Below are 230,686 nucleotides of genomic sequence, written 5' to 3' on the forward strand. Positions count from 1 at the left end.
AGGACTCGAACCTAGAAAGACGGCACCAAAAACCGTAGTGTTACCATTACACCATAGACCAGCAATGCTGTTAAGCGGGTGCAAAATTAAAACTTTATTTAATTTATGCAAATTTTTAAGTCAACTTTTTTCATAAAAAAAAGCCTCTCATTTCTGAGAGGCTTTTTATGTTGGTCTACTAGGACTCGAACCTAGAAAGACGGCACCAAAAACCGTAGTGTTACCATTACACCATAGACCAGCAATGCTGTTAAGCGAGTGCAAATTTAGGGCTTTATTTAGTTTGCGCAAACTTTTTAACCAAAAAAAATTATTTTTTTAGTTTTTTTTCACTTTGAAAATCTTGAAAACAACAGAAGCTCCTCATAAACAACAAATTACTTTTCAAAGATAGTTTTATAGAATTTTTTGTTAATGCTCGTTTCTTTACACAAAAAAACATTTTCTTTGTAGGATAGAAAACATACAAAATTTTAACACCTAAATATGGCACAATTCAATTTCAATAAATGGAATACAATTATTGGTTGGTTTGCATTTGCAATCGCTTTAATTACCTATACTTTAACTGTCGAACCATCAATGAGCTTTTGGGATTGTGGTGAATATATTGCCACAGCAGCTAAACTAGAAGTTGGCCACCCACCAGGAGCACCTTTATTCCAAATGATGGGCGCATTTTTTGCAATGTTTGCTATAGATGCAAAACATGTGGCTGTGATGGTAAATATGATGTCTGTTTTTTCTAGTGCATTTACTATCTTATTTATGTTCTGGTCTTCGTCTATGATATTGAAAAAGATTGTTGCCCGATTTGCAGAAATTGACAAAAACAATTCGATTGTAATTTTAGGAAGTTCTTTTGTTGGAGCATTGGCCTATACTTTCTCGGACAGCTTTTGGTTCAATGCTGTAGAAGCAGAAGTTTATGCAATGGCATCCCTTTTAATTGCATTGCTTTTTTGGCTTGGTCTTCGTTGGGAACAAGACATGGATAAACCAAAAGGAAATAAATGGCTTTTAATTATTTCATTAGTTGTAGGTCTTTCATTTGGTGTTCACTTTATGGCCTTATTGACTATTCCATCTATTGGTTTTCTATATTACTTTAAGCATTATGAAAAAGTTACCATCAAAAATTTCCTTATTGCAAATGTTGTTGTAATCGGGATATTGTTGTTCATTTTTAAATTATTATTGCCTTTGACCATGGCATTTTTCGGAAAAACCGAAATATATATGGTTAACAGTTTAGGACTTCCTTTTAATTCTGGAACTATATTTGTTGCATTGCTTTTTGTAGCGTTCTTCTACTTTGGATTAAAATACACAAAACAAAAAGGTCTTATTTTTTATAACACCATTATTCTTTGTATTTTATTTATCCTGATCGGTTTCTCAACTTGGATGATGCTTCCTGTTCGTGCCAACGCAAATACAGTAATCAACGAAAACAAACCATCTGATGCTATTGAGGTTCTTGCCTATTACAATCGTGAGCAATATGGTGTAAACCCATTATTTTATGGACCACAATACACGGAATATTTTGCTGGGCTTGATGAGAAAACGCCTTATTTAGACAAGAAACCAAACTACGAAAGAGATTATAAAACTGGTAAATATATTATTACCAACAATTATAAAAACGCAGAACAAAACTCTGACGATAATCAAAAAACGATTCTACCAAGAATGTGGAGTACTGAAATGGCGCACATTCAGAATTATATCAACTTCACAAACCCGCCTAAGTTTAAAATCAATCCGAATTACGATTACGAAGAAGATTTAGCGAAATATGGCATTGACGCAAGCCAATTAAGCGAAGATGAATACAATAAAGCGACTGCTCAATTGAGAAATGAAGTCGAAAAAACAGTTTCAGAGTTCAGAAAAGCATTCGCACAAAAACAAATTGACAACGAAGGCTATGTTAAATTCTTAAAAAGCTATGGACAATATTTGATTATTGAAAAACCGACGACTACTGATAACTTCGCTTTTATGTTCGAATATCAATTTGGATATATGTATTGGAGATATTTGATGTGGAACTTTGTCGGACGTCAAAACGATGTTCAAGGAAAATATGACAACTTAGATGGAAACTGGATCAGCGGCATTAAAGCACTTGATTCGCTTCATTTAGGTTCTCAAGACAAACTGCCTTCAGATGTTTTAAACAACAAAGGTCGTAATGTTTATTATTTCCTTCCTTTTATTTTAGGGCTTATTGGAATAATGTATCACGCGAATAAAGACCTTAAGAGTTTTTATGTACTTTTAGCATTATTCTTATTTACTGGTATTGCCTTAAAAATTTATTTGAACGAAAGACCATTTGAACCTCGTGAAAGAGATTATGCTCTTGTTGGATCGTTTTATGTGTTTGCAATCTGGATAGGTTTTGGAGTATATTCTTTATATGAAAGCATTCAAAAATATCTTGCTCCAAAGATAGCTGGACCAGTAATTATTGCTGCTTCTCTATTAGCCGCTCCTGTTTTAATGGCTTCTCAAAACTGGGACGATCATGATAGATCAAACAGATATACAGCTGTTGCCATGGCAAAAGCCTATTTAAGTTCTTGCGATAAAGACGCGATTTTATTTACCATTGGAGATAACGACACTTTCCCACTATGGTATGCACAGGAAATAGAGCATTTTAGAACCGACGTTAAAATCGTAAATACTAGTTTATTTATGACGGACTGGTATATTGACCAGATGAAAGCAAAAGCTTATGAATCTGATCCATTGCCTATATCTTTTACACATGATGATTATGTTGGGGATAAATTGGACTACGTAGCGCATATTGAAAAAATTGACACACGCTGGAACATAACTGATTTTATCAATTTTATCAAAAATCCAAAATCAACTGTTGGTCTTCAAAATGGACAAACAATTCATTTCTATCCAACAAACAAAATCAGAGTACCTGTTGACAAAAATGTGATCCTTAAAAATAAAGTCGTAAATCCAAAATACAGCGATTCTATCGTGCCATATTTAGATATTGACATTAAAGGAAGCGCACTTTACAAAAACCGCTTAATGATGCTAGATATTTTGGCAAATAACAATTGGAAACGCCCTATTTATTTCAGTGGAGGTGCTTTTGATGATGAAGATTATTTATGGCTGAAAGACTATTTGCAATTAGACGGAATGGTTTACAAATTAGTTCCTGTTCGAAATGTACCGTCAAAAGATGGCGGACCAATGGATATGGGACAAATTGATGCAGATAAAATGTACAATATCGTAATGAAATGGGATTGGGGCAACAGTGAAAGCGAAAAAATCTACCATGATCCCGAAACCAGAAGAAACAGTATTACTTACCGTACAAACCTTTCTCGTTTAATGGATCAGCTTATTGCTGAAGGCAAAATTGACAAAGCTAAAAATGTAATTAATTTAGCAATGACAAAAATGCCATTGGATAAATTTGGTTATTATTCACTAGTTGAACCTTTTGCAAATGGATATTACAAAGTAGGAGAAACTGCAAAAGCTCAGGATCTGCTTAATAAACTGGTTACAAAATACAATGAAAACCTGAACTATTATGCAACATTGCCTCCTGGTGACCAGACTGATCTTGCAATGGATATTATAACTGACATCGAGCGCTACAGAAGTCTTTTACAAGTAATGCACCGTAATAACGACACGGCCTTTTTTGAAAAACACAAAAAGACTTTTAATACGTATGTAAATGTATTCGAACGTTTTGGACGCGAAAAAGAATAATAATATACGAAAAATATACTGATTAAAAAAATGCAGTGCTTTTAGATAAATAGCACTGCATTTTTTAATTTTACAGTATCTGTAAATCCATTTCAAAATGAGCTTTTATTGGGTCAAAACAAATTCATTTATAAAAAGGGTATTTTCTAAATATTGTTGGGATATTCCAAACAAAGAAAAGAAAATATACCTCACATTTGATGATGGCCCTACTCCAGAAGTTACAGAATGGGTTTTATCTGAATTGAAAAAATTTGACGCAAAAGCAACTTTCTTCTGCATAGGCAAAAACATTAATGCAAATGCGACTTTATTTGAAAGACTAATCGCTGAAGGACACGCCATTGGCAACCATACAATGAATCATATTAATGGATGGAAAAGCCAAACCAGCGAATATATTGAAAATGTAAAAAACTGCGCTTCCATTTTAGCCAACGAACAAAAATTAAACAGTTTATTGTTTCGTCCTCCTTATGGAAAAATCAAAAAAGCGCAATCTAAAATTTTGCGAAATCTTGGTTATAAAATAATAATGTGGGATGTTTTAAGCGCTGATTTCGACCAATCTATTACGCCAGAAAAATGCCTTGAAAACGTGACAAAAAATGTAACGTCAGGAAGTGTAATTGTTTTTCATGACAGTATTAAAGCATCGCAAAATTTAAAATTTGCTTTACCTAAAACTTTGCATTTTTTAAAAGAAAATGGATATGCTTTTGATGTTATTCATTAGAAAACATCGAAAGTCTTTTTATTGATTAAATTGTTCTTGAACAATTCCGATAATTGTATTGGCATCAAGTTCACCTGACTGCCTCCAGATCATTTGTCCTTCTTTATAAATCATAAGTGTCGGAAGACCCTTAATACGAAGAGCCTCAGCCAGTTCTTGATTCTTATCTACATCAATTTTGATTACTTTGGCTTTGTCGCCAAGTGCAGCCGCAACATCCTTAATTACTGGATGCATAGAAACTGAAGATTCGTTCCAATCTGTGTAAAAGTCAATCAACACAGGGACTTGAGCATTTATTAGTTCTCCAAATTTTGACATAAAACCAAAAATTTAAATTTTTTAATTTACTACAAAGAGGCAAATATTCTACAAATGTAGCATTTTTAACGAATTAAGCCACATTGTTGCCTTTTTTTAGTTCTATCACTGTTATTTCGGGCATGATACCAACTCTTCCTGGATAGGCATGAAACCCAAATCCACGGTTAACATAAATGTATCTTCCAGCTGTTTCGTACAATCCCGCCCATTGTTTGTAAATGTATTGTGCAAGACTCCATTTAAAATAACCCGGAATTTCGATTCCGAACTGCATACCATGTGTATGGCCCGCAAGCGTTAAATGAAAATTTTTAGGATGCTTATTAATTTCAGCGTCCCAATGGCTTGGATCGTGGCTCATTAAAATTTTAAAATCTTCCTGTGCAACATTCTCAGAAGCTTTATGCAAATCACCTGCTTTTTTAAAATTAACGCCCCAATTCTCTACTCCAATTAAAGCAATTTTATCACTACCTTTTTGAATATAAGTATGCTCGTTCAACATTAAGTCAAAACCAATTTGACCATATAAACTCTTGATTTGCTTAAAATTTTCTTCTTTTTGCTTTTCAGATGGCCATGTAACATATTCACCATAATCATGATTTCCTAAAACCGCAAACTTGCCGTATTTATAATTTTTGATTCTCTTGAAAGTTTCCAGCCACGGAAGCATTTCTTTCGCATGCGTATTTACAATATCGCCTGTAAACAAAATCATATCTGCCTCTTGCTGATTGATCAAGTCGATTGCATAATTTATCTTTTCTGGATTATCAAAACTTCCACTGTGAACATCTGAAATCTGTGTGATTCTAAAACCATCAAAAGCATCTGGAAGATCAGGAAAAAAGATGGTTTGTTTGATTACCTTGAAATTATATTTTCCTTCAAAAATTCCGTAAATCAAAGACAAAAATGGTACAGCAGCCAATCCTAATGCAAGTTGGCTAATAAACTTTCTTCTGTCTGGCATGATTTCTTTTCGTGGTGCATTGTAAACGAAATAATTTACAATACTTGCCCCAATTCTAAAAATATCTTCACTGAACATAATCAATGTCAGTACAATTTTTGGAACATAAATCAAAAGCATTAATCCCGTCGTAAACATAAATTGTTTTGTTTGTCCGACAGAACGATCAACTTGCGAGAAAGAATATATGATAAAAGCTAAAAGCAACGCACTTATGATCTGGTAGCTTATTAAAACCCATCTTACTTTAATGAGAGTTCGAAAAGCTTGATAGGAATAAAATTCAATAAACAGAAAAAGGGCGCAAAGAATTATAAAACGAAAAATCATTAGTTATAGTTTTAAGCAAAGTAACAAAGAATGAAAATTTTATTGCTTTTTATTATCAAAAATTTAACTCAATATAAAGAACAAAAAGCTGGCAGATTTCTCTGCCAGCTTTTTCTCTACCAAATTTTTTAAAACCTTTTATAAACCAAAACCATGTTTGCAGAGCAAACCTGTGTCTTTTATTTTTGAGCTTTTGCTGCTTCTGGCTTAGCTGCCTCTGCTTTTTTAGCTTTTTTATCAGCTTTTTTGTCTTTTTTAGGAGCTTTAGCTTCTTTTGCTGGAGCGGTTTGAGCTGGAGTTGTTTGAGCGTTTACCATTGCCACTGTTCCTAGAACAGCTACTGCTAGCATTACAATTTTTTTCATAATTTAATTTTTTTTTTTGCTGATTATTGTTTCATTATTATACCTCAAAGATAGAATCACAAAATGAAGTTTAAATGAAGTTTGAATGCATGTGAAAAAATTAACTTTTAATTATGTTTTGCAGCTTCTGGAAGCAATAATGTGAAGGTTGTTCCTTCATTTATTTTAGAAATAACTTTGATTTCGATATGATGAAAAGAAGCAATACTTTCTGCAATGGCCAGCCCTAACCCTTGCCCATCCTGATCTGAACTTATTCTCGTAAATCTATTGAATATTTTTTCGAGATGCGCTTCACTCATCCCAAGACCAGAGTCGGCAATTGAAATAAAGTAGCGGCCTTTTTCAAAACCATCTTCTATATTGATATTTCCATTAGGTCGATTGTATTTTATTGCATTGGTTACCAAATTATAAACCAAAATATGAATCAGCGTTTTATTTCCGGTAAAAGCATAATCGTACTTCATATGATTTTCAAAATGAATTTCTCGATCATCCATGCGATCTTGAAAATCAGACTGCAGATCATTTATGATTTCATGAAAATTGATGTTTTCATTTGCTTCATATTGGTTGTTTTCGATTCGGGAAATCAAAAGCAGATTATTTATAATTTTTTTCAACATATCGAGCGTCTTCAAAGAACCTGCAATTTTATCAACAGCATTATCATCCAAAGATTCATTTTGCAATAAATTTTCAAATTTGTTTTTTAGCAAAGCAATTGGGGTAAGCAATTCGTGAGAAACATTGGATATAAATTGTTTTTCTTTTTTGAAAAGCTCTGCAATTCTATCCATCATTTGATTTAAAACCAAATCCAGTTCTCTAAAATCTCTTGATTTTGCTTTTATTGGTGTGTGATCAAAAGCTTCAGGCTCATTGACTCGCCTTATTTTGGTATCGATGATTTTATAAAAAGGCTTAAGCAGATATTCAATATAAACGGTATCTGCTAAAAAAGTAGCGAGCAGAATCACCACTAAAACTATAATAATAAAGAATCTAATAATAAAGGTAAGATCATTTACTTCACTCAAACTACTGCCGATTTCCAACTGATAATCCTGATTTTCGTATGTAAAATGATATTGCAGAATTCGGTATTCATTTTCTTCACCTTCAATAATTCGGAATTCATTACTAAAGAATGTTTTTTTGTCATTCCCTTTTACAGGAACTTTTGAGAGCACAAGAAATTCGCTGTGCAATGTAGAAAACTGAGAATATGTTTCGGTCGAATCATCGGCGTTTTCAATAAAGTCATTGATTTCCTTTTGATTCAAATTATCTATAAATTTTTTCTTCTTTTCAATCAGTCCGTTATTAATGTGTCTGTAAACTACATTTTCGACTAAAATTGGCAGCATCAGCCATAAAATCAAAATCACCAACAAACGTGTCAGTGCATTAAAAATAGCTAATTGATGTTTTATCTTCACACGTTTACTTTTTTATTCGCTTATGCGATAACCCACATTTCGAACTGTTTCAAACCAATCTATAGATCTATGTTTATCTAGCTTCTTGCGGAGATTACGAACGTGAACATCGATAAAATTAGAATCAGAATTAACTTCAAGAATGTCGCCCCAAATATGTTCCGTCAATTGAAGTCTTGTAATAACCCTGTTTTTATTTAAAACCAAATATTGAAAAATATCAAATTCTTTTTTGGTCAAACTTAACGGCACTTCATTATAACTGACTTTATAATCTTGAAGTTGCAGTAAAAAGCCATGAATACTTAAACTATTTACAGTAAAACCATGCATCCTGCGAATCACAGCAAACAATCTGGCGCTTAGTTCAGTCAGAGCAAATGGTTTAGTCAAATAATCATCGGCGCCTAAATGAAGTCCATTGATTCTGTCGTCTAATTCGCCGCGAGCCGTGAGTACAATTACTGCCATTTTTGACTTTGTTTTTCGAACCGCCTGCAAAACCTCAAAACCATCGCCGTCTGGCAATCCCAAATCAAGCAGCATTGCGTCATAATCATTGCTGGCAACTTCTTCAAGAGCATCCTCACAAGTATGAGTTATTTTACAAACATAACCTGCATTACACAAAAAGTCGTAAACCTCTGCAGCAAGTTCCTTATTATCTTCAACAATCAAAATATTCATAGATACAGCTATTAAGCGCAATTAAATTTAAGCAATTTTAAAAAATCCCGTAGCGCATTATTAAAAAATTAACGAATAAAAAAAGCTGACAAATTTCTTCATCAGCTTTTTCAACCGCATTCTCCATAAACCATTATTCTTGTTTTGCTTTCTTTACGACGCAATGAAAACAAATCAAAAACAATTTTTATTTTTTCATAGTTGCATCAGTTTTTGGAGCTTCAGTTTTTGCTGATTTTTCTTTTTTATCAGACTTGTGATTATGGTGTTTTGTTGCTTTTACCTCTTTTGCCGGTGCAGCCTGAGTTGGTGCAGTTTGAGCATTCACCATTACACTTGTTCCTAAAACTAATACTGCTGCCATCAATAAATTTTTCATGATTTCTAATTTTTTAAGTTAATGTTTATTTATTCTTTTAAGTTGTTTTTCTTATTTTTTTACTTTTGCCGGTACTGGAGGCGGTGCCGGTGTCGCTTTTGTAGCTTCAGCTTTTACTGATTTTGTTTTTTTATCAGCTTTGTTTTTTGGTTCTTTTGTAGCTTTTGCTTCTTTTGCAGGAGTTGTTTTAACATCTTGTGCAGGAAATGCATGAACCATTGCACTAGTTCCTAAAACAGCTACTAATAGCATCAATAAATTTCTCATGATTTCTAAATTTTAAAATTAATTACCTTTTATTTTACAGATCAAAATTACCTTCGTAAAATGAAGAAAAAATGAAGAATTCTTACAATCTGAATATTTTAACGAGACATTAACGCTTTGCGGGATTTTACCATATAAGTTATATAAGTTGATTTAAATATTCTCGTTCAATAAATATTAGACACACTGCTGTGCGTCTCTACAGCGTGTGCGCTGGAAAAATGAACTTATATAACTTATATGGTGGAAAAAAATTCTTGCTAGTCTAATTTTTGCGACCTCAATTGTTTATTTTTACAGACTAATATTTTTAATATGTCAACTCAAAAACGTCTTTTTCTTCTTGATGCTTATGCATTAATTTTCCGCGGTTACTATGCCTTTATCAAAAACCCGAGAATCAACTCAAAAGGAATGGATACATCTGCAATTATGGGTTTTATGAACTCCCTTTTGGATGTTATTAAAAGAGAAAAACCAGATCATCTTGCTGTTGCTTTTGACAAAGGCGGAAGTCAGTTACGAAATGACTTGTTTCCAGAGTACAAAGCAAATCGCGACGTTACGCCCGAAGCAATCAAAATTGCCGTACCTTATATATGCGAATTATTAAAAGCAATGCATATTCCGATTATTGAAGTCGAAGGTTTTGAAGCCGATGACTTAATTGGAACAATTGCAAAACAAGCCGAAAAAGAAAACTATAAAGTTTTTATGGTTACGCCTGATAAGGATTTTGCTCAATTGGTTTCTGAAAACATCTTTATGTACAAACCGGCTCGTATGGGCAACGGAATTGAAATTTGGGGCGTTCCTGAAGTATTAGAAAAATTTGAAATCGATCGTCCAGAACAAGTAATTGATTTTCTTGGAATGATGGGCGACGCCGCCGATAACATTCCGGGACTTCCTGGTGTTGGTGAAGTTACAGCCAAAAAACTTTTGAAAGAATTTGGCACAATGGAAAACCTTTTGGCTAATACAGACAAGCTGAAAGGAAAAATGAAAGAAAACATTGAGGCTAATAAAGAAAAAGGATTATTGTCTAAAAAACTGGCTACAATTTTATTAGATTGTCCGGTAACTTTTGATGAAAATGATTATGAGCTTACACGTCCCGACATTGAAAAAACCGATGCTATTTTTCAGGAATTAGAATTTAGAAGAATGGCGGAACAATTTGATAATTTGTTTAAAACTGATGGAACTCAAACAACCACTCCTGCAGAACCAGATGCCAAATTATACAAAAAACCACAGCCTAAAAATGAAGATCAATTTGATTTGTTTGGAAGCGCTTCCGCAGATGAAGATGCAGAAACGCCAAGAACTTCATTTTACAGTACTTTAGAAAACACTGAACATTCTTATCAGATTGTCCAAGGTGATTTAGGAATTAAATTGCTTTTACAGAATTTACAAAAACAAACTTCGGTTTGTTTTGATACAGAAACTACAGGAATTGATGCACTGCATGCCGAACTTGTTGGAATGTCCTTTTCATACGAAAAAGGAAAAGCATTTTATGTTCCGTTTCCAGAAAGTCAGGAAGAAGCAAAAGCTTTAGTTGACAAATTTGTTCCGTTTTTTGAAAATGAAAACATCGAGAAAATTGGACAGAATTTAAAATACGATTTGAAAATCCTTGCTAATTACGGCGTTACTGTAAAAGGAAAACTTTTTGATACGATGATTGCGCATTATTTGATCAATCCAGATATGCGCCATAATATGGATATATTGGCTGAAACGTATTTGAAATATTCTCCAAAATCAATTGAAACTTTAATTGGCAAAAAAGGAAAAAATCAAATTTCGATGCGTGATGTCCCTTTAGAAGATATTAAAGAATACGCTGCCGAAGATGCTGATGTTACGTTGCAATTAAAAGAAATTTTTACAACTGAATTAGACAAAACCGAAACTAAAAAACTGTTTGATGAAATCGAAATTCCGTTAGTAAGCGTTTTAGCGGCAATGGAAACAGAAGGTATTCGTTTGGATGTAGATTTCTTAAAAGCAATGTCATCAGAAATGGATGTCGAAATCAAATCTTTAGAACAACAGATTTACGAAACCGCTGGCGAAAAATTCAATCTTGCTTCTCCAAAACAGCTGGGAGATATTTTATTTGACAAACTAAAAATTGGCGGTGCAAAACAAAAGAAAACCAAAACAGGTCAATATGCAACCGGAGAGGAAGTTTTGACTTATTTGGCAAATGATAATCCAATTGTAAAGCAAATTTTAGATTGGCGTCAAATGGTGAAATTGCAAAGCACTTATATTTTGGCTTTGCCAGAACAAGTTGATAAAAAGACTTTACGCGTCCATACTGATTATATGCAGACTGTTGCCGCAACGGGACGTCTGAGTTCTAATAATCCGAACTTGCAGAATATCCCGATTCGTACAGAAAGAGGACGTCAAATCCGTAAAGCTTTCGTGGCACGCGATGAAAATCATACTTTAATCTCTGCAGATTACTCGCAAATTGAGTTACGAATTATCGCTGCTTTGAGTGGCGAAGAAAACATGATTAAAGCATTCCAAGACGGAGAAGATATCCATAAAGCAACGGCTTCAAAAGTATTTAATGTTGCTTTAGAAGAAGTTTCGCGCGAACAAAGAAGCAACGCAAAAACAGTAAACTTCGGAATTATATATGGTGTTTCTGCTTTCGGTTTGAGCAATCAAACGTCATTATCAAGAAGCGAAAGTGCGGCTTTGATCGAAGCGTATTATAAAACGTATCCACGATTAAGATCGTACATTAACGAGCAAATAGAATTTGCACGCGAAAAAGGCTACGTTCAAACGATTTTAGGTCGTCGTCGTTATTTAAAAGATATTAATTCGGCAAACGCAGTGGTGCGAAGTGCTGCGGAACGAAATGCGGTTAACGCACCAATTCAAGGAAGCGCTGCAGATGTAATTAAAATCGCGATGATCAACATTCACAAAAAATTACAGGACGAAAACTGGAAATCTAAGATGTTGCTTCAGGTTCATGATGAGCTTGTGTTCGATGTTCATAATGACGAACTCGAAAAAATCCAGCCAATGATCAAACACGAAATGGAAAATGCTTTTAAAATGGCGGTTCCTTTGGAAGTTGAATTAGGTTTAGGTAAAGATTGGTTAGAAGCGCATTAAATTATTTTAGATTTTTGACTTTAGATTTTAGATTTCTGAACCTTCGCAATCTTGTCTTTGCGAGGAACGAAGCAATCTCATTTACTAGATCAAACTTTGTGTCTCATTTTAGTGAGATTGCTTCATTCCTCGCAATGACACACAAATTGTATAATAAAAAAGGACCGTTCTTACGAACAGTCCTTTTTTTTTATCAAATCTATTTTTTACTTAACTTTTCTAGTCGATTCTCTTTCTTTTAAAACCGTCTTAATAACGATGGTTTCATAATCAGAAGTTTCTTCTTCGCTTTCTTCCAATCTTTTGATCAATCGTTTTGCAGCAACTTCACCAATTTCAATTCCGTGCTGGCTTACTGTTGTCAAACTTGGAGACAAACGTCTTGAAGCTAAAATTCCGTCAGCAAAACCAATGATCGAAATGTCTTCTGGAACTCTAAAACCTTTTTTCAAACTTACTCTCAAAGCGGCAACCGAATCATTTTCATCCAAAGCAAAAATAGCATCGATTTTGTGATCAAAAAGACCATCAATTTTGGCTTTCATATCATCTTCCGAATCGGTTCTTAAAATGATTTTTTCGTTAACCGGAATATTATTGTCTTTTAAAGCTTTCAAATATCCGTCGGCTCTTAATTTTCCAACACTTAAATTATCTACAGAAGAAATAAGCGCGATATTTTTACATCCTAAATTAATTAAATGCTGCGTTGAGTTTAAAGCCGAATCAAAATCGTCAACTACTACTTTATCACATTCTACTTCATCTGCAATTCGGTCAAACATTACAATTGGAGTACCATCATTTATAATAGCCGAAAAATGATTGTAATCCTGTAATTTTTGAGCTTCCTCAGAAACTGAAAGAATGAATCCGTCAATTGTTCCGTTGCTCAACATTTCAAGTGTATGAACTTCTTTCTCTAAAGATTCATTCGAAATACAAGTAATTACATTATATCCTTTTTTGTCTGCCACTTTTTCGATACCGCTAAACACTTTCGCGAAAAAAGAGTTCAATATATTAGGTATAATTACACCAATTGTTTTGGTTTTACGATTTTTTAAATTCAGACCAATAACATTCGGCTTGTAATTTTTGAGTTTGGCATACTCCTTAATCTTCACCTTCGTCTGCTCACTGATTTCTGGACTGTCATTTAATGCCTTAGACACCGTAGACACAGAAACACCTAGTTCTTTCGCAATTTGTTTAAGAGTTGCTTTAGCTTTCATCTAATAAAATTTTATCTAATTAATACAAATATAGTAGAATTACCTAAAATAAAACAAAAAAGCCCTACCACTATTTAAAATTATAAAGCCTTTTTTAAAATAAAATTAAAAAATAGCGCTTATCCAAAACCGTATGCTGCTTAATCTCGTTAATAACTTAATACATGTTATTAACCTTAATAAAAACCTTTGATTATGAAAAACGAAGTTAAAATTCATGAAGTTGACCCTTCACTGGATAGCAGAAGGAGCTTTCTTAAGCTCAGTGGACTAACATTAGTTACCGCAGGTTTGGTTTTAGCTGGTTGCAGCAACAATGATGATGATAACAATATGCAGGACAATACCCTGCCAGGCATAAAGGACGGAGTGTTTGATTTAGGCTCAGGAGATTTTGGCGTATTAACGTACGCGTATGCTCTTGAACAATTAGAAGCCGATTTTTATACGAAAGTTGTAAACGCCTCAAATTTCAATTCTACTTTTAGTGATATCGAACGCCAAGTTCTGACCGATTTATATCATCATGAAGTAATTCACAGAGATTTTTTCAAAGCCGCTTTGACTGGAGCACTTCCAGATCCTGGCACACAACTGCTTCCCTCCTTGGCATTCAACTATGGTTCCATGAATTTTAATAGCCGCAACGAAGTTCTTGCTACCGCAAAAGCACTTGAAGATACTGGTGTTGCCGCATACAATGGCGCAGGAAAACTAATTAAAAGTGCCGACTATTTATTATTAGCTGGAAAAATTGTTTCTGTAGAAGCAAGACATGCATCTGCAATAAGAAGCTTAATCAACCCAAATTCTAAAGATTTTGCTGGTGACGATATTATAAGCACATCAACTGGTTTAGATGCAGCGAAAGATCCTTCCAAAATTCTACCTATTGCCGGAGGATTTATCACTACAAAATTCACTGCCAAATATTTACCTTAATCTTAACTAGCTAAAACTTAGAAATTATGAATATTTTAAAATTTATAGAAACTTTTACTGATGATAGCTTAATAGCAAGAACTGGCTCAAGAAGAGACAGTTTTAATCAGTTTGGAAATATTGGAAGAAATCTCGCGCTAGCTTCAATCCCTTTTGGATTATCTGCAATGGCTAATAAAGCGCTTGCTAAAGATATAACGCCAACACCAGCCACGCCAATTGGAGCTTTGCAATTTGCACTGACTTTAGAATATCTAGAAAACGAATTTTATGCTATGGCTTTAGATTCTGGTGTAATTCCTGCATCAGAAAACGGAGGACGCGACTTAAAAGTTTTTCAGCAAATTGCGGCACATGAATCAAATCATGTCAAATTTTTAATTGCAGGACTGGGCGGTACAATGAGTGCAAATTTTGTTGCAAAACCCACTTTTGATTTTACTGTAGGAGGAGCATTTGATCCTTTTCATGATTATCCAACTTTTTTGGCATTGGCACAAGCCTTTGAAGATACAGGCGTAAGAGCTTATAAAGGTCAGGCAGCTAATTTAATAACAACACCCGATTTATTGACTGCTGCATTGCAAATACATTCGGTTGAAGCGCGACATGCATCTGAAGTTCGTCGCTTGCGCGGATTGAAAGGATGGATTTCAAATGCAGAACGAGGCGCCGGTATGCCACCAGCAACTCAAGCCGTTTACGATGGCGAAGGTGTTACCATGCAGGCAGGGTTCAATACATCAACAGCTTTTGGAGCTTCCGCAGGATCAGAAGCTTACGACGAACCGCTGAACACACAGCAAGTTGTTGACATTGCAAATTTGTTTATTGTTTAACAAAATAATTCTAAATATTGAACCACCTTCGCGTTATCGTGAAGGTGGTTTTTTTTTAATGTTTTAAATATAAAACTGACACCCTGATTTTCAGGATATAAAATATTCTTTTCAGGTATTTGGTTTTAAAATAATTAATTGTACTTTTGCATCCCCTTTATTGGGGATGGAATGTTTAATTAAAATAATATTATGGACGCATTAAGCTACAAAACAGTTTCAGCTAGCAAAGCCACTGTAACTAAAGAGTGGATTGTTGTTGACGCTGAAGGTCATAACTTAGGACGTCTTGCTTCAAAGGTTGCAATGATCTTAAGAGGTAAGTACAAGCCAAGTTACACACCGCACGTTGACTGTGGAGATAACGTAATTGTTATCAACTCAGAAAAAATTAACCTTACAGGTACAAAAATGAATGACAAAATTTACATGCGTCATACAGGTTACCCAGGAGGACAAAGAACTTTAACTGCTAAAGTATTGCAATCTAAAAACCCTGCATTATTAGTAGAAAAAGCTGTAAAAGGTATGTTGCCTAAAAACAAATTAGGTGCTGAACTTTTTAGAAATCTAAATGTTGTTGTAGGAGCTGAGCACAAACACGGAGCTCAAAAACCTAGAACTGTTAACCTAAATGATCTTAAGTAATGGGAGTTATTCACAAAATCGGTAGAAGAAAAACCGCTGTTGCTCGTGTATATGTTTCTGAAGGAACAGGAACTATCACTGTAAACAAAAAAGAATTCGCAACTTACTTTCCAACTGCAACTTTACAATACAAAGTTTTACAACCATTGTCTATGACAGAAAATGTAAACAACTTTGACGTTAAAGTAAACGTTTACGGAGGTGGTACAACTGGTCAGGCAGAAGCTGTAAGAATGGCATTAGCACGCGTAATGTGTGAAGTTAACGCTGAAAACAGAGGAATCCTTAAACCAGAAGGTTTATTAACAAGAGACCCAAGAATGGTTGAACGTAAGAAATTCGGTCAGAAGAAAGCTCGTAAGAGATTCCAATTCTCTAAACGTTAATATTACCTGTCTTGTTCAGATGGGACAAGACATTATCAATTATTTATTGAAATTAAAAAACACAGTTATTGTTGCTCTCCTATCGAGGTAGGAAATAGTTTAGCATCTAAATGAAACTGGGATTGAAAGATTAAAAGATTGAATAATTAAAAGATTACAACTGAAATTTTTTAAATCTTTAAATTTTTAAATCATTAAATCCATAACGGGACATTGCTAATCAACAGAACGTAAACTAGTACAAAAATGGCAAACAAAATAGAAGTAAAAGAATTACTAGAAGCAGGTGTTCACTTCGGACACATGACTAGAAAATGGGATCCAAATATGGCTCCTTACATTTATATGGAGCGTAATGGTATTCACATTATCAATCTATATAAAACTGCAGCTAAAATTGAAGAGGCTAATGAAGCTTTGAAAAAAATCGCTGCATCAGGTAGAAAAATCTTATTCGTAGCTACCAAAAAACAAGCAAAAGACATCGTTGCTGATAAAGCAAAAGCTGCAAACATGCCTTACATCACTGAAAGATGGCCAGGTGGAATGCTAACTAACTTCGTAACTATCAGAAAGGCAGTTAAAAAAATGTCTTCTATCGATAAAATGAAGAAAGATGGTACTTTCAACACTCTATCTAAAAAAGAGCGTTTGCAAGTTGATCGTCTACGTGCTAAATTAGAGAAAAACTTAGGTTCAATCGCTGACATGTCTAGACTACCAGCTGCATTGTTCGTAGTAGATATCAAAGCTGAACACATCGCAATAAAAGAAGCTCAAAAATTAAACATTCCAGTTTTCGCAATGGTTGATACGAATTCTGACCCAAGAGAGGTTGATTACGTGATTCCTGCAAATGATGACGCTTCTAAATCAATTGACAAAATTTTATCTTTAGTGACTACTGCAGTAATCGAAGGTCTTTCTGACAGAGGTGCTGAAAAAGAAGTTGAAGTAGCTGAAGAAGCTCCAGCTGCTGAGGCTGAAGCTGCTCCTGCAACTGAAGAATAAATCAAATTTTAAATTCCAAATTTTAAATTCCAAACTCCAAATACAAAATTAAAAACGTTATGTTGATAATTTAATAAAATTGGAGTTTGGGATTTAGAAGATGGAATTTTTACTTTTAACATTAAAATTCAAAATATTATGGCAACAATTACTGCTGCAGACGTAAATAAATTAAGACAATCTACAGGTGCCGGAATGATGGACTGTAAAAAAGCTTTAGTTGAGGCTGAAGGAGATTTCGATAAAGCTATACAAATTCTTAGAGAAAAAGGACAAAAAGTTGCTGCTAACCGTTCTGACCGTGAGTCTGCTGAAGGAGCTGCTGTTTCTTTCATCAATGCTGACAACACTAAAGGAGCTATCATCACTTTAAACTGCGAAACTGACTTCGTAGGTAAAAATGAAGCTTTCGTTGCTTTAGCTAAAGAATTAGTAGAAAGAGCTATCAACTTCTCTTCTAAAGAAGAATTATTAGCTTCTGATTTCAACGGAATTACAGTTGCTGAGAAATTAATCGAGCAAACTGGAGTTATCGGTGAGAAAATCGAAATCGGTGGTTTCGAAATTTTAGAAGGTGCTTACGTTGGATCTTATGTTCACGTTAATAAAATTGCTGCTTTAACTGCAATTTCTGCTCCAGTTGCAAACGCTGAAGCTTTAACAAAAGACATCTCTATGCAAGTTGCTTCTATGGGAGCTGATACTTTATCTTACAAAGATTTTGATCCTGCTTTCGTTGAGTCTGAACTTGCTGCTCGTATTGCTGTAATCGAAAAAGATAATGAAGAAGCAAAACGTTTAGGAAAAACTTTGAAAAACGTTCCTAAATACATCTCTTTCTCTCAATTAACTCCTGAAGTTATCAAACAAGCAGAAGAAGATGCTAAAGCTGAATTAAAAGCTGAAGGTAAACCAGAGCAAATCTGGGATAAAATTCTTCCAGGAAAAGTACAACGTTTCATTTCTGACAACACTTCTTTAGATCAAGAAAAAGCTTTACTTGATCAAAACTTCATCAAAGATGACAGTAAAAAAGTTGGTGATTACGTTAAAGGATTCAACGTTGAAATTACTGGTTTCAAAAGAGTTACTTTAGGTTAATATAATTATTTCAATATAAAAAAGCCCTGAATCTTACAATTCAGGGCTTTTTTTGTTCTGCATAAACTGGACTGATCCCGAAGCCTCGGGACAGCTCTACAATATAATTTGTTCCTTTTGGAACTGCTAAAAAAAGCCTTTGGCTTTCTTTTTATTTTGTAAATAGGATTTAAGTCGAATAGAATTCAATAAAAAATCCCCGAACAAATAATTATTCGGGGACTTTTATAGATTTTCATCTTATTATTTTTTACCCTTAATCGGGAAGTTTCTTGCACGCATCAAAGCATCTGATTTTGGAGCTCTGCCTCTGAAATTTTCATAAGCTTTCTCCTGATCGATTGTATTTCCAACACTGAAAACAGTATCGTAAAGTCTTTTAGCAACTGCCTTATCATAAGGTCCTTTTCCTTCTGTAAAAGCTTCCCAAGCATCAGCATTGATAACATCTGCCCATAAATAACTATAGTATCCAGCAGCGTACCCATCACTTGAAAAAATATGTCCGAATTGTGGAATACGGTGACGCATTACAATTTCTGACGGCATATGAAGCGCATCTAAAGTTTCTTTTTCAAATTTATGAGGATCAATTGGCTCTGTAGCCAAGTGAAGTTTCATATCCACCAATGAACTCGAAATTGTTTCTACAGTTGAAAATCCTTCTCCGAAATTAGCCGCTTTTTCAATTCTCTCAACTAAAGCCTGTGGTATTGGCTGATTTGTTTTATAATGTAAAGCAAATTTATTCAACACTTCTGGAGTTGCCAGCCAGTGCTCTAATAATTGCGATGGGAATTCAACATAGTCTCTTGCAACAGAAGTTCCAGCTAAACTTGGATACGTAACATTTGAACATAATCCATGAAGCGCGTGTCCAAATTCGTGGAATAACGTACTTGCATCTTCCCAAGAAATTAAAATTGGCTCATTTGGCGCACCTTTAACGAAGTTACAGTTGTTAGACACAATTGTAAGTACATTTCCATCTAATTTTTCTTGATTACGATAAGCATTCATCCAAGCTCCTGAACGTTTTCCTGCACGTGCATAAGGATCAAAATACCATAAACCAACCACTTTGCCCGTTACTTTGTTGCTTACTTCCCAAACACGCACATCTGGATGGTAAACCGGAACATTTGTAATTTGTTTGAAACTTAAATTAAACAATTCACCAGCAACCCAAAACATACCTTCACGCAAGTTTTCTAATTGAAGATAAGGCTTAACCTCATTTTGATCTAAGTCATATTTTGCTTTTCTAACTTTTTCAGCATAAAAACGGTAATCCCAAGGCTGAATTTTAAAGTTTCCTCCTTCAGAATCAACGATTTTTTGCATCTCGGCAACGTCTTTATGAACTTGCTCCACAGCTGGCTCCCAAACTGACTCCATCAAAGCCAACGTCTTTTTTGGGTCTTTTGCCATTTTGTTTGACAAACTCCAATCAGCAAAAGTTGGGTAACCCAATAATTTTGCTTTTTGAGTACGCAATTGCAAAATTGAAACAAGCGTTGCATTGTTGTCATACTCGTTACCATTATCTCCACGTTTCACGAAAATATCAAACGCTTTTTCTCTTAAATCTCTGCGTGTTGAAAATGTCAAAAATGGCTCAATTGAAGAACGTGTGTTTGCAATACAGCCCAACACATTCAATTTTCTTTCTTTTGCTTCAGCAATCGCAGCATTTTTTACTTCTTCTGGCAAACCAGCAAAATCGCTTTCTGTTTTTAACTCAACATATTGGTTATGCTCTTCTGCTAATAAATTTTGGCTGAAACGTGTAAAAAGCGTAGCCAATTCTTTGTTTATTCCAGCAACTTTTGCTTTGTCAGCATCATTTAATTGCGCACCTTGACGAACAAAATTAGTGTAATACAACCAAATTAAACGTTGCTGTTCTCCCGTAAGTTTACTTTTTTCTTTTGAATTATAAACCGCTTCAATTCTGGTAAATAATTTTTTATTCTGGTTGATTTTATCTGAAAACTCAGAAAACTTTGGTGACAATTCTCTGTCAATTGCGCTAAATTCTGGGCTGCTTAAGTTTGATCTGTAGATTCCGTACACCGTCATAATTCTTTCGATCGTTTGACCAGAACGCTCTAAAGCAACTATGGTATTTTCGAAAGTAGCTGGTTTTGGGTTATTGGCAATAACATCTACTTCGTTTAATTTTTCCTGAATCGCAAATTGAATTGCTGGTTTAAAGTCTGAAACTTTATACTCATTGAAGGCAGGAACTCCTCCGTAAGGTCCTGACCACGGTTTTAGCAACGGATTATCAGAATTGCTTTGTGCGGATGTCGCAAAAAAAGTAGTACTCATGATAAAAATTGACATTAATTTTTTCATTCTCATTAATTTGATTTTAAATAATAGAAACTTGTTCTTCTCCAAAAATACCTAAAAATAACCAATCAGCAGCATATCACAATATGTTAAAAAAATGATGCAAATAAAACAATCTGGTTTTCAACAAAAGTTTTAGTATACCTGTCAATCCCAAAAACACATAACTAACTAATAAAAAATACATTACAATAAGAAAAAACCAAAAAAAACAATATTGATCTTCTTATTATATTTTCTTTTGCACTATTTTTAGAAAAGAAAAAAATCAAAATGAAGTTTGTTTGACACGGAATATTTAATCTATTTTCATCTTAAAATAATTAACTTTGAAAAAATAGATTTTTATAATTAACTTATATGTTTAAAACCAAAAAAGAAATTGTCTTTGTAATTCTGGCAGGTATATTTATAACAAATGCAGTTGTGGCTGAACTAATTGGAGGGAAACTTATCCAGGTTGGCCCATTTGTAATGAGCATCGGGATTTTGCCTTGGCCTGTGGTTTTTTTAACAACCGACTTAATTAATGAGTATTTTGGCGAAAAAGGAGTAAAAAAACTTTCCTTCATTACGGCTTGTTTGATAGCATACGCTTTTTTGATTTTATTTATGGCAATTGTAATTCCGGCAGCGAAAGGAATAAGTCCTGTAAATGACGAACAATTTCAAGCGGTTTTTGGCCAAAGTATGTGGATTATTGTCGGAAGTTTGATTGCATTTATGGCGTCGCAATTAATTGATGTTTGGATTTTCTGGTTCTTTAAAAGACGTACAGGCGAGAGAAAAATTTGGCTCAGAACAACAGGATCAACGGTAATCTCACAATTATTTGATTCTTTTATTGTTCTTGGAATTGCATTTTGGCTACCTGGAAAAATTAATTTTGATACCTTTATATCTTCAGCATTAATTGGTTATACATTCAAATTATCTATTGCAATTTTGTTGACTCCATTAATATACGCGGGACATCATTTGATTAAAAAGTATTTGGACGAAGATCCACACAAAGAATAAAAAACATCTGAGTTATGAAAAGTGTCAGCTTACTTATTTTATTCGCATTAACATGTTTCTTTTTTAGCTGTGGCGGTGATGAAAAAAAGCCACCTAAAAAAATAATCATGCCCGTAAATATGCTGACTCCTGCGCCCGTTAAAAAAGGTGTAAAAATTTCATCAAAAAACATCAAGGCGCCAAAGGAAATTGCAACAAAAAAAACAGCTGCGAACCAAACTCCTTTTGCAGTAAAAAATTCCATCAGTATAACTCCGGTTCCTAATTTAGAGAGCAAAACACAAAACACCAATATCGATGTCAAAAAAGAAGCAAATGATAAATTGCTCAACTTTGTAAACGTTCGAAAAATATTGGATAAGTGCAAAATGGGTCAGACTTTGACTCAAAAAGAACTGACTCAAAACTTTGAAATTCCGGAAGAAGCCGTCAAACTAGTTAAAAGTGTTACTAAAACTGCAGAAAATGAGCTTTCAGTAAAATGGAAGTCAACTTGGCTTGTCGAAAAAGTATCTGATGCCGAGCTTGAAGACGGCAAAATGAAAGTAAAATTCAAAGCAAATAAAATGTATATGTCCGGCAATGCCATCGGTATTAAATACAACCGAAAAGTATATAATAATTTGATAATTGTGGGCCATTCTGCTTATATCCCGAGCGTAAAAGGATATAGCTGGCAAATAGGAAGGTAATGGAAAAAGAAAATTTGATTCGATGTGGCTGGTGTACTTCCAGCGATTTATATAAAAAATACCATGACGAAGAATGGGGAGTTCCCGTTTATGACGACCCTACTCTATTTGAGTTTTTAATTCTAGAAACTTTTCAAGCGGGTCTAAGCTGGATTACGATTTTAAATAAAAGAGAAAACTTCAGAGCTGCTTTTGATTATTTTGACTATAAAAAAGTAGCCAATTATTCTGAAGAAAAAATCGAAGAATTAATGCAGGATACCGGCATTATCCGCAACAAATTAAAAATCAAAGCCGCGGTTTCAAACGCTCAGGCTTTTATGAAAGTCCAGGAAGAATTTGGCAGTTTTTCAGATTATATTTGGAAATATACGGATGGAAAACCTATTGTTAACAATCCAAAAACATCAAAAGAAGTTCCTGCAACCACACCACTTTCAGATGAAATAAGCAAAGATTTGAAAAAAAGAGGTTTTAAATTTGTTGGTTCCACCGTTGTTTATGCGCACATGCAAGCTACCGGAATGGTCAATGATCACGCCGAAGATTGCTTTATCCGCAAGGGAAAATAGTCCAAGTTTTTCAGTCTCAGTTTTCAGTTTTTCAAAAACTTGAAACATGAAACCGGAAACTTTCAAACAAATTTTATTACATTTGCTTCACACTTTAGGGGTGTCTGCATCGCGCAGGCTGAGATTTTACCCTCTGAACCTGATCTAGTTCATACTAGCGTAGGGAAAAGTAAGATGACTTCTTGAACGCATTTCTGTGCGTTATTGCAGCCATTCCTATTGTGTATCTATACACTAAACTGAAAAGGAATGGAACTAAAAATCAATCAACAAACCAAAAATTTCAATGCTGAATCGCTAAGCGTTCAATCATTGCTCGATCTCGAAATTCCGCACAAACAAAACGGAATCGCCGTTGCTGTCAACAACACTGTTGTTCCAAAAACCAATTGGAACGAATTCCTCGTACAAGAAACCGACGAAATTTTGATTATTTCTGCTACACAAGGTGGATAGGATTTATATTCCAATTATATACTGGATGTAGACGCACTGCTGTGCGTCTCTACGGAAAAACGTTGCAAATAAACGCAATCCGAACAACTTGAAACTTTAAACTTCAAACCTGAAACAAAAAACATATGACTACAGAAGAACAAATATCCAGAACCCCGTTTCCGAATTCTAAAAAGGTCTATATAGACGGAGAAATTCATCCCATAAAAGTGGCAATGCGTGAAATTCATTTGAGCGACACGAAACTTTCAAATGGCGGAATTGAAAAAAATCCACCGGTTACCGTTTATGACACTTCTGGTGCTTATACAGATCCGAATATTGAAATTGATATTCGAAAAGGTTTGCCACGCTTGCGCGAAAGTTGGATTCTTGACCGAAATGATGTTGAAATTTTAAGCGAGATAACTTCAGATTACGGTCAAAGCCGATTGAAAGATAAAAGTTTGAATCATCTTCGTTTTGAATATTTGCATCAGCCAAAACGTGCTAAAAAAGGTGCAAACGTAACTCAACTATATTACGCCAAACAAGGAATCATCACTCCAGAAATGGAATATATCGCGATTCGTGAAAATCAACGAATTGAACTTTTGAACGAACAAACTAAAGCCATGCAATGCCAACACGGCGGTCATAATTTTGGTGCCAATACACCAAAAAGCAAAATTACACCAGAATTTGTCCGTTCTGAAGTTGCCTGCGGAAGAGCTATAATTCCGAACAATATCAATCATCCTGAAAGCGAACCGATGATCGTAGGTCGTAATTTCTTGGTAAAAATCAATGCCAATATTGGCAACAGTGCCGTGACTTCGAGCATTGAAGAAGAAGTTGAAAAAGCCGTTTGGGCTTGTCGCTGGGGAGCCGACACGATTATGGATTTATCAACGGGAAAAAATATCCATGAAACTAGAGAATGGATTATTCGAAATTCCCCTGTTCCAATCGGTACAGTTCCAATTTATCAGGCTCTGGAAAAAGTAAAAGGAATTGCCGAAGATTTGACTTGGGAAATTTTCCGCGACACCTTAATTGAACAAGCAGAACAAGGTGTGTCATACTTCACAATTCACGCTGGAGTTTTGCTTCGATATATTCATTTAACTGCAAATCGAGTTACCGGAATTGTTTCGCGCGGCGGATCGATTATGGCAAAATGGTGTTTATTTCATCATAAAGAAAACTTTTTATACACACATTTCGAAGAAATCTGCGAAATCATGAAACAGTACGATGTCGCTTTTTCTCTTGGAGATGGCTTACGTCCTGGTTCGATTGCCGATGCTAACGATGCAGCTCAATTTGCCGAATTAGAAACTTTAGGTGAATTGACAAAAATCGCTTGGAAACATGATGTTCAGGTTTTTATTGAAGGTCCAGGACATGTTCCAATGCATATGATTAAAGAGAACATGGACAAACAATTGGAGCATTGTCATGAAGCACCTTTTTACACGCTTGGTCCATTAACAACTGATATTGCACCGGGCTACGATCATATCACTTCGGCAATTGGCGCGGCTATGATTGGTTGGTACGGCTGTGCAATGCTGTGTTATGTAACCCCAAAAGAGCATCTTGGTTTACCGAATAAAAAAGATGTAAAAGACGGCGTAATCACCTATAAAATTTCTGCTCATGCCGCCGATTTAGCAAAAGGTCATCCGGGAGCGCAATACCGCGATAATGCTTTAAGTAAAGCCCGTTTTGAATTCCGTTGGGAAGATCAGTTTAATTTGGCTTTAGATCCAGATACCGCGAGAGAATTTCATGATGAAACACTTCCGGCTGATGGTGCAAAAGTGGCGCATTTTTGTTCAATGTGTGGACCAAAATTCTGTTCTATGAAAATATCTCAGGAAATTAGAGATGTTGCAGCCGCGGAAAAAGGAATGCAGGAGAAATCAGAGGAATTTATTGAAAACGGGAAAGAGATTTACATATAGTGAGATGAAATTTGTAAAATGTGAAATGCATTGATTTTCACATTTTACATCTCACAAAAAGCATTTTACAAATTATGATTGTGATTACAAATCCTTTTTTTATTGAAAATGAAATTCAAATTATTCATTCTTTATTTGAAGAAGGATTGTCTTTGCTTCATATTCGGAAACCTGATTTTTCGAAATCGGAAATGACGGACTTTATTCAGCAAATCAAAACCGAATTTAGAGATCAAATCGTCTTGCACCATTATCATTTCTTAGCAGAAAATTTTGGAATTAACCGATTTCATTTTTCTGAAAACGAAAGAAAAAATAATTCGGCCTTTCCTGCAAGGTTTTCAAAATCTTGTAGGTATAATTATTCAACATCAACACATTCCGTAGAAGATTTTAATTCGCTAAAAAATGATTTTGATTACGCCTTTCTGAGCCCTGTTTTTAAAAGTATTTCAAAAGAAAATTATATGCCAAAAACCGATCTTTTTGAAGAAATAAAATCAAGAACAAATTACAAAACAAAAATGATAGCTCTTGGCGGAATTGATGTTCAAAACATTCAGAAAACACTAGAAAACGGCTTTGACAATGTTGCGCTTTTAGGCAGTATTTGGAACAATGAAAACCCCGTAAAACAATTTAAATTATGTCTACAGATCGCCCAATCGTACTTTCTATAGCCGGTCATGATCCTTCGGGTGGCGCTGGTATTTTAGCCGACATCAAAACCTTTGAACAGCATCAAGTGATCGGATTTGCAATTACAACTGCAAACACGATTCAGACTGAAAACAAGTTTTATGAAATTGAATGGATAAATCTGAGTTTTGTAATTCGATCTATCGAAACGCTTTTTTTAAGCTATCAAATCAGCGTGGTAAAAATTGGAATCGTGCCTTCCTTACATTATTTAAACCGAATTCTTTCGACTATAAAACTTTTATCGCCAGCAACAAAAATTGTCTGGGATCCGGTTTTAAAATCCACAACCCGATTTGAATTCATGAAAATTGAAGCGCTTTCTGATCTCAATAAAATCTTGTCAAAAATTGATCTTGTGACACCAAACTATAATGAAATTGAAATTTTGTTTCCGGAATTTTTTGCAAATAAATTATGGATGGAACACAATATTCCAACTGCCATTTTATTAAAAGGCGGACATAATTCTGCAGCACTCGGAACAGATCGGCTGTTTCTAAAAGATGAAATTATTGATTTATTTCCATCAGAAAAAAAATGCTTTGAAAAACATGGCTCTGGTTGTGTTTTATCAGCAGCAATCGCCGCAAACCTAGCCCTAAATCAAACTTTGCACAAAGCGTGTAAAAATGCCAAAACCTACATAGAAAAATATCTAAGTTCAACTTCAACATTAATAGGATATCATTATGTACAATAAATTGCAATACATCTCGCAGGGAAAAACAATCGAAGAACAATTGTATAATATTCATCAAGCGCTTGATGCTGGATGCGATTGGATACAAATGCGATTTAAAAATCAGACAGCAAAAGACACTTTTGCTTTGGCCGAAGCCGTAAAAGTTTTATGCGAAGAATATTTGGTCAACTTTATTGTAAACGATGACTTGCATCTCGCCGAATTGATTTCTGCAGATGGTGTTCATCTTGGTCTAACCGACATGAAAATTGAGGAAGCTCGAGCTATTTTAGGCACTAGTAAAATAATTGGAGGCACGGCGAATACTTTTGAGGATATTCAAAACCATGCAAAAAATGGCACTGACTATATTGGCTTAGGCCCTTTTAGATTTACAAATACAAAGGAAAAACTTAGTCCGATTTTAGGCTTATCAGGCTATTTTGATATTCTTCAAAAAATGAAAAAAAACAACATCACAATTCCGGTTTTTGCAATTGGCGGTATTACTTTGAAAGATATGAATCCGTTAATGGAAACCGGAATTTATGGTATAGCCGTTTCTGGACTTATTACAGAAAGTGATGAAAAAGAAAAATTAATTCAACAGCTCAACGAAAAATTATATGCAAAAGTCATTGTTTAATATTGGAGATAAAACCTTTGCTTCTCGCCTATTTTTAGGAACAGGAAAATTTGGTTCCAATCAGGAAATGGAAGAAGCGATTTTAGCTTCGGAAAGTGAATTAGTAACGGTTGCCTTAAAACGCATCGATTTGGAAACAGACACGGATGCTATTTTATCGCATTTAAAACATCCAAACATTAATTTATTGCCCAATACTTCTGGCGCTAGAAATGCTAAAGAAGCCGTTTTTGCCGCGCAATTGGCAAGAGAAGCATTAGAAACAAATTGGGTAAAATTGGAAATTCACCCGGATCCAAAATACTTGATGCCGGATCCAATTGAAACTTTAAAGGCTACAGAAGAATTAGCTAAACTTGGCTTTATAGTGCTTCCGTACATTCACGCTGATCCGGTTTTATGCAAACATTTAGAAAGTGCAGGAACTTCGGCGGTTATGCCTTTAGGATCACCAATTGGAAGCAATAAAGGTTTGAAAACTATAGATTTTTTAGAAATTATAATTGAACAAAGCTGTGTTCCTGTAATTGTAGATGCTGGAATTGGCGCTCCGTCTGATGCTGCAAAAGCATTGGAAATTGGTGCCGATGCTGTTTTGGTAAATACTGCAATTGCCGTAGCCGGAAATCCGAAATTAATGGCTGAAGCTTTTAAAGAAGCTGTAATTGCTGGAAGAAAAGCGTTTGAAGCTAAGGTTGCTCATCAGCAGAATTATGCTACAGCCTCCAGCCCTTTGACTTCATTTTTATATGACTAAAATTTTGTTCCTCTCGCAGATTTGGCAGATTGAACAGATTTATTTGAATTAAAATACGCAAAAATAATCTGTATGATCTGTAAAATCTGTGAGAGAATATTCTTTAAAAGTAAGAAATTTCATTGGTTTTGATTTGAAAATAAAATCAAAATTATGTCAGAAAATGAAATTTCATATCAAGTTAGGGGAGCAATTTTTAAAGTTTATAATACTCTTGGTCCTGGATTATTAGAATCTATATACGAAAGTGCTCTTTATTATCAATTAAAAAAAGATGGATTAACAGTCAGCAAGCAAATTGATTTACCAGTCAAATATGATGATGTTTATCTAGATATAACTTTTAGACTAGATATTTTAGTGGAAGATAAAGTAATCATAGAATTAAAATCAGTAGAAGAGATAAAATCGATTCACTTTAAACAATTAAATACTTATTTAAAATTGACAAATAAGAAACTAGGATTATTAGTCAATTTCAACTGTTCTAATATTCTTGAAAATATTCATCGCGTAGTTAATAAAATCTAATCTGCGTGATCTGCAAAATCTGCGGGAGACAAAATAAAAACTATGAAAACATTCAAATCAATTTTTGAGCAATATAATTGGGATGACATTCAAACCAAAATATACCAAACAACATCAAATGATGTCGAGCGAACTTTGGCAAAAACCAAATACAATCTCGATGATTTTCTGATTTTAATTTCACCTGTTGCGCAAAATTACCTGGAAAAAATGGCCCAAAAATGCCATGAAATCACCAAGAAACGTTTCGGAAAAACAATCCAAATGTATGCACCATTATATTTAAGCAACGAATGTCAAAACATTTGTACCTATTGCGGATTCAGTTTAGACAATAAAATCAAACGAAAAACATTGACTAATGTCGAAATAAAACTCGAAGTTGAAGCTTTAAAAAACAACGGCTTTGATCACGTTTTATTGGTTACAGGCGAAGCGAATTATACCGTAAACATCAATTATTTTTTAAATGCAATTAACTTAATAAGAAAAGATTTTTCGATTATTTCGGTTGAAGTACAGCCTCTTTCTACAGAAGATTATCAGCGATTGCACGACGCTGGAGTTTATTCCGTTTTGGTTTATCAGGAAACGTATCATCAGGAAGTTTACAAAAAATATCACACGAAAGGCAAGAAATCAAATTTTGATTATAGATTAGAAACTCCAGACCGAATAGGAACTGCAGGAATGCATAAAATTGGTTTAGGCGTTTTATTAGGTCTTGAAGATTGGCGAACGGACAGCTTTTTCAATGCCTTGCACTTAGATTACCTGCAAAAGAAATATTGGCAGACAAAATATTCCGTTTCATTTCCTCGTCTACGTCCCGCTGAAGGAATTATAGAACCTAATTTTATTATGGATGATAAAGATTTAACGCAATTGATTTGTGCGTATCGTTTGTGGAATGAAGATCTCGAAATTTCGATTTCAACTAGAGAAAACGAGAAATTTAGAAACAATATTATTCCGATTGGCGTTACAAGTATGAGCGCAGGTTCAAAGACAAATCCGGGTGGTTATGTAGTCGATCCACAATCTTTGGAACAATTTGAAATCAGTGATGAACGCTCGGCTGAAGAAATTTCAAAAATTATAAAAAATGCCGGCTACGAACCCGTTTGGAAAGATTGGGACAAAGTTTATAGTTGAAATGTTTCAGGTTTCAGGTTTCAGGTTTCAGGTTTGAAAACTTAACATTTTACAATTCACAATTCACAATTAATAAATGAGCATTATCAAAGAATTCCTTCGTTACAACAGACAAACTATTCTTCCTGAAATTGGCGATGAAGGTCAGGAAAAACTAAAAAAAGCCCGAGTTTTAGTAATTGGAGCCGGAGGTTTAGGTTGTCCGATTTTACAATATATTGCCACTGCCGGCGTTGGTTTTATCGGAATTATGGATTTTGATACTATCGAAATTCATAACCTTCATAGACAGATTTTATATACCGAAAACGAAATTGGTCAGCAAAAATCTATTGTGGCAAAAGAGGTTGTTACAAAATTAAATCCGCTTATTGAAGCTGAAGCGATTACTGAAAAATTGACTTCAGAAAATGCTTTGCAAATTATTACGCAATATGATATTATTGTTGATGGTTCAGATAATTTTTCAACCCGTTATCTGATTAACGATACTTGTGTTCTGTTAAATAAACCTTTGGTTTACGGCAGTATTTTGAGATTTGAAGGACAAATTGCGATTTTTAATCATAACGGAAGCAAAAATCTTAGAGATTTATTTCCAGAAATGCCAGATCCAAAAGATGTTCCAAATTGCAATTTAAATGGCGTCCTGGGAACGTTACCGGGAATTATAGGAAATATGATGGCGCACGAAACGCTGAAACTAATTCTGGAATTACCAACATCAAAAAATGAACTTATAATTTTTAATACATTAAATTGGAATTTTACAAAACTGAATTTTTAAGTAAGAAAATTATTTTGAAAAATTGAGGAAACTTACGACTAATTACTTTTTTACTTGATTTAATTTATTAATATTGTGATTAATTTTTCGAAAAAGAGCCCTCAAATTATATTCTTAAATGATTAAAAAATTACAAATTCTCTTTCCATTCTTTTTTCTAGTTTTCTACATAGGTAAAGCGCAAAGCACAAAATTAAACTCGTATATAGCTGAAAAAAGAGATTCTTACGAAATAACTGTAAAGAACAATCTTCCTTCAATTATTCTTTCTTCAGCAGAAAAAAAATGGATTGGCGATAAGGATGATAAATCAATTTTAGGAAATAGAATAAACTATGTCGATTCTTTTGAGAGAGTTTTTGATATCGAAGCCTATAGTATTTCTCCAAATAATAAAAAACAAAAAGTTGCATATATTGGAACGGGAGATCGCGAAATTGGCGAAGTCTTTGTTCACGATATGAAATTCAGATATTATAATTTCTCAGATCTTGAGGAAGGTTCTCAAACCTATTCATTTTATAAGAAAGAATTTAAAAAACCGCAGTTTTTAGAAAGTTATTATTTCAAAGATTACCTTGAATGCAAATCATCCAAAGTTGTTTTGAAAGTTTCAAAAGATGTCGAAATTGGATACATTATTCAAGGAAACACCAACAATGAAAACATCGAATTTCTAAAAGAAACCGAAGGTGACTTTACCGTTTATTCTTGGCAAATGTTAAACATAAAAAAGGAAGAAAAAGAAATCAATTCACCAGGTTTCTCCTATTTCAGTCCACATTTAATTTTTTTCATTAAAAACTACAAAAACGCTTCGGGCATTCAAAATGTGGTGGGAAGCGTAGATAATCTTTATCGTTTTTACGCTGAAACAATTAAAGATATTAATAAGCAAGACCAAACGCAAGTAAAAGAAAAAACTGAAGAATTAATTACAGGACTAACAACCGATTATGACAAAGCAAAAGCTGTTTTTGATTATGTTCAAAGCAAAATAAACTATGTTGCTTTTGAAGACGGAATGGGCGGTTATGTTCCGAGAGAAGCGGCATCTGTATTGCAAAAAAAATATGGCGATTGCAAAGACATGGCTAATTTATTAAACGAAATGTTGCATTACGCTGGTATCGAATCTAACATTGCATGGATTGGAACCCGTCAAAATAATTATACATATGAAAATATCCCAAGTCCAATTGTTGACAACCATATGATTACGGTTGCCAAAATTAATAACAAAGATATATTTTTGGATGCAACGGGTCGTTATTCTTTGTTTCCAAATGCAACTCCTTTTATTCAAGGAAAGGAAGCTTTGGTAAGAGTAGACGATGAAAAATACAGAATCATCACGGTTCCAATTATTGCTTCTGATGACAATAAAACAGAGGGCAAATTCAAAATAAAATTCGATTCGGATGTACTAGTTGGGCAGACAAATTTAAATTTAAATGGATTTTTTAAAACGCAGTTCCTGAGCAGTTATAAAGAAACCACCGATAAGGACGAAATGCTTAGAAATTATTTTGCATTCTTTATCCAAAATATCAAAACAACGAATTTTGAAATTAAAAATGATAATTTATCTCAAAGTCCGCTTGAAATTCAGTATCAATTTGCATTGGATAAATGGATAAAGAAAACAGAGAATCAGTTACTTTTTAAACCAATTTTATTTTTCCCTTATTCTGACGCAAGAATTAATGTTGAAAAAAGAAAAACCCCAGTCGAAAACAGTTTTAATAAATCATATGCTTTTGAATATGACTTTTCAATTCCAGAAGGATATTCAATAGATTATTTGCCAGAAAATTTTAATTTCACAAATGACTTTTTCACAGCAAGTATAACTTATAAAAAAGTCAACAGTACCATTGTTATAAATCAAAAAATGGCTATGAATACATTGCTTGTAGAGAAAAATAATTTCGAAACATGGAACACGGCAATCAAAAACATTACGAAACAGTACAACCAAAATATTATTCTTGTAAAAAAATGAAAAAACTATTTTTTTTAATCGCCATATTGCTTACCCAAATTTCATTCTCGCAGGAAGAAGAAGTGAAAAATTACAAATGGGATGATATTCCTAATTTTAAAGAAGTTCCAACTGAATTTGCAACTTATCCTGCTATTGTTTTAAAAGATTATAGACTTTATGAAAATAAGGTTGGCGGCTACACATATAAAGCCTTCATTGTAAAACATCAAGCCATAAAAATTTTATCAGAAACCGGAATTAATGAATACAATAAAGTAGCGATAAATAATCGTTATGTTAGAGATTACAGAGATTTAAAAGTTCGTGTTATTAAACCTGATGGAAAAATTGAAGAACTACCAAAAGAAAAAATTATAGAAAAACAAGGAAACAGCGAAAAGCAGTTTGTTTTTGAAGGCGTCGAAAAAGGCGATATAATTGAATATTATTATGTGATTAAAGATTTTCCAGACTTTAACGGTTGCGAGTATTTCCAAAGAGATATTCCGGTTCTGGATGCTAAATTTCAAATCAACAAAATTGCACAGGCTCAAACTTATACAGCTGGCTATAATGGAATGAAAAATGAGAGCAAAGGCAAAATCACAATTTATACCGCATCAAATTTACCTGCTTATAAATTTGAAAGAAACGCTACAAATAAGGCAAATCTTGCCAAGGTTTACTATTTCCTAGATACCTCTAAAACATACGACTATATAAACTATTACAATTCCCTATATAATTTTGCCGATGGCGTAAGTGCAAAATCAATGATTAAAGGTTTTGTAGAAGAGTATAAGCTAAATGATCCTGCAATTTCAACGGATGAGAAAATAAAAATCATTGATATATTTTTAAAAGAAAATATCGAAATTGACAAACAGTACGTCTATAAAAAAGCAATTGAAACCAAAAAAATGACACCAAACATGGTTTTATACTTCTATAAAGACGTTTTGGATTATCTTAAAATTAAATATCAGTTTACGGCTTCTACCGATAAATTTGATGATAAATTTGACAAGGAAAATGCTATTCCTGCTGCTTTGTCAGAGATTTTGATTTACATTCCGGAAACAAAAAAATACCTTGCTCCTTTCCAATTTTGGATGCCGTATGGTCAGCCAAACGCTCTTTCTGTAAACAATGATGCTGTTTATTTTAATCAAGAACCTAAACAGCAGGTTACTTATGAATTCAAGAAAATTGAAAATGTTTCCATAAATGATAATATAACTGAAGAAACAAGCAATATTACGATCGATGATGATATGGAAACGATTTTAGTAAATAAAAAGAGTGCCTTTATGGGATATCTTGCCTCTTATTACAGATATATGGTAAAGTATATTCCTCAGGAAAAAATCAACGATTTTGTTAAGAATAACACTTTCAATGAAGTTGATGTCGAGGTTCAAAAATATGCTTTTGAAAATAAAGAATATAAAAACAATTATGATCCTGAAAAACCTTTTACAATCAATACAGATATAAAAGTAAAAGAATCATGGATAGAAAATGCAGGAAAGAACAACTTAATTGCGGTTGGAAAAGTTCTAGGAAAACAAACCAGCTTACATCAAGAAACTAATAGAATAAATCCAATCGTATTGTCTTATCCTAAGAAAAACATAAACTATATCAACTTAAATATTCCAACTGGCTACAGCATAAAAAATGTTGATAATTTAGTTTTTAATAAAGAAGTGAAAAACTATAAAAATGAAGTTATAGGTTCTTTTAAATCAAGCGCAAAAATTGAAGGAAATATTGTTAAAATAACAACTGAAGAAATTTATAACTTCACCTATTTAGAAAAAGAAAAATATGGTGAATATAGAGATTTAGTCAATGCTGTCTATGATTTCAATAATGCTTCGCTGCTTTTAGTCAGAGTTAATTAATAAATACAATCTCGTCACCAATAGTTATTAATCCAGAATTCAAACTCACAATATTAGTTCCAAACAAAACCGAGTTATCGACATTTCTATACTTGCTTAAAGTTTTCAAAGGCTCTTTTTTAAGGCGCCCGTTTTCTGGATCATTGTTGACCATAACACATCGTCCGCAAGGTTTTATGTTTTTAAACTGAACTTCTCCTATTGCAAAAGTCTTAAAATCATCTTCCTCGTGAGGATTTTCAGTGCTTATTACAATATTTGGGCGAAATCTTTTTATGGTAATTTTTTCGTCCAATTTATCATTCAAAAAATCTAGACTTTTCGATCCAATCAATAAATAAGGATAACCGTCTGCCAAACTCACATTGAAAGTTTCTTTTAATCTGGAACTTTCATGTTTGCGAGCTCCATTTTTTAATATTTTGACTAATTTACACTCGAAACCTAAATGTTGGCTGAACCATTTTGACGTTTCATGATTTACCTCAACAACCTCACTTTTGTCATCCCAAACATTTACAGCAATCGAATTTCCTAATTGCTCATCTATAAAAAATTCATGCTTTTGATCCTGAAACGTAATACTTATTTTTCCATCTAAAATTTGTGGATAAAACTGGCTCATTATGCGATGTTCTCTTTGCGTCAGCATTTGATTTTCGGCATCAATCAACATCCATCTTCGGTCGTTTTCAAAACCCATTTCTTCGGCTAGAGCAGATTCACAACTGATTCCTGCTAAGCTTTTTATCGGATAAATATAAATTTCTTTTACAACATGAATTGTACTCATTTTTATTTGCTTTTTAAAATGGACATAAATTCTTCGCGATCAATTTCGCGACAGCCGAGACTTTCTAAATGCGGATTATAAACCTGACAGTCTAGCAATTTGTAATTTTCCTTTTGCAAATATAAAGCTAAAGCAATAAAAGCGACCTTTGAAGCATTTGAAACTTTAGAAAACATACTTTCACCGCAAAAAACAGTTCCTTTTCCCAGATCAATTCCGTAGAGGCCACCAACCAACTTTTCGTCCTGCCAAACCTCAACCGATTTTGCAATTCCTTCTTCATTTAGTTTGCAATAGGCATCGATCATTTCGTTGGAAATCCAAGTTCCGCTTTGTCCATCGCGTTTTATCTGCTGACAATTCGAAATAACTTCTTTGAAATTTTTATTGTAAGTCACCTTAAACATTTTCCGATTCAGAATATTTCGCATGCTTTTAGATATTACCAATTCATCAAAAAACAAAACCATTCGAGGATCTGGCGCCCACCAAAGAATTGGTTCTCCTTCATTAAACCATGGAAAGATGCCACTATTATAAGCTAATTTCAATCGGTTTGGATTTAAGTCACCGCCAACGGCTAGAATTCCTTCTTCATCGGCTTCTGAAACGGGCGGGAAAAATAAATCTTTTAATAAGTAATACATTTTTTAAAAATCAAATTTTAAATTCCAAATTCCACAATCTTGTCATTTCGACGAAGGAGAAATCACACTAGAAACTCCGCACAGAACATCGTCAATCTTTGTCGAATCCCTTGTGTGATTTCTCCTTTCAGTCGAAATGACAAACAATGTGTAAAACCTCATCTATACAAGTGACGAAACAAACTCAAAAACAAAATTCCAAACTCCAAATTCAAGTTAATGAATTGGAATTTGGAATTTTTATATCAGAATTTCTAATTTCTTAGAACGGTAAATCGTCTGGTTCGTCTTCGTTAATGCTAGCTGCAGGTGCAAATGTTTCAGCTGCTGGCATTGGAGCTCCTTGTGCTGGCGCTTCTGGAGCTAATCTTTCGATTCTCCAACCTTGAATACTGTTAAAATATCTAGTTTCACCTTGTGGGTTAACCCATTCTCTTCCTCTTAAATTGATAGAAACTTTTACTGCTTCACCTAGTTTATAGCTGCTTAATAAATCGCATTTATCTTGTGTAAATTCGATTAAAATGTGCTGTGGATACTGCTCATCTGTAGTTACTACTAATTCTCTTTTTTTGAATGAAGCACTAACTTGCTGCTCAGGATTTACCACTTTTACTTTTCCTATAACTTCCATCTTCGTCTATAATTAATTATTGTTTCTATTCTTATTTTTTAGCTAAAAGCACTTTCCAAGCCGATTCAATATCATCATTATTCAGATATTTTTTGGCTTCTAAATGTATTTTTTCTTGGTCATCTGAGCTTAAAACTCCTTTCACAGAAAAATTTTCTTTCACAAATATACTAACTTCTTCCATTGTAGGCAAGGCTTCTATATTTCCTAATTTTCCTAAATCATTTCCAGTAAAAACGGGACTTTCCTTGATAAAATTCGGAATTGCATCTACGCCTACGCCAAGGGTTGTAAGCGGTTTTGGTACTTCAAAAAGTCCTTGATTAGATCTTGAATACCAATCTTTTCCTAACCTTGAAACCAAATCAATTTTATGCTGATCGATTGCTCCATTTTCATCTAAAATTGATTCATGGATATGCATTTTTACTACTTCACATAAAACCAAATTACCTGCTCCGCCTTCTGTTCCTAACGGAATAATCTGCGTTATCTTGCATTCAAACTGCACCGGAGATTCTTTTACACGATACGGCTTTACCAGATCTGACGGAATCTGCGTTAATCCTGCTTTTATAAATTCGTTTACATCCTCGGCATATTCTGTACTTGCTAAAGATGTTTGCTGCACCATATCATAATTAACCACATTAATTACAACTTCACGCGTTGCTTCGGCATTAATCAAAGTGTGTTTTACGGTATTGTCGCGGACTCTTCTAGCGGGTGAAAAAATCAAAATTGGCGGATTGGCACTAAACACATTAAAGAAACTGAAAGGCGACAAATTCGGAATTCCTTTTTCGCTGATTGTACTCGCAAATGCAATTGGACGCGGTCCTACTGAACTTTGCAGATAACCGTGCAATTTTGCCGTTGGTATCTCTTTTGGATCGATGCTAATCATAATTTTTCTTTTTAACCAAACCTCATTTTGGTAACTGCAAAAGTATAGAAATGGTTTAATCCAAAGAAATTCTTTCAGACATAAAAACAAAAAATCTTTGAAGAAATGCAAAATATAAAATGCGTTTATTTCGTTATATTTATACCTCAAAAATTAATTTATGCACTTTTCTGAACGCAGAAATACAACTCGCTGGGTTATTATTCTTATTTCCTTTCTAATCATCACATTGATTCTCTGGAATACCTATACTTTTTTCCAAATTTTCAAAAATGAAGAGCGTCTGAAAATGAAGCTTTTTGCCGATGCACAGATTACAATTGTAAACGCAAACGAAAATACCGATGTCGAACTGCCTCTTCAAATTTTCAGCAATAACACTTCAATTCCGGTTGTATTAATGCTTTATGATAATGTGGTAAGTTCAAAAAATGTTCCTGACGAAATCTTGAACGACAGAAAAAAACTAAAAGCATTTTTAAACAATTTAAGAAACGAAAACGAACCCATAACTTTTGAATATGCTCCCGGAAAATATCAAATACTTTATTATGGAAATTCGGCTTTGCTTAACAAATTGAAATATTATCCAATTGCGCTTTTGCTTATCGTCTTTTTGTGTGTCGCTTTAATTTATAATTTCTATAAAAGCACCAAAATGGCCACGCAAAATAAATTGTGGGCGGGTATGGCAAAAGAAACCGCACATCAAATTGGCACGCCTTTGTCGTCGTTGATTGGTTGGATTGAGATTTTAAAAACCGAAGATATCGATCGATCGATTACTTCTGAAATTGAAAAAGATATTACTCGTTTACAAACTATTACAGATCGTTTTTCAAAAATTGGCTCTGTTCCCGTTTTAGAAAATCATGATATTATTTCAGAAACTTTAAATGCTTTTACCTATTTGCAATCTCGTTTTTCAAAACAGGTCGCTTTTACTTATGATACTCCAAAAGACCCTATTATAGTAGAATTAAACCCAATTCTTTACAGTTGGACAATTGAAAATCTGGTAAAAAACGCGATTGATGCCATGAAAGGAAAAGGAAGTCTGGAACTTCAAATTGAGCAAGATGCACACCATGTAAAAATTAAAGTGAAAGATTCTGGAACCGGAATTCCAAAGAAACAATTCAAAACCATTTTTGAAACCGGTTACACGACCAAAAAACGAGGATGGGGTTTGGGACTTTCTTTAACGAAAAGAATTGTTGAAGAATACCACAGCGGAAAAATCAAAGTTTTAAATTCTGAAATTGGAAAAGGAACTACTTTTCAGATTCAGTTGAATAAAAAAATGCAGTAACGTTAATTACTGCATTTTTTTATTCTTATTTAAAACCAAACTTTGTGGGGCTTCGACTTCGCTCAGCCTGACAATATTTTACTTTAATTTTCTAACACTTTACAAATTCGACTTAATATCTTTTGTTAAGGCTTCAAACTCTTCTTTTGAAAGCGAAACTTTATCTATGAAACGCATTTCATCCATATGATTCAACGGAATCAAATGTACGTGTGCGTGAGGAACTTCTAAACCTACAACGGCAACACCTACTCTTTTGCACGGAACTGTTTTTTCTAAAGCAATTGCAATTTTCTTAGAAAACTTCATCAACCCTAAATACAGTTCGTCATCCATATCAAAAATCTTGTCGATTTCTTGTTTTGGAATACAAAGCGTATGTCCTTTTGCATTTGGATTTACATCTAAGAAAGCCAAAAAGTTTTCGTCTTCAGCAATTTTATATGCAGGAATTTCTCCGTTTACTATTTTAGTGAATATAGATGCCATTTTTGTTTATTCGTTTATTTGGTTAATCGTTTAACCGATTGAGCTTTTAATAGTGAGATTGCTTCGTTCCTCGCAATGATTTAGTCGCGTGAAATTTCTAGAATTTCAAATTTCAAAACACCGTTTGGAACCGTAATTTCGGCTACTTCACCAACTGATTTTCCAAGCAAACCTTTCCCAATAGGAGACGTTACTGAAATTTTTCCAGTTTTCAAATCGGCTTCACTTTCGGCAACAAGTGTATATTTCATTTCCATTCCGTTGCTTTGGTTTTTGATTTTCACATTCGATAAAACCAAAACTTTCGAAACATCTAATTGTGATTCATCAATTAATCTGGCATTAGAATACACTTCTTCCAGTTTAGCAATTCTCATTTCTAATAAACCTTGTGCTTCTTTTGCTGCATCATATTCGGCGTTCTCAGACAAATCACCTTTATCTCTTGCTTCTGCTATATCTTGAGATGCCTTTGGACGCATTACACTCTTTAAATGCTCCAACTCATCTTTCAACTTTTTTAATCCTTCTGCTGTATAATAAGATACTTTACTCATAACTTCATCGTTTATATAAATACAAAAAATCCCATCGGGACGGGATTTTGTATTACAAATATACTATTATTTTTAATAGTACATAATTATATGTTAATCATATAAAATTCAAAACTAAATATTTTACTTTTGTACACTTAATCCTTATTAAAATAATGAAGAAAATCTGGCTCTTAATCGTCTTAGTTTGTGCACTTTCTGCTTGTAGCGACAACGAACGCAGCAACAAAAATCCTTACATTCCTAACTACTCTGTTAATTTGTCTGTAGATATGAATCTGCCTGCTTATTCTAATTTGAAATTTCCAAGTAATGGCGTTATTGTTCCAAACTATGGAGCAAAAGGAATTATCGTTTTTAACACTGGAAGCGGTTATAATGCTTTCGACGCTGCTTGTCCTAATCAAGAAATCAATTCATGCATTGCAATGACGATTGACGGTATAAACGCTGTATGCTCTTGCGATAAAATACAATATAGCCTCTTTACAGGATTAGGTAGTAAACAATACCCTCTAAAACAATATCGTGTTGAAGTTAGTGGTACTGTGATTCACGTTTACAATTAAAATAAAAAAAAGCCTGAAAGTTTAAATTTTCAGGCTTTTTTATTTTTAGAACTTAAGTGTCAGTCCGGCTAAGAAATTAATTCCTGCCTGAGGATAATAATACGGATAAACATCCCACATGTATCCGTTTGAAACATATTTTTTATCTAAAATATTGTTCACCAACCCTGTAATCATAATCGATTTAAAAACCGATTTTGGTTTTATTTCATAAGACACATTCAAATCATTTACAAAATAATCTGCCAGTTTTGCTGATGGCAATTCGATATTATTCATGTATTGCTCGCCAACATATTTCTGCAATAATGAAATATGCAAACTCTGAAGCGGGCTATAAACGATTATGTTTCCAGCGATAACTTCTGGTGAATAAGCGATTTTAGTTGTTCCGTAATTTTGTCCATCAACAGCCAAATCAACATTTTTATTACTACTTAAAGTAAAGTTTGGACGAATAATAAATTGTTCCGAAAGTTTAATTGTGGCATCCAATTCAAAACCTAAACGGTAACTTTTATCTGTATTGGCGCGAATTGGCGAACCAACATCGTCTAATGTTCCCGTTAAAATCAGCTGATCTTTGTATGCCATGTAATAGAAATTAGAATTCAGCTGAAATTTTTCTGAATTGAATCTCCATCCTAATTCAAAATCATTCAGTTTTTCTGGCTTCACATTTCCGCCTTCATAATCGGTTCTGTTTGGCTCACGATTTGCGCGAGCATACGAGAAATACAAAGTGTTTTTTTCGTTGAAAGCATAATTCAAACCTGCTTTTGGGTTGAAGAAATTAAAATTATTATCAACTAAACCTGTTTCGGCGCTATTGGCTTTATATTTTACATTTCTATATTGAAGATCTCCGTAAAAACTTAATTTTTCTGTAAACTGATAATTGGCTTTCGCGAAAATATTTCCATCAGTTTTAGTCGAAAAATCGTCGTAATAATGATCTCCCAATTCCGATTGAGAAGCATATCTTGCCCAAATTACTTTTCCATAATGATCCCCTTCATATTTATTCCAACCTCCACCAAAAATAACATCTAGCTTTTCATCTTTGTATTTTACCGAAAAAGTTGTCCCGTAAAAATCATTATCCAACCATTTCTGACGAACCAAATCAGTTGTTGTTACAGCTCCAACTGGCAACAAACCATATTCGGCCATATCGGCATCTTCTTTATAATTTTCGTAGTACCCTTTTCCTTTTGTATAATGGAAAGCTAAGTTTGTACTCCATTTGTCAGAAACCGATTCACTCCAATGCAATTGATAATGATCTTGCTGATAATTATCGGTTTCATTATCATAGAAACGAACATTTCCATTTTCGTCTGTGTACATTCCTGCAGAATTGAAAGTGCGGTTTGTATTTAAAGTTTCCTCGTCAATTCCGTTCCAAGATTGATATGTTTTTTCGGTTCCTCCAAAAACCAATGCTTTGATTAAAGTCGTTTTTCCAACATAAGTTCCTTGAAGAAAATACGATTTTAAGTCGGAACTCGCGCGGTCCACATAACCATCTGATTTAATTCTAGACAAGCGTCCAGCCAATTCAAAATGATCATTTAATAAACCTGTACTGAATTTTACTGTTTGTTTTTGAGAATTAAAACTTCCGAATGAACCAGAAACTTCTCCATTTGCTTTAGAAGCATAACTATCTGTCAACATGTTCAAACTTGCTCCAAAAGCTCCGGAGCCATTTGTCGAAGTTCCTACACCGCGCTGTAATTGAAGACTTTCTACCGAAGAAGCAAAATCGGGCATGTTTACCCAAAAAGTTCCTTGGCTTTCGGCGTCGTTGTACGGAATTCCATTTATGGTTACGTTTACTCTTGTAGCATCGCTTCCGCGGACTCTGATTCCGGTGTAACCAATTCCACCTCCAGCATCCGATGTTGTTACTACAGATGGCAGGTAATTCATTAAAACGGGAATATCCTGACCAAGATTTCTGAATTTGATTTCCTTTTTATCCATATTACTAAACGTAACCGGAGTTTTTGAAGTCACACGAACTGCCGAAACCAATACATCATCTAATTTATTGACCTTGGTTGAATCCTGCTCTTGCGCAAAAGAAAATAGTGTGAACAGGCCAGAAGAAAGAAGAAAGAAAATAGATTTGGTTCTGCTCATTTTTTGAACCTTAGAACCTTTGCAACTTAGTACCTTTGTACCTTGAAAAATTGTTTTCATTCGTAAAAAATTACGAATAAAAGGGGGAATTATTCTTTTGTTAAATTAATAAATGTGTTTCACGACAAAATAAAGTGTGCACGCTCGATAGTGTCGTTTTTTCCCTTAGCAACATTACTCGCTCAGGTTCTTTGGGTATGATCTCAGCTCGTTATTTAGAGCACCCCTTTGAGACAGTGCAAATTTAGTGTTAAAATATTTAAAACTCAAAAAATCAAATGTCTTAATTTAACGCAGTCTTAATTTTTAGAAATTGATACACTTTTGGCATTTTTTACAAGACAATAAATACCAATAAAAAGCCCAACTACACCTCCAATATATCCAAAATTATGTATTGAACCTACATTTATAAAATCCTGAACATGTCTCGTATTAGCTGGTATATACCAATCGATCTTATCATCTAAAAAGAAAAAGCTCCACAAAAAGCCTAGGAAGCCAAAAACTAAAGCTGTTAGCAAATTAAAAAAAATTGATTTTATTGTGATCTTTAAAATCTCTTTCGATTTAAAAAACAAAGAGACAAATGCATAGATAATACCTAAATAATATCCGACCCACCAAGTAGCTAAAAACCCAACAATTCCAGCTTTAATTCTTTCATTTGAAACTCCCCACTGGTTTATTCCAAATTGTTCAAATTTAAAAAGTGTATAGTATTCTGGTGAAATTGTATAGGTAATTTGGTCATGTAAAATCCCATAAATTCCAGCAATCAAAATAGAAGAGATAATTATCAGAAAGAAATTAAGTATTTTAATCATTGACTCAAATTTTATGGTTCTAATCTAGATTCGGTTTCTTTCTTGATTGCTTTAAATCAGAGACATTCTTTTTATCCTTAATTCTTTTTTTGATTACTGCTTTCGGAACTTTTGTCGCTTTTCTAGCCTTCGGAACAAATAATCCTTTTTTAATGATTTCAAGAAAACGTTTTGTAACAATATCTTTGTTTTTAAGTTGACTTCTGTCTTCGTCACAATTTAAAATCAGAATATTTTCAGAAGTTAAACGTGCTGCAATATTAGTTTGCAAAAGCAATTTTTCATCATCAGACAAAGCTTGCGAAGCATTTAAATCAAAAGACAAAACAACTTTTGATGAAACTTTGTTCACGTTTTGTCCGCCGGCGCCACTGCTTCTTACGGCCTTGAAACTTAATTCTGATATGATTTTATCAACGTCCATTATTGTGGCTGATGTGGCGCTTTCAGTAAATCATTTACCGTCTTCACCGGATTAAAAGTAATTAACGGAACAGCAACAAAAATAGTCAGCCAATGCGCCATAGAACCGTTCCATAATCCTGGCAATTCATAATTTTTAACCGTTTTTCCATCAACGCTTTTTTCAACAATAAAACCCGTTTTTTGATCAACAAAATTTTGCAAATCAAACTTTTCACCTTTGTAGTTTTTAATCCCGCAAACTAAATCTACTGGGTTAAAATGCGTCGCTTCAGCTAAAATTTTGGATTGTTTTTTATCTGATAAATCAACTTGAGAAGTCTCAACAATCTGAAGTGATTTTATTCCCTTTTCATTCATAACCCAGAACGGTCCTCCGCCAGGTTCTCCTTCATTTTTTACCATTCCGCAAACTCTGATCGGGCGATCTAAAAGTTCTTTGATCTTGCTGATTTTATTCTCAAAAGTAAACATTTCAAAATCGCTTGAAATTTCGACATTCAACTCTTTTGATAAAGAAAAAATCACTTCTTTTAATTGATCTTCTCCAATTTTTTGTTGATCAATCGCATGAAGGTAGCCAAAGACTTTTTGCTGCACTTCAATCAAAATTCCAGCAAGTGCCTTTTTATATAATGTAATTTTATCAATATGATTTTGAATTACATTGTCAATATTTTTAATGAAAATAACATCTGCATCAAGCACATTTAAATTCTGGATCAAGGCACCATGTCCTCCTGGTCTGAAAATCAATGCGTCATTTTTATCTCTTACTAATCTTTCTTTTGAATCAACTGCAATAGAATCTGTACCTGCATTTTGATAGGAATAACCAATATTAATCTGAATATTGGAACCCTTCTCAATTTTTTTCTTGAGCACGTCCATCTCTTTTTCAAATAATCCTTGATGTGCTTCAGTTACTGTAAAATGAAGGTTCGAAACTTTATTTGAAGATGCATAATGCACACATTCATTCAAATGTTCCTCAATAGGATTTGCGATATGATCTATGTATTTATGAAAAGGTAAAACTGCTTTTGGCTTATCTGCAAAAGCAAAATAATCCTGAGAAAGCAATGTTTTTATGAAATAGTAATTTTTATAATCACGATCTAAATTTTCAAAATCAGGATAAATCGATCTTAATTTTTCATCAATTTCTTTAAAAAACGGAAACTTATCCATTGCTACAATAAAGATCGAAAGCTCTTTGTCTTTATGTCTGTTAATGTAGGCGTTTATCGTTTCTTTTTCAATATCAAAATCATTTAAGAAAGCTCTTAAAAATTTAAACATTCTTGTTGCAGCTCCAGAAGCCGGAACGAATTTTTTAATTTTCAGATTTTCTTTTTGAAGATCAAAAAAAGCGGCTTTTTCTTCAAATTCGGATTCAGAAAACTCTAAAATACCGTTTTCAATTGTTGCCGGACTTATTAAATTGATTTTTGTAATTCCTTTTTTAAAAATTTTTAATTGCCTCAGAACACTGTCAACAGAAATCCCACGTTGGTATAACTGAACAAAATCTTCTGAAGACAAACCATGCGATTTAGCTAATGCAAGTTCATCAATGATGGCAGTTGCCTTTGCCAAACGGCTTTCTTTATCGCCAGACAAAGTTATAAAGGGCTTTTTTGTATCCAATAAAGTTTGTTTAAAGACAGAAAAAACAGTTTCTCTCCCATTTGGAGAATCTCTGATGTCGTCTTTTTCCCAAGGAACATCAATATCAGTCAGGAAAAACAAATCATATTCATGCTCCAGCGCTGCTTCATTTAAAAGCGGATCGCAAAAACCATAATACATTTCAGAGAAAACTTTGGTAACCATTAAATTAGTATCACAAAACAGGTACTTTTTTGCTTTCAAAAGTTTTTCATTTTCAAGCGCAGTTTGTCCGAAGGCAATAGGCATCATATCATCGGCCACACAAATATGCTGGTTTTCCTCCCATTTTTCTTGTAAGTAATCGCGTGCAAATTCAGGAACCCACTCGGTTTCGTAGTAATCTGCAAGCTGTTTTGCTAAAGTTGTTTTTCCCGTACTTTCAGGTCCAAACAAAGCAATTTTTATGATAGTTGTTTGTTGCTGTCTAAGATTTTTCTCCATTCTAAATAAGCTGAAATCGCTAAAATTGTAAAAATTAAATATTGTAGTGACAGCATCCCTAAGCCGCGATAAGCATAAAGAGGCACAACAATTATATCGCCAATAATCCAAAGTGTCCAGTTTTCGATTTTTTTCCTGGCCATGTACCACATTCCTGCAAAAAATATTCCCGACGAAATCATATCAACATAATTGTCAGGTTTGATTTTATAATCGAAATATTTATAAATCCCGAAAACTACAAAAACAGTAACAATAAACAGTACGATTCCGATTATTTTTTCATTAAAATTTGTACGAGTAATTGGTAAATTATCTTCAACCGAGCCTCCGCGCGCCCAAACATACCAGCCATAAATACTCATAATTGAGAAATATCCGTTGATAATCATATCGCCAATATAGCCCGCAATATATAGCAAATACACTGAAATTACGGTAGCAATCAAACCAGTTGGATAGACCCAAATGTTCTCTTTTTTAGCAAACCAAACACTTAATATTCCGCATACAAAAACTAAAAACTCCAAAGCAATATGCCACAACGGCGCATTTTTATAATTTTCGAAAAAAAAATCAATCATTTAGTTTAGATTTTGGGTTGGCTATTTATTGTTCAAAAAAATGGCTGTCGTTTTCAAAAGCAGTTCCAATAACTACTAAATCAGCGCCAGCTTTATATGCATTTTGAATTCCGTGCAAATCTACAATTCCTCCTCCAACAATTATAGGAATTTCGATATTTTGCGCAATTAACTGTATCATTTTCAATGGAACGGCATTTTTAGCACCGCTGCCGGCTTCTAAATACATTAATTTATTCCCTAGCATTTCTCCCGCTTGTGCTGTAGCCAAAACCAAATCAAAATTTTCACGATTAAGCGGTTTGGTTTTACTTACACGTGCGACTGCAGTTTCATTACCACTTTCAATCAAAATATAACCAGTTGAAATAACTTCGAGATTTGTTTTTTTAAGAATTGGCGCCGCCTGAACCTGATATTCAATTAAATAATCTGGATTTCTTCCTGATAATAAAGACAAAAACAAAATCGCATCGGCTTGAGGTGAAATCTGTGACGGATCACCTGGAAAAATAACGACTGGCAAATTTGTTTTTTCTTTTAACTGCGCAATTAATTCTTCTAAAATTGATGTTTCAACAATACTTCCGCCTACAAAAATATGCGTTGCAGGAGATTGATTTATTTTGAGTACTAAATGATCTAGGTTTTCCAGTACAATTTTATCTGGATCTAATAAAATGGCCAGCAATTTTTGCCCATTTTTCTTAGCATCTAAAATCTGCTGGTGTATATTGAGTAATTTTTGCTCCATAATGGGCGTAAAAGTAAAAAGTTTTTGACGTAGAAGAACTATCTCGAATGAATTATATTTGTACAACCGTCACTGCTAACTGATGAAAATAGTATGATTGCAGCTTCATTATTAAAAAAATATGGTGCCTCGAAAAAATCCTTCGGAAAAAATGAAATTATTTTTGAAGAAGGAAATCTGCCAGCGCACTATTACCAAATTATTTCGGGCGAAATCAAAATGAGCAATTACAATGATGACGGACGTGAATTTATTCAAGGTATATTCTATAAAGAGCAGTCTTTTGGAGAACCACCATTATTTTTAAATCAAAAATATCCGGCCAATGCAATTGCTGTCGAAGATTCTGAACTTTTTGTTCTGTCAAAATCTAACTTCATGAAATTGCTTGAAGAAAATCCGATTATAAGTATCAAAATAATAGAAAACCTTGCACAGCGATTGTATTATAAATCGGTCATGGCTGCCGAAATTTCGACTCACGAACCAGAACATCGTGTTTTAAAATTAATCGATCACGGAATTGCTTATTTTAATTTTCAGAAAGATAAAAATGGTTATCTCATTAATTTCACCCGACAACAAATAGGCGATTTAACTGGTTTGCGCGTAGAAACCGTTATCAGAGCAATAAAAAACTTGGAAAAAAAAGGCGAATTGCAGATCATAAACCGAAAAGTATATCGATAAAAAAGTTCTTATTTTATGATTTTAGTCATAAAACCGAGCAGTATTGTGCTTGTACCTTTGTATTTATAAAAACACAATATCATGACACTATATCAATCAACATTCGACATTTTCAATAGAAATTATATGGGTTCTGCTGCGATGGCAGTAATTGGACAAAGCTGTTTAGGAGGCGCTGCGGCAATGTATGTTTTATCTAACGGAACTTCGATTCCTCAAATGATTCAACTTGCAATTATTGTTCTGGCTTGTGTCTTTGCAAACACTTCTATTTTAGCACAAATGAAACATAAAGTGATTTTTAATTTTATTATTCTGAGTGCTCTCTTAAGTATATTTTTTATCGTTTTAAATAGTTTTATTCTGTGAAAAAGCAAATAGAAAACAGAGATGACATCTCATTTTTAGTACATCAGTTCTATGCTAAAATAAGAGCCGATAAAGAAATCGGCTTTTATTTTAACGAAATGATTCAGGATTGGAATGCGCATCTCGAAAAACTCACTGATTTTTGGGAAATGAATTTATTTGGTGTAAAAAAATATAACGGAAATCCAATTGCGGTTCACAATAAAGTTGATGAACATTTTGGAGATAAAATCACAGCAAATGAATTCGGAATTTGGCTGAATTATTGGGCGCAGACTTTAGACGAACATTTTGAAGGCGAGAATGTTGAAACACTAAAAAGACGTGCTAGAAAGATGAGTACGTTTTTGTATATGAGCATGTTTGAACATCGAAAAAAAGAAAACGAGATTTAATGTCATTGCGAGGAACAAAGCAACCTCGCTATGATTGATCTAGCAAATGAGATTGCTTCGTTCCTCGCAATGACTTATTGCTACGGTTATCTAATAAATTCACTTTTCAAAAGCATAAACCAAAGTAAACTTACCTTCAAAATTATCTGATTTAACTTCTTGGTAATGCACATCAAAATCTTTCACCAAAGCATCAAAATGAAGACTTGCCTGTGTTTGAGATTTATCTAAAGAAAAATCTTCAACTTGAATATGATCTTTAAAACTGATTCCTTTTTCATTTCTGATTTTAAAGATGGCTTCTTTCGCTCCCCAGATTACGGTAAGTTTTTTTATGTATTCTTCTGTAAATTCTGGTTTTAAATAATTGCATTCGTAGTCGGTAAATTTATCGGCAATTCTCTGAATTTTTTCGCGCTGTAACTCCATGTCAATTCCAATCTTTTCATGGCTGATAATAATAGCCGCAAAATGATAGGAATGTGTAATCGATATATGATGATGGCAATCAAAATAAGGTTTACCGAATTCGTCGTAATGCAAATCTTTATCTGTAAAACCCATTTCCTGAATCAGCATTCGAACACTTAAAAAAGCACGCTGATGCATTTGCGATTTCATTCCGTCCAGCCTTTTTTGTGTTTTTTCTTTTAAAGTTACACGGCTATACAATTCCTCAAAAGATTCGGTTATTTCCCAAATTAAAATTTTAGTAGTTTCATTGAATTGTATGGTCTGAAATAAAGGCATTTTTAAAATTGTGAATGGTGAATGGTTAATTATAAATTATTAGGGTGGCATATTTAAACCATATAAGTTATTTAAGGAAATATAACTTTGGGGCAAAAAAAATGTACTAGTAAATATAAGCAATTCGCAACAAAGGTAATAGTTTCAGAATCTTTTTTAAATGAACTTATATCACTTATAAGGTTAAAATCATTTCACAAACTAATGTTCTAAAGATTAAGAAATTAAAGATTTCACAAATCTGAGAGAAATTAGTAAAATTCAAAAGCTATTCCTTAAATTTGCAAAAATTTTACAATACAAATATACTATAAATGAGTACAACGACTACGCCATATGTGGCTTTCAAAGTAAAAGACATTTCTCTAGCGGCTTGGGGAAGAAAAGAAATTGAACTAGCTGAAGCTGAAATGCCAGGTTTAATGGCGCTTCGTGCTGAATATAAAGACGAACAACCTCTTAAAGGTGCTCGTATCGCTGGATGTTTACACATGACTATTCAAACTGCAGTTTTAATCGAGACTTTAATTGCTCTTGGTGCTGAAGTTACTTGGTCTTCTTGCAATATTTTCTCTACTCAAGATCAGGCTGCTGCTGCTATTGCTGCTGCTGGAATTCAGGTTTATGCTTGGAAAGGTCTTGACGAACAATCATTTGACTGGTGTATTGAGCAAACTTTATTCTTTGGTGAAGACAGAAAACCATTGAACATGATTCTTGATGATGGTGGAGATTTAACTAACATGGTTATTGATCGTTACCCAGAATTAGTTCCTGGAATTAAAGGTCTTTCTGAAGAGACTACAACTGGTGTTCACAGACTTTACGAAAGAGTAAAAGCTGGAACTTTGCCAATGCCTGCAATCAATATTAATGACTCTGTTACTAAATCTAAATTTGATAACAAATACGGATGTAAAGAATCTGCTGTAGATGCTGTACGTCGTGCAACTGACTTAATGTTGGCTGGAAAAAGAGTTGTAGTTTGTGGATACGGTGACGTTGGAAAAGGAACTGCTGCTTCTTTCAGAGGTGCTGGTTCTATTGTAACTGTTACTGAAATCGATCCAATTTGTGCTTTACAAGCTGCAATGGACGGTTATGAAGTTAAAAAATTAAACACTGTAATTGCTAATGCTGATATCATCATTACAACTACAGGAAACAAAGATATCGTTCTTGGAGAGCACTTCGAGCAAATGAAAGATAAAACTGTTGTTTGTAACATTGGTCACTTCGATAACGAAATTGATATGGCTTGGTTAAACAAAAACCACGGTGCTTCTAAAATCGAAATCAAACCTCAGGTTGACAAATACAACATCAACGGTAAAGATATCATTATCTTGGCTGAAGGTCGTTTAGTAAACCTTGGTTGTGCTACAGGTCACCCAAGTTTTGTAATGAGTAACTCATTTACAAACCAAACTTTGGCACAAATTGAATTATGGAACAACAGTGCAGCTTACAAAAATGAAGTTTATATGTTGCCAAAACATTTAGATGAAAAAGTTGCTGCTTTGCACTTAGCTAAATTAGGAGTTGAATTGGAAACTTTACGTGACGATCAGGCTGCTTATATTGGTGTTCCAGTTGAAGGTCCATTCAAACCAGAGTACTACAGATACTAATTATTTAAGATTGTAGATCTTAGATTTAATTACATATTCAAACCCGACAGGTTTTAAAAACCTGTCGGGTTTTCTGTTTTTATGCTTTGGACAAAACATTTTTAGCAAAAAATTGCAGGTTTATAAATATCTGCTTACTTTTAATAACCAGAATAAGAATCTATTTCTCAAATACTTAAACAGTACACACTTGAAAAAAACATCTTATTTACTCGTCTTCCTATTTTTATTAAGTCTTCCGCACCTTATTTTTTCTCAGGAAAAAAAACCTAAAGTCGTTTTGGTACTAAGTGGAGGTGGCGCAAAAGGAATTGCACATATTCCGCTTTTACAGAAACTTGATTCCCTGCATATTGTTCCAGATCTTATTGTTGGAAACAGTATGGGAAGCATCATTGGCGGTTTATACGCCATGGGATATTCTGGCGACAGTATCGAAAAAATTACTAAAAATATTTATTGGGACAAACTCCTCGGCGGAGGCCAATCATTGCGATCGGTAAGTGCTGAGGAAAAACGAGAATTTCAAAGATATTTGGTCGGAATTGGTGTCAAAGACGGAAAACTCAACAGCATCGGTTCTCTTTTAAATGATCAAAATTTAAGAGAATACCTTTCAGAATTAACTTATCCTGTTTATAATGTCAGAGATTTTGACAGTCTTCCCATTCCTTTTAGAGCTATGGCTACCGACTTGGTCGAAGGAAGAGAAGTTATTTTAAGCAAAGGAAGCTTAGCTTATGCCATGCGGGCCAGTATGTCATTGCCTGCTATTTTCAAGCCAATGCCTTACGAAAAATCAGTATTAGTAGATGGCGGAGTATTAAACAATTTCCCTACTGATGTTGCCCAACAAATGGGAGCTGACATTATTATTGGAAGTGACGTTGGTGGCGGATTGGAACCAATAGACAAACTGAACAATGTTATGACAATATTGATGCAGACCAGTATGTTTCCGAGCAACATTAAGAATCCTGCCAATCGTGATCGTTGTACAATATTAGTTGACCACTTGCCCAACCTGCGTTTCTCAACCGCCGATTTTGCAGATAGCGACGAAATCTACAAAGACGGTAAAATAGCAACCAATCAAAATCTTCCGGCTTTGATTGCATTAGCTGAAAAACTAAAAGGTTTTCCACAACGAACGCATGCATTGCCCGATATGCCTAAAGAATTTGTGCTCGATACTATCGTTTATAAAAAAATAAGCCCTGAAAATATGCCTTTGGTAGTTGGAAGAGCAAACCTAAAAACGCACGTAAAATACACGACCAAAGACTTAATTGCCGGAATCAACAGAGCAATGGGAACCAATCTTTTTGATGAGATTACCTACAGTTATTTTACCAATAGCGAAGGTAAACTCGGAATCACTTTATTCGGATTTGAGCGTGCCAAAAATCAGCTCAACACATCTGTACATTATGACACTTATAGAGGTGTTGGAATTATTTTTAATTATACCGGCCGAAATGTTCTCGCAGATGCCTCTCGTCTTCTTTTAACGGTAGATATTGCCGAACAGCCAAAAGCAAGAATCAATTATCAGAAAAATTTTGGACAGCACAGAGAATGGTGGTGGGGATCTGAGGCATATGGCGCCTTGCTTCGCCAAGAAATTTATATCGATGGAAAAGCATCAGACAATATACTTTATAATGCATTTGAATTGAACAATGAAGTAAATAGAAATATAAATTCGCTGAAAAGTTATGTAGGTTTTGGCTTAAACTATGCATACACTAACCTAAAACCCAAATATGATCGTGAATATAATCCAAACTCTGTCAGTATAAACAACTATAGTTTTAACAATATCGAATTCAACATGCATTATTCGTTTAATGACATGGATAGAGTTTTTTTTGCTACAAACGGAACTATTATGAAAGCAAGCATCGCGCGGTCGTTTCTGACAGATGTTGACGCTTCTTTTACTGACCCTGATTTAACACGTATTTCAGGCTCAACAAACGGTTATACGAAATTTGGTTTTGGTTATGAAAGGAGAGCACTCTTAAAAAAGAAAATCACCGGAATTGTAGGTTTTGATTCGTATTTTATATTTCAGGATAAACTGAAAGGAGATCAAATTGATTTTTCAGGATTTGGTTATGCCTCAAAATATTTTCTTGGGGGAATTATTCCGAGTTCTGGCAGTAATCGCTTCTCATTTGCTGGCCTGCATGAAGACGAACTCAATGTAACGCAATATATGGGTCTCCGACTCGGTTCTCAAATAAATATAACCGGAAAAATTTACCTTACTCCTCATTTTAATATTGCAACTGTAGGATTTGATACTTTTGACGATTATATCAAACATGCTTTTAACCCAAAAGGAAATTGGGACGAAAATATTGACCCAAGCCTCGTAATATCTGGAGGAGCCGCGATTTCTTATCAATCCATTCTTGGACCAATCCATTTTGACACTTCATGGATAAATAATATCGACAAAGTGAGGTTGTTTTTTAGCGTAGGTTTGTCGCTCAATCCTTAGAAGATTTTAAAATCTATGATCTAACATAAGAAACCCGACAGGTTTTTAAAACCTGTCGGGTTTGTCATGCTAAATCGACTATCAACTTACTTCTAGCTTTTCACATCTTGCTTCAAAACATTGGCTAACTTTGTAAAAAACACAAACTATGAAGAATTTTATATTTTTATTCGTTGCAATAATTTTCGAAATCATAGCAACTTCGGCATTAAAAAAATCTTCAGAATTCACCAAGCTAATTCCGAGTATCATTACCATTATTGGCTATTGTGGTGCATTTTATTGTTTGAGTTTTGCTATTCGAACAATTCCTGTTGGATTTGCTTATGCCATTTGGTCTGGCGTCGGCATTGTTTTAATTACTGCAATTGGCGCCATATTCTTCAAAGAAATACCAGATTTACCTGCAATAATTGGACTAAGTTTAATTGTAATAGGTGTTATTATAATTAATGTTTTTTCTAAAACTGTGGCACATTAAATCAAAAAGAATTATTTTTGATAGTATCAAATGATACTATCATGAAGCCTCCTTACGATATTACTCCTGTCACATTAAAACTTATAAGTTCCATCTCTGAAAAAATTGGAGCTTTGAATGCTGCATATCTTGACAAGCATTCTCCAAAACTAAGAAAGCAGAACAGAATCAAAACAATACATTCTTCATTACAAATTGAAGGAAACACTTTAACAGAAGAACAAATAACTGCCTTAATTGAGAACAAGAGAGTAATTGGTCCTCAAAAAGATGTATTAGAAGTTTTAAATGCAATAAAGGTTTACGAAGATTTAGAAAAATACAAATCAACTTCCTCTGAAAGCTTTTTAAATGCGCATAAACTATTAATGAAGGATTTAATTCTTGATGCTGGAAAATACAGGAAACAAGGGGTTGGAATCGTAAAAGGAACAAAAGTTGCGCATATAGCTCCACCATATGAGAACGTCCCTTTTTTAATGAATGATTTATTCGAATATTTAAAAAACAAAGACGAACTAACCCTAATAAAAAGCTGCGTCTTTCACTATGAAATGGAATTTATTCATCCTTTTTTGGATGGAAACGGTAGGATGGGAAGATTTTGGCAGACTGTTATTTTAATGGAAGAATATCCTGTTTTTGAATTTTTACCTTTTGAAACACTAATAAGCAAAACTCAAGACAGTTATTACAAATCCCTCGCAATAAGTGATAGCACAGGTAAATCAACTCACTTTATTGAGTATATGTTAGATGTCATAAATAAATCATTAGAAAACTTGCTTAATTATAATAACAGAACAATAAAAGACATTGACAGGTTAGAGTATTTTTATTCTCTTGGAATTAAGGAATTTACAAGAAAGGATTATATGCATGTTTTTAAGGATATTTCAGCGCCTACTGCTAGTCGAGATTTGAAAAAAGGAGTTGTACTGAAGCTTTTTGAAATTACTGGAAATCAGAGCACTGCCAAATATACCTTAATTAAATCTTAGTTTTGTTTTAGTTAAAAAACATAAAGCATGAATTTCAAAAAAGCCACAATCTCCGATCTTCCAGAAATGAAAGAATTGTTCATACAAACTATTCAATCAGTTTGTAAAAACGATTACAATCCTGAACAAATCAATGTATGGGTTTCTGGTGCAAAAATTACACAGCGATGGATTGATGTTGTTGAAAAACAGTTTGTTTTACTCGCCATAATTGAAAACAAAATCGCTGGATTCGGGACATTAAAAGATGGAAATTATATTGATTTCTTTTTCATTCACAAAGATTTTCAAAGACAAGGAATTGCGAATAAAATCTTCGCCGAATTAGAACTTGAAGCTAAAAAACATCATTCAAAAATTATTACTTCTGACGTAAGCATAACCGCAAAACCCTTTTTTGAAAAGAAAGGATTTGTTGTAAAAGCAGAACAAAAAAATATAGTACAAGACGTTGAAATTATTAATTATAAAATGGAAAAAGAATTATAACGAATAATATAATCTCGCAAAGACGCAGAGTCGCAAAGTTTGCTTTAAGTTTTCAATCTTTATAGAATTACTTTACGGTCCTTCGACTTCGCTCAGGATGACAATATTTTGAAAAAAACTTTGCGACTCTGCGTCTTTGCGAGATTAAAAACATGCGATCTTTGCGCAAATCCTAGCGCACTTTGCGGTTAAAAAAAACACAGCAAGTTTCGGATTTTATGCCATCAAAAACCAATCGATCTTTGCCTTATAAAATGGAAGAAAAATGAACACACAAGAAACCATTAATTATAATCGTATTGCTGAAGCTATCGATTATATCAAAGCAAATTTTAAAGATCAACCCAATCTTGACGAGGTTGCGGAGAAAGTGCATTTGAGTCCGTTTCATTTTCAGAGGCTTTTTAGCGATTGGGCAGGCACAAGTCCGAAGAAATTTTTGCAATATACAAGTATTGAACACGCGAAGAAACTCCTCAAAGAAAATCAGGCAACGATTTCAGAAACGGCTTTCGAAACGGGACTTTCGGGCACCAGCCGACTTCACGATTTATTTGTTAATATCGAAGGAATGACACCGGCAGAATATAAAAACGGCGGAAAAAATCTTGAAATTAATTACAGTTTTGCCGAAAGTCCGTTTGGTAATATAATTGTCGCATCAACTCAAAAAGGCGTTTGTTTTATGGCTTTCGCCGAGGAAGAAGAAATTGGATTTCAGGATTTGAAACATAAATTCCCAAACGCTCAATTTTCTAAAAAATTAGATTTGGCGCAACAAAATGCACTTTTTATTTTCCAAAATGACTGGAGCAAATTATCGGAAATTAAACTCCACTTAAAAGGCACCGATTTTCAATTAAAAGTCTGGGAAACTCTTTTAAAAATTCCAATGGGGCAACTTTCTACTTATGGCGACATTGCACAAAAAATCGAAAAGCCAAATGCCTCACGAGCTGTTGGTACAGCTATTGGTAGTAATCCAGTTGCGTTTTTAATTCCGTGTCATCGCGTTATTCAGTCAACCGGAATCTTTGGTGGCTACATGTGGGGAAATACGAGAAAAACCGCAATAATTGGCTGGGAAGGCGCGCAGGTAAATCTATAAGTTTTTCTGCCACGACTCGAGCGATAGCGAGCAGGCGAAGCAATTCACGAATTATTTTTTAAATACTTCATCTAATATTATTCGAATTAATTCGAATAAATAATCGCATAGATTTTAAAAAATAATTCGTGAATTCGTGGCGAAAAAAAAACTCAATCTAAAATTATTATGCAAAATATACAACAAAAAATTGCTTCTCAAAATTGGGAAAGCATTACCGAATCTATGCACGAAAATGGCTTTGCAATAATTCCAAATTTACTAAATAACGAACATTGCGAAGATTTAAAATTCGATTATGACAATCCGCATTTATACAGAAAAACAGTTGTCATGGAACGTTATCGTTTTGGCTTGGGCGAATACAAATATTTCAATTATCCACTTCCTGATTTGATTCAAGAAATCCGAACTTCGATTTATCCAAAATTGGCTCCAATTGCAAATTCATGGATGAAGGTTTTAAATATCAATACTATTTTCCCTGAAAAACATCAAGATTTATTAAAACAATGCCACGAAAATAACCAACTCAAAGCAACGGTTTTAATTTTGAAATATGGCAAAAGCGGTTTCAATACTTTGCACCAAGATTTATACGGCGATGTCTATTTTCCAATTCAAATTGTGCTTTTCTTGAGCGAACCAGAAGAAGATTTTACTGGAGGCGAATTTGTATTGACGCAACAAACACCAAGAGCACAATCAAAAGCAATTGTATTGAAACCTAAAAAGGGAGATGTTCTAATTTTTACAACTAATTTCAGGCCTTTAAAAGGTACGAAAGGATATTATCGCGTGAATATGAAACATGGGGTAAGCGAGATTCATTCGGGTGAGCGATGTACATTGGGAATTATATTTCATGATGCACTGACCTAGTTTAATCTCGCAAAGTCGCGAAGGCGCAAAGTCTTTTTCTCATTTTATGTCATTTCGCCGAAGGAGAAATCTCCACAAGTAACTCCGCAACGAGAATCTAATCTTTGTCGAGCTCCTCGCGAAGATTTCTCCTTCGTCGAAATGACAAACTGCATGGGAACTTTGTCAAAAAAACTTTGCGCCTTCGCGACTTTGCGAGAGATTCACCCATATGATAGACGCAATGAATTGCGTCTCTACAATAAAAAACATCTAATAAATAAATGACAAAACATCATGAAATATCCGATTCAGATCTTCGTATTAAAATTAAAAATGCAGAAATTTGCTTTGGTGGAAACCAAAAATTAAAAATCTACGGAACACCAAAATGTTCATCAGGAAAAAGAATGAAACGTGAAAATCGGGTTTTCTTTTTATCTGAAAATGATGCAAAACAAAACGGTTTTAGACCTTGCGGAAATTGCATGAAAACCGAATACTTAAAATGGAAAAATGGACTTATTTAATCCTGAAACAGACGAAAATACCAATTTGCTTCCGAAAGATGGAACTGTAAATTATTACGGAAAATTATTTTCTAGAACTGAAGCCGATTTTTATCGTGATACTTTATTAAATACGATCGATTGGAAAAATGACGAAGCAATAATTTTTGGAAAATTAATTGTAACCAAACGAAAAGTGGCTTGGTATGGCGATCAGGAATTTGAATATACCTACTCCAACACCACAAAAAAAGCGTTGCCGTGGACACCGGAATTATTAAAATTAAAAACTATAATTGAAGAAAAAACAGGAGAAACCTTCAATTCCTGTCTGCTTAATTTGTATCATTCTGGCGAAGAAGGAATGGCGTGGCACAGCGATGCCGAAAAAGATTTGAAAAAAAATGGCGCAATTGGTTCACTCAGTTTTGGTGCAGAACGCAAATTTGCTTTTAAACACAAAGAAACAAAAGAAACCGTTTCTTTAATTTTAGAACATGGAAGTTTATTGGTTATGAAAGATGAAACGCAAACGCATTGGCTTCATCGATTGCCTCCAACAAAAACAACTCAAAAACCCAGAGTAAACTTGACTTTTAGAACTATTGTTCGATAAATTATTTCTTCTTTTTTGGAGCCACATTTTGGTAGGAAAGATTTAAAGCATCTTCAAACATCTCGGGTCTAACTCTTGAAAGTTCGACAATTGTCCAACCTTGTTTTCCCCATTTATTCGGAATTGGATAAAAAATCATTTCGCTTGATGCACAAAAAACAGATTGATCGATTTCGTTTAATTTTAAAACAGCGTGATTATTTTTTTCGTCAAAAGTGGCAAATATTTTTTTGTTGACACGAAAAGATGTTTTCTCGAAGTGTGGATCTTCGGTTGCATTTTCAAACGATAAGGCTAATTTTCTAAAAGCTTCTATTGTAACCATAGCCCCTCTTTTTAAAGTTAAATTATAAGTTTTACCAACCTTGATTTAATCCATTTTTCAAGACTTCATCGTATTTTTCTTTATCGAAAGAATATAAATTTGGTGCTTTGTGTGCAACGTTGCTTTTCTTTTCGTCGAGTTTTTTCAATATGCCGATATTGGTTATTTTTCTGAGAAAATTTCGTCGATCGAGTTTTTTGTCCAAGATCGTTTCATATAATTTTTGAAGTTCTGGCATTGTGAATTTCTCAGGAAGTAAATTATAGCCAATTGGCATTAAATTCAATTCGGTTCTTAAAGTGTCGAGTGCTTTCTCCAGGATTTCTTTGTGATCTAAAATAAGTTCTGGCACTTCTTTATGATCAATCCATTCAACGATTTCATTTTCGTTTGAAGGTTTTGGAATGATTTTCAAAAAATCAACCAAAGCATAATAGCCAATTGTAACAAAACGGCGCAAGAGCCATTTACCTTTTGCTTCTTCAACTTGTAAATATTCTAAAACCTTTTCATCAAAATGCTGATCGTTTCGATTTACTTTTCCAAAAGTCGCAAATTGTCTTAAAAAAATGCCATCAACTCCAGTTCGATCGTTTAAAACAGTAACTGCCGCCGTATCGATATCTTCATCAATTGGAATAAATCCTCCGGGCAAAGACCATTTGGAATTTCGCTGTACTTTTATCAGCAAAACCTTGAGCTGATTATCATGAAAGCCAAAAATGACACAATCAATCGACAGTCCGGGCTGATAATTTTGATTATTCTCTATAATATCTTTTAGCATTTTTGACATTTGATCGCGCCTTTTTCTTTATTAAATAACCCTGCAATTTACTTTATTTTTATAAAAACAAAGTAATTTAGAGATTATAATGACAAAATCGGCTATTGTTAAATAAGTGTGGCTATCACAATTTTAACTTAAAATTAAAATCAAATATAAAAAAAATAAGTACATTGCGTCATAATAACACATTTAAATAAATTTGTTATTATTTTAAATAAAAAGTAAGAAATTTACGATGCAAACTATATATTTGCATCTTCCTATTTAGTCAGAAAATCAATGTGAGCGATATGAGTACTAATCCATTAAAAGAAATAAATAAAAAAATAAGAACCAAAATCTGGACTTCTTTCGGGTTTGTTTCGAAAACTTATTTATTAGAAGAATCAATAAAATACAGCCAACAGCAAGAAAAAATTTTCAACGAAATGATTGTTGAAACTGAGGCGAAAGACAAAAAAGCAAAACGCGAAGCTTTTGACAAAGCATTATATGCGTCGTATAAAGGAATTGGCGCTATGGATTTTATAAATACTGTTTTGAAATAATTTCAAAACCCTTTATAAAATCCATAACGCCAATTTTTAAATAGACTTTTACTATTCTACTAATTCAAAGTCTGCTCTAAGTTTTATATCTGCTGACGAAGCTCCAATCATTACTTCAAAATCACCAGGTTCTGCGCCCCATTCTAATTTATTATTATAGAATGAAAGTTTCTCTTTATCAATTGTAAACTCAATTGTTTTATATTCGCCTGCATTTAATTTCACCTTTTGAAAATCTCTTAATTCTAAAACTGGACGAACTACAGAACCAAATTTATCTTTCAAATACAACTGAACAACTTCTTCTCCAGCAACTTTTCCAACATTTGATAATTGGAAAGAAACCTTAATTGTTTCGTTGCTTTTGATTTTTGTTGAAGACAATTTCAAACCTGAATAATCAAATTTTGTATAGCTCAAACCATATCCGAATGGGAATTTAGGTGAGTTTTTCAAATCAATATATGCCGAAACATAATTTTTTGAGTCTTCATCTTTAGCTGGTCTTCCCGTACTGAAATGATTGTAGTAAATTGGAATTTGACCAACTTCTCTTGGGAAAGTCATAGGCAATTTTCCAGACGGATTATAATCTCCAAATAAAACATTAGCGATTGCATTTCCAGCCTCAGTTCCTAACCACCAAGTGTAAACAATTGCTGGAACGTTATCTGCAGTCCAGTTAAAAATAAGTGGACGCCCAGCATTTACTAAAACCACAACCGGTTTTCCAGTTGCCTGAATCGCTTTTACTAAATCTTCTTGAACACCTGGCAAACCAAGATTACTACGGCTTTTTGCTTCACCGCTCATATCGCGTCTTTCACCAATACTCAAAATAACAACATCCGCTTGTTTTGCAGTTGCTACCGCTTCGGCAAAACCATCTTTATTGTCTCCGTCAACATCACAACCTTTTGCGTAAAGCAATTTGGTATTTTTACCTACTTTATTCTGCAAACCATCCCATTGTGAAACTACCCATTTATCATAATCCACATCTGGCAATTCAACCGACCAAAATCCCATATTGGCTTTGTATTCTTTCACCATTGGACCAATGAAAGCAATCGTTTTTAAGTTTTTAGAAAGTGGCAACGTTTGGTTTTCATTCTTTAATAAAACAATACTTTTTTGTGCCACTTCAAGAGCAGCTTTTCTGTTTTCAGGATTAGCCAAAACTTTCTCAGCTCTCTTTTCATCTGAATATCTGTATGGGTCGTCAAATAATCCTAATTCAAATTTTTTGCGTAAAATACGTTTTACAGCATCATCGATCAAATCAACAGAAACTCTACCTTCTTTTACTAATTCTGCTAAATTTTTACGGTAAGCGTTACTTTCCATATCCATATCACTTCCAGCAGTAATCGCCGAATAAGCAGCTTCTTTAAGATTTTTTGAGTAACCGTGCGCTACCATTTCGCCAATTGAACCCCAGTCTGAAACTACGAAACCTTGAAAATTCCATTTTCCTTTTAAAATATCACGCTGTAAATGTGCATTTCCTGTTGCTGGAATTCCGTTTAAGTCATTAAATGAATTCATAAATGTTGCCGCACCAGCATCTAAAGCCGATTTGAACGGAGGCAAATACGTTTCAAGCAACATTCTTTCGCTCATATCAACTGAGTTATAATCTCTTCCGCCAACACCTGCGCCATAAGCAGCAAAGTGTTTTACGCAAGCCATAACAGAGTTTAAATCTCCAAGTTTATTTCCTTGAAAACCTTTTACACGTGCGTAAGCGATTTTAGAACCTAAGTAAGTATCTTCTCCAGCACCTTCCATTACTCTTCCCCATCTTGGATCGCGACCAATATCAACCATTGGCGCAAATGTCCAGTGAATTCCGCTTGCTGCCGCTTCTGTCGCTGCAACTCTTGCCGCCAACTCAATTGCTGCTAAATCCCAGCTCGCTGCTTCGGCTAACGGAATTGGGAATGTTGTTTTATAACCGTGAATAACATCCTGACCAAACAGCAACGGAATTTTTAAACGAGACTGCATTGCCAATTCCTGATATTGTCTGGTATATTTTGTTCCAATAATATTCAGCATCGAACCAATCAAACCTTGTTTGATTTCTGCTTGTTTGTTTGGGTTGATGGTGATAGGCCCTGTTGCCTGATTATCACCAGTATATTGGTTAAGCTGACCTATTTTTTCTTCAATAGTCATTTTCTTCAACAGATCATTCACTTTCTGATCTATTGTTTCTTGTTGAGCAGCCGCAAAAAACGAAACCATCAACAAGGCAAATGTGGTTAATTTCTTCATGAATTTAATTTTGATTACCAAACGTAAGTTGCTACTGCACCAGCGTTTAAAGTAGTTGAAATTTGTTTTTGATTGTATTTGATATTGAATGTTTCTGCAGCAGTTCCATCATTTTCAACAATTACAACAATTTGTCCTGATGGCGTTTTGAAAGCTACATTATGTAAATTTCCAGCAATATTACTGCCGATTCTTACTGAACCTTCTGGAACAAATTTTGAAGCGTGGCCAATAATATAATACCCAACTTCTCTTTTAATATTCTGATTTTGGTCAATCATTAAAGCACCTTTACAAGTAGAACATCCGCCTGGCGTAAATGGTTTGTAATTTTCATCATTTGCCAATCCCCATGAAAGTGCGTTTTTGCTCCAATTTCTCATTGAACCAATTACCACATTTTTTACACTCCATTTCAAATCATTTTCAAAACTGCTTTTTGAACCTGTATATTGTTCTGTAAAGTATAAATCTTTGTTTGGAAATGCATCGTGAACTTTAGTCAAAGCACTGATATCCCCTTCATATAAGTGAAATGCAGAACCCGTCACAAACGGATTTGCTTTTGCGTCTTTTAAAATAGTCAAAGGATATTCTGGCTTATTGCAGTTATGATCGTAAACAATAATTTTAGTTTTGATTCCTGCTGCTTTGAATGCTGGTCCTAAATTATTTCCAACAAAATCTGCCTCCTGTTCTGCCAGCATCAGCAAACTTGGATTGTTCCCTGGATGCAAAGGCTCGTTTTGAGGCGTGATAGCATCAATAACAATTCCTTGTGCTTTCATTGCTAGAATATATTTTACAAAATATTCAGCATACACCTGGTAATATTTTGGTTGCAAACTTCCACCTTTTGTATTTCCATTATCTTTCATCCAAACTGGAGGCGACCATGGAGAACCCATAATTTTTATTTTCGGATTTATTGCTAAAATCTCTTTTAAAACTGGAACTACGTCTTTCAAGTCTGGTCCAAGATTGAAGTGTTCTAATTTCAAATCTGTTTGGCCTTCTGGCATATCATCATACGAAAAAACTGTTTCATTCAAATCAGAAGCACCAATACTGATTCTTAAATAACTTAGACCAACAGCATCATTTTTTCTAGAAAAAAGCTCTTGAAGCAATGCTTCTCTCTTTGCCTTATCTAATTTCAAGATACTCTGAGCACTTCCTCCTGTCAATGCAAACCCAAAACCTTCAATGGTCTGGAATTTTTGAGAAGCGTCAACCAAAATGGTCTGATTCGAATTCGCATCTGAATTGAAAACCAAATCTGGTTGTTTTTTCAATTTCGATGTTTCGTCTGTGGTCGTAATCCAAGATTCAGCTTTTCCAGAATTGGAAGCTGTGCTTTTTGAAGAACCGCATTTTATTTGAACTGCAATTAATGGCAGCAAAAGTAAAATTTGAAGTTTTTTGTTGATGTTTTTCATTTTTAATCTACTTCTATTAAAACAGGTAAATGATCTGACGGATATTTTAAATCTTTAGAATCACTTAAAACTGCATGTTTATAAATCTTTAGTCCGCTATTTTTTGAAACAAAAATGTAATCAAGCAATAAGGTTACAGGTTTGTCGTGTTTAAAATCATTGAACGTTCCAGATGGCCCAAAAGGTTTTTCGATCGAAATATCTTTTGTATCATCCATTACTTTTTTTACTGCCGCAATTTGTTTCGTGTCTGGCTCTGCATTGAAATCTCCCATTAAAAAAACAGGATATTTTTTTGTATTTACTGCTTTAATTTTCGACAAAACAAGTTCAACACCCTTCGTTCTAGCAACTTCGCCTGTATCATCCAAATGCAGATTAAAGATATAAAACACTTTTTTTGTTTTTAGATCTTTAAAAAGACCGTATGTACAAATTCTATAATAAGCAGCGTCCCAGCCTTTTGAAATTACATCAGGAGTTTGTGAAAGCCAAAATGTATTGGAGTCTAATAATTGAAAACGGCTTTTTTTGTAATAAATCGTACACGCTTCTCCTTTTCCAACGCCTTCTCTCGCAATTCCGAAATTTTGATATTCTGGCAAAGCCGAAACTATATCGTTAACCTGATTTGGAGTCGCTTCCTGAACTCCAAAAATATCAGGACTGTAAAACTGTATTTGAGATGCAAAATAATCCTTTCGGTTTGGCCACGCATTTTCTCCATCTGAAGAAATATCCAAACGAACGTTATAGGTCATAATCTTTACATTCTGACCAAAAAATGAACCCGTTGCAAAAAGTAGAAATACTACTAAAATAATTTTGTTTATCTTTTTCATGCTTTAAAAAATTTTAATCTGTAAAGCTAGCGTTTACGGGACTTTAAAGAAAAAAACTTATTTAAAAGTTATGTTAATTGTGCTTTTATTTTTTTGCCTTAGTAAAATCCAAATAATTTAAATTGAAGCCTCCTTTTTCAAAAACAGCTTTAATTTTATTTGTTCCAGCTTGCAATTCTACATTAGATAAAACAATCGTTTTCCATTTGTCATTTCCACCAGTTGCAGGAAGGACAATCGATTCTGATTTTTTTCCATCAGCAGTTTCAAAATGAAGTTTTCCTTCTGCTTTTTCACTCGAATAACGAATTGCAACTTTGTATTTTCCTTGTTTTTCAACTTCAGATGTAAACTGCAGCCATTCTCCATCTTCGATAAAAGAAACCTGATAACCATTTGATCCTGAATCTTTACATGGCAAAATGTCAACACCGTCATTTCTCATGGTATTTCCTTTATTCCATTGGTCAAAATTTCCAGTTTCAACTCGGTAGTTTATAAAATCTTTATCAGAATAAGCATATCCGTTTGTCCCTAAATCATATTGCGTTGCTGCAATTTTCCCAGGAATAACATGCTTTTTATACGGTTTTGTGTCGTTTGTTTGAACTTGTCTAAACATTGCATCAACTACATCTGGCTTAACGGTTACGTTTTCCATTTTGTAATTATCAGCCATTTTCATCAGCGTTTTCTTTGCAAATTCTGGAGTTGGTTTTTGTCCGCCGTCTTTCCAGTATTTCAATAAAACATCATATTCTGGAATTTTTGTCACCGAAGTCACGCCTGCAATATTTTCGATTTTTTTCATTGGCCAAAAAGCCCAGCCAATGTTGTTGCCTTCAACCAAAGTCAAAACATCTTTAAACCAAACATTTGAGTTTTCTCCGCTTTCTCCTAACCAGATCGGCACATTGTATTGCTTTCTATAATCCAGCATTTTTTGAATCGAACCTACGGTATTATAGTTCCAATATTTATGAAAACTCAATGCCATATTTTCATCCCATAAAGGAAAAATTCCGTTGTAGTTATTACCCCAGCAATTTCCTTCGATAATAACCAAGTGATTAGGATCGACTTCGCGAATCGCTTTTGTAACTGCAACCATCAGATCTCTCAAAGGCCCGTTTGAATTTTCGTCACAGCCGTTTTTATTAGTTCCGGTAAAATTCCAGTTTGGTTCATTTATAATGTCGTAACCGCCAATCCACTGATTATCTCTGTAGCGAGAAGCCAGTTTTTTCCATAAAGCAATCATTTTTTTCTGATTGGCTTCACTGTTCCAAAGTGATGGTTTTGTAGTATCATAATCCGATATCGCAGCATCATTTCCTTGACCGCCCGGAGCAGCATGCAAGTCTAAAATCAGGTACATTTTATTTTCGGCACACCATTTCGCCAAATTATCTGTCATTGTGAAACCTTCTTCTAAAAAAGTAATTTCACCATTTTTCTCTTCTTGAATTGATGGCGTGTATAAATTGTAATGCATTGGAAGACGAACCGAATTGAAACCCCATTTTGCCAATGAATCGATATCACGTTTCGTAATTCCGTTTGCTTTATAAGCGGCATAAAACTCTTTCGTTCCTTGCTCACCAACAACGTCTTGAATTTTTTGCTTGATTTGATATTGCGGACTAGCGAATGGCTGTGTTTGCAACATATATCCTTCTTGAACCATCCAACCGCCAAGACCTAATCCTCTTAAAATGATATTTTTGCCGTTTCCATCAACAATGTTTTGACCATCTCTATGTAAAAAACCTTGTCCATATGAAGCAACAGCAATTAAAAAATGTGCTGCAATAATTATTTTTTTCATGTTGAAACCGTATTAATTCTGAATTTTAAATTGTCTTATTATTTCCAAGTAAATGTTCCTACTGATCCACCATCAAGCGTAACAGCAACCCATTTATCCTTGTATTTAATATTGAACATTTCCATATCAGATCCGTCGTTTTCAACAATTAAAACCTTAGATCCTGTTGGCGTAACAAAAGCCACGTTTTGAAGATTACCGCTAATGTTGCTTCCAATTCTAATAGAACCAGCCGGAACAAATTTTGATGCATGCGCAATGATATAATAAGCAACATTTCTCTGAAAAGTTTCACTCGATGTTACTGTCAAAGCACCTTTACACATATTACAGCCTCCTGAAGTATGTGGTTCAAAAGAACCGTTGTTGGCTAAATTCCATTCTAGAGCATTCTTGCTGTAATTTCTCATTGAACCGATAATTACATTTTTAAGATGCCATTTTAAATCACCTCCAAATTCACCTGTTGATGATGTCCATTGTTCCGTGAAATAAACATTTTTTGTTGGAAAAGCATTATAAACATCTGAAAGCGCCGTAATGTTTCCTGCATACAAATGAAATGCAGAACCGTCTACGAAAGGTGATGCATCAGCATCAGCCAAAACAGTTTTTGGATAACTTGGAACATCGCAATTGTGGTCATAAGCAATAATTTTTGCTTTAATTCCTGCCACTTTAAAAGCAGGTCCCAAACTTGTTTTTATAAAATTTGTCTGCTCCACATCAGACATATACATACTTGGGTTATTTTTATCATTCAGAGGCTCATTTTGAGGCGTTACGGCATCAATTGTAATTCCTTCCGCTTTCATTTGCTGAATGTATTTTACAAAATATTTAGCATATACATCATAATATTGTGGTTGTAATTTTCCGCCAGTAAAACTGTCTTTATCTTTCATCCAAATTGGTGCCGACCATGGAGTAGCCAGAATTAAAATCTTCGGATTGATCGCTAGAATTTCTTTCAAAAGAGAAATTACTCCGGCTTTGTCTTTATCCAAACTGAATTTTGTTAAATCCATATCTGTTTCTCCTGTTGCAAGATCATCGTACGTAAAAGGCGACGCATGTAAATCTGACGCACCAATACTGATTCTGATATAACTTATTCCGATTGAGTTTTCGCCTGAACCAAAAAGTTCCTGTAAAAGAGCACTCTTTTTTGCTGGAGTCATTTGATTGATCACATCAGCACTTCCTCCTGTTAGCGTATATCCAAAACCATCAACCGTTTGATATTTTATTGCTTCGTCTACTACAATATTTTGAAATGTATTGTAAGTAGTTCCAAATCCTAATATTCCTGTTTGTTTAGCCAAAAGAACACTTTGATTGCCTTTTGTCAGCCAAAAATCAACATCATTTGTTACTGTCACTGGCGGCGTTACAACTGGTGGCGTTACAGGCGCAGGATCAGTCACATCGTTTGAAGACGAGCATTTTACTTGAGCAAATATTGCTGTAGCAAAAAACAATGCTTTTATTGTGGTTTTAAAATTGAGGTTCATTTTATAGTTTTTTAGTTAGTAACAGCTAGTAAACAATTGTCTGAATAGCGTGTGCAGGAATAGTAATAGTGGTTTTTAAAGTGTTGCTGGTTAAATTGTATACAACATCTTTGTCGGTTTGGTTCATTACAATAGTGGCAATTTTTCCGTCGGTATTTTTAAATGACGTACTCAAAAGGGTTTTATCACTAATGGTCTGTGTTATGCGTTTTGCATTCGAATGAATGAATTTTGAGAAATGTCCAATATAATAATACATTGGCGTATATATCAATTCATCTTTTGTAACATCGGCGTGAATTGGCGCAAAGCAAAAATTGCCAACGTGGTTTGGACCGCCATTTTGGTCAAGAAGAATATTCCAATCTGTCCAGCCTACGGTTCCGTTATTGAAATCATTAATCATATTAAGACCGTAACGTTCAGCATTTCCCCAAAACTGAAATCTTGAAGCATCAAATTTTTCAATGCAACCTTCAGTAAATAAAAGTCCTTTATTTGGGAAAGCTTTATGCACTTCGCCTACACTTTCAAATCTAGGCGGTCCGCCGCTCCACGTTTCGTACCAATGAAATCCAATTCCCCAAGCAAATTTTGAAACTTCAGGATCAGAGAAAACCAGATTGGCACGTTTTTCAAGCATTTCGCCTCGGTTGTGATCCCAAATAATTACATTTTTTGATCCAAGTCCTTCTTTTTGTAAAGTTGGTCCAAGAAAATTTTTCAAAAAGTCTCTTTCGGCTTCCGGAGTATAGATGCAAGATTCCCATCTTTGTTTTGCCGCTGGTTCATTTTGAATGGTTAGTCCCCAAATTGGGATACCTTCTTTTTCGTATGTTTTTATGAATTTCACATAGTAATTTGCCCATGACTGAGCAAATTCCGGCAATAAAACGCCGCCGTGCAAAATATCGTTATTGTCTTTCATGAAAGCTGGGGGACTCCATGGACTAACAAATAACGTTAATTTCCCGCCGGCTGTTTCGATTGCTTTTTTTAGAAGTGGAATTCTGTATTTTCGATCGTGGTCAATATTGAAGGTCTTCAATTCTTTGTCGCCTTCAGCAACATAAGTGTAACTGTCGCTGCTAAAATCACAGCTATGAATGTTGGTTCTAGCTAATGTATAGCCAATTCCTTTATTTTTATCGTAGTAAGCAGTTAAAAATTCCTGTTGTTTTTTTGGCGATAATTTGGCAAAAACTTCTGCACTTGCGTCTGTAATTGCCCCTCCAATTCCGAGGAAAGTTTGATCTGTATGTTCAGGATCTACATTAATAGAAACTGATGAAGTTGTTTGTTGTGATGTGTTGTTTGCAATTAAATTATTCGATAATGATAATTTAAAATTGGTGTTTTCGGCCGTAGTATAGACCTGTATTTTTTTATTTGATTTAGAATCAGAAACCGCAGAAGCGCCTGCAATTTTTGATGAATTACAACTTATTTGCAGTAATAGTATTGGGACGATTAAAATGCTGCTTATGGCTTTCATTGTACTTTTAAAAAAACGATTTAATTTAGAAAAAGTAAATTGAGGGTCAATTTGGATGATTCAAATCAACCCTCGGGATTTACAAATGATATTAATATACAAGTGTTTGTATAGCATGCGCAGGAATCTTAACTACAGTCTTTTCAGCACCTATAATTAAGTTATAAGTAATCTCTTTGTCTGACTGGTTCATGACAACTGTTGCCATTGTACCATCAGTATTTAAAAATGAAGTACTCAATAAAGCACTTCTGCTTACTGCAGTGCTAACGCGAACTGCATTTAAGTGAATGAATTTTGAAAAATGTCCGATATAATAATAAGACGGCGTGTAGATCAATTCACCTGTTGTTGTGTCTGCGTGAATTGGAGCGAAACAAAAATTACCGACATGATTAGGACCTCCATTTTGATCCAATAGAATATTCCAATCTGTCCATCCTACTGTTCCATTATTAAAATCATTAATCATTGAAATACCGTATCTCTCGCCATTGCCCCAAAACTGATATTTTTTGGCATCAAATTTTTCAACACAACCTTCAGTAAATAAAAGTTTTTTGTCTGGATACGCTTCGTTTACTTTTCCAACATTGTCAAACATCGATGATCCGCCAGACCAGTTTTCATACCAGTGAAAACCCATTCCCCAAACATATTTTGAAGCTTCTGGATCAGAATAAATAACATTTGCTCTGTAATTCATCAAATCACGATTGTGATCCCAAACAATTATTTTTACATCGCCTAATTTTTCTTTTTTCAAAGTTGGCCCCAGGAAGTTTTTGATAAAATCTCTTTCGGCTTCGGCAGTATAGATGCAAGATTCCCAAGTCTGAACCGCCATTGGCTCATTTTGAGTTGAAGTTCCCCAAATCGGAATTCCTTCTTTCTCGTACTCTTTTATGAACTTGGCATAAAAATTAGCCCAAGTCTGATAATATTCAGGCAATAATGTACCGCCTTTTAGAACATTTTTAGTATCTTTCATGAAAGCATTTGGTGACCAAGGAGCAACATAAGTTGTTAATTTTCCACCTGCAGTCTGAATGGCTTGTTTGATCAACGGAATACGAAATTGTCTGTCATGCTCAATAGAAAATGTTTTTAAATCCTTATCTCCTTCTTTGATATAAGAATAGCTTCCACTGCTAAAATCAGAACTCTGAATCGTTGTTCTTAGCAAAGAATAGCCAATACCTTTTTGTTTATCGTAGTAAGCATTTAAGAATTCTGTTTGTTTTTCTTTTGAAAGCTTGGCAAAAATTTCAGCACTCGCGTCTGTGATCGCACCACCAATTCCCATAAAAGTCTGAAACTTTTTTGATGGCTCAACAAAAACAGAAGATTCAATTTCAAGAGGCTGTTTTGATGCTGAAAAAGTTAAATTATCTGTAGAAGTTAGTCTTAAATTAGAATTCTCAGCAGTCGTATATACGGTTACTTTTTTCCCGTTGGTTGTAAATTCTTTTTTTGCTTTGGGCTGGGCAAAGGCAGCCACTGAAAACAAAAAACATAGAATTTTTAAACTATTATTTTTCATTCTTTCCTTTTTATTAAATTCTAAATACAAGTTCTCAGAAAACTCGCTTTCTGACAGCTTAAGGAAGGATTTAAAAAATAGCCCATACTCATAACGATTATGGGCTATTTACAACCAAACTTAAACTTAACTTAATCTTTATTATTTTCTGCGTAATTCCACGCCTTTCATTGTGATAGCACTAGGAGCAATTTCTCCATCGCATCTAATCACTAAATAAATTTTTCCTGTTTTAAATTTATAACATCACTGCACCAGCAACTAATAAATGAAGCATTTGCTTTGAAGCAATCATAGTATTAAGATTGCATTTTTACTGCAGTTTTATAGGGCATACCTAATGCTAAAGCTAGCATTAGGCATACACTCTTTTAAATTTATATTAGGTTTTATTCCTTTTTATTGTTTAATCCTAATTATTGATAGTTAGGATTTTGTTTCAATTTAGTACCATTAAGTTCAGTGTATGGTATTGGGAAAATCTCATCTGTACCAGCGTTGAAACCTCTGTCAGATAATGCAGCAGCTGCATCTCCCCATCTTACTAAATCGAAGAATCTGTGTCCTTCACCAGCCAACTCCATTCTTCTTTCGTTTTTGATAGCGTCTAAAGTTACAGGAACTGATGCCAAACCAACTCTAGCTCTAACAGCGTCAAGCAATGCTTGCGCTCTTGGTCCAGAACCTAATGCTTCAGCTTCCATTAAGTACGTATCAGCAAGTCTGATGATGTAAGAATCTTGTTTGTAGTTTAACTCAGCAGCACCTCCACCTGTACGAACATCACCTGTTCTTGGAAGGAATTTGTTCAAGAAATAACCCGTATCTTGGTAACCACCGATATAATCTGCTTGACCAGCAGCTTTTAGTGCTTTTACGTCAAGAATTGTAGCAGCAAAACGTGGATCGTTTTTCATGAAATCATACAATTTTTGAGTAGGAACACTAAAACTCCATCCTGATGGAAGATCTGGCGCACCGTTTCCTTTTTTAGAATAACCTCTAGGTCCAACCATAACGTTTAATGAGTTTCCTTCATCTCTTCCAGAACCCCAGAAATCCCAGTTTGAGTTACCAGCACTAGAGTGCGAAACTTCAATTAATGACTCTGCGTTGAATTTGTTAGCAACTACCCATAAATCATTGAAATTAGCAAGCAATTTATTTCCGTATTGATTTGTTTGTCCTGGAGTACCATTTACTTGAGCTAAAACTGCAGCAGCTTCAGGTTTCTTATTTTCAAATAAATATACTTTTCCTAGTAATGCTTGTGCAGCACCTTTATTAAATCTTCCACCCTCAGTAGCTACATCAACAGTATTTGGCAAAGCAGGGATTGCTTCAAGCAAATCTTTTTCGATTTGTGCGTAAACTGCCTCAGGAGTAGATTGCTCTGGATCATAAATTGTTGCAGTGTTTAAAGGCTTCAAGATTAGAGGAATGTTTTTAAACAATCTCACTAAATTGAAATAGTATAGTGCACGAAGTGTTTTTGCTTCTGCAATAAATCTGCTTTTCTTATTATCATCCATAGTTGCAGCTGGGATCTTTTCAATCAAAATGTTTGCTCTAGAAACACCTTGATAGTGATCACTCCAGAAACTTCCTGGAATTATGATTGATGTAAGTGAATGCGTAGAGAAGTTTTGAATTCCAGTTCCATCTGTTGGACCTCCACCACCAGCATAGAAATCATCAGATCCAGCGTTCATCATTGCTACCATGTTCTCAAAACCACCCGTATTTTTTCTAATCGGATCGTACGTTCCAATCAAAGCAGCGTAACACTCTGATTCGTTAGAAAAGTAAGTACTTGTGTCAAATTTTCCTTGCGGGTCAATGGTTACGAAATCTTCAGAACAAGATCCTAAAGCTGCCATTGCCAAAGCAATATATATATATTTAAAATTTTTAGTTTTCATAATTCTTTAATTTTTTAAAATTGAATGTTTGCACCAAACAGTATAGATCTAGCTTGTGGATAAACTCCTTTATCTACACCATAAACCTGACCTCCAATTTCTGGGTCATATCCAGTATATTTAGTGAACGTGATTAAGTTCTCTCCTGTTAAGTAAAAACGAACTTTATCAGCACCAATTTTAGATGATATAGCGCTTGGCATAGTGTAACCAAACTGAACGATTTTTAAGCGTAAGTAATTTCCATTTTCTAAATAAAAATCAGACATGTTAGTGAAGTTTTTATTTGGATCATTATTACTCAATCTCGGATAATCATTTGAAGTTCCTTCTCCAGTCCAACGGTCTAAAGCTTTTGTTTGGTAATTTGCATTCAAGATATCAAGTCTTCTTAAACCTTGGAAAATTTTGCTTCCTGCAGATCCTTGAGTAAATGCCATGAAATCAAAGTTTTTGTAATCTAAATTTACAGTAAGACCGAAAGTGTATTTAGGCAAGTTAGTTCCTAAGAATTGTTTGTCATCATCAGAGATAGCTCCGTCACCATTTGTATCTACCCAACGGAAATCCCCAGGTTTAGCATTTGGTTGAATCATTCCTCCTGACGCATTTTTGTAAGCAGCAACTTCAGCAGCATTTTGGAAAATTCCTGCTGTTTTGTAACCATAAAACTCGTTGAATGAATGTCCTACTTGTGTTCTTGTTACAGGTCCCATAGATTGGAAAGTAGCGTCTCCAACAATATAATTTGTAGATGAACCTACATAAGTGATTTCATTTTTCAAATAAGCAACGTTACCGTTAACTCCTAAGTTAAACTCACCAAGTCTTTTCTTGTAGCCAAGTTCAATCTCGAAACCACTGTTGTTCATATCTGCAATGTTAGCAGAAGGTGCGTCAACAACTCCTACGTAACCAGGAATAACAACATTTCTTAAGATTCCTTTAGTTGTTTTTTTGTAGTAATCAGCTGCAAGCGTGAAATCATTGAAAAGTTTTGCATCAAGACCAACAGTTGTTTGTGCAGTTTCTTCCCAACCTAAATCTGGGTTTGGCAAAGTAGAGTTTCCATAACCAGTTGTAATGTTTCCAGTATTTCCTACTGCATAGTTATAACCTCCAACAACTAACGCTCTATATTTGAAATCATCGATGTTATCGTTACCAACAACTCCGTATCCTCCACGTAGTTTTAATGTATTAACTACATTGTTTTCTTTCCAGAATCCTTCTTTTGAAATAACCCATCCTAAAGAGAATGAAGGGAAAACTCCGAATTTTTTGTTTTCACCAAAACGAGTTGATCCATCACGACGAACGATTCCAGTGAAAAGGTATTTCTCCATATAATCGTAGTTTCCACGTAAGAATAATGAAGCTAATTTGTGCTCAGTCTTATCACTTGTTGTAGTTGATCTGTCTGTTTGAGGAATATCAAAGTTCCAAGAAGCATCTTTATAGCTTGAAATTGGTAATCCAAACATTGTAGTATTAACAACAGTACCAATATTTTCAACATAAGCACCTTGTCCAGCTAATACATTTACACTATGATTTCCAAATTTATTAGAGTAAGTTAAAATGTTTTCAAGAGTCCAAGCAAATGATTTCTCATTGTTTTGATTGAAATTGTTTCTATCAGCTTTAACGTTAGGATTCAAGAAGAAAACTGGCGTGAAAGCTTGGCTACCCCAGTAAGCTAATTTACCACCAAGTGTAGTTCTGAATTTTAAGTGTTTAGTGATGTTAGCCTCTAAATAAGCATTCCCTACAAAATCATCAGACCAGTTATAACCACCTAATCTAGTTTGAGTATATGCTAATGGGTTGCTCATCTCTTGTTGCACTAAAGAAGAAATACCGTAAGGGTTTCCGTTTGCATCTCTAATTACATTTGGATTTGTATAGAAACCTGTGCTAGTTTTAGCAGGATCTGTTTCAACTAATGGAGTAAGAGGGTCTAAGTTGATTGCAGAACTTAAAGGTCCACCAAACTCACTGTTTGTGTTTCCAAGTGAAGAAGATTTTTGGTGTGTATAACCAAAAGTTTGACCGAAAGTAAAGTACTCAGAAATTTTGTGAGTAGAGTTTAAACGGAAATTTTTCTTTGTATAGTTAGAAATATCAGTTGTAACAATACCATCTTGATCTTGGATTCCAAAAGAAGCATAGAAAGTAGATTTTTCACCACCACCGCTGAAGCTTAATTCGTGTGTGTATCTGAAAGCTGATTTATTAAAGATTGCATCTTGCCAATCAGTACCTTTTCCTAAAGATGATGGGTTAGGATATTTAACTGCACCACCGTCTGCTACAGATTTTTCATTCATAATAGTTGCATACTGCGTAGCATCAAGCATATTTAATACTTTAGCTGGAGCAGATACTCCTGCAAATCCGTTATAGTTTACAGAAATTTTACCAGATTTACCTTTTTTAGTAGTAACCAAGATAACCCCAGTTGCAGCACGAGTACCATAAATTGCAGCAGAAGCAGCATCTTTAAGTACCTCGATAGATTCGATATCACTTTGATTGATGAAACCAATTGCACCAGCATCTACTGCAATACCATCAATTACCCATAGAGGATCATTTCCACCTTCTCTGAAAGTAGTTATACCTCTAATACGTACCTTCGAAGCTGAACCTGGCTGTCCAGAAGTAGATGCAACAGAAACACCCGCTACCCTACCTTGTAAAGACTGCTCAACACGTCCGTTTGGTACTTTTTCTAAATCTGCAGCTTTTACACTAGAAATTGCTCCAGTAACTACTGATTTCTTTTGAGTACCGTATCCAACAACCACAACCTCATTTAATGTTTGTGATTCTGGTTTTAATTGAAATGTGATTTTTGTTCTTCCGTTTACAGCTTCGCTAACTGGGCTGTAACCAATAAAAGTAACTGTCAAAACACCGTTTGACGGAACTTGAATCTGGAATTTCCCATCAAAGTCTGATGCAGTAGACTTTTTTGTACCTTTTAATACAATTGTTGCACCAGGAACTGGCATTCCACTCTCATCATTTATCATCCCGTTTACTGTGACATCCTGAGCCACAGCTATAACCGAGAATAACAGAGATGAAATACAAAAAATAAGTAATTTTGTTAATTTCATTTTTCTAAAAATTTTGGTTAATTAATTAGTAATTTGATGCAATAATAATGTTATTTTTTTACTATCAACAAGTAAAATTCACTACAAAAACACATCAAAACAAAATTTTCAACATTACAAAAACACATCATTTTTTTTTTAATACACTGTAAATATGTATTTTAAAAATAAAATTTAAGATGTTATCGAAATGTTAATTATAAAAATAAACACTACAGTTGTATAAGATTGCTTATTTTTATGAAGAAAACAGCTTTCTACAACGAGATAGTAGTAGAAAACATATTATAAAACACTACAAACAAGGCATTTAAGCATCAAAATTTAAAAATTCGAAAAATTTTTATGAAATTGACAAAATCATATTTTATTATTACTTTTTTTACATTATTCACAATCAATTTTTTTGGTCAAGTTAAAAACATAGGGCTTCCAGATGTAAGAAATTACAAACGAAATGAATATAAAGGAGGAACTCAAAACTGGAATATTGGACAGGACAAGAACGGAAACCTCTATTTTGCAAATAATAATGGACTTTTACAGTTTGATGGATCTTCTTGGAGAAAATATCCACTTCCAAATTTAACTTCTGTACGATGTCTAAAAATCGCCGACGATGGGAAAATTTTTGTGGGTGGTTATAATGAGTTTGGTTATTTTAAACCAAACGAAAAAGGCAGACTTCAATACATATCATTATCTAAACAAGTTGACAAAAACAAAATCAAAATAATTGACTTCATCTGGAAAATTCACACATTCGGAAATCAGGTGATTTTTCAATCTTTTGCTAGAGCCTATATATTTAAGGATAACAAACTGACGATTTTAAAAGCTCCTAAAAGATTTCAGTTTTCATTCATGGTAAATAACAAACTCTATTTTCAAGACATTGAAAAAGGGATATTAGAATATAAAAATGGAAAGCTATATTCACTGCCAAATACAACAAGTTTTAATAATACCGAGATTTGGGCGATGTACAGCCTATCAAAAAACAAAATATTAGTTATTACATTAGAAAAAGGTCTATTTATTTATGAAAACAACACAGTTACACCCTGGAATACAGAAGCTAACAATTTTGTCAAAAAGAACAACTCTTTAGGTGGTGTAACGATAAACAATAATTTTATCGTTTTGAATTCGGTTTTGGACGGAATTGCAATCTGCGATTATAACGGAAAAATTATTCAGCATTTAAATCGAAAAAAAGGCCTACAGAACAATACAGTTTTAACTTCATTTATAGACAACAAAAACAACCTTTGGCTTGGGCTTGACAACGGTATTGCGTTTGTAAACGAGGGTTCTCCTTTTACATACTTTGGATTTAGTTATGATATTAGTACAGTTTATGCATCTGTCGTACATCAAGGAAATCTTTATGTAGCAACAAACCAAGGTGTTTTTTATCATGTGTGGAACACTAGTTTCAAAGAAGATACTTTTAAACTTGTTGAAGGGACAACGGCACAATCTTGGAATGTACAAATTATTGACAACGAGCTTATTTGCTCTAATAACCGTGGCGCATTGGTCATTTCAGGAGGAAGAGTAACCAATGTTATAGATACAAAAGGATATTTCGGATTTAAAAGTATTCCAAATCATCCCGGTTATTTCATTGGCTCTAATTATGATGGTTTTGCTATTTTCCAAAAAACAGCAAACGGATTAGTACATAAAAATCAGGTTATTGGCTTTGATAAATCTTCAAACAGTTTTGAGCTTGATGATTCGTATTTATGGCTTAAAAAAGACGAATCTATTTATCAAATGAGATTGAGTGATGATTTGACACGTTTTTCTTCAATCAAAAAAATAAATCATCTCACACCACAGTATAAAAACATAGGAAGTATTCAAAAAATTGATAATCAGTTGTATTTCCAAACAAACAATCACTTTTTCAAATATTCTAAAGAGCAAGATTTGTTTTATGAAGACAAAAACATGTCGAAATTATTCAAAAATATTCCTGTAATTAACAGTTTAAGCGAGGATTCGCAATCTAACTTATGGTATGCTTTTGATGAGTCACTCGGTGTTTTAATGAAAAAGAACAATTACTACACTAATATTGTTGCGCCATTCTCAAATTTAACTGGTAATTTAGTCAGTAATTATCTTTCTGTCAATACTATTGATGCAAATAATATTTTTATCGGATTAACTGACGGTCTTGCACATTATGACCCAGAATTGCTCAATAATTTTGTTACCAAACCAAAAGCTTTCATTAGAAGTTTTTCGTTTCCTGGCGACACTATAATTTTAGGAAACAATCAGAATAAAATTGAAAATATCCGAATTCCTTATTCATCAAATCATGTGCGATTTACATTTTCTTCTCCAACCTATGAAAACCTAGAAAATGTTGAATTCTCGTATCAATTAGAGCCTTTTGATGACAAGTGGAGCAATTGGTCAACAATTTCCATAAAAGAATACACCAATCTTCGCGAGGGAGAGTACACAATGAAAGTAAAAGTGAGAAACAGCTACGGTATTCAATCGGAGCCGTCGACGATATCTTTTACAGTTTCCCCGCCGTGGTACAGACACTTTTTAGCTTTAATGATTTATTTTATTTTAATCATAATTGCTATTTACGTGATTTCTGACCGAATTAAAATGAAAATCAGAAAAAACAAATACTACGAAACAATTGAACAAAGAAGATTATATCTTGAAAAAGAATCAAAAATTAGACAAGATCAATATGATCTTGAAAAAGAAATCGAAAAACTGAAAAATGACAAACTTCAAATCAAGATTCTAGCAAAAGATAAAGAACTTGTCAACAACTCTTTACAGGTTGTAAAGAAAAATAAAATTTTAAACGGAATTATCCACAAATTAAAAGAAATTGACGTTGAAGCGCTCGATGAATCAACTAAATTTCAAGTCAGCAAACTCAATAAGAGCATTGTGAAAGAAGTAAATACAGATAAAAGCTGGAAAGACTTAGAGAAACACATTAAAAACGTTCATTTTGAATTCTTGAAAAGGCTCAAAGAAAAATATCCAACTATTTCACCGCGCGAGCTCGATTTATCAACTTATTTGCTGATGAATATGTCAACCAAAGAAATTGCCGAAATCATGAACATTTCGACAGGAGGAGTTGAATTAGCCCGATATCGTCTTAGAAAAAAACTCGGACTGAATAAAAAAGAAAATCTTATTGGATTCTTAATGAGTATATAAAAAAGAGAGCCATTCGTTAACGTGAATGGCTCTCTTTTTTATGAAATATAGTCTAACGTTCGCTCCAAAGCCATTCCTCTGGAACCTTTTATTAAAATAGTATTATCGTCAAAATGAAGTGTCTTCAAATGATTTGCAAAATCATCAAATGTTTCAAAAAAATGAAGTTTATCATTTGAGATTTTATTCTCAAAAAACATTTTTCCGATCAAATAGCAAACAGATTCGTTTTGATTTGACAACGATTCTACAATAATCTTATGCTCTTGCGGACTTTCAGCTCCTAATTCAAACATATCACCCAAAATCATTACTTTATTCTGATTGTCCAACTGCAAGAAGTTCGCAATTGCAACCGCCATGCTGCTTGGATTTGCATTATAGGCATCTAAGATAATTTTATTTGAGCCTTTTTTCAGTAATTGAGATCTATTATTGGCAGGAATGTAATTCTCAATTGCCTCTTTAATTGCTTCATCTTCCACTTTAAAATAACTTCCGATAGAAACCGCAGCATTGATGTTATTTGAGTTGTATAAGCCAATTAAATGCGATTCGACGCTAAAATTTTCAAAGTCGATTACAACAAAAGGATTAGCTTCGATTTTTTTAATATTTAGATCAGCGTTTTTGTTATTCAACCCAAAAGTGAATGATTTTATTCCTGCTGATTTTTCAATCTGAATTGGATCATCAAGATTTACAAACGCAGTTTTGCTATTTTTTGCCAAATATTGATACATTTCGCTTTTACCTTGAATAACGCCTTCAACACCACCGAAACCTTCTAAATGCGCTTTTCCAAAATTGGTAATATATCCATAATCCGGTTGTGCGATTTCACATAAAAATTCAATTTCTTTTTTATGGTTCGCTCCCATTTCAACGATTCCAACTTCGGTTTCCTTTGTAAAAGACAGCAAAGTCAGAGGCACACCAATATGATTGTTTAGATTTCCAATTGTAGCCTTCGTTTTGTATTTTTTAGAAAGAACAACATTAATCAACTCTTTTGTTGTTGTTTTTCCGTTACTTCCTGTTAAAGCCACAATAGGCAATTTCAAATAATTACGATGAAATTTTGCCAATTCCTGCAGCGCCTCTAAACTATTTTGAACCAAAATAGTTCTCTCATCAATAAAGTACGATTCGCTGTCTATAACAACAAATAATGCTCCTAAGTTCAACGCTTCTTCAGCAAAAGTATTAGCGTCAAAATTTTCTCCTTTAATAGCAAAAAACATAGAATCTTTTTCAATTTTTCGTGTATCAATTGAAAGCGATTTACATTTCAAAAACAGATTATGAATGTCTTGAATATTCATTTAAATATTTTTTATTAGATGATAAAAGTAGAAAAAAAACAATAAAAAAATTCCAAATTCCAGACTGAATATACAGCATTTGGAATTTGGAATTTTTTATATTGGAATTTCTAAATCTTAATTCCTTGGCGATTTTCTTTTTTCAGATTTAGATCCTACTCTTGACATTGCACATCTGAAACCAATGTAGTCAGTTGCCATATCTTGAGGGAAGTATCTTCTTTGAGCTGGATCTAACCAGTAAGCTCTATCTCTCCAAGAACCTCCTTTGTAAACTCTTACTTTATCATCGATTAAAGTAGTACGTTTACTAGAGCTATCATATTTTCTGATCATTTTTCCTAAACTATCAGTAGTGATATTGTGTTTAGGAGAATTGTACATTGCTTGATCAGCTTTTGGACCAGACTCTGAATCTCCGAAGTCAAAATATCTAGAAGATTGTTTATCACCATCTCTATAATTGATATTATTACTTGTGCTGAAGTTCGTTCTCAAATATGTTTCTTGATCGTCAACTGGAACTTGAGCAATTTCTCCCGGAAGGTTTCTCGCTACAATTTTACCGTTACTTAAAGTATCATATTTAATGTTAGAAGTTGACACGATTTCGATTTTACCATCTTTGCCAATTTTGTTTTTAGCATAAAGGTTACCTCTAAAGTAGTTGAAATCATTTGCTTCATTATCGATAATAGGTCTGTAAACGTCAGCTACCCATTCAGCAACGTTACCCGCCATATCATACAATCCAAAATCGTTAGCTGCGTAGCTTTTCACTTTATTAGTGATATCAGCTCCGTCATCAGACCAACCTGCAATTCCACCGTAATCACCGTTTCCTTGTTTAAAGTTAGCCAATTGATCACCTCTGTTTTTACGTTTTGAAGAACGAGTATAATCTCCAGACCAAGGGTATTTCTTTTGTCCTTTATAAATATTGTACTCTCTTTGTCCTACGTCAGCAGCTGCTGCATACTCCCATTCTGCTTCAGTTGGAAGTCTGTATTCTGGCAAAATAACTCCTGAAGAACGTTGTGCATATACATTTTTCTCTTCTGGAACTACTCCATCTTTTCCTGCTTTTGGTCTTCTTCCAGTAGGGTTTTTCTTCAACACAATTTCTTCATTACCTCCATATTGAGTAGATGGAGAAGCTAAATAAGCCTCAGTATTGAACAAACTTTCTGCAGTAACATCATTAGTTTTTGCACCTCTTTTAATGTATCCGTCTTTTTCTAAAACAGCTTCGTTTACACGGTCTGTTCTCCATTTACTGAATTCAACAGCCTGAATCCAGTTAACACCAACTACAGGATACTCAGCATATGAAGGATGTCTTAAATAGTTGTTAGTCATCGTTTCGTTGTATCCTAAACGATTTCTCCACACTAATGTATCAGGAGACGCTCCTGTGTAAATGTTTTTGTAATTTTCTTCTGTTGGAGGGAAAACTTTCTTCAACCACTCTAGGTATTCTAAGTACATACCATTCGTAACTTCGGTTTCATCCATATAGAATGACTGAACGTGTTGTTGAGTAGGTGTGTTATTCCAATCGTGCATAACATCATCTTGTACTTTACCCATAGTAAATGTACCTCCTTCAACAAAAACTAAACCAGGACCAGCCTGTTGTTTTTTTCCTGCATTTCTAGCAGCCGTTCCATTCTGACTATCTACATCCCATCCAGTCGCTCGAGAAGCGTGAGTGGAACTCGATTTTTTGCTACAACTAGCCGTGCCCAACATCAATACCATTGACATCATTAATTGCAAGACTACAATTTTGTTTACTTTCATACTCATTCTTAGGTGATAAATTTAGGTGTTGCAATATAATAATTAACATTTAATTAGCAACATCTGTTCTAATAATTTTATTTAGCTGTTTTTTACCAGAAAATAACCTATAGTTACGAACGCAAAAATATACTTTTTATTATTACTATAACATGAAATACTATATTTTTACTTACTAAAATATTTTGCAAACAATTTTGTTTTCCCAACCTATGAAACAAGTTTTGATTTTATACTTTTTTTTACTTCCGATTCTTGGTTTTTCTCAGGAAAATGGAAGCTTTACAATAGATTGGCAAGGCAAAAAAGAAATGACTTTTGGTGATTTCAAAACCGTAGTCCCCTATTTTTCAGGAAGCAGTTTCCGGTACGATACTACTAAAAAAAGCATAACATTGCTTCTTAATTTGAGCGAATCGAACTTGGCAGCAAACTCCTCTGTACAATTATCTAACATTATTTATGAAGCAATTTCAGTTAATGAACTCGGTGATTTAACACCTGAAAACATTCCTGAAAAACCAAATGAAACGTTAAAAACGACTTCGTCAAGAGGTCAAAGGCAAATTTTTCTTTCGCTTTCACCAATTGTCCGAGATGGAAATAGCTTTAAGCGAATCAAATCTTTTTCATATGCTTCATCTAGCTTAACATCGAAAAACAACAATACTTTTTCGAGCCAAAAGGCAAATGTGATATCAAATTCCGTTCTAGCTTCAGGCGACTGGTATCGCTTTTATATTGAAAAATCAGGCGTATATAAAATCTCAAAATCGTTCTTGCAAAGTTTGGGTTTTGACCCAAGCAAAACAGATCCACGAAGAATTAAAATTTACGGAAACGGAGGCAGAATGCTTCCTCTGGCAAATAGTACTTATTATCCGGATGATTTAACCGAAAATACAATTCAGATTATTGGAGAGGCTGATGGAATTTTTAACAACGAAGATTATATTCTGTTTTATGCAGAAGGTGTTGATAATTGGAACCCTGAGAGCCAAACCAACCTAAATTTATTCGACACCAAGTCCTATTACTATATTACGACAATTGGCGGCGACGGAAAAAGAATTCCAGCCCTAAATCAGCCATCAGGCACTACAACTTTGGAGCTAAGCACGTTTGATGACTATCAATACCACGAAATTGACCAGACTAATATTGCACATTTGGGCCGTCAATGGTTTGGAGAATCATTTGACATTAATCAAGAACAGGAATTTGCTTTTTCGTTTCCAAATATTGATACATCGGTTCCAGCCAAAATAGAAGTTGTTGGTGCATCGGCAGCCTTTACGCCAACTTCATTTACAGTAAGTGCAAACGGACAAAGCATAGGAAACATCAATTTCAATACCTTAGTTTCGAGTTCAGACATCAAATTTTATACTGGTAAATTGCCTGCAAACACCACTTTTACAGGATCTGACAACATTAAAATAAAATTAACTTACAATAACAATGGTGTTCCAGGGTCAAAAGGTTACCTTGACTACATTAATATAGTTGCAAAAAGAAAGTTGTTAGGAACGGGAAAACAATTCAAATTTCAGTACGATTTGGCAGGATCAACGCCCGGAATTGTAAATTATACAATTGGAAACGCTACAGGAATATCACAAGTCTGGGATATTACAGATCCTTATAATGTTTCAAAAATTGAAAATTCAAATCAAGCCGTTTTTAGCTTTAAAGCATCATTGGGAGAAATCAGAAAATATATTACCATTGATGCTTCGGATTATTTCTCTCCTTTAAAAGAAAACCAATCAAAAGTTGCTAATCAAAATCTAAAAGGAACGCTTTTCAGAAATGCCCAAAACAGTTTTCAAGATATTGATTACGTCATTATTTCGCCTAAATCTCTAGCTTCTCAGGCTGAAAAATTAGCATCTTTTCATCGTAGTTATTCCAACTTAAATGTAAAGGTGATTGCTTTGGAAAATATCTATCAAGAATTTTCATCGGGCAAACAAGATATTGCTGCCATTAGAAACTGCATCAAATATATTTATGAAAATGCATCCTCACCTGACAAAAGAATCAAATATGTAAATTTATTTGGTGATGCTTCTTACGATTACAAAGACCGAATTTCCAACAATACTAATATTGTACCTATATATCACTCCTTAATAAGCAACAGCACAGGCGAAGCTGCATTTGCATCTGACGATTTTTACGGCTTAATGGATGCCGATGAAGGAAATGTGACCAATTTTTTTGGCGGAATTGACATTGCAACAGGAAGAATGTTAGTTTCTGACAACGCGCAGGCCAATGATATGGTAAACAAAGTTTTAGAATATAACGATACCAAATCATATGGAAACTGGCGATATAATTTTGTATTAATAAGTGATGACGCTGACCAAAGTTCAGATGCTTCGCTTCAATCTCGCCAAAATGCATTGGCAGATGTTATTGCTACTCAAAAACCTTTTTTCAACATTGACAAAATCATTCTGGACTCCTATACTCAGGAAGCCTCCGCTGGCGGATCGCGATACCCAAAGGCAAGAACCGATTTATTTAATGCTTTTGAAAAGGGCGCTTTGGTTTTCAACTATTTAGGGCATGGTGGTGAAGATGGCTTGGCAAGCGAAAGAATTTGGGAGAAATCAGATGGGCAAAATCTTAACAACCAATACAAGTATCCTTTATTCATTACAATTACTTGTGAATTCTCCAGATTTGACGATCCAACAAGGCCAACTGCTGGCGAATATACCTATTGGAACCCAAAAGGTGGCGCCATTTCAATGCTGACAACAATTCGCTCTATAGGCCAATTTAATGCCGAAAATTTCAACGACAGCTTGAGCAAAAATCTATTTTCATACGGATCGAATCAATACACAACTATCGCCGAAGCGCTCAGAATTTCGAAAAACGAAAACCCAAGTTCGTCAAGCAACGTTATTTTTTATATTGGTGACCCTGCTTTGATGCTTGCAATTCCAAAACCTCGAATTAATTTAACAAAAGTGAATGATATTGTGATTTCTCAAGCAATTCCCGATTTAAAATCGCTTTCAAAGATCAAAATTTCAGGAGAAATCACAGATGAGAACAATACACTTTTAAGTAATTATAATGGCGAAATTGCCACAGCAATATTCGATAAATTAATCACACAAACCACGCTAAACAACGACGGATTCAGCCCTGCAATGTCATTTAAAACATTAGGAGAAACTATTTTTAGAGGCAATGCCACCGTTACAAACGGTCAGTTTGAATTTAGTTTTGTTGTTCCAAGAGACATCCGAATTCCGGTCGATTATGGCCGAATCAGCTTTTATTCCAAGAAAAATCAAGCATTAGAGAATCAATCCGGTTATAGCACTATAATTAAAATTGGCGGCATAAATGAAAATGCACCACAGGACAATATTAGCCCAAAAGTGAAGTTATATATGAATGATGAAACTTTCGTTTCTGGAGGTATTACAAATGATTCTCCATTTCTTCTGGCGTTTCTTGAAGATGAAAACGGAATCAATACAGCCAGCGGAATTGGGCATGATATTGTTGCAATATTAGATGGCGATGTCAGCAATCCGTATATTTTGAATGATTATTATCAAACAAAACTGGACGATTATACAAATGGAAATTTACGCTTTCCGCTTCGAAATTTAAAAGCCGGACTGCACACAATAAGCTTTACAGCATGGGATGTTTACAACAATCCTGTAACGAGTGAAATACAATTTATTGTTGTTGGAGATGAATCATTATCTTTAACCCACGTTCTTAATTACCCGAATCCCTTTTCAACCTACACACAATTTTGGTTTTCGCACAACAGGCCTTATGAACCTCTTGAAGTGCAAGTACAAGTTATGACTATTACAGGAAAAGTAGTCTGGACGACAAACCAGATCATCACAACAGAAGGTTTTCTGTCAAGAGAAATAACTTGGGACGGAAAAGACGATTATGGAGATCGGATAGGTAAAGGAGTTTATATTTACAAACTGACAGTCAAATCAAATTTGACAAATAAAAAAGCAGAAAAATATGAAAAGCTTGTCATCCTATAATAATATATATATTTGTACCATAAAATACCATTATTTCCCTAAATGAAAAAAATATCCTATTTATTAATTTGTTTTTTAATAATATCACACGCAAAAGCCCAAGAAACTCGACCTATCACAACTGGAGTTCCTTTTTTATTAGTCGCAGCTGATGCAAGAGCGGCGGGTTTAGCTGATCAAGGTGTTGCCACTTCATCTGACGTTTTTTCGCAGCAATGGAACCCTGCCAAATATGCATTTTCGACAGATGCACAAGGACTTTCTATCAGTTACACTCCTTATTTAACTGATTTAGCAAATGATATTTCACTTGGCCAATTAACTTATTACAACAAATTCAGTGATCGAAGCGCTTTCGCAGGAAGTTTTCGTTATTTTGGCTTTGGAGAAATTGAGTTAAGACAAACAGGTGATCCAAATGAAATTCCTAGACGAGTAAACCCAAATGAACTTGCCTTAGACGGATCGTATTCACAAAAATTAAGCGAAACCTTTTCGATGGCCGTTGGAGCAAGATACATTCGCTCTAATTTAAAAGTTGCTTCAGAAGATGTCGATGCTACTGCCGGAAGCTCTTTTGCAGTTGATGTGGCAGGTTTTTATCAATCTGAAGAAATAGCGTATAGTGATTTCAACGGAAGATGGAGAGCGGGATTTAATTTTCAAAATATTGGACCAAAAATCAGTTATGACAATAACGATTTAAGCAGTAACTTTTTACCTGCTAATATGCGTCTTGGAGGCGGTTTTGACTTCATTTTAGACGATTACAACAAAGTTGGCGTAAGTCTTGAGTTTACTAAATTATTGGTACCTACACCTCCAGGGCAACAAGCCGCGGTAGATTTAAACGGAGACGGCGATTATACTGACCCTGGAGAAAGCGCGCAGGAACAGAGCACAATTGCCTACAATAATTACAATAACATTGGCTGGTTTGAAGGAATTTTCAAATCTTTTGGAGATGCGCCAGGTGGATTTAGCGAAGAATTAAAAGAAGTAACCTACAGTCTCGCTGGAGAATATATGTACCAAGATTCATTTGCATTTCGTGCAGGATATTTTCATGAAAGCCCAGAAAAAGGAGCAAGACAATTTTTCTCTTTAGGTGCAGGCTTCAAATATAATATTGTAAAAATTGATGTTTCATACTTGTTCTCAACATCAAAAGTTATAAATCCGTTAGAAAACACGCTTCGTTTTTCTTTAACGTTTAACTTTGGAGACAAATACGACCAATATTAAACGATCGAAATAAAAAACAACAACAATCCAAATTTCTATTTTTAGGAATTTGGATTTTTTTTCCGATAAATACAATGAAAGAAATAAATATTACATCCTCATTTTCAGTTTACAACAACACGAAAGAACTTCCAGAAGATATTCAGGAATTAATGAATCAAGCAGTTGAAATTAGAAAAAAAGCATACGCACCTTATTCACAATTTAAAGTTGGAGCGGCATTGCTGCTTGACAATGGAAAGATTGTTTTAGGATCAAATCAAGAAAACGCAGCATATCCTTCAGGATTGTGCGCAGAGCGTGTTGCCATTTTTCACGCTGGAAGTGTTTATCCCGAAGCAAAAATTCTAAAAATTGCCATTACAGCGGCTTCAGACACTAATCAGACAACCGCTCCAATTCCGCCATGCGGTTCTTGCCGTCAGTCAATAGCCGAATATGAAATCAAGCAAGACACCCCTATAGAAATCTATTTTACGGGCGAAATAGGCGAAGTTTACAAATCGGCATCCCTAAAAAATTTACTCCCTTTTATGTTTGACAAAAAGTTCTTGTAAAAAAAAGCCAAAAAGTAGCGTTTAAATTTTAGTTCTTAAATGTAATGTCTTATTTTTGCATCCCGACCTTTCGGGCGCAAATTTGTGGGAGGAAACTATTTTGCGTTATAGGCAACAATTGATAACACAAACAAACTTTAGCAAAAGAAAGAATTCAGATGAAAGAAGTTACAAAAGAAGTATATTTAAAGTGGTACGAAGACATGCTGCTTTGGAGAAAGTTTGAAGACAAACTTGCAGCATTATACATTCAACAAAAAGTTAGAGGTTTTTTACACCTATATAATGGTCAGGAAGCTGTATTAGCTGGTGCATTGCACGCTATGGACCTGACTAAAGATAAAATGATTACTGCTTACAGAAATCACGTTCAGCCAATTGGTATGGGAGTTGACCCAAGAAATGTAATGGCAGAACTTTTAGGAAAAGCAACTGGAACTTCTAAAGGTATGGGAGGTTCTATGCACATTTTCTCTAAAGAACACCGTTTTTACGGAGGTCACGGAATCGTTGGTGGACAAATTCCTGTAGGAGCTGGTTTAGCTTTTGCTGATAAATATTTCAATACTGGCGGTGTTACTATGACTTATTTTGGTGATGGAGCTGCAAGACAAGGTTCTCTTCACGAAGCTTTCAACATGGCAATGTTATGGAAATTACCAGTTGTATTTATCGTTGAAAACAACGGTTATGCAATGGGAACTTCTGTAGAAAGAACTGCAAACCACACTGACATCTGGAAATTAGGTTTAGGTTATGAAATGCCTTGTGGACCTGTTGATGGAATGAACCCTGTAAAAGTTGCTGAAGCTATGCACGAAGCTATTGAAAGAGCGCGTCGCGGAGATGGACCAACTTTCCTTGAAATGAAAACGTACCGTTACAGAGGACACTCAATGTCTGATGCACAATTATACCGTTCTAAAGAAGAGGTTGAAGAATACAAAAAAATCGACCCGATTACTCAAGTTCTTGACGTAATCTTAGATCAAAAATATGCTACTGAAGAAGAAATTGAAGTAATTGACCAAAGAGTTAAAGACTTGGTTGAAGAATGTGCGAAATTCGCTGAAGAATCTCCATATCCAGACTTACAACAATTATACGACGTAGTATACGCACAAGAAGACTATCCATTTACACCTCATAAATTATAATATCATGGCGATTAAAGTAACAATGCCTCGTTTGAGCGATACTATGACTGAAGGAACGGTAGCAACTTGGCTTAAAAAAGTAGGCGATAAAGTAAGCGAAGGAGATATCTTAGCTGAAATTGAAACAGACAAAGCAACTATGGAGTTCGAATCTTTTAACGAAGGAACTCTTTTACATATTGGAATTCAAGCTGGGGAAACTGCTCCTGTTGATTCATTATTAGCAATCATTGGTAACGAAGGAGAAGATATTTCTGCTCTTTTAGCTGGTGGAGATGCTCCTGCTGCCGAAGCACCAAAAGCGGATGCTCCTGCAACTGAAGCAAAAACTGAAACTGCTGCTCCTGCAAAAGCAGCAACTGAATTACCAAAAGGTGTTGTAGTAGTAACTATGCCACGTTTGAGTGATACAATGACTGAGGGTACAGTAGCAACTTGGTTGAAAAAAGTTGGTGATGCTGTAGCCGAAGGTGATATTTTAGCAGAAATTGAAACAGACAAAGCGACTATGGAGTTTGAGTCTTTCAATGCTGGAACATTATTATACATCGGAATTCAAGAAGGAAATACTGCACCGGTTGACAGTTTATTAGCTATCATCGGACCTGCTGGAACTGATATTTCTGGAATTGCTGAAAATTATACTGCTGGAGGCGCTGCAACAGCAAGTGCTCCTGCTGCTGAAGAAACAAAAGCTGCTCCTGCTGCCGAAAAAGCACCAGAAGCTGTTGCTGAAACTTCAAACGGAGGAAGAATTTTAGCTTCACCTTTAGCTAAAAAAATCGCTTCTGACAAAGGAATTCAATTGAACCAAGTTAAAGGTTCTGGAGAAAATGGAAGAATAGTAAAAAGCGATATCGAGAACTTTACTCCATCTGCTCAAGCTCAAAGTGCTGCTTCTGCACCTGCTGCTAAACAAGAAGCATCTGCACCTGCTGCGCCAAAAGTTTTTGTTCCTGCTGGAGAAGTTTACACAGAAGAGATCAAAAACTCTCAAATGCGTAAAATTATTGCTAAACGTCTTGCAGAATCTTTATTTACTGCACCTCACTACAACTTAGTGATCGAAGTAAGCATGGACGAAGCAATGCAAGCAAGAGCCGCTATCAATAGCGTTCCAGATACAAAAGTATCATTCAACGATATGGTAATCAAAGCTTGTGCTTTAGCATTGAAAAAACACCCAAAAATCAACTCTACTTGGAAAGAAGATGCTATCATCATCAACCACCACGTAAACATTGGTGTTGCTGTAGCTGTTGAAGACGGATTAGTAGTTCCTGTATTGAAATTTACTGATGCTATGAGTTTATCTCAAATTGGTGGATCAGTAAGAGATCTTGCTGGAAGAGCTAAAAACAAAAAATTGGGACCACAAGAAATGGAAGGAAGTACTTTTACAGTATCTAACCTTGGTATGTTTGGTATTACTGAATTTAATTCAATCATCAACCAGCCAAACTCTGCCATCCTTTCTGTAGGTGCAATTGTTGAGAAACCAGTAGTTAAAAACGGTCAAATCGTAGTTGGAAACACAATGATGTTATCATTAGCTTGCGACCACAGAACAATTGACGGTGCAACTGGCGCTCAGTTCTTACAAACATTAAAACAATACATCGAAAGCCCAGTTACAATGTTGGCGTAATCGTTGTTAATTTTATAATTAAATCCCGTCCCGAAGTTTTTCGGGACGGGATTTTTTGTTTAATTTTCATCCTCAAAATTCAATACTTCATAATATGAAAAAAATAACCTTTCTAATCTTGTTTCTTACAGCAATTGCCTGCCAGAAAAAAGAGCAAACGGAAAAAACAGTAGCCGTTACCGACGAACACAGCTACTCAAAGCCAGAACTTGCGGTAGCAAAACACCTTGACCTTGATATTAAAGTTGATTTTGACACGCAGACTATTTCAGGAAAAGCCTCTTGGACAATTGACAATATCAGTAAAGGAAACGAAATCATCTTCGACGAAAACACTTTAAATATTACCAAAGTGACTTTAGGCGACGATGAAAAAGAAACCAAATTTGAACTTGGTAAAGACACGGAATTTCACGGAAAACCGCTTCATATCACTATTGAACCAAGCACAACTAAGGTAAATATTTATTACAGCACCACTAAAGATGGTGTCGCACTACAATGGCTTAAACCAGAACAGACGGCAGATAAAAAGAAACCTTTTGTTTTCTCTCAAGGCGAAAGCATTTGGTCACGTACTTGGATTCCTTGTCAAGATTCGCCGGGAATTCGATTTACTTATAACGCAAAAGTTACTGTTCCTAAAGACTTATTAGCCGTAATGAGCGCTGTAAATCCACAGAAGAAAAACGATACTGGAGTTTATACTTTTAAACAAGACAAAGCAATTCCATCTTATTTAATGGCAATTGCCGTTGGAGATATCGAATTTCAAGCAATCGACAAAAGAACTGGAGTTTATGCCGAGCCTTCAATGCTGAAAAAATCGGCTTGGGAATTTGCCGAACTTGGAAATATGGTAAATGCTGCTGAAAAACTTTACGGGCCTTATCGCTGGGGACGTTATGATGTATTGGTTTTACCGCCAAGTTTCCCTTATGGCGGAATGGAAAATCCAAACTTGACTTTCTTAACTCCGGGAGTAATTGCCGGAGACCGTTCTTTAACAAGCTTATTAGCACACGAACTAGGACACAGCTGGAGCGGTAATTTAGTGACAAATGCAACTTGGGATGATATTTGGCTAAACGAAGGTTTTACAACTTATGTTGAACACCGAATTGGCGAAGCAATTTTTGGCAAAAAAGAATTTGAAATGCAAAACGTTATCACCAACAAAGAATTAACGGATAATGTAGCCGAATTTGGAGATACAAATCCAGACACAAGATTGAAAGTTAGTTTGACGGGAAGAAATCCGGACGACGGGATAAGCCAAATTCCTTACGTGAAAGGATATGCCTTTTTAAGAGTAATTGAAAACGCTGTTGGACGTGATAAATTCGATCCGTTTATTAAGAATTACTTTGATTCTCACGCTTTCCAATCAATCACAACAGAAGATTTCGTTAAATATTTAAATGAAAATTTAATCAAAGACGACAAAGCTTTAGCAGACAAAATCAAAGTAGAAGACTGGATTTATAAACCAGGAATTCCATCAAATATTCTTCCGGTCAGTTCAGCTGATTTTGATGCGATTGATAATATCCAAAAAAGTTGGAGACAAACTGGCGTTGCTGGATTAAGCAAAAAAATTACAACCACTGCCGAAAAACAGCATTTTATAGACCATCTTCCAACTGATATTACAGTAAAAGAAATGGAAGCAATTGATAACGAATTCAACTTTACAAAAGGCGGAAATTTCATTATCAAACGCCAATGGTTTGTACAAGCATTACGTCATCAATACAAACCAGCTTATCCTGCAATTGAACAATTTTTAATTGGAATAAGCAGAACAGGGTCTGTAATGATACTTTATAAAGAAATGGTTAAAACTCCGGAAGGAAAAGTTTGGGCAAAACAGGTTTTTGATAAAGCAAAATCTGGCTATCATGCTACAACTATTCAGGCTGTTCAAGGCATTTTGAAATAAAAAGGACAAATCCCATTTACAATTTAATATCCCGAAGGGATTACATATCGGTAGAAAAGAACATGCATTACGATCATTTGTCCCATTAGGGACTAAATCGGTCAAAATACATATAGTCCCAGACGGGACAATAAAAACGACCACATTTTTTTTCTACTAACATATAATCCCTTCGGGATAAATTATAATTATAAAGACCCGGATCTCATTTTAAGAAATTTAAATAAACTGTAAATTTAGACTTCGAAAGAAAGCTAAATTTTATTCTTAGCTTCAATCCATTTTGACATGTACATAGTACTTTTAAAAGCGTGATGTTGCAAAAGATTCCCCATAAAATTATGTAGACGATGACTTTTAGAATCTATTAAAAGTGAATTTACAAGTAAAAGCAATTCATTTGAATAATTACTTTTTTGATAACATTTATTGATTATCGCAATTCCATTTTTTTGCGCTTCTTTCCACAAATTTTCATCTTGATAAAGTGCAATTGCTTTTTTTGAAAACTGCTCAGGATCATCTTCAATAAAACCGTTCCAAGGCAAATCATCATACATCGCTTCTGAACCAACCGAAGTCGTTCCACTTGGCGTTCCGCATTGCATTGCTTCCAATAATTTCCCTTTTAAACCTGCTCCAAAGCGAATTGGCGCCAAAACAACTCTTGCGTTTTTCACTACTTCATTTGCATCTTCAGCTCTTCCCATAATGTAAAAACCGTTTTTTGGCTGATGCAATTGCTGCACTTTTTGAGAAGGATATGCACCATGAACTTCCAAAACTGCTTCTGGAAAATCTTTTTTTACAAAAGGCCAAATTGCTTCTTTTAAATACTGAACAGTATTCCAATTTGGTTCATGAAGAAAATTCCCAATAAAAACAAAATTCTTGCGATTTTCAAAAGAAGGCAATTTCAGCAAATCTCCTTCATTCATTTTATCAACTAAAAACGGAAGATAAAAAAGTAAATTCTCATTGATTTTGAAAGTCTCTTTCAGAATATTCATTTCAAATTCAGAAATAATTAAAGACAAATCACACCTCAAAATACAGGCAATTTCTCGTTTTGCTACTTCTTCAGATAATAAATCTAAAATTTCAAAAGATCGTTTTTCTTTAAAAGCCTTTTGTCGTGCAGTTCTTAGGCAATGTAAATCTTCTGTATCCAAAATTCTGATGGCGTTTGGGCACTTTTCGATAACTCTCCATCCAAATTGTTCTTCAATCATAAATCGGTCAAACAAAACCACATCAGGATTTAATTCGGAAATAAAATCATCAAAGCTTGAAGAATTAAGTTCGATGCTTTTTTTATCTACTCCAAACTCAGATAAATCAGCCATAAAATCACTGTCCTGAGCCGCACTTGCAAAGGTAATTTCGAATCCATTTTCTTTGAAGATAGAAATCAATTGCATCATTCTTCCTCCCGCAGCAGAAGAATTTGGTTCAGGCCAGACAAACCCAATAATCAAAAGTTTTTTAATCTGATTCATAATATTTGTTTCATATTACAAAATAATGCTTTTTTGGCGGATTTGCACCCAATTTCACGAGATTCAGTCGTGAAAAAACACTAATTTTGTAGGAAATATTTTTTTTGAAGGAATTATGCTAGGATTAAAATTAGCCACAGACCCTCGTTGGGTAAATATAGTGGAATCAAATATTGAAGAAATTTTGACAGATCATGCTTGGTGCGAACAAAAAGCAGCTTCAAACGCAATAAGCATCGTTACTTATAACTCTGAACTTGAAGAATTAGTAACCGAAATGCTTGAAATTGCCAGAGAAGAACTGGAACATTTTCAAATGGTTCATAATATTATAAAACAACGCGGCCTCACTTTAGGGCGCGAGCGCAAAGATCATTACGTGAATGAACTTTTTAAATTCATGAAAAAAGACGGAAGCCGACGAGATGCGCTTTGCGACCGATTATTATTTTCGGCCATGATCGAAGCTAGAAGTTGTGAACGTTTCAAAGTACTTTCAGAAAACATAAAAGATGAGGCGTTAGCTAAATTCTACAGAGACTTAATGATTTCTGAAGCAGGACATTATACAACATTTTTAGGATTCGCCAGAAAATATCAAGATAATATCGACATTGACAAACGTTGGAAAGAATGGATTGAATATGAAGGTTCAATTATTACCAATTACGGCAAAAACGAAACCGTACACGGGTAATTTTTTCCGAATATTTTTCTAAAAACAAAATACAATTTTAATATGACTGCAAGTAAAAAGAAATCCATTGTATTGAAAATCCTTAAATATCTTGGAATAACATTTGTTGTTATTATAGGATTATTGTTTTTAACGCCGATCATTTTCGCAGACAAAATTAAAGAGCAGATTAAAAAAACTGCAAATGAAAAACTTAGTGCTGAATTAAATTATTCGGATGTTTCCGTTTCGTTTTTTCACCACTTCCCTTCTCTGACGTTAACTTTAAGCGACTTAAACCTTAATGGATCTGCTCCATATGCTAAGGAAAAATTCATTACTGCAAAAGAAGTTTCTTTTGGGATAAATGTTGCTAGTCTCGTTTTTAGTAAAACCGTAAAAATTGATCAGATTTACTTATCTGATTCTTTTATCAATGTAAAAGTGAATGCCAAAGGCGAAGCCAATTACAACATTTACAAATCCTCAAAACATTCCAACCCAAAAGACAGCACCGAAACCGCCTTAAAACTGGAACGAATCGAAATCATAAACAGTAAAGTAATTTATGACGATCAATCGACTCAAGTTCATTTTGACGCCTTTGGCTTCAACTATTTAGGAAAAGGAGATTTGAATAAATCTGTTTTTGATTTGTATTCGAAAGCTAAAATCGAAAAACTGAATGTAGTCTATGAAGGCGAACCGTATTTGATGAATAAAAAGGTCGATGCTGACTTGATTACTAAAGTAAACGTGAATTCGCTTTCTTTTTTCTTTCAACAAAATAACTTAAAAATCAATCAACTGGTGGTCGATTTTAAAGGAAAATTTGACTTCTTGAAAGATGGTTACAACATGGATTTTGTCATAAATTCAAACAACAGCAAACTCTATGATGTTTTTACTGCTTTGCCTCCAAAATATATTACATGGCTTTCTAAAACCGAATTAAAAGGAAATACTAATCTTCTTTTGACACTAAAAGGCGATTATATTGCTTCACAAAATATTGCTCCTGAATTTGATCTTGACGTAAAAATCGATAGCGGATTTGTAAATTACAACAAAAGTGCTTTCCCGGTTTCTAACCTGAATTTAGATATCAAAACCAAAGTTCCAAATCTAAATCCTGACTTGGCTGATATTGACGCCAAAAATCTATCATTAAATATCAATAAAGATTATTTAAAATCTAAATTTCACGTAGTAGGTGTAAATACGCCAAATATTGATGCTGATTTAAAAGCTAAAATAGATCTTGGAAAATTAATGTCTGCTCTTGGAATTCCGAATATCGTATTAAAAGGAAATCTTGACGGAGACGCCGTTGTAAATGGGAAATTCGATCAAAAAAACAGACTTTTTCCGAAAACTCAAGGAACAATTAATCTGGAAAACGGTTACTTAAAAACCCCTTATTATCCAAACCCGATTACAAATATTACCGTTAAATCCAGAATTGACAATCAGAAAGGAACTTATGACGATTTAAAAGTGAAACTAAAACCAGCGCAATTCACTTTTGAAGGAAAACCAGTTTTTGTTGATGCCGACTTGAGCAATTTTGATGATTTGACTTATGATATCAAAGCAAAAGGCGAACTTGATATACACAAAATCTACAAAGTTTTCTCTCAAAAAGGACTTGATGTAGATGGATTCGTGAAAGCCGATGTTGTTTTAAAAGGAAGACAAAGCGATGCTGAAAAAGGCAATTACAGCAAATTGGATAATAAAGGAACGCTTGAACTACGAAACATTGGAATTACATCTGAATATCTTCCTAAAAAATTCATCATCAAAGAAGGAATTTTTAAGATCAATCAGGATAAAATGTACTTCAATAATTTCTTAGCGTCTTACGGTCAATCTGATTTCAGAATGAACGGTTACCTACAAAACGTCTTTAATTACGCAACGACAAACACAGGCGTTTTAAGAGGTTCTTTTAAATCTTCATCACGCTATATCAATGTTGATGAATTTATGTCAGAAACAACAGCTGGAACTTCTGTAACAGCAAATACAACTCCAAAACCAGAAACAAAAAGCGGAAATACACAAAGCGGCGTTATTATTATTCCAACAAATCTGAATTTGCAATTTACTGCAAATGCTCAAAAGGTAAATTTCGACAAATTGAATCTTCAAAACGCGACAGGAAATCTTAGCATGAACAAAGGCAAATTGACAATGCAGAATACAGGTTTTGATTTAATTGGTTGCAAGGTAACCATGAATGCCAATTACCAAGCTGTAACACCTCAAAAAGCAAATTTTGATTATGCTATAAAAGCAACTGATTTTGATATTAAAAGAGCGTACAACGAAATTGAAGTTTTTAGAAAAATGGCGAGCGCTGCCGAAAAAGCAGAAGGGATCGTTTCTTTGGATTATCAGCTAAAAGGCCGTTTGAATGCAAATATGGATCCCGTTTATCCTTCATTAACTGGAGGCGGAACACTTTCAGTTAAAGATGTAAAAGTGCGTGGGTTGAAAATGTTTACCGCTGTAAGCAAAGAAACCAATTCTGAATCGATGAAAAATCCTGATCTTTCTAAAGTCGATATCAAAACCACAATCAAAAACAATATTATGACTGTAGAGCGCTTTAAATTCAAGTTTGCCGGTTTCCGACCAAGAATTGAAGGCAAAACAACTTTAGATGGAAAACTTAATTTAAAAATGCGCCTGGGATTGCCTCCATTTGGCATTTTTGGTATTCCACTAACAGTAACAGGAACACAGGATAACCCAAAAATAAAAGTTGGTAAAAAATCTGAAGATTTAGAAGAGACTAAGGATACTGAGCAATAAAAATTAAATTCCAAATTTCCTTTTTTATTATAGCCATTGTCAAAGTTTTAGACTTTTACAATGGTTTTTTTTCGCAATCTGCGTCATTGCGAGGAACGAAGTAACCACACTAACACAAGAAAACAATTGATCTATTGAGATTGCTTCGTTCCTCGCAAAGACCGGTCTTTGCGGAGTTTCGCGTGTGATCCTTCCTTCGTCAGGATGACAAATATGTGCACAAGAATAATTGATTATGCGAGCAATATTGTTTAGTTCCTCGCAACAAAAAACCCGTTCATTTCTGAACGGGTTTTCTATAAAAGTAATCTATGATTATTATGCCTCAAAAGGAATAATAGATACATAAGATTTGTTGTCTCTTTTCTTTTGGAACTTAACAACTCCAGCTACACTTGCGTGTAAAGTGTGATCTTTACTAATGTAAACATTTTCACCTGGATTGTGTTTTGAACCTCTTTGTCTAACGATGATGTTACCAGCAATAGCAGCTTGACCACCATAAATCTTAACGCCTAGACGTTTTGATTCTGATTCTCTACCATTCTTCGAACTACCGACACCTTTCTTGTGAGCCATGACGTATGAGTTTAAATATTGTTATTATTCTTTAGTAGTCTCTTTTTTTGCTTTTGGAGCCGCTTTTTTTGCTTTTGGAGCTTCTACTTCTTCAGTAGCTGCTTCGTCTGCTACAACTGCTTTTTTAGCCGCTGCTTTTTTAGTTCCTCCTGCTGCAGTAATACCTTCGATTACAATTTGTGTAAGATATTGTCTGTGACCATTTCTTTTTTTGTATCCTTTTCTTCTTTTCTTTTTGAAAACGATAACTTTATCACCTTTTAAGTGTTGTAACACTTTAGCTTCTACTGAAGCACCTTCTATAGCTGGGGCGCCTAAAGTTACATTTCCATTGTCATCTAATAAAAGAACTTTGTCAAAAGAAACTTTTGAACCTTCTTCATTAGCTAAACGGTGAACATAAACCTTTAAGTCTTTGCTTACTTTAAATTGTTGCCCTGCTATCTCTACGATTGCATACATATCAAATTGATTTATTGAATTTTAAGGTTGCAAATATACAACTAAAAATTTACTGCGCAATCCCTAACAGCAAAAATATTTTTTTTGACATTAATCGCTGTCATACAGGCATTTTTAATTATTCTTAAAATAAAAACAGGTGTAAAATACTGTTAAATTTCATTCTTGAATTCATAATTCTCAAAACAATAAGCAAAAAAGACTATTTTTGAAGTAACTAAAATCAACTTTTTGCTACCTACTTATTCTTAGGTATTATAAATTTATTAATCGCATATGAAAAATTCAATAATGATGTTAAGTGCAGCACTAATGCTCGGAGGAGTATCTCATGCTCAAAAGGTAGCTTTTGAAGAGTACAATTTAGATAACGGAATGCACGTAATCTTGCATAACGACCCATCGGCTCCCGTAGTTATAACCTCTGTAATGTATCACGTAGGCTCAAAAGACGAGCGCCCTGATCGAACTGGTTTTGCGCATTTCTTTGAACATTTATTATTTGAAGGCACTCAAAATATAAAACGCGGCGAATGGATGAAAATCGTTACCGCAAATGGAGGCGTTAATAATGCCAATACTTCAGACGACAGAACGTATTATTATGAAGTTTTCCCATCAAATAATTTAGAACTTGGTTTATGGATGGAATCAGAACGTTTAATGCATCCTATTATTAATAAAATTGGAGTTGATACACAAAACGAAGTCGTAAAAGAAGAAAAAAGAATGCGTTACGACAATCAGCCTTACGGAAATATTCTTCCTGAAGTTAAAAAGAATATGTTCAAGAATCACCCATATCGCTGGACCACTATTGGCTCAATGAAAGATTTAGACGCTGCAACTCTTGAAGAATTTCAGGCATTCAACAAAAAATTCTATACGCCAAATAATGCTGTTTTAGTAGTCGCCGGAGATTTTGACAAAGTTCAGGCAAAAGAATGGGTTCAGAAATATTTTGGGCCAATTCCAAAAGGCGAAGAAATTAAAAAACAAACATATACCGAAGAACCAATAACTCAAACGATAAAAGCAACTTACGAAGATCCAAACATTCAGATTCCTATGGTTGTTGCTTCGTACAGAACGCCTTCGATGAAAACCAGAGACGCAAGAGTTCTTGATTTGATTTCATCTTATTTAAGTGACGGAAAAAGCTCAAAACTGTACAAAAAAATCGTTGACGACAAAAAAATGGCGCTTCAAATTGGCGCAGTAGGTTTTAGTCAAGAAGATTACGGAACCTATATTTTATATGGATTGCCGATGGCGCCTTATACAACTGCCGATATTTTAAAAGAAATAGATGAAGAAATCGTAAAAATCCAAACCGATTTGATTTCTGAAAAAGATTACGAGAAATTACAAAACAAATTCGATAATAATTTTGTGAACGCAAATGCAAGCGTAGAAGGAATTGCAGAGAATCTTGCTTCTTATTATCTGCTTTATGGAGATGTGAATTTAATCAATACCGAAATTGACATGTACCATTCTATAACGAGAGAAGAAATCAGAGAAGTTGCCAAGAAATATTTAAATCCGAACCAGCGCTTGATTTTAGATTATATACCAACCGTAAAATCTCAAAACTAAGAATATCGAATCATGAAAAAAATATATACTTTTTTAATCCTTTTATTCCTAACTGGAATTATGCAAGCACAAGATCGTCCACAACCAAAACCAGGAAATGCCCCTGTAGTCAATATTAAAAAGCCACAAACTTTTGTGTTGTCAAATGGCATGAAAGTCTTAGTTGTTGAAAACCATAAATTACCAAGAGTCAGTTTTAATTTGACACTTGACAATGCACCTTTTCTTGAAGGAAACAAAAAAGGAGTTGATGAATTGACAACGAGCTTGATTGGCAACGGAACCAAAAAAACAACTAAAGAAGCTTTTAATGAAGAAATAGATTTTTACGGTGCAAGCATCAATTTTACATCGCAAGGTGCCTACGCGAGTTCTCTATCAAAATATTCAGGACGTGTTTTAGAACTTCTTGCTGAAGGCGCTTTACAGCCAAATTTTACTCAAACCGAATTTGATAAAGAAAAAGCAAAACTTTTAGAAGGCCTTAAAGCCGATGAAAAAAGTGTTCCAGCCATTGCTAATCGCGTGGTTGATGTTTTAGCTTTCGGGAAAAACCATCCGTCTGGAGAATATTTATCTGAAGAAACAGTAAAAAATGTAATACTAGCAGATGTTCAAACAAATTACAACACCTATTTTGTTCCAGAAAATGCTTATTTAGTCGTTATTGGAGATGTTAAGTTTAAAGAAACCAAAGCAGCTGTAGAAAAACTTTTTGGCCGATGGAAAAAACAAGCTGCGCCGAAAAATAGTTATCCAAATCCAGAAAATGCATCTAAACTTCAAATTGATTTTGTAGATGTTCCCAATGCGGTTCAATCAGAAATTTCTCTTGTAAATACTGTGAATTTAAAAATGAGCGATCCAGATTTTTTCCCTGCAGTAATTGCAAATCAAATTCTGGGTGGTGATTTCAACAGTTATTTGAACATGAATTTACGCGAGCAACATGCCTGGACTTATGGTGCAAATTCAAGCATTGGAGCTGGTAAATACGTAACTAAGTTCAAAGCTTCGTCTGCCGTAAGAAATACGGTTACTGACAGCGCGGTGGTTCAATTTATAAAAGAAATTAAAAGAATCCGTACTGAAAAAGTTGATCCAGAAGTGCTACGTAATGTAAAAGCGGGATATATTGGCCGTTTTGTTATGCAAGTTGAAAAACCTCAAGCTGTAGCCCGTTATGCTTTAAATATTGAAACTGAAAAACTACCGGCTGATTTTTACGAAAAATATATCCAAACAATAAACAACGTAACTGCAGATGATATTTACCGTGTTGCAAACAAGTATTTCTTGCTTGACAATATGCGAATTGTAATTGCAGGAAAAGGTTCTGACGTAATTCCGGGATTAGAAAAACTTCAAATTCCGATTTATTACTTTGATAAATACGGAAATCCTGTTGAGAAACCAGCTACTAAAAAAGACGCTCCAACTAATGTTACTGCACAAACCGTTTTTCAAAATTATATTAAAGCAATTGGAGGCGAAAAAGCTGTTACAGCAGTAAAAACACTTTACATGAACGGAAGCACAACAATTCCGCAAGCTCCAACTCCACTGACTTTTACTTCAAAATTAGATTCGAAAGGAAAAATGATGGTTTCGCTTGCTATGGGAACTATGAATTTAATGAAACAAGTTGTGAATGATAAAGGCGCTTATATTGAACAACAAGGTCAGCGCAAAAACCTTGAAGGAGATGACCTTAAAGAAATGAAGGCAAATGCCGCTCCTTTTGAAGAATTACAATTACAAAAAAGAACAGATTTAAAAGTTGACGGCATTGAATCTATCAACGGAAGCGATGCTTATGCTATAAAAGATGGCAAAACAACTTATTTTTATGATGTAAAATCAGGATTGAAAGTTGCAGAATCTAAAGTTCGCGAACAAGGCGGAAAATCAGCAACTCAAATAACAAACTTCAACGATTATAAAGAAGTAAAAGGCGTAAAAGTTCCTTTTAATTTGATTCAGAATGTAGGTTTTGAATTAGACATCAAAATGTCGGACATTAAAATCAATGAAGGGGTTTCTGATGCAGATTTTCTTTAAAAGAGGTACAAAGATGCAAAGGTCCAGAGGAACAAAGGTTAGGTTCTAAGGTTCTAAGGCTCTAAGATTTTGAAAGCTTTGTCAAAGTTTGAAACTTTGACAAAGCTTTTTTTTATCGATTCGTTTGTCAGGCTGAGCGGAGTCGAAGCCCAGTTCCAATTGGCCCGCCCTTCGACTTCGCTCAGGGTCACATCCGTTAAGAAGAACCTCTTATTTCTTAGCCGACAAATAAACCCCAATCAAAATAATAAACGCACCAAAAAACTGAATTGGCGTCAGCATTTCATTATCTAATAATCCCCAGAAGAAGGCAACAATCGGAATTAGGTAAGTAACTGAAGTTGCAAACACCGGAGATGAAATCTGAATTAATTTAAAGAACAAAACATTTGCTATTCCGGTTCCTAATACTCCCAAAATCATCACAAAAAATATCGAATGTTGCGTCGCTTCGATATTTATTCTTTGAGAAATATCGGTAGTGCTTAAAATGATCAAGGCAGGCAAAAGCAAAACCGTAAAGTTTCCGGTTGTGATGCTTAGCGAGTTCAAATCAGATAAATATTTTTTTATCAAATTGACATTTATCGCATAACTAAGTGTTGCAATAACTACTAGCAAAACATATAAATAATTTTGTGTTCCGCTTGCAGAATCGCCACTTAAAACCAAAAGCAGACAACCGACTAGCCCCACAAAAACGCCTAAAACTTGTCTTTTTTGAAATTGAATTCCAAAAGCCACAATTCCTAAAACTAAAGTATTTAATGGCGTAAGCGAATTCAAAATGGCAACAATCGAACTATTTACCTGAGTTTCTGCAATAGCAAAAAGATAGGCCGGCATGAAAGTACCAAAAAGCGACGTTATAGCGACAAATTTCCACTGACGGCGTGAAATCTTTTTCAAACTTTTGAAACCCACAATCAACAAAAACAAAGCCGCAAAAATAATTCGGAATGAACCTACTTGAATTGCAGTTAAACCTATCAATCCCTTTTTTATCAAAATAAAAGAGCTTCCCCAGATTAGAGAGAGAATCGATAAGTAAAGCCACTTTAACTGTTTTGTTTCCATAAATTGTATTTTACTGCAAATTTGTAATTATTTTGCGAACCGACCTCTTGGTTTTTATTAATTTTGCAACAAACATATTGACAATTTAAAAATCATAAATATGAAATTCACTAAAATATTCGCATCATTAGCTGTTGCTGGTTTAGTTTTCGTTGGTTGCAAAAAAGAAGAAGATAAAAATTTAGCCAACATAAAACCTTTAGAAACAACCAAAGAACAAAAAGCAATCGCTGCAGAAAATGTACAAACTGCAAGTTTCGAAATCGAAGGAATGACTTGCGCAATGGGATGTGCAAAAACTATTGAAAAAGAATTATCAAATCTTGATGGTGTCGAAAAAGCTACAGTTGATTTTGACAAAAAAACAGCAACGGTTACTTTTGACAAAATGATCCAAAATAAAGAATCGTTAACCAAAACTGTTCAGGCAACTGGAGACGGAAAAACATATAAAGTTTTGAATTTTAAGTCTTAACTTAAATTTTTAAGGCAATAAAAAAGGCGTTCAAATTGTACGCCTTTTTTATTGCTTATTTTCAAAATAGGAAAAACCTAAATAATTGGATAAAAAATTTTTTCTATCGTTATTTTGACACCATTCATATTTTCTTTCAATACTTCATCTATTTTAGCAGAAATCAAAGACGTAATAACAAAATAGTTCCCGTCTAAAAGTTCGATTTTTGCATAATAATAAGAACTGTGTACCAAACGAGAAGTGCCTGTATTTCTTGTAAATGAAGTATAAATAATAATCTCTTTTATATCATTGTTGCTAACTTCTAAAGCTTCTTGACCGTTAGTTTTTATAATTTCATTTTTTCTTATTTCAAAAACGATGCCCTTATTTTTTCCAAAGTAATTTAGATGAAGAATGATTGGCGGAAAAATAAACAGTAAAGAATATGGAATCAAAAAATAAGGAATAATACTAGGATCACATGCATTCGATAATACAAAAATCATAATTGAAAATATAATCGACATAATAATGAAATCTGTCAACATTTTAAGTTGACTAAAAAAATTCATTCTCAATTTCATAAAATTTAATTTTAAATTAAATGATGCAGCCCTTCGCTAGCAAGAGACACTTGATTATATACATATAAAATCCAAATAAAAAAAGGAATCCAAATGGATTCCTTTTTTTATTTCCATTTCAATGTTTCCATCAAACGCTGCATATCATTTTTAACATAACTCGCAGCCGGCATAATCGAATCGAAATTAGGTTTTGCATAAAAATACATTGAACCTATTAAAAAGTGTTTTGTGCTGTCGGTCACATAAAATTGTGAATTTGTGGCTGCATTTCCGTCAACTTGATAAAACATACCAAAAACCTTTTTTTCAGGGTTTAAATAAGGCTGTTCTAAAATATCATCTGCTTTAATAACATGCTCGTAAGTAAGTTTTTGAGCGTCTCTTAAAAGCTTATTAATATCGCCGTGAACCGGTTTATAAGTCAGATAAATTGTCGCTTTCATTTTTGGATAAGTGATTGCAAATCCGCAGTCTTTTTCGCCCTTAATAATCGCTGATTCATTCATATCAAAAGTAAACGGACAGTTATTTTCAAAATGAACATATTTTGCTTCCGGATAATCTAAACGCAAATAGCTGGCCGGCTTTGGCAAAACATCATCTTTACAGCTTATTACAGTCAGTGTCAGTAAAATTACTGCCGTTGAAATTATCTTTTTTAACATCTTAATCTATCGTTACTTTTATTTGTTTTACACGCTTTTTATCGACTGTTTCAATTGTGAATACACAGTTTTCAAAAGCTATTTTTTGGTCTTTTTTCGGGAAATTCCCCAAGATTTCTAGAATAAATCCCGCCAGAGTTTCTGCTTCGCCTTTATGCGCATCAAAAACATCCTCATCAACATCGATAATTCTGTAGAAATCTTTCAGATTGATTTTTCCTTCAAATAGAAAATTCTTTTCATCGATCTGCGAAAAGTTCAAATTTTCATCATCAAATTCATCGCTGATATCGCCTACTATTTCTTCAATAACATCTTCTAAAGAAACCAAACCTGAAGTTCCGCCATATTCATCTACCACAATTGCCAAATGACTTTTAAGACTTTGAAAATCCTTCAATAAATTATCCAGTTTTTTATTCTCAGGAACAAAAAAAGCAGGTCGCATCAATGAAGTCCAATCAAACTCTTCTTTGTCAATATGCGGCAATAAATCTTTTACGAACAAAACGCCTTCAATTTGATCGATATTGTCTTTATAAACCGGAATTCTTGAAAATCCTTTTTCTATGATTTTTGGATAAATAACCGCAAAAGATTCTGAAATTTCCAATGCAAAAATATCAATTCGTGGACTCATCACCTGTTTGGTATCGGTATTACCGAAAGAAACAATTCCTTCTAATATTTTCTGCTCTTCTGTTGATGTTCCTTCAGAATCGGTCAATTCTAAAGCCTGCGAAATCTGATTTATTGAAAAATTATTCTTCTGTTTCCCTAATTTATTTTGCAAATATAAAGTAACACTGCGCATTGGCAAGCTTATTGGCGAAAGTAATTTGTCTAAAAAAGCAATTGGATATGCGACTCTTTTTGCAAATTTTAAATTATTTCGGCTAGCATAAACTTTAGGCAAAACCTCGGCAAATAATAAAATAAGAAAAGTGACTAGAATTACTTCTAAAAAAAATTTAAAAGCTGGCGAAGTTATATTCGAAAAAATATTTCGTCCAATAAACGAGAACAAAATAACCACTCCAATGTTTAGGAAATTATTTGCAACTAACAGCGTTGCAAGTAATTTTTTAGGTTTATCCAAAAGATTGGAAATGATTTTCCCTTTTGGAAGATTTTCCTGCAAGGCTGCATCTATGTCTTTTTGCGATAATGAAAAAAGAGCTACTTCGGCACCGGAAACAACGGCGGACAGAAACAGCAAAATAAATATTCCGACAAAACCAATGATTAAATTGGTGTCTAAAGTTGTAGTAAAAAGTAAACTGGGCTCTGGGTCCAAATTGAAAAAAATTAGTTAAACATTCAAAAAGGCAAGTCGTTTACAGGTAAGCCTTCATTTGTCGCATCAAAGTTAGTATTTTTTGCGGATTCTGACTCGTGATTTGGTTTATGATTTCCAGTTTCTTTTTTGGTAGTCAAGAAAGTAAACTCCGTAACCTGAATCTCAGTGGTGTATTTGGTTGTTCCGTCTTCTGCTTGCCACTGACGCGATTTTATGCGGCCTTCGACGTAAATTTTATCTCCTTTAGACAAATATTTTTCGCAGATTTCAGCAGCTTTGTTGCGCACAACGAGATTATGCCATTCCGTTGAAGTTATTTTTTCATTCGTCGTTTTATTGATGTAAACTTCGTTTGTAGCCAGCTGAAAACGTCCTATGCAATTTCCTCCATCAAAATAATGCATTTTTACATCATCTCCTAAATGGCCAATTAACATCACCTTATTTAATGTTCCGTTCATAGTTTTTGGTAGTATTTCTCCCAAAGATACATTTTTTTAGCAATTTATTTCTTGCTTTTCGATAAAATTATAAATCACAATTGGAAAAGGAAAACTTTTTAACTCATTGGCGCTCACACCATTCCGAATTTTTTCTCTGATTTTAACTTTCCAGAACTGTATGTGCAGATGCTGATGCGAAAGTTTGTGCAAAACAGCCGTTTCTGCGCACTCTTCTATACCTATAATAGTATAGGACGGAAAAATGTCGTTTTGAACAGTTTTTGAAACCAAATCAAAACCAACAATTTCATCGGTTTCAAGAAGCGGAAATTCATACAAGTTATGCCAGATTCCTTTTGAAGTTCTTTTTTGAATTAAAGTATTCCCGAGAGCATCTTCTAAAACCAGATAATTAAAGAAACGATTGGTCACTTTTGTCTTTTTCAATTTCACCGGCAAAACCGCAACTTTCTTTTTCTGCAATGCCGCACAACTATCATTAAAAACACAAACCATGCAATTCGGATTTTTAGGAACGCATTGGAGCGCACCAAATTCCATTATTGCCTGATTAAAGATTGCCGGATTATCTTTCGGCATTAATTCAGATGCCAATGCTACAAATTCTTTTTTTGTTGCCGGCAAAGCAATATCAGATTCGATATCAAAATAGCGGGATAGAACCCTAAAAACATTTCCGTCAACAACAGGAACCGCTTCATTATAAGAAAAGGAAGCAATTGCGGCGGCCGTATATTCACCGACACCTTTTAATTTCAATAAACTTTTATAGTTTTCAGGAAAAACACCATTTAGTTCATTTGCCACAAATTGAGCTGTTTTATGCAAATTTCTGGCACGAGAATAATACCCTAATCCTTGCCAAAGTTTTAAAACTTGCTCTTCTGAGGCATTTGCCAAATCATTTACAGTAGGAAATTCCTTCGTAAATGCAAAAAAATAAGGCATTCCTTGAGCAACTCGAGTTTGCTGCAGCATAATTTCTGAGAGCCAAATCAGGTAAGGATCGGCCGTTTTGCGCCAAGGTAAATCGCGCTTGTTTTGTAAATACCAATTTATCAATACATTATGAAAATCCATACTAAAATACTTAGAAAACAAAAGTAAATGTTTATGTAATTAAAATTTAACGATTTAGCTTGATTAATTATTTTTTTAATTCCTATATTTGCAAACTCAAAAAAATAGTACATCATTTATAAAATAAAATAGGAAAGAAAATGACGAAAGCAGATATCGTAGCGAAAATTTCAGAGAAACTAGGTCTTGAAAAAGGAGATGTTCAAGCAACAGTAGAAACTTTTATGGAAGAAGTTAAGACTTCATTGGAAACTGGAGACAATGTTTACCTAAGAGGTTTTGGAAGCTTTATCGTTAAAACTAGAGCTGAAAAGACTGGTAGAAACATTTCAAAAAACACTACAATCAAAATTCCAGCACACAACATCCCTGCGTTTAAACCTGCAAAAGTTTTTGTGGAAGGAGTAAAAACGAACAACGAAGCAAAATAATACTATTAATTAACATAAAATCTGACACGATATGCCAAGTGGTAAAAAAAGAAAGAGACATAAGGTAGCTACTCACAAACGTAAAAAAAGAGCGAGAGCTAACCGTCACAAAAAGAAAAAGTAGTTTTAAACTACTTTTTTCTTTTTAAACGTTCATTGAAATTGAAAATTAGTATTCAGTCATCAGTTTATAGTATTCAGTCTACTGATTGCTTAGAACTGCAAACTGCCAGCTAGTTTTCCCCGGGTTAATACCTGTTAAAAATATTGTTTAATCCATCCTTGTAGAAGTTGATGGTTTCAGGTTTTTGGTTTTTGGTTTCATTACCAACAACTATCAACAAACAACCGACAACCAATTCACGGATAAAAATTTACAGTGTGAATAAAGAATTAATCATTAGATCTAGTTCTGAAGCAGTAGATTTTGCCTTATTAAAAGATGGAAAACTAATTGAATTACACAAAGAAGAAGAGAAAAGCAACTTTCAGGTTGGTGATATTTTTATTGCCAAAATCAGAAAACCAGTTGCTGGACTTAATGCTGCTTTTGTAAATGTAGGCTTCGAAAAAGATGCCTTTTTACATTATCACGATTTAGGTCCAAACTTAGCTTCTCAGCTGAAATTCATAAAACTTGTAAGCGCAGGTAAAATAAAAGATTTCTCCCTAAAAACCTTTCAGTTTGAAAAAGAGATTGACAAAGATGGCATCATTACTGATATTTTAAGTGCCAATCAATCTGTCTTAGTTCAAGTAGTTAAAGAACCTATATCGACCAAGGGCCCAAGAATAAGTGCTGAGCTTTCTCTTGCCGGAAGATTTATCGTTCTAGTTCCTTTTTCTGATCGTGTTTCTATTTCTCAAAAAATAGAAGACAAAAAAGAAAAGGATCGTCTAAAAAAACTTGTTCTATCGATCAAACCTAAAGGATTTGGTGTTATTGTTCGTACAGTAGCAGAAGGCAAAAACGTAGCCGAATTAGAAAAAGATTTGCAGAACCTGCTTGGCAGATGGACTGCAATGTGTAAAAAATTACCAACTGCTCATCATCCATCAAAAGTATTAGGAGAGCTTAACAGAGCTTCTTCAATATTAAGAGATGTATTTAACGATACCTTCAGCGGTATCCAGATAGATGATGAAGAGTTGTACCATCAAACGAAGGAATATCTGCAAGAAATTGCGCCTTCTAAACAATCGATTGTTAAGTTTTATCAATCAAATGATACTCCAATTTTCGAGAAATACAATATAGAGAGACAAATCAAAACTTCTTTTGGCAGAACCGTTTCTATGAGTAAAGGTGCTTATCTTATCATTGAACATACTGAAGCTCTTCACGTTATAGACGTAAATAGCGGAAACCGTTCAAACAAAGCTACCAACCAAGAAGACACGGCAATGGAAGTAAATATGATTGCTGCCGCAGAAATCGCTAGACAATTGCGTCTGCGTGATATGGGTGGCATTATCGTAGTTGATTTTATCGATATGTCTAATCCAGAAAATAGGAAAGTTTTGTTCGACTTCTTGCGAGAAGAAATGAGCGACGATAAAGCAAAACATAAAATATTACCGCCAAGTAAATTTGGACTTGTCCAGATTACAAGACAGCGAGTAAGACCAGAAGTGAATATCAAAACCAGAGAGGAAGATCCTAACAAACACAATGGTGAAATTGAAGCTCCAATTTTAATCATTGATAAGATCACCGCTGATTTAGAAAGACTTTTAAAAACCCACAATAAAGTTGTGCTAAACACACACCCTTTTGTGGCTGCATACCTCAGCAAAGGTTTTCCATCATTACGTTCAAAATGGTTTTTTGAACATAAGAAATGGGTGAAAATCATACCTCGTGACGCTTACACGTACTTAGAATACCATTTCTATGATAAAAAAGGAAATGTTATTTCAGAATAAAAAACAAAACCGCCCCGATGCATCGGGGCGGTTTTTTTGTGTCTTTTTTTCGCCACGAATTACACGAATTTGCACGAATTAATTTGTGGCAATTGGTGTAATTCGTGGCAAAAACTATTCTCGAACTATTTCAATCTTTCGTCTAATTTCATTCCCAGAAGCATCCACAACTGTAATGTAATGCGTTCCGGTTGTTGGTGTAATTGGTAATTCGTGAAAGGTTTTTGTAGTAGCTTTATAAACATCATCAACATACCAAAACAATTCTTTATCTCGTTCAGAATAAGCTACTTTTAAAATTACAGGTTGAACGTTACTGTTGAAATCTTTCGTTAAATAGATTTTACTATTTGCTTTTGGATAAATAAAATCCATTGTTGTCGTTTGTGTTCCCTCACAACCTTCTTTAAACGGAGGCAAGGGCAAATACTCAATATGCTGGCTTTTATAATACCATGCCATAACAGGAGGCAGCACAAACCAATTTTTGGTCACAATATTCTCAACACTTTCACAACTGCTGTTTACTTGAAATTGTTCGGTTTTATCCAAATGAATGGTTTTATGATATGGACAAACTTTAGTCAATTTTCCTTTTTTAGAAACCCATTGCTTGATTTTCGGACAATTTTCTTTTGCTAAATAACCACTCAAACGACAAACCTCAACTTCTTCTAAATCTTTATAAGGCGTTTCAAACCATCTTTGTCTTGGCAATAAATTAAAAACGTCGAATAAAATTGGTGCGGCGCTAGTAACTCCAGTCAATGTTGGCCTACCTTCTCCCGTTGCATTTCCAACCCAGACTCCAACGACATATCTTGAATTGGTTCCAATGGCCCAAGCATCTCGATTCCCGAAACTTGTTCCCGTTTTCCATGCAATTTTCAAGGAACTGTCATAAAACTTCCAAGCCTCATCTCCTTCTGGCCTGTTCACTTCTTCCATTGCATTATACGTCAACCAAATTGATCCTGCTCCCAAGATATTCTTCTGATCCGTTTCTGATCCAAAATCGGGTTTAAAATCATTTTTATAATTTAGCTCCGCAAACTCATTTGTTCGATACTTTGCGTGATTTTTTGAATAATAATTTAATGTTGACGAAAGATTTGCATAGGTTCGACATAAATCCCACAAATTACTTTCGGCACCGCCAAGAATCAGTGACAAACCATAATGATCTGGCGTTTTATTAATATCTCTTAATTTAAATTTCTGCAGTTCTTCATAAAACTTGTTCACAGTAAATTCCTGAAGCATTAAAACCGCTGGAATATTCAACGAACGTGACAATGCGCGATGCGCCGGAACAGCTCCGTCAAAAGTAAGATTGAAATTCTGCGGTGTATAACCTGAAATCTGAGTTGGAATATCTGCCACTAAAGTGTTTGGCAATAATTCGCCATCGTCAAGCATTGCGCCATATAAAAGCGGTTTTAAAATACTTCCCGTACTTCGTGGCGCATCAATAATATCCACATCTTTTTGATGATCTGAATCTGCTGGAGAATTCCCCACATAACTCATCACATTTCTGTTTTGAACATCAATGACCAAAATAGCCAAATTGTGAACTTCATTTTGCTTGTACTGATTGTAATAATATCTCGCAATCTGATTTACACGATTCTGCAACGCATAATCTATTGTTGTTTTTACTCGTGTTCCTTCTTCATTTTTAGCTACTCGCTGTAATAAGTGAGGCGCAATTTGAGGCAGACTATATGGTTTTTGAGGCAAAGGTTCTTCTGTTGAAAGTTCATACGTCTGCTTGTCAATTATTCCTTCTTGATGAAGTTTCAACAATAATCTATTTCGTTTGTTCAGTAATTTTATCTGATTTTTTCCTGGATAAATTAAACTTGGTGCATTTGGCAAAACAGCCAAAACCGCATTTTCTGCCCAAGACAATTGATTTGCCTGAACGCCAAAATAACGCCAAGAAGCCATTTCCAACCCAACAACATTTCCTCCAAATGGTGCATGAGCAGCGTACATTTCGAGAATTTCATCTTTAGAATAACCTAATTCTAATCTCGTTGCGAGAATAATTTCGATAATTTTCTCAAAATAGGTTCTGTTTTTTCCTTTTCGGGATAATCGGATAACTTGTTGTGTTAAGGTGCTTCCGCCTCTGACTACTTTTCCGGCTTTTCTATTTTGCTTAAACGCATTCACCATCGCACCCGGATTAAATCCCGGATGTTTATAGAAATACTCGTCTTCAAAATAAACGATGCATTTTTTAAATTTATCCGGAACACTGTCTTGCGCAGGAAAACGCCATTGCCCGTCGCGCGCAATTTTTGCTCCGAGCAACTCTCCTTCTTTGCTTTCAATCACCGTTGAGTAAGGCTCTTCGAACAAAATTCGAGGTATAGAAAAATAGTAAATCAGCAAAAGCAGAAATGCAATTGCCGATTTTATTTTATTTCTTTTTATCCAATTTATGATGCGTTGAAGAAACGCTATAAGTTTATTTTTCAAGACTGTTTTAATTTAACCGCAAAGAGCGCAAAGTTATCCGCAAAGTTTTTTGCCCACAGATTTTACTGATGAAACAGGTTTTCGCGGATTGTATTAAAAAATATCTGTGTAAATCAGTTTAATCCGTAAAATCCGTGAGCTATTTTTTTTATTTCACAACCTCAACCCAGAATCCTTTTGTTCTTGCTAAGAACGTATTATCATACATCGCTTCACATTGCAATCCAGGCAAATAATAATTACCTAAATAAGATGCGTTTAACAAGATTCTGAAAACTTTAGTTTCTCTCGATTTCATTCCGAAATAGAAATTAGTTCTGTCGTCACGAATATCAATATAATCCGCAGTATTATTTACAGCGTCTCCATAATCGGTAAAACGAGTATTTACGATTTCGAATCCGGAAGGTAGAATCTGAGATACCGCAACATTCTGAACACTTTCATTTCTTTGATTTTTAATTGTAACCTCAGCAATAAATTCGGTTCCCTGATTAATTTTGGAAACATTGATCACACTTCCTTTTCTATTTTTGAAAACAATAGAAGCCGAAACATCATTTTGAACTGTATTTTCCTGTCCAATTGGCAATATTCCGGTATTCAACACACGAACATAAACCGTATTATTTTTAATGTTTTTCAGCGTAATACTATTTGTTCCGCTTGCAGTAGGCAAACTTCTATCAGCAATAGTTTTTTGTGTATTAATCGTTTCTCCTTTGCCATTTTTACTGAACTGAATATTAATACCTTTTGACCCATTACTTACCGAAAATTTCGACATCGAATACAAACAATAAGCCGTTGTTTGCGTGCTCATCCACTGATTAGCAGACATTTCTTTAGCCAATTTTGTTGCCGTTACAAATGCTTTTTGTTTTTGCCCCAAAAGAAGAAATGTTTCTAAAGCCATCGCACGGTTTCTTTCGCTTGAGCCATAATAGTAATAACTATATCCATCGGAATCGCCGTCGATACTAGTTTTCAGGAACAAACTTTGTCCAGCCGATTTTTGTCCCGCCAAAACATAAGCTGCTGCCAAACGAAGTTTACTTTCGTTCGAAATGCCTTTTGTTTCTCTCAACCTATTCATAGATGATAAATCGGCATTTCCTGCCAAAGCCAAAGTATATAATCTATAAGCCTGAGCCAGATCATTTCCATATTTCGGTTCAAAACGCCATTGTTTTGCTTCTTTTTGCTGATATGAGAGCCATTTTGATTTGAAATTAATTGGCAATACATATCCCTTTTTCTCTGCTTCAATCAAGAAGTGCCCGGCGTAAGAAGTTCCCCAATCATCAGCAACTGCATTTCCTTGCCAATACGGCATTCCTCCATTAGATAATTGGAAATTACCCAATCTTGCAATTCCCGCCGTAACATTCTTTTGAATTAATCCTTTGCGGATAGCATCAATATCAGCAACATCTCCTAGATACAATTGCGGGAAAACAGACGAAGTTGTCTGCTCGACACAACCATGCGGATACTGAATTAAAAACTGCATTCTACCATTCAAATTCATTGATGGCATTGATGAAACTTCTAATCTGGCTTTATTGCTTCCGGCTACTCCAAATGTTTTCCACGAAAGTGTTTTTGTGCTATTTGGAAGCAAAATAACATCTGTAAAAGTACTCGTAACCGGATTCGGATTTGTCATATCAATTTCGACATCGTAACTTGATTTTTCATTTCCTGAAGTTGCAATAACCTGAACTTTTGCAATTCCGGTAGCAGCACCAACAACCAAATTAAAATATGCCATTTTTTCGTCAGGTGAACTAAAAGTTAATGATTGCGTTGCGCTTCCCATAACTTTTAAGCCATTGCTGGTTTTAATTTGAATAGAAACATTTTTAATTCTGTTTTCTGTTGCAAAAACAGTAACCGGAATCGTCACTTTTTCTGAAGGTGAAATTTTTCTCGGCAACGATGCCAAAACCATCAGCGGACTTTTTACCGGAGTCGCTTTTTCAACGCTTCCATAAGCGCTTGTATTGGCATCACCTGCAACAACCATAGTTCGAACAGAACCGATGTATTTTGGCAATTTTAACTGATGTGATTTTGTTTGTCCTTTTTCTAATTTAAATGGTCCGTAGTAAAATACAACAGGTTTAAAACGGTTTGCTTTTTTAGCTTTTCCGCCTCCTAAATCCTGATCTCCCCCAATACTGAAAATCTGATTTATTTTTCCGCCATAAGCACCAATAACATCATCATAAATGTCCCACGTTTTTACACCCAATGCTTCACGAACATAAAAACTGTCCCAAGCATTTGGCGTTTTAAAACGAGTTAAATCTAAAAGTCCTTCATCAACAACGGCAATAGTATACGTCATTTCTTTACCCGATTTTTCCCCTACTTTCACTGTAAAAGGCTGTTCTGGTTTCAAAACATCAGGCATATTTATCGTCGGTGCCAAAATCGTGTTTTTGTCTACCACTTCAATCGGAACAATTCCATACATACGAATTGGCGAGTCATTTTTAGTGGATGCGTGAGGCTGTAACAAAGTAATATTGAAATACACATTTGGCGCCATTGCTCCCGTAATTGGAACTTCAACTTTTGTTTCTCCCTGTTTTGTTTTTGCCCAAAGTGTCTGAACCACTTTTGATCCGTTTTCGATTGAAATCAAAGCGCGTCCGCCTTCACTTGAAGGGAAAGAAATTTGTGCTTTTTCACCAACTGCGTAATTTTTCTTGTCTGTAGAAAATACCAGCATATTTGCAGTAGAAGCATCTCTGTTGCGTGTTTTTCCAGACCAAATTGGCCAATCAATATTTACGGTCAAAGCAGTTGCATGTCCGTCTGCGTTATCTGAAACACGAATTAAATAACGTCCCCACTCTTCATCGGTTAAAGAAAACTGAATGCTTCCTTTTCCGTTTGCATCTGTATTTACTACAAAAGTTTTATAGGAAGTCGTTGCATTCGACGAATTATAATTCGACAAATTATCGCTTGAAGCATCCCACCACCAGCGCCAATCCACTTTGAAAACTTTAACTTCTAGGTTTCTTACTGATTTTGGTCTTCCGTTTTCATCAACCGTAACAATATCAAAACGATTATTCGTTCTGGTTTCAAGCATATTGTATTTGTTCAATTCTGGAGATTTGATTCCAACATAAGTTTTATACGGAGAATAAGTAGTCGAAATGACATCAGTACTAAAATCGCCTCCCTCTTCATACACTTTTGTGATGAACGAAGCACGCAACATTCCCGGCGCTTGACCTTGTAATTTTGGCTGAATATTTACAGATGCTTTTCCGTTTTCATTTAATTTTCCGGAGAAAACATTGATTTCTTCTGTACTGAATTGACGTACCAAATCATCAAAACTATATTTCTCATAACCTTTGAATGTTGTTGCTTGTTGCGAAAATTTAGCCTGCATTTCTACATTTAAATTTTTCGCAATTGCACCATGAAGCCAAGTCACTTCAAGATTATCTGTATTTGGATAAGACGAAGAAAGCGTTTTTCTGGTAAATGTATTTTTGATTTTTAAACGATTTGGTTTAATCGTCTCTATTTTAATGCTTTTGTAAAATTTCGCTCCGCCAACACTTACCATCGCCTCCCAATTTCCCGTTGGCGCATCTTGGTTTGTTGGAACCGTAAAAGCATAATGATTTAGTTCATTCGTTTTTTGAACTGTCTGATAAACCGTTTTTCCATTCGGATCATTCAATCTGAATTTAATTGGGTGTGATTTTGGCAATTTGTTTGACGCATCATTTAAAATGAAAGACAAATACAAATTATCGCCTGGACGCCAAACGCCTCGCTCTCCATAAATAAAGCCTTTTAAACCTTTTTGCAATGTTTCGCCTGCTACGTCAAAATTACTTACAGACAATGAAAGTCCGTCATCCAATTTCACATAAGTCGATTGCTGACCCAAAGTCACAATTGCAAAATAAGCGAATTTATCAAGCTGAAACTGTGCAATTCCTTCGCTGCTTGTTGCTTCCGTTGCAATTTTCTGTTGCTGGAAGTTATACAAATCAATTCTCGCATTCGAAACTGGTTCGGTTGTAACTATATTGTTTACCACAAATACATACGATTTATTCTCTCCTCTTTTTGCAATAACTCCTAAATCTGTAGCTAAAATATTGGTCGCAATTTTAGCATTATAATAATACGAGCTTGAGCAAGGATCTTGACTTTCACGCCATTCATAGTCATCGTAATAATAATCATCGTATGAGTTTTCACTGTAATTCACGTCATTTTCGTCAACTTCTTCTTCCTCATCATCGTTTTGATCTGCGTCTGAAGTTTCACATTTATAAAGCGAATATTTCTTTTTGAAAGCAAATTCAACTCGATAAATTGCGCCTGGTTCTGGTGTAATAAGTTTGGATAAATCCAATGCAAATGTGTTCCATTTACTCGGATTTATGAGTTTGCTTTCAGCTAAATTCAGTGTGGTTTTTGCAATAGGCTGCGCAACTTTCTTGAGATTTTGGCCTCCGTTTAATTCATTGTATTGAAGAAACTGCAGAATATTGTTTTTATAAATTTTATAAACCTTCACATCAACTGCGCTTAGGTTTACAGCTTCAAAATTCAATTTTAGATTATTTGAACTTGGCAGAATTGTTCCATTTTTAATAAAGCGAACATTTGGTTTTATTTGATCAAAAGAAATTTTCTCTGTAAAGTTCGCTTCCAGTTTTTTGCCATATTGGCTTTCAATTCCCTGAAAAACCTCAAGCGTTAAATCTCCAACGACAATCTCATCAGAAGCTGTCTCTTCATCTTGAACCACTTCTACAGGTTCTGAAACTGCAACTGCAGCACTGTCAACAACAACTGCAGCTGAATCCACAAGTGAAACTGCCGTTTCTTCTACAGCAACCGGATTCGGCTTTTCTTTTTTAGCTTCCTTTTCATTATTAAAATAAACTTTCAGTAAGTTTCCTTCTGTAGAAAATTTTAAATTATTAGTATTCTGAATCGAAACTAAACCTTTAAAATCCTGCCCTTTTTCCAGAGGTTCAGAAAAATTAATCAAAACCGACTGATTGTTTCCGTCCGGAACTTCAACTTTTACGATTTTAAATTCGTTTATATTCGTAATCGGGAAATCGATTTGTCCTTTTTGGTCAATATCAAAATCGCTTCCGTCATATAAAATTTCCAAGTTTGAAGCCTCAGAATAACGCTGAATACTATCAATGATAAAATGGAACTCTTTGCCAAAACCAGATTTTTTCTCAAACTTAATTTTAAGATTATTTCCTTTTTGTTTGGCTTCGACTAACTTTTTAGCTGTTTCAATATCAATATTATCTGCTGTTTTTAAAACACAGTTCAAATATTGATATTCTTTGCTATACGACTGAATATCTGCCGTATTGATCGTAAAATCCTGTTTGATTGTTTTGACGGTAAAATTGAATTCTGAAAGTTCTTTTTCCTTCTCTTTTGGAAGCGTAATAAGTTTATTCAATTTCAGCGTTACCTGATATTCTGTACCTGGTTTTAGCTTTTTTTCTGGGATAAAAGCAATAGTATTTGGCGAAAGCGCTATCACTTTTCCATCAACGCTTGGCGAAATATCAAATAAATCGCTGTCTAAAACTTGATTGGCTTTCCATTCTTTTTTATCAAAAGCCAAAACCACCCTAATATCCGATTCCGACGAGACTATTCCCCCCGTGAAACTGACTATATACTCTTTAAATAATGAAAAATCAGAATTAAAATCGGCTGCTGATTTTCTGCCGCAAGATTGAAAAATAAAAAACACACAAAACACGAGAACTAATCCTTTTGCTTTCACTTTTATTTAGAGTTAATGGGTTACAATTTTTAGGAAATATGAGAACATTTTAACATTTGACTGTTACTTCCTATAACTATCAATTGATAAATATATTGCAGTAAATATAAAATAATTTCCGAGCTCTTTTAAGAAGAATTTTCTCTAATAAAAATATTTAACTTTTGTTGAAGTTTAAAAGCAATTATGAGAGTAATGAGGAGCAAATTCCAGCTGTACGCTATATCTTTTCCTTGCTAAAAAACGCAAGAAAAAGGATACCGCTTCCATCTGGGCTAGGCAGTTGGTTTCAAAAGATTATTTACGTCTTTCCAGAAAAAAACGTTTCATTAAATCTGCCGCTTCGTTTGCCATTACGCCAGAAACAACAGTAGTTTTGGGATGAAGTTTAGTTCCCATATTGATAAAACCGCGTTGCTCGTCGCGTGCGCCAAAAACAATTTTTGAAATCTGACTCCAATATAAAGCTCCTGCACACATTTGACAAGGTTCGAGCGTTACATAAAGTGTACAATCCTTTAAATATTTCCCGCCAAGAAAATTTGCTGCAGCAGTTATGGACTGCATTTCAGCATGAGCGGTAACGTCGTTGAGCAATTCGGTTAAATTATGGCTTCTCGCAATAACTTTATCTGCAACAACAACAATGGCACCAACAGGAATTTCGCCTTTCAAATAGGCTTCTTCTGCTTCCTGCAGGGCTTTTTTCATAAAATATTCGTCTGTAAAAGGATTTTCCATGAATGCAAAAATAAGGTTTTGAAATAATTTTCTTTTGATTAAAATGAATAAAACCTCAACAAAAACCTCACTCCTTCAATATGCTATCTGTGGAGAAATTCAAATTATAAGATCGGCTTCTACCTTCTCCTCTGGGAGTTAAAATATTTTTATCTGTTAAGTCCTGTAAATCTCTTGTAGCTGTGGCTCTAGATGTTTTCGTAATAGACACATATTTATTTGCGGTCATTCCGCCTTGAAATCCCGTGATGCCGTTTTCAAACATTTTCAGAACAGCTTTAGTTTGCCTTTCATTCATTTTATCTTTAAACTGATCAATAAATTTGCTTTTGTTTAATGTAAAAAGAACGGTTTGTTTTGCGCTTTTTTGTGATTCCAAAATCAAAGTAGAAAAATAAAAAATCCAATCGGTGATTTCTTTCGATCGTTGTGCTTGCTTCAAAGCCTGATAGTATTTCTTTTTATTTTGCTCAATTGTACTCGAAATACTCATTAAAACGGGACGATTCAAAGATTCCGAAAGGCATTTTTCAGCAATAGCTCTTCCAATTCTTCCATTACCATCTTCAAAAGGATGAATACTCTCAAAGTACAAATGAGAAATAGAAGTTTTAATCAATGCCTTTTTAATATCTATTGGTTTTACTTTAAAATCATTGAACCATTCAATAAATTTTTTCATTTCAAACGGAACTTGATTCGAAGGAGGCGCTTCAAAATGAACAATTTCTTTTCCATAAGTCCCCGAAATAATTTGCATTGGTTCGCTTCCTGTTCGATACTTTCCTGGATTAATATGTTTTGAATATTCCATGAGTATAAAATGCCATTGTATAATCTGAGATTCGGTCAATTTTTCAGAAAAAGAATTTCGAACCGTAACCATTAACTTTGCAATTCCCTGTGCGCTTTTATCTCTAATTTGATCAAAAGAGTCTCCAATACCTAAATTTTTCTTGATAGAAGACATTATATCTTGACGACTAAAAAATTCTCCCTCAATTTCAGAAGTCTTAATCGCTTCTGAAATCATAAACTGCAAAATAGTTTCCTGTTTGATTATAGTTGACAAAGAATCAACAAGACCTTTTACTTCCCCTGTTTCAAATGCAAATTCAATACAAAGAGAATCTATTATGGTATCATCATAAACAAAATTTTCCCAATTTGGTAATTGCCAATTATATTCCATGAGGTGATTATTTAAATTAATCGCCTCAAATATAGTGATTTTTTGAGGCGATTAAAAGAAATAATCGCCTCATTTTATCTATAATGTGTACTGAAATTTTAAATTTCCAGTATTTATTTAGCCAAACATCTGAAAAGGAAAATTAAATTTAAAACCGTAAATTTGCTTTTTACCTTACAATGAAAAGCAACTTACTTTCAAATATATACAATCCTGCTGATTTACGTTTACTCGACGAAACTCAATTACCACAGCTGGCAAAAGAATTACGAGATTTTATAATTGATATTGTCTCTGTAAAAGAAGGCCATTTAGGTGCCAGTTTAGGAGTTGTAGAACTTACGATTGCTTTGCACTACGTTTTCAACACACCCGAAGATTTATTGGTTTGGGATGTTGGACATCAGGCATACGGTCATAAAATTTTGACGGAAAGACGAGAAAATTTTCACACCAACAGGCAAATAAACGGAATTTCTGGTTTTCCAAAAAGAAGCGAAAGTATATACGACACTTTTGGAGTTGGGCATTCTTCTACTTCTATTTCGGCCGCACTTGGAATGGCAATTGCTTCTAAACTTAAAGGCGATTTTGACAAACAGCATGTTGCCGTAATTGGCGATGCTTCAATCGCAAGCGGAATGGCTTTTGAAGGCTTAAATCACGCCGGAGTTACGGATGCTAATATTATGGTAATTTTAAACGACAACGCAATCGGAATTGATCCAAGCGTTGGCGCATTAAAAAAATACCTAACTGCGGTTAAAAACGGGAAAAATCCGAAGCAGAATAACATTATCAAATCCTTGAATTTTGATTATTCTGGACCTATTGATGGGCATGATTTTCCGACATTAATCAAAGAATTAAACCGATTAAAAAAGATAAAAGGTCCAAAATTTCTTCATATTGTAACCACAAAAGGAAAAGGTTTGCAACAAGCAGAAGAAAATCAGGTGAAATATCATGCGCCTGGAAAATTTGATGCTTCAACTGGAGAAATTCATGTAAAATCTGAAGAAAACCTACCTCCAAAATTTCAGGATGTTTTCGGCTTGACCATTTTAGATTTAGCCAAAAAAAATGAAAAAATTATCGGAATTACACCTGCAATGCCATCGGGAAGTTCATTGAAATTCATGATGGACGAATTGCCTCAGCGCGCTTTTGATGTGGGAATTGCAGAACAACATGCCGTAACGCTTTCTGCCGGAATGGCGACACAAGGTATGATCGTGTACTGCAATATTTATTCGACTTTTTTACAGCGTGCATACGATCAGGTTATTCACGATGTTGCTTTACAAAATTTGCCTGTTATTTTTTGTTTGGACAGAGCTGGATTAGTCGGTGAAGACGGTGCAACACATCACGGCGTTTTTGATATTGCTTATTTAAGAGCAATTCCGAATATGATTATTTATGCGCCAATCAACGAAATTGAGCTGCAAAACATTTTATACACGGCACAATTAGGACTAAATCACCCGATCGCGATTCGATATCCGCGCGGAAGAGGTGTTTTGCCAAATTGGGAAGTAGGAAATTTCGGACATTATGAAAAAATTGAAATTGGCCCAGCAAAATGTCTAAAAAACGGTACGAAAGTTGCTGTTCTTTCGGCCGGAACGATTGGAAATAATGTAATTGAAGCTTTAAAAGAATGTGGCAATCCAAACCATATTGCTCATTACAGCTTTAGTTTTATTAAACCATTAGACATCAACACATTAAAACACATATTCACAACCTTTGAGGAGATTATCACGATTGAAGACGGGGTTAAAAACGGCGGTTTTGGAAGTGCTGTTTTAGAATATGCAGCAGCAAATAATTTTAAAAATAAGATTGAAATTTTAGGTATTCCTGACCATTTTATTGAGCAAGGAAGCATTCCGGAACTGCAACATATGTGTAAAATTGACGTTAAAAGTTTAATAAATCTTTTTTCAAACGATTCAAAATAATTATTTTGCACAACCAAAAACTAAAATAAGCCTAATGAAATTATTGCGTTCTACCCTTTTGCTGTTATTGCTATTGTGTACTTCAAATAACTTTGCCCAAATTATACAAACCACTTTAGACCCAAGCCAACTACCTAAATTGCCATCAAACTGGACTAAAAAAAATCAGCTGGGTTTTGATATTTCTGAGATCGCTTTTGTGAACTGGAGCGCGGGGGGAACAAGCTCAGTTTCTGGACTTTTTAAAGGTGAATTTGGAAGAACTTACGTTAAAGGAAATCACAAATGGGTTAATGAACTTATTGTAAAATATGGCTTAAATAAACAAGACGGAATCGAATTAAGAAAAACCGATGACGCATTTCAGTTCAACTCAACTTACGGTTTTAGAAAAGATACCGTTTCAAACTGGTACTATTCTTCAAAATTAAATTTCAACACACAATTTACAAACGGTTACAATTATCCAAACCGAGATGTTGCTATTTCAAAACCATTTGCACCAGCTTATATTTTCCTTGGAGCTGGAGCTGAAAACTCAAATAAAAAGAAAAACAGAACCTTTTATTTCTCACCAATAACACTTAAAACTACATTGGTTTTAGACCAATATTTAGCAAATCAAGGAGCGTTTGGGGTTAAAAAAGCAGTTTACATGACGGATCCAGCTGATCCTAATAATCAAATATTGGTTCAAGAAGGTCAAAAAGTAAAAGCCGAATTTGGTATACTTGCTACAGGTTATATGAAAAGCGAGATTTACAAAAATGTATTCTACGAAAATCGTCTGAGCTTATATACTGATTACTTGAATAAATTTGGAAACGTCGATGTTGATTATGATACCAAATTAGATCTTGTTGTAAATGCCTATGTAAAAGCAAACATTGGACTTCATATTGTTTATGACGACGATATCAAGACTAAAAAAGATGTTATTGACCCAACAACTGGAGCAAAAACTCAAGTTAACGACGGGCCAAGAACGCAATTACGCCAAGTTCTTGGTGTTGGTTTAGTTTATGCTTTTCAATAAAAACAACTCCATTATAATGTAAAGAAAGAGCCGATAAAAATTTATTTATCGGCTCTTTCTTTTATAGTAAAAACAGGAAGTTATCTCTTTTTATTTCCCTGAATCATTTCATATAATTCCAGCGCATTTCCATCTGTCAAAAGCGAAACATAGTGACAAATATGAAGCAGACGCTCGTATAAGTTGCCTTTTTCCAAATGATGTTTTTCAGGAAGCATTTTTAAAATCAGTTTGTCATAATTTGAAGCTGTTCCCTCGTATTTGTTGTTAAATGCCGTGATAAATTTGTCTAATAAAGTCTGGATAATCTGGTAACCTACAATTTCTTTCTCTATAACTTCACGGCTTTGGTAGATTTTATCAACACTTAATTTGATAATATCATTCATCTGTGCTTTGTATTTGCTTTTATCCGTTAAGGCAAAAGGGAAATTTCCAGCCAGAATTGCTTCTTCATTTTCAATAAAAACATCAACAGCATCATTTATCAAAGCGCCAATCGCCAAAGCACGCAAATAACTTATTCGATCTTCTTTGGTTTCTAATAATTTATATTTGGCAACGCCGATATTGTCTTTTACGAGTTTAATTAAATATTCCAAAGCATAATCTTCAGAAACCAAACCAAGATTTATTCCGTCTTCAAAATCGATAATCGTGTAGCAAATATCATCTGCAGCTTCAACAAGATATGCCAAAGGATGGCGTTCAAAACCAATATCTCCTTCTTCTTTATTAGCAATCATTCCCATGTCCTGAGCGACTTCTTCGAAGAATAATTTATCCGACTGAAAGAAACCGTATTTTTTATCTGAGATATTTGTCGTTGGTTTTTTAGGAAGACTCTCTTTTGGATATTTCATAAAAGCACCCAAAGTTGCATAAGAAATTCTAAGCCCGCCCTCGATTCCTGGACGACTTGCTGTTAATACAGAAAAACCGTTGGCATTTCCTTCAAAATCAATTAAATCCTGCCATTGTTTTGCAGTAAGCTTATCTTTGTATTTTAATCCTTTTCCGATTGAAAAATATTCCCCAATCGCTTTTTCACCCGAATGCCCGAAAGGTGGATTCCCAATATCGTGTGCCAAAGATGCCGCTGCAACAATAGCTCCGAAATCATTCATATGATAACCGTGAATCTCTTTTAAATAAGGATATTTCTCAATGATTTTTTTACCAACCAAACGTCCTAAAGATCTTCCAACAACAGAAACTTCTAAACTATGAGTCAATCTCGTATGCACAAAATCTGTTTTTGAAAGCGGAATAACTTGTGTTTTATCCTGCAAAGATCGAAATGCCGACGAAAAGATAATTCGGTCATAATCGACCTCAAATCCCAAACGCGTATCATCTTGTTCTACTCGTAATCTTTTGCTTGTATCGCCTTGACGTTTTAATGATAAAAGTTGTTCCCAGTTCATTTTGATATTTTAGATTGTAGATTATTGATTTTAGATTTAAGGAAGTTCAAAAATACATTTTTATTTTAGGATTTTATAAACCCAAAAATATTCAACACATAGAAACATAGGTTTTTTATTTTGACAAAGATTAGAGTTATCTTAAAAAGCAAGCTTTTACACATAGCAACTATGTTTGTTAAAGCAAGTGAAACGCCTTTTTAATATTTTTAAAGCTATGTTTCTATGTGTTTAAAAACCTTAAAATTCCAATGCCGTACTATGCTTAATTTCGCCCATTACAAATATACTATTCGTATTTCCAATGTTTTCAATCGTTGACAATTTATTCATGACAAAATCCTGATAACTAGCCATATCTTTCACTAGAATTTTGAGCATAAAATCATAATCGCCGGCAATATTATAACATTCTATAATTTCAGGAAGCGCAACAATATCTTTCACAAAATTACTTCCCACATTTTTGGCGTGTTCTTTTAAGCGGACGTTGCAAAAAACCGTCATCCCGCGATTCATTTTTTGCTTGTCCAACAACGCTACATATTTAGTGATATAACCATCTCTTTCTAATCGTTTTATACGTTCATACACTGGCGTAACGGTCAAGAATAATTTACTCGCAAGGTCTTTTGTGTTGATATTTGAGTTTTCCTGAAGGTGTTTCAGGATCAGCAAATCAGTTTTATCTAGGTTTTCCATAGTTTTTTTTACGGCTAAAGGTTCGTTTAAAAGATATTCACAGTAATTAAATCTTTTAAACGTTTATTTTAAAATACATATTACTGAAATAAACATCAAATATAAGTTTTAAAATCCATTAACATAAATTTGTTCAGTAAAAAATACTGAATCAAAAAATGAAAACAAACAACTTAGGTTACCCACGAATTGGCAGTAATAGAGAACTTAAAAAAGCATCTGAATTGTACTGGGCAGGAAAAATTTCTGCAGATGAACTGATCGCCGCCGGAAAAGAAATCCGCAGCAAAAACTGGCATTTACAAGCGTCGGCAGGCATTGATTTAATTCCGTCTAACGATTTTTCTTTTTACGACCAAGTTTTAGATTTGACATTGACACTCGGAGCAATTCCAGCTCGTTACCATGAATTAGCAAAGAACAATTCATCTCTAGATTTGTATTTTGCAATGGCAAGAGGATCGCAAAAAGAAGGTCAGGACGTTGTAGCAATGGAAATGACAAAATGGTTTGATACTAATTACCACTTTATTGTTCCTGAATTTACTAAGAACCAAAAGTTCGAATTGTTTTCTGAAAAAGTAATCAACGAATTTAAAGAAGCAAATGAAATCGGAATCAAAACTAAACCTGTTTTAATTGGGCCTGTTTCTTATCTTTTATTAGGAAAAGAAAAAGAAGAAGGTTTTCACCGAATTGATCTTATCGATAAATTGCTTCCTGTTTACTTCGAAATTTTCGAAAAATTACAGGCAGAAAATGCCGAATATATTCAGCTTGACGAGCCTTTCTTAGCTTTAAATTTAACCGATAAAGAAAGAAAAACGTTTACGCAAGTTTACAACGAAATCAACATTCGTTTCCCAAAACTTAAAGTTATTCTAGCAAATTATTTTGATTGTTTTGGCGAAAATCTAGAAACGGCACTGGCTCTTCCTGTCGATACTTTTCATTTAGATTTAGTTCGTTGTCCGCTTCAATTAGATGATATTTTAGAATCTGGGAAATTGGCTTCAAATGTAAATCTTTCACTTGGAGTGGTTGACGGACGAAATATTTGGAAAAATGACTTCAAAAAGTCTTTAGAAATAATCAAAAAAGCGGTTGATGCTTTAGGTGAAAGCCGAATTTTAGTTGCGCCTTCTTGTTCATTGATTCACAGTCCGTGCGATTTAGATTTAGAAACAAATGACGAAACGTTAACGCCAGAAATCAGACAATGGCTGGCTTTCGCGAAGCAAAAAATCAATGAAGTTGTGATTTTAAAACAATTATCTGCTTCAAACGAAATTGATATTAAAAACTCTATTGACTACGAAAGAAATGTAATTGCAAATGAAAACCGTAAAACTTCAAAATTGATTCATAATAACGAAGTTAAAACACGCGTTGCAGCAATTACACCTTCTGATGATAAACGTAAAAGTGTTTTTGCATCAAGAAGAAAAAGCCAGATTGAAGCTTTAAATCTGCCTTTATTTCCAACTACGACAATTGGTTCTTTCCCACAAACTGCTGAAGTGAGAAGCTGGAGAGCGAAATTCAAAAAAGGAGAATTATCAACTCAAGAATATAACGATTTAATCGAAAAAGAAACCGAAGCTACCATTCGTTTTCAAGAAGAAACTGGAATCGATGTTTTGGTTCACGGAGAGTTTGAGCGTAATGATATGGTGGAATATTTCGGCGAACAATTAGCCGGATTTACGTTTACCAAAAACGGCTGGGTTCAAAGCTACGGAAGCCGTTGCGTGAAACCTCCTGTTATTTACGGAGACGTGTCAAGACCAACTCCAATGACGGTAAAATGGTCGGAATATGCACAATCTTTGACTCCAAAATGGGTAAAAGGGATGCTTACTGGTCCAGTAACAATTTTGCAATGGTCGTTTGTTCGTAACGATCAGCCTCGTTCTGAAACTTGTACGCAAATCGCTCTAGCAATTCGTGACGAAGTTGTGGATTTAGAAAAAGCCGGAATCAAAATTATTCAAATCGATGAACCAGCAATTCGCGAAGGTTTGCCTTTACGAAAAGAAGAATGGGCTAAATATTTGAATTGGGCGGTTCGTGCTTTCCGAATTTCGGCAAGTGGCGTAAATGATGACACGCAAATTCACACGCACATGTGTTACAGCGAATTCAACGATATCATTCAAAACATTGCAGACATGGATGCCGATGTAATCACAATCGAATGTTCACGCTCTCAAATGGAGCTTTTAGATGCGTTTGCCAACTTTAAATATCCAAACGAAATTGGGCCAGGAGTTTACGATATTCACTCGCCTCGTGTTCCTTCAAGCCAGGAAATGGTAAAATTATTGGAGAAAGCTTCGGCTGTAATTCCGGTAGATCAATTATGGGTAAATCCAGATTGCGGACTAAAAACACGTCACTGGGATGAAACTAAAAAAGCTTTAATTGAAATGGTCAAAGCGGCTCAGGAAATGAGAACAGCAGTTGAAAATCCTGTGAGTTAATTCTTTTATTTACATATAATTTTTGTTTTTTTTATGTCAGCAGGTGGAGCTCGAAATTAGTTATGATTCGGTTTTGGCTTCACTCTTGCTGGCATTATTTTTTTAATTTAATCAGCCTTAGATTTTAAAATTTAGAAGCAGAAATTCTTGTTTTCAAAACAACTCCTGTCCCGCTTTCGGCTTTATCTCTCCGTTTCACTACGAGGATATCGCCTCAATCGGGGCTAGATTAGAAGTTTTTATTTTTGAAAGAATTTTCTCTAAAATAATAAAATGTCTTATATTTGCAAAATGTTCACTTTTAAGATAACTTTGCATAATGACAAGAACGATCATATTTCATGAAAACCATTTCATCGAATTTTATATAACTCAAAATGAAAAGGTAAAAATGAAAATTCAATACGTTCTCGAATTAATAAAACAAGTCGACAGAGTTCCTGAAAAATTTTTAAAACATTTATCAGGGACGGAAGGACTCTATGAAATAAGAATTGAAGTAAAATCAGATATTTACCGAATATTTTGCTGTTTTGATGAAGGGAAACTTGTGATTTTATTTAATGGTTTTCAAAAAAAATCACAGAAAACACCTAAAGAGGAAATAGATAGAGCAAAAAGATTAATGACTGAATATTTTCAACTAAAATAAATACCACTATGAAAAACTATCAAAATATAAAATCCTTCGATGATCTTATTGAAGTGGAACATGGAAAGTTAGGCACAGAAAGTAGAAATCAATTTGAAGAAAAATCACAAATGTTCATCATTAGTGAAATGCTCAAAGAAGCTCGCAAACAAGCTAATTTAACTCAAGAACAACTAGCGGATAGAACTGGAACTAAGAAAAGTTATATTTCGAAACTTGAAAATGGGAAAGGAAATGTCCAACTTTCGACTCTAATCAGAATTTTTGAAATTGGATTAAACAAAAGAGTTGGATTAACTTTTTTATAAAAAAAACACCCGCCACGGCGGATGCTTTCTTGAAATTGAATAAAAATTAAGATTAGAAGTTTTTAGAAACTCCAATATTAACTGTTTGACCAAAATTGAAGAAAAATTTGCTGTAATCTTCTCCATTGTTATCAAAACTTAACGTTTCATAACCTAATCCTCCAATGTTGAAGTTTAGACCAAAACCTTTTTTCATGTTGATAAAAAGTGCTGGTGTAACGCCAATGTACATACCATCTCCTTTGTATTTCACATAACTGTTTCCGTTATTAGCGTAAACCTTGTTTTTTTCGTTTTGGAAACCTAATCCCATATCTGCAAAAACAGAGAAAGTTTGGTTTAATGGAACTGAATAACGTACAAAACCTCCAATTCTGAAATTATTGTCTTTACGTTTTGAACCAGCTACATCAACATCAGATGAACTTGATGAAATTTCTCCCCCAACTGTCCAATTGTTGTTGAATTGGTAACCTACTTTTGGAGAAAAAGTAAATGTACTTGTTTTGTCTTCGCTGAATTGGTATTCTGATTTTTCAGAAGTGTAACCAATGTTACCAGCTACTAAGATTGTTCCTTTTTGTGCATTTGCAAAACTGCAGATAGCTAGGGCAGCCATCACTAAAATTTTTTTCATGATTTGGGTGTATTTAAATTTAGCATTCTCTTAACAATAACAATGCCGTGGATAAAGGGCTCTCTGATTTTTTATGCTCATTTTTAAAAGAGAAAATGTAGTAATCGAAACTATTTCTGTTTACTTTTGTAGCAAATAAAAAGTCAATGTCGATAGAAGTAAACAGCATATCAAAAAGTTACGGAGAGCAAAAAGCTTTAAATGAAATTTCTTTTAAAATTGAAAAAGGAGAAATTGTGGGATTTCTTGGTCCAAACGGAGCCGGAAAATCTACTTTAATGAAAATTTTGACCACCTATTTACTTGCCGATAGTGGCTCAGCCCTTGTAAATGGTCACGATGTCATGACAAACACTAAAGAGGTACAACGCTCGATTGGGTATTTGCCAGAGCATAATCCGCTGTATTTAGATTTGTATGTTCGTGAATATTTGGCTTTTAATGCTGATGTTTATAAGGTTTCAAAATCAAGAATCGAAGAAGTAATTCAACTGACAGGACTGACACCAGAAAGCCATAAAAAGATAGGCCAACTTTCAAAAGGATATCGCCAGCGTGTGGGACTTGCCAATGCTTTGCTTCACAATCCTGACGTTTTAATTCTCGATGAACCAACTACGGGTCTGGATCCGAATCAGTTAATGGAAATTCGAAATGTGATTAAAAATGTAGGGAAAGATAAAACGGTTTTTCTATCTACACATATTATGCAAGAAGTTGAAGCAATTTGTGATCGTGTCATAATTATTGACAAAGGACAAATTGTTGCCGATAATAAATTAGATCATTTAGTAGCTGCCAATAAAGAGCAAGTTATTGAGGTTGAATTTGATTATCAAGTTGAGCAACAACTTTTGGCTAAATTGGAAAATATCGCTTCGTACGTCAACACACATGACATGACGTGGGAACTGACTTTTGTAACAGAGAAAGATATGCGCCCAGCAATCTTTGATTTTGCCAACGAAAATGGATTAAAGACATTGCAATTGAATCAGAAAAATAAAAACCTTGAAGCTGTTTTTAGAGAAATTACCAAATAGTTCTTTAAATTAAAATAATTTATAAAGCCAATTTGTTCTCAAGAATAAATTGGCTTTTCTTTTTCTAGCTGATTTTTACAGTTTTCTTGCTTTTCCAAACATACTTTAACACCTCGTTTCCAAACGATTAAATATTTTATATCCTTTTTTATTTATTTTTATTTAGACTTGATATAAATAGTATTATATTTGCAAAGAGAAATGCTACAATTTCATACTGTAATCAACCTTTCGATTCTTGTTTTTTTGTTTTTTTTTGTGTTAGTAAAGAGCCTGTTTGTTGTCAACAGGCTCTTTTATATTTAAGTAGATATTAGATTTCCAGATCTAAAATTGAAGTTTTCATTTCTTCCATAATAATTGCAATATCTTCTTCAGTTGTACGCCAATTCACAAAAGAAGCTCTTATTCCCTTTTTATTTTGATAAAATGTTGGCGTCATAAAAACTTTTCCTTTATCATTCAAGATCGTCAAAAACTCATTGACTTTTTCCTGATTATGATTTCCTTTCAAAGTAAAACAAACATTATTAAGACGAATTGGAGCCAATAATTCAAAACTTCCCGTTTCAATCAGAGCGTTCGCAAAATGAAGTGCCAACGAAGTACTGTTTTCAACAATATCTTTAAATCCATCTTTTCCATAAGCACGCAGCGCAAACCATGCAGGAAGCGCACGCAAACGACGTGAATTTTCAGGAAGAACATTTAAATAATTAAAATTCTCCAACGGATTTCCTAAATAAGGCGCATTAGAATTTTGGAAAGTTTCGATTTGCAAACTCAAATGTTCTTTTTTCATCAAATAAAAAGCGCTTTCATAAGGCACATTGAGCCATTTATGACAATCAATTGTGATACTATCTGCTCCTTCCCAGCCTTCAACTAAATGATTGAATTTGTCTGAAACCGCTGCAAATCCGCCAAAAGCAGCATCAATATGCCACCAGAAATTGTATTTTCTTCTTAATGCTGCTATCGCTTCAAAATCGTCAAAATCGGCTGTATTAACGGTTCCCGCACTTGAAATCAAGATGAAAGGTTTTCCGTTTAATTTTTTAATATTTTCTTCTAAATCAAAAAGATCAATTGCTTCACGGTTGCCTTCAATCGTTTTTATTGACGTATAATTTTGACTTCCAATTCCTAACATGGACAAACATTTAATCGAAGAAGAATGTGGCGTTGCTGTTAGAATTGAAATTGATTCTGAAATTCCGTTTTTGGCAAAATCTTTTCCAAATTGTTTTCCAAACCATTGTCTGGCAACTCCTAAACACGTAAAATTGGACATCGTTGCTCCCGTTACAAAACCGCCAGAAAATGTGTCTGGCAATTCCAACAACTGCAATAAAAAATTAATAGTTTCAAATTCAATCAATGCCGATGCACCGCCTTGCGCTTTTACCGCCTGCGTATTTTGATCGTAAACAGAGGCAAGCCAATCGCCAACAATCGACGCAGGAGTTGAACCTCCAGTAACAAATCCCAAATAACGTGGTCCCGGTGAAGAAACCATTAACGGTGCTAATCTTTCATTAAATTCAGCTAATGCGGCTAATGAACCCAAACCAAACTCGTTTAAATTACCGGCAGGATCAATTGTGTTTTTATTTGAAGTAGGAATCGTATCAAGATTATTAAGAAAATCAATTCCGTGTTGTTTTGTTTTTTCTAAGATATTTTCGAAATCGTTAAGATCATTTTGTAGTATTGAATTCATATAATTTTCTATTTGAATGAGATTTTAATTTAGTCTCTCGCAGATTAAAGAAATCTTAAATAGGCTACCATTTGGTTTTTTCCGAAAATCGAGCAACTAGCATTGACGAAATCACATCACCGTTAGCATTTAATAATGTTGCAATTGGATCAACCAAAGTTCCTAAAATCATAGCAACAGGAAGTGCTTGTTCCATCGGGAAACCGTAAACGGTAATTGCCAAAACTTCTCCTATATAACCTCCGTTTGGAATTCCTCCTTCGACAATGGAAACAATTACAGTGATTCCTAAAGCTAAAAGAATCGTCATTGGATCTGTAAAATCTTTTCCAAACATGGCAAACAAAAAAGTGATTTTTAATATAGATGACATACTCGAACCATCTTTGTGCAAAGGCGCTCCAAGCGGAATTACCAAATTTCGAACATGCGCCGGAATTCCCATTTTTTGTGCAGCATCAAGATTTGCTGGAATGGTTGCAATACTGCTACAAGTTCCTATTGCGGTTAATGAAGGTGTAATATTATTGCTCCAAAAAACTTTGAAAGCTCTTTTTCCGCCTGCAACAAGCGCATATAAACTGAAAAACAAAAAGAAATAGAAAATGCAGGCTGCATAATAAACGGCCATTGGCTTTGCATAAACACCAAACAATTGCGGACCAAAAATACCAACTTGATAAGCAAAATAAGCGCCCAAACCTATTGGAGCAAACTTCATTATGATGTTCAAAAGCTGTTTCATTACTTCGTTTCCTGAATCGAGAAAGCTCTTGAAAGCATTTCCTTTTTCACCCGATTGCAAGGTTGCAAAACCAATTAAAAAAGAAAAAACAATCAAAGCCAGCATGCTTTTTCGCGAAAGTAATTCAAAAAAATCATTTGTAGTAAGCAATTTTGCGATTTGATCTCCAATCGATCCCGATTCAATTTTCTCAAACGGAACTTTGGTAATTGCGATATCCTGGTGAATTGGAAAAAGATAAACGGCAAAAATCATCACAATTGCCGAAATAAGAATTGTAGTCAGAAAAACAAAAACCATTACTACAAAAAGTTTTCCTAATTTCTCCGTTCTTTCCAGATTAGCAATCGAAGAACCAATTGTAAAAAATATAAGCGGAATAATTGCGGTAAAAAGCAAATTCAAGAAAATATCACCAATGGGTTTTATCACCAAAACATCTTCTCCGAAAACCAATCCGAAAATACTTCCTACGATAATTCCTCCAAGAAGCAATAATATGCTGCTGTAACTCTGCAAAAAATTGATTTTCTTAACTTCCATAATGATATAAGCATTTAGAATTCAGCAACCACTATACTTTTTAAACACATAGAAACATAGTTTTCTTTGTCTATAAAGGCGTTTCACTTGTTTAAACAAACATTGCTATGTGTGAAAAATATGTTTTTCTTTAATTTCTTCTAACTAAAATTAAGAAAAATCTATGTTTCTATGTGTTTAAAAATTTCGGCTATTTCTCGAGAACAATCGTAGTATAATCTCTGTCGACTAATTCGCCGGTTTTGCTTTTTACTTTTTCGGTCTGTGTTTCTGTGTACACGATTTTAAAAGCTGTTTTGGCAATTAATTTTTGCGCTTTTTCGGTATCGTAAAGTTCAAATTCAAATTGCGTAAACGGCAGTTGCTTCATGAAATCTTCCTGAGCAAATGTCAAACAGAAGTTTCCATTTGGTTTTAAAACCCTGTAAATTTCCAAAAGCAATTCTGAAGGTTTCTGCCAAAAATAAAGGGTATTTACAGTAAATATTTTATCGAAAAAATCATCTTCAAACGGAATCTCATTTCCGTTGTAAAGCGAAAAGAAAGCTTGTTTTTGAGAAACAAAATTTCGGTTGATCTGGCGCGCTTCCTGAAACATCAGTTCCGACATTTCCAGTCCGTAGTATTTAATTTTTTCTGCTTGTTCGAATAGAAATTCTACGTGACCGGCGTTTCCGTGACCTAATTCCAGAATTCTGTTTTCGTTTGAAATATTGAGATTCTGAATCGAATGTTTGGTCATATTGATGTTCGTTTCGTTCATCATATTGGCCATTTCGATTCCTTTTTCTCCTGTCGGATGTTTTAATTGAGAGGCTATGGCTTGTAATTCTTCTTGTTTCATGACTCGAAAATTTAAACTTCTAAATTAAACAAAATCCTTCAGCAATTTGTTATTACTAGGCTCGCCTCCCAACTAACGCTTGTTTTGTCATTCCGAGGAACGAGGAATCTCCGCAAGAAACTCGACAAAGATTGGCGATTTACTGGATAGAGCTACTTGTGGAGATTCCTCGTTCCTCGGAATGACAAACATGACGCGAAAAAACTTTGTCAAAGTTTAAAACTTTGACAAAGTTCCTCGCAAAGACTTTAAAAAACCTGACTCGCGATCTGACGAATATTCTCAGATTTACCCATTGAATAATAGTGTAAAAACGGAACTCCAGCAGCTTTTAATTCCAATGATTGCTGAATCGCCCATTCGATTCCAACTTGTTTGATTTCAGCATTGTTTTTGCATTTATCTACGGCATCGATTAAATCTTCTGGCAAATCGATTCTGAAAATTTGCGGTAAAACTTGTAAATGTCTTTGAACCGCAATTGGCTTAATTCCAGGAATAATCGGAATTGTAATGCCCATTTCTCTTGCTTTTTCTACAAAGGCAAAATATTTAGAGTTGTCAAAAAACATTTGTGTTACCACATAATCAGCTCCTGCATCCACTTTTTCTTTTAATCGTTTTAAGTCTGATTGTAATGATGGTGATTCTAAATGTTTTTCAGGATAACCCGCAACTCCAATACAGAAATCAGCTTTATTATCAGCATCCATCACTTCATGCAGATATTTTCCGCAATTTAGATCGTTGATCTGTTTTACCAAATCAATTGCATAATGATTTCCACCCGCTTTTGGCACAAAAGATTGTTCGTCTTTCATTGCGTCGCCTCGAAGCGCCATTACATTATTGATTCCCAAATAATGACAATCAACCAACATATATTCGGTTTCTTCTTTGGTAAATCCGCCACAAAGCAAATGCGGAACAGTGTCAACATTGTATTTATGTTTTATAGAAGCACAAATTCCAAGCGTTCCCGGACGCATACGAGTCAGTTTTTTATCCAAAAGTCCGTTACCCCGGTCGATGTAAATATACTCTTCGCGAGAAGTGGTTACATCAATAAACGGCGGTTTAAACTCCATCAACGGATCAATATTATCGTATAATTCCTGAATGCTTTTCCCCTTTTGAGGCGGAATAATTTCAAATGAGAATAATGTTTTTCCTTTGGCGTTTTCTATATGTTCTGTTACTTTCATTTTTTGTTTTTTGTTTCAAGTTTTAGGTTTCAAGTTTCAAGTTGCTGTAGGGAACTTGAAACCTGAAACCTGAAACTAAAATAACTTTTTCGTTAATCTGCTATATTAGGATTTAACCATTTCATTGCGTAATCAGTTGAGACATTGCGTCGTTTGGCATAATCTACCACCTGATCTTCTTTTATTTTCCCGAGTCCGAAATAGCGGCTTTTCGGGTTTCCAAAATAATATCCTGAAACCGATGAAGCTGGCCACATTGCCATACTTTCTGTCAACTTAACTCCAATTTGTTTTTCAACATCTAAAAGCTTCCAGATTGTTGGTTTTTCCAAGTGATCTGGACAAGCCGGATAACCTGGCGCTGGACGAATTCCTTTATAATTTTCTTTAATCAATTCTTCGTTGGTTAAAGATTCTTCACTATCATAACCCCAGAAATCTTTACGTACTCTCTCGTGAAGATATTCGGCGAAAGCCTCAGCAAAACGATCTGCAAGGGCTTTTACCATAATCGAATTATAATCGTCTAAGTTTTTCTCATATTCCGCTGCCCATTCGTCAACACCAAAACCGGTTGTTACACAAAAAGCTCCAATATAATCATCAATTCCACTTTCTTTTGGAAGAATAAAATCGGCTAAAGCGATATTTGGAGCACCTTTTGTTTTTTGTGACTGCTGACGAAGCGTTAAAAATTTCTCCAACACTTTTCCGTTTTCATCGCGCAATTCGATATCATCGTCATTTACCTGATTTGCAGGGAAAATTCCGTAAATACCTTTTGCCTGAAGTTTTTTCTCTGCTAAAATTACTTTCAACATTGCCTGAGCATCGTTAAAAACAGATGTCGCTTGTTCGCCCACAACCTCATCACTTAAAATCGCCGGATATTTTCCGTACAATTCCCAAGTTTGGAAAAATGGCGTCCAGTCGATATACGGAACCAAAACATCCAATTCTATTTCAATAGTTTGCGCGCCGATTACTTTTGGTTTCGTCGGAGTATATTCCGACCAATCCAATGGTAATTTATTTTTACGGGCATCTTCAATTGTCAAGAAGTTTTTGTCTCTTGAACGATTTAAGAACGTTTCTCTAAAAGAATCATATTCTGCACGAATATCAGCCGCATATATTTTTCTATTATGATCCAACAGATTTCCTGCAACCGTAACAGCTCTTGAAGCATCGTTAACGTGAATTACAGTTTCTCTGTATTGAGGTGCAATTTTCACGGCTGTATGCGCGCGAGAAGTCGTCGCCCCACCAATCATAATTGGGATTTTAATTCCTTGTTTGTCTAATTCTTTGGCCAAATACACCATTTCGTCAAGCGAAGGCGTGATCAATCCGCTTAATCCAATAATATCTACATTATGCTCAATTGCAGCCGAAATAATTTTTTCCGGAGGCACCATAACACCCAAATCCACAATCTCGTAATTGTTACAAGCCAAAACAACTGAAACGATGTTTTTTCCAATATCGTGAACGTCTCCTTTTACGGTTGCCATCAAGATTTTTCCGTTTCCTTGTTTGTCTCCTGCTTGTTTGCTTGCTTCGATAAAAGGCAATAAATAAGCCACGGCTTTTTTCATTACACGAGCCGATTTAACTACCTGAGGCAAGAACATTTTTCCGCTTCCGAATAAATCTCCCACCACATTCATTCCCGTCATCAAATTGATTTCGATAACTTCAATTGGTTTTGTTGCAGCTAATCGTGCTTCTTCAACATCTTCTTCAATAAAAGCGTCAATTCCTTTTACCAATGAATGTGTAATACGCTCCTGAACGGTTCCAAAACGCCATTCCTGAACCGTTTTTTCATCGCTTTTTGCTTCACCTTTTACGCTTTCAGCAAAATCTAAAAGTCGTTCTGTAGCATCGTCGCGACGGTCAAGAATTACGTCTTCAACATATTCTAATAAGTCTTTCGGAATATCATCGTAAATCGTAAGCATCTCCGGATTAACGATTCCCATCGTCATTCCGTTTTTGATTGCGTGGTATAAAAACACCGAATGCATCGCTTCACGAACCGTATCATTTCCTCTAAAAGAAAACGAAACGTTACTTACTCCACCGCTAATATGTGCGTGTGGAAGGTTTTCGCGAACCCATTTTGTTCCTCTAAAGAAATCCAAAGCATTTAAACGATGTTCTTCCATTCCCGTTGCAACCGGGAAAATATTCAAATCGAAAATAATATCCTGCGGAGGGAATCCTACTTTGTTCACCAAAATATCATACGAACGCTGGCAGATTTCAACTCGACGATCGTAATTATCAGCCTGACCAACTTCGTCAAAAGCCATGATAATTGCCGCCGCTCCGTAACGTTTGATTAATCTTGCGTGATGAATAAAGGCTTCTTCGCCTTCTTTTAACGAAATCGAGTTTACAACGCTTTTCCCTTGTACTACTTTTAGACCTGCTTCAATGATTTCCCATTTCGAACTGTCAATCATAATCGGCACTCTAGAAATATCTGGTTCTGCAGCAATTAAATTCAAAAATTTAGTCATTGCAGTAACACCGTCAAGCATTCCTTCATCCATATTAATATCGATGATTTGTGCTCCACCTTCTACTTGCTGTCTTGCAATATCAAGTGCTTCGTCATATTTCTCTTCCTTGATTAATCTTAGGAATTTTCTTGAACCCGTTACATTCGTACGCTCGCCAACATTCACGAAAACACTTTCCGGCGTAATAATCAACGGTTCTAATCCTGATAATACAAGGTCTCTTCTTTTTTCTGTCATTTCTTTTTAAAGTTACTAAGATCCTGATCCCGAAGCCTCGGGACTAAGGTTCTAAGTTTTTTATTCTATCTTCTTTCCTGCAAGGTTTTTAAAACCTTGTAGGTATATTCGTTTTCAATATTTTAATTTGGGCGTGTCCCTCCGGGCCGGGCTATCCGTTGCAAGTCCTCGCACTTCCTTCGTCAGGCTGTGGGCTTTTCACTTCTATCCCTCACGCGAACTCGGTTTCAAAAATCATTCATGCCCATATCTACAATCAGATTTTGGCAACTCTTCAATCTCTTTTTTATTATAGAGAATATCCCAAATCATTTTATATAAATCTAAAAACGGCTTTGCGTTTTTATCATTTAAATCATTTGTATAACCATCATTATAACTCACGAAACTCTTCTTCCCATTTGCATAAACTACTATTACTTCTTTAAAACTTGGGGTTTTAATTTCAATTATACCTTTAGCTTTAAACTCAATTGGCATCTCAAAAAAATTAACTTTCTTAATATATGAGTATATTTTTTCTTTTTCTTCTTTTGTCAATTCAACCTTAATAGTCTTTTCTCCATCATTATAATTCCTGTAAAAACTATTATACAGAGAGTTGTAACCATCAGCTCGATCGCTATCAATTGTAAAATAAAAATCCGCTGGTATTTGTTGTACATTTATTGGTACCTGCTTTTTTTCACTGAAACCAGATAGACACAAAACCAAAAATAAAACTGATATTATTTTCAATAGTTTCATTTTAATTTTTTTTAGACAACTAACGGCGCCACTCTCGGTTTATAATCCTTCGCAACCTCAGCAATCAATCGAATATGATCTGGAGTTGTTCCGCAACAACCTCCAATGATATTGATTAAATTATCATCTAAATATTCCTTTATCAGCACTTGCATTTCTTCTGGTGTTTCGTCGTATTGCCCAAAAGCATTTGGCAATCCTGCATTTGGGTGAGCTGAAACATTAAATTGTGTATGCTGTGATAATGTTTTTAAATAGGGTTTCAACAAATCGGCTCCAAGAGCGCAATTGAATCCTACGCTTAATAACGGAATATGTGAAACTGAAATCAAAAACGCTTCAACCGTTTGCCCTGAAAGTGTTCTTCCTGAAGCATCGGTGATCGTTCCTGAAACCATGATTGGAATATCCAGATTGCGTTCTTCTTTTACTTCCTCGATTGCAAAAAGTGCTGCTTTTGCATTTAATGTATCGAAGATTGTTTCGACCAAAAGCAAATGACAACCACCATCCATTAAAGCTTCGACTTGTTGTTTGTACGCAATACGTAAATCGTCAAATGTTACGGCTCTGTAACCTGGATCGTTTACATCTGGCGACATACTTGCCGTACGGTTTGTTGGTCCGATTGAACCTGCTACGAAACGTGGTTTATCAGGATTTTTAGCGGTAAACTCGTCGGCTACTTCTCTTGCAATTTTCGCCGATTCGTAGTTTAACTCGTAAACCAAATCTTCCATGTGATAATCGGCCATACCGATTGTTGTTCCGGAGAAGGTATTGGTTTCTACGATGTCAGCACCAGCTTCATAATAAGCGGCATGAACATCGCGAATTGCGTGTGGTTGTGTTAGGGATAGTAAATCGTTGTTTCCTTTTAACGGATGCGGAAAATCTTTGAAACGCTCTCCTCTGAAATCTTCTTCTGAGAAATTATAGCGTTGCAGCATGGTTCCCATTGCTCCGTCAAGGATTAGGATATTTTTTTTTATTGCTTCTTGTATTGTTATTGCCATGTCTTCTTTTTTTAGCTTCTGAGATACTGAGATTCTAAGATGCTAAGTTTTTTATTTATTATTCCCGATTTTAAACCCGACAGGTTTTTAAAACCTGTCGGGTTTAACTTCTATATTTTTCACATTAATTCCAAAAGTGCACTATTGCTGGCTCATTAGCCCCGATTGAAGTGGAAATCCTTTTTGTTTTTTTCTTTAAAAAATAAAAAGATTGCAACGAAAAGCGGGAACTACTGACTGCAAAAATGCGCCAATGATTCGCTCCTTCTACTGAATTGCTTCGGTAAATATTGTATGTTGTCTGGAAAAGTTTTGAGAAATACGAGTATGTATTTGTGTTATCTATCTTTAATACTGGAAAATGTCGTATAAAGTAGAATTTAGCACCTTCTTTATAGTAAAGGGTTGCTAAGGTTTCATCGGGTCTATCCCTCCGCCTTTCGTGATAACTGACAATAATTTTAAGAACAGTGCAAAGGTATGAAATAGGCTTTCGATTTGCAAATGTTTTTTTTCTAAGGTTCTGAGGGACTTAGGCGCTAAGGTTCTAAGGTTTTTTATTTCTTCTTGCTTGCTTTTGCTAAAGGATTAAAATCTAAACAAAGTTGAAGCCAATACTCCATATCCTGATTTCTTGTCCAGCCAATTTCGGTAATAAAAACATAGTTTTTCATTGGCTTTTCTGCATTAGGCATTGGTAACACATCATCCCTTTCTATTGCCTTTAAATAATCGGAATTATTTATTCTGCATAGCAAAAGATTTTCTCCAACTTTTTTGTCTAAACGAGTTCCACAGCATAATTTGTTATCTACCATGAAAACAATACCACCAAACATTTTCTTTTCAAAAAAATCGGCTTCTTTATATTGGAGAAACGTTCTAATTCTCTTTGCATTATCTTCGTCGAAAGCCATATAATTAGATTCTAAGATTCTGAGTTACTAAGATACTGAGTTTAAAATTCTGTTCAATAAAAAAGCCCAAACTAAAAGTTTGAGCTTTCTATATATAAAAATCTTAGCACCTTAGTCACTTAGAACTTCAGCACCTCAGATTAAACAATCGCCTTCACAACTGCCTTAGGCGCTTCTTTACGAGTTCCATCAAAACCATCTACACCTGAAACTGTTGTATATTTCAATACATATTTTTTACCTGGGTTGATGATTGAATACGCAGCTTGGCACATTAAAGTTGCTTCGTGGAATCCGCAAAGAATCAACTTTAATTTTCCTGGGTATGTGTTTACGTCTCCAATTGCGAAGATTCCCGGAATGTTTGTTTGGTAATCTAATGCGTTGTTTACTTTAATTGCATTTTTCTCGATTTCTAATCCCCAGTCTCCAATTGGACCTAATTTTGGCGTTAATCCGAAAAGCGGAATGAAATAATCACATTCGATTTTACGGTGTGCGCCGTTTTCTTCGATATCTAATGACTCAACATGTTCAGCACCGTTGATTCCGATAACTTCTGCCGGAGTGATTAATTTGATTTTTCCAGCTGATTTTAATTCCTGTACTTTTTCTACAGAATCTAAAGCGCCTCTAAATTCGTTTCTTCTGTGAATTAAAGTTACTTCTGAAGCCACATTTGCTAAGAAAATTGACCAGTCTAATGCTGAATCTCCTCCTCCTGCAATTACAACTCTTTTATCTCTGAATTTTTCAGGATTTTTAATGAAGTATTTTACTCCTTTATCTTCATAAAACTCAATATCTTCGATAAGTGGTTTACGAGGCTCAAAACTTCCTAAACCTCCAGCGATTGCAATAACTGGCGCATGGAATTTAGTTCCTTTGTTCGACGTTACAATGAAAGATCCGTCTTCTTGTTTTTCGATTGTTTCAGCACGTTCACCTAATGTAAAACCTGGTTCAAACTGCTTAATTTGTTCCATTAATCCATCAACTAAATCTCCAGCTAAAACTTCTGGAAAACCCGGAATATCATAAATAGGTTTCTTAGGATATAATTCTGAAAGCTGTCCTCCTGGCTGAGGCAAAGCGTCTAAAATGTGGCATTTTAATTTTAACAATCCTGCCTCGAAAACGGCAAATAAACCTGTTGGGCCTGCTCCAATTATAAGTATATCTGTTTTAATCATTATGTTTGTTGTTTATAATCATTCTTAATAATACAAAGGAACGAATAATTTATTCTTTAATCAATGATTTTTATCATTATTCATTTCCCTGTTATGTTACTCTTTATTTTTAAGTGAAGAGGTTATCTCGTTCATTCTCTTTACTTTTTCCTCAAAATTACCTTTTAAGGTTTTTCGATATTCATTCAAATTCTCAACCATTTGATTGATGTCTTCCGGAATTACTTCTTCAAAAAACTCTCGAAGCCTTTTGGCTGTTGTTGGCGATTTTCCATTTGTTGAAATCGCAATTTTTACATTTCCTTTTGTTACGATTCCGCCTAAATAATAATCACATAAATCTGGCGTATCGGCAATATTGCAAATCAAATAACGTTTTCTCGCTAAATCGTAAACCTTTTTATTCACTTTTAAATCATCTGTACAGGCAATTACCATGTGACGTTTTTTGAGCATTTTCTTTTTGAACTTCGATTTTGTCAATGTTATCGAAGGATGCTTTTCGGCCAAAACTTTAATTTCTAAATGAAATTCCTTTGCCACTACCTCAACATTTGCATTCGGACTTGACTTGAGCAAGAAAGAAAGCTTTTCCAGACCTACATTTCCTCCGCCTACAATCAAAACATTTAGATTGTGAAGCTTTAGAAATATTGGATATAATTCGTTTTGTTCCATTTTAATTTAATTTCATCTAAACAAAATTAGATGATTTACCAACGAATTGTTCCTAACGGAACATATAATTCTAATGAATGATTTCTTTTGATAGAAATTCTTCGTAAAATCCTTTTAATTTATTGCTTTCTCTCACAACTTCGCCCAAAACAATAATCGCTGGTGAACTTAATTTTTTCTCTTTTACAATTTCTAAAATCGAATCTACAGTTCCTACACCTACTTTTTCTTCTGTTGTTGTTCCGTTTTGAATGATCGCAACGGGCAAATTTCCTTTGTCTTCTTTTTGAAACAAATCGATAATTTGAGGCAATTTGTGCATTCCCATCAAAATCACAACTGTCGCAGATGATTGTGCAGCCAAAGCTACATCTGAAGATAATGTTCTGTCAGAAGTTGTTCCAGTAATCGCCCAAAAGCTTTCTGAAACGCCTCTTTTTGTAATTGAAATTCCTTGACTTGCAGGAACGGCAACTACAGATGAAATTCCGGGAACTACAATAGTTTCAATTCCGAAACTTTCTGCAAAATCAATTTCTTCTCCGCCTCTTCCGAAAATAAACGGATCTCCACCTTTTAATCGCACTACGTTTCCGTAAGTCAAAGCATTATCTACAATCAGCTGATTGATTTGATCTTGCGAATACGCATGATTTCCGATTCTTTTTCCAACAAAAATTCTAATCGCATTTTTAGGCGCATAATCCAGAATTTCTTCGTTGGCCAAAGCGTCGTACAAAACCACATTAGCTTCAGCCAATGCTTTTACAGCTTTCAGCGTAAGTAGATCGGGATCGCCCGGACCTGCACCGACTAAAGTTATTTTGGGTTTTATATTATGCATTTTCTAATTCCTGAGCTCTGAAAGTTTCGATTTTATCAAAGAAAACAGTTGCTTGTGCAATGTAACCTTTAGCGAAAGCTTCAGATGGTTCATTTTTATTGATTTGGTAAACCAAGTCTTTAAAAGTTGAATTTAATTCTATTTTATTCGTGTCGATAAAAACAGTATCAAACAAATCTACAATTCCTGCGTGGTGGTTTGTTTTTTGGTTTTCGGCCAATAACAATGCTTTTGCACCGTTTACAAATCCAGCGTAAGCATGATAAATTGCATCTGACCATTTTTTCTCGTCGAAAGATTCCTGAGCCAAGATCAATTTCTCTTTAGCTTCGAACAATAATGTTGCAACTAAATCGATCACAACTCCAGCACATTCTCCAACTCCAACTGCTTTTACGTAATTGTCTGCGTTACCCCAATCCACAAAATCAGCTTCTGTTAAATTGGTTACATCTGCAAAAGGTTTTAAGATTTCGTAGAAATACTTTTCTCCTTTTGCATCATAATAATCAAGGAATTTTTGTCCGCTTCCATTCGCATCAAAATCATTTAAGATGGTACGTAATGCATCAGGACCTCTACGACTCGGTACTTTGATTACTTTATCAGCAAAACGTCCTGCTCCATTTCCTAATCTTCCTCCACCCAATAAAACCTGTAAAGCCGGAGCTACCAGTTTTCCTGAGTTGATAGACATTCCTTGGAATCCAATTGCCGACATATTGTGTTGCCCGCAAGCATTCATACAGCCTGAAATTTTAATTTCGATTTCACGGTTGTTTAAATACTGAGGATATTCAGCACTTAAAACTCTTTCTAATTCTTCTGCAATACCGGTACTACTTGCAATCCCCAAGTTGCAAGTATCAGTACCCGGACATGCCGTAATATCTCCAACCGAATTATATCCTAATTGAACAAAATCCAACTTGGCTAATTCCTGATAAAAGAAAGGTAAATTTTCCTCTTTTACGTGACGTATTACAATATTTTGACGCAATGAAAAACGTAGTTCATTTGCTGCGTAATTTTTAATTAAAGCGGCTAATAATCTAGCTTTATCCGTATAAAAATCTCCTAATAAAACTTTGATTCCAATAGCATAATAACCGTCTTGTTTCTGCTTGATTACATTCGATTTTTTCCACGCTTCATACGCTTCTGTATCTTCGATTGTAACTTGCGGAACTTCTAAAACTGGCTCTGGAATTGGACCATCAAAAGCAGTTGTATCAATTTCGTATGTTTCAAAAGCGATGGCTTTTTTCTCTTTTTCAACCAAATCAAGGAAAACATCTTTCCCCATTTCTTTAATTAAGAACTTCATACGTGCTTTCATTCTCTTTGCACGTTCTCCGTATCTGTCGAAAATACGGATGATTCCTTCTGCTGTTGGGATGATTTCGTTTACGGGAACGAATTCTGAAAGCAATTCGGCGTGTGCTGGCTGAGATCCTAAACCTCCTCCAAACATTATTTTGAAACCTTTTTGTCCGTCTTTAATTTTCGGAATAAATCCTAAATCGTGTAAATAACTCAAGGCAGTATCTTCGTCTGAAGAAGAGAACGAAATTTTGAATTTACGTCCCATTTCCTGACAAATCGGATTTCTTAACAAATATTGAAAAAGTCCGTGTGCATAAGGCGAAACATCAAATGGTTCGTTTACGTCAACTCCAGCTAATTCGCTTCCTGTAATATTTCTAACTGTGTTTCCACAAGCTTCACGAAGCGTGATATCGTCTTTAGCCAAATCTGCCCAAAGTTCTGGTGTTCTGTCTAAACTCACATAGTGAATCTGAATATCCTGACGTGTTGTAATATGTAAACGTCCTGTAGAATATTCATCCGAAACTTGTGTAATACGCACTAATTGCTCGCTGGTTACTTTACCATAAGGCAATTTGATACGAATCATTTGAACGCCTTCCTGACGCTGACCGTAGATTCCACGTGCTAAACGAAGACTACGAAAACGCTCATCATCAATTTTTCCTCCACGGAATAAGTGAATCTTTTTTTCTAATTCGATAATCTCCTTCTGAACTACCGGATTTTCTATTTCTGTTCTAAAACTTTCCATTTCTCTTTAGTTGTTGGTTGTCAGTTGTTGGTTGTTGGTTTGCTGGCAGATAACTATCAACCAAAAACCATCAACTATCAACTAGCGAATGAATCCTACTCCTGCTGTTGTGTTTGTTGCTGTATCAATTAAGATAAAAGCTCCGTTTGATTTATTTTCGTTGTAAGCGTCAAAATATAACGGTTTGCTTAATTTGATGTTTACTTCTCCAATTTCGTTGATTGCTAATTGCGAAGCTTCTTTGGTTCCTGAATAGTCAGTTGAGATTGTATTTTTAATACTTTCAACTTTTGCCAAAACTCTGTTTGTATTGTGTTGTACCAAATATTTAGTTCCTGGAACCAGTTTTTTACTGTCCATCCAGCAAACTGTTGTGATAATATCTTTTTCAATTTTTGGAAGTTCGATTGATTTTACAATCATATCACCTCTCGTTACATTGATATCATTTTCTAATTCGATTGTAATTGAAGAACCTGCAACGGCTTCATCAAATGATTTATCGAAAAAGTGAATTTTAGATACTTTTGATTCAGTTAAAGAAGGAAGAACGGTTACAGCATCTCCAACTTTGATTGAGTTTCCGTATAATTTTCCGGCATAACCTCTAAAATCGTGGTATTCTTCAGTTTTTGGACGAATTACGGTTTGAACTGGAAAACGTGCTTTTCCTGCTTCGTAAACATCATGAGAATGTAATCCTTCTAAATGTTCTAAAACCGTTTGTCCATCATACCAAGGCATGTTTTCTGATTTGTCAACAACGTTTCCACCGTTGATTGCGCTTAACGGAATGTAGCTTACGTTTTGCTCTTTGAAAGTACTTTTTGCATTTAATGCCTCAAAATCGGCTTTGATTTTATTGAAAACTTCTTCTGAATAATCAACTAAATCCATTTTGTTGATGGCAACGATTACTTCTTTTACTCTCAATAAATTATTAATGAAAAAGTGACGGTAAGTTTGCTCGATAACTCCTTTTCTGGCATCAATCAAAATAATAGAAACCTGAGAAGTCGAAGCTCCTGTAACCATGTTTCTTGTATATTCTACGTGACCCGGAGTATCGGCAATAATGTAACTTTTCTTTGCAGTCGAAAAATAAATATGCGCAACGTCAATCGTGATTCCTTGTTCTCTTTCTGCTACTAATCCGTCAGTTGCCAAAGAAAAATCAAGATAATCATATCCTTTTTGTTTACTGCTTTTTTCGATTGCTTCTATTTTATCAGTCGTCAATGATTTTGTATCATACAATAATCTCCCGATCAAAGTACTTTTTCCGTCATCTACACTTCCTGCTGTTGCTATTTTTAAAACGTCCATTCTTTTTATGTTGTTGGTTGTTGGTTTATGGTTGTTGGTTTTTCTAAAAACATCAACTAAAACCATCAAAATATTTAATCTGCTTTTTTTTTTGTTATTGTCGTAATTATTGAAGTTTTCAGCTATCAACTAAAAACTATCAACCAACAACTTAAAAATACCCTTGTTGTTTTCTCTTTTCCATTGCAGCTTCAGAACGTTTATCATCGATTCTGGCTCCTCTTTCAGAAATGGTTGATGATCTAATTTCGCCTACAACTTCTTCGATTGTTGCAGCGTAAGATTCAACTGCCGCTGTACAACTCATGTCTCCAACGGTTCTGAAGCGAACAATTCTTTCTTCGATTTGTTCGTCTTCTTCTTGGTACACAAAAGGAGAATGCGACCAGATTAAACCGTCTCTCAAAAAAACTTTTCTTTTATGTGAGAAATAGATTGACGGAATCTCGATTTGTTCTTTTTCGATATAACTCCAAACATCTAATTCTGTCCAGTTTGAAATTGGGAAAACACGAACGTTTTGCCCATTTTCTATTTTTCCATTTAAGATATCAAACAACTCAGGTCTCTGATTTTTTTCGTCCCATTGTCCGAAATCATCACGAACAGAGAAAATACGTTCTTTTGCTCTTGCTTTTTCTTCATCACGACGCGCGCCTCCAATACAAGCATCAAACTTAAATTCTTCAATTGCATCTAAAAGTGTTGTTGTTTGTAAACTGTTTCTACTTGAGTATTTACCAGTTTCTTCAACTACTTTTCCTTCATCAATAGCATCCTGAACATTACGAACGATCAATTCTAAACCTAATTCTTCTACCAATTTATCTCTGAAAGCAATCGTCTCAGGGAAATTGTGTCCCGTATCAACGTGCAAAAGAGGAAACGGAATCTTAGCAGGGAAAAATGCTTTTTGCGCCAAACGCACTAATGTAATAGAATCTTTTCCTCCTGAGAAAAGCAAAACCGGTTTGTCAAACTGTGAAATTACTTCTCTGAAAATGTATATCGCTTCACTCTCTAAAGCGTTTGTTTTTAATACTGAACTCATTGTTTTTTTGTTTGATATTTTGTTGTGGGAAATTTTGTTTCAGGTTTAAAGTTTCAAGTTTTTCGCCTGATCTAAAATCTCCACTCTTTATTCTATAATCTATATAATCTTGTCTCTTGCTTCTTGCCTCTAAAAAGTCTACTCTTTCTGAGCACTATGAAGCCCGCACTCTTTATGGCTTGATTCCCACCACCATCTTCCGGCTCTGATATCTTCACCTGGAAAAATTGCTCTCGTACAAGGCGCGCATCCAATACTTACGAAACCTTGTTTGTGTAAAGCATTTTGCGGAACATTATTCTCTGACAAGTACGTTTCAACTTCTTCTAAAGTCCATTTTAGCAACGGATTGAATTTTATGATTTCGAAGTTTCCGTCGTATTCAAACAAACTTAAATCTTGTCTGTTTTCTGATTGTTCCGCTCTTAAACCTGTGATCCAAACTGAATTTCCTGCCAAAGCTTTTCGTAACGGAACCACTTTTCGGATAAAACAACATTCTTTTCTGTTTTCAACTGAATCGTAAAAGCTGTTTGGTCCTTTTTCTTTTAGAAGATTTTCTACAGCTGTCGCTTCCGGAAAAAAGACTTCGATTGGTCTTTTGTATTTTTTTAATGTCTTGTGAAAAACATCGTAAGTTTCCTGAAATAATCTTCCGGTGTCTAAAGTAAAAACGGTAATATCAGTATTGCTTTTTGCAATAAAGTCTGTAATTACCTGATCTTCCTGACCAAAAGAAGTTGAGAAAATTACTTTTCCCGGAAATTCTTTCGCCAAATAAACTAAGGTTTCGTCAAGTGAAAAATCTTTAGTTTTTTCTAATAATTCTTGTACAATACTCGCACTCATAAATCTCTCCTTTCTAAAATTATCTTTTACAATAATTTAGATAATGTTTTTAAACTCAATAATATAATTAGAATTCCCACTGCAACCATCATTGGTTTTCTTTTGATTTTATTTACCAAAAATGCTGCTAAAGGCGCTGCAATTACGCCACCTAAAATCAATCCGATGATTACTTGCCATCCGTGGATTCCACCAAAAAGCATAAATGTGATACCGCTCGCAAATGAAATTGCAAACTCAGCAGCATTTACAGAACCAATAGTGTATCTTGGATTTCTTCCTCTTCCTAATAAAGTTGATGTTACAATTGGCCCCCAGCCTCCGCCACCAACAGAATCCATAAAACCTCCAAAAGCAGCTAAAGCACCTAATCTTTTTGTTTTCTTCTTTACAATTGTTTTTTTCAATGCTTTTCTAATGATAATAATTGCCAAAACAATCATATAAACCGCAATGAAAGGCTTGATAACGTCACCATTTATAACATCTGACAATAAATAAGCTCCTGTAATCGACCCTAAAACTCCCGGAATCAATAAATGCTTTACTAGTTTTTTATTAATATTTCCAAAACGATGATGTGAAAGCGCCGACGCTCCCGTTGTAAACATTTCTGAAACGTGAACTGCCGTACTGCTCACAACCGGCGGAACTCCATAAGCCAATAAAAATGAAGTCGACGTTGCTCCATAACCCATTCCTAATGTTCCATCAACCAATTGAGCAAAAACTCCTATGGCAAAAAACACTAAAAATTCTTCATTAAATCCATCTACAAAACCATTCCAAGTGAATTCAGCATGATGATTATAAATTAATACAGATAATAAACCTACCAGCAAAACAACTGGAATTCCAATCCAAAGCTTTTCTTTGCGTGAATCAGCACTACTTATCTTCAGTTCTTTCTCCATATTAATAATGATTTTGTTTTCTATTAAAATCCATTACCCTATCGGGTTGGTAGATTACAATGCAAAAGTACTATTTATTTGCAATAAACAAAACAATATTTTAATTTTTTTAGGGCCTTAACTATATATTAATCCAGTTGTATCGAGTTGATTACATTTTAATTAAAGTAATTTAACAAATAACTGCTCCTTTAACTTTATTCCAACAATTTCTGTGCATTTAAAATTTGGTTTTTAAATACCTTTTTTAATCTCTACCATATCTATAGGATAATTGTAAAAATATCGTATTTTAGCGCCAAATTAATATTATGGATTTTCAGATTGGTCTTGTAATTGCAGGTTTAGTGGTTGGGTTTATTGTAGGCTTGACAGGTGTTGGAGGTGGTTCATTAATGACTCCAATTTTATTGTTTTTTAATATTCCGCCAACAACTGCAGTAGGAACAGATTTATTATATGCCGCTTTTACAAAAGCTGGTGGTGTATTTGTTCATCATAAAAAAGGAAATATAAACTGGAAAATTACAGGCTGGCTTACATTAGGCAGTGTTCCGGCAGCTTTAGTGACTTTATGGATTCTCAACAGCATTAAAACTGATATCGACACCATTAATCACGTTATAAAGGTAAGTTTAGGCTGGGCTTTACTGTTTACATCAGTTGCGATTATATTCAAAAACAAAATTTTGAAATTTTCTCAAAAACATGCTGGAGATAAATTCCATAGCGAAAGCCACACTCAAAACATGCTGACTGTTGCAATTGGAATTTTACTGGGTGCGACTGTGACTGTAACATCCATTGGCGCTGGCGCACTGGGAACCGTAACTTTATTTTTTCTTTATCCGCTGCTGCCTTTACCGCGCTTGGTTGGAACTGAAATTGCACATGCTGTTCCATTGACACTTGTTGCCGGAATCGGTCATGCGTCAATGGGGAATCTAGACTTAGGTTTATTGGGTCAACTGTTAATGGGATCACTTCCTGGAATATATATGGGAAGCATGCTGAGCGGAAAAGTTCCTGATCAATTTCTTAGAAATGCAATCGCAGTAATGTTATTCTTTACCGGATATAAATTGATTTTCTAACAAAATCATCATTATAAAAAAAGACCATTTCTATTTTGAAATGGTCTTTTTTATTTCTTAAAAAGCAATATCGGCCAGAGAATTGCTTTCTAATATTTTAAGTGTATTATCACGAACTTCAGTCATTAAACGTCTTGCAGCGCAGGTTGATTCATCGTCACAATCATCGCATTTTTCATAAAAATTATGGCTTGCACAAGGCAGCAACGCAATTGGACCTTCAAGAATTCGGTAGACTTTTGCCATACTGATATCTTTTGGATCTTTTATCAAATAATATCCGCCGCCTTTTCCTTTTTTGGCTCCAAGAAAACCAGAGTTTCTTAGCAACAATAAAATACTTTCTAAAAACTTAATCGAAATATGTTCGTTTTTTGCAATTTCAGCAATTTGGACAGGCTCGTTATTTTCTCGTCTCGCCAAATAAGTTAAAGCCTTAATTCCGTATTTTGTTTTTTTTGAAAGCATCTTTAAAATTTAAATTGCAAAATATTTGTTCCGAATTTAATGTTCCGAAAACGATACATTTATTTTCTGCAACAAAAATAGGCTTTTTAAATGAGAATATTAACAGATTAGAAATTAAATTCTACTTATTCTATCAGATTACTTCGCTACTTCCAATTAAATTGAATTCATGAAATGATTTTATTTCTTCAACTAACGCTTTTTTGTTCACGACATAAGTATCTGTCATCGAATCATGCCATCCTCTTGTTCCTAGACATGAAAATATTTCAAAAGGAATGAAACGGCATAAGGTTCTTCTTAGTATTGTTGCAAAATCTGTTTTTTCGCCATATTCATTCACTACAATAGTTCCTGTAATGAATTTGCCTAAAGATCGTCCAAATAATCCTTCCGTAATTAAATAATAAAAAAAGTAAAGCAACATTATTATTAAATTCCATCCCGTATTTCCTAACGCATCCATCCAAATACTTAATTCGGTCCAGCCAAATAATCCGATAAGAATTCCGGTAAAAGCGCACAGTCCTGCAAAAATAAGAATCACAAATATGGCATCTAATATGTAATTTAAAAAACGGATTCCAACAGAAGCCAGCAGTCTGTCATCAAGAATGTAAGCAGAATTACTCATAAACTTATTGGTAATTTTATAATTATTAGGTTTTTAGTTTCTAACAAAAATATATTTTTTACTGAAATTTAACCAAAAAAGAATGACGATTTTTAACAGTAATACATTTAGAATTAAAAAAGTTGTTTTACAGATGCCATCAAAATGTTAATGCAAATTAAATTAGTATTATTTTTTTCTAAATATAATTGACGTTTAATCTTGACCTCATATCAATTTTCTTCTTTTACTCCAATTAAGTTCAAACCATAAAAAATTTCCATGTCTTTCAGCAAGTCTTTCTTTTCTACAACATAAGTCTTAGAAAGAGAATCGTGCCATATTCTTTCTGATTTTCCAAGAAAGGAAAGTGCATCTAAAGGAATAAGTCGACATAAAGTTCTTATACAAATAACCTTAAAATTTGGCTTTAGACCATTTTCATTTACTACTACACAACCTGTAATGATTTTTCCGATGGTTCTACCAAAAAGCCATTCAAAAATTAAATAATAAAAAATTGCAAAAGACACATAAGCCCCAAACATTCCAAGCTTTTCCATAATATCAACCCAAGGATCATAGATGTCCCAGTTCGAGATTTTTTCAATAATTATAACAAGAAATGCAACAACAAATATTGAAATGAAAATAAAAAAGGAATCAATAATGCAGTTAAAAAAACGGTCACGATCAGAAGTTAGTAATTTCTTGTTCAGAATATATGAAGAATCAGTCAAGTCAATTTTTGGTTTACAGATTATTATTTTTTGGTTTCAAGAGTAACAAAAATATATCTTTTACTGAAACAATCTTCAAAAGAAATGACGATTTTTAACAGTAATAAAATTACAGTCAAAAATCGTCATTATATAATTTAGAAAATCTGAAATCTAAAATAATCTAATCCAGCGCTTGCTTTAAGTCAGCAATTACGTCTTCTACGGTTTCTAAACCTACAGAAACACGAACTAAACCTTGCGTGATTCCAACCGCTAATTGATCTTCTTCAGATAATTTGCTATGTGTAGTTGAAGCCGGATGCGTAACAATTGATCTTGTATCACCAATATTTGCTGATAACGAACAAAGTTTAATTGCATTCAAGAATTTTCTTCCTGCTTCGATTCCGCCTTTAATTTCGAAAGCAATAATGTTTCCACCCGCTTTCATCTGCTTTTTAGCAATTTCATATTGTGGATGCGATTTCAAAAAAGGATATTTTACGCTGTTTACATTTGGATGGCTTTCTAAAAACTCAGCCACTTTTAAAGCATTTTCACAATGTCTGTCAACACGAACCGACAATGTTTCTAAGCTTTTTGATAAAACCCAAGCATTAAATGGCGATAATGCCGGACCCGTATTTCTTGAAAATAAATAAATCTGTCTGATCAAATCTTCATTTCCAACAGTGATTCCGCCAAGAACACGTCCTTGACCATCAATTAATTTTGTCGCAGAATGTATTACTAAATGCGCTCCAAATTTAATTGGCTGTTGTAAATATGGCGTTGCAAAACAGTTGTCGATAATTAAAATCAGATTGTGTTTTTTAGCAATATCTCCCAACAATTGCAAATCGATTACATCAACACCCGGATTTGTTGGCGATTCGGCGTATAATATTTTAGTGTTTGGCTTAATAAAACTTTCGATCGTTTCTGGCTTATTGATTTCGAAATACGAAGTTTCGATATTCCATTTCGGAAAATAAGTCATAAACAAAGCGTGCGTTGAACCAAAAACGCTGCTTGCTGATACGATATGATCGCCAGCATTTAACAAAGCCGCAAAAGTGGAATAAACCGCAGCCATTCCGGTTGCAAAAGCATAACCAGAATCAGCACCTTCCATTTTGCATACTTTCTCTACAAATTCAGTTGTGTTTGGATTGCTGAAACGGCTGTAAATATTTCTTTCTTTTTCTTCTGTAAATGAAGCTCTCATGTCTTCGGCATCTTCAAAAACAAAGCTTGACGATAGGTACAAAGGCACCGAATGTTCTAAATATTGAGATCTTTCTAACTGTGTTCTAATGGCTTGTGTTTCAAAACCAAATTCTTGTTCGCTCATTTTTTTTTATTTTAACACGAATTGCACTGATTAGCACAAATTCATTTTTTTTAATTTCACAAAGATTCACAAAGCAAAACACAGAGTTTCGCAAAGAACTAATGCAAATTTTTATTATGTAATAAAGCCAAAGAATTATCTAATTCTCAAACTGACTAATTTTCTAATTTTATAACGCTTCGTTGTTCAAAACAACTCTGTATTTGATTGTTGCTGTTGGCTCAACTGTTTTAGCAACTGAACAGTATTTCTCAAAAGAAAGTTGCGCCGCTTTTTTTGCTTTTTCAGGATTGATTTCTCCTTCTAAATAGAAAACCACATCGATTTCTTTAAAAGGTTTTGCTTCTTCAATCTGAACTCGAGTTCCTTCAACCTCAGCGTTGAAAGAAGTTATTTCTTGACGCTGTTTCTTTAAAATCGAAATCATATCAATCGCACTGCATCCTGCAACGCCCATTAATACAAGCTCCATTGGGCTTGCGCCCAAATCACTTCCGCCAAATTCGGCTCTGCTGTCAACGTCAACTACGTGTCCGCGCTCATTTTTTACTTTGAAATGAAATGCGTCATTTACTCTGTTTAAAGTTACTTTCATTGTGTTGTTATTTTTTTGTTTTTTATTCGTTTCAATTTGTCATTGCGAGGAACGAAGCAACCTCACTAACAATTACACAAAGCTTGATTTTGCAAATGTGATTGCTTCGTTCCTCGCAATGACAAACCAAGCTCAATCTAAAATCTAAAATCAAATCACCCTTTATCAGATAATCTCAAAATATCTCCGAAAACGCCTCTCGCTGTTACTGCAGAACCTGCACCGGCTCCTTGAATAACAATTGGGCGATCTCCGTAAGATTCTGTATAAATTTCGAAGAAAGAATCAGAACCTTTTAAACCGCCTAATGCAGTGTCTTTTGGTACTGAAACTAATTTTACTTCTAGATTTCCTTTATCATTCTGCAAATCGCCAGACAATTCACCAATATATCTTAAAACGTGATTTGGTTTTTGATCTGCTTTTATTTTCTCATAAATTGGGTCGAATTCTTTTAATTTCGTCAAGAAATCAGCAACATTTCCATCGCGTAAATGCTCCGGAATTAGATTCTGAATTGAAATTTCTTCAAACTCATTCTGTAAATCTAATTCTCTTGCCAAAATCAATAATTTTCTTCCCACATCATTTCCGCATAAATCCTCACGCGGGTCTGGTTCTGTATATCCGTTATCAATTGCTTCTTGCAGAATTTCACTGAACGGAGCGTCTTTTGCAGAGAAATTATTAAATAAATAACTCAGTGTTCCAGAGAAAACTCCTTTGATTTTAGTGATGTTTTCACCAGAAAGATGCAATAATTTAATTGTATCAATTAATGGCAAACCTGCACCAACATTGGTTTCGTACAAATAATTCTTTTGGTTTTCTGCCAGAGCTTTTCTCAACTCTTTATAAAAACCATAACTTAAAGTATTCGCCACTTTATTTGAAGAAATCAAATCGAAACTGCTTTCTACAAGCGGAATATAATTTTCTACAAATGATGCACTTGCCGTATTATCAATCGCAATTAAATTCTCTAAATGATGTTCATTTGCGTAAGCGATAATATCATTTATTGTGTATTCTGCGCCTTTTGTCTGGATATCGTTTTTCCAGCTTGAAGTTACGCCATTTCTATTTAGTAAAAGCTTTTTAGAATTTGCAATTGCAAAGACATTCAGCTTAACATCTTTACGTTTTTCAATTGAAGATGCTGATTCTAAAATCTGATTAATCAAAGTTCCACCCACTAATCCGTGGCCAAAAATCGCAATGTTGATTTTTTTAGAAACTCCAAAAATCTCTCCGTGAATTACGTTTAAGGCTTTGTTCAGCTCTTCTTTCTTAACAACCAAACTCACGTTTTTGCCCGTAACCGTGTTGTTGAATAAAATTGGAACTATTTTATTTTTGATTAAAGCCGTGTAAGGTTTGTGGAAAGTACTCAAATCCTGTCCGATAATCGAAATTACCGACACATTATCTGTTACTGTAATTTGGTTTACATCTTTCGAATAAAAGTCATTTTCGAACTCTTTTTCTAACTCAACCATTGCAAGCGTTGCTTTATCTTTTGCCACAACCAACCCGATTCCTCTTTCTGAAGAACCTTGCGAAATGATACTCACACTGATGTTGTGATCACCCATAACTTTAAAGATACGAGCATCAACACCAGCTTTTCCAAGCAATCCACGTCCTTCAAGATTTACTAAAGACACGTTTTCTAAAACTGAAAGTGTTTTGATTCCTTCTTTCGCAGAATCTGAAGTGATTAAAGTACCGCGGTTTTCGTGGTTAAAAGTATTTAAAATGCGAAGTGGAATATTTTTTTCCAACAACGGAATTATAGTTTTTGCGTGAAGAATTGTAGCTCCAAAATTAGCCAGCTCATTTGCTTCATTAAACGACAAATATTCGATTTTTTTAGCGTCGGCAACTAAATCTGGATTTGCAGTGTAAATTCCGTCAACGTGTGTGAAGTTTTGAAGTTCTTCGGCGTTTAGATAATTTGCAATTAATGAAGCTGTATAATTACTTCCGTTTCTTCCTAAAGTTGTGGTGTCGTTGTTGTTGTTTGATCCAATGAAACCTGTAACAATATTTACTGTATCGCCGTTGTGAAGCTTGAAATAATTGACAACGTTTTTCTTCGAAAGCTGTTCCAAAGGCTGAGCATCACCAAATTTCGAATCGGTTTTCAGCAATTCTCTGGTATCAACAAAGTTTGCCGGAATGCCTTTTTCAATCAAAATAGCAGTTAATAATTTAGCCGAAAGCAATTCGCCTTTAGACAAAATCTGATCTTTTATTTTGCTGCTGTAATCACCAATCAAGCTTACGCCTTCAAAAAGTTTATCCAGAATATTGAATTCTTCAGACAAATCTACCTGACCGTAATCTGAAGTCTGATACGCTTTAAAACTCTCTAAAAGCGGTTTGTAATTTCCGTTTTTAGCAGCAATTCTTAAAATATCTTCTAATTCATCTGTTGCATTTCCTCTTGCAGAAACGACTACGGCAATTTGCTCACCTTGATTTACTTTATCTGTAATGATTGAAACTACTTTGTTTAGTCCTTCTCCGTTTGATAATGATTTACCTCCAAATTTTAATACTTTCATTTTTATTTTGCTATTATTTCTGCCTTAAAAATATCGGCAAGTAAAAGATCTAATTGTTTGTACTCTATTAAAAAAGCGTCATGTCCGTGAACCGAATCTATTTCGCTGTAGGAAACATTTTCTTTAAACTTTTTTAATTCATTATAAGTTTCCAGATTTTCTTGTGGTGTAAAAAACAAATCTGAGTTGATTGCCACGATATGAATCGCAGCTTTTGATTTTGATATTAAAGTCTCGAAATCCTCGCTATTTCTGGTAATATCTATGGTTTTTAGCAATTGGTTCATCAATTTATATGATGCCAATTGAAAACGCTGCTGTAATTTTTTTCCGTGATGCGCGAGCCAACTTTCAATATTAAAAATCAAAAGATCTTGATTGATCGTACGCTGGAATTTTTCTTTGAATGATTCTGGCGAACGATAACACAGCATGGCGTGAATTCTAGCATCTTCAATTGGTTTTGACGAATGATTCAGAATTTGTTCTTGCAGATAGCAATTTGCAATCATCCAGTCGGTCGATTTCCAGTCGGTTGCTATCGGAATCAAATGTTCTGTGATGTTTGGCTCCAATGCCAAAATCTCCCAAGCAATTCCGCCGCCAACAGAACCTCCAATTATTGCAAAAACTTGCTCAATTTGAAGCGATTTTAAACCTTTGATAAAAATTCTCGCAATATCTCTGGCTGTAAAATCCTGATAATTTTCGATTATAAACGAATCGTTTCCGTTTCCAGGAACATTAAATGCCAAAACAGTAAATTTATTCGTGTCGATTGTTTTTCCGTCACCAATTAAATCATTCCACCATCCGCTTGGGCCAGTTACTTGCGCGTTTCCTGTCAAAGCATGATTAACCAAGACGATTGGCGCCGAATGCAAAGGCAAACCAGAAAGCGCAAAACTTAAAGGTAATGATGAAAATATCGCACCACTCTCTGTGATGAAATCTTGAATTATGATGGGACTTGGTATATTTTCCAATTTCAAATCTTTTTATTATTGATTTGTATGTGGAAATATTAGAAAGAAAGTCTAGAGTTTGAAACTAGAAAAATTCTTGTTGTTATCTTTCCACGTTTGGGCGTGGTAGAATGCAGCACCTTCTTCGAATTAACGAAGGGTTGCTAAGGATTCATCGGGTCTAATCCCTCCTCCTTTCTTTATAACATTTCAATACGTTTTTGAACTTAACGGTGCAAATTAACTACTATTTTCTTAAACTAACAAATTTTATCGAAATTGATTCCTCAATTTCTTAAATATAATATAATCAAAAACTATTATACGCAAAAAATTACCGAACAAAATGCCCAGTAAAATTAAGCGGGTTTTACCCTATTTTATGCTGCTTTTTGATTTAGATAAAAAGCGTTTCATTCTCTTTTGAATACATCAAGAACAATAAAGAATTTGGATCTTTTTTCTCCTCTTTTATATCTGTCTCAGTTATTCCGAATCTTGGATGAACTAATTCATTTTTTGGAGGCGGGTTGTTTCTTTTAGCTCTTATGCTTTTCAATGTCAAAAATGTTTTTGATAAGTAGTTACGTGTGCTCATGATATTTAAGTTTATGTTAGTTTGCGTTTTATAATCTTTACTTTTTCTTTAATTCTTTGTTATGCTAACCAAATCGAATAAAAAAACCCTTTCGGATTTTTAATACCAAAAGGGTTTAAGTTTTTATATAACTTATATATACTTTTAGTATCAACAGACGCATACACAAATACGTGCGACGTTAAACATCTTGTTCATCTGTAGGGATTTATTCATTTGTGATTTGACTTTTATTTGAAAAAAATTCTGCATTTAATTTCCTTTAATGAGCTTTTTGATTTGATTAATTCCAAAAAGCAATTGTTTATTTTAACAATTAAGCGTCTCTTTTTAACAGATCTTACTTGTCTTACAAATTTGCGATTTTTTTTTGAATATTCCAAGTTATAAAAGCTTAATTATTCGTAAAAAACGTTAAAAAACAGCTTTTTATCGTTAAAAAACATCTTACAAAATTAAGAATTTAGCTTAAATAAGTTTTGTCTTACAAAAAATTAACTAACTTTTCTGTTTCAATCTATCAAAGAACTATTTTTTCTACTATTTAAAAACCACTTAAAGCCAGACTGCTTCTTTATTTTTGATTTTATCGGCTACTTTTAAAATATCAGTTATAATTCCTCGAGAAATTGCTTGCTTGCATGGTGGAGCTCCTTGAATCACGATTGGAACATTGGCATACGATTGTGTATAAATTTCAAAAATGGCATCAGATCCTTTCAATTGTCCAATTGCAGATGTCACAGGTTCTGAAACCAATTTTACTTCTAAAATATTTTTCTCAACATCAAATTCACCCACATATCGCAATACATGTCCATCTGCTTGGGTGATTTTTGCAATTTTATACGATTTGTCAATTGCCTCCTTATTAAGTATGCCGTTTTTCTCTAAATGTTCTTCTCTTATTATAGGATTGATTTTTATGTCAGCTAATTCAAATTCTTTCCCGATTTCGCGAGTCAGAATCAATAATTTTTTGGCGGTGTCATTTCCTGACAAATCTTCTTTAAAGGTAGAACGCATTAATCCGAGAAGGCTGGCATCTTTTAAAATAGATGAAAAAGAATTTTCTTCTGCCGAAAAACGATTAAAAACGTAACTCAGATGATCTGAAAAAACGCCTCTGATTTTTGTGATTTTTTCGCCGGAATAATACAAATCTCTCAGAGTCTGCAAAACCGGAAATCCTGTATCAACCGATGTTTCATACAAAAACTCTTTGTCATGCTTTTTCAAATTTTCTCTCAATTGTTTATATAAATCAATGGGGAGCGTGTTTGCTTTTTTATTTACCGCAACAATATTGAATCCGTTTTCAATCAATGTATTATAATGACTAATCAATTCATCGCTGGCAGTTGCATCGACGGCAATCAAGTTTTCGAATTCATTTTCTTTTGCAAACGCTATAATATCTTCTACTCTAAAAGGAACGGCCAATTCTCTAAAATTAGTTTCCCACGAATATCCAACGCCTTCTTTCTCAAAAAAAGCAACAGTTGAATTGGTAATTATTGGAAAATGAAAATCGACATTTTTGCTTTGCAGAAAAAATTCTTGACTTTCAATAATCTGATTGATCAAGGTGCTTCCGATATTCCCGATTCCGAAAAGAATAATATTTATTTTAAGCTTTGACATAATTTCTAACATTTTAAATATTTTACCATGTAAGTAATATAAGTTCATTTAAATCCAATTTTCATTGGCGTCCTGAAGTTAGACGCACGGCAGTGCGTCTCTACATATATGGTGAAAATTTTATCTTGAATTTTTTAATCATAAAAAATCACCCTTAGCGGCACCACACCGCTAAAGGCAATTTTTCAAACAAAAAACAAAAAAACCTAATTTTTATTGATACTGTATTGCGCTTGTGTAACGCTTTCAAAAACCGCTTTTAAGTCGGCGATTAAATCTTCAATATCTTCTATTCCAACTGAAAGTCGGATTAAATCTTTAGAAACACCCGTTGACAACTGATCTTCTTCAGACAATTGCTGATGTGTTGTGCTTGCTGGATGAATAATCAATGATTTTGTGTCTCCGATATTCGCTAATAGTGAGAACAACTTCGTTTCGTCAACTACTTTTTTCGCGGCATCAAAACCTCCTTTTAATCCAAAAGTGATAATGCCACTTTGTCCTTCAGGAAGATATTCTTTGGCTAAATCATAATATTTATTTGATTTTAAGCCTGGATAGTTTACCCAAACCACTTCATCTTGTTTCTCAAGCCATTCAGCCAAGGCCAAAGCATTTTCGCTGTGTTTTTTAATTCGGATTGGCAATGTTTCAAGTCCCTGAATAATCTGGAAAGCATTGAACGGACTCAAAGCCGCGCCAAAATCGCGCAAACCTTCAATTCTTGCTTTTGCAATAAAAGCTGCATTTCCAAGAGCTTCGTGATATACTAATCCGTGATATCCTGCAGAAGGTTCTGTAAATTCAGGGAATTTTCCGTTAGACCAATCAAAAGTTCCGGCATCAATAATGACGCCTCCTAATGAAGTTCCGTTTCCGGAAATATATTTTGTTAAGGAATGAATTACAATATCGGCGCCATATTTAATTGGGTTCAATAAATAAGGAGTCGCAACTGTATTATCTACTATAAAAGGCACTTTGAATGCTTTGGCTTCCGCCGAAATTCCTTTTAAATCCAATACATCTAATTTTGGATTACCTAATGATTCTACAAAAAAGGCTCTCGTATTCTCTTTTGCCGCTTTTGTGAAGTTTTCTGGTTTCGAAGGATCTACAAAAGTTGTCGTAATTCCTAATCGTGGTAATGTTACGCTCAATAAGTTGTAAGTCCCGCCGTATAAACTGTTTGATGCCACGATATGATCTCCGGCTCTCAACAAAGTCAGTAAAGTTGTCGAAATTGCCGACGCTCCAGATGCTGTAACAACGGCTCCAATACCGCCTTCAAGCGCTGCTAATCGTTGTTCTAAAACATCATTTGTTGGATTGTTTAATCTAGTGTAGATAAATCCTGCTTCGGCAAGACCAAATAAATTGGCAGCATGATCGGCATTATTAAATATGTATGATGAAGTCTGATAAATTGGTACGGCTCTAGTTCCTGCGTTTTTAGTAACATCGTGTCCTGCGTGCAAAGCGTTTGTTGCAAATTTTTGTGTACTCATGATTTCTTAGTTTTTAGATATTGTTAATTGATATATTTTAAGTTGATGGTTTGTAGTTGATTGTTGGTGGTTAATTCGGAAAAAAATTAATTAAATAAAAAATCTCCTTCTTCTTCAAGATCATACATTTGAAACAGTAAGGATTTTTGATTTTTCCTGTTCTGTTCCTCATTTATTCGTATAACTTCTTTTGTTATATCCTCTGATTTCGTATTGATCTGAGAATCATTTCTTAGTAAATATTCTATTGCGATTGAGTTTAATGTTTTCATAATTTGAATTTTTTAAAGTTTTAAATAAAAAAAGCCCTTTCGGATGGCGACCAAAAGGGCTTATAGTTGAAACTATAACAAAGATTTTATCTTTCACTTTTGGCAACAGCAAGTTGGGATGCACATTTGCATCATTCTACAACACATCATATTTTTTGCTATTGTTTTCATTTTAATTAAATTCTAATCTTATTTTTAAATTCGACTAATTCGATAGAGTAAATGTAATAAGTATTTATTTAACCACCAAATTAAAAATCAAGTTTTATTTATTTTTCGTTTTTGACCAAAAAAAAACCTCTGCACTATGCAGAGGTTCTATATATATTTTTGAAAAAAAACTACAATAGTATCTCTGCGGAAAACTCCGACATTTGACAAGACATCATATTGCAAATAATTAATTTCATTTTGTTTCTTTTGTTTTAACGAGGCAAAGTTGCAAACAATTTTTGAATCAGCCAAACAAAAAGCAAAATATTTTCTATTACCCTATCAACTTAATATACTACTGTTAAATTTCTCTTTAAAAAAATAAAAAAAGTTGAACTTTAATTTGGAAATCAAAATGGTTTTATACCTTTGCACCCGAATACAGAGGAAAAATTTGAACTGATTGCAACCTCTTCATAATGAAATGGTTCGTTATGAGTGCCGAGAGATTAATTTCGGCAGTAAAAAATGCTAAAGCAGAAACTCTCCTTTAGCCCTTTTTAGCAATTATATTCCTCGCTTAATTTTAATTTAATACATTATTATGGCTTATTTATTTACGTCAGAATCTGTTAGTGAAGGGCATCCAGACAAAGTTGCAGATCAAATTTCGGATGCATTAATTGACAACTTTTTGGCATTTGACGCTGATTCAAAAGTAGCTTGTGAAACATTAGTTACAACAGGTCAGGTTATTTTAGCAGGTGAAGTAAAATCGAATACTTATCTTGATGTACAGCAAATTGCACGTGAGGTAATCCGTAAAATTGGATATACTAAAAGTGAATATATGTTTGAAGCAAATTCTTGTGGAATTTTATCAGCTATTCATGAGCAATCTGCAGACATTAATCAAGGTGTTGACAGAGCTAAGCCAGAAGAACAAGGCGCAGGTGACCAAGGAATGATGTTTGGTTACGCTACAAACGAAACTGAAAACTACATGCCATTGGCATTAGATTTATCTCATAAATTATTACAAGAGTTAGCTATTTTAAGACGTGAAAACAAAGAAATCACGTATTTACGTCCAGATGCTAAATCTCAAGTAACTTTAGAATACAGCGACGATAACAAACCAACTCGTATTGATGCGATTGTTATCTCAACACAGCATGACGATTTTGATGAAGAAGCTGCAATGCTTGCTAAAATCAAAAAAGATATTATCGAAATCTTGATTCCAAGAATTATCGCTAAAAACCCAGCGCACGCTCATTTATTCAACGATAAAATCAACTACCATATTAACCCAACAGGAAAATTCGTTATTGGAGGACCTCACGGAGATACTGGTTTAACAGGAAGAAAAATCATCGTTGATACTTATGGTGGAAAAGGTGCTCACGGTGGTGGTGCATTCTCTGGAAAAGATCCAAGTAAAGTAGATAGAAGTGCTGCCTATGCAACGCGCCATATCGCTAAAAACTTAGTTGCTGCTGGTGTTGCTGACGAAATCTTAGTTCAGGTTTCTTATGCAATTGGAGTTGCTGAGCCTATGGGGATTTTCATCGAAACTTACGGAACTTCAAAAGTAAACTTGACTAACGGTGAAATCGCTAAAAAAGTAGAAGCTATCTTTGATATGCGTCCTTACTTTATTGAGCAACGTTTGAAATTAAGAAACCCAATTTACAGTGAAACTGCTGCTTACGGACACATGGGACGTAAACCAGAAACGGTTACTAAAACGTTCTCTGCTCCAGGCGGAAACGAAAAAACAGTTACTGTTGAATTGTTTACATGGGAAAAACTTGATTTTGTTGATCAAGTAAAAGCTGCATTTGGATTATAATTCAATCTAAATATTTACATAAAAAAGAGGCTGTCTATTCATTTAGACAGCCTCTTTTATTTTATAACCTACGCATTAATTCAACACTGATGAAACGGATTTACTTCGTAAAGACGCGGATAAAAAACGGATTTTTTTACTTTGTTTTTTATCTGATTGTGATTTTTTAAAATCTGTTTTTATCCGCGTTTTCGTGATAGCGAATCCGCTTGATCTGCGTCTAAAATTCAACGCTGATAAAGCTGATTTACTTCGTAAAGACGCGGTTGAAAACGGTATTTTTTATTTATCTTTCCAATTTTACGTCTGGCAATGTTTTAGGACGATTAGGATCATTAGATAAAATCCAACCTGTTCTGTAAATCCATTCTGTCATTTTGTGCAGTTTCACGAAATCAATATTTTCAGATTCATCCATTGGCGTATGATATTGGCTGTGCAAGACACTCGTGTAAAAAACCGAAGGAATTCCTTTTCTTGCATAAGGCAAATGATCAGAACGGAAGTAGAAATACTCTGGATGTTCTGGTCGGTCCCAAAGTTTATCCAAATCAAATTTTGGACCTTCGTCATTTGCTTGTTTAGCAATTGCTACCAAATCAGATGAATTTTCATGCGGAGAACTAGAACCCAACAATGCGGCTTGATTCACATTATTTCTTCCAATCATATCTCCGTTTAAAACTGCAATAATATCTTTTTCTGGAACTGTTGGATGCGCTGCATACCATCTTGATCCTAACAAACCACGTTCTTCAGAACCGTGAAATACAAACAAAGCGGTTCTTTTTCCTGGCTGTTTTTTATATGCTCTTGCAATTGCCAACATTGCAACACAGGTACTTGCATTATCATCGGCACCATTATAAATAGAATCCTGACCATATTTTTGACGAACTCCGTCATGATCTTGATGTCCGCTGAAAAGCACATATTCATTTTTCAATTTAGGATCTGTTCCTGCAATTGTTCCCACAACATTTACCGAAGGATATTTATAGGTTTCAGAAACCACTTCTGTCGATAAAATGTCTTTTGTTGTTTTTAAATATTCTAATTGATCTCCGTGTACCCAAAAAACCGGCATTGTTGCTCCAATTTTATCACGGAAACCTTCAATTCCATAAATTCCTCTTGTCATTTGTGGTTCAACCTGCGACCAGCTTTGTTCTGCTAATTCATCAGCAACCATGATCAATGCTACTGCACCTTTTTTCACAACAAGATCATAGTATTTATTACGCACCAAGCCTGGATAACGTCTGTCAAAAAGTGATATATCATCTGCAATTCCTTCTTTAGAAGTTAATAACACAACTGCTTTTCCTTTAATATCGGCTTTCTCAATTTCTTCTTTTGTTGCCGCTCCTAAATAAACTAATGAACCTTCAACTTTTATGTTGGTCGTTTCTGCAACCAGAACTTCCTTCCATAATTTATATTCTTTTTGTCCAATTTTAAATTTAGTATTTGGAGTAACTTGATGTCTGTATAAATCAAAAAACTGGAAATAAGTCCCGTCATCTCCTGCTGGTGCCATTCCGGCTTCTTTAGCTTTATTGGCAAGCCACATCGACACTTTTAATTCGTCAAGTGTTCCAGCTTCACGACCGTTAAAGTGGTCACCGGCCATTTGATACATATCAGTTTTAAGATCTTTATCAGTTATTGCCGAAACTAATGGTTTTTTAACTGTTTGCGCAAAAGTCACTGCTCCTGAGGCAAGTAAAACAAGGAGTATTTTGTTTTTCATACATTTTAATTTTATAATCCAAACTTAATCATTTCAAGGCAAAATCTTTGACTTTTTTACATCAAAAACAACGATTAGCAATGATTAATAAAGAAAAATGGCCATCCATACAGACAGCCATTGCATTTTTCACAAGTATTAATATTTTATGTCACACGGATAATACAAATTTAAATCGATGAATACGGATTTTTACATTAAATCAGCTAAAATCCATTTAATCCGCGTTATCTGTGCGCTTGATTTAGTTATTTTACTTGTAAAACCTTAATAGGTTCCGTTTTGCATTTTGGTCAAAGTTTCCTTGATATCAGTTGCAATCTCTAGTTCGGTCACAGCATTTAAAAATTTAACAGCTAAAGTTTGGGTTTCAATCGCTTTCTGTTTTTGGCCATCTTTATAATATAATTGCGCCAATGTATCTAAATAATATGGATTATTTTTTGTAACCGCTAAACTATATTCTGACCATTTAATAGCTTCTTTCAAAAAGTTGGAGTTTTCTGGTTTTAAAACTACTGTCCAAGCGGCATTATTGCTTAGGTTTGAATGATACTCTTTAAAAGAATTCCATCCATCATACGCATATGACGAAGACGAATCTAAAGTCGAAAACATTGTATCTAATTTTTCAATTGGGCTTGATGCTGTTAAATTAGAATCAAAATAGGTGCTGAACTCTTTTAAGAAATCAATGTTTGAAGTGGTTGTGTCTTCTGCATTATTTAAATATTGAAAATAATTACTGTACGATTCGAAATTTCCTTTTCCTAAAGCAATTATCTTTTTGTACACTGCAATATTCTTGTCCTTATTTACATCTGAAGAAGATTTCTCCTGAGCAATATAAGTATTAGCCTGCAATGCCGAAGAAATTTCAGAAATTACATTTCCTAAATTGTGTACTTCACCTTCTTTATTATTGAATTCTGTTCGGTTATTTTCAATATCTTCAGAATGCTTCAATAAATAATCAATTGCTAAAAAGTCAATATCATTTAGGATTTTGTCTTCGTTAAAAAGCTGTTTTGTAAATCCTTGATTTTTGATTTCTTTTACAATAGTCTCAGTTAGATACATATTTACATTTTTATCTTTTTGATGCGCTTCAATCAGGTTTTTCCAGACTTGAACAACTTCTTTTTTATCTAATGAAGATTTAGTCATTACAAAATCAGTAGAATTAACAACCTCCGGTCCATAATCTGAATCGTAATCATATGAAATTTCTAAAACTGCAGCTCTATTAAAAGCTCTCACCAATTCTATATCGGTCGCTTTTTTGTTTTTGACTGTTTTATTGAAATAAATGAAAGCATTCGCACGCTGTAATTTTTTATATAAATCGCCATAATATCCAAACTGATAACTCTTATCTGATAAATCAGATTTTGCCGATGCCAAAATATCTCCCTCACCATTTAAAACCAATATGCTTGGATCATTTGTTATCTTATTATTTTTAAGCCATTTTTTATCATCCGCGCTAGCCAAATAAAAATTGTAAACATCATAAACCGCATTGTAACCGTCATACATATTAATTGCGGCCTGCGTCTCTTGATCTTTTACAAAGGCATCAAAATTCTCTTTTCCTAAAGTTTTATTGCTATTAACATAAAGTGCTAAAAACTTGATTTTTGCTTCTTTTGTTGCGGTCAATGCACTTTTTAAATTGTCTTCTATTTTTAATTTAAAATCGTACGCTTTTGCGTATACCGAATCGACAGAAACAGGTGCGCCATAATCCATTACAGCAGTACTATCAGTGGCTGGGTACGCATAATCTGTTTTTAAATAATCCTCTTTTCCTGGATAAGTCCAATTTGAAATTATTTGATTTTCAACAGGAATTACATTTAGTGGTTTTGGTGGCTTTGGCGTATTTTCATTTATAAACACTAGTGTTTTTTTTCCTAAAGGCTCAGAAATCTTTAGCTCATTTGTTTTTCTATCAAACGAACCGCCAATTTTTAAGTCCTTCAAAGCAAATTCATAACTTATAGTTACTTCAGAAACATCTTTAGGCAATTCATATTTACAAACATTGCTTTTGCCATCAAAATCTTCATAGACCAAATACAAGTAATTGGTTTTCTCGATTTCAAACTCTAAATCAGTTTTTTCCCAATTTGGGTCTATTTTAGTCTTGATGTCTGACAATCTTTGATAAACAACATCTTCTGTTTCGTTTTGAGTTCCTATATAAAAGGAATAATATGAAGAATCCGAAAACTTAACTTTAATTTTTTTTGCTTTTTTATTCTTTGCAAAAGCTAGATTAAAATTGCTTTCTTGCTTCTCTTTTTGAAAAAACAATAGTGAATCGCCTTGAATCTCATAATTTCCGGAATAAAAAACCAGCTCGTATTTATTATTTTCTAATAAATTCAACTTGATATTTTCTCCTTTATTTGTAGATAAATAAGTTCCTTTTTCAAGTCCTTTTGCTTGAGAAAAGGCCGAAAGAATTACACAAAAAAGCATTGTGAAACTCCATATGAAATTACGCATGGTTCTTTTTTTTTTTGATAATTAATACGACGTAAAGATATTTTATTTTTACTGAAATTAAGTATCAAAACAAATATTTTTATAGTTAAAATACTACAAATTATATTTCATCGAAAAGATGATGTAGCGAGGCTGAACAGTATATTGTGAAACTCTAGTCGAAAATTGAAAGAAACTGTCATCATTTAAATAAGTTGTATTTAATAAATTGGTTGCCGACAATTTGTATTCCCATTTACTATCTTTTTTCTGATAGACCAAACTGGCGCTCAAGAAGTCATATTCGTTATCAACTGTTTTATTTGAATTATAATAATGATAGAATTCATATTCTGAAACAAATGAAAAACTTTTCCAGAAATAATAATCCAAGCGCGCAAAAGGCTTGTCTGTATAATAAGTAGAACCACTATATTGATTGATTAAAGCATTATACCCTATTTCTAAATTCGGGAAATTTTTATAATTTGTTGCCGCTTTTACAGTATAACTCTGCGTAAAACTTTCTGTTGTTGCCAAAACATTATTCTGAATATTATTAAATTTTGACCAGTTCAAACTCGCCGTTGCTGATACTTTATAATTTTTTAAAAAAGAACGTCCATAGCTTCCCATTCCGCTCGCCGTTTCATCTGCTAAATTTGAATTGTAAGGAACGGAAGATTGATTAATTCCATCAAAATTTGCTTTTGTTTTAATTGCATCCACTTTTTTGGTGTACGTTGCATTGGCAAAAATATTTTCAAAATTGAACATGTTGTATTTGAAGTAACGAAGCGAATGTACTTGTGAAGTTGCATTTTCTAAAAAACGATTCCCTCTAAACAAACTGCTGTAATCTGACAAAACATAACCCGCCGCCAACTGATTTATATCTGTAAAATCGTTTGACAAAGAGAAATTGTACGTCAATGTTTCTGATTTTTTGATTTGATACAAAGCAAAGAAATCAGGTAGTACTTTCGTAAAACTTTGAGAATAATCGGTTCCCAGCTGTCCGTTTGTCATTTGATACGTATGCAAACTCACTCCCGGTGTCAAAGTAAATTTTCCTGTCAATATTTTAAAATGAAATCCTAAAAAAGCATCATTAAATCTATAATCAACATCATTGTTGTTTTCTGGCGCATTCAAATCATTTTTGTTCCCGTTATCCAGCATCTGGAAAATATGAGAATTAAAATTTTGATATGAATACGTATTTCCTAAAGTAACATTGAAATTGCTTTTTGGCGTTACCATATAATAGTAATCCAGTTTTGCATCGAGTTTATTTGTTTTCACAAAACGATCCTGATTCAAATCATTTCGGTTTTGTCCCGAAATATATCCCGCCAAATCAAAAGGCTGCGAACGCAGATTGGCATTGTAAAACGGATTCTCATCTTGATATAAATGTTGCGCTTCAAAAGCAAAAATGTTTTTATCGCTTTGCGTATAATACAAACTCAAATTTTGATTTACAGATGTTGGATCTTGTTTCTTTTGTGTCAAAATGGTTTCAATTGCCGAAACATTATTCACAACCGATTCACGAAGCAAATCTGTATCTTCATCTTGTTTTGATAGTTTGGTCAAGATGTCGTAATCGAACTGAAATTTATCGCTTGGTTTGTAACTCGAACTCAATTTAAAAAGCCCCAAATTATTTTTTTGATGTGTCATTTCATCACGTTTCTGCTGATCTCCAGAATCCAAAATTGTAGTTTGCGATTTGGTTTCTAAATCTGTTTTTGAAACCGAAAGAATTCCGAAACCACTAATGTTCCAAGCTTTTGTCGGATTATAGAAAAAATTAGTTGCACCGAATTTGGTTTCAATTTCTTTAGCTCTATTGTTTCTTAAAACTGAAATTCCCAAATCATTTGACGAAACATTAAAATTGCTTCCGCCCTTTTTCATCATATTTTTGAAACCTCCGGTGAATTTGAAATAATCTTGCGCAGTAAGAGGCAATTCGCCAATATTATTGAAATTGGTAATTAAATTAATGCTGTATTTTGGACTGTAATAAAATAATTTCGGATTGATAATATAACGGCTGTCAAGCTCGGCAACACCAATTCCTGCAGTAACATCTCCAAACCAGAAATTCTTTTTTCCCGATTTCAGTTTGATATTCATAGCCACATTATCCTGATCATTTTCAAGACCTTTTAACTGACTAACTTCATTGTAATTTCTTAAAACCTGAACTTTATCTATGGCATCAGCCGGAATATTTTTCACGCCAAGTTTTGTATCTCCGTCAAAAAAATCTTTCCCTTCAACCATTAATTTGCTGACTTTTTTACCCTCGACTTCAATTTCACCATCGGCATTTACCTCAACTCCAGGCAATTTTTTCAAGACATCTTCGAGTTTTTTTTCTGTTCCCGATTTAAATGAATCGGCGTTATAAACAATTGTATCACCTTTTATAGAAACCGGCATTTCACGAACAATTTCAACACCTTCAAGTTCTATTCCGGCACCGTCCATAACAATATTCTGAACGATATTTTCGTTATTGGTCGAAATTGCCATTTCTTTAGATTTCATTCCAAGATAACTTATCTTAATGGTATAGGAAGTATTTGGCTTTAAAGTCAGCTGAAATTTTCCTTTATCGTTCGTAATTCCATACGAATCCATTGCTTTAGTACCATTATTTACGGCCATAATATTAGCCATTTCCAACGGATTTTTCTGCTCGTCTTGAATAACGCCATCAAAACGAACGCTTTGAGCAAAAGATATCGAGGTCATTAAAAAAATGACGCAAAAAAGTATATTTTTCATGGAGAAAACTAAAAGATGATTTGCTTATAATTATCGTCTAATCATTATTGGACCACCGCCTGGACCGCCTTCACGGCCACGGTTCATTTCTCTAAACTCTTCCATTTTTTTGATTACAGTTTCGTCGTAATCTTTCTGAGAAATTGTTTTTCCTCTTGTTGGTGCTTTTATTTCGACTTTGTCTTTGGCATTCAAAACAATTTTTGAACATAAAATAGTTGTTCTTCCGTCATTCACTTCCAAAATTAAACCTGGAAGACCCCAATAATTTTCTGGACCTTGGTTAACTGGAATTTCTGGAGAATACCAAGCTGTTATGATAATTTCTTTTGGAATTTCGAAGTTGTCCTGAAAGTTTGTTTTAGTTTCACCCGAAGTTTTCTTTGCATCATCTTTTTTCTCTTCCGGTTTTTTATCATCAGCGTTTTTTGGTCTGAAATTTCTAAAATCAGTTTTGCTTGCTTCTTTTACTGCCGTTGCCTTGTAACAAGTATAACCGCCAATTTGCTTGGTTTCTGACTCCATTTTCCAGTTTAATTTTGGCAAAGAATCAACCACCAGAAATTCTTTCCCCATAAACTCTTTATCAACCGTATAGGATTTGGTCTTTACATTTTTATAAAAAGTGCCGCCGCCGCCCATAAACGAATTCATCATAATTCGCATTCCTCCTTGTTGCTGTCCCGGAGCATCTAGTTTTTCTTCTTCTTTATAAATTGAAGCCGATTTGTCAAAATTTAAAATAAAGGTTTTTTCAAGCATTTTTTTCATTCGCTCTTCCATTGTTTTTTGCATTTCAGGCGTAATGTCACGATTTCCCGGACGCATTCCATCAAGTTTAGGTGCCTGCGTTTTTGACTCGTAAACAGCCATTCCCTGAAAATCTTTCTGTGCCTGCATTTGGGTAAAAACAAGCATCAAAGACAAATAAAAAACCACTTTTTTCATTTTCATTTTATTTTAAATTGAGCAAATCGTATAAAAGTTATAACCAAATGTATTATTAATTTTAAAATAGTAAAAATATAATATATCAATGCTTTTAAGACATAGACGGAACACGCTATTATTTAGACTATTACAACAAAAAAGACTGAATTAGTAAATTTTCTAAAATATGCCCTTTTTAATCTTTTTATAATACGGTTTTTTGTAATTTGGCACGACAGAAACCCAAAAAATCATGACTAAAGCAGCAATAAATATTTTATTTTTCCTTTTAATTGCTGTTATTCCGACTTCTTTTTCGGCTCAAAATTCAAAAATAAATGCAGTCAAAATTTCTCAAACAACTAATGTTGCTGATGAATATTTAGGACAAGATTCCTTTGGTTTTAACTATCAAATCACCAACAATGTTTTTAGTAAATTTAAAGGAAATGAAGTTTTTGAGTACAAAAATGTTTCATTGGGAAGAATCACAAAAAGCGATCTTCAGAATCCGTTAAAAATAGTTTTGTATTATGAAGATTTCAATACTGTTGTTTTGCTTGATAATCAGCTAAATAAAATTTCAGAAATCAATTTTTCTTTAAATTCAAATCCAATTGTTGTTAGCGCTATCGGAATGTCAACTCAAAATCAATTATGGATTTACAACAGTCTTAATCAGCAAATTGGGCTTTTTGATTATTTGAAAAACGAATATAAAACCGTTTCTATTCCGTTAACCGAACCAATTAAATATTACCAAACCGATTTTAATACTTTTTATTGGATTGATAAAAAAAACAACTGGTATTCGTGTGATATTTTTGGAAAAATTACAAGCCTAGGAAATGTAGCTGATTTTGATAAAATCGAAATAATTGATTCTCAAAAATACATTTTCAGCAAAGGCAATCTGTTGTATTTAAGGAACATTGACAAAGAAAAATCAAGTGCGGTTTCTGAAATTGAAATTTTAGAAAAATCGTTTGACAATTTCTATTACAAAGACCAAATTTTATCTATTTTTACAGCTAAAGAAATTGTAAATTATAAAATCGTAACACCGTAATGCACATAGCAATAGCAGGAAATATCGGCGCAGGAAAAACCACCTTGACCAAATTATTAGCCAAACACTTTAAATGGGAACCTCATTATGAAGATGTGGTTGATAATCCGTATTTAGACGATTTTTACCACCAAATGGAACGCTGGTCATTTAATTTACAAATCTATTTCCTGAATAGCCGTTTCCGTCAGGTGCAACAAATTCGTGAAAGCGGTAAAAAAATCATTCAAGATAGAACGATTTATGAAGATGCTTATATTTTTGCTCCCAATTTATATGCAATGGGATTAATGACGAGTCGTGATTTTGAAAATTACACTTCTTTGTTCGAATTAATGGAATCGCTTGTAAAAGCTCCAGATTTATTAATTTATTTAAGAAGTTCCATTCCAAATTTAGTAGGCCAAATTCACAAGCGTGGACGCGAATACGAAAATTCAATTTCTATTGATTATTTAAGCCGATTGAATGAAAGATATGAAGCTTGGATTCAGACTTACACGAAAGGAAAACTATTGATAATTGATGTTGATAACATTAATTTTGTTGATAATCCAGAAGATTTAGGAAACATAATTAACCGAATTGATGCTGAATTAAACGGGTTATTTTAGAACACGAATTTACTTCGTCTGTTCACCCTAGCAGGCTCGAGTCACAGGTTTACAGTAATATAAAAAATGCCTCTAAAATAATTTTAGAGGCATTTTTTATAATTTTTTTTCAAAATTTTCACTCATTATTTGCAGTAATTAATTCGAATAGTATAGTCCCTACGGGACATTGTGCTTCAATCCTTTTATTCTTCTACCAATATTGAACTCCTAAAGGAGTTTGATTTACTATTCTTTGTTCTTTATCTAATATTTATTTACATGATATATCTATCTCGTAGAGATTATATATTGGTAGAATATTATGACCACCTAAGTTTTGTCTCGTAGGGACTTTATTTTATTCACTTAATAGAAAATGCCTCTAATATTTAGAGGCATTTTTGTTTCTAAAAGCTTTGTCAAAGTTTAAAACTTCGACAAAGCCATCAAGTTTGTTCTTATTTAACAGCTTCTATTTTAGCTTTAACTTCTTCTTCAGTTCCTTCAAAAACTTCAGTTGTAGTTTTGCCATTTTCTGTTTTTGTAACAGTTCCTACCGTTTTGCCATTTTCATTTCTTAATTCAACACGAACCGATTTTTTCTCGTATTTACTAGTATCAAAACAATCCGTTTTTTGGTGCACGTATTTTCCGTTTGCGTCATAATGTGCTAAACATTTTGCTGTTTCTTCTTCAGTGCATCCTTTTTCTTTGCACATTTTAATGCATTCTTCTTTTGTCATTTTTGACAAATCACCGCATTTAGAAACGTCACCTGCATGCATTTCACTTTTCATGCAACACTTCATTTCTTTAGGAGGCAATCCGCAATGCGGAATAACTGTTTGAGATGAATGACCATCACCTAAAATTGGCGCAATTACTAACCCGATTAAACAAGTTAATTTAATTAAAATATTCATTGATGGCCCCGAAGTATCTTTAAATGGATCTCCAACAGTATCACCTGTTACTGCAGCTTTATGCGCATCAGAACCTTTATACGTCATTTCACCATTAATCATAACTCCAGCTTCAAAAGACTTTTTAGCATTGTCCCAAGCACCTCCGGCATTATTTTGAAAAACTGCCCAAAGTACTCCTGAAACTGTAACTCCAGCCATATATCCACCTAACATTTCAGCAATTAACTGATTATTATCCCCATAAACTAATTTTCCAATCAATACAATTGCAATAGGAAAACCAATTGTTAAAAATCCTGGAAGCATCATTTCGCGCAAAGCGGCTTTTGTCGAAATTTCAACACATTTTCCATATTCTGGTTTTCCAGTTCCTTCCATAATTCCTGGAATTTCCTTGAACTGACGACGCACTTCATAAACCATATCCATTGCTGCTTTTCCAACAGAATTCATTGCTAAAGCAGAAAAAACCACCGGAATCATTCCGCCGACAAACAACATTGCTAAAACTGGTGCTTTAAAAATATTGATTCCATCAATTCCTGTAAAAGTTACATATGCAGCAAATAATGCTAGTGAAGTCAAGGCTGCAGATGCAATTGCAAATCCTTTTCCGGTTGCTGCAGTTGTGTTTCCAACTGAATCTAAAATATCGGTTCTTGTACGAACTTCTTTTGGCAATTCACTCATTTCTGCAATTCCTCCAGCATTATCAGAAATTGGCCCGAAAGCATCAATCGCTAATTGCATTGCTGTTGTAGCCATCATTGCAGAAGCCGCCAACGCAACTCCGTAAAATCCCGCCAAAGCATAAGAAATCCAGATTGCTACTGCAAACAATAATACCGTTGGAAAAGTAGAAATCATTCCGGTTGCTAAACCTGCAATAACGTTTGTTCCTGCTCCTGTTGAAGATTTTTGAACAATTGCCATAACGGGTTTTGTTCCTAATCCAGTATAATATTCGGTTACAGATGAAATAGCGCCACCAACAACTAATCCGACTAATGTAGCGTAGAAAACACGCATTGAAGAAATTTGCTGTGATCCTTCTCCAAAAAATTCCATTGTCATTACTTCTGGCAACATGTGTTGCACTAAAAAGTAGCAAGCAATTGCAGTTAAACCAATAGAAACCCAGTTTCCTATATTTAATGCTTTTTGAACTTGAGCTTCTTTAGCATTATCATCTGAAATTTTTACCAGCATTGTCCCAACAATCGAAAACAAAATTCCGAAACCTGCAATCGCCATTGGAAGCAAAATTGGACCAATTCCGCCAAAAGCATCAGTAATGCTTCCGCCCATATCTTTGATAACATAATTTCCTAGAACCATTGCAGCTAACACGGTCGCAACATAAGATCCAAATAAATCAGCTCCCATTCCCGCAACGTCACCTACGTTATCACCTACGTTATCAGCAATTGTCGCAGGATTTCGCGGATCATCTTCTGGAATTCCAGCTTCAACTTTACCTACTAAATCAGCACCAACGTCAGCGGCTTTTGTATAAATTCCGCCTCCTACTCTCGCAAAAAGCGCTATAGATTCGGCACCAAGTGAAAAACCGGCCAACGTTTCTAAAACAACGGTCATTGTCTCAGTATCTTTCCAAACGCCCCCTGATAATAAATTAAAGAAAATTATAAAAAAGCCTGTTAGGCCTAAAACAGCAAGTCCTGCAACTCCAAGTCCCATTACGGTTCCGCCACCAAAAGAAACTTTTAAAGCCTGAGGCAAACTTGTACGCGCTGCCTGTGTTGTTCTAACGTTTGTTTTAGTCGCGATTTTCATTCCTATGTTTCCTGCATAAGCTGAAAACAACGCTCCAAAAATGAATGCAATTACTATAAATAAATGTGTTTTTACTCCCGGAATAAAAGTAATTCCTGCTAAGACTAAACTGGCAACAATTACAAAGATGGTTAATAACTTATATTCGGCTTTTAGAAAAGCGAGGGCTCCTTCGTAGATGTAATCTGAAATTTCTTTCATCTTACCGTCTCCGGCATCTTGTTTTAAAACCCAAGTCCTCTTTATTCCCATGAAAAGTAATCCTAAAACTGCCATGACAATTGGCAGGTAAATCATAAATGCATTCATAATATTTTATTGGTTTTGGTTAATAGTCAACAATCTAACTAAAACGAATTTAAACAAAAAAGCAATACTCCTAACGGAGTATTGCTTTTTTTATAAAATATGAATGCTAAAATTATTTAATGCTAAATAATCCTGCTGGTTTATTTTCAATGTCATCAAAACGCTTTGTACACTCAGCAATAATTGCATAAGCTTCGTTTACGTCTCCCCATCCTTCAACATCTACTTTTTTATTTTCAAGATCTTTGTAAACTTGGAAAAAGTGCTCGATTTCTTTTACTAAGTGTGGATTGATGTCTGATAAATCTGATAATGAATTCCAGATTGGATCTGAAACTGGTACACAAATAATTTTTTCGTCTGGTCCTTTATCATCTGCCATGTGGAAAACACCAATTGGCTTAACTTCCATTACACATCCAGGGAAAGTTGGTTCGTTTACTAAAACCAATACATCAAGAGGATCTCCGTCAAGTGCCAAAGTTTCTGGAATAAATCCATAATCAGCTGGGTACATCATTGAAGAGAACAACATTCTGTCGAAACGCATTCTTTTGATTTCAAAATCGTACTCGTATTTATTTCTGCTTCCTCTTGGTATTTCGATTAATACATCGAAAGTCGTTAGTTTGTCTGCGGTCATTTTCGTTTTTTATTATATCTATAATTTCGGTTGCAAAAGTAACCAAACATTCTATTTTTACAATAAAAAAACAGGTTAAATTATCTGCATTAGCTATTAAAAAACAAGCATTTAATAAGTAATTGTTCTATTTCGCTTTTTTAGGTAATGATGCCAAAGCAAATAGGTTGCATAAGACCGGTACGGGCTCCATTGTTCAGCATGAATTTCCATCTCCATCTTGTCATGAATATTGAACAATTCTTTCATTGTATTCACAACTGCAATATCGCCAAGTGGAATTAAATCTGGTTCTTCAAGACAAAACATCAAATAGATATCGATGGTCCAATTTCCAATTCCTTTGAGTTTTATAAGTTCCTCCCGAACTTGTTTTGCCGATTTTGAAGGCAGACTTTCAATATCTAACTCTTTATTTAAAACAGCTTCCGCTAAAATTTTAATGTATTTCGTTTTCTGACGGCTTACTCCAAGACTTCTAAATTCCTCATCAGACAAAACTGCCATATTTTCGGGATTGCAAGTTTTATAGGCTTTGATTTTTAAAAATGTGGCTTTCGCCGAATCTATAGAAACTTGTTGCTCCAATATAAGCAATACCAAAGTCTCAAAACCTTGTGGGCGTCTTGGAATTGGAGGCATTCCATATTTCTCGATAATTTCTAGAAATATCGGGTTTTTATTAGTAAGGAAATCAATAGCTTCTTGCATTACTTTTACTTTTGTGTCAATTCCAAAATTAATTAAAATGAAATCAATTCCTGTAAAGTTTTTTGCCCACAGATTTTACAGATCTATGCTGATATGCGCAGATTAAACAATTGCAGATTGAAAAATTAAATCTGCTTCAACCTGTTTAAATCTGTAAAATCTGTGGGCAAAAAAATATTTAAGCATAAAAAAATCGCAAAAATTTGAAACCTTTGCGACTTTGTAACTTTGAACCTTTGCAACTTTAAAAATAAAATCCAAAAGATCCTTTTACTGCAAATTTATTAGCATCTGGCATGTTTAAATAGTTTCCTCTCCAAGAGAAATCAATTCGGAACACTTTAAAAATATTTCCGATTCCGGCATTATACTCCCAATAAACATTTTCCGGCGCATTGTATGGCTGACCAGAAGCATTAATTGCTCTATTGGCATCCGAAATAGTTCCATGAACCGCTTTAATACCAATAAATTCTCTCCAGTTTAGTTTTCTCATAAACGGAACTCTTGCAAATAATCTTCCTTGAAAATTATGTTGCCATTGCAAAGTGGTATATTGATCAGTAACAAATTCGTAGAAATTTAAATTGCTAAAGGTATTTTCAATAGTCCAGTATGTCTGGTTTCCTGGAACAACGCTCATCAAGCCTAACGGAATTGTACCAAACGTTTTTCCTGTTTCAACAATAATATCTGTTCTACCCAAAGGTCCAATAATTATTGGCTGTTTATAATAAATCTGAATTTTTTGATAAGCAAAATCACTTTCAAAAACGCCTTTCAATCCATAACTGAAATTTACAAAGAAATGACTAAACGGACTGTCAACTAAATCTCTTTCAACTCCGTAGCCAATCGTTTTACGGTTCGGCATATACTCAAATTGAATATTCGCTTCAGACTGACGAACTTTGCTCTCTATAACTCCATTTGGGTTTGAAGGACTTGGCAAAGTAGAATAATAATCCAAACTAAAAGTAGGTGAAGCCGATTCCAAAGTTCGATATGAAAAACCAGTCTGAATTATAAAATTCTTCTTGGCTTCAATTTCAAAAGAAACATTGCTCAAATTAATGTTGGTTAATTTTCCGTTGCTGCTCGTTGTAAACAAAGCCGAAGACGCAAAACTTCGCCCTAAAATATCGTTTGTTGTGGTTAAACTGGCACCAATTTGTTCAATATCGCGTCTGTTTCCTCCAGAAATAATGATTCGATTTTTCTTGTCAACCATCCATTTTCCAGATACTCCGTATTTGAATTTGTTATCGTTAAAACCGTATGCCGTATAAGCCTGAACACGCCATGGATCATTTGGTCCAAAATAAGTTCTTCCTCCTACTCTTACCCTCAAGCCTTCAACTTCATTATATCCAAAGGTTGAAAAAATAGGTCCATAATCAAAGTTTTTAAACGCGACGTAACCGCTTCCTAAAATCGAGACGAGACTGTACAACTGCTTAAATCGCTTGACCGTTTGGAGTGTGTCGAGCATTTTATAAATTCCGGCTTCGTCTTTATTTAATTTCTCAAAACGATTTTCCTCCCAAAATTCGGGTGGACGGTCATAAACGGCATTGTCTATATAATTGACTTCTTCTTTATAAAACTTTTCCGGTTTTTGGATATTGAATTTATGATCTCGGTATAAAGTCGTTCGTTTTCCGTAAACTCCTTTTGATTTTTCTTTTTTATTCAAAGCAAAATCAGACATCATATAATCACGTGTCAAAAGGAAAACAGAATCGTTTTCTACTTCAAATTCCTGTTCAATATAAATATCTTTTACCCAGTTAATATTGGCACTTTTGGTAACGCCCATATTAATTTTCTTGATGGCAAAAGTTGAATCGTTTACCCAAAAATCACCTTTAAAAGTCAATTCGTTTTTTCTTCTTGGATAAAAAACAATATTATAACACCACTTTTTATCAATAAAAGCACTGTCTTTCAATACATAATTATAAACATCAATTCCGGTTTTTGAAAGCGGACTTGTAAAACTTTTATCAAAAAATTTAAGGTGGTTGTCGTAAATATTATAATCGGAATAAAGATCTTTTACGAAAGATAAAATCTGCTGGTTTCCGTTGAAACCAGACATTTTATTTCCGGTCAAATTTTCTTTTACTTTCTTTAATTTATTGTCGCCATAAACATCGTAAACCGACTCGTTAATGAAAATTGGCAAATACGTTTTTCCAGTAACATCAGAAGTATCAACATGTTGAAACACAAACTCCATTCCTTTAAAAAGTTTGTTTTTCATCAAAGCACTGTCAATTGTGTTCATATCGAACTCGACTTTTTCGTACTTCTGCATTTGATACTGATTGAATTGATAGAGTCCGTTTTTACGTTTACGTTCCCAAATTTTCCTCAAAATATCTAATGCCGGATTATTCTTTTTAGATGTTTTTCCTGTGTAAATTACAACTTCATTAAGTACTTGTTCTTCGAACAAAACAATTTTGAAATTGTAATTGACAGCTTTTTCTAAAGGAACTTCCTTATCTGAAAATCCTGCAGAAGTCACTAATAAAGCAGTATAAGTATTGGGAGATTCTAGATAAAAACGGCCATCTTCATTAGAAACAATTCCAGTATTAGATCCTTTAAAAACAATATTTGCAAAAGGTACTGGCTGATTTGACTTGTCCAAAACAATTCCACTCACTTTTGTTTGTGCAGTTCCAATACTCACTAAGGCGAATACAAAAAATAGGCTGAGTAAAATTATTCTTTTTATCATTTGGCAAAAAAAAACTTCATCAATTAATATGACTGATGAAGTTTTATAAGTATTGTTGTTTTTTTTATTTGTACATTACTTTCTTTACTGCTTTTACTACATCACCAGCGTTTGGCAACCAGTCTTTAAGCAATACAGGAGAGTAAGGTGCAGGAGTATCAGCAGTTGTAATACGCTGAATTGGAGCATCAAGGAAATCGAATGCTTGTTCCTGAACGATAAAAGTAATTTCAGAAGAAAGGCTGGCAACTGGCCAAGCTTCTTCAAGAATTACTAAACGGTTTGTTTTCTTAACCGATTTTAAGATTGCATCTTTGTCCATTGGACGAACTGTTCTTAAATCGATAATCTCACAAGAAATTCCTTCTTTAGCTAATTCATCAGCTGCAATGAAAGCTTCTTTGATGATTTTTCCAAATGAAACAATAGTTACATCTGTTCCTTCACGTTTAACATCAGCAACACCTAGAGGAATTGTGTATTCTCCGTCTGGCACTTCACCTTTGTCACCGTACATCTGCTCAGATTCCATGAAAATAACTGGATCGTTATCACGAATAGCAGATTTTAATAACCCTTTTGCATCATAAGGAGTTGAAGGAACTACAACTTTAAGACCTGGCGTATTTGCAAACCAGTTTTCTAAAGCTTGAGAGTGAGTTGCTCCTAATTGACCTGCAGAAGCAGTTGGTCCACGGAAAACGATTGGCACATTAAATTGTCCACCAGTCATTTGACGCATTTTAGCAGCATTATTTATAATTTGATCAATACCAACTAAACAGAAGTTGAAAGTCATATACTCAACAATTGGTCGGTTACCATTCATTGCAGAACCTACTGCAATTCCTGTAAACCCAAGTTCAGCAATTGGAGTATCGATTACTCTTTTTTCACCAAACTCAGCAAGCATTCCTTTTGAAGCTTTGTAAGCTCCGTTGTATTCTGCAACCTCTTCGCCCATTAAATATATGGATTCATCGCGACGCATTTCTTCGCTCATCGCTTCGCAAATGGCCTCTCTAAATTGTATTGTTCTCATATTTATATTGTATGTTGAATTTTCTGAAGAGCAAAAATAAATATTTTAAATAACTTAAAAGCATAAATTAGATTTAAAATCGCAGGAACTTTCTCCTCTTCTGACTCTTTTAACTTTTCAAAACGTGTTCTGATATTTACGAAATCGATATAATTGTTATTATTACGTCTTAAAAAACACTTTTTTTACAAATAGTATTCTATTTGTGTAATTCTGGTTTTCAATTTAGACAATTTTAAACGGAACAAATGAAAATCTAGTATAAATTACAAGGTATTTTAACGTTGACAAGATTTGACATGATTACGAAATTCCTAAGAATCAGATAAAATAGATGAATTTTTATTTTTGAAAAGTATCAAAATGGCAGTCAGATTTCATAATCTGCGAAAACGTAATAGTTTTTAAAAAATATTATGCATGCATAGTATATTATTCCGATTTTAATTTCTAAATTTGTCAAAGCATATTACAAATTCAAAATATATACTTATGAAAATATTGGTTTGCATCAGCCATGTGCCTGATACTACTTCAAAAATTAACTTCTCCAATGGTGATTCAGAATTTGATACCAATGGTGTACAATATGTAATCAACCCAAATGATGAATTTGGTTTAACACGTGCAATCTGGTTCCAAGAACAACAAGGAGCAACTGTAACTGTTGTGAATGTTGGAGGTCCAGATACTGAGCCAACTTTACGCAAAGCTTTGGCAATTGGCGCAAACGAAGCTATTCGTGTGAACGCTAATCCAACTGACGGATTTTTTGTTGCGAAACAATTAGCAGAAGTAATTAAAAATGGTGGTTACGATCTTGTAATTGCTGGAAAAGAATCTTTAGATTATAATGGCGGAATGGTTCCTGGAATGATTGCCGGAATTTTAGGTTCTAACTTTTTAAACTCTTGTACAGCACTTACTGTTGACGGAAATAATGTAAAAGCAGTTCGTGAAATTGATGGAGGAAAAGAAACTGTAAGCACTACACTTCCTTTAATTATCGGTGGACAAAAAGGTCTTGTTGAAGAGAAAGATTTACGCATCCCAAACATGAGAGGAATCATGACAGCAAGAACTAAAGCTTTAACTATTCTTGAGCCAGTTGATGCTCCTGTGAATACTAAAGCGGTGAAATTTGAAAAACCAGCTCCAAAATCAGCAGTGAAATTGATTTCTCCTGATAATTTAGATGAGTTAATCAATTTATTACACAACGAAGCGAAAGTAATCTAGTAATCAGTTTTTAGTGTTCAGTTTTCAAACGTGAAACCTGAAACCTGAAACGTGAAACCTCAAAACAAAAACATCATGTCAATATTAATATATGCAGAATCTGCAGAAGGAAAATTTAAAAAAGTTGCTTTTGAATTAGCTTCATATGCTAAAAAAGTAGCTGAATCATTAGGAACAACAGTTACAGCTTTGACTGTAAACATTAGCGACGTAAGCGAATTAGGCAAATACGGAGTTGACAAAGTTCTAAAAGTAAACAACGATAAATTAGCTGGTTTTACTGCAAAGGCTTACGCCGATGTAATTAAACAAGCTGCTGAAAAAGAAGGAACAAAAGTAGTTTTACTTTCTTCTACAACAGACAGTATTTATCTTTCATCATTAGTTGCAGTAGCTTTAAATGCTGGTTTTGCTTCAAATGTTGTTGGATTGCCAGTTAGCACTTCTCCTTTCCAGGTAAAAAGAAATGCTTTCTCTAACAAAGCATTCAACATTACTCAAATCGATACAGATGTAAAAGTTCTTGGACTTGCTAAAAACTCTTATGGAATTTTTGAAAGCGCTGGAGCCGCAGCTGCTGAAGATTTCAACCCAACAATTGGAGACAATGACTTTGGAGTAAAAGTAGAATCTGTTGAAAAAGTAACTGGAAAAGTTTCTATCGCTGATGCTGACATCGTAGTTTCTGGCGGACGCGGATTGAAAGGTCCAGAAAACTGGGGATTAGTTGAAAATTTAGCTGAAGTTTTAGGCGCTGCAACGGCATGTTCTAAACCAGTTTCTGACTTAGGATGGAGACCTCACAGCGAACACGTTGGACAAACAGGAAAACCAGTTGCAACAAACTTATACATCGCAATCGGAATTTCGGGAGCTATTCAGCATATTGCCGGAATCAACTCTTCTAAAGTAAAAGTAGTAATCAATAACGATCCAGAAGCACCTTTCTTTAAAGTAGCTGACTACGGAATTGTTGGTGATGCATTTGAAATTGTTCCTCAATTAACTGAGAAATTAAAAGCTTTTAAAGCGCAACATTCTTAATTTAAGAATTCTTAATATTATAGCTGCCTAAAAACAAGATAATCGTATCTTTGTTTTAAGGCAGCTTTTTTGTTCCATATTTTTTGATTAAAATTGCAGCTTTATTTTCTAATCAAAAATAGTATTAAAATGTGGCCTAAGTGCCCTTTTTACAATCATATATGAGTCTAGTAAAATTATCCATAAAAGGAATTTCATACAGTCAAACTCAAAATGGCGCATATGCCTTAATTTTGAATGAAGTTGATGGCGAAAGAAAATTACCTATCGTAATTGGTGCTTTTGAAGCCCAATCGATCGCTATTGCCTTAGAAAAAGAAATAAAACCTCCTCGCCCATTAACGCACGATTTATTTAAAAATTTTGCCGAACGATTTGATATTGTAGTTAAACAAGTGATCATTCACAAGCTTGTTGACGGCGTTTTTTACTCTAGCTTGATTTGCGAAAGAGATAAAATCGAAGAAATTATTGACGCAAGAACTTCTGATGCAATTGCATTAGCACTGCGTTTCAACGCACCGATTTTTACCTATAAAAACATCTTGGATAAAGCAGGTATTTACCTAAAATCAAATACTGCCGACACTGATCAAGGTGCTCAGGAAATTGATGACGTACTTTCTAACCCTGAAACTTTTGGACACGAAGAAGAAACAAATCAGTCTGGCGATGTGTACTCAAAACACACTTTACAGGAACTGAACGAACTTCTTGATCAAGCAGTTTCTCAGGAAGATTACGAAAAAGCAGCAAAAATTAGAGACGAAATCTCTAGGAGATAATTTTTCGGCTATAAGCCGTAAGCTTTAGGCTATAAGCTTGAAGCATAATCATAAAAAAACAAACTTTAAGCATTAGGAAAAAGCCTAAAGCTTAAAGCCTAAAGCTTAAAGCAAAGATGAAGCAATACTTAGATTTAGTAAAACACGTTTTAGAAAACGGCAATCAAAAAGGAGACAGAACCGGAACTGGAACTAAAAGCGTTTTTGGTTACCAAATGCGTTTTGATTTAAGTGAAGGTTTCCCAATGGTTACAACAAAAAAACTTCATTTAAAATCTATCATTTACGAATTGCTATGGTTCTTGAAAGGGGATACAAACATTAAGTATCTTCAGGAAAACGGAGTGAAAATCTGGGATGAATGGGCGGATTCTAATGGTGATTTAGGACCTGTTTACGGGCACCAATGGAGGAACTGGAACAGTGAAGAAATCGATCAGATTTCTGAATTGATTACAGAATTGAAAACAAATCCGAACAGCCGACGCATGCTGGTTTCAGCTTGGAACCCATCGGTTTTGCCAGATACAAAAAAATCTTTTGAAGAAAATGTAGCAAACAACAAGGCAGCTTTGCCTCCTTGCCACGCCTTTTTCCAATTTTATGTTTCGAGTCCCGATTTAGAAAAAGGCGAAACTAAAGGCAAACTTTCCTGCCAGCTGTATCAGCGAAGCGCAGATATCTTTTTAGGAGTTCCTTTCAACATTGCTTCTTATGCATTATTGACCATGATGATTGCACAAGTATGCGACCTTGAAGCAGGTGAATTTATTCACACTTTTGGCGACGCACATATTTACAATAATCATTTTGATCAATTGGAATTACAACTTTCAAGAGAGCCAAAACCACTACCAAAAATGATTTTAAATCCAGCGATTAAAAACATTTTTGATTTTGATTTCAACGACTTTACACTTGCCGATTATGAACCACATCCGGGAATAAAAGGAAGTGTTGCAGTATAAACATAAAAAAATCCGCTTAGAAAAATTTAAGCGGATTTTTTTATATTGCTACAACACTGTTTTCGCTGCCAGCAAAATCATTCCATTTATAAAAATCAGCTTCAGGCTCATTTACATAAACTCCGTCAATTAAATACTTGAACTCGTAAATAGCATCTTTTACCAAGTCGTAAGTTGCTTTAAAAGTTCCGTTTTTTAATTTGCTCAAAGTTCCTTCTTCTGGATTCCAATTATTGAAATCTCCAACTACAGCAGCTGTACTTGCATCTTTTGCATCTATAGAAAAAGTGACTTTTACCACTGGTTTTGTTTTGATAAATTGTTTCTTTAAAGACATAACTATTTAGTTTTTAGATTGATATATCTAAAATTACACAAATTCAGCTGAACTTTCAATACCCCGTTATCCGATTTACGACAATAGCAAAAATGATTATTTATTTTAATGATATCCACAAATTAATCCACAATAATTTTCTGATTCTAAATTCTTAACTTATTCACAGGCAAATATTATAGAATCAAAATTCCTTCTTTTGAAAATAAATTTTAACTTTATAACCTCATTTCATTTAATATCGTATGGAAAAAGAAGTACAGGAACAATATGAATATGCAAGAAGAAGAATTAGACAAAAGAAAATTCTCTATTTTCATTTTGTACTTTTTCTAATAGGAAGTTTATTTTTATTTGTCGCTAACCGATTTTTTGGTTTTGGCGAAGGAAGCAGTCAAAACTGGTGCATATGGGGAATTACGATTTGGTTTTTTCTATTTATTCTGCACTTCATCAAAGTCTATATTACTGACAGATTTATGAATAAAAAATGGGAAAGAGAGCAAATTGACCGACTTGTTACTTTGCAGCAAAAAAGAATCAGTCAATTAGAATCCAAAATAAATGAGGATACTGAAAAATAAATTTAGTTTAGAATGCCATGATTATAATGATAGCGGCGGTAGCCGAAAATAATGCCCTTGGAAAAAACAATGATTTAGTTTGGCACTTGCCAAACGATTTTAAACGATTTAAATCTCTTACAACAAATCATCATATTATTATGGGAAGAAAAACATTTGAAAGCTTCCCAAAACCATTGCCTAATAGAACTCACGTAATTATTACACGACAAAGCGATTATCATCCTGAAGGTTGTATTGTTGTTGACAGCATTGAAAAAGCAATCGCAATTTGTCCAGAAAACGAAGATTCGTATGTTATTGGCGGAGGAGAAATTTACAATCTTGCATTGCCTTTTGCTGATATCATAGAAATAACTAAAGTTCATCATACTTTTGATGCTGATACTTTTTTCCCAAAAATCAGTGAAAAAGACTGGTTGCTTGTTGAAAGCGAAGAAAACTTTAAAGATGAAAAACATCTTTATGACTACACTTACGAAACTTATATCCGTAAATAAAAAAACATCCTCTTTTGGAGGATGTTTTTTAAGAATGATCGATTTTTAGATGTGGCTTATTCCAGAAATAGTTTTGTAAAAAAAATCCAAATGTTTAAAACATTTGAAAAAACTGAATAACATAATGTTAATTGAGAACAAGCCTCAAAAGTGCCTTTAATAACAAATACCACTAAGATATTAAAGGCAAGAAAATTAAAATTTCCAAAAACAAATTTAATCCTAAGAACGTATTTTGCACTTTTAAAAAGGGCAGTGCGATTTGAAAAGAGCACTGTTAAAACTACTTTCTGAACCAAATGAAATTACTCGCGCAAAAAAAGTAATCATTTGTTTTTAAGCCATATTTCTAATCAATCATAAAACTTTCATCATTTTTATCTTTGACAAAATTGAGCATAAAACCGGCAGTACACAATACCCACTTTTAGTGATTTTTGAAAAATACCCACTTTTGGTGATGCTTAATCGACCTTAAAATTCAGAGTCAAATAAAGCGTCGCACCTTTCTTTTACAACATTTGATTTACAATTTAAAAAACCATTAACAGTTAAGTCAGATTGTATTATATTTGCCTAAATAAAAAAAATGTCTGAGAAAATAACCCCATATAAAGACTCTTCTTTAGGAAAAAAAGAACAGGTTGCCCAAATGTTTGACAACATTTCTGGGAACTATGATAATTTGAATCGTGTAATCTCTTTTGGGATCGATGTAAAATGGCGTAAAAAAGTCCTAAAAATAGTTTCTGACACAAAACCTAAAATCATACTTGATATCGCAACCGGAACTGGCGATCTTGCCATTTTAATGGCACAGACAAATGCTGAAAAAATCATTGGTTTAGATATTTCGGCAGGAATGCTTGAAGTTGGGAAAAAGAAAGTTGAAGAAAAAAAACTATCAAATACTATTGATTTAGTTTTAGGCGATTCTGAAAACATTCCTTTTGAAGATAATTATTTTGACGCTATAACAGTTGGTTTTGGTGTTCGAAACTTCGAGAATTTAGAAAAAGGATTTGCTGAAATTTTAAGGGTTCTAAAACCAAATGGTGTATTTGTAATTTTAGAAACTTCAGTACCAGATAAGACTCCATATAAACAAGGATATAAATTTTACAGTAAAAATATTCTCCCAATAATTGGAAAATTATTTTCTAAAGATAATTCGGCTTACGGATATTTATCTGAATCGGCTGCGGTTTTTCCATACGGAGAAGCACTAAACAATATTTTGAGAAAAATTGGGTTTATAGATGTTGTGGCGATGCCTCAAACTTTTGGAGTTGCAACCATTTATTCTGCTTCTAAAAAATAGTATGAAAAAAACAGTAATCTTAATTTTATTAGTCTTATCGACAAAAGGATATTCGCAATTTGGTAAGAGCATGTTCAGCAAAGACCCCATTATCAATCTTGAAAACTGGCAAAAACAGCGCCTTTATTTTGGATATTACTTGGGTTTCAACAGCTTTGACTTTAAGTTTGACTATAAAAATGTTGTGAACCAAGATATTCAGGTAAAAAAAACTACCGGATTTAATGTTGGTGTCGTAGCAGATTTAAGATTGCAGGAATACATAAATCTGCGTTTTGAACCCGGTTTGTACTATACAAAACGCGATTTATATTATCCTAATTTCACTTCTAAAGTTGATTATTTAAGAGAAGTAAACAGTACTTACATACATTTTCCGCTGCTTTTAAAATTCTCTTCATTGCGAACAGGAAATATTCGTCCGTACTTAGTTGGAGGAATGTCAACTACACTTAATTTATCAAGCAATTCAAAATCTCAAGACGATAATTCTGAACAAAAATTCAGAGTAAAACCTTGGACTGCTGCTTATGAAATGGGTGTTGGAATTGACTTTTTTACAGAATATTTCATTTTCTCTCCATCAATTAGAGGAATGTTTGGGATAACAGATGAATTAGTAAGAGACAATGACCCAAATAGCCCGTGGACAGGAAACATTGATTCTATGAAATCGAGAGCTATTTTAATAAATTTTACTTTTCACTAAAACAAATACCTAACTATTTCGTTTAAATTCACTGAGAATAATTGCTGTTGCGGTAGCTACATTTAAACTTTCCGTTTTTTGAAGCTCTCCAAACCTAGGAATTGTCAGTCGGCTTGTTACCATTTTTTCAATTTCTGCCGAAATACCATTGGCTTCATTACCCATAATAATGATTCCGTTTTCAGGCAAATTTGATTTGTAAATGTTTTCACCGTCCATAAAAGTTCCAAAAACTGGCAGTTTTGTTTGAGCGATAAAGGTTTTCAAATCAACATAATTTACATTTACTCGAGTGATAGACCCCATTGTCGCCTGAACCACTTTTGGGTTATAAATATCTACTGTCTCTTTTGAGCAAATAATTTGTTTGATGCCAAACCAATCGCACAGACGCAGAATCGTACCTAAATTTCCAGGATCACGAATATCGTCTAAAGCCAGAATCAAACCAGAGTCGATTATTTTATTTTCGGCAGGAATTTTGAACACCGCCAAACAAGAATTTGGAGTCGCCAAAGCACTTATTTTTTTCAACTCTTGATCATTAATAAGAGTTCGTTTTGAAGACTGAACAGTTTCAAAATCATTTTGCGTGGTGTATAAATGCTCTAATTCAAAGTTGGATTGCAACAATTCTTGAATTACTTTTACTCCTTCGGCAAAAAACAATTGATTTGCAAAACGCTGTTTTTTTTGATGCAAGCCTGAGATAAGTTTTATTTGGTTTTTACTAACCATAAAATAATGTACTTTTGAATTAAATATTTAAAAACACTTGAAAAATAATTCCACAAAAATAACAGCATTTATTCTAATAGCAACACTTATTTGTGCTTGTAATGCCGTAAAAAGAGTTCCAGATGGAAAAAACCTTCTCGTAAAAAATAATATTCTCGTAAACGGAAAGTCATCAAACGACGAAATTGCCTCGAATCAAATGTATCAAAAGCCAAACGGAAAACTGTTAGGCTTTAAATTGCGTTTAAATTTATACAATTTAGCTAATTTAAATCCGGATTCGACTTATAAAGCAAAATTTGATAATCATCCCGGCCGATATGAACGCTGGTCAAAATTACTTTCAGCTAAACAAGTCGATCGTCTTGGGCAGTCTTTTATAAATAAAGGATTAAACGATTTCTTAAAAAACACCGGAGAAGCACCTGTAATTATTGATACTGCCAAGACAAAAAAGACCTTGCTTCGATTAAAATATTACTATCTAAACAATGGTTTTTTTAAAGTACAGACAGATTACACAATTGATACGACTGGAATTAAAAGAGCTAAAATAAACTATAACATCACAACCGGGCCGGCATATACTTTAGATTCTATCCGAACTACTATCCTAACTCCGGCATTAGACTCACTTTATCATGCTAGCAGAGAACCTTCTCTTTTAAAATCTGGGAATCAATATAAGACAACCGATTTTGAAGAAGAGAAAAATCGTATTACAACGTATTTCAGAAATAATGGTGCTTATTATTTTCAGCCGACTTATGTAACTTTTGATATTGATACAATTGGCAAAAAAAATAAAGCCGACGTAAATTTAATCATCAACAATAATAGTATACAAGAAAGAGATTCCAGCAGAACAGAACCTTTCAAACTTTATAAAATCAGCGATGTGAATATCTACACAGATTATTCGCCAGCAAATGCAAAGTCAAAAATCAATGACAGCGTTTCATACAATAATTTTAATTTGTACAGCTACAAAAAATTAAAATACAAACCGCGCGCCATTACCGATGCTGTTTTTATCACAAAAGGAAGCACATTTTCAGACACTAGAACGACGCTTTCGTCTCGATATTTAAATAACTTGAAAATATTCAATTATCCTTCCATTCAATATGAAGTTGACAAGAGAGATTCGACAGCGCAGTCTTTAATTGCAAATGTTTATTTAACGCCAAGAAAAAAATATAGTTTTGGTGCAACACTTGATGTAACGCACTCTAATATTCAGGATTTTGGTATTGGAGCCAGTCTTTCAGAAACCATTCGAAATGTTTTTAATCGTGCTGAAACCCTTGAAATTTCAACGCGTATGAATATCGGTTCATCAAAAGATATGGCGAACCCAAACAATAATTTCTTTAATGTCTCTGAATATGGAGTCGATTTGAAATTGAATTTCCCAAGGATTTTGCTTCCCTTTGGAACAGAAAAAATTATTCCGAAAAGGATGATTCCGTCCACATCAATCTCGAGTGGTTTTTCTAAACAGCGAAATATTGGTTTGGACAAAGAAAATTTTACAGGAGGAATCTCGTACAATTGGTCTCCAAAACGTCATAACACCGCAAAGTTAGAATTGCTGAACGCACAATATGTACGTAATTTAAATCCGAACAATTACTTTAATGTTTATACTTCTTCATATGATGAATTAAATGGCATTGGTAAAGATTACAACATTGAACCTCTAAACTGGGGAGATACACCAGAAGAACAAGCCAGAAAAGATTTAACTATACCTAAAGGAACCACAGGATTTACCAATGATGTTTTGAATAACAGAACCGCATTACTGCCTGGAGATCCTCAGTATAGAGACGTAGAAAGTATTGAAGAAAGAAGAGTTCGTTTGACCGAAAATGACTTCATTTTAGCTACAAGCTATACGTTTACTAAAACGACTAAAAAGGATCTTGCGGATAATAATTTCTATCAGTTCAAAACCAAAGTAGAATCGGCGGGAACTTTATTATCAGCGATTTCAAACATTGCAAGTCTTCCTAAAAATGCAAATGGCAATTACGAAATCTTCAATTTAGAATATTCAGAATACGTTAAAACCGAATTCGATTATATCAAACACTGGGATTTTGGAAAAGAAAAAGTGCTTGCTGTACGAAGCTTTTTTGGAATTGCGATTCCGTTTGGAAACTCAAATTATATTCCGTTTTCACGAAGTTATTATGCGGGAGGTTCAAATGACAACCGTGCTTGGCAACCCTATTCATTAGGTCCCGGAAGTACAGATGCCTTAGATGATTTTAATGAGGCCAATATGAAAATTGCATTGAGTGCCGAATTTCGCTTTAAAATACTTGGTGATGTTAAAGGAGCCGTTTTTGCAGATGCCGGAAATATCTGGAATGTGCTCGATAATGTCATTGATGAGAAGGCAAAATTCAGCAGCGTAAACGATTTAGCTGAAATCGCTTTAGGCTCAGGATTTGGATTACGCTACGATTTAAGCTTTTTTGTTGTTCGACTAGATTTGGGCTTCAAGACTTATAATCCGGCACATGAGAAGGGAGACAGATGGTTTAAAGAATACAATTTTGGTCACTCGGTTTTAAATTTTGGAATAAATTATCCGTTCTAATGCTAATTAATTCTTATTTTTGCAACCTAAAAACTAAAAACAACTATAAAAAAAATTACAATGGCACACAACATTAAACCAGGAGTAGCTACAGGAGATCAAGTACAAGAGATCTTTAATTATGCGAAAGAGAAGGGTTTTGCTCTTCCAGCAGTAAACGTTACTGGATCAAGCACAATTAACGGAGTTCTTGAAACTGCAGCGAAACTTAACGCGCCAGTTATCATTCAATTTTCAAACGGAGGAGCACAATTTAACGCTGGAAAAGGATTATCTAACGCAGGTGAAAAAGCAGCAATCGCTGGAGGAATCGCTGGAGCAAAACATATTCACACTTTAGCTGAGGCTTATGGTGCAACTGTAATTTTACACACTGACCACTGCGCAAAAAAACTTTTACCTTGGATCGATGGTTTGTTAGACGCTTCTGAAAAACATTTTGCAGAAACAGGAAAACCATTATTCAGTTCTCATATGATCGATTTGTCTGAGGAGCCAATCGAAGAAAACATCGAGATCTGTAAAGAATACTTAGCTAGAATGAGCAAAATGGGCATGACATTAGAAATCGAGCTTGGTATTACAGGTGGTGAAGAAGATGGTGTTGATAACTCTGATGTTGACAGCTCAAAATTATATACACAGCCAGAAGAAGTAGCTTATGCTTACGAAGAATTATCTAAAGTAAGCCCTAAATTTACAATTGCTGCTGCTTTTGGAAACGTTCACGGTGTTTACAAACCAGGAAACGTAAAATTAACTCCAAAAATCTTAAAAAATTCTCAAGATTTTGTTCAAAACAAATTCAACACAGGACACAACCCAGTTGATTTCGTTTTCCACGGAGGTTCAGGTTCTACACTTGAAGAAATCAGAGAAGGAATTAGCTACGGAGTTATCAAAATGAACATTGATACTGATTTACAATTTGCATACACTGAAGGAATCCGTGATTACATGGTTAAAAACCTTGACTATTTGAAATCTCAAATTGGAAACCCAGAAGGTCCAGATGCACCAAACAAAAAATATTACGATCCAAGAAGATGGGTTCGTGAAAGCGAAGTAACATTCAACGCAAGACTTGAACAAGCTTTTGCTGATTTAAATAACGTAAACACACTTTAAATTTTAGATTTTTGAATTTAAATTTCAGATTTCTAAAGAAGCCTGAAATTTAAATTTTGAATTCAGATTGAAAAATCTAAAATTTAAAATCTACATTCTAAAATTAAAAAAATGGCTTGGTTTAAAAGACAAGAAAAAGGGATTACGACCGCTACAGAAGATAAGATGGACGTTCCGAAAGGATTGTGGTACAAATCTCCTACTGGAAAAATTATTGATGCTGACGAATTAGCGAGAAATTTATTCGTTAGCCCTGAAGATGATTTTCACGTTCGAATTGGAAGCGCAACCTATTTTGAAATTTTATTCGACAACAACGAATTTGTTGAGTTAGACAAAAACATGACATCAAAAGATCCTTTGCATTTTGTGGACACAAAAAAATATGCAGAAAGATTGAAAGATGTAATGGAAAAAACTCATCTTAAAGACGCTGTACGTACGGGAGTAGGAAAATCTAAAGGAAGAGAGCTTGTAATCTGCTGTATGGATTTTGCTTTTATTGGTGGATCTATGGGAGCCGTTGTAGGTGAAAAAATTGCGAGAGGTATTGATCACGCAATCAAAAACAAATTGCCTTTTGTAATGATTTCTAAATCTGGTGGAGCTCGTATGATGGAAGCCGCTTATTCTTTAATGCAATTAGCTAAAACTTCTGTAAAACTAGCTCAATTAGCTGAAGCTAAATTGCCTTATATCTCTCTTTGTACAGATCCAACAACTGGAGGAACAACTGCATCTTACGCAATGTTAGGAGACATCAACATCTCTGAACCAGGCGCTTTGATTGGTTTTGCTGGTCCGCGTGTTGTTCGTGATACTACAGGAAAAGATTTGCCAGAAGGTTTTCAAACTGCTGAGTTTCTTTTAGAGCACGGTTTCTTAGACTTTATCACGCCTAGAAAAGAATTGAAAGATAAGATCAACTTATATATCGATTTGATTCAAAATAATACAATTAGATAGTTTTAAAACTATTCAAAATAGAAAATCCCATTCGCAAAAGCGAATGGGATTTTTTTATATCTTTATTTTAAATCTGATTTCTATGGCGAGAATTTTTATTGGTTGTATGATTTGTTTTCTTTTTTGGAATTGTACCAAGAAAGAAACTAAAATTGAAAAAAACATTCCTTATATAATTTCGCAAGAAAACAAACCAATAATACGAAACAATGACACTGTTCCACCTCCTCCACCTATACCTGGCTGGTTGTTTTACGGAACAAATACTTTTATTATCAACTCTGATTCTACGGCTTATTATTTGCAAAATAAAGGCATAGGAATGATCTGTGGAACACCAAATACAGACACAATTCCATACTTCGCTGATTTAGATCCAAGAGATCTAATTGAAATTTCAAATAAAAATATTTATGATTTTATTAAATTGAATTATAAAGATGATTTTAGAAATGCAACTTTCATCGCATCTCAATCTGACACTTTAAATTCTAAAATATTTTTTGATTTAAATAAATCTTTAAGTTACTTCAAGAAAGATAGAGATTTTATCGTTATTAGAAGAACAACACAGGAAGAAGACACGATTATTTATTATAAGAGAAATAATAAATATTACAATTCTGCCGATATTAAATGGGATAAAACAAGAATTAAATTTCCTGAACTTGTCAAATTTGTAAAAAAACCAAATAATTAGTACATATAGTTCCTACAGGATTTTTATATTTTTAGACCTAAATTATTACCCAGCCTTTTTCAAATCCTTTTTTAATTCTTTTTCAGCGATTTTAAAAACTAATTTTTCACGCCAGACAGCATAACGTTCTCTAAAAACAACTTTTATTGCACTATCAACTGCACCATGCATAAATAAACTCCAAACGCTGGCCATTTTTCGAGAAATCGATGAATCCCAAGCACGAAGTGTGAGCGAGAAAGAACCATCTATATAACGCATCCAATGCCACATTCCTGTTGGCATGAATAATGTATCGCCATGTTCTAGAAAAACCTCATACCCTTCTACTCCTTTCAAGGCTGGAAATTTTTCAAAATCGGGATTGGCGACATCGTAATCTTCTAAGGCATAAGTTGTATTTGGAAGACAATAAAGCCTTTTCTTCCACTTATTGTCAAATAATATTATATGCTTTCTTCCTCCAAAATGAGTGTGAAAAAGATGCGGCAAATCGATATCATAATGAAGAAAAGTAATTGCCTTTGAACCTCCAAAAAACATGGCAGGCATGCTTTCGATAAAACCTCCCATTAATTCTTTCGGAATTTTCACATCGTCAATTAATTCGGGTCTGTGTTTGAAAAGATTGAAGAAAAAAATACGCAATTGCGTTGGTTCACGTTTTATCAAATCCAGATATTCACCAAATTTCATACTTGCGATAGAAGCATTGATTACCTTTTTAGGATCTGCTTTTGAATTATCGACAAGTTTTACCTCAATATCCCCTGCAATTTCCTTAAAATACTCTGTTGACCACTTTTCTCTTGCTGGCCAATCTTTTGTGAGTCCTTTAATGATTAAAGGCTTTCTTTTATCCAAGTAATTCTTTTTAAAATCTTCTCTGGAAATTGACTCAACTGTATCAACAGATTTAAGGTTAAAGCTCATTTATTTAGCGGATTAAATTGTGAGTGGTTTATCAAATGTATCCAATTATTCTGTGCCATCAAAATTTACAGTAAAATAACACAAAAACAATATTACATTCCTGTCCTAATGGCTTCTACAGGATCTAGATTTGCCGCCGAAATTGCTGGAAGAATACCGGAAATTATACCCACAAAAATTGATAATCCTGCTCCAATAGCCACATTCCAAAAACTTAAAACAAATTCAAATTCTAATAAATTGGTCAAAAGAAGAGACAAAAGCCAAACAATAAACAAACCAATGATACCTCCAATTAAACAAAGCATAATAGCTTCAAATAAAAACTGAAATAATATAAACCTGTTTTTTGCTCCTAAAGATTTTTGAATTCCTATTAAATTAGTGCGTTCCTTAACCGAAACGAACATGATATTGGCTACTCCAAATCCTCCAACTAAAAACGAAAAAATACTGATGAAAATTCCGGCAGTTCGTAAAGTTCCTAAAATTCCATCAATAAAATCGGTAAAGCCAGAAAGTACATTCACAAAGAAATTATCCATTTCACCTGCTTTCATTCCACGGATAGCGCGAAGCTTTTGAGCAACTTCAGCTTTATAAGCATCCATATCAACACCTTTTACTGGTTTCAAAACAATTACAGGCGTCATAGCATCGCTATCGCCATACATGCGTCGCAAAAAGTTCGCTGGCAAATAAACCGAAGTATCATTGCTGTCACCAAAAAATCCTGCTCCTTGTTTTGCCATTACGCCAATAACTGTAAAACGCTGTCCGTACAAACGAATATTTTTTCCGATCGGATCACTGTTTTCAAAAAGACCTTGGGCAATTTCATATCCTAAAACAATCACTGGTGTTCCAGAATTTGATTCAGATTCTGTGTAGAATCTTCCTTTATCAAAAGTTAATCCGTCAATATCTACCATTTCAAATGATGACGGAATAATATTAACATCAGCAACTGTTTTTGAATCGTACTTCAACGTTTCGTGACTAACAAAAAGCTGATAACCAACTTGATCTGTATTATTCATTGAATTTTTCAATCCAATATATTCATCATACTTCACATTTGGGAACTGCTCTCGCTTCCACTGCGGAATTTCTGATGGACCAAAACAGTATTTCATTAAATAAATCGTATTTTTATCTAAACTGCTCAAATCTTTAGAAATTTTTCTGTCCAAAGAGTCTACGGCAGCAAGTACAGCAATAATCGAAAAAATACCAATTGTAACACCTAGCAACGATAACAAAGTACGCAGTTTATTATTTCGTAAAGCATTGATGGCAAAGCTGAGACTTTCTTTTAATAATCGAAGATAAAGAAGCATATAGTAGTATTTTTCAATAAAGTAAAATTCAATAATTTAAAATCAAAAACCTAATAAAAGTTAACTTACTCATCAGTAGATTTTTTTAGCATAATGTTACATTAATTTTCTTTAAAATAATATATAAAAAAACTACTTTTGCAGTCTGAAAATCATAACTACACAATGAGCACAACTAAAAAAATACAATCAGCACTAATTTCGGTTTTTTCTAAAGACGGATTAGAGCCAATCGTTAGAAAATTACACGAGCAAAATGTTACACTTTACTCGACTGGAGGAACTGAAGATTTCATTAAAAACCTAGGAATTCCTGTAGTTCCTGTTGAAGATATTACTTCTTTCCCAGAAATTCTTGGAGGAAGAGTAAAAACATTGCACCCGAAAATTTTTGGTGGAATTTTAAACCGTCAAGACAATGAGAGCGATGTTCAGCAAATGAAAGAATTTGACATTCCTCAAATTGATTTAGTGATTGTTGATTTGTATCCTTTTGAAAAAACTGTTGCTTCAGGTGCAAGCGAACAAGATATCATTGAAAAAATTGATATTGGCGGTATTTCATTAATCCGCGCAGGCGCAAAAAATTTCAAAGACACTGTAATTGTTGCTTCTGTTAACGAATACAGCCTTCTTTTAGATTTGATTACAGAGCAAAACGGAAGTACAACTCTTGAAAACAGAAGATTGTTTGCTACAAAAGCATTCCACGTTTCTTCTCACTATGACGGAGCTATTTTCAATTATTTCAATACAGATGAGACTATTTACAAAGAGAGTATTGCAAACGGTCAAGTTTTAAGATATGGTGAAAACCCACACCAAAAAGGTTTCTTCTTTGGAGATTTTGATGCGATGTTCAAAAAACTTCACGGAAAAGAATTATCATACAACAACTTGCTTGATGTTGATGCAGCCGTAAATTTAATTGCTGAATTCAAAACTGACGGGCCAACATTTGCAATTCTAAAACACAATAACGCTTGTGGATTGGCTTCAAGAAAAACAATTAGCGAAGCTTATTTAGCTGCTTTGGCTTGTGATCCAACTTCTGCTTTTGGAGGAGTTTTAATTTCTAACACAAAAATTGATTTAGAAACCGCACAAGAAATCAACAAATTATTCTGCGAAGTTGTAATCGCTCCAGCATATGATGATGAGGCCGTTACAGTTTTACAAGAAAAGAAAAACAGAATTATATTAGTTCAAAATGAAGTTGAATTGCCATCTCGTCAAGTAAGGACTTGTCTTAATGGTTTGTTAATTCAGGACAGAAATAATATTACAGATAATAAAGCGCATTTAAAAACCGTTACAATTACAGAACCAACTGCTCAGGAGATCGAAGATTTGATCTTTGCTTCTAAAATTTGCAAGAATACAAAATCAAACACGATTGTATTTGCAAAAAACGGAACATTAATTTCATCTGGTACAGGTCAAACTTCAAGAGTTGATGCTTTAATGCAAGCTGTAGATAAAGCAAAAGCATTTGGATTTGATTTAACTGGAGCTTCAATGGCAAGTGACGCATTTTTCCCGTTTCCAGATTGTGTAGAATTAGCCAAAAAAGCAGGAATTACTGCTGTTATTCAGCCAGGAGGTTCAATAAAAGACGAATTAAGCATAAATTATTGCAATGAAAATAATCTTGCAATGGTATTTACAGGAACTCGTCATTTTAAACATTAATTTGTTTAACTTTGTTCGATAAATAATTTATAACATTTTAAACCCCTAAAAAACTTATGGGATTTTTTGATTTCATGACCGAGGATATTGCAATAGACCTTGGTACCGCAAACACTTTAATCATTCATAATGATAAAGTTGTTATTGACAGCCCCTCTATCGTAGCACGCGACAGAGTTTCAGGCAAAATCATCGCTGTTGGTAAAGAAGCCAATATGATGCAAGGTAAAACGCATGAAAACATCAAGACCATAAGGCCTTTGAAAGATGGTGTAATTGCCGATTTTGATGCTTCGGAAAAAATGATCAACATGTTCATTAAGAGTATTCCTGCATTGAAAAAAAGAATGTTCACACCAGCTTTAAGAATGGTTGTGTGTATTCCATCTGGAATTACGGAGGTTGAAATGCGTGCTGTAAAAGAATCTTGTGAAAGAGTAAACGGAAAAGAAGTTTATTTGATTCATGAGCCAATGGCAGCAGCAATTGGTATTGGTATCGATATCATGCAGCCAAAAGGTAACATGATCGTTGATATCGGAGGTGGTACAACAGAAATTGCAGTTATCGCTTTAGGCGGAATTGTTTGCGACAAATCTGTAAAAATTGCGGGTGACGTTTTCACAAATGATATCGTTTATTACATGCGTACACAGCACAACTTATTTGTGGGAGAAAGTACTGCTGAGAAAATCAAAATCCAAATTGGAGCTGCAATTGAAGATTTAGATGGACCGCCAGAAGATATGTCTGTTCAAGGACGAGATTTGCTTACAGGGAAACCAAAACAAGTAGATGTTTCTTACCGTGAAATTGCAAAGGCTTTAGACAAATCAATTCAGCGTATTGAAGATGCGGTAATGGAAACATTATCTCAAACTCCTCCTGAATTAGCTGCCGATATTTACAACACTGGTATCTATTTAGCCGGTGGTGGATCTATGCTTAGAGGTCTTGACAAACGTATTTCTCAAAAAACAGATTTGCCTGTTTATATTGCTGAAGATCCTTTAAGAGCAGTTGTTCGCGGTACTGGAATGGCACTTAAAAACATTGCAAAATTTAAAAGCATCTTAATCAAATAAGATTCAAAAAAAACAATCAATATACTTTTATTAGGGTCAAATTTCTAATATTTGACCCTGATAAAATTTGAAACCTTAAGCATATCCTGAAACAAAATAACCAGACAAGAAATGCAGCAAATTTTTAATTTCATTATAAGAAACAGTAATCGGTTACTGTTTTTGCTGCTTTTAGGTATTTCGTTGACGCTCACAATTCAATCACACTCTTACCATAGAAGCAAAATAATCAGTTCTGCCAACTTTTTGAGCGGAGGTGTTTATGAAAGAATTAATCGTGTAGACGAATATTTGAATTTAAGAGCTGAAAATGAAGAGCTTGTACTTGAAAACGCGAGACTTAAAAGTCTTTTATTCAATAAAGAGGACACAACAAAATTACCTTTGCCTGATACTATTAAAGGAGTAAAACCTGCTGACATTATTGTGTCAAAAGTGATTCATAATACTTACAGTACACACGAAAACTTCCTTACTTTAAATTCTGGATCTAATGAGGGTGTGAAACCAGATATGGGAGTAATAAACAGCTTAGGAATTGTTGGGGTAATTGATAACACTTCACCAAGATATTCAACTGTGATTAGTATTTTGAACATGAAATCGCAGATTAACGCCAAGCTTAAAAAATCAAATCATTTTGGGTCTTTAACTTGGGATGGAAAAAGTACTGGTTTCGTACAACTGAAAGATGTTCCGAGGTTAGCTTCAGTTAGAAAAGGCGATACAATCGTGACAGGTGGACAATCTGTAATTTTCCCTGAAGGAATCAATATTGGAACTGTTGAAACAGTTTACAAAGAAGAACAAACAAGTTTTTATGTTATAAAAGTTAAGTTATTTAACGACATGACAAATCTTGGACACGTTTATATTATCAAAAGCAAAGACAGAGAAGAACTTATTAATTTAGAAAAAAAGGAAAAAGATGAATAGCGCATTGTTAGTCAATATTTTTCGATTTATTATGTTACTGGCAATTCAAATTGTTATTTTCAACAATATGAATTTTTTAGGCTACATAAGTCCTTTTCCATATATTCTATATATAATTCTTTATCCTGTAAACAGCAATAAATCAGGATTGATAATTTCAAGTTTTTTACTTGGGCTTACAATGGATATGTTTTGTAATTCGGGCGGAATTCACGCTACATCATGTGTAATTCTTGCTTACTATAGACCATATATTTTTAAGTTTTCATTTGGTCTGAGTTATGAATACCAAACCATCAAACTAAATGATTCTTTAACACCAGAACGATTTTCATTTATTTTGGTATCAGTTTTGCTGCATCATATTATATTGTTTGTGCTCGAAGCGTTCCAATTCAAATTCATTTGGGATATTTTGCTCCGAACATTATTCAGTTCAATTTTTACAATAATAACCTCAATCATAATCATTTATCTTATTAAGCCCAATAAACGATGAGAAAAGTTCTGCTGCCCGCTTTAATTATCATTGCAGGATCTTTACTGGTGATCAGGGTATTTTATTTGCAAATAGTTGACGATTCATTTAAGCTAAAATCAGAAAACAACGCGATAAAAAAACAGTACGACTATCCTGAAAGAGGTTATATATATGACAGAAATGGCAAATTATTAGTAGCAAATCAAGCTTCTTATGATATCATGGTTATTCCACGCGAAATCAAAGAAGATTTAAATGTTGCGGAATTCTGTGCTTTATTAAACATCACAAAAGAAGAATACGATAAAAGAATTGCTAAGGCTAAAGTTTACAGTCCTCGCCTTCCATCAGTATTTTTAGCACAATTGAACAAAAACGAATTTGCTGCTTTTCAAGAAAAAATCAGAAAATATGAAGGCTTTTATTTCCAAAAGAGATCGCTTCGTGATTATGAAGTAGATTATGGCGCCAATATTTTTGGATTTATTACACAGGCGAGTGAAGGATTAATTGCCAAAAACTCTTATTACAATAGTGGAGATTTAGTTGGAAAACAAGGAGTTGAAGAAAGTTACGAAGAAGTTTTACGCGGAATTAAAGGGGTTAAATACATTCAAAAAGACAAATACAATCGTGAAATAGGATCCTATAAAAACGGAAAATACGACACAATCGCAGTTGCTGGAGAAGATATCAATTTAACAATTGACGCCGAACTTCAAAAATATGGCCAAGAATTAATGATCAACAAAAGAGGTGGAATTGTTGCAATTGAGCCTAAAACGGGTGAGATTTTAGCATTAGTTACAGCGCCTTCTTATGATCCTGGAATTTTAGTTGGAAGACAAAGATCAAAAAACTATACGCTTTTATATCGAGATTCAATTGCAAAACCATTATACGACAGAGGACTTTTAGCAGAATATCCTCCTGGTTCTCCATTCAAGATTTTAACTGGACTTGTTGCGCTTGAAGAAGGAGTTATTGACGAGCATACAACTTTTATGTGTCATCATGGTTTTAGTTACGGACGAGGACGTTTTATGAAGTGCCACGGTTTTGGACCTCATCAATTAAATAACGGAATATATAATTCTTGTAATACGTATTTTGCACAGTCGTACATGTTAACGATCAACAAATACAAAAATCCTGGATATGCCGTTGACGTATGGAGCGGACACGTAAAGAGTTTTGGTCTTGGACAATTTATGGGTTATGATTTGCCTACAGGAAGAAAAGGTAATATTCCGACATCAAAAACTTATAAAAAAATCTACCCTAATGGTGGCTGGAGAAGTACTACAATTGTATCTAATGCCATTGGTCAAGGTGAAGTTTTAATGACTCCGATTCAGCTAGCCAACATGATGGCAACTGTTGCAAATCAAGGTTATTATTACACGCCTCATATCATTAAAAAGATTGAAGGAAAGAAAATTGATGCTAAATTTACAACTCGACACGAAACCACAATTGACAAAAAGTATTTTCCACCGGTTATAAATGGATTATTTGACGTTTATAATAAAGGTACCGCTTACGCACTGAAAGTACAAGGTATTGATATTTGCGGTAAAACCGGTACTGCCGAAAACTATGCTAAAATTGACGGAGTTAGAACCAAACTAAAAGACCACTCTATTTTTGTGGCTTTTGCTCCAAAGGACAATCCTAAAATTGCCCTTGCAATTATGATTGAAAATGGAGGTTTTGGTGCCAATGTAGCCGGACCAATTGCCAGTTTGATGATTGAGAAATATTTAAGAAAAAAAATCACTAGAACCGATTTAGAAGTTCGTGTATTAAATAAAAGTTTAGTAAGCGAATATGCTAAATTAGGTGGAATGACCGAAGCAAGCGCAATAGAATCTACACCAAAAGATTCTGTTTTAAGAGCTAAAATCGTTACTCCAAAAGTAGAAACAAAGAAAATTCCAATAGACACCACTAAAGAGAACTAACAAAGATTATTTCAAATGAAAAATCAAAGTGTAAAAAATAATATTGACTGGATAAGTGTTTTTATCTACACCACGTTAGTAATATTGGGGTGGCTGAATATCTATTCGTCTTCATTATTATCTACCGAAGGAACGTATCAAAAGCAGCTGATTTTTATTGGCTGTACAATTCCGTTAATTTTTGTCGTTCTTTTTGTTGATGGAAAATTCTATGAAAAATATGCCAGTATAATTTTTGGTGTTTCGTTATTGTCTTTGGCAGGATTATTCCTTTTCGGAAAAACCATTGCAGGACAAAGATGTTGGTATGCAATTGGCGGATTTACATTACAGCCTTCAGAATTTGCAAAAGCCGCTACATCATTGGCATTGGCAAAATATCTAAGTGATACACAAATCAACCTAAAAGATGTCAATAGGCAAATACAAGCTTTAGCGATTGTATTTTTACCCGTTATGTTGATTCTACCACAGCCTGACCCGGGAAGTGCCTTGATTTACAGTATTTTTATTATTGTTTTATATCGAGAAGGTCTTCCGTCATGGTATGTTTGGACCGGTTTTATTACTATTTTATTATTTGTATTAACACTTGTTCTCGAACCCTACGTCGTTATTATTATTGCCGCTTGTGTTTTGGCAATTATACACTTTAAGGGACGCGTTGTTGATAGAAATTTATTAATGAGCAGTATTTTGTTAGCGGTTATTTCAGCTTTTGTTTTCTCTGTAGATTATGTATTCGAACACGTTTTCAAGCAACACCACAGAGACCGTTTTAATATTTTGCTAGGAAAAACAGTTGATATGAAAGGTATTGGTTATAATACCAATCAATCTGAAATTGCAATTGGATCAGGCGGATGGCTCGGAAAAGGCTTTTTACAAGGAACACAAACCAAAGGAGGCTTTGTTCCTGAACAACATACGGATTATATTTTTACAACCGTTGGCGAGGAATGGGGATTTGTAGGTTGTTTGGTTGTTATTGCTCTCTTTGTTGGTTTATTTTTAAGAGTAATTTATTTGGCTGAAAGACAAAAAACTAAATTTAGCCGTGTTTACGGTTATTGTGTTGCCGGAATCTTGTTCATTCACTTTTTTGTAAATATTGCCATGGTAATTGGTATTTTCCCAACTATCGGGGTTCCGCTTCCATTCTTTTCTTATGGTGGTTCTGGACTCTGGGGCTTTACTATTTTGTTGTTTATCTTCTTAAAAATGGATGCGAATAAGGTAAATGAATGGTAGTCTAGAAAATTGTTAATTGTTAATTGTTAATTGTTAATTGTTAATGCAATTTTCTTTTGAATTAATTACAACAAAATTATGTTTAATAATAGATTTCAACTTCAATTATAGATATAAAAAAATCCGAAGCTTATTACTTCGGATTTTTTTTTATTTATATTTTTTCGTGATGGCTTGTTCTCTTTTTAATAAGCTTTAAGAAAACTGGGAAAGTTGACACTATAATTATTCCTATTACAATAACTTCAATATGCTCTTTTAAATCGATTCCTTGTTCTAAAAACACTCCGTATAAATAATGTCCTGAGAAGATCAATATAAAAGACCATAAAAAGGAACTCAAAATATTGTAGAACATAAACTTCTTTTTATCCATTGAAACTATTCCTGCAATAATTGGCGCGAAAGTTCTAAAAATTGGAAGAAAACGTGCGTAAATAATTGCTTTTCCGCCATACTTCTCAAAAAAATCTTTGGATTGCAATAGGTATTTTTTCTTAAACCAAAATGTATCTTCTTTTTTAAACAAATAATAACCGCTTTTAGCTCCAAACCAATAACCCGTCATGTTTCCAAAAACACCCATTATCCCAACTAGCGTTGAAAGTATAAAAACGTTAACAAAATCACTTGGAATATAAACAACATTTTGAATCAGATCACGGCTGTAAATCCCTGATAAAAAAAGCAGACTGTCACCAGGAAGGAAAAAACCAGCAAAAAGTCCGGTCTCAGCAAAAACAATAAACAGCACAATGTATAAACCAATCTGAAAACCGCCGATACTTAATGTGATGTAGAATTCAGGGTTGACTAATTGTGTCCAATCAAAATTATTCATAAAAATGGTTTGGTTATACTTATTTTAAGATCGTGAAAGTAACAATAATTTAGTAGAGCCACAATAAAATGCGGTATTTTAAAGATAAATTAACTATAAAAAAAGCCTCAAATAGTAAACTTGAGGCTTTTAAAATTCTTATTCTCTTACATACTTGCAGCAGGTATGCAAATTATCATAATCTGCTTGTGTTGCCTTCACGTCTTTAGTATCGTGCCCTACTTTTGCAATTGCATTATTCAAATCAGCTGGAGAAGATTTTTCTTCGTTTAAAATCACCGAAAGCTGATGTGATGAAATATCCCAATTTGCCGTTTTAACACCCGGAACACTAAAAGCCGCTTTTTCAATACGTTTCTTACATTGTTCACAATTTCCGTTAACCTCAGTAGTGTACTTTAAATTTTTATTTTTCTTAGTTTGGGCTTGCGCCGAAAATCCTAAAAAACTAATTATTGCTATTAAAACTATTTTTTTCATCTTGTAAATATTAAAATTTGATAATGTTATTGAAATTGATTTGTTCTATTTATTTTATTTTAAATCGCAAACCAGCATAATACATTTGTCCAAAAATTGGCGCATATGCTACAGAGGCATCAAAATTTGGTCCAAAAGGATCATTTGCCCCTAAAATTGCTTTTTGCTGTTTGTAATTTCCAATATTTTCTCCACCGACATATACTTCAAAAACAGGAGAAAAAATTCTTGTAACCTGCGCGTTCATCACTGCAAAAGAGGGCGAAAAATCTGGAAACTGATCCTCTGGCGGATTTGAAGCCGTATAAGGCAATCGCTGTTTTCCAGTCCAGTTAAAAGTATAATCAAATTTCCATTGTTTTCCACTATCTGAAGCTGTTGTTTCGTATTCCAGATTTCCCAAAAAACGATGTTTTGCCTGAAGTGGACGCTGAAAAGTGCCTCTTAAATAATCTGTCTGAATGTCATAATATTTATAAGCAGTTCTCAAATTCAAATTATGGATTATTTCATAACTAAACTCTGCCTGAAAACTATTGGCAAACGAACTTCCTTTTAAATTATAAAACAAAACTTCCTGCGGACTCTGCATCAAATCTACTACAGCTTGATTTTGAAAATCGGTTCTGTAGAAGTCAAAACCAGCTTCGGCATTTTTTTTGAAAATCTTGAATTTCTGCGAAAAACTGATTCCGTAATTCCATGCAATTTCAGGATTCAAACCATAGATTTTTCCACTATTGTCTAAAATTGAAAAAGTTCTAGAACTCGCAAAAAGTTGTTGATTTTCGGCAAAAATATTAGCCGAACGCTTTCCTCTTCCGGCAGAAAAACGAAGAACACCATTCTTCCAAGGATTGTATCTCATGTGTAAACGAGGCGTCACAAAAAAGCCCAATCGATTATGATTATCAACTCTCCCGCCTAAAATCAAACTGAAATTATCCGTATTATCATAGGTGTATTCAAAAAATGCTCCGACAGAATTATCAATTCGGCTGTAATCATTTACGTTTACAAATTCCTGATATTGATCGTAAGTAAAATTCAAACCCGTTGTAAACTTGTGCATCGTGTTATTGATAATCGAATTGAAAATTAAATTCGAATAAAAACTATTCTGCTTAATGTCATACAAATTCAAACCGAAATAAGAATTTTGGTTATGACTGTTGAAAGCATTTTGAAAACCAATGCTTTGATAAGGCATATCTTTAAAAACGTAACCTATTTTAGTCGAAACATCAAAACGTTCTGTGTTGATTTCAGAACCCCAATGATTTGTAGTACCGCGGTCAACATCTTTATCAAAATCAACTTCTCCCGTTTGCTTTTTATCATTCATATATCTGAAATTGATAAAACTTACGAGTCCGCTTTCTGGATCATAATATTGATAACGGTTTAAAATATTGATTTGTTTTCCTAACGGATTATCTAAAAATCCATCATTGTTCATGTCGTTTTTTGCGACACGAGTATTTCCATGAACAAACAGACTTGTCGCCCATTTATCAGACAATTTTTTGTTGAAATGAGTATTCAACTCAAAACGCGCATCGGTAGAACCATAAACATTTAAGAAAAACGGAATGTCACTTAAAGGCTTTAACAACTCTGTATTTATTTGTCCCGAAATGCTCTCATAACCATTAATGACGCTTCCTGCGCCTTTTGTAATCTGAACACTTTCGATCCAAGTTCCCGGCGTAAAAGACAATCCGTAAGCTTGAGAAGCTCCTCGAACTGATGGAATATTTTCTTCAGTAATCGTTAAATACGGACTTGTCAAACCCAACATCTTTATTTGTTTGGTTCCCGTTAAAGCATCCGAAAAATTGACGTCTATTGATGGATTTGTCTCAAAACTTTCGGCCAAGTTGCAACACGCCGCTTTTAGCAGTTCTTTGCTTGTAATTACCGATGTATTGGATGTAAGTGTATAGGATTTTTTAATTCCTTTTTGCTTTTTGGTGACTTTAACCTCCTGCAGATCTTCCTGAGAAAAGGCAACTGCAGACAGCAAAAGCATGCCCAAAAGCATTATATTTTTTTGCATAAAAAATGATTTTAATGTAATTAGAAAAGCTGATTCTTCGTCATTCTGAAAAAGACAAACAGCAGTTAACAAGCCATAGATTTGACTTGACTCTAAACATTAAAATCAGGAATAAAAAATATATTGGTTATATAACTTGAATAAGGGGGGCGCATTCGCATCAGAATAATACGAAATGATTTGATTGCTTTTAAAGTTTGGAACTGATAAAAAAGCAATTGGTTTATATTGCTGAATTACAGCAGGAAAATCAAGCTGAAAAAAGAATATTTTAAAAGTAGCATTATCTGATTTCTTTTCAAAATGAACTACTTTGTCTTTGCAGCAAGATGATTTCTTTTCATTTTCTCCACAGCATTTTTTTTCTGGAGAAGATTGAACAGCTGTTTTTAAAGTAACCGAAGCGATTTCGCCTCCGCAGTAATGCACATCAAATGCAAACCCAATGTTGGAAACCAACAAAAGGAACGCTAAAAATAATCCTGTGCACTTTTTTAAATTCATACCGCAAAATTATCTAAAAAGACCGGAAAAAGATTTAATGATTTGTTATTTTTTTAAATTTTGGCTCTGATAATAAAAAGCAGGAATAAAAAGCAAAACAAATATGGGCTGAATTATAAATCTTCTTACATAAAAAAGAAGCCAATTTGCAGTTGGAAAATAATTCAAAATAACAAAAAATGAGGCAAAAAGAATTATCAGAAAAAAAACATATAAAAATGCACTGAACTTTAGGATATCAATATCTCGAAAGAGTACATAAATCAAACCCAGTGACAAAATTGTATTTAAAAAATATCGGGAAAAAAGTCCGAAAAAGAGTTTTAACCCATCAACTTCTGGATAAGGCAGGTTTTTGAAATCTAGTTCAAAATATTCCAAAAAAGGATCATAGAAAAGACTTTTTTCAAACGCCCGAATAACACCAAAACATATTATAATGCAAACTGCAAAGAAAATTTTGGTTTTATTTTCTGCAATTTTATTTAGCATATTTTGAAAATTTATTGACCCAAATTACCCATAAAGAAAAAACAATTCCGTAGATAATCAGCGGAAAAAGAACGCCATGCAAAATATGTTCATGTTGCGGATAATTAAAAAGCAAAACTGTCAAAAGCGCAATTCGGATGATATTCAGCACATAAATAAAAAGTGTTCCAAATAAAATAAAAAACAATGTCGTTTTGAGTTTTCCCGAAAAAGCCAACACAAATGAAATAAACAAAATTATAACGCTGACAGCATTACAGCCTTCTATAATTCTTATGGTAAACTTATTATTGTACCAAACTTCTAAACAAGGTTGTGCAAGGCTTTTTACAATATGGATATCACAATTAAAAAGAAGCATTAAGGACTCCACATTTCTCCCAACAATTCTCGAAATTCCGTCAACATCAATTGGATCAAAACTATTCAAATACAATTTGTAAACTATTGTAAGTAAAATATAAGCAGCGAAGAAAGTGCCTATAAAAATCAAGAAAGGTTTAAATTGTACTAAATATTTTTTCAACGGGAATTTTTTTCAAATTTATGTATTTTTTAAGTCAGGCTTTAAATACTTTTGTATAAAATTTATTTATCATGACTTTTCAAGAATTACAACCAAAAATAAGCGCTATTGTAGCTGATACAAAAACCGTTAGAGACGAAAAACTATTGGCAATCTGTCAATTGTTGAACGAAAATATAGAGTACTACAACTGGGTTGGTTTTTATTTTGCCAATCACGAAACCAAAACACTTCATTTAGGGCCTTATGTCGGCGCTGAAACTGATCATACTGTTATTCCGTTTGGAAAAGGAATTTGCGGTCAAGTTGCCGAAAGCAATGCTAATTTTGTTGTTCCCGATGTTAAAGCACAAGATAATTATATCGCTTGCAGTTTCACTGTAAAATCAGAAATCGTTGTACCACTTTTTGTAGATGGAGTAAATATTGGCCAAATTGATATTGACAGTCATGTTATTGATCCGTTTACAGAGGTTGACGAAAGATTTTTAGAATTTGTAAATGCAGAGGTTGCTAAGCTGTATTAAAAATACTACTTTGGTACGGCTATTATAAAACCTTACCATGAAACCAATTTTACGTTTATTATTTTTTCTTTTAATTTCATTTAAATTATTCTCGCAACCCCAAGCTCCTGTAAGCAAGTTAGTTTATCTTGACTCGGTTGGTGCAGAAACTTCGGCTGAAAATTCGAAATATTCTAGACTTGTTGAAGGCTATTTTTCAGACAAAGAACGCTATTCTTTTAAAGAGTTTTACAAATCATCAGCTGTAAAATTAATAGGCACCACTTTAAATAAAGACATCATAAAAAGAGATGGACAATTCATTTCATATTATGAAAACGGAAAAAAACAGTCAGTGCAAAACTACTCGAACGGTAAAAAAGTTGGAAAAGAATTTAATTGGTACGAAAACGGAAATATAAAATCGGAAATAGAATACGTTACCATAAAAAAGAATAAGGAAGAAGTAACCGAAGCTAAAATAAATAACTTCTGGAATCCAGAAAAAGAGCAGACGGTTAAAGATGGAAATGGTCAAATGGAAGAATCACAAGATCATTTTTATGAAAAAGGAGAAATAAAAAACGGACAAAAAAACGGGGTCTGGGAAGGAAAAAATCTGAAAAGAAAATATAGCTTTACAGAATCTTATAGTGAAGGAGTCTTCATTTCAGGAACAAGCACCGATGAAAACGGGAACAAATTTGACTATAAAACAATACTTGAAAAACCATTTCCAGCTAAAGGAATTGCGCATTTTTACAGGTTTTTAGGCAACCGTTACCAAATACCAAAAGTAGAGGGATTGAGTGGAAAAGTATATGTTGGTTTTGTAATAGACGAAGATGGAAATCCGACCAAATTAAGAATTCTGAGAGATATTGGTTACGGTACGGGAGAAGAAGCGGTTAAAACAATTGTTAGTTACGGCAAGTGGGTTCCCGGAAAAAACAGAGGAATGCCTGTAGCTGTTTTATATTCAATCCCTATAACAATTCAAACAAAAGGAAGAACAAATTCAATTCCACCTTATGAGAATGAGATTAATAATACAGGAAACGGGTATCAAGAACATCTGCTAAAAAATTTCTAATAAGAAATCTTTTTTCAGTTTCTTTTATTTTTGTTTGATTTTTTTGTTTTTTTAATCTAATTTTGCACCCGTCTTACAAAAGTTGTATTGACATACATAAAAATCATTAAATAATATTGGAATGTATTTAACTAAAGAAAAGAAAGAAGAGATTTTCGCACAACACGGTGGTGCAACAAACACTGGAAGCGCAGAAGGTCAAATTGCATTGTTCACTTACAGAATTTCACACTTAACTGAGCATTTGAAAAAAAATCGTCACGATTACAACACTGAGCGTTCTCTTGTACTATTAGTAGGTAAAAGAAGAGCTTTGTTAGATTACTTGAAAAAGAAAGAAATTAACAGATATCGTGAGATTATCAAAGTATTGAATATCAGAAAATAATCAATATAGAAAAGAGGTGCGAAAGTGCCTCTTTTTGTTTTTACATTACACGCATAATATTACAAGAGAAAAAGTTTGGTTTTTCATTGGGTTTTAGATTACAACAACTACACAACAACACTACAACACAACTAAAACCCATTGTATAATCAAAAAGGAAAAAATTTATGATTCCACAATTATTTGTAGAAAAAATCGATTTAGGTGATGGAAGAAGCATCACAATCGAGACAGGACGTTTAGCTAAACAAGCTGACGGTTCTGTAGTAGTAAGAATGGGCGACACTATGATTCTTGCAACAGCAGTTTCAGCTCGTACATCAAACCCAGGCGTTGATTTTTTACCGTTAACGGTAGATTACCGCGAAAAATTTGCAGCAGCAGGTCGTTTCCCTGGAGGTTTCTTTAAAAGAGAAGCACGCCCAAGCGACAGCGAAGTATTAACAATGAGATTAGTTGACCGTGTATTGCGTCCGCTTTTCCCAGACGATTACCATGCTGAAACTCAAGTTATGATTCAATTAATGTCTCACGACGAAGAAGTTATGCCAGATGCTTTAGCTGGTTTAGCTGCTTCTGCAGCATTAGCTGTGTCAGATATTCCATTTTATAACTTAATTTCTGAAGTACGTGTTGCACGTATTGATGGAAAATTGGTTATCAACCCAAGCAGAGAAGATTTAGAAAAATCTGACATCGATATGATGATTGGAGCTTCTATGGATTCTGTAGCAATGGTTGAAGGTGAGATGAAAGAAATCTCAGAAGCTGAAATGATCGAAGCTATTAAGTTTGCTCACGAAGCTATCAAAGTTCAAATTCAAGCTCAATATCGTTTACAGGAAGCTTTTGGTAAAAAAGAAATCCGTACTTACGAAGGAGAGAGAGAAAATGAAGAAATTTACGCAAAAGTAAAAGCCGCAGCATACGATAAAATCTATGCTATTGCAAAAGTTGGTTCAGCTAAACACGAAAGAGGTGCTGCATTTGCTGAAGTAAAAGAAGAAGTTAAAGCCTTATTTACTGAAGAAGAATTAGCTGCTGACGGTGATTTAGTTTCTAAATATTTCTACAAAACAAACAAAGAAGCTGTTCGTAATGTAGTTTTAGAATTAGGTGTTCGTTTAGATGGTAGAAAAACTACAGACATTAGACCAATTTGGTGTGAAACTGATTATTTACCAAGAGTTCACGGTTCTTCTTTATTTACTCGCGGAGAAACTCAAGCTTTGGCAACTGTAACTTTAGGAACATCTAGAGAAGCAAACCAAATCGATTCTCCATCTGAACAAGGCGAAGAGAAATTCTATTTGCACTATAACTTCCCTCCTTTCTCTACTGGTGAAGCAAAACCATTAAGAGGAACTTCAAGAAGAGAAGTTGGTCACGGTAACTTAGCTCAAAGAGCTTTAAAAAATATGATTCCTGCAGATTGTCCTTATACAATTCGTGTTGTTTCTGAGGTTTTAGAATCTAACGGTTCTTCTTCTATGGCAACAGTTTGTGCTGGCACAATGGCTTTGATGGATGCTGGAGTTCAAATGGTAAAACCAGTTTCTGGAATTGCTATGGGATTGATTACTGACGGAGAGAAATTTGCTGTATTGTCTGATATTTTAGGTGATGAAGATCACTTAGGAGATATGGACTTTAAAGTAACTGGAACTGCTGACGGTATTACAGCTTGTCAAATGGACATCAAAATTGATGGTTTACGTTATGACATTATGGAGCAAGCTTTGGCTCAAGCTCGTGATGGACGTTTACACATTTTAGGAAAATTAACTGAAACTATCGCAACTCCAAGACCAGACGTAAAAGCTCACGCACCAAAAATCATTACAAGAACTATCCCTGGAAACTTTATTGGAGCATTAATTGGACCTGGCGGAAAAGTAATTCAAGAATTACAAAAAGCTACTGGAACAACTATCGTTATCAATGAAGTTGACGAACAAGGTGTTATCGAAATTTTAGGTACAGATCCTGCTGGAATTGAAGCAGTATTAGCAAAAATTGCTTCTATTACTTTCAAACCTGTAGTTGGAGAAGCTTATGAAGTTAAAGTAATTAAAATGCTTGACTTTGGAGCTGTAGTTGAATATACTGCTGCACCAGGAAACGAAGTATTGCTTCATGTATCTGAACTTGCATGGGAACGTACTGAAAACGTTGCTGATGTAGTTAAATTAGGAGATGTTTTCCAAGTGAAATACTTAGGAATTGATCCTAAAACTAAAAAAGAAAAAGTGTCTAAAAAAGCACTTGTTCCAAGACCTCCACGTGAGGAGAAAAAAGAGTAATCAGATCTTAGTTTACTAAAGGTTTATTCATAGCAAAAACCCCGTTTCATAACCATGAAACGGGGTTTTTCAGTTTTAAAGTTACTTTCCGACCTAAAATCAAACAGTTAAAACCAACCTACAACGTTTGAGATAACACATTATAGCTTAAAAGATGTTGTTGGTTTAAAAATCAATGTTGTTGGTTTAATTTATTTGTTAAAAAAAAGCTGTTAACGTAATTTTATATAGAAAATAGCTACACAAAAACTAAAATATTGATGAGAAAGGGTATTACAAGGTCCAGAATTAAAACAACATTATTTATTGTCCCCTTTAAATTCAAACTATATTGTAAAAGCCTGCCATTGAAAAATACAAATTACTTAACAGTAATTATCATCTTTCTATTACTTTCAAGCAATAGTTTTTCTCAAACTAATGAAAAGAAAGAAGTCTCCAATTATTTTGACAAAACAGTTGGCGAAGAGATTTTAAACATCAATAACGGCATAATCCATATTGATTCATACAATTTAAAAAATAGCAACAATTATTTTCTAGATAAAAGTTTCGTGAACGGAAGTGTTTTTTATGACAATCAATTGTATGAAAACACTCTTATAAAGTATGACATCTACAAAGATCAGCTTGTCAAATCATTTGAGAACAATAACGCATTTGGTATAACTCTCATAAATGAAAAAACAGATTATTTTTTAATTGGAGAAAAGAAGTTTGTCAATATTGACAAAAAATACAAATACCCTAAAGACATCACTGGTTTTTATGAAGAGAAATATTTAGGCAAGAATCTCTCCTTATATATTAAGCACTTTAAAACTGCTAAAGAAACCATTATTGAAACCACCTTATACACTGAATTCAAAGAATACAGCAACTACCAACTTCTTTATAATTCGAAATTTATACCTGTAGATACAGAAAAAGAAATTCTCACAGCATTTCCGCAACTAAAAAAAGAAGTAAAAGAGTATTACAAAAAAAATAAAATTCAAGAAGAGACAAATCCCTCCCAATTCAAAGCAGATTTGACAAAATTTATTGACAACAATTTATAAGCTACTAAATCTAAATGAAAAAGCACTTTATCTTCTGTTTATTTTTCTTGTTGCCAATTTTTCTTTTTTCTCAAGAAAAAAACATTTCTGTAAAATATTCTAATGTAACGCGAAAAAAAGCTATTGAAATAGTTGAACAAACTACTTCTTTTCACTTCTATTTTGAGGATCAATGGCTATCCAATAATGAACTTATTTCAGGCGAATTTGAAAATACTTCTATTTCAATAATTTTAGATGCCATTTTTAACAATACGACCATCAACTATACTATTGTCGAAAACAGTATTATTCTAAGCAATGGTCTTTTGATATCAAACAACTTAACGGAGGATTATTTTAAAAATGCTGACAACAATACGAGCAAAGATCCGAATTCACAAATCGTTCCGATTTACAATAAACAATACCTAAATGATTCAAAAAAAGATTCAGATTCCATTATTTCTCTCGGAAAACAATCATTAATAAATGGCGCACAGTTCTACACACTTTCTGGCTATATCAAAGACAGAAATTCTGGAAAACCGGAATATAATATTACGCTAAAAGTAAAAGACAAAAACATAAGCACAACTACTGATGAAAATGGTTATTATAGTTTTAAAGTTCCTGCCGGAATCAATATAATCGAAACGCAATCGATCAAACATGAGTCACAGACTAAAAAGATTGTGCTTTACAGCAACGGAAAAGTTGATTTTAATTTGAACGAAAATGTAAATGCGCTGAAAGAAGTTGTCATCGAAAATAAAAGAACGCGAACGATGACCTCAGCAGTTGCAGGTCTTACAAGCATCAATATCGAAAACATCAAAAATGTGCCTTTAATTTTAGGAGAAAGAGACATTTTTAAAGTTGCTACAACCCTTCCGGGCATAAAAACGGCAGGAGAAGGCTCCGCGGGTTTTAACGTGCGCGGAGGAAAAGATGACCAAAACTTGTTTTTATTAGACAATGCTTCTTTATACAATCCATCGCACTTTTTAGGTTTCTTTTCTTCCGTAAATCCGTTTACAACAAAATCAGCCGATATTTACAAAGGAAGTATTCCTGTAGAGTTTGGAGGTCGTCTTTCTTCTGTTTTTGATATTAAATCGAAAAACGGAAATACCGAAAAAATTGCTGGTGAAGCAGGAATTGGCCCGGTAATGAGCAACGTTACGCTTGAAATTCCGGTAGTAAAAGGAAAATCAAGCTTGGTATTTGGCGGTAGAGCAAGTTATTCTGATTGGATTTTGAAAACCATTAAAGATCCTCAATTAGATAATAGCCAAGCTTCATTTTATGATATACTCTTAAAATACAATCATCAAATTACTGTAAAAGACAATTTGGAAACCTCTTTGTATTATAGTCATGACAAATACAGCATTAATTCAGACTCTATTTATAAATACAGCAATTTATTAGCAACAGTAAAATGGGATCATGATTTCAATGCCAAAAATAAATCTTCATTGATTGTTACTAATAGTCAATATAAATTCAACATCGATTACGATTCTCAACCTGAAAAATCATTTGATTACGGCTACAAAATCAATGAAACTCAGTTTGTTTATAAAATGAGATACAATCTCAACGAAAAGCATTCATTTAATTATGGCGTCAGCAGCAAGATATACAATGTAAATCCTGGTTTTTTAGAACCAACAAACGGCGATTCGCAAATTAAAAACAAAACACTCGAAAAAGAAAAAGCTTTAGAATCTGCTTTGTTTTTCACCGAAAATTATAAAGTCAATGACAAGCTTTTGATCAATTTAGGCTTGCGCTATTCGTTTTATTCTGCACTTGGGCCTTCTACCCAAAACATTTATCAGGACGATTTGCCAAAATCTGAAAGAACTGTTGTTGACACTAAGACTTATGGCAATAATGAATCAATAAAAACGTATGGCGGTTTTGAACCTCGAGTTTCTGCTCGTTATTTCATACTTCCGGATCTTTCTGTAAAAGCAAGTTTTGACCGAACGTATCAATACATGCATTTACTATCAACTAATACGACTCAATCTCCAATGGATGTATGGAAACTTTCAGATTTAAATACGCAACCACAATCTTCTAATCAATTTTCGTTAGGGCTTTTCAAAAATATAATCGAGAAATCATTAGAACTGAGTGTGGAAGGTTATTATAAGCGTTCAAAAAATATCTTGGATTATAAAGTTGGCGCCGAATTGTTTTTGAACGAAAACCTAGAAACCGAACTTCTTCAAGGTGAAGGAAAAGCATATGGAGTTGAATTTTTAATCAAAAAAGAAAAAGGAAATTTCAATGGCTGGTTGAGTTATACGTATTCTCGAGCTTTAATAAAATTAGACAGCAAATTTGACTCTGAAAAAATAAATAGTGGCGAATATTTCCCTACGAATTATGACAAGCCACATGACTTTAGCGCTATTTTAAATTATAAATTTACAAAGAGATATAGTTTGTCGACTAATTTTGTTTATCAAACCGGCAGACCTGTCACTTTCCCTATTGGATCATATGATTTTGTGGGAGAGAATTTTACTTTGTACAGTAATCGCAATCAATATAGAATTCCAGATTATTATAGATTGGATATTGGCCTTAACTTTGAAGGAAACCACAAAATAAAAAAGCTTGCGCATAGTTTCTGGAATCTTTCTGTCTATAATGTTCTTGGAAGAAACAATCCGTATAATGTTTATTTTGTTACTGAAGATAAAAAAATCAAGGCTTATAAAACATCTATATTTTCTGTTCCAATTCCGACGATAACTTACAACATTAAATTTTAATTCATTAATCACAACAATATGAATTTCTCAATTATCAAAAAAACGACAATAATGCTTTTTGCAACTGCAGTTTTGTCAAGTTGTACAGAACAATATATCTATCAAAATCAAGATTTTGAAGATGCAATGACCGTTGAAGCCACGTTGACAAACGAACTAAAATATCAGGAAATAAACATTGCAAGAACAAGACTTTTAAACGATACCATAAAAATTCCTGAATCTGGTGCTAACGTAACTGTTGTTGTGAGCGACGGAACTACATTTCGTTTTGACGAAAAAGATGGAAAATATGTTTCGGCAGATGAATTTAAAGTAGAACCAAATAAAAACTATCAATTAAAAATAACAACAAAATCAGGAAAGTCATATGTTTCGTCACCTCAAGTTTTAACGACACCAAACACTATTGATTTAGAAACAGTGGTTGCCGAAAAAGATGGCGTACAAGGTATTCAAGTAAACGTACTAAGTTTTGACCCAACAAATACATCTAAATATTATCGTTACGAATATGAAGAAACTTATAAAATAATTACCCCTCATCCTATTGATACACGCATTACAGTAGTACAGCAAAACGGACATTATAATTACGTAAAAGTTCCTGTTCAAGAAAACATTCAAGTTTGTTATACTACCAAACACTCCACAGGAATAAGGCAAACTACTACGACGGATTTGACTGAAGATCGCGTAAAATATCCTATTCGTTTTATTAACGCAACAGATTACATGTTAACAAATCGCTATAGCATAATGGTTTCGCAATACACGCAAAGTCAAGCCGCTTATGATTATTATTTTACCTCCAAAAAAATGGTCGATTCAGGAGAATTATTATCGCCAAATCAGCCCGGATATGTCGTTGGGAACATAAAATCGACATCAGATTTACATGAAAAAGTTGTTGGTTATTTTGAAGTTGCATCGGTCGCTAAAAAAAGAATCTTTTTTAGTTTCAAAGACTTTTTCCCTTCAGAAAAGCCAACCGAATATTTTACAACGTGCAACGCCAGACTCTACCTTTTTTCTGAGATCGAAAAAACTAATTATTACCTGTTTAAAACACATGATTATATTGGAGATGGTCCGGGATTGACTCCGTCTGGATTCTATATGGTTGAAAAAGAATGCGGCGATTGTACATCATTTTCTTCTAACGTAATACCTTCATTTTGGGAAAATTAAATATAAAATTAGCTTTTCTACTGTTAGTAGTGAATTTCGTTTACAAAAGCACGGCTCAAAACAAAACTGTTCTGAGTACAGAATCAGTAATAGTCAAAACTAATACCTCTGTGGTCTTAACCGGCGAAACCCTATACTGCCAATTATACTGCTTGAACAAAACGACTGTGTTTTCTGATATAAGCGAAGTGGCTTATGTGGAAATAATCAATGATCATAAAGAAAGTGTAATCAAGCATAAAATTAGCATTAAAAACGGAATTGGATCAGACGATTATTTTATTCCAACAACATTAAAAACAGGTAATTATAAACTTATTGCTTACACAAGCTGGATGTTAAATAACAGTCAAAATAACTTTTTTGAAAAGGACTTCACGATTATAGATCCGTTTGAAGAACATATGAATATGGTTATTGACAGCACGTCTTCAAATCTTTCAGATGATAAAAACGAAACAAAAAATACATCTGAAAACATTGTTTTGAATCTTGATAAAGAAAAATATTCTAAGAGAGAAAAAGCAACTCTACTACTTCCAAAAACATTGGACAAGGGAAACTATTTTTTAAATATTAGAAAACTAGATTTTATACCTGAATCTGCAAATAATAGAAGTTTTACTGCTGATCCAAATTTAAAACAAGACATAAATGTACTTCCAGAAACAAGAGGTGAAATTATAACAGGACATGTAAAGGCAAAAGCCACAAACGCCGACTTGAGTTCTAAAACCGTTACGCTCTCTATTCCTGGAAAAAATTTCATTTTTAAAACTGCCAAAACAAACAGCAACGGAAAATTCACTTTTTTGATAGACAAACCAACCAATATATCAAATTGTTACGTGCAATTATCAGAACTTGATAGAGAAAATTATGAAATTACAGTTGATAAAACGCCAAGTCCGGATTTATCAAATTTAATTTTCTCCAATAAGACTTATATTTCTCGTAAAAACCTAAAAGCCATTAAAGAACGCTCATTGGCCACTCAGGTTGAAAACGTGTATTTTTCGCAAAAAAAAGACAGTCTTATTGAAGCCAGTAATACGGATTTCTTTTTTCAACCTACCGAAAAAAAATACAATCTTGATGATTTCGAAAGATTCAGAACCTTTAAAGAAACCATAATTGAAATTGTTGTCGAACTAAATTTTAAAGATTACAACCAAGTTCCTTCACTCTATTTAAGCAATAACAAATTTAACATTACTCAATCTCCTGAACCTTGTTTGGTGCTGGTTGATGGACTGCAAATTCAAGATATAAATGCACTTCTGAATTACAATGCCTACCAAATTGAAAGCATTAGTGTTGTTGACAGACCTTATTGTTATGGTCCAAAAATATTCAATGGAATTGTCAGCATTATTACAAAAAACAAAGATTTTGCAACGATTTATAATGATAAAAATATTTTGAAGACAACGATTTTAAGACCCGAACCTTCAAAAGTATATTTTGAACCAAAATATGAAACATCTACCAGTCTTAAACGAGTTCCTGATTTCAGATACCAACTGCTTTGGAAACCAAATATCGCTTTTACAAATTCCGAAATGAGCATTCCTTTTTACGCTTCTGATATTTCTGGAACGTATGAAATCAAGCTGGAAGGAATTACCGAAACAGGAAATTATGTTCATTTTTATAAAACATTCAAAATCGAATAAAAAAATCTGCTGAAAAGAAATTTTAGTTTCGAAAACTTATAATGAAAAACCCCAATTCAACCGAATGAATTGGGGTTTTTCGTTTTTGAAGCGTCATTTTTTCCTTCAAAATTCCTTCGTATTCTAAAACAATAATTTAATAGAAACAAAAGAGTTTTTACACAAAAACTAAAAATTATACTACATTTTAACAGTTGTTAGTGTTATTTATAACTTTTTTTTAATACTTTTGAAATCAACCGAAACAAAACCAAAAATCCACCAAACCTTTGAAAAATTCCCAAAATAAGATAATAATCCTAACTTTATTTGGATTATTATTAAACATTTATTCCATACATAGCCAAAACGTCAAAGAAATTGAAACCTTTAACTGGTTTGATAAAAATGCAGGAATTGACGCATTAGATATTAAAAATGGACCAGCTCATTTAAACTTTGACAAAACTGTCGAAAACCAGCATCGCTACTACGGCACGAATGATTTCAAAAAAGGAAGCGTCACATATAATGGCCAAAACTATTTTGATTTGTTTTTAAAATATGACATCTATGCTGACGAACTTGTTCTTCGTCCTTATGATGAACAAAACACTACAAAAATAAATCTCGTAAAGTCAAACATTACCTATTTCAAGATTGGCAATGAAACTTTTGTCAACTTAAAACAATTGAATAATACTAGCTTCAAAGGCGGTTATTACGAGGAAATCCCACTAAACAACAATCAAGTCTTTTATATCAAATATTATAAAGACAAAAAGAAAAATGCCAAGGTAGAGGTTAACGAGATTGAATATATTCCTCGCTATGAATTTATCTTATGGAAAGAAAACAAATTCAATTTAGTGAATGACAAAAAAGAAATTATCGCATTGTTTCCTGAAAGCAAAAGAAAAATAAATGATTTCTATTTCATGAACCGCAACCTTAGAAAGGAAAACAACGCACTATTCATGAAAAACCTAATGAAATTTATCAATAATTAAAACTTGAAGAAACAGCATATGAGAATATTTACTATCCTTTTATTATTTTTCGGTTTTAATCAGTTACTGCATTCACAAGGCGAAAAAAATACAATAAACATTGCTTTCAATAACATAAACAGAATTGCTGTCTTGGAAAAAATCGAGGCTTCAACTTCTTATAAATTTTATTTCCAAGAAAATTGGTTTGACAAAAATGTATTGATCTCTGGAGATTATACAAACAAATCGATCGAAGAGGTTCTAACTAAAGTTTTAGAAGATACTGAACTTAATTTTTATATTAATAAGAATAAAATCATCTTAACCAAAAACAGCATCATTTACGACAAGTTTCAAAACAACAAAAAAGATGCAAATGCACCTATCTTTTTCCAGCAATATGATTCTGTTAAAAAAGACAAATCAGGCACGACGGCTCCGATTGCGTTGATTGGTAAAGAAGCTGCCGAATCAGACGTTGATCTTTATACTTTGTCTGGTCATATCACCGATTTGAAAGACGGAAAACCATTGGCAGATATTAATGTTAAAGTAAAAAATACAGCTATAGTTTCAACTACAAATGCTGATGGTTTTTACAGCTTTAAGCTTCCAACTGGATTAAGCACAATTGAAGTTGAATCATTATTTTACAATAACACTTCGAGAAAAATCATGATTTACAGCAACGGTACATTAGATTTTTCTGTTATTGAAAAAATCAATCAGCTGGACGAGGTTTTGGTTAAAGGAAAAGACAGCCAAAATATTCGAACTGCAATTACCGGAGTAACTACAATTGAAGCCGAAGGCGTAAAAAATATTCCGCTAGTTCTTGGTGAAAGAGATATTTTAAAAGTTGCCTTAACGATTCCTGGAATTAAAACAGCGGGTGAAGGATCTTCTGGATTTAATGTTAGAGGAGGAAAAGAAGATCAAAATTTAGTATTATTAGACAATGCTACAATTTACAATCCTACACATCTTTTTGGTTTTTTCTCGTCAATTAATCCATATACAATCAACAAAGTAGATATTTACAAAGGAGGAATTCCTTCTGAATATGGCGGACGCTTGTCTTCTGTTTTTGATATTATTTCTAAAAATGGAAATACTGAAAAAGTTTCAGGAGAAGGCGGAATTGGTCCTGTAACGAGCAATCTTACTGTTTCTGTTCCTGTTGTAAAAGACAAGGCAAGTTTGTTGGTTGGAGGGAGAGCTACTTACTCGGACTGGATTTTAAAGACTTTGGACGATGAAAGATTAAAAAACAGCCATGCTTCTTTTTATGATTTGTTTGCCAAATACAATCACAAAATCAACAAAAACAATTCAGTTGAAGGAACAGCATATTACAGCAAAGATTCTTATACTTTAACTGCCGATTCTTTGTTTAAATACAGCAACCGCTTAATTTCATTGAAATGGAAACATGCATTCAATGAGAAAAACAATAGCGAATTTAATGTGACGAACAGTGAATACAAATACAGCATAAATTATCAGTCTGCAAACCCTGAATCTTTTCTGATGAAATATAAAATCAACGAAAGTCAGGCCGTTTTTAAATTCACGAGCGAGATTAACAGCAGCCATAAACTTACGTACGGAATTGCAAGCAAACTTTATAAAATAAATCCGGGAGAATTATCTCCAAACGGAGAAAACTCAATTGTAAAACCAGTTACAATCGAAAAAGAAAAAGGTTTGGAATCTGCCGCATTTCTTTCTGATAAATTTCAAATTTCTGAAAAATTGCTTTTAGATGTTGGAGCTCGATATTCATTTTATATGGCACTTGGACCATCAACGCAAAATATTTATCAAGACGGAGTTCCTAAAACTCCATCGACAGTAATTGAGCAAAAAACATATGGCAATAATGAAGTTATTACAACAAATGGAGGTTTCGAGCCAAGAATTGGCCTTCGTTATATTTTTAATGAAAGCCTTTTTGTGAAAGCTGGTTTTGACAAAAATTACCAATATATTCATTTGCTGACAAACAACACGACTCAGGCACCAACTGACACTTGGAAATTATCTGATTTGAATGTAAAACCAGAAAGTGGCACACAATATTCCCTTGGAATTTTCAAAAAATTAGAATACAAGGATCTTGAATTAAGTCTTGAAGGGTATTACAAAACTTCTAAAAACATTTTAGATTATAAAGTTGGCTCACAGATTCTTTTAAATCAAAACTTAGAAACAGAATTGCTTCAAGGTGACGGGAAAGCATATGGAATCGAGTTTTTATTAAGAAAATCTATTGGACGTCTTAACGGATGGGTTGGATATAGCTATTCAAGATCATTAATCAAACTTGATAGTCAGTTTAATGATGAAAAGGTAAACAATGGCGAATATTTTCCGAGTAATTTTGATAAGCCACACGATTTCAGCATTGTAATGAATTACAAGTTCACACATCGTTACAGTTTTTCTTCTAATTTTGTGTATCAAACAGGAAGACCGGTTACGTATCCTATTGGAAAATATTACTACAGCGGAGCAGAATACACTTTATACACTGATCGAAACCAATTCAGAATACCTGATTATTACCGTTTAGATATTGGATTAAACATTGAAGGAAATCATAAAATAAAAAAATTAGCACATAGTTTCTGGAACATTTCTATTTATAATGTGTTAGGAAGAAACAACCCTTACTCTGTCTTTTTTGTAACTAAACAAGGCGAGATAAAAGCATACCAAACCTCAATTTTTGCAGTTCCAGTACCAACTATTACTTATAATTTTAAATTTTAACGTTATGAAAAAAATCTTTCTACATAGATTTCTAATAACAACAATATTCATTGCGGTATTTGGCTGTACAACACCTTACAACTATCAGTCAAGCAGCGCATATGAAGATATCATTGTAATTGAATCGACCATCACAAATCAAAATAAAACACAAGAAGTTAAAGTTAGTAGAGCCTATAAACTTGATGAAAAAAGCCCGACTTTTGAAACCGGAGCAGTAGTTTTTGTCACAGATAATGCTGGAAACAAATATGATTTCAAACAAAATACTGATATATATACTTCTGTAAGTCCATTTCAAGTTGTAGCAGACAGACAATATCAATTACATGTTCGCACTAAAGATGGCAGAAGCTATATTTCAACCACCGAGAAGCTGCCTCAGCAAACTGAAATTTCGAGTGTAGAAGCCAACAAAGTAACTAAAGACAATCAACTTGGCGTTGAAATCACTGTAAACAGCAATGATCCAACAAACAACTCGCATTACTATAGATACGAATATGAAGAAACTTATAAAATTGTAGCTCCTAAATATTATCCACAAAAAGCCACTGTTGTTTATTATCCTGCTGGCTCTTACCCGCCTGGAAAAGTTGTTCTTGAAGATAGGACTGAAGACGTGAGAGTCTGTTATTCAACTAAAAACTCAACCGAACTGCTTTTAACCAGTACCACCGATTTATCTGAAGACAGGGTTACTAATTTCCCTGTGCGTTTTATTGCTAGCACTGATCCTATTATTATGAATAGATACAGTATTTTAGTAAAACAATATGTTCAAAATCTTGCTGCCCATACATTTTCTGAAACACTAAACGAAATCTCAAAATCTGGAAGCATTTTATCACAAACACAGCCAGGTTTTTTCTATGGAAACATTAAATCAGTTGATAATCCTGGAGAAAAAGTTATTGGTTATTTTGATGTATCTTCTTATTCAGAGAAAAGAATCTTCTTTAATTTCAAAGATTTACTGGATGGTCAACCGATACCTCTATATCCATATAATTGTCCTACAGAATTTGCTACTGAAGAAGAAGCGAAAGCATATATCTTTAGTTACTGTTTCAATAAGAATCCAGATTTTAAATGTCAAGGAGAATTAATTTTATCATTTCTTTCTAGTGGTTATAAAGTTTATTATCCTACCGAATTTCCTACCAGCTACGTTATATACCCTATAGAATGTGGCGACTGTACTTCATTTTCATCAAATATAAAACCACCATTTTGGATAGATTAAGATACATATTAGTTATAGCATTAGCTTTTAGCTATCAGCAAACTGTATTTGCTCAAAAGAGCAATTCTGTAAATGAGCTAAATATCACCGACAAAAAAATTGATGAATCAATTTATATAAGTACGAATGCCAATTCTTTCTTGACAGGAGAAAAATTGCTTTACGAGATATTCTGCATAGACAAAACGGCAAATACCGCTTCTATTTTCAGCAAAATAGCCTATGTACAACTCATCGATAATAGCAAAAAAACCGTTTTTACTCACAAATTGTTCCTTACTAAAGGAGCTGGAAGCGGCGATTTCTTTATACCGACTACCTTAGAAAGCGGAAGCTATAAATTGGTTGGATACACAAACTGGATGCTGAACAAAAATACGCCGGAATATTTTTCGACGGATATTTATATCATAAATCCTTATAAAGAAAATCCAAGCGGCAGTACGGTTTCATACAACGCAGTTTCGCTCGAGCCAGCAACCAACAGCAATATTTCTTTTGATTTTAAAACCAAATCCTATAATTGTAGAGATTTAGTTGAGTTAGGCATAAAATCTAATTCTGATGAATTTGTTAAAGGAAATTACTCAGTTTCTGTTAGAAAAGCTGATGGTTATTTGGCACAAAACAAAGCCATTTTCAGCAATGCAAATACGAGTCAAAACAGCGAAATTACTACAAGCCAATTTGTATTTCCGGAACTTCGCGGTGAAATTATTACCGGAAAAATTTCTTCGGCAAAGGCAGACGTCAAAGGCAAAAAAGTAGCATTTTCTATTGTTGGAAAAAATTCCGTTTTAAAAATTGCCAAGACTGATGATCAAGGAAGATTCCTTTTTATTCTAGAAAAAGAAAATCCAAATTCAAATATTATTATTCAGGTTCTTGAAAGCGGAAAAGAAGATTATGTAATTGAAATCGACAAACAAAAAAATATTGATTTTTCTAATTTGACTTTCCCGACTGTTCAATTCAATTCGGATTTCAAAAAAAATATCACCGAACGATTGATTTCAACTCAGGTTGAAAATGCTTATTATGATGTGAAAAAAGACAGCATGATAACGCCTCCGGTTCCAATTCCTTTTTACGGCGCAACAACCGAAGAATTTAAATTAGATGATTATACAAGATTTCCAAATATCGAGGAAACCATTACTGAAATTTTAAAAGGAGTTTATTACAGAAAAAACAATAATGAATATTCTATTCATGTTTTTGATAATGATGAAAATTACGAATCTGCACTTCCTGCAATGATCATTGTTGACGGATTGATTCTTGAAAACTTAAATGAGTTTTTTGCTTTCAACCCGAAACTTATTTATAAGGTAAATGTTGTGCGCGGACTTTATTACTATGGTTCGAAATCATTTAACGGAATTGTTTCTTTCTCTACAAAAAATGGCGATTATGATACTAAGCTGAAAGGTCAGTTTATCATAAGACCAGAAATTTTAAGACCGCAGGTCAAGAAAAACTATTTTAGTCCTGATTATTCAAGCAACAAAAACGCAAGAATTCCAGATTACAGACATCAGCTTTTATGGCTGCCAAGTATTGATTTGAAAATCGACTCAAATATTAAATTTTACGCGTCTGATGCACCAGGAAAATACGAAGTAATACTTGAAGGATTTTCGGCAAATGGAAAACCTGTTTTTATAAAGGATTTTATAGAAATTAAAGAAAAAGACAGTAATTAATTTTTTAAACAGAAAAAGATATTCAAACCTCTATTTCAATTTTAGAAATAGAGGTTTTTTATTCAATGACGAATTGAATTGGTCATTTTATTTAAAAATTATAGCATTTTTATTACAATTTAACATTTTTCAAGAAAATCAACCGATTTTTTTTTAATATTTTTGAAATCACCAAAAACAAACCATTAAACCATACAATCCTTTGAAAAATTATCAAAAAAAGTATACAAGCCTTATTTTATTTGGAGTATTCTTTAATATTTTCTCAATTCACAGTCAAACAAGCACCAGCAATAATTCTCTTTATAATTGGTTTGACAAAGCTTTTGAAAAAGAAAATCTTCCTATTTACAACGGCACTCGCCATATCAACTATTACAGAACTCTAGACAACACGCATAGTTATTATGTGTCTGCAAATTACAGTTCTGGCGATGTTGAATATGAGGATCAGACGTATTATAATCTTGATTTAAAATATGATATCAATAATGATATTTTAGTTTTCAAGCCCAAAGGAAAATTTGATTATCTAGGCATTAATATTATAAAGGAGAAAACCGCCAGTTTTACTATTCAAAACAAACATTTCGTTAATATAAACTACAACGGTGCTTCGTGTCCAGATTATATGAGTGGTTACTATCAGGAAATTGTATACTCAAAAAACAATATTCTTTATATCAAACATCACAAAAATAGATCTAAAGTTATTGACACAAAATCAGTTTCAGACGATGTGCAGAATTCTACTGACACGTTTACAGAAAAAAATGAATTTGTATTGAAATATAAAGACACCTATTATAAGATAGCGTCAAAAAGTGATGTCATCAAAATTTTCCCCGAACTGAAAAGCAAAATAAAAAATTATTACAGTACAAATAAGCAGCTAGAGGAAGTCGATAATAAAGTTTTTGTCGAGAATCTAATCAAAGAAATAAACAATTTCCTCCCTAATGAATCTAAGTAAAAAATGAAAAAAATTATACTCACCATATTTTTATTAGCTTTTTATACAGTATCATTTAGTCAGGACAAAAACGAAAAAATTTCAATTGAATTTTCAAATGCTAATTTAAAAACAGCATTAGAAAAAGTTGAACAAACAACAGGTTATAAGTTTTACTATGACCAAAACTGGTTTGCTGATGAAACTAATTTGATTACAAAAAGTTACACCGATATTTCGCTTAATGATTTACTAAACAGCCTTTTTGAAAAAACGGCTCTGAATTTTTATATCATCGATAAAAAAGTAATTCTATCAAAAAACAGCACGATCCACAGCTCGCTCCCTGATAATTATTTTTCGACTCCAGAAAATTCTCAAGCAAATCAAAATACAGCAAAACCAGTATTT

191 protein-coding genes, 1 tRNA gene and 3 riboswitches (1 of these 195 cut by a window edge) are annotated in these 230,686 nt (G+C 34.0%); of the genes, 94 read left to right on the top strand and 98 right to left on the bottom strand.

The window, feature by feature from the left end; genetic code table 11:
* Positions 1–170: 170 nt before the first annotated feature.
* Positions 171–241 (bottom strand) — tRNA-Gln (locus FND99_RS07955).
* Between the two features lie 245 nt (positions 242–486).
* On the opposite strand from FND99_RS07955, the gene FND99_RS07960 reads away from it, so the two are divergent.
* Both FND99_RS07960 and FND99_RS07965 read left to right on the top strand, forming a co-directional pair.
* A complete protein-coding gene (locus FND99_RS07960) occupies positions 487–3,768 on the top strand; it encodes a glycosyltransferase family 117 protein (RefSeq protein WP_144337445.1) in 3,282 nt (1,093 codons plus the stop codon).
* Between the two features lie 97 nt (positions 3,769–3,865).
* Positions 3,866–4,504 carry a polysaccharide deacetylase family protein gene (locus FND99_RS07965; protein ID WP_144337446.1) on the top strand — a complete coding sequence of 213 codons (639 nt, stop codon included), beginning with the start codon at positions 3,866–3,868 and terminating at the stop codon, positions 4,502–4,504.
* Positions 4,505–4,522: 18 nt separating this feature from the next.
* On the opposite strand, the gene FND99_RS07970 is transcribed toward FND99_RS07965, so the two are convergent.
* The 7 genes from FND99_RS07970 to FND99_RS08000 form a co-directional block, all read right to left on the bottom strand.
* A complete protein-coding gene (locus FND99_RS07970; protein WP_026728605.1) occupies positions 4,523–4,825 on the bottom strand; it encodes a thioredoxin family protein in 303 nt (100 codons plus the stop codon).
* A 73-nt stretch (positions 4,826–4,898) separates the two neighbouring features.
* Positions 4,899–6,134 (bottom strand): metallophosphoesterase, encoded by a 1,236-nt coding sequence (locus FND99_RS07975; RefSeq protein ID WP_144337447.1) that lies wholly within the window; start codon positions 6,132–6,134, stop codon positions 4,899–4,901.
* Positions 6,135–6,313: 179 nt separating this feature from the next.
* Positions 6,314–6,499, bottom strand: coding sequence for a hypothetical protein (locus tag FND99_RS07980; RefSeq protein ID WP_144337448.1), 186 nt, complete (start codon positions 6,497–6,499; stop codon positions 6,314–6,316).
* Positions 6,500–6,606: 107 nt separating this feature from the next.
* A complete protein-coding gene (locus FND99_RS07985) occupies positions 6,607–7,944 on the bottom strand; it encodes a sensor histidine kinase (protein WP_246074195.1) in 1,338 nt (445 codons plus the stop codon).
* 12 nt (positions 7,945–7,956) lie between these two features.
* Entirely contained in the window at positions 7,957–8,631 is a 675-nt protein-coding gene (locus FND99_RS07990) for a response regulator transcription factor (protein WP_144337449.1), read from the bottom strand.
* A gap of 187 nt (positions 8,632–8,818) precedes the next feature.
* Positions 8,819–9,010: a hypothetical protein gene (locus FND99_RS07995; RefSeq protein WP_144337450.1), complete on the bottom strand. Its 192-nt coding sequence runs from the start codon at positions 9,008–9,010 to the stop codon at positions 8,819–8,821.
* Positions 9,011–9,061: 51 nt separating this feature from the next.
* Positions 9,062–9,277 (bottom strand): hypothetical protein, encoded by a 216-nt coding sequence (locus FND99_RS08000; RefSeq protein WP_144337451.1) that lies wholly within the window; start codon positions 9,275–9,277, stop codon positions 9,062–9,064.
* 315 nt (positions 9,278–9,592) lie between these two features.
* On the opposite strand from FND99_RS08000, the gene polA reads away from it, so the two are divergent.
* A complete protein-coding gene (gene polA, locus FND99_RS08005; protein ID WP_144337452.1) occupies positions 9,593–12,433 on the top strand; it encodes a DNA polymerase I in 2,841 nt (946 codons plus the stop codon).
* A 206-nt stretch (positions 12,434–12,639) separates the two neighbouring features.
* Here the strand turns inward: polA and FND99_RS08010 are convergent, their stop codons facing one another.
* Positions 12,640–13,668, bottom strand: coding sequence for a LacI family DNA-binding transcriptional regulator (locus FND99_RS08010; RefSeq protein WP_144337453.1), 1,029 nt, complete (start codon positions 13,666–13,668; stop codon positions 12,640–12,642).
* 195 nt (positions 13,669–13,863) lie between these two features.
* Between FND99_RS08010 and FND99_RS08015 the strand changes: the two genes are divergently transcribed.
* From FND99_RS08015 to tsf, 6 genes are all read left to right on the top strand, one after another.
* Positions 13,864–14,610: a ferritin-like domain-containing protein gene (locus tag FND99_RS08015; protein ID WP_144337454.1), complete on the top strand. Its 747-nt coding sequence runs from the start codon at positions 13,864–13,866 to the stop codon at positions 14,608–14,610.
* 26 nt (positions 14,611–14,636) lie between these two features.
* Positions 14,637–15,449 carry a ferritin-like domain-containing protein gene (locus FND99_RS08020; protein WP_144337455.1) on the top strand — a complete coding sequence of 271 codons (813 nt, stop codon included), beginning with the start codon at positions 14,637–14,639 and terminating at the stop codon, positions 15,447–15,449.
* Between the two features lie 192 nt (positions 15,450–15,641).
* On the top strand, positions 15,642–16,097 hold the full coding sequence (gene rplM / locus FND99_RS08025) for a 50S ribosomal protein L13 (RefSeq protein WP_144337456.1): 456 nt from the start codon (positions 15,642–15,644) through the stop codon (positions 16,095–16,097).
* A complete protein-coding gene (rpsI, locus tag FND99_RS08030) occupies positions 16,097–16,483 on the top strand; it encodes a 30S ribosomal protein S9 (protein WP_071636269.1) in 387 nt (128 codons plus the stop codon). The genes rplM and rpsI overlap by 1 nt, the downstream gene beginning before the upstream one ends.
* Positions 16,484–16,729: 246 nt before the next feature.
* A complete protein-coding gene (gene rpsB / locus FND99_RS08035; RefSeq protein WP_026728619.1) occupies positions 16,730–17,494 on the top strand; it encodes a 30S ribosomal protein S2 in 765 nt (254 codons plus the stop codon).
* Between the two features lie 138 nt (positions 17,495–17,632).
* Entirely contained in the window at positions 17,633–18,595 is a 963-nt protein-coding gene (tsf, locus tag FND99_RS08040) for a translation elongation factor Ts (RefSeq protein ID WP_144337457.1), read from the top strand.
* 243 nt (positions 18,596–18,838) lie between these two features.
* On the opposite strand, the gene FND99_RS08045 is transcribed toward tsf, so the two are convergent.
* Positions 18,839–20,956, bottom strand: a complete 2,118-nt coding sequence (locus FND99_RS08045) for a M3 family metallopeptidase (protein ID WP_144337458.1) — start codon at positions 20,954–20,956, stop codon at positions 18,839–18,841.
* A gap of 357 nt (positions 20,957–21,313) precedes the next feature.
* On the opposite strand from FND99_RS08045, the gene FND99_RS08050 reads away from it, so the two are divergent.
* The 14 genes from FND99_RS08050 (at position 21,314) to FND99_RS08115 (ending at position 34,796) form a co-directional block, all read left to right on the top strand.
* Positions 21,314–21,973 (top strand): queuosine precursor transporter, encoded by a 660-nt coding sequence (locus tag FND99_RS08050; RefSeq protein WP_144337459.1) that lies wholly within the window; start codon positions 21,314–21,316, stop codon positions 21,971–21,973.
* Positions 21,974–21,987: 14 nt separating this feature from the next.
* Positions 21,988–22,665 (top strand): hypothetical protein, encoded by a 678-nt coding sequence (locus FND99_RS08055; protein WP_144337460.1) that lies wholly within the window; start codon positions 21,988–21,990, stop codon positions 22,663–22,665.
* Positions 22,665–23,237 (top strand): DNA-3-methyladenine glycosylase I, encoded by a 573-nt coding sequence (locus tag FND99_RS08060; RefSeq protein WP_144337461.1) that lies wholly within the window; start codon positions 22,665–22,667, stop codon positions 23,235–23,237. Before FND99_RS08055 ends, FND99_RS08060 begins: the two co-directional genes overlap by 1 nt.
* A gap of 86 nt (positions 23,238–23,323) precedes the next feature.
* Positions 23,324–23,420, top strand: a riboswitch (TPP riboswitch).
* 66 nt (positions 23,421–23,486) lie between these two features.
* Positions 23,487–23,693: a sulfur carrier protein ThiS gene (gene thiS, locus FND99_RS08065; RefSeq protein ID WP_144337462.1), complete on the top strand. Its 207-nt coding sequence runs from the start codon at positions 23,487–23,489 to the stop codon at positions 23,691–23,693.
* Positions 23,694–23,818: 125 nt separating this feature from the next.
* Positions 23,819–25,642, top strand: a complete 1,824-nt coding sequence (gene thiC, locus FND99_RS08070) for a phosphomethylpyrimidine synthase ThiC (protein ID WP_144337463.1) — start codon at positions 23,819–23,821, stop codon at positions 25,640–25,642.
* A 74-nt stretch (positions 25,643–25,716) separates the two neighbouring features.
* The gene (locus FND99_RS08075; protein WP_144337464.1) at positions 25,717–26,322 is read left to right on the top strand and encodes a thiamine phosphate synthase; all 606 of its coding nucleotides are present in this window, start codon (positions 25,717–25,719) and stop codon (positions 26,320–26,322) included.
* On the top strand, positions 26,289–27,044 hold the full coding sequence (locus tag FND99_RS08080) for a bifunctional hydroxymethylpyrimidine kinase/phosphomethylpyrimidine kinase (protein WP_144337465.1): 756 nt from the start codon (positions 26,289–26,291) through the stop codon (positions 27,042–27,044). Before FND99_RS08075 ends, FND99_RS08080 begins: the two co-directional genes overlap by 34 nt.
* Positions 27,034–27,672, top strand: a complete 639-nt coding sequence (locus FND99_RS08085) for a thiamine phosphate synthase (protein ID WP_144337466.1) — start codon at positions 27,034–27,036, stop codon at positions 27,670–27,672. The genes FND99_RS08080 and FND99_RS08085 overlap by 11 nt, the downstream gene beginning before the upstream one ends.
* On the top strand, positions 27,653–28,429 hold the full coding sequence (locus FND99_RS08090) for a thiazole synthase (RefSeq protein WP_144337467.1): 777 nt from the start codon (positions 27,653–27,655) through the stop codon (positions 28,427–28,429). The genes FND99_RS08085 and FND99_RS08090 overlap by 20 nt, the downstream gene beginning before the upstream one ends.
* Before the next feature lie 153 nt (positions 28,430–28,582).
* Positions 28,583–28,960, top strand: coding sequence for a GxxExxY protein (locus FND99_RS08095; RefSeq protein WP_144337468.1), 378 nt, complete (start codon positions 28,583–28,585; stop codon positions 28,958–28,960).
* Between the two features lie 42 nt (positions 28,961–29,002).
* Positions 29,003–30,115, top strand: coding sequence for a 2-iminoacetate synthase ThiH (gene thiH / locus FND99_RS08100; protein WP_144337469.1), 1,113 nt, complete (start codon positions 29,003–29,005; stop codon positions 30,113–30,115).
* 76 nt (positions 30,116–30,191) lie between these two features.
* Positions 30,192–30,902, top strand: coding sequence for a HesA/MoeB/ThiF family protein (locus FND99_RS08105; RefSeq protein ID WP_144337470.1), 711 nt, complete (start codon positions 30,192–30,194; stop codon positions 30,900–30,902).
* A 118-nt stretch (positions 30,903–31,020) separates the two neighbouring features.
* The gene (locus FND99_RS08110; protein ID WP_144337471.1) at positions 31,021–32,907 is read left to right on the top strand and encodes a transglutaminase-like domain-containing protein; all 1,887 of its coding nucleotides are present in this window, start codon (positions 31,021–31,023) and stop codon (positions 32,905–32,907) included.
* Entirely contained in the window at positions 32,904–34,796 is a 1,893-nt protein-coding gene (locus FND99_RS08115) for a DUF3857 domain-containing protein (RefSeq protein ID WP_162615544.1), read from the top strand. The genes FND99_RS08110 and FND99_RS08115 overlap by 4 nt, the downstream gene beginning before the upstream one ends.
* Here FND99_RS08115 and FND99_RS08120 read toward each other — a convergent pair.
* The 4 genes from FND99_RS08120 to FND99_RS08135 all read right to left on the bottom strand — a co-directional run bounded on the left by FND99_RS08120 (position 34,789) and on the right by FND99_RS08135 (position 37,777).
* Positions 34,789–35,589 carry an MOSC domain-containing protein gene (locus FND99_RS08120; RefSeq protein WP_144337473.1) on the bottom strand — a complete coding sequence of 267 codons (801 nt, stop codon included), beginning with the start codon at positions 35,587–35,589 and terminating at the stop codon, positions 34,789–34,791. The genes FND99_RS08115 and FND99_RS08120 overlap by 8 nt on opposite strands.
* Before the next feature lie 2 nt (positions 35,590–35,591).
* Positions 35,592–36,236, bottom strand: a complete 645-nt coding sequence (aat, locus tag FND99_RS08125; protein WP_144337474.1) for a leucyl/phenylalanyl-tRNA--protein transferase — start codon at positions 36,234–36,236, stop codon at positions 35,592–35,594.
* Between the two features lie 262 nt (positions 36,237–36,498).
* A complete protein-coding gene (locus tag FND99_RS08130) occupies positions 36,499–36,870 on the bottom strand; it encodes a DUF3127 domain-containing protein (RefSeq protein ID WP_144337475.1) in 372 nt (123 codons plus the stop codon).
* Positions 36,871–36,901: 31 nt separating this feature from the next.
* Complete coding sequence (locus FND99_RS08135; protein WP_144337476.1) at positions 36,902–37,777, bottom strand: flavin reductase family protein; 876 nt, start codon at positions 37,775–37,777, stop codon at positions 36,902–36,904.
* 160 nt (positions 37,778–37,937) lie between these two features.
* Here FND99_RS08135 and FND99_RS08140 point away from each other — a divergent pair, with 160 nt between their 5' ends.
* Positions 37,938–39,089 carry a sensor histidine kinase gene (locus FND99_RS08140; RefSeq protein WP_144337477.1) on the top strand — a complete coding sequence of 384 codons (1,152 nt, stop codon included), beginning with the start codon at positions 37,938–37,940 and terminating at the stop codon, positions 39,087–39,089.
* Between the two features lie 99 nt (positions 39,090–39,188).
* Here the strand turns inward: FND99_RS08140 and FND99_RS08145 are convergent, their stop codons facing one another.
* Both FND99_RS08145 and greA read right to left on the bottom strand, forming a co-directional pair.
* Complete coding sequence (locus FND99_RS08145) at positions 39,189–39,578, bottom strand: HIT family protein (protein ID WP_144337478.1); 390 nt, start codon at positions 39,576–39,578, stop codon at positions 39,189–39,191.
* Positions 39,579–39,658: 80 nt separating this feature from the next.
* The gene (gene greA, locus FND99_RS08150) at positions 39,659–40,135 is read right to left on the bottom strand and encodes a transcription elongation factor GreA (protein ID WP_053472608.1); all 477 of its coding nucleotides are present in this window, start codon (positions 40,133–40,135) and stop codon (positions 39,659–39,661) included.
* Between the two features lie 155 nt (positions 40,136–40,290).
* On the opposite strand from greA, the gene FND99_RS08155 reads away from it, so the two are divergent.
* Positions 40,291–40,704, top strand: coding sequence for a Rieske (2Fe-2S) protein (locus FND99_RS08155; protein WP_144337479.1), 414 nt, complete (start codon positions 40,291–40,293; stop codon positions 40,702–40,704).
* Positions 40,705–40,749: 45 nt separating this feature from the next.
* Here the strand turns inward: FND99_RS08155 and FND99_RS08160 are convergent, their stop codons facing one another.
* The 6 genes from FND99_RS08160 to FND99_RS08185 all read right to left on the bottom strand — a co-directional run bounded on the left by FND99_RS08160 (position 40,750) and on the right by FND99_RS08185 (position 47,555).
* The gene (locus FND99_RS08160; RefSeq protein ID WP_144337480.1) at positions 40,750–42,912 is read right to left on the bottom strand and encodes a TonB-dependent receptor; all 2,163 of its coding nucleotides are present in this window, start codon (positions 42,910–42,912) and stop codon (positions 40,750–40,752) included.
* 239 nt (positions 42,913–43,151) lie between these two features.
* A complete protein-coding gene (locus tag FND99_RS08165; protein ID WP_144337481.1) occupies positions 43,152–43,679 on the bottom strand; it encodes a hypothetical protein in 528 nt (175 codons plus the stop codon).
* A gap of 19 nt (positions 43,680–43,698) precedes the next feature.
* Entirely contained in the window at positions 43,699–44,103 is a 405-nt protein-coding gene (gene arfB, locus FND99_RS08170) for an alternative ribosome rescue aminoacyl-tRNA hydrolase ArfB (protein ID WP_144337482.1), read from the bottom strand.
* The gene (locus tag FND99_RS08175) at positions 44,103–46,217 is read right to left on the bottom strand and encodes a DUF4301 family protein (RefSeq protein WP_144337483.1); all 2,115 of its coding nucleotides are present in this window, start codon (positions 46,215–46,217) and stop codon (positions 44,103–44,105) included. Before FND99_RS08175 ends, arfB begins: the two co-directional genes overlap by 1 nt.
* Complete coding sequence (pnuC, locus tag FND99_RS08180) at positions 46,178–46,801, bottom strand: nicotinamide riboside transporter PnuC (protein ID WP_144337484.1); 624 nt, start codon at positions 46,799–46,801, stop codon at positions 46,178–46,180. The genes FND99_RS08175 and pnuC overlap by 40 nt, the downstream gene beginning before the upstream one ends.
* Positions 46,802–46,826: 25 nt before the next feature.
* Positions 46,827–47,555, bottom strand: coding sequence for a phosphoglycerol geranylgeranyltransferase (locus FND99_RS08185; protein ID WP_144337485.1), 729 nt, complete (start codon positions 47,553–47,555; stop codon positions 46,827–46,829).
* 93 nt (positions 47,556–47,648) lie between these two features.
* Here FND99_RS08185 and FND99_RS08190 point away from each other — a divergent pair, with 93 nt between their 5' ends.
* The 3 genes from FND99_RS08190 to FND99_RS08200 all read left to right on the top strand — a co-directional run bounded on the left by FND99_RS08190 (position 47,649) and on the right by FND99_RS08200 (position 49,009).
* Positions 47,649–48,245: a Crp/Fnr family transcriptional regulator gene (locus tag FND99_RS08190; RefSeq protein ID WP_144337486.1), complete on the top strand. Its 597-nt coding sequence runs from the start codon at positions 47,649–47,651 to the stop codon at positions 48,243–48,245.
* Between the two features lie 81 nt (positions 48,246–48,326).
* A complete protein-coding gene (locus FND99_RS08195; RefSeq protein WP_144337487.1) occupies positions 48,327–48,614 on the top strand; it encodes a hypothetical protein in 288 nt (95 codons plus the stop codon).
* A complete protein-coding gene (locus FND99_RS08200; RefSeq protein ID WP_144337488.1) occupies positions 48,611–49,009 on the top strand; it encodes a group III truncated hemoglobin in 399 nt (132 codons plus the stop codon). The genes FND99_RS08195 and FND99_RS08200 overlap by 4 nt, the downstream gene beginning before the upstream one ends.
* 99 nt (positions 49,010–49,108) lie before the next feature.
* On the opposite strand, the gene FND99_RS08205 is transcribed toward FND99_RS08200, so the two are convergent.
* Positions 49,109–49,759: a 4'-phosphopantetheinyl transferase family protein gene (locus FND99_RS08205; protein ID WP_144337489.1), complete on the bottom strand. Its 651-nt coding sequence runs from the start codon at positions 49,757–49,759 to the stop codon at positions 49,109–49,111.
* A gap of 314 nt (positions 49,760–50,073) precedes the next feature.
* On the opposite strand from FND99_RS08205, the gene ahcY reads away from it, so the two are divergent.
* The 9 genes from ahcY (at position 50,074) to FND99_RS08250 (ending at position 58,964) form a co-directional block, all read left to right on the top strand.
* The gene (gene ahcY, locus FND99_RS08210; protein ID WP_144337490.1) at positions 50,074–51,390 is read left to right on the top strand and encodes an adenosylhomocysteinase; all 1,317 of its coding nucleotides are present in this window, start codon (positions 50,074–50,076) and stop codon (positions 51,388–51,390) included.
* Between the two features lie 190 nt (positions 51,391–51,580).
* Entirely contained in the window at positions 51,581–53,899 is a 2,319-nt protein-coding gene (locus tag FND99_RS08215; protein ID WP_144337491.1) for a patatin-like phospholipase family protein, read from the top strand.
* 148 nt (positions 53,900–54,047) lie between these two features.
* Entirely contained in the window at positions 54,048–54,380 is a 333-nt protein-coding gene (locus FND99_RS08220; protein ID WP_144337492.1) for a DMT family transporter, read from the top strand.
* A gap of 41 nt (positions 54,381–54,421) precedes the next feature.
* Positions 54,422–55,381 carry a Fic family protein gene (locus FND99_RS08225; protein WP_144337493.1) on the top strand — a complete coding sequence of 320 codons (960 nt, stop codon included), beginning with the start codon at positions 54,422–54,424 and terminating at the stop codon, positions 55,379–55,381.
* A gap of 27 nt (positions 55,382–55,408) precedes the next feature.
* Positions 55,409–55,870 (top strand): GNAT family N-acetyltransferase, encoded by a 462-nt coding sequence (locus tag FND99_RS08230; protein WP_144337494.1) that lies wholly within the window; start codon positions 55,409–55,411, stop codon positions 55,868–55,870.
* Positions 55,871–56,135: 265 nt separating this feature from the next.
* Positions 56,136–56,978, top strand: a complete 843-nt coding sequence (locus FND99_RS08235; RefSeq protein ID WP_144337495.1) for a bifunctional helix-turn-helix domain-containing protein/methylated-DNA--[protein]-cysteine S-methyltransferase — start codon at positions 56,136–56,138, stop codon at positions 56,976–56,978.
* 168 nt (positions 56,979–57,146) lie between these two features.
* On the top strand, positions 57,147–57,860 hold the full coding sequence (locus FND99_RS08240; RefSeq protein WP_144337496.1) for a 2OG-Fe(II) oxygenase: 714 nt from the start codon (positions 57,147–57,149) through the stop codon (positions 57,858–57,860).
* A gap of 263 nt (positions 57,861–58,123) precedes the next feature.
* Positions 58,124–58,369 carry an Ada metal-binding domain-containing protein gene (locus tag FND99_RS08245; protein WP_144337497.1) on the top strand — a complete coding sequence of 82 codons (246 nt, stop codon included), beginning with the start codon at positions 58,124–58,126 and terminating at the stop codon, positions 58,367–58,369.
* A complete protein-coding gene (locus FND99_RS08250; protein ID WP_144337498.1) occupies positions 58,356–58,964 on the top strand; it encodes an alpha-ketoglutarate-dependent dioxygenase AlkB family protein in 609 nt (202 codons plus the stop codon). The genes FND99_RS08245 and FND99_RS08250 overlap by 14 nt, the downstream gene beginning before the upstream one ends.
* A 1-nt stretch (position 58,965) precedes the next feature.
* Here FND99_RS08250 and FND99_RS08255 read toward each other — a convergent pair whose 3' ends face one another.
* Both FND99_RS08255 and FND99_RS08260 read right to left on the bottom strand, forming a co-directional pair.
* Positions 58,966–59,289, bottom strand: a complete 324-nt coding sequence (locus FND99_RS08255) for an MmcQ/YjbR family DNA-binding protein (RefSeq protein ID WP_144337499.1) — start codon at positions 59,287–59,289, stop codon at positions 58,966–58,968.
* A 31-nt stretch (positions 59,290–59,320) separates the two neighbouring features.
* Positions 59,321–60,076, bottom strand: a complete 756-nt coding sequence (locus FND99_RS08260) for an NUDIX hydrolase (RefSeq protein ID WP_144337712.1) — start codon at positions 60,074–60,076, stop codon at positions 59,321–59,323.
* A gap of 293 nt (positions 60,077–60,369) precedes the next feature.
* Here FND99_RS08260 and FND99_RS08265 point away from each other — a divergent pair, with 293 nt between their 5' ends.
* Positions 60,370–60,627 (top strand): hypothetical protein, encoded by a 258-nt coding sequence (locus FND99_RS08265; protein WP_144337500.1) that lies wholly within the window; start codon positions 60,370–60,372, stop codon positions 60,625–60,627.
* A gap of 51 nt (positions 60,628–60,678) precedes the next feature.
* Here FND99_RS08265 and FND99_RS08270 read toward each other — a convergent pair whose 3' ends face one another.
* The 9 genes from FND99_RS08270 to FND99_RS08310 form a co-directional block, all read right to left on the bottom strand.
* On the bottom strand, positions 60,679–62,907 hold the full coding sequence (locus tag FND99_RS08270) for a glycoside hydrolase family 3 N-terminal domain-containing protein (RefSeq protein ID WP_144337501.1): 2,229 nt from the start codon (positions 62,905–62,907) through the stop codon (positions 60,679–60,681).
* Between the two features lie 14 nt (positions 62,908–62,921).
* Complete coding sequence (locus FND99_RS08275) at positions 62,922–64,346, bottom strand: glycoside hydrolase family 30 protein (protein WP_144337502.1); 1,425 nt, start codon at positions 64,344–64,346, stop codon at positions 62,922–62,924.
* Between the two features lie 2 nt (positions 64,347–64,348).
* Positions 64,349–65,188, bottom strand: coding sequence for an endonuclease/exonuclease/phosphatase family protein (locus FND99_RS08280; RefSeq protein ID WP_144337503.1), 840 nt, complete (start codon positions 65,186–65,188; stop codon positions 64,349–64,351).
* A gap of 85 nt (positions 65,189–65,273) precedes the next feature.
* Positions 65,274–67,016, bottom strand: coding sequence for a cellulase family glycosylhydrolase (locus FND99_RS08285; protein ID WP_144337504.1), 1,743 nt, complete (start codon positions 67,014–67,016; stop codon positions 65,274–65,276).
* Between the two features lie 38 nt (positions 67,017–67,054).
* Entirely contained in the window at positions 67,055–68,530 is a 1,476-nt protein-coding gene (locus FND99_RS08290) for a glycoside hydrolase family 30 protein (protein WP_144337505.1), read from the bottom strand.
* 25 nt (positions 68,531–68,555) lie between these two features.
* Positions 68,556–70,025, bottom strand: a complete 1,470-nt coding sequence (locus FND99_RS08295) for a glycoside hydrolase family 30 protein (RefSeq protein ID WP_144337506.1) — start codon at positions 70,023–70,025, stop codon at positions 68,556–68,558.
* A gap of 91 nt (positions 70,026–70,116) precedes the next feature.
* Positions 70,117–71,568 carry a glycoside hydrolase family 30 protein gene (locus FND99_RS08300; protein ID WP_144337507.1) on the bottom strand — a complete coding sequence of 484 codons (1,452 nt, stop codon included), beginning with the start codon at positions 71,566–71,568 and terminating at the stop codon, positions 70,117–70,119.
* A gap of 416 nt (positions 71,569–71,984) precedes the next feature.
* Positions 71,985–73,490 (bottom strand): RagB/SusD family nutrient uptake outer membrane protein, encoded by a 1,506-nt coding sequence (locus tag FND99_RS08305; RefSeq protein ID WP_144337508.1) that lies wholly within the window; start codon positions 73,488–73,490, stop codon positions 71,985–71,987.
* A gap of 14 nt (positions 73,491–73,504) precedes the next feature.
* Positions 73,505–76,615: a SusC/RagA family TonB-linked outer membrane protein gene (locus FND99_RS08310; protein ID WP_144337509.1), complete on the bottom strand. Its 3,111-nt coding sequence runs from the start codon at positions 76,613–76,615 to the stop codon at positions 73,505–73,507.
* Positions 76,616–76,960: 345 nt separating this feature from the next.
* Here FND99_RS08310 and FND99_RS08315 point away from each other — a divergent pair, with 345 nt between their 5' ends.
* Positions 76,961–79,831 (top strand): triple tyrosine motif-containing protein, encoded by a 2,871-nt coding sequence (locus tag FND99_RS08315; protein ID WP_144337510.1) that lies wholly within the window; start codon positions 76,961–76,963, stop codon positions 79,829–79,831.
* A 38-nt stretch (positions 79,832–79,869) separates the two neighbouring features.
* Here FND99_RS08315 and FND99_RS08320 read toward each other — a convergent pair whose 3' ends face one another.
* A complete protein-coding gene (locus FND99_RS08320) occupies positions 79,870–81,156 on the bottom strand; it encodes a UDP-N-acetylmuramoyl-tripeptide--D-alanyl-D-alanine ligase (RefSeq protein ID WP_144337511.1) in 1,287 nt (428 codons plus the stop codon).
* Positions 81,157–81,273: 117 nt separating this feature from the next.
* The gene (gene gldJ, locus FND99_RS08325; RefSeq protein ID WP_144337713.1) at positions 81,274–82,959 is read right to left on the bottom strand and encodes a gliding motility lipoprotein GldJ; all 1,686 of its coding nucleotides are present in this window, start codon (positions 82,957–82,959) and stop codon (positions 81,274–81,276) included.
* 212 nt (positions 82,960–83,171) lie between these two features.
* On the opposite strand from gldJ, the gene porU reads away from it, so the two are divergent.
* The 6 genes from porU (at position 83,172) to FND99_RS08355 (ending at position 93,557) form a co-directional block, all read left to right on the top strand.
* Positions 83,172–87,008 (top strand): type IX secretion system sortase PorU, encoded by a 3,837-nt coding sequence (gene porU / locus FND99_RS08330; RefSeq protein ID WP_144337512.1) that lies wholly within the window; start codon positions 83,172–83,174, stop codon positions 87,006–87,008.
* A gap of 42 nt (positions 87,009–87,050) precedes the next feature.
* On the top strand, positions 87,051–88,253 hold the full coding sequence (gene porV / locus FND99_RS08335) for a type IX secretion system outer membrane channel protein PorV (RefSeq protein ID WP_144337513.1): 1,203 nt from the start codon (positions 87,051–87,053) through the stop codon (positions 88,251–88,253).
* A gap of 74 nt (positions 88,254–88,327) precedes the next feature.
* The gene (gene cdd, locus FND99_RS08340) at positions 88,328–88,810 is read left to right on the top strand and encodes a cytidine deaminase (protein WP_144337514.1); all 483 of its coding nucleotides are present in this window, start codon (positions 88,328–88,330) and stop codon (positions 88,808–88,810) included.
* A 158-nt stretch (positions 88,811–88,968) separates the two neighbouring features.
* Positions 88,969–89,967: a pyruvate dehydrogenase (acetyl-transferring) E1 component subunit alpha gene (gene pdhA / locus FND99_RS08345; protein ID WP_144337515.1), complete on the top strand. Its 999-nt coding sequence runs from the start codon at positions 88,969–88,971 to the stop codon at positions 89,965–89,967.
* Positions 89,968–89,971: 4 nt separating this feature from the next.
* The gene (locus FND99_RS08350) at positions 89,972–91,615 is read left to right on the top strand and encodes a pyruvate dehydrogenase complex dihydrolipoamide acetyltransferase (protein ID WP_144337516.1); all 1,644 of its coding nucleotides are present in this window, start codon (positions 89,972–89,974) and stop codon (positions 91,613–91,615) included.
* A gap of 94 nt (positions 91,616–91,709) precedes the next feature.
* Positions 91,710–93,557, top strand: coding sequence for a hydrolase/aminopeptidase (locus FND99_RS08355; protein WP_144337517.1), 1,848 nt, complete (start codon positions 91,710–91,712; stop codon positions 93,555–93,557).
* Positions 93,558–93,811: 254 nt separating this feature from the next.
* On the opposite strand, the gene FND99_RS08360 is transcribed toward FND99_RS08355, so the two are convergent.
* A complete protein-coding gene (locus tag FND99_RS08360; protein ID WP_144337518.1) occupies positions 93,812–95,056 on the bottom strand; it encodes a glycosyltransferase family 4 protein in 1,245 nt (414 codons plus the stop codon).
* 115 nt (positions 95,057–95,171) lie between these two features.
* Between FND99_RS08360 and miaE the strand changes: the two genes are divergently transcribed.
* Together miaE and FND99_RS08370 are read left to right on the top strand one after the other, a co-directional pair.
* Positions 95,172–95,753, top strand: a complete 582-nt coding sequence (gene miaE / locus FND99_RS08365; RefSeq protein WP_144337519.1) for a tRNA-(ms[2]io[6]A)-hydroxylase — start codon at positions 95,172–95,174, stop codon at positions 95,751–95,753.
* 42 nt (positions 95,754–95,795) lie between these two features.
* Entirely contained in the window at positions 95,796–98,552 is a 2,757-nt protein-coding gene (locus FND99_RS08370) for an AsmA family protein (protein WP_144337520.1), read from the top strand.
* A 318-nt stretch (positions 98,553–98,870) separates the two neighbouring features.
* Here the strand turns inward: FND99_RS08370 and rpmA are convergent, their stop codons facing one another.
* Together rpmA and rplU are read right to left on the bottom strand one after the other, a co-directional pair.
* Entirely contained in the window at positions 98,871–99,131 is a 261-nt protein-coding gene (gene rpmA, locus FND99_RS08375; RefSeq protein ID WP_144337521.1) for a 50S ribosomal protein L27, read from the bottom strand.
* 24 nt (positions 99,132–99,155) lie between these two features.
* Positions 99,156–99,593 (bottom strand): 50S ribosomal protein L21, encoded by a 438-nt coding sequence (gene rplU / locus FND99_RS08380; RefSeq protein WP_144337522.1) that lies wholly within the window; start codon positions 99,591–99,593, stop codon positions 99,156–99,158.
* A gap of 276 nt (positions 99,594–99,869) precedes the next feature.
* On the opposite strand from rplU, the gene FND99_RS08385 reads away from it, so the two are divergent.
* Both FND99_RS08385 and FND99_RS08390 read left to right on the top strand, forming a co-directional pair.
* The gene (locus FND99_RS08385) at positions 99,870–101,192 is read left to right on the top strand and encodes a M16 family metallopeptidase (protein WP_144337523.1); all 1,323 of its coding nucleotides are present in this window, start codon (positions 99,870–99,872) and stop codon (positions 101,190–101,192) included.
* Between the two features lie 12 nt (positions 101,193–101,204).
* A complete protein-coding gene (locus FND99_RS08390) occupies positions 101,205–103,253 on the top strand; it encodes an insulinase family protein (RefSeq protein WP_211356622.1) in 2,049 nt (682 codons plus the stop codon).
* Between the two features lie 210 nt (positions 103,254–103,463).
* Here the strand turns inward: FND99_RS08390 and FND99_RS08395 are convergent, their stop codons facing one another.
* The gene (locus tag FND99_RS08395) at positions 103,464–104,330 is read right to left on the bottom strand and encodes a DMT family transporter (RefSeq protein WP_144337524.1); all 867 of its coding nucleotides are present in this window, start codon (positions 104,328–104,330) and stop codon (positions 103,464–103,466) included.
* Between the two features lie 100 nt (positions 104,331–104,430).
* On the opposite strand from FND99_RS08395, the gene FND99_RS08400 reads away from it, so the two are divergent.
* The gene (locus tag FND99_RS08400; protein WP_144337525.1) at positions 104,431–104,805 is read left to right on the top strand and encodes a heavy-metal-associated domain-containing protein; all 375 of its coding nucleotides are present in this window, start codon (positions 104,431–104,433) and stop codon (positions 104,803–104,805) included.
* Between the two features lie 77 nt (positions 104,806–104,882).
* On the opposite strand, the gene FND99_RS08405 is transcribed toward FND99_RS08400, so the two are convergent.
* From FND99_RS08405 to mutY, 5 genes are all read right to left on the bottom strand, one after another.
* Entirely contained in the window at positions 104,883–105,374 is a 492-nt protein-coding gene (locus tag FND99_RS08405) for a hypothetical protein (protein WP_144337526.1), read from the bottom strand.
* 107 nt (positions 105,375–105,481) lie between these two features.
* The gene (gene gldD / locus FND99_RS08410; RefSeq protein WP_144337527.1) at positions 105,482–106,042 is read right to left on the bottom strand and encodes a gliding motility lipoprotein GldD; all 561 of its coding nucleotides are present in this window, start codon (positions 106,040–106,042) and stop codon (positions 105,482–105,484) included.
* A 1-nt stretch (position 106,043) separates the two neighbouring features.
* A complete protein-coding gene (locus tag FND99_RS08415) occupies positions 106,044–107,339 on the bottom strand; it encodes a gliding motility-associated protein GldE (protein ID WP_144337528.1) in 1,296 nt (431 codons plus the stop codon).
* A gap of 23 nt (positions 107,340–107,362) precedes the next feature.
* Positions 107,363–107,803 carry a single-stranded DNA-binding protein gene (locus tag FND99_RS08420; RefSeq protein WP_144337715.1) on the bottom strand — a complete coding sequence of 147 codons (441 nt, stop codon included), beginning with the start codon at positions 107,801–107,803 and terminating at the stop codon, positions 107,363–107,365.
* Between the two features lie 36 nt (positions 107,804–107,839).
* On the bottom strand, positions 107,840–108,886 hold the full coding sequence (gene mutY, locus FND99_RS08425) for an A/G-specific adenine glycosylase (protein ID WP_144337529.1): 1,047 nt from the start codon (positions 108,884–108,886) through the stop codon (positions 107,840–107,842).
* Positions 108,887–109,026: 140 nt separating this feature from the next.
* Between mutY and FND99_RS08430 the strand changes: the two genes are divergently transcribed.
* A complete protein-coding gene (locus tag FND99_RS08430; RefSeq protein ID WP_007805026.1) occupies positions 109,027–109,317 on the top strand; it encodes an HU family DNA-binding protein in 291 nt (96 codons plus the stop codon).
* 381 nt (positions 109,318–109,698) lie between these two features.
* On the top strand, positions 109,699–111,243 hold the full coding sequence (locus FND99_RS08435) for an Rne/Rng family ribonuclease (protein WP_144337530.1): 1,545 nt from the start codon (positions 109,699–109,701) through the stop codon (positions 111,241–111,243).
* 114 nt (positions 111,244–111,357) lie between these two features.
* Here the strand turns inward: FND99_RS08435 and pbpC are convergent, their stop codons facing one another.
* From pbpC to FND99_RS08455, 4 genes are all read right to left on the bottom strand, one after another.
* Complete coding sequence (gene pbpC, locus FND99_RS08440) at positions 111,358–113,733, bottom strand: penicillin-binding protein 1C (RefSeq protein ID WP_144337531.1); 2,376 nt, start codon at positions 113,731–113,733, stop codon at positions 111,358–111,360.
* A 148-nt stretch (positions 113,734–113,881) separates the two neighbouring features.
* On the bottom strand, positions 113,882–119,551 hold the full coding sequence (locus FND99_RS08445) for an alpha-2-macroglobulin family protein (RefSeq protein ID WP_144337532.1): 5,670 nt from the start codon (positions 119,549–119,551) through the stop codon (positions 113,882–113,884).
* A 297-nt stretch (positions 119,552–119,848) separates the two neighbouring features.
* On the bottom strand, positions 119,849–120,292 hold the full coding sequence (locus tag FND99_RS08450) for a nucleoside deaminase (RefSeq protein WP_144337533.1): 444 nt from the start codon (positions 120,290–120,292) through the stop codon (positions 119,849–119,851).
* A 67-nt stretch (positions 120,293–120,359) separates the two neighbouring features.
* Positions 120,360–121,484 carry a Fic family protein gene (locus FND99_RS08455; protein ID WP_144337534.1) on the bottom strand — a complete coding sequence of 375 codons (1,125 nt, stop codon included), beginning with the start codon at positions 121,482–121,484 and terminating at the stop codon, positions 120,360–120,362.
* 179 nt (positions 121,485–121,663) lie between these two features.
* On the opposite strand from FND99_RS08455, the gene FND99_RS08460 reads away from it, so the two are divergent.
* The gene (locus FND99_RS08460) at positions 121,664–123,451 is read left to right on the top strand and encodes a 1-deoxy-D-xylulose-5-phosphate synthase (protein WP_144337535.1); all 1,788 of its coding nucleotides are present in this window, start codon (positions 121,664–121,666) and stop codon (positions 123,449–123,451) included.
* A gap of 34 nt (positions 123,452–123,485) precedes the next feature.
* Positions 123,486–124,487: a DUF3078 domain-containing protein gene (locus tag FND99_RS08465; protein ID WP_144337536.1), complete on the top strand. Its 1,002-nt coding sequence runs from the start codon at positions 123,486–123,488 to the stop codon at positions 124,485–124,487.
* Positions 124,488–124,567: 80 nt separating this feature from the next.
* Here FND99_RS08465 and FND99_RS08470 read toward each other — a convergent pair whose 3' ends face one another.
* Both FND99_RS08470 and FND99_RS08475 read right to left on the bottom strand, forming a co-directional pair.
* Positions 124,568–125,914 (bottom strand): deoxyguanosinetriphosphate triphosphohydrolase, encoded by a 1,347-nt coding sequence (locus tag FND99_RS08470; protein ID WP_144337537.1) that lies wholly within the window; start codon positions 125,912–125,914, stop codon positions 124,568–124,570.
* Between the two features lie 240 nt (positions 125,915–126,154).
* Complete coding sequence (locus FND99_RS08475) at positions 126,155–126,616, bottom strand: Lrp/AsnC family transcriptional regulator (RefSeq protein WP_144337538.1); 462 nt, start codon at positions 126,614–126,616, stop codon at positions 126,155–126,157.
* 158 nt (positions 126,617–126,774) lie between these two features.
* On the opposite strand from FND99_RS08475, the gene metE reads away from it, so the two are divergent.
* The 3 genes from metE to FND99_RS08490 all read left to right on the top strand — a co-directional run bounded on the left by metE (position 126,775) and on the right by FND99_RS08490 (position 130,059).
* Positions 126,775–129,099, top strand: coding sequence for a 5-methyltetrahydropteroyltriglutamate--homocysteine S-methyltransferase (gene metE, locus FND99_RS08480; RefSeq protein WP_144337539.1), 2,325 nt, complete (start codon positions 126,775–126,777; stop codon positions 129,097–129,099).
* A gap of 319 nt (positions 129,100–129,418) precedes the next feature.
* Positions 129,419–129,751, top strand: a complete 333-nt coding sequence (locus tag FND99_RS08485; RefSeq protein WP_144337540.1) for a type II toxin-antitoxin system RelE/ParE family toxin — start codon at positions 129,419–129,421, stop codon at positions 129,749–129,751.
* A gap of 8 nt (positions 129,752–129,759) precedes the next feature.
* Positions 129,760–130,059 (top strand): helix-turn-helix domain-containing protein, encoded by a 300-nt coding sequence (locus tag FND99_RS08490; RefSeq protein ID WP_144337541.1) that lies wholly within the window; start codon positions 129,760–129,762, stop codon positions 130,057–130,059.
* 52 nt (positions 130,060–130,111) lie between these two features.
* On the opposite strand, the gene FND99_RS08495 is transcribed toward FND99_RS08490, so the two are convergent.
* Positions 130,112–130,696, bottom strand: coding sequence for an outer membrane beta-barrel protein (locus FND99_RS08495; RefSeq protein ID WP_144337542.1), 585 nt, complete (start codon positions 130,694–130,696; stop codon positions 130,112–130,114).
* Positions 130,697–130,842: 146 nt separating this feature from the next.
* Here FND99_RS08495 and gldA point away from each other — a divergent pair, with 146 nt between their 5' ends.
* Positions 130,843–131,739: a gliding motility-associated ABC transporter ATP-binding subunit GldA gene (gene gldA / locus FND99_RS08500; protein ID WP_144337543.1), complete on the top strand. Its 897-nt coding sequence runs from the start codon at positions 130,843–130,845 to the stop codon at positions 131,737–131,739.
* Between the two features lie 313 nt (positions 131,740–132,052).
* On the opposite strand, the gene FND99_RS08505 is transcribed toward gldA, so the two are convergent.
* The 16 genes from FND99_RS08505 to FND99_RS08580 form a co-directional block, all read right to left on the bottom strand.
* On the bottom strand, positions 132,053–133,462 hold the full coding sequence (locus FND99_RS08505; protein WP_144337544.1) for a pyridoxal phosphate-dependent decarboxylase family protein: 1,410 nt from the start codon (positions 133,460–133,462) through the stop codon (positions 132,053–132,055).
* A gap of 64 nt (positions 133,463–133,526) precedes the next feature.
* Positions 133,527–134,750 (bottom strand): dicarboxylate/amino acid:cation symporter, encoded by a 1,224-nt coding sequence (locus FND99_RS08510; RefSeq protein WP_144337545.1) that lies wholly within the window; start codon positions 134,748–134,750, stop codon positions 133,527–133,529.
* A gap of 190 nt (positions 134,751–134,940) precedes the next feature.
* Positions 134,941–135,594 (bottom strand): class I SAM-dependent methyltransferase, encoded by a 654-nt coding sequence (locus FND99_RS08515; RefSeq protein WP_144337546.1) that lies wholly within the window; start codon positions 135,592–135,594, stop codon positions 134,941–134,943.
* A gap of 248 nt (positions 135,595–135,842) precedes the next feature.
* Positions 135,843–136,799, bottom strand: coding sequence for a methylenetetrahydrofolate reductase [NAD(P)H] (gene metF, locus FND99_RS08520; RefSeq protein WP_026728550.1), 957 nt, complete (start codon positions 136,797–136,799; stop codon positions 135,843–135,845).
* Positions 136,800–136,891: 92 nt separating this feature from the next.
* A complete protein-coding gene (gene metH, locus FND99_RS08525; RefSeq protein ID WP_144337547.1) occupies positions 136,892–139,567 on the bottom strand; it encodes a methionine synthase in 2,676 nt (891 codons plus the stop codon).
* A 234-nt stretch (positions 139,568–139,801) separates the two neighbouring features.
* Positions 139,802–140,314, bottom strand: coding sequence for a hypothetical protein (locus tag FND99_RS08530; protein ID WP_144337548.1), 513 nt, complete (start codon positions 140,312–140,314; stop codon positions 139,802–139,804).
* A gap of 11 nt (positions 140,315–140,325) precedes the next feature.
* Positions 140,326–141,330, bottom strand: coding sequence for a homocysteine S-methyltransferase family protein (locus tag FND99_RS08535; RefSeq protein WP_144337549.1), 1,005 nt, complete (start codon positions 141,328–141,330; stop codon positions 140,326–140,328).
* Between the two features lie 335 nt (positions 141,331–141,665).
* Positions 141,666–141,782, bottom strand: a riboswitch (SAM riboswitch).
* A gap of 105 nt (positions 141,783–141,887) precedes the next feature.
* The gene (locus FND99_RS08540) at positions 141,888–142,247 is read right to left on the bottom strand and encodes a TfoX/Sxy family protein (RefSeq protein ID WP_144337550.1); all 360 of its coding nucleotides are present in this window, start codon (positions 142,245–142,247) and stop codon (positions 141,888–141,890) included.
* Between the two features lie 140 nt (positions 142,248–142,387).
* Positions 142,388–143,440, bottom strand: coding sequence for an NAD(P)/FAD-dependent oxidoreductase (locus tag FND99_RS08545; RefSeq protein ID WP_144337551.1), 1,053 nt, complete (start codon positions 143,438–143,440; stop codon positions 142,388–142,390).
* 96 nt (positions 143,441–143,536) lie between these two features.
* The gene (locus FND99_RS08550; RefSeq protein ID WP_144337552.1) at positions 143,537–144,118 is read right to left on the bottom strand and encodes a precorrin-2 dehydrogenase/sirohydrochlorin ferrochelatase family protein; all 582 of its coding nucleotides are present in this window, start codon (positions 144,116–144,118) and stop codon (positions 143,537–143,539) included.
* A 70-nt stretch (positions 144,119–144,188) separates the two neighbouring features.
* Entirely contained in the window at positions 144,189–144,962 is a 774-nt protein-coding gene (cobA, locus tag FND99_RS08555; RefSeq protein ID WP_144337553.1) for a uroporphyrinogen-III C-methyltransferase, read from the bottom strand.
* Positions 144,955–147,045, bottom strand: coding sequence for a HEPN domain-containing protein (locus tag FND99_RS08560; RefSeq protein ID WP_144337554.1), 2,091 nt, complete (start codon positions 147,043–147,045; stop codon positions 144,955–144,957). The genes cobA and FND99_RS08560 overlap by 8 nt, the downstream gene beginning before the upstream one ends.
* Before the next feature lie 81 nt (positions 147,046–147,126).
* A complete protein-coding gene (locus FND99_RS08565) occupies positions 147,127–148,371 on the bottom strand; it encodes a sulfate adenylyltransferase subunit 1 (protein ID WP_144337555.1) in 1,245 nt (414 codons plus the stop codon).
* Positions 148,372–148,522: 151 nt separating this feature from the next.
* Positions 148,523–149,422: a sulfate adenylyltransferase subunit CysD gene (cysD, locus tag FND99_RS08570; RefSeq protein ID WP_057117574.1), complete on the bottom strand. Its 900-nt coding sequence runs from the start codon at positions 149,420–149,422 to the stop codon at positions 148,523–148,525.
* 138 nt (positions 149,423–149,560) lie between these two features.
* Entirely contained in the window at positions 149,561–150,271 is a 711-nt protein-coding gene (locus tag FND99_RS08575; protein WP_144337556.1) for a phosphoadenylyl-sulfate reductase, read from the bottom strand.
* Positions 150,272–150,297: 26 nt separating this feature from the next.
* On the bottom strand, positions 150,298–151,185 hold the full coding sequence (locus FND99_RS08580; RefSeq protein ID WP_144337557.1) for a sulfite exporter TauE/SafE family protein: 888 nt from the start codon (positions 151,183–151,185) through the stop codon (positions 150,298–150,300).
* Positions 151,186–151,496: 311 nt separating this feature from the next.
* Here FND99_RS08580 and FND99_RS08585 point away from each other — a divergent pair, with 311 nt between their 5' ends.
* Positions 151,497–152,279, top strand: a complete 783-nt coding sequence (locus FND99_RS08585; protein WP_144337558.1) for a sulfite exporter TauE/SafE family protein — start codon at positions 151,497–151,499, stop codon at positions 152,277–152,279.
* Positions 152,280–152,336: 57 nt separating this feature from the next.
* Here the strand turns inward: FND99_RS08585 and FND99_RS08590 are convergent, their stop codons facing one another.
* From FND99_RS08590 to FND99_RS08640, 11 genes are all read right to left on the bottom strand, one after another.
* The gene (locus FND99_RS08590) at positions 152,337–152,747 is read right to left on the bottom strand and encodes an RrF2 family transcriptional regulator (protein WP_073412918.1); all 411 of its coding nucleotides are present in this window, start codon (positions 152,745–152,747) and stop codon (positions 152,337–152,339) included.
* Between the two features lie 133 nt (positions 152,748–152,880).
* Positions 152,881–153,381, bottom strand: coding sequence for an RDD family protein (locus FND99_RS08595; RefSeq protein ID WP_144337559.1), 501 nt, complete (start codon positions 153,379–153,381; stop codon positions 152,881–152,883).
* 212 nt (positions 153,382–153,593) lie between these two features.
* A complete protein-coding gene (locus FND99_RS08600; protein WP_162615545.1) occupies positions 153,594–154,100 on the bottom strand; it encodes an RDD family protein in 507 nt (168 codons plus the stop codon).
* Between the two features lie 163 nt (positions 154,101–154,263).
* Positions 154,264–155,436, bottom strand: coding sequence for a trans-sulfuration enzyme family protein (locus FND99_RS08605; protein WP_144337561.1), 1,173 nt, complete (start codon positions 155,434–155,436; stop codon positions 154,264–154,266).
* A 169-nt stretch (positions 155,437–155,605) separates the two neighbouring features.
* Entirely contained in the window at positions 155,606–156,031 is a 426-nt protein-coding gene (locus tag FND99_RS08610) for an OsmC family protein (RefSeq protein ID WP_144337562.1), read from the bottom strand.
* A gap of 155 nt (positions 156,032–156,186) precedes the next feature.
* Positions 156,187–158,601 carry a bifunctional aspartate kinase/homoserine dehydrogenase I gene (thrA, locus tag FND99_RS08615; protein ID WP_144337563.1) on the bottom strand — a complete coding sequence of 805 codons (2,415 nt, stop codon included), beginning with the start codon at positions 158,599–158,601 and terminating at the stop codon, positions 156,187–156,189.
* A gap of 2 nt (positions 158,602–158,603) precedes the next feature.
* Complete coding sequence (locus tag FND99_RS08620) at positions 158,604–159,587, bottom strand: alpha/beta fold hydrolase (RefSeq protein ID WP_246074196.1); 984 nt, start codon at positions 159,585–159,587, stop codon at positions 158,604–158,606.
* A 79-nt stretch (positions 159,588–159,666) separates the two neighbouring features.
* A riboswitch (SAM riboswitch) is annotated at positions 159,667–159,775 on the bottom strand.
* 188 nt (positions 159,776–159,963) lie between these two features.
* Entirely contained in the window at positions 159,964–160,164 is a 201-nt protein-coding gene (locus FND99_RS08625; RefSeq protein ID WP_144337565.1) for a hypothetical protein, read from the bottom strand.
* A gap of 555 nt (positions 160,165–160,719) precedes the next feature.
* Positions 160,720–161,808 carry a homoserine dehydrogenase family protein gene (locus FND99_RS08630; RefSeq protein WP_144337566.1) on the bottom strand — a complete coding sequence of 363 codons (1,089 nt, stop codon included), beginning with the start codon at positions 161,806–161,808 and terminating at the stop codon, positions 160,720–160,722.
* A 206-nt stretch (positions 161,809–162,014) separates the two neighbouring features.
* On the bottom strand, positions 162,015–163,319 hold the full coding sequence (locus FND99_RS08635; RefSeq protein ID WP_144337567.1) for an O-acetylhomoserine aminocarboxypropyltransferase/cysteine synthase family protein: 1,305 nt from the start codon (positions 163,317–163,319) through the stop codon (positions 162,015–162,017).
* 86 nt (positions 163,320–163,405) lie between these two features.
* Complete coding sequence (locus FND99_RS08640; protein WP_144337568.1) at positions 163,406–163,591, bottom strand: hypothetical protein; 186 nt, start codon at positions 163,589–163,591, stop codon at positions 163,406–163,408.
* Between the two features lie 757 nt (positions 163,592–164,348).
* Between FND99_RS08640 and metK the strand changes: the two genes are divergently transcribed.
* On the top strand, positions 164,349–165,599 hold the full coding sequence (metK, locus tag FND99_RS08645; RefSeq protein ID WP_144337569.1) for a methionine adenosyltransferase: 1,251 nt from the start codon (positions 164,349–164,351) through the stop codon (positions 165,597–165,599).
* Positions 165,600–165,885: 286 nt separating this feature from the next.
* Here the strand turns inward: metK and FND99_RS08650 are convergent, their stop codons facing one another.
* The 4 genes from FND99_RS08650 to FND99_RS08665 form a co-directional block, all read right to left on the bottom strand.
* The gene (locus tag FND99_RS08650; protein ID WP_144337570.1) at positions 165,886–167,352 is read right to left on the bottom strand and encodes a M28 family metallopeptidase; all 1,467 of its coding nucleotides are present in this window, start codon (positions 167,350–167,352) and stop codon (positions 165,886–165,888) included.
* A 267-nt stretch (positions 167,353–167,619) separates the two neighbouring features.
* The gene (locus tag FND99_RS08655) at positions 167,620–169,866 is read right to left on the bottom strand and encodes a hypothetical protein (protein ID WP_144337571.1); all 2,247 of its coding nucleotides are present in this window, start codon (positions 169,864–169,866) and stop codon (positions 167,620–167,622) included.
* Positions 169,867–169,959: 93 nt separating this feature from the next.
* Entirely contained in the window at positions 169,960–172,614 is a 2,655-nt protein-coding gene (locus FND99_RS08660) for a TonB-dependent receptor (protein WP_246074197.1), read from the bottom strand.
* Positions 172,615–172,677: 63 nt separating this feature from the next.
* Positions 172,678–173,595 carry a GLPGLI family protein gene (locus tag FND99_RS08665; protein ID WP_144337573.1) on the bottom strand — a complete coding sequence of 306 codons (918 nt, stop codon included), beginning with the start codon at positions 173,593–173,595 and terminating at the stop codon, positions 172,678–172,680.
* 235 nt (positions 173,596–173,830) lie between these two features.
* Here FND99_RS08665 and FND99_RS08670 point away from each other — a divergent pair, with 235 nt between their 5' ends.
* Entirely contained in the window at positions 173,831–174,646 is an 816-nt protein-coding gene (locus FND99_RS08670; protein ID WP_144337574.1) for a hypothetical protein, read from the top strand.
* A complete protein-coding gene (locus tag FND99_RS08675; protein WP_144337575.1) occupies positions 174,646–175,260 on the top strand; it encodes a deoxynucleoside kinase in 615 nt (204 codons plus the stop codon). The genes FND99_RS08670 and FND99_RS08675 overlap by 1 nt, the downstream gene beginning before the upstream one ends.
* 440 nt (positions 175,261–175,700) lie before the next feature.
* On the opposite strand, the gene FND99_RS08680 is transcribed toward FND99_RS08675, so the two are convergent.
* The 5 genes from FND99_RS08680 to FND99_RS08700 form a co-directional block, all read right to left on the bottom strand.
* Entirely contained in the window at positions 175,701–178,274 is a 2,574-nt protein-coding gene (locus tag FND99_RS08680) for a sodium-translocating pyrophosphatase (protein WP_144337576.1), read from the bottom strand.
* A gap of 112 nt (positions 178,275–178,386) precedes the next feature.
* Positions 178,387–178,917, bottom strand: coding sequence for an inorganic diphosphatase (locus FND99_RS08685; RefSeq protein WP_144337577.1), 531 nt, complete (start codon positions 178,915–178,917; stop codon positions 178,387–178,389).
* Between the two features lie 111 nt (positions 178,918–179,028).
* Positions 179,029–179,628, bottom strand: a complete 600-nt coding sequence (locus FND99_RS08690) for a DNA-3-methyladenine glycosylase family protein (protein ID WP_144337578.1) — start codon at positions 179,626–179,628, stop codon at positions 179,029–179,031.
* A 244-nt stretch (positions 179,629–179,872) separates the two neighbouring features.
* Complete coding sequence (locus tag FND99_RS08695) at positions 179,873–182,377, bottom strand: DUF5686 family protein (RefSeq protein WP_407925342.1); 2,505 nt, start codon at positions 182,375–182,377, stop codon at positions 179,873–179,875.
* Between the two features lie 64 nt (positions 182,378–182,441).
* Positions 182,442–183,419 (bottom strand): pyruvate dehydrogenase complex E1 component subunit beta, encoded by a 978-nt coding sequence (locus FND99_RS08700; protein WP_144337579.1) that lies wholly within the window; start codon positions 183,417–183,419, stop codon positions 182,442–182,444.
* A 492-nt stretch (positions 183,420–183,911) separates the two neighbouring features.
* Between FND99_RS08700 and FND99_RS08705 the strand changes: the two genes are divergently transcribed.
* From FND99_RS08705 to FND99_RS08720, 4 genes are all read left to right on the top strand, one after another.
* Positions 183,912–184,658 (top strand): electron transfer flavoprotein subunit beta/FixA family protein, encoded by a 747-nt coding sequence (locus FND99_RS08705; RefSeq protein ID WP_144337580.1) that lies wholly within the window; start codon positions 183,912–183,914, stop codon positions 184,656–184,658.
* 75 nt (positions 184,659–184,733) lie between these two features.
* Positions 184,734–185,702 (top strand): electron transfer flavoprotein subunit alpha/FixB family protein, encoded by a 969-nt coding sequence (locus FND99_RS08710; protein ID WP_026728511.1) that lies wholly within the window; start codon positions 184,734–184,736, stop codon positions 185,700–185,702.
* Between the two features lie 161 nt (positions 185,703–185,863).
* The gene (locus FND99_RS08715; RefSeq protein ID WP_144337581.1) at positions 185,864–186,487 is read left to right on the top strand and encodes a bifunctional nuclease family protein; all 624 of its coding nucleotides are present in this window, start codon (positions 185,864–185,866) and stop codon (positions 186,485–186,487) included.
* Between the two features lie 116 nt (positions 186,488–186,603).
* Positions 186,604–187,455, top strand: coding sequence for a thymidylate synthase (locus FND99_RS08720; RefSeq protein WP_144337582.1), 852 nt, complete (start codon positions 186,604–186,606; stop codon positions 187,453–187,455).
* Positions 187,456–187,495: 40 nt separating this feature from the next.
* On the opposite strand, the gene FND99_RS08725 is transcribed toward FND99_RS08720, so the two are convergent.
* Entirely contained in the window at positions 187,496–187,792 is a 297-nt protein-coding gene (locus FND99_RS08725) for an isoamylase early set domain-containing protein (RefSeq protein ID WP_144337583.1), read from the bottom strand.
* A gap of 245 nt (positions 187,793–188,037) precedes the next feature.
* On the opposite strand from FND99_RS08725, the gene FND99_RS08730 reads away from it, so the two are divergent.
* The 4 genes from FND99_RS08730 to porT all read left to right on the top strand — a co-directional run bounded on the left by FND99_RS08730 (position 188,038) and on the right by porT (position 190,906).
* Positions 188,038–188,376 (top strand): 2TM domain-containing protein, encoded by a 339-nt coding sequence (locus tag FND99_RS08730; RefSeq protein WP_144337584.1) that lies wholly within the window; start codon positions 188,038–188,040, stop codon positions 188,374–188,376.
* A 17-nt stretch (positions 188,377–188,393) separates the two neighbouring features.
* Complete coding sequence (locus tag FND99_RS08735) at positions 188,394–188,876, top strand: dihydrofolate reductase (RefSeq protein ID WP_144337585.1); 483 nt, start codon at positions 188,394–188,396, stop codon at positions 188,874–188,876.
* A gap of 589 nt (positions 188,877–189,465) precedes the next feature.
* Positions 189,466–190,197 (top strand): bifunctional demethylmenaquinone methyltransferase/2-methoxy-6-polyprenyl-1,4-benzoquinol methylase UbiE, encoded by a 732-nt coding sequence (gene ubiE / locus FND99_RS08740; RefSeq protein ID WP_144337586.1) that lies wholly within the window; start codon positions 189,466–189,468, stop codon positions 190,195–190,197.
* Between the two features lies 1 nt (position 190,198).
* Positions 190,199–190,906 (top strand): type IX secretion/gliding motility protein PorT/SprT, encoded by a 708-nt coding sequence (gene porT, locus FND99_RS08745; RefSeq protein ID WP_144337587.1) that lies wholly within the window; start codon positions 190,199–190,201, stop codon positions 190,904–190,906.
* 9 nt (positions 190,907–190,915) lie between these two features.
* On the opposite strand, the gene FND99_RS08750 is transcribed toward porT, so the two are convergent.
* Positions 190,916–191,644: a TrmH family RNA methyltransferase gene (locus tag FND99_RS08750; protein WP_144337588.1), complete on the bottom strand. Its 729-nt coding sequence runs from the start codon at positions 191,642–191,644 to the stop codon at positions 190,916–190,918.
* A 37-nt stretch (positions 191,645–191,681) separates the two neighbouring features.
* Here FND99_RS08750 and tamL point away from each other — a divergent pair, with 37 nt between their 5' ends.
* From tamL to FND99_RS08770, 4 genes are all read left to right on the top strand, one after another.
* Positions 191,682–194,255: a translocation and assembly module lipoprotein TamL gene (gene tamL / locus FND99_RS08755; protein WP_144337589.1), complete on the top strand. Its 2,574-nt coding sequence runs from the start codon at positions 191,682–191,684 to the stop codon at positions 194,253–194,255.
* Positions 194,256–194,315: 60 nt separating this feature from the next.
* Positions 194,316–195,383, top strand: a complete 1,068-nt coding sequence (gene fbaA / locus FND99_RS08760) for a class II fructose-bisphosphate aldolase (RefSeq protein ID WP_012023542.1) — start codon at positions 194,316–194,318, stop codon at positions 195,381–195,383.
* A gap of 111 nt (positions 195,384–195,494) precedes the next feature.
* Entirely contained in the window at positions 195,495–196,349 is an 855-nt protein-coding gene (gene accD, locus FND99_RS08765; RefSeq protein ID WP_026983883.1) for an acetyl-CoA carboxylase, carboxyltransferase subunit beta, read from the top strand.
* Positions 196,350–196,431: 82 nt separating this feature from the next.
* The gene (locus FND99_RS08770) at positions 196,432–197,049 is read left to right on the top strand and encodes a hypothetical protein (protein WP_144337590.1); all 618 of its coding nucleotides are present in this window, start codon (positions 196,432–196,434) and stop codon (positions 197,047–197,049) included.
* A gap of 45 nt (positions 197,050–197,094) precedes the next feature.
* On the opposite strand, the gene FND99_RS08775 is transcribed toward FND99_RS08770, so the two are convergent.
* On the bottom strand, positions 197,095–197,982 hold the full coding sequence (locus FND99_RS08775; RefSeq protein ID WP_144337591.1) for a cupin-like domain-containing protein: 888 nt from the start codon (positions 197,980–197,982) through the stop codon (positions 197,095–197,097).
* 92 nt (positions 197,983–198,074) lie between these two features.
* Positions 198,075–199,322, bottom strand: a complete 1,248-nt coding sequence (locus tag FND99_RS08780; RefSeq protein ID WP_144337592.1) for an ABC transporter permease — start codon at positions 199,320–199,322, stop codon at positions 198,075–198,077.
* 165 nt (positions 199,323–199,487) lie between these two features.
* Between FND99_RS08780 and purH the strand changes: the two genes are divergently transcribed.
* From purH to rodA, 6 genes are all read left to right on the top strand, one after another.
* On the top strand, positions 199,488–201,014 hold the full coding sequence (gene purH, locus FND99_RS08785; protein ID WP_144337593.1) for a bifunctional phosphoribosylaminoimidazolecarboxamide formyltransferase/IMP cyclohydrolase: 1,527 nt from the start codon (positions 199,488–199,490) through the stop codon (positions 201,012–201,014).
* Positions 201,015–201,070: 56 nt separating this feature from the next.
* Complete coding sequence (locus FND99_RS08790; RefSeq protein WP_008466528.1) at positions 201,071–202,099, top strand: rod shape-determining protein; 1,029 nt, start codon at positions 201,071–201,073, stop codon at positions 202,097–202,099.
* Between the two features lie 111 nt (positions 202,100–202,210).
* Entirely contained in the window at positions 202,211–203,035 is an 825-nt protein-coding gene (gene mreC, locus FND99_RS08795; protein ID WP_144337594.1) for a rod shape-determining protein MreC, read from the top strand.
* Positions 203,028–203,534 carry a rod shape-determining protein MreD gene (locus tag FND99_RS08800; RefSeq protein WP_144337595.1) on the top strand — a complete coding sequence of 169 codons (507 nt, stop codon included), beginning with the start codon at positions 203,028–203,030 and terminating at the stop codon, positions 203,532–203,534. The genes mreC and FND99_RS08800 overlap by 8 nt, the downstream gene beginning before the upstream one ends.
* Entirely contained in the window at positions 203,531–205,480 is a 1,950-nt protein-coding gene (mrdA, locus tag FND99_RS08805) for a penicillin-binding protein 2 (protein WP_144337596.1), read from the top strand. The genes FND99_RS08800 and mrdA overlap by 4 nt, the downstream gene beginning before the upstream one ends.
* A gap of 15 nt (positions 205,481–205,495) precedes the next feature.
* Complete coding sequence (rodA, locus tag FND99_RS08810) at positions 205,496–206,731, top strand: rod shape-determining protein RodA (RefSeq protein WP_144337597.1); 1,236 nt, start codon at positions 205,496–205,498, stop codon at positions 206,729–206,731.
* A 154-nt stretch (positions 206,732–206,885) separates the two neighbouring features.
* Here rodA and FND99_RS08815 read toward each other — a convergent pair whose 3' ends face one another.
* The 6 genes from FND99_RS08815 to xrtF all read right to left on the bottom strand — a co-directional run bounded on the left by FND99_RS08815 (position 206,886) and on the right by xrtF (position 211,633).
* Positions 206,886–207,572, bottom strand: a complete 687-nt coding sequence (locus tag FND99_RS08815; protein WP_144337598.1) for a DedA family protein — start codon at positions 207,570–207,572, stop codon at positions 206,886–206,888.
* 138 nt (positions 207,573–207,710) lie between these two features.
* A complete protein-coding gene (locus FND99_RS08820) occupies positions 207,711–208,052 on the bottom strand; it encodes a heavy-metal-associated domain-containing protein (protein WP_144337599.1) in 342 nt (113 codons plus the stop codon).
* Positions 208,053–208,101: 49 nt separating this feature from the next.
* A complete protein-coding gene (locus tag FND99_RS08825) occupies positions 208,102–210,111 on the bottom strand; it encodes a TonB-dependent receptor plug domain-containing protein (RefSeq protein WP_144337600.1) in 2,010 nt (669 codons plus the stop codon).
* A 105-nt stretch (positions 210,112–210,216) separates the two neighbouring features.
* Positions 210,217–210,615, bottom strand: coding sequence for an HYC_CC_PP family protein (locus FND99_RS08830; protein ID WP_144337601.1), 399 nt, complete (start codon positions 210,613–210,615; stop codon positions 210,217–210,219).
* Positions 210,616–210,660: 45 nt separating this feature from the next.
* Complete coding sequence (locus tag FND99_RS08835) at positions 210,661–211,107, bottom strand: exosortase F system-associated membrane protein (protein ID WP_144337602.1); 447 nt, start codon at positions 211,105–211,107, stop codon at positions 210,661–210,663.
* Entirely contained in the window at positions 211,097–211,633 is a 537-nt protein-coding gene (gene xrtF / locus FND99_RS08840) for an exosortase family protein XrtF (RefSeq protein WP_144337603.1), read from the bottom strand. Before xrtF ends, FND99_RS08835 begins: the two co-directional genes overlap by 11 nt.
* A gap of 71 nt (positions 211,634–211,704) precedes the next feature.
* Between xrtF and FND99_RS08845 the strand changes: the two genes are divergently transcribed.
* The 14 genes from FND99_RS08845 to FND99_RS08910 form a co-directional block, all read left to right on the top strand.
* Positions 211,705–212,160, top strand: coding sequence for a GAF domain-containing protein (locus tag FND99_RS08845; protein ID WP_144337604.1), 456 nt, complete (start codon positions 211,705–211,707; stop codon positions 212,158–212,160).
* Between the two features lie 37 nt (positions 212,161–212,197).
* Positions 212,198–213,232, top strand: coding sequence for an energy transducer TonB (locus tag FND99_RS08850; RefSeq protein WP_144337605.1), 1,035 nt, complete (start codon positions 212,198–212,200; stop codon positions 213,230–213,232).
* 121 nt (positions 213,233–213,353) lie between these two features.
* Positions 213,354–213,620 (top strand): 30S ribosomal protein S15, encoded by a 267-nt coding sequence (rpsO, locus tag FND99_RS08855; RefSeq protein ID WP_007804772.1) that lies wholly within the window; start codon positions 213,354–213,356, stop codon positions 213,618–213,620.
* Between the two features lie 167 nt (positions 213,621–213,787).
* The gene (locus tag FND99_RS08860) at positions 213,788–215,923 is read left to right on the top strand and encodes a polyribonucleotide nucleotidyltransferase (RefSeq protein WP_144337606.1); all 2,136 of its coding nucleotides are present in this window, start codon (positions 213,788–213,790) and stop codon (positions 215,921–215,923) included.
* A gap of 347 nt (positions 215,924–216,270) precedes the next feature.
* Entirely contained in the window at positions 216,271–216,984 is a 714-nt protein-coding gene (locus tag FND99_RS08865) for a hypothetical protein (RefSeq protein ID WP_144337607.1), read from the top strand.
* 14 nt (positions 216,985–216,998) lie between these two features.
* Entirely contained in the window at positions 216,999–219,758 is a 2,760-nt protein-coding gene (locus FND99_RS08870; protein WP_144337608.1) for a TonB-dependent receptor, read from the top strand.
* Between the two features lie 18 nt (positions 219,759–219,776).
* Positions 219,777–220,949, top strand: a complete 1,173-nt coding sequence (locus FND99_RS08875; RefSeq protein WP_144337609.1) for a DUF4249 domain-containing protein — start codon at positions 219,777–219,779, stop codon at positions 220,947–220,949.
* Between the two features lie 167 nt (positions 220,950–221,116).
* Positions 221,117–222,625, top strand: a complete 1,509-nt coding sequence (locus FND99_RS08880; RefSeq protein ID WP_144337610.1) for a hypothetical protein — start codon at positions 221,117–221,119, stop codon at positions 222,623–222,625.
* Positions 222,626–222,894: 269 nt separating this feature from the next.
* Positions 222,895–223,614 (top strand): hypothetical protein, encoded by a 720-nt coding sequence (locus FND99_RS08885; protein WP_144337611.1) that lies wholly within the window; start codon positions 222,895–222,897, stop codon positions 223,612–223,614.
* Positions 223,615–223,632: 18 nt separating this feature from the next.
* Positions 223,633–226,371 carry a TonB-dependent receptor gene (locus FND99_RS08890; RefSeq protein ID WP_144337612.1) on the top strand — a complete coding sequence of 913 codons (2,739 nt, stop codon included), beginning with the start codon at positions 223,633–223,635 and terminating at the stop codon, positions 226,369–226,371.
* A 4-nt stretch (positions 226,372–226,375) separates the two neighbouring features.
* Positions 226,376–227,617, top strand: coding sequence for a DUF4249 domain-containing protein (locus tag FND99_RS08895; RefSeq protein WP_144337613.1), 1,242 nt, complete (start codon positions 226,376–226,378; stop codon positions 227,615–227,617).
* The gene (locus FND99_RS08900; RefSeq protein WP_144337614.1) at positions 227,605–229,323 is read left to right on the top strand and encodes a hypothetical protein; all 1,719 of its coding nucleotides are present in this window, start codon (positions 227,605–227,607) and stop codon (positions 229,321–229,323) included. Before FND99_RS08895 ends, FND99_RS08900 begins: the two co-directional genes overlap by 13 nt.
* Positions 229,324–229,525: 202 nt before the next feature.
* Positions 229,526–230,296, top strand: coding sequence for a hypothetical protein (locus tag FND99_RS08905; protein WP_144337615.1), 771 nt, complete (start codon positions 229,526–229,528; stop codon positions 230,294–230,296).
* Between the two features lie 3 nt (positions 230,297–230,299).
* Positions 230,300–230,686, top strand: the start of a protein-coding gene (locus FND99_RS08910) for a TonB-dependent receptor (RefSeq protein WP_144337616.1). The gene runs 2,379 nt beyond the window's last position; 387 of the gene's 2,766 nt are visible here — the first part of the coding sequence; its start codon is at positions 230,300–230,302; its stop codon lies off the right edge, out of view.

Source organism: Flavobacterium daemonense, from assembly GCF_007341385.1.
GTDB lineage: Bacteria > Bacteroidota > Bacteroidia > Flavobacteriales > Flavobacteriaceae > Flavobacterium > Flavobacterium daemonense.

Excerpts from the sequence above, each read along its gene's own strand:
- FND99_RS08675 (WP_144337575.1), top strand. The coding sequence starts at position 174,646 with ATGCACATAGCAATAGCAGGAAATATCGGCGCAGGAAAAACCACCTTG.
- FND99_RS07980 (WP_144337448.1), bottom strand. The coding sequence starts at position 6,499 with ATGAAAAAAATTGTAATGCTAGCAGTAGCTGTTCTAGGAACAGTGGCA.
- porU (WP_144337512.1), top strand. The coding sequence starts at position 83,172 with ATGAAACAAGTTTTGATTTTATACTTTTTTTTACTTCCGATTCTTGGT.
- FND99_RS08190 (WP_144337486.1), top strand. The coding sequence starts at position 47,649 with ATGATTGCAGCTTCATTATTAAAAAAATATGGTGCCTCGAAAAAATCC.
- FND99_RS08845 (WP_144337604.1), top strand. The coding sequence starts at position 211,705 with ATGACTTTTCAAGAATTACAACCAAAAATAAGCGCTATTGTAGCTGAT.
- FND99_RS08770 (WP_144337590.1), top strand. The coding sequence starts at position 196,432 with ATGGCGAGAATTTTTATTGGTTGTATGATTTGTTTTCTTTTTTGGAAT.
- FND99_RS08395 (WP_144337524.1), bottom strand. The coding sequence starts at position 104,330 with ATGGAAACAAAACAGTTAAAGTGGCTTTACTTATCGATTCTCTCTCTA.
- porT (WP_144337587.1), top strand. The coding sequence starts at position 190,199 with ATGAAAAAAACAGTAATCTTAATTTTATTAGTCTTATCGACAAAAGGA.
- polA (WP_144337452.1), top strand. The coding sequence starts at position 9,593 with ATGTCAACTCAAAAACGTCTTTTTCTTCTTGATGCTTATGCATTAATT.
- FND99_RS08090 (WP_144337467.1), top strand. The coding sequence starts at position 27,653 with ATGCAAAAGTCATTGTTTAATATTGGAGATAAAACCTTTGCTTCTCGC.
- purH (WP_144337593.1), top strand. The coding sequence starts at position 199,488 with ATGAGCACAACTAAAAAAATACAATCAGCACTAATTTCGGTTTTTTCT.
- FND99_RS08140 (WP_144337477.1), top strand. The coding sequence starts at position 37,938 with ATGCACTTTTCTGAACGCAGAAATACAACTCGCTGGGTTATTATTCTT.
- FND99_RS07995 (WP_144337450.1), bottom strand. The coding sequence starts at position 9,010 with ATGAAAAATTTATTGATGGCAGCAGTATTAGTTTTAGGAACAAGTGTA.
- FND99_RS08230 (WP_144337494.1), top strand. The coding sequence starts at position 55,409 with ATGAATTTCAAAAAAGCCACAATCTCCGATCTTCCAGAAATGAAAGAA.
- FND99_RS08670 (WP_144337574.1), top strand. The coding sequence starts at position 173,831 with ATGACTAAAGCAGCAATAAATATTTTATTTTTCCTTTTAATTGCTGTT.
- cysD (WP_057117574.1), bottom strand. The coding sequence starts at position 149,422 with ATGAGTTCAGTATTAAAAACAAACGCTTTAGAGAGTGAAGCGATATAC.
- FND99_RS08245 (WP_144337497.1), top strand. The coding sequence starts at position 58,124 with ATGACAAAACATCATGAAATATCCGATTCAGATCTTCGTATTAAAATT.
- FND99_RS08235 (WP_144337495.1), top strand. The coding sequence starts at position 56,136 with ATGAACACACAAGAAACCATTAATTATAATCGTATTGCTGAAGCTATC.
- FND99_RS08575 (WP_144337556.1), bottom strand. The coding sequence starts at position 150,271 with ATGAGTGCGAGTATTGTACAAGAATTATTAGAAAAAACTAAAGATTTT.
- FND99_RS08685 (WP_144337577.1), bottom strand. The coding sequence starts at position 178,917 with ATGACCGCAGACAAACTAACGACTTTCGATGTATTAATCGAAATACCA.
- FND99_RS07960 (WP_144337445.1), top strand. The coding sequence starts at position 487 with ATGGCACAATTCAATTTCAATAAATGGAATACAATTATTGGTTGGTTT.
- FND99_RS08715 (WP_144337581.1), top strand. The coding sequence starts at position 185,864 with ATGAGTCTAGTAAAATTATCCATAAAAGGAATTTCATACAGTCAAACT.
- FND99_RS08850 (WP_144337605.1), top strand. The coding sequence starts at position 212,198 with ATGAAACCAATTTTACGTTTATTATTTTTTCTTTTAATTTCATTTAAA.
- FND99_RS08710 (WP_026728511.1), top strand. The coding sequence starts at position 184,734 with ATGTCAATATTAATATATGCAGAATCTGCAGAAGGAAAATTTAAAAAA.
- fbaA (WP_012023542.1), top strand. The coding sequence starts at position 194,316 with ATGGCACACAACATTAAACCAGGAGTAGCTACAGGAGATCAAGTACAA.
- FND99_RS08690 (WP_144337578.1), bottom strand. The coding sequence starts at position 179,628 with ATGCAAGAAGCTATTGATTTCCTTACTAATAAAAACCCGATATTTCTA.
- FND99_RS08635 (WP_144337567.1), bottom strand. The coding sequence starts at position 163,319 with ATGAGTACACAAAAATTTGCAACAAACGCTTTGCACGCAGGACACGAT.
- FND99_RS08705 (WP_144337580.1), top strand. The coding sequence starts at position 183,912 with ATGAAAATATTGGTTTGCATCAGCCATGTGCCTGATACTACTTCAAAA.
- FND99_RS07970 (WP_026728605.1), bottom strand. The coding sequence starts at position 4,825 with ATGTCAAAATTTGGAGAACTAATAAATGCTCAAGTCCCTGTGTTGATT.
- FND99_RS08815 (WP_144337598.1), bottom strand. The coding sequence starts at position 207,572 with ATGAATAATTTTGATTGGACACAATTAGTCAACCCTGAATTCTACATC.
- FND99_RS08485 (WP_144337540.1), top strand. The coding sequence starts at position 129,419 with ATGACAAGAACGATCATATTTCATGAAAACCATTTCATCGAATTTTAT.
- FND99_RS08640 (WP_144337568.1), bottom strand. The coding sequence starts at position 163,591 with ATGAAAACATTAAACTCAATCGCAATAGAATATTTACTAAGAAATGAT.
- FND99_RS08625 (WP_144337565.1), bottom strand. The coding sequence starts at position 160,164 with ATGAGCACACGTAACTACTTATCAAAAACATTTTTGACATTGAAAAGC.
- FND99_RS08790 (WP_008466528.1), top strand. The coding sequence starts at position 201,071 with ATGGGATTTTTTGATTTCATGACCGAGGATATTGCAATAGACCTTGGT.
- FND99_RS08695 (WP_407925342.1), bottom strand. The coding sequence starts at position 182,377 with ATGATAAAAAGAATAATTTTACTCAGCCTATTTTTTGTATTCGCCTTA.
- FND99_RS08560 (WP_144337554.1), bottom strand. The coding sequence starts at position 147,045 with ATGGAAAGTTTTAGAACAGAAATAGAAAATCCGGTAGTTCAGAAGGAG.
- FND99_RS08465 (WP_144337536.1), top strand. The coding sequence starts at position 123,486 with ATGAAATTATTGCGTTCTACCCTTTTGCTGTTATTGCTATTGTGTACT.
- FND99_RS08085 (WP_144337466.1), top strand. The coding sequence starts at position 27,034 with ATGTACAATAAATTGCAATACATCTCGCAGGGAAAAACAATCGAAGAA.
- FND99_RS08605 (WP_144337561.1), bottom strand. The coding sequence starts at position 155,436 with ATGAGCGAACAAGAATTTGGTTTTGAAACACAAGCCATTAGAACACAG.
- FND99_RS08610 (WP_144337562.1), bottom strand. The coding sequence starts at position 156,031 with ATGAAAGTAACTTTAAACAGAGTAAATGACGCATTTCATTTCAAAGTA.
- FND99_RS08045 (WP_144337458.1), bottom strand. The coding sequence starts at position 20,956 with ATGAAAAAATTAATGTCAATTTTTATCATGAGTACTACTTTTTTTGCG.
- metF (WP_026728550.1), bottom strand. The coding sequence starts at position 136,799 with ATGAAAGTAACAGAACATATAGAAAACGCCAAAGGAAAAACATTATTC.
- metH (WP_144337547.1), bottom strand. The coding sequence starts at position 139,567 with ATGACAGAAAAAAGAAGAGACCTTGTATTATCAGGATTAGAACCGTTG.
- ubiE (WP_144337586.1), top strand. The coding sequence starts at position 189,466 with ATGTCTGAGAAAATAACCCCATATAAAGACTCTTCTTTAGGAAAAAAA.
- FND99_RS08050 (WP_144337459.1), top strand. The coding sequence starts at position 21,314 with ATGTTTAAAACCAAAAAAGAAATTGTCTTTGTAATTCTGGCAGGTATA.
- FND99_RS08000 (WP_144337451.1), bottom strand. The coding sequence starts at position 9,277 with ATGAGAAATTTATTGATGCTATTAGTAGCTGTTTTAGGAACTAGTGCA.
- ahcY (WP_144337490.1), top strand. The coding sequence starts at position 50,074 with ATGAGTACAACGACTACGCCATATGTGGCTTTCAAAGTAAAAGACATT.
- thiS (WP_144337462.1), top strand. The coding sequence starts at position 23,487 with ATGGAACTAAAAATCAATCAACAAACCAAAAATTTCAATGCTGAATCG.
- FND99_RS08540 (WP_144337550.1), bottom strand. The coding sequence starts at position 142,247 with ATGGCTTTCGACGAAGATAATGCAAAGAGAATTAGAACGTTTCTCCAA.
- FND99_RS08290 (WP_144337505.1), bottom strand. The coding sequence starts at position 68,530 with ATGAACCTCAATTTTAAAACCACAATAAAAGCATTGTTTTTTGCTACA.
- FND99_RS08825 (WP_144337600.1), bottom strand. The coding sequence starts at position 210,111 with ATGCAAAAAAATATAATGCTTTTGGGCATGCTTTTGCTGTCTGCAGTT.
- mrdA (WP_144337596.1), top strand. The coding sequence starts at position 203,531 with ATGAGAAAAGTTCTGCTGCCCGCTTTAATTATCATTGCAGGATCTTTA.
- FND99_RS08700 (WP_144337579.1), bottom strand. The coding sequence starts at position 183,419 with ATGAGAACAATACAATTTAGAGAGGCCATTTGCGAAGCGATGAGCGAA.
- FND99_RS08630 (WP_144337566.1), bottom strand. The coding sequence starts at position 161,808 with ATGTCAAAGCTTAAAATAAATATTATTCTTTTCGGAATCGGGAATATC.
- FND99_RS08595 (WP_144337559.1), bottom strand. The coding sequence starts at position 153,381 with ATGAGTAATTCTGCTTACATTCTTGATGACAGACTGCTGGCTTCTGTT.
- FND99_RS08580 (WP_144337557.1), bottom strand. The coding sequence starts at position 151,185 with ATGGAGAAAGAACTGAAGATAAGTAGTGCTGATTCACGCAAAGAAAAG.
- FND99_RS08405 (WP_144337526.1), bottom strand. The coding sequence starts at position 105,374 with ATGAAATTGAGAATGAATTTTTTTAGTCAACTTAAAATGTTGACAGAT.
- aat (WP_144337474.1), bottom strand. The coding sequence starts at position 36,236 with ATGTATTACTTATTAAAAGATTTATTTTTCCCGCCCGTTTCAGAAGCC.
- FND99_RS07975 (WP_144337447.1), bottom strand. The coding sequence starts at position 6,134 with ATGATTTTTCGTTTTATAATTCTTTGCGCCCTTTTTCTGTTTATTGAA.
- FND99_RS08310 (WP_144337509.1), bottom strand. The coding sequence starts at position 76,615 with ATGAAATTAACAAAATTACTTATTTTTTGTATTTCATCTCTGTTATTC.
- rodA (WP_144337597.1), top strand. The coding sequence starts at position 205,496 with ATGAAAAATCAAAGTGTAAAAAATAATATTGACTGGATAAGTGTTTTT.
- FND99_RS08175 (WP_144337483.1), bottom strand. The coding sequence starts at position 46,217 with ATGGAGAAAAATCTTAGACAGCAACAAACAACTATCATAAAAATTGCT.
- FND99_RS08860 (WP_144337606.1), top strand. The coding sequence starts at position 213,788 with ATGATTCCACAATTATTTGTAGAAAAAATCGATTTAGGTGATGGAAGA.
- FND99_RS08315 (WP_144337510.1), top strand. The coding sequence starts at position 76,961 with ATGAAATTGACAAAATCATATTTTATTATTACTTTTTTTACATTATTC.
- FND99_RS08680 (WP_144337576.1), bottom strand. The coding sequence starts at position 178,274 with ATGAATGCATTTATGATTTACCTGCCAATTGTCATGGCAGTTTTAGGA.
- FND99_RS08220 (WP_144337492.1), top strand. The coding sequence starts at position 54,048 with ATGAAGAATTTTATATTTTTATTCGTTGCAATAATTTTCGAAATCATA.
- FND99_RS08720 (WP_144337582.1), top strand. The coding sequence starts at position 186,604 with ATGAAGCAATACTTAGATTTAGTAAAACACGTTTTAGAAAACGGCAAT.
- gldJ (WP_144337713.1), bottom strand. The coding sequence starts at position 82,959 with ATGAAAGTAAACAAAATTGTAGTCTTGCAATTAATGATGTCAATGGTA.
- FND99_RS08585 (WP_144337558.1), top strand. The coding sequence starts at position 151,497 with ATGGATTTTCAGATTGGTCTTGTAATTGCAGGTTTAGTGGTTGGGTTT.
- accD (WP_026983883.1), top strand. The coding sequence starts at position 195,495 with ATGGCTTGGTTTAAAAGACAAGAAAAAGGGATTACGACCGCTACAGAA.
- FND99_RS08350 (WP_144337516.1), top strand. The coding sequence starts at position 89,972 with ATGGCGATTAAAGTAACAATGCCTCGTTTGAGCGATACTATGACTGAA.
- FND99_RS08130 (WP_144337475.1), bottom strand. The coding sequence starts at position 36,870 with ATGGAAGTTATAGGAAAAGTAAAAGTGGTAAATCCTGAGCAGCAAGTT.
- FND99_RS08355 (WP_144337517.1), top strand. The coding sequence starts at position 91,710 with ATGAAAAAAATAACCTTTCTAATCTTGTTTCTTACAGCAATTGCCTGC.
- FND99_RS08875 (WP_144337609.1), top strand. The coding sequence starts at position 219,777 with ATGAATTTCTCAATTATCAAAAAAACGACAATAATGCTTTTTGCAACT.
- pnuC (WP_144337484.1), bottom strand. The coding sequence starts at position 46,801 with ATGATTGATTTTTTTTTCGAAAATTATAAAAATGCGCCGTTGTGGCAT.
- FND99_RS08735 (WP_144337585.1), top strand. The coding sequence starts at position 188,394 with ATGATTATAATGATAGCGGCGGTAGCCGAAAATAATGCCCTTGGAAAA.
- FND99_RS08430 (WP_007805026.1), top strand. The coding sequence starts at position 109,027 with ATGACGAAAGCAGATATCGTAGCGAAAATTTCAGAGAAACTAGGTCTT.
- rpmA (WP_144337521.1), bottom strand. The coding sequence starts at position 99,131 with ATGGCTCACAAGAAAGGTGTCGGTAGTTCGAAGAATGGTAGAGAATCA.
- FND99_RS08260 (WP_144337712.1), bottom strand. The coding sequence starts at position 60,076 with ATGCTAAAAGATATTATAGAGAATAATCAAAATTATCAGCCCGGACTG.
- FND99_RS08725 (WP_144337583.1), bottom strand. The coding sequence starts at position 187,792 with ATGTCTTTAAAGAAACAATTTATCAAAACAAAACCAGTGGTAAAAGTC.
- FND99_RS08780 (WP_144337592.1), bottom strand. The coding sequence starts at position 199,322 with ATGCTTCTTTATCTTCGATTATTAAAAGAAAGTCTCAGCTTTGCCATC.
- thiH (WP_144337469.1), top strand. The coding sequence starts at position 29,003 with ATGAAAACATTCAAATCAATTTTTGAGCAATATAATTGGGATGACATT.
- FND99_RS08535 (WP_144337549.1), bottom strand. The coding sequence starts at position 141,330 with ATGGCAATAACAATACAAGAAGCAATAAAAAAAAATATCCTAATCCTT.
- greA (WP_053472608.1), bottom strand. The coding sequence starts at position 40,135 with ATGAGTAAAGTATCTTATTATACAGCAGAAGGATTAAAAAAGTTGAAA.
- FND99_RS08055 (WP_144337460.1), top strand. The coding sequence starts at position 21,988 with ATGAAAAGTGTCAGCTTACTTATTTTATTCGCATTAACATGTTTCTTT.
- FND99_RS08320 (WP_144337511.1), bottom strand. The coding sequence starts at position 81,156 with ATGAATATTCAAGACATTCATAATCTGTTTTTGAAATGTAAATCGCTT.
- FND99_RS08285 (WP_144337504.1), bottom strand. The coding sequence starts at position 67,016 with ATGAAAAAAATAATTATTGCAGCACATTTTTTAATTGCTGTTGCTTCA.
- FND99_RS08530 (WP_144337548.1), bottom strand. The coding sequence starts at position 140,314 with ATGAAACTATTGAAAATAATATCAGTTTTATTTTTGGTTTTGTGTCTA.
- FND99_RS08565 (WP_144337555.1), bottom strand. The coding sequence starts at position 148,371 with ATGGACGTTTTAAAAATAGCAACAGCAGGAAGTGTAGATGACGGAAAA.
- FND99_RS08020 (WP_144337455.1), top strand. The coding sequence starts at position 14,637 with ATGAATATTTTAAAATTTATAGAAACTTTTACTGATGATAGCTTAATA.
- FND99_RS08665 (WP_144337573.1), bottom strand. The coding sequence starts at position 173,595 with ATGAAAAAAGTGGTTTTTTATTTGTCTTTGATGCTTGTTTTTACCCAA.
- FND99_RS08420 (WP_144337715.1), bottom strand. The coding sequence starts at position 107,803 with ATGAACGGAACATTAAATAAGGTGATGTTAATTGGCCATTTAGGAGAT.
- FND99_RS08515 (WP_144337546.1), bottom strand. The coding sequence starts at position 135,594 with ATGAAACAAGAAGAATTACAAGCCATAGCCTCTCAATTAAAACATCCG.
- FND99_RS08400 (WP_144337525.1), top strand. The coding sequence starts at position 104,431 with ATGAAATTCACTAAAATATTCGCATCATTAGCTGTTGCTGGTTTAGTT.
- FND99_RS08155 (WP_144337479.1), top strand. The coding sequence starts at position 40,291 with ATGAAGAAAATCTGGCTCTTAATCGTCTTAGTTTGTGCACTTTCTGCT.
- metE (WP_144337539.1), top strand. The coding sequence starts at position 126,775 with ATGAAAACAAACAACTTAGGTTACCCACGAATTGGCAGTAATAGAGAA.
- gldD (WP_144337527.1), bottom strand. The coding sequence starts at position 106,042 with ATGTTAAAAAAGATAATTTCAACGGCAGTAATTTTACTGACACTGACT.
- porV (WP_144337513.1), top strand. The coding sequence starts at position 87,051 with ATGAAAAAAATATCCTATTTATTAATTTGTTTTTTAATAATATCACAC.
- FND99_RS08060 (WP_144337461.1), top strand. The coding sequence starts at position 22,665 with ATGGAAAAAGAAAATTTGATTCGATGTGGCTGGTGTACTTCCAGCGAT.
- FND99_RS08015 (WP_144337454.1), top strand. The coding sequence starts at position 13,864 with ATGAAAAACGAAGTTAAAATTCATGAAGTTGACCCTTCACTGGATAGC.
- FND99_RS08660 (WP_246074197.1), bottom strand. The coding sequence starts at position 172,614 with ATGACCTCGATATCTTTTGCTCAAAGCGTTCGTTTTGATGGCGTTATT.
- FND99_RS08750 (WP_144337588.1), bottom strand. The coding sequence starts at position 191,644 with ATGGTTAGTAAAAACCAAATAAAACTTATCTCAGGCTTGCATCAAAAA.
- FND99_RS08250 (WP_144337498.1), top strand. The coding sequence starts at position 58,356 with ATGGACTTATTTAATCCTGAAACAGACGAAAATACCAATTTGCTTCCG.
- FND99_RS08510 (WP_144337545.1), bottom strand. The coding sequence starts at position 134,750 with ATGGAAGTTAAGAAAATCAATTTTTTGCAGAGTTACAGCAGCATATTA.
- FND99_RS08165 (WP_144337481.1), bottom strand. The coding sequence starts at position 43,679 with ATGATTAAAATACTTAATTTCTTTCTGATAATTATCTCTTCTATTTTG.
- FND99_RS08835 (WP_144337602.1), bottom strand. The coding sequence starts at position 211,107 with ATGCTAAATAAAATTGCAGAAAATAAAACCAAAATTTTCTTTGCAGTT.
- FND99_RS08240 (WP_144337496.1), top strand. The coding sequence starts at position 57,147 with ATGCAAAATATACAACAAAAAATTGCTTCTCAAAATTGGGAAAGCATT.
- FND99_RS08105 (WP_144337470.1), top strand. The coding sequence starts at position 30,192 with ATGAGCATTATCAAAGAATTCCTTCGTTACAACAGACAAACTATTCTT.
- rplU (WP_144337522.1), bottom strand. The coding sequence starts at position 99,593 with ATGTATGCAATCGTAGAGATAGCAGGGCAACAATTTAAAGTAAGCAAA.
- FND99_RS07965 (WP_144337446.1), top strand. The coding sequence starts at position 3,866 with ATGAGCTTTTATTGGGTCAAAACAAATTCATTTATAAAAAGGGTATTT.
- FND99_RS08450 (WP_144337533.1), bottom strand. The coding sequence starts at position 120,292 with ATGGAAAATCCTTTTACAGACGAATATTTTATGAAAAAAGCCCTGCAG.
- FND99_RS08490 (WP_144337541.1), top strand. The coding sequence starts at position 129,760 with ATGAAAAACTATCAAAATATAAAATCCTTCGATGATCTTATTGAAGTG.
- FND99_RS08385 (WP_144337523.1), top strand. The coding sequence starts at position 99,870 with ATGAAAAATTCAATAATGATGTTAAGTGCAGCACTAATGCTCGGAGGA.
- FND99_RS08360 (WP_144337518.1), bottom strand. The coding sequence starts at position 95,056 with ATGAATCAGATTAAAAAACTTTTGATTATTGGGTTTGTCTGGCCTGAA.
- FND99_RS08550 (WP_144337552.1), bottom strand. The coding sequence starts at position 144,118 with ATGGAACAAAACGAATTATATCCAATATTTCTAAAGCTTCACAATCTA.
- FND99_RS08255 (WP_144337499.1), bottom strand. The coding sequence starts at position 59,289 with ATGGTTACAATAGAAGCTTTTAGAAAATTAGCCTTATCGTTTGAAAAT.
- FND99_RS08470 (WP_144337537.1), bottom strand. The coding sequence starts at position 125,914 with ATGAACTGGGAACAACTTTTATCATTAAAACGTCAAGGCGATACAAGC.
- gldA (WP_144337543.1), top strand. The coding sequence starts at position 130,843 with ATGTCGATAGAAGTAAACAGCATATCAAAAAGTTACGGAGAGCAAAAA.
- tsf (WP_144337457.1), top strand. The coding sequence starts at position 17,633 with ATGGCAACAATTACTGCTGCAGACGTAAATAAATTAAGACAATCTACA.
- FND99_RS08495 (WP_144337542.1), bottom strand. The coding sequence starts at position 130,696 with ATGAAAAAAATTTTAGTGATGGCTGCCCTAGCTATCTGCAGTTTTGCA.
- FND99_RS08890 (WP_144337612.1), top strand. The coding sequence starts at position 223,633 with ATGAGAATATTTACTATCCTTTTATTATTTTTCGGTTTTAATCAGTTA.
- rpsO (WP_007804772.1), top strand. The coding sequence starts at position 213,354 with ATGTATTTAACTAAAGAAAAGAAAGAAGAGATTTTCGCACAACACGGT.
- FND99_RS08145 (WP_144337478.1), bottom strand. The coding sequence starts at position 39,578 with ATGGCATCTATATTCACTAAAATAGTAAACGGAGAAATTCCTGCATAT.
- FND99_RS08590 (WP_073412918.1), bottom strand. The coding sequence starts at position 152,747 with ATGCTTTCAAAAAAAACAAAATACGGAATTAAGGCTTTAACTTATTTG.
- cobA (WP_144337553.1), bottom strand. The coding sequence starts at position 144,962 with ATGCATAATATAAAACCCAAAATAACTTTAGTCGGTGCAGGTCCGGGC.
- FND99_RS08115 (WP_162615544.1), top strand. The coding sequence starts at position 32,904 with ATGAAAAAACTATTTTTTTTAATCGCCATATTGCTTACCCAAATTTCA.
- FND99_RS08010 (WP_144337453.1), bottom strand. The coding sequence starts at position 13,668 with ATGAAAGCTAAAGCAACTCTTAAACAAATTGCGAAAGAACTAGGTGTT.
- FND99_RS08545 (WP_144337551.1), bottom strand. The coding sequence starts at position 143,440 with ATGATTAAAACAGATATACTTATAATTGGAGCAGGCCCAACAGGTTTA.
- miaE (WP_144337519.1), top strand. The coding sequence starts at position 95,172 with ATGCTAGGATTAAAATTAGCCACAGACCCTCGTTGGGTAAATATAGTG.
- arfB (WP_144337482.1), bottom strand. The coding sequence starts at position 44,103 with ATGGACGTTGATAAAATCATATCAGAATTAAGTTTCAAGGCCGTAAGA.
- FND99_RS08820 (WP_144337599.1), bottom strand. The coding sequence starts at position 208,052 with ATGAAAAAAATAGTTTTAATAGCAATAATTAGTTTTTTAGGATTTTCG.
- FND99_RS08120 (WP_144337473.1), bottom strand. The coding sequence starts at position 35,589 with ATGAGTACAATTCATGTTGTAAAAGAAATTTATATTTATCCGATAAAA.
- rplM (WP_144337456.1), top strand. The coding sequence starts at position 15,642 with ATGGACGCATTAAGCTACAAAACAGTTTCAGCTAGCAAAGCCACTGTA.
- FND99_RS08775 (WP_144337591.1), bottom strand. The coding sequence starts at position 197,982 with ATGAGCTTTAACCTTAAATCTGTTGATACAGTTGAGTCAATTTCCAGA.
- FND99_RS07990 (WP_144337449.1), bottom strand. The coding sequence starts at position 8,631 with ATGAATATTTTGATTGTTGAAGATAATAAGGAACTTGCTGCAGAGGTT.
- FND99_RS08195 (WP_144337487.1), top strand. The coding sequence starts at position 48,327 with ATGACACTATATCAATCAACATTCGACATTTTCAATAGAAATTATATG.
- mreC (WP_144337594.1), top strand. The coding sequence starts at position 202,211 with ATGCAGCAAATTTTTAATTTCATTATAAGAAACAGTAATCGGTTACTG.
- FND99_RS08475 (WP_144337538.1), bottom strand. The coding sequence starts at position 126,616 with ATGGAAAACCTAGATAAAACTGATTTGCTGATCCTGAAACACCTTCAG.
- cdd (WP_144337514.1), top strand. The coding sequence starts at position 88,328 with ATGAAAGAAATAAATATTACATCCTCATTTTCAGTTTACAACAACACG.
- FND99_RS08300 (WP_144337507.1), bottom strand. The coding sequence starts at position 71,568 with ATGAAAAATAATAGTTTAAAAATTCTATGTTTTTTGTTTTCAGTGGCT.
- FND99_RS08185 (WP_144337485.1), bottom strand. The coding sequence starts at position 47,555 with ATGGAGCAAAAATTACTCAATATACACCAGCAGATTTTAGATGCTAAG.
- metK (WP_144337569.1), top strand. The coding sequence starts at position 164,349 with ATGGCTTATTTATTTACGTCAGAATCTGTTAGTGAAGGGCATCCAGAC.
- FND99_RS08205 (WP_144337489.1), bottom strand. The coding sequence starts at position 49,759 with ATGCCTTTATTTCAGACCATACAATTCAATGAAACTACTAAAATTTTA.
- FND99_RS08730 (WP_144337584.1), top strand. The coding sequence starts at position 188,038 with ATGGAAAAAGAAGTACAGGAACAATATGAATATGCAAGAAGAAGAATT.
- FND99_RS08275 (WP_144337502.1), bottom strand. The coding sequence starts at position 64,346 with ATGAAAAACATCAACAAAAAACTTCAAATTTTACTTTTGCTGCCATTA.
- rpsB (WP_026728619.1), top strand. The coding sequence starts at position 16,730 with ATGGCAAACAAAATAGAAGTAAAAGAATTACTAGAAGCAGGTGTTCAC.
- FND99_RS08280 (WP_144337503.1), bottom strand. The coding sequence starts at position 65,188 with ATGAAAAAGATAAACAAAATTATTTTAGTAGTATTTCTACTTTTTGCA.
- FND99_RS08135 (WP_144337476.1), bottom strand. The coding sequence starts at position 37,777 with ATGATTAGCATCGATCCAAAAGAGATACCAACGGCAAAATTGCACGGT.
- FND99_RS08075 (WP_144337464.1), top strand. The coding sequence starts at position 25,717 with ATGATTGTGATTACAAATCCTTTTTTTATTGAAAATGAAATTCAAATT.
- FND99_RS08870 (WP_144337608.1), top strand. The coding sequence starts at position 216,999 with ATGAAAAAGCACTTTATCTTCTGTTTATTTTTCTTGTTGCCAATTTTT.
- FND99_RS08460 (WP_144337535.1), top strand. The coding sequence starts at position 121,664 with ATGAAAAGCAACTTACTTTCAAATATATACAATCCTGCTGATTTACGT.
- FND99_RS08095 (WP_144337468.1), top strand. The coding sequence starts at position 28,583 with ATGTCAGAAAATGAAATTTCATATCAAGTTAGGGGAGCAATTTTTAAA.
- FND99_RS08295 (WP_144337506.1), bottom strand. The coding sequence starts at position 70,025 with ATGAAAGCCATAAGCAGCATTTTAATCGTCCCAATACTATTACTGCAA.
- FND99_RS08225 (WP_144337493.1), top strand. The coding sequence starts at position 54,422 with ATGAAGCCTCCTTACGATATTACTCCTGTCACATTAAAACTTATAAGT.
- FND99_RS08830 (WP_144337601.1), bottom strand. The coding sequence starts at position 210,615 with ATGAATTTAAAAAAGTGCACAGGATTATTTTTAGCGTTCCTTTTGTTG.
- FND99_RS08505 (WP_144337544.1), bottom strand. The coding sequence starts at position 133,462 with ATGAATTCAATACTACAAAATGATCTTAACGATTTCGAAAATATCTTA.
- FND99_RS08390 (WP_211356622.1), top strand. The coding sequence starts at position 101,205 with ATGAAAAAAATATATACTTTTTTAATCCTTTTATTCCTAACTGGAATT.
- thiC (WP_144337463.1), top strand. The coding sequence starts at position 23,819 with ATGACTACAGAAGAACAAATATCCAGAACCCCGTTTCCGAATTCTAAA.
- FND99_RS08270 (WP_144337501.1), bottom strand. The coding sequence starts at position 62,907 with ATGAAGAAATTAACCACATTTGCCTTGTTGATGGTTTCGTTTTTTGCG.
- FND99_RS08650 (WP_144337570.1), bottom strand. The coding sequence starts at position 167,352 with ATGAAAAACAAAATACTCCTTGTTTTACTTGCCTCAGGAGCAGTGACT.
- pdhA (WP_144337515.1), top strand. The coding sequence starts at position 88,969 with ATGAAAGAAGTTACAAAAGAAGTATATTTAAAGTGGTACGAAGACATG.
- FND99_RS08080 (WP_144337465.1), top strand. The coding sequence starts at position 26,289 with ATGTCTACAGATCGCCCAATCGTACTTTCTATAGCCGGTCATGATCCT.
- FND99_RS08160 (WP_144337480.1), bottom strand. The coding sequence starts at position 42,912 with ATGAAAACAATTTTTCAAGGTACAAAGGTACTAAGTTGCAAAGGTTCT.
- mutY (WP_144337529.1), bottom strand. The coding sequence starts at position 108,886 with ATGGATTTTCATAATGTATTGATAAATTGGTATTTACAAAACAAGCGC.
- FND99_RS08110 (WP_144337471.1), top strand. The coding sequence starts at position 31,021 with ATGATTAAAAAATTACAAATTCTCTTTCCATTCTTTTTTCTAGTTTTC.
- thrA (WP_144337563.1), bottom strand. The coding sequence starts at position 158,601 with ATGAAAGTATTAAAATTTGGAGGTAAATCATTATCAAACGGAGAAGGA.
- FND99_RS08655 (WP_144337571.1), bottom strand. The coding sequence starts at position 169,866 with ATGCGTAATTTCATATGGAGTTTCACAATGCTTTTTTGTGTAATTCTT.
- FND99_RS08895 (WP_144337613.1), top strand. The coding sequence starts at position 226,376 with ATGAAAAAAATCTTTCTACATAGATTTCTAATAACAACAATATTCATT.
- FND99_RS08455 (WP_144337534.1), bottom strand. The coding sequence starts at position 121,484 with ATGGAATATAATTGGCAATTACCAAATTGGGAAAATTTTGTTTATGAT.
- FND99_RS08305 (WP_144337508.1), bottom strand. The coding sequence starts at position 73,490 with ATGAAAACTAAAAATTTTAAATATATATATATTGCTTTGGCAATGGCA.
- FND99_RS08370 (WP_144337520.1), top strand. The coding sequence starts at position 95,796 with ATGACTGCAAGTAAAAAGAAATCCATTGTATTGAAAATCCTTAAATAT.
- FND99_RS08265 (WP_144337500.1), top strand. The coding sequence starts at position 60,370 with ATGAGTACTAATCCATTAAAAGAAATAAATAAAAAAATAAGAACCAAA.
- rpsI (WP_071636269.1), top strand. The coding sequence starts at position 16,097 with ATGGGAGTTATTCACAAAATCGGTAGAAGAAAAACCGCTGTTGCTCGT.
- FND99_RS08800 (WP_144337595.1), top strand. The coding sequence starts at position 203,028 with ATGAATAGCGCATTGTTAGTCAATATTTTTCGATTTATTATGTTACTG.